General features: G+C 70.5%; 169 protein-coding genes, 5 tRNA genes, 1 pseudogene and 1 riboswitch (1 of these 176 cut by a window edge). Of the genes and pseudogenes, 86 read left to right on the top strand and 89 right to left on the bottom strand.

Going from position 1 to position 179,566, the window contains the following annotated elements; all coding sequences use genetic code 11:
- The first annotated feature begins 399 nt into the window (after positions 1-399).
- Both ACZ69Q_RS26275 and ACZ69Q_RS26270 read left to right on the top strand, forming a co-directional pair.
- Positions 400-1,926: an RDD family protein gene (locus ACZ69Q_RS26275; protein ID WP_471046181.1), complete on the top strand. Its 1,527-nt coding sequence runs from the start codon at positions 400-402 to the stop codon at positions 1,924-1,926.
- 90 nt (positions 1,927-2,016) lie between these two features.
- The gene (locus ACZ69Q_RS26270) at positions 2,017-2,676 is read left to right on the top strand and encodes an RDD family protein (RefSeq protein ID WP_471046180.1); all 660 of its coding nucleotides are present in this window, start codon (positions 2,017-2,019) and stop codon (positions 2,674-2,676) included.
- 6 nt (positions 2,677-2,682) lie between these two features.
- Here the strand turns inward: ACZ69Q_RS26270 and ACZ69Q_RS26265 are convergent, their stop codons facing one another.
- Complete coding sequence (locus tag ACZ69Q_RS26265; RefSeq protein ID WP_471046178.1) at positions 2,683-2,934, bottom strand: hypothetical protein; 252 nt, start codon at positions 2,932-2,934, stop codon at positions 2,683-2,685.
- 394 nt (positions 2,935-3,328) lie between these two features.
- On the opposite strand from ACZ69Q_RS26265, the gene ACZ69Q_RS26260 reads away from it, so the two are divergent.
- Together ACZ69Q_RS26260 and ACZ69Q_RS26255 are read left to right on the top strand one after the other, a co-directional pair.
- Positions 3,329-5,677: an immune inhibitor A domain-containing protein gene (locus ACZ69Q_RS26260; protein ID WP_471046176.1), complete on the top strand. Its 2,349-nt coding sequence runs from the start codon at positions 3,329-3,331 to the stop codon at positions 5,675-5,677.
- Between the two features lie 121 nt (positions 5,678-5,798).
- On the top strand, positions 5,799-6,143 hold the full coding sequence (locus tag ACZ69Q_RS26255; RefSeq protein ID WP_030945905.1) for a hypothetical protein: 345 nt from the start codon (positions 5,799-5,801) through the stop codon (positions 6,141-6,143).
- Positions 6,144-6,269: 126 nt separating this feature from the next.
- Here ACZ69Q_RS26255 and ACZ69Q_RS26250 read toward each other — a convergent pair whose 3' ends face one another.
- Both ACZ69Q_RS26250 and ACZ69Q_RS26245 read right to left on the bottom strand, forming a co-directional pair.
- Entirely contained in the window at positions 6,270-6,860 is a 591-nt protein-coding gene (locus tag ACZ69Q_RS26250; protein WP_471046174.1) for an isochorismatase family protein, read from the bottom strand.
- Between the two features lie 138 nt (positions 6,861-6,998).
- Complete coding sequence (locus ACZ69Q_RS26245) at positions 6,999-8,357, bottom strand: nicotinate phosphoribosyltransferase (RefSeq protein WP_471046173.1); 1,359 nt, start codon at positions 8,355-8,357, stop codon at positions 6,999-7,001.
- A 93-nt stretch (positions 8,358-8,450) separates the two neighbouring features.
- Between ACZ69Q_RS26245 and clpS the strand changes: the two genes are divergently transcribed.
- The 7 genes from clpS to ACZ69Q_RS26210 all read left to right on the top strand — a co-directional run bounded on the left by clpS (position 8,451) and on the right by ACZ69Q_RS26210 (position 13,328).
- Positions 8,451-8,768 (top strand): ATP-dependent Clp protease adapter ClpS, encoded by a 318-nt coding sequence (gene clpS, locus ACZ69Q_RS26240; protein WP_030945914.1) that lies wholly within the window; start codon positions 8,451-8,453, stop codon positions 8,766-8,768.
- A gap of 49 nt (positions 8,769-8,817) precedes the next feature.
- Positions 8,818-9,426 (top strand): DUF2017 domain-containing protein, encoded by a 609-nt coding sequence (locus ACZ69Q_RS26235; protein WP_471046171.1) that lies wholly within the window; start codon positions 8,818-8,820, stop codon positions 9,424-9,426.
- A gap of 340 nt (positions 9,427-9,766) precedes the next feature.
- Complete coding sequence (locus tag ACZ69Q_RS26230) at positions 9,767-11,203, top strand: amino acid permease (RefSeq protein ID WP_471046169.1); 1,437 nt, start codon at positions 9,767-9,769, stop codon at positions 11,201-11,203.
- Positions 11,204-11,409: 206 nt separating this feature from the next.
- Entirely contained in the window at positions 11,410-11,832 is a 423-nt protein-coding gene (locus ACZ69Q_RS26225) for a M67 family metallopeptidase (RefSeq protein WP_471046167.1), read from the top strand.
- An 80-nt stretch (positions 11,833-11,912) separates the two neighbouring features.
- The gene (locus ACZ69Q_RS26220) at positions 11,913-12,008 is read left to right on the top strand and encodes a putative leader peptide (RefSeq protein WP_311737150.1); all 96 of its coding nucleotides are present in this window, start codon (positions 11,913-11,915) and stop codon (positions 12,006-12,008) included.
- A gap of 85 nt (positions 12,009-12,093) precedes the next feature.
- A complete protein-coding gene (locus ACZ69Q_RS26215; RefSeq protein ID WP_471046165.1) occupies positions 12,094-12,372 on the top strand; it encodes a MoaD/ThiS family protein in 279 nt (92 codons plus the stop codon).
- Positions 12,373-12,377: 5 nt separating this feature from the next.
- Positions 12,378-13,328 (top strand): PLP-dependent cysteine synthase family protein, encoded by a 951-nt coding sequence (locus tag ACZ69Q_RS26210; protein ID WP_471046164.1) that lies wholly within the window; start codon positions 12,378-12,380, stop codon positions 13,326-13,328.
- A 44-nt stretch (positions 13,329-13,372) separates the two neighbouring features.
- On the opposite strand, the gene ACZ69Q_RS26205 is transcribed toward ACZ69Q_RS26210, so the two are convergent.
- On the bottom strand, positions 13,373-13,909 hold the full coding sequence (locus ACZ69Q_RS26205) for a type II toxin-antitoxin system PemK/MazF family toxin (RefSeq protein WP_471046162.1): 537 nt from the start codon (positions 13,907-13,909) through the stop codon (positions 13,373-13,375).
- Between the two features lie 275 nt (positions 13,910-14,184).
- On the opposite strand from ACZ69Q_RS26205, the gene ACZ69Q_RS26200 reads away from it, so the two are divergent.
- Positions 14,185-14,937: an MBL fold metallo-hydrolase gene (locus tag ACZ69Q_RS26200; protein ID WP_471046160.1), complete on the top strand. Its 753-nt coding sequence runs from the start codon at positions 14,185-14,187 to the stop codon at positions 14,935-14,937.
- Positions 14,938-15,053: 116 nt separating this feature from the next.
- Here the strand turns inward: ACZ69Q_RS26200 and ACZ69Q_RS26195 are convergent, their stop codons facing one another.
- Complete coding sequence (locus ACZ69Q_RS26195; protein WP_359442906.1) at positions 15,054-16,307, bottom strand: PTS transporter subunit EIIC; 1,254 nt, start codon at positions 16,305-16,307, stop codon at positions 15,054-15,056.
- A 123-nt stretch (positions 16,308-16,430) separates the two neighbouring features.
- Complete coding sequence (locus ACZ69Q_RS26190; RefSeq protein WP_471046158.1) at positions 16,431-17,723, bottom strand: PTS transporter subunit EIIC; 1,293 nt, start codon at positions 17,721-17,723, stop codon at positions 16,431-16,433.
- Positions 17,724-17,873: 150 nt separating this feature from the next.
- On the opposite strand from ACZ69Q_RS26190, the gene ACZ69Q_RS26185 reads away from it, so the two are divergent.
- From ACZ69Q_RS26185 to rdgB, 4 genes are all read left to right on the top strand, one after another.
- Positions 17,874-18,107 (top strand): PTS sugar transporter subunit IIB, encoded by a 234-nt coding sequence (locus ACZ69Q_RS26185; RefSeq protein WP_030610403.1) that lies wholly within the window; start codon positions 17,874-17,876, stop codon positions 18,105-18,107.
- 85 nt (positions 18,108-18,192) lie between these two features.
- Complete coding sequence (gene rph, locus ACZ69Q_RS26180; protein WP_471046156.1) at positions 18,193-18,948, top strand: ribonuclease PH; 756 nt, start codon at positions 18,193-18,195, stop codon at positions 18,946-18,948.
- 147 nt (positions 18,949-19,095) lie between these two features.
- A complete protein-coding gene (locus ACZ69Q_RS26175) occupies positions 19,096-19,500 on the top strand; it encodes a hypothetical protein (RefSeq protein WP_471046154.1) in 405 nt (134 codons plus the stop codon).
- 157 nt (positions 19,501-19,657) lie between these two features.
- On the top strand, positions 19,658-20,260 hold the full coding sequence (gene rdgB, locus ACZ69Q_RS26170) for an RdgB/HAM1 family non-canonical purine NTP pyrophosphatase (RefSeq protein ID WP_471046152.1): 603 nt from the start codon (positions 19,658-19,660) through the stop codon (positions 20,258-20,260).
- A 51-nt stretch (positions 20,261-20,311) separates the two neighbouring features.
- On the opposite strand, the gene ACZ69Q_RS26165 is transcribed toward rdgB, so the two are convergent.
- From ACZ69Q_RS26165 to ACZ69Q_RS26155, 3 genes are all read right to left on the bottom strand, one after another.
- A tRNA-Leu gene (locus ACZ69Q_RS26165) sits at positions 20,312-20,386 on the bottom strand.
- A 15-nt stretch (positions 20,387-20,401) separates the two neighbouring features.
- Positions 20,402-21,073, bottom strand: coding sequence for an HNH endonuclease signature motif containing protein (locus ACZ69Q_RS26160; RefSeq protein ID WP_471046150.1), 672 nt, complete (start codon positions 21,071-21,073; stop codon positions 20,402-20,404).
- Entirely contained in the window at positions 21,070-21,732 is a 663-nt protein-coding gene (locus ACZ69Q_RS26155; protein ID WP_471046353.1) for an HNH endonuclease signature motif containing protein, read from the bottom strand. Before ACZ69Q_RS26155 ends, ACZ69Q_RS26160 begins: the two co-directional genes overlap by 4 nt.
- Positions 21,733-21,880: 148 nt before the next feature.
- Between ACZ69Q_RS26155 and ACZ69Q_RS26150 the strand changes: the two genes are divergently transcribed.
- Positions 21,881-22,393, top strand: coding sequence for a GNAT family N-acetyltransferase (locus ACZ69Q_RS26150; RefSeq protein WP_471046148.1), 513 nt, complete (start codon positions 21,881-21,883; stop codon positions 22,391-22,393).
- Here ACZ69Q_RS26150 and bcp read toward each other — a convergent pair.
- Complete coding sequence (gene bcp, locus ACZ69Q_RS26145; RefSeq protein ID WP_471046146.1) at positions 22,374-22,841, bottom strand: thioredoxin-dependent thiol peroxidase; 468 nt, start codon at positions 22,839-22,841, stop codon at positions 22,374-22,376. The two genes, ACZ69Q_RS26150 and bcp, sit on opposite strands and share 20 nt — an antisense overlap.
- 95 nt (positions 22,842-22,936) lie before the next feature.
- On the opposite strand from bcp, the gene ACZ69Q_RS26140 reads away from it, so the two are divergent.
- From ACZ69Q_RS26140 to ACZ69Q_RS26130, 3 genes are all read left to right on the top strand, one after another.
- Positions 22,937-23,266, top strand: a complete 330-nt coding sequence (locus ACZ69Q_RS26140) for a DUF3618 domain-containing protein (protein WP_471046144.1) — start codon at positions 22,937-22,939, stop codon at positions 23,264-23,266.
- A gap of 55 nt (positions 23,267-23,321) precedes the next feature.
- Positions 23,322-23,678, top strand: coding sequence for a GroES family chaperonin (locus tag ACZ69Q_RS26135; RefSeq protein WP_471046142.1), 357 nt, complete (start codon positions 23,322-23,324; stop codon positions 23,676-23,678).
- Between the two features lie 64 nt (positions 23,679-23,742).
- A riboswitch (guanidine-III (ykkC-III) riboswitch) is annotated at positions 23,743-23,813 on the top strand.
- A 35-nt stretch (positions 23,814-23,848) separates the two neighbouring features.
- Positions 23,849-24,169, top strand: a complete 321-nt coding sequence (locus ACZ69Q_RS26130) for a DMT family transporter (RefSeq protein WP_471046140.1) — start codon at positions 23,849-23,851, stop codon at positions 24,167-24,169.
- Between the two features lie 10 nt (positions 24,170-24,179).
- On the opposite strand, the gene ACZ69Q_RS26125 is transcribed toward ACZ69Q_RS26130, so the two are convergent.
- The gene (locus ACZ69Q_RS26125) at positions 24,180-26,594 is read right to left on the bottom strand and encodes a transglycosylase domain-containing protein (RefSeq protein ID WP_471046138.1); all 2,415 of its coding nucleotides are present in this window, start codon (positions 26,592-26,594) and stop codon (positions 24,180-24,182) included.
- A 234-nt stretch (positions 26,595-26,828) separates the two neighbouring features.
- On the opposite strand from ACZ69Q_RS26125, the gene ACZ69Q_RS26120 reads away from it, so the two are divergent.
- From ACZ69Q_RS26120 to ACZ69Q_RS26105, 4 genes are read left to right on the top strand one after another with little or no spacing between them, the layout of a single operon-like run.
- On the top strand, positions 26,829-27,629 hold the full coding sequence (locus ACZ69Q_RS26120; RefSeq protein WP_471046351.1) for an ABC transporter permease: 801 nt from the start codon (positions 26,829-26,831) through the stop codon (positions 27,627-27,629).
- On the top strand, positions 27,622-28,443 hold the full coding sequence (locus ACZ69Q_RS26115) for an ABC transporter permease (RefSeq protein ID WP_471046136.1): 822 nt from the start codon (positions 27,622-27,624) through the stop codon (positions 28,441-28,443). The genes ACZ69Q_RS26120 and ACZ69Q_RS26115 overlap by 8 nt, the downstream gene beginning before the upstream one ends.
- Before the next feature lie 9 nt (positions 28,444-28,452).
- Positions 28,453-29,445 (top strand): ABC transporter ATP-binding protein, encoded by a 993-nt coding sequence (locus ACZ69Q_RS26110; RefSeq protein ID WP_471046134.1) that lies wholly within the window; start codon positions 28,453-28,455, stop codon positions 29,443-29,445.
- Between the two features lie 33 nt (positions 29,446-29,478).
- Positions 29,479-30,330 carry a DUF1707 SHOCT-like domain-containing protein gene (locus tag ACZ69Q_RS26105; protein ID WP_471046132.1) on the top strand — a complete coding sequence of 284 codons (852 nt, stop codon included), beginning with the start codon at positions 29,479-29,481 and terminating at the stop codon, positions 30,328-30,330.
- 36 nt (positions 30,331-30,366) lie between these two features.
- Here the strand turns inward: ACZ69Q_RS26105 and ACZ69Q_RS26100 are convergent, their stop codons facing one another.
- Positions 30,367-31,704 carry an SGNH/GDSL hydrolase family protein gene (locus tag ACZ69Q_RS26100; RefSeq protein WP_471046130.1) on the bottom strand — a complete coding sequence of 446 codons (1,338 nt, stop codon included), beginning with the start codon at positions 31,702-31,704 and terminating at the stop codon, positions 30,367-30,369.
- A gap of 231 nt (positions 31,705-31,935) precedes the next feature.
- Here ACZ69Q_RS26100 and ACZ69Q_RS26095 point away from each other — a divergent pair, with 231 nt between their 5' ends.
- Entirely contained in the window at positions 31,936-33,303 is a 1,368-nt protein-coding gene (locus ACZ69Q_RS26095) for a DUF445 domain-containing protein (RefSeq protein WP_471046128.1), read from the top strand.
- A gap of 99 nt (positions 33,304-33,402) precedes the next feature.
- Here ACZ69Q_RS26095 and ACZ69Q_RS26090 read toward each other — a convergent pair whose 3' ends face one another.
- On the bottom strand, positions 33,403-34,866 hold the full coding sequence (locus tag ACZ69Q_RS26090) for an alginate lyase family protein (RefSeq protein WP_471046349.1): 1,464 nt from the start codon (positions 34,864-34,866) through the stop codon (positions 33,403-33,405).
- 130 nt (positions 34,867-34,996) lie between these two features.
- Between ACZ69Q_RS26090 and ACZ69Q_RS26085 the strand changes: the two genes are divergently transcribed.
- Positions 34,997-35,356, top strand: coding sequence for a VOC family protein (locus ACZ69Q_RS26085; protein ID WP_471046126.1), 360 nt, complete (start codon positions 34,997-34,999; stop codon positions 35,354-35,356).
- Between the two features lie 57 nt (positions 35,357-35,413).
- On the opposite strand, the pseudogene ACZ69Q_RS26080 reads toward ACZ69Q_RS26085, so the two are convergent.
- From ACZ69Q_RS26080 to ACZ69Q_RS26050, 7 genes and pseudogenes are all read right to left on the bottom strand, one after another.
- Positions 35,414-35,751 (bottom strand): annotated as a pseudogene (locus ACZ69Q_RS26080) (hypothetical protein).
- Positions 35,752-35,813: 62 nt separating this feature from the next.
- Positions 35,814-36,311, bottom strand: a complete 498-nt coding sequence (locus ACZ69Q_RS26075) for a hypothetical protein (RefSeq protein ID WP_471046124.1) — start codon at positions 36,309-36,311, stop codon at positions 35,814-35,816.
- Between the two features lie 134 nt (positions 36,312-36,445).
- Positions 36,446-37,291 (bottom strand): LLM class flavin-dependent oxidoreductase, encoded by an 846-nt coding sequence (locus ACZ69Q_RS26070; protein WP_471046122.1) that lies wholly within the window; start codon positions 37,289-37,291, stop codon positions 36,446-36,448.
- Positions 37,292-37,517: 226 nt separating this feature from the next.
- The gene (locus tag ACZ69Q_RS26065) at positions 37,518-38,036 is read right to left on the bottom strand and encodes a hypothetical protein (RefSeq protein WP_471046120.1); all 519 of its coding nucleotides are present in this window, start codon (positions 38,034-38,036) and stop codon (positions 37,518-37,520) included.
- Positions 38,037-38,128: 92 nt separating this feature from the next.
- A complete protein-coding gene (locus ACZ69Q_RS26060) occupies positions 38,129-38,356 on the bottom strand; it encodes a hypothetical protein (protein WP_471046118.1) in 228 nt (75 codons plus the stop codon).
- A 53-nt stretch (positions 38,357-38,409) separates the two neighbouring features.
- Positions 38,410-39,255 (bottom strand): DUF6585 family protein, encoded by an 846-nt coding sequence (locus ACZ69Q_RS26055; RefSeq protein WP_471046116.1) that lies wholly within the window; start codon positions 39,253-39,255, stop codon positions 38,410-38,412.
- A complete protein-coding gene (locus tag ACZ69Q_RS26050) occupies positions 39,252-40,409 on the bottom strand; it encodes an AfsR/SARP family transcriptional regulator (protein ID WP_471046114.1) in 1,158 nt (385 codons plus the stop codon). Before ACZ69Q_RS26050 ends, ACZ69Q_RS26055 begins: the two co-directional genes overlap by 4 nt.
- Positions 40,410-40,593: 184 nt before the next feature.
- On the opposite strand from ACZ69Q_RS26050, the gene ACZ69Q_RS26045 reads away from it, so the two are divergent.
- Together ACZ69Q_RS26045 and ACZ69Q_RS26040 are read left to right on the top strand one after the other, a co-directional pair.
- On the top strand, positions 40,594-43,176 hold the full coding sequence (locus tag ACZ69Q_RS26045) for a helix-turn-helix domain-containing protein (protein ID WP_471046112.1): 2,583 nt from the start codon (positions 40,594-40,596) through the stop codon (positions 43,174-43,176).
- 53 nt (positions 43,177-43,229) lie between these two features.
- Positions 43,230-43,997 (top strand): cutinase family protein, encoded by a 768-nt coding sequence (locus ACZ69Q_RS26040; RefSeq protein ID WP_471046110.1) that lies wholly within the window; start codon positions 43,230-43,232, stop codon positions 43,995-43,997.
- 56 nt (positions 43,998-44,053) lie between these two features.
- On the opposite strand, the gene ACZ69Q_RS26035 is transcribed toward ACZ69Q_RS26040, so the two are convergent.
- Positions 44,054-44,878, bottom strand: a complete 825-nt coding sequence (locus ACZ69Q_RS26035; RefSeq protein ID WP_471046109.1) for a class I SAM-dependent methyltransferase — start codon at positions 44,876-44,878, stop codon at positions 44,054-44,056.
- A 109-nt stretch (positions 44,879-44,987) separates the two neighbouring features.
- On the opposite strand from ACZ69Q_RS26035, the gene ACZ69Q_RS26030 reads away from it, so the two are divergent.
- A complete protein-coding gene (locus ACZ69Q_RS26030; protein WP_471046107.1) occupies positions 44,988-45,470 on the top strand; it encodes an Lrp/AsnC family transcriptional regulator in 483 nt (160 codons plus the stop codon).
- Between the two features lie 36 nt (positions 45,471-45,506).
- On the opposite strand, the gene ACZ69Q_RS26025 is transcribed toward ACZ69Q_RS26030, so the two are convergent.
- Positions 45,507-45,920, bottom strand: coding sequence for an SsgA family sporulation/cell division regulator (locus tag ACZ69Q_RS26025; RefSeq protein WP_471046106.1), 414 nt, complete (start codon positions 45,918-45,920; stop codon positions 45,507-45,509).
- Positions 45,921-46,110: 190 nt separating this feature from the next.
- Between ACZ69Q_RS26025 and ACZ69Q_RS26020 the strand changes: the two genes are divergently transcribed.
- Together ACZ69Q_RS26020 and ACZ69Q_RS26015 are read left to right on the top strand one after the other, a co-directional pair.
- On the top strand, positions 46,111-47,868 hold the full coding sequence (locus ACZ69Q_RS26020; RefSeq protein ID WP_471046104.1) for a sigma-70 family RNA polymerase sigma factor: 1,758 nt from the start codon (positions 46,111-46,113) through the stop codon (positions 47,866-47,868).
- Positions 47,869-48,096: 228 nt separating this feature from the next.
- A complete protein-coding gene (locus ACZ69Q_RS26015) occupies positions 48,097-49,644 on the top strand; it encodes a hypothetical protein (protein WP_471046102.1) in 1,548 nt (515 codons plus the stop codon).
- Between the two features lie 417 nt (positions 49,645-50,061).
- Here ACZ69Q_RS26015 and ACZ69Q_RS26010 read toward each other — a convergent pair whose 3' ends face one another.
- Positions 50,062-50,721 (bottom strand): YqeB family protein, encoded by a 660-nt coding sequence (locus tag ACZ69Q_RS26010; RefSeq protein ID WP_471046100.1) that lies wholly within the window; start codon positions 50,719-50,721, stop codon positions 50,062-50,064.
- Between the two features lie 507 nt (positions 50,722-51,228).
- Between ACZ69Q_RS26010 and ACZ69Q_RS26005 the strand changes: the two genes are divergently transcribed.
- A complete protein-coding gene (locus ACZ69Q_RS26005) occupies positions 51,229-52,200 on the top strand; it encodes an ankyrin repeat domain-containing protein (protein WP_471046098.1) in 972 nt (323 codons plus the stop codon).
- A gap of 98 nt (positions 52,201-52,298) precedes the next feature.
- Here the strand turns inward: ACZ69Q_RS26005 and ACZ69Q_RS26000 are convergent, their stop codons facing one another.
- Entirely contained in the window at positions 52,299-52,547 is a 249-nt protein-coding gene (locus tag ACZ69Q_RS26000; RefSeq protein ID WP_471046096.1) for a hypothetical protein, read from the bottom strand.
- A 306-nt stretch (positions 52,548-52,853) separates the two neighbouring features.
- Entirely contained in the window at positions 52,854-53,888 is a 1,035-nt protein-coding gene (locus ACZ69Q_RS25995) for an SRA domain-containing endonuclease (RefSeq protein WP_471046094.1), read from the bottom strand.
- Positions 53,889-53,990: 102 nt separating this feature from the next.
- On the opposite strand from ACZ69Q_RS25995, the gene ACZ69Q_RS25990 reads away from it, so the two are divergent.
- Complete coding sequence (locus ACZ69Q_RS25990) at positions 53,991-54,566, top strand: hypothetical protein (protein ID WP_471046092.1); 576 nt, start codon at positions 53,991-53,993, stop codon at positions 54,564-54,566.
- Here ACZ69Q_RS25990 and ACZ69Q_RS25985 read toward each other — a convergent pair.
- Both ACZ69Q_RS25985 and ACZ69Q_RS25980 read right to left on the bottom strand, forming a co-directional pair.
- Positions 54,547-54,759 (bottom strand): DUF397 domain-containing protein, encoded by a 213-nt coding sequence (locus ACZ69Q_RS25985; protein WP_471046347.1) that lies wholly within the window; start codon positions 54,757-54,759, stop codon positions 54,547-54,549. The genes ACZ69Q_RS25990 and ACZ69Q_RS25985 overlap by 20 nt on opposite strands.
- The gene (locus ACZ69Q_RS25980) at positions 54,759-55,604 is read right to left on the bottom strand and encodes a helix-turn-helix domain-containing protein (protein WP_471046090.1); all 846 of its coding nucleotides are present in this window, start codon (positions 55,602-55,604) and stop codon (positions 54,759-54,761) included. Before ACZ69Q_RS25980 ends, ACZ69Q_RS25985 begins: the two co-directional genes overlap by 1 nt.
- A gap of 180 nt (positions 55,605-55,784) precedes the next feature.
- Here ACZ69Q_RS25980 and ACZ69Q_RS25975 point away from each other — a divergent pair, with 180 nt between their 5' ends.
- A complete protein-coding gene (locus ACZ69Q_RS25975) occupies positions 55,785-56,456 on the top strand; it encodes an ATP-binding protein (RefSeq protein ID WP_471046088.1) in 672 nt (223 codons plus the stop codon).
- 12 nt (positions 56,457-56,468) lie between these two features.
- On the opposite strand, the gene ACZ69Q_RS25970 is transcribed toward ACZ69Q_RS25975, so the two are convergent.
- The 3 genes from ACZ69Q_RS25970 to ACZ69Q_RS25960 all read right to left on the bottom strand — a co-directional run bounded on the left by ACZ69Q_RS25970 (position 56,469) and on the right by ACZ69Q_RS25960 (position 63,000).
- Positions 56,469-59,552, bottom strand: a complete 3,084-nt coding sequence (locus ACZ69Q_RS25970; protein WP_471046345.1) for a DEAD/DEAH box helicase — start codon at positions 59,550-59,552, stop codon at positions 56,469-56,471.
- 569 nt (positions 59,553-60,121) lie between these two features.
- Positions 60,122-61,144, bottom strand: coding sequence for an SEC-C domain-containing protein (locus ACZ69Q_RS25965; RefSeq protein ID WP_471046086.1), 1,023 nt, complete (start codon positions 61,142-61,144; stop codon positions 60,122-60,124).
- 383 nt (positions 61,145-61,527) lie between these two features.
- Positions 61,528-63,000: a glycoside hydrolase gene (locus tag ACZ69Q_RS25960; protein WP_471046084.1), complete on the bottom strand. Its 1,473-nt coding sequence runs from the start codon at positions 62,998-63,000 to the stop codon at positions 61,528-61,530.
- 305 nt (positions 63,001-63,305) lie between these two features.
- Between ACZ69Q_RS25960 and ACZ69Q_RS25955 the strand changes: the two genes are divergently transcribed.
- Positions 63,306-64,097, top strand: a complete 792-nt coding sequence (locus ACZ69Q_RS25955) for a class E sortase (protein ID WP_471046082.1) — start codon at positions 63,306-63,308, stop codon at positions 64,095-64,097.
- A 23-nt stretch (positions 64,098-64,120) separates the two neighbouring features.
- On the opposite strand, the gene ACZ69Q_RS25950 is transcribed toward ACZ69Q_RS25955, so the two are convergent.
- On the bottom strand, positions 64,121-65,578 hold the full coding sequence (locus tag ACZ69Q_RS25950; RefSeq protein ID WP_471046080.1) for an MFS transporter: 1,458 nt from the start codon (positions 65,576-65,578) through the stop codon (positions 64,121-64,123).
- A gap of 70 nt (positions 65,579-65,648) precedes the next feature.
- Here ACZ69Q_RS25950 and ACZ69Q_RS25945 point away from each other — a divergent pair, with 70 nt between their 5' ends.
- The 4 genes from ACZ69Q_RS25945 to ACZ69Q_RS25930 all read left to right on the top strand — a co-directional run bounded on the left by ACZ69Q_RS25945 (position 65,649) and on the right by ACZ69Q_RS25930 (position 68,394).
- The gene (locus tag ACZ69Q_RS25945; RefSeq protein ID WP_471046078.1) at positions 65,649-66,203 is read left to right on the top strand and encodes a winged helix-turn-helix transcriptional regulator; all 555 of its coding nucleotides are present in this window, start codon (positions 65,649-65,651) and stop codon (positions 66,201-66,203) included.
- A 54-nt stretch (positions 66,204-66,257) separates the two neighbouring features.
- Entirely contained in the window at positions 66,258-66,569 is a 312-nt protein-coding gene (locus ACZ69Q_RS25940) for a DUF6412 domain-containing protein (protein ID WP_471046076.1), read from the top strand.
- A 118-nt stretch (positions 66,570-66,687) separates the two neighbouring features.
- A complete protein-coding gene (locus ACZ69Q_RS25935) occupies positions 66,688-67,410 on the top strand; it encodes a YidC/Oxa1 family membrane protein insertase (RefSeq protein WP_471046074.1) in 723 nt (240 codons plus the stop codon).
- A 126-nt stretch (positions 67,411-67,536) separates the two neighbouring features.
- A complete protein-coding gene (locus tag ACZ69Q_RS25930) occupies positions 67,537-68,394 on the top strand; it encodes a fumarylacetoacetate hydrolase family protein (RefSeq protein WP_471046072.1) in 858 nt (285 codons plus the stop codon).
- A gap of 105 nt (positions 68,395-68,499) precedes the next feature.
- Here ACZ69Q_RS25930 and ACZ69Q_RS25925 read toward each other — a convergent pair whose 3' ends face one another.
- The 3 genes from ACZ69Q_RS25925 to ACZ69Q_RS25915 are packed head-to-tail and all read right to left on the bottom strand — an operon-like array spanning position 68,500 to position 70,465.
- Positions 68,500-69,018, bottom strand: coding sequence for a heme-degrading domain-containing protein (locus tag ACZ69Q_RS25925; RefSeq protein ID WP_471046071.1), 519 nt, complete (start codon positions 69,016-69,018; stop codon positions 68,500-68,502).
- The gene (locus ACZ69Q_RS25920) at positions 69,015-70,106 is read right to left on the bottom strand and encodes a Gfo/Idh/MocA family protein (protein WP_471046069.1); all 1,092 of its coding nucleotides are present in this window, start codon (positions 70,104-70,106) and stop codon (positions 69,015-69,017) included. The genes ACZ69Q_RS25925 and ACZ69Q_RS25920 overlap by 4 nt, the downstream gene beginning before the upstream one ends.
- Before the next feature lie 5 nt (positions 70,107-70,111).
- Positions 70,112-70,465 carry a hypothetical protein gene (locus ACZ69Q_RS25915; RefSeq protein WP_471046367.1) on the bottom strand — a complete coding sequence of 118 codons (354 nt, stop codon included), beginning with the start codon at positions 70,463-70,465 and terminating at the stop codon, positions 70,112-70,114.
- Here ACZ69Q_RS25915 and ACZ69Q_RS25910 point away from each other — a divergent pair.
- The 13 genes from ACZ69Q_RS25910 (at position 70,373) to ACZ69Q_RS25850 (ending at position 83,335) form a co-directional block, all read left to right on the top strand.
- Entirely contained in the window at positions 70,373-71,518 is a 1,146-nt protein-coding gene (locus tag ACZ69Q_RS25910) for an ROK family transcriptional regulator (RefSeq protein ID WP_471046343.1), read from the top strand. The genes ACZ69Q_RS25915 and ACZ69Q_RS25910 overlap by 93 nt on opposite strands.
- A gap of 380 nt (positions 71,519-71,898) precedes the next feature.
- Positions 71,899-72,735, top strand: coding sequence for a hypothetical protein (locus ACZ69Q_RS25905; protein ID WP_471046068.1), 837 nt, complete (start codon positions 71,899-71,901; stop codon positions 72,733-72,735).
- A 154-nt stretch (positions 72,736-72,889) separates the two neighbouring features.
- On the top strand, positions 72,890-73,645 hold the full coding sequence (locus ACZ69Q_RS25900; protein WP_471046067.1) for a GntR family transcriptional regulator: 756 nt from the start codon (positions 72,890-72,892) through the stop codon (positions 73,643-73,645).
- 141 nt (positions 73,646-73,786) lie between these two features.
- Positions 73,787-74,911, top strand: a complete 1,125-nt coding sequence (locus tag ACZ69Q_RS25895; protein WP_471046066.1) for a TIGR03364 family FAD-dependent oxidoreductase — start codon at positions 73,787-73,789, stop codon at positions 74,909-74,911.
- Positions 74,912-74,916: 5 nt separating this feature from the next.
- On the top strand, positions 74,917-75,603 hold the full coding sequence (locus ACZ69Q_RS25890) for a phosphonatase-like hydrolase (protein ID WP_471046064.1): 687 nt from the start codon (positions 74,917-74,919) through the stop codon (positions 75,601-75,603).
- Entirely contained in the window at positions 75,600-76,658 is a 1,059-nt protein-coding gene (locus ACZ69Q_RS25885; protein ID WP_471046062.1) for an ABC transporter ATP-binding protein, read from the top strand. The genes ACZ69Q_RS25890 and ACZ69Q_RS25885 overlap by 4 nt, the downstream gene beginning before the upstream one ends.
- On the top strand, positions 76,651-77,595 hold the full coding sequence (locus tag ACZ69Q_RS25880) for a 2-aminoethylphosphonate ABC transporter permease subunit (RefSeq protein WP_471046060.1): 945 nt from the start codon (positions 76,651-76,653) through the stop codon (positions 77,593-77,595). Before ACZ69Q_RS25885 ends, ACZ69Q_RS25880 begins: the two co-directional genes overlap by 8 nt.
- A complete protein-coding gene (locus ACZ69Q_RS25875; RefSeq protein ID WP_471046058.1) occupies positions 77,582-78,379 on the top strand; it encodes an ABC transporter permease in 798 nt (265 codons plus the stop codon). Before ACZ69Q_RS25880 ends, ACZ69Q_RS25875 begins: the two co-directional genes overlap by 14 nt.
- Before the next feature lie 38 nt (positions 78,380-78,417).
- Complete coding sequence (locus tag ACZ69Q_RS25870) at positions 78,418-79,473, top strand: 2-aminoethylphosphonate ABC transporter substrate-binding protein (protein WP_471046056.1); 1,056 nt, start codon at positions 78,418-78,420, stop codon at positions 79,471-79,473.
- A gap of 132 nt (positions 79,474-79,605) precedes the next feature.
- Positions 79,606-81,138 carry an alkaline phosphatase family protein gene (locus ACZ69Q_RS25865; protein ID WP_471046054.1) on the top strand — a complete coding sequence of 511 codons (1,533 nt, stop codon included), beginning with the start codon at positions 79,606-79,608 and terminating at the stop codon, positions 81,136-81,138.
- A gap of 76 nt (positions 81,139-81,214) precedes the next feature.
- Positions 81,215-81,994 (top strand): HAD-IIA family hydrolase, encoded by a 780-nt coding sequence (locus ACZ69Q_RS25860; protein ID WP_405583187.1) that lies wholly within the window; start codon positions 81,215-81,217, stop codon positions 81,992-81,994.
- A gap of 118 nt (positions 81,995-82,112) precedes the next feature.
- The gene (locus tag ACZ69Q_RS25855) at positions 82,113-82,667 is read left to right on the top strand and encodes a hypothetical protein (protein WP_471046052.1); all 555 of its coding nucleotides are present in this window, start codon (positions 82,113-82,115) and stop codon (positions 82,665-82,667) included.
- Positions 82,668-82,669: 2 nt separating this feature from the next.
- A complete protein-coding gene (locus tag ACZ69Q_RS25850) occupies positions 82,670-83,335 on the top strand; it encodes a class F sortase (protein WP_471046050.1) in 666 nt (221 codons plus the stop codon).
- 261 nt (positions 83,336-83,596) lie between these two features.
- Here ACZ69Q_RS25850 and ACZ69Q_RS25845 read toward each other — a convergent pair whose 3' ends face one another.
- Complete coding sequence (locus tag ACZ69Q_RS25845; RefSeq protein ID WP_471046049.1) at positions 83,597-84,376, bottom strand: GAF and ANTAR domain-containing protein; 780 nt, start codon at positions 84,374-84,376, stop codon at positions 83,597-83,599.
- Positions 84,377-84,569: 193 nt separating this feature from the next.
- On the opposite strand from ACZ69Q_RS25845, the gene ACZ69Q_RS25840 reads away from it, so the two are divergent.
- On the top strand, positions 84,570-85,598 hold the full coding sequence (locus tag ACZ69Q_RS25840; RefSeq protein WP_471046047.1) for a glycoside hydrolase family 6 protein: 1,029 nt from the start codon (positions 84,570-84,572) through the stop codon (positions 85,596-85,598).
- 106 nt (positions 85,599-85,704) lie between these two features.
- Here ACZ69Q_RS25840 and glxA read toward each other — a convergent pair whose 3' ends face one another.
- The 4 genes from glxA to ACZ69Q_RS25820 form a co-directional block, all read right to left on the bottom strand.
- Positions 85,705-87,642 carry a radical copper oxidase GlxA gene (gene glxA / locus ACZ69Q_RS25835; protein WP_471046045.1) on the bottom strand — a complete coding sequence of 646 codons (1,938 nt, stop codon included), beginning with the start codon at positions 87,640-87,642 and terminating at the stop codon, positions 85,705-85,707.
- Complete coding sequence (locus tag ACZ69Q_RS25830) at positions 87,639-89,645, bottom strand: glycosyltransferase family 2 protein (protein ID WP_471046043.1); 2,007 nt, start codon at positions 89,643-89,645, stop codon at positions 87,639-87,641. The genes glxA and ACZ69Q_RS25830 overlap by 4 nt, the downstream gene beginning before the upstream one ends.
- Before the next feature lie 323 nt (positions 89,646-89,968).
- Positions 89,969-90,685: a FadR/GntR family transcriptional regulator gene (locus tag ACZ69Q_RS25825; RefSeq protein WP_471046040.1), complete on the bottom strand. Its 717-nt coding sequence runs from the start codon at positions 90,683-90,685 to the stop codon at positions 89,969-89,971.
- 206 nt (positions 90,686-90,891) lie between these two features.
- Positions 90,892-90,965 (bottom strand) — tRNA-Lys (locus ACZ69Q_RS25820).
- Positions 90,966-91,149: 184 nt separating this feature from the next.
- On the opposite strand from ACZ69Q_RS25820, the gene ACZ69Q_RS25815 reads away from it, so the two are divergent.
- The 5 genes from ACZ69Q_RS25815 to ACZ69Q_RS25795 all read left to right on the top strand — a co-directional run bounded on the left by ACZ69Q_RS25815 (position 91,150) and on the right by ACZ69Q_RS25795 (position 96,756).
- The gene (locus ACZ69Q_RS25815) at positions 91,150-92,538 is read left to right on the top strand and encodes a peptidoglycan-binding protein (RefSeq protein WP_471046038.1); all 1,389 of its coding nucleotides are present in this window, start codon (positions 91,150-91,152) and stop codon (positions 92,536-92,538) included.
- A 73-nt stretch (positions 92,539-92,611) separates the two neighbouring features.
- Complete coding sequence (locus ACZ69Q_RS25810; RefSeq protein WP_471046035.1) at positions 92,612-93,742, top strand: SPFH domain-containing protein; 1,131 nt, start codon at positions 92,612-92,614, stop codon at positions 93,740-93,742.
- Positions 93,743-93,862: 120 nt separating this feature from the next.
- Positions 93,863-94,468 carry a lytic polysaccharide monooxygenase auxiliary activity family 9 protein gene (locus ACZ69Q_RS25805; RefSeq protein WP_471046032.1) on the top strand — a complete coding sequence of 202 codons (606 nt, stop codon included), beginning with the start codon at positions 93,863-93,865 and terminating at the stop codon, positions 94,466-94,468.
- Positions 94,469-94,559: 91 nt separating this feature from the next.
- Positions 94,560-95,027 carry a DUF3592 domain-containing protein gene (locus ACZ69Q_RS25800; protein WP_471046030.1) on the top strand — a complete coding sequence of 156 codons (468 nt, stop codon included), beginning with the start codon at positions 94,560-94,562 and terminating at the stop codon, positions 95,025-95,027.
- Between the two features lie 58 nt (positions 95,028-95,085).
- The gene (locus ACZ69Q_RS25795; protein WP_471046027.1) at positions 95,086-96,756 is read left to right on the top strand and encodes an AMP-binding protein; all 1,671 of its coding nucleotides are present in this window, start codon (positions 95,086-95,088) and stop codon (positions 96,754-96,756) included.
- On the opposite strand, the gene ACZ69Q_RS25790 is transcribed toward ACZ69Q_RS25795, so the two are convergent.
- From ACZ69Q_RS25790 to ehuB, 6 genes are all read right to left on the bottom strand, one after another.
- Positions 96,722-96,795 (bottom strand) — tRNA-Lys (locus ACZ69Q_RS25790). The two genes, ACZ69Q_RS25795 and ACZ69Q_RS25790, sit on opposite strands and share 35 nt — an antisense overlap.
- Positions 96,796-96,895: 100 nt before the next feature.
- Positions 96,896-97,660: an IclR family transcriptional regulator gene (locus ACZ69Q_RS25785; RefSeq protein ID WP_471046024.1), complete on the bottom strand. Its 765-nt coding sequence runs from the start codon at positions 97,658-97,660 to the stop codon at positions 96,896-96,898.
- Positions 97,661-97,844: 184 nt separating this feature from the next.
- Positions 97,845-98,621 (bottom strand): ectoine/hydroxyectoine ABC transporter ATP-binding protein EhuA, encoded by a 777-nt coding sequence (ehuA, locus tag ACZ69Q_RS25780; RefSeq protein WP_471046021.1) that lies wholly within the window; start codon positions 98,619-98,621, stop codon positions 97,845-97,847.
- Positions 98,622-98,631: 10 nt separating this feature from the next.
- Positions 98,632-99,282, bottom strand: a complete 651-nt coding sequence (gene ehuD, locus ACZ69Q_RS25775) for an ectoine/hydroxyectoine ABC transporter permease subunit EhuD (protein ID WP_383419929.1) — start codon at positions 99,280-99,282, stop codon at positions 98,632-98,634.
- Positions 99,279-100,001 carry an ectoine/hydroxyectoine ABC transporter permease subunit EhuC gene (gene ehuC, locus ACZ69Q_RS25770; protein WP_471046018.1) on the bottom strand — a complete coding sequence of 241 codons (723 nt, stop codon included), beginning with the start codon at positions 99,999-100,001 and terminating at the stop codon, positions 99,279-99,281. Before ehuC ends, ehuD begins: the two co-directional genes overlap by 4 nt.
- A complete protein-coding gene (ehuB, locus tag ACZ69Q_RS25765; RefSeq protein WP_471046015.1) occupies positions 99,998-100,903 on the bottom strand; it encodes an ectoine/hydroxyectoine ABC transporter substrate-binding protein EhuB in 906 nt (301 codons plus the stop codon). Before ehuB ends, ehuC begins: the two co-directional genes overlap by 4 nt.
- 47 nt (positions 100,904-100,950) lie before the next feature.
- Between ehuB and ACZ69Q_RS25760 the strand changes: the two genes are divergently transcribed.
- Both ACZ69Q_RS25760 and ACZ69Q_RS25755 read left to right on the top strand, forming a co-directional pair.
- Positions 100,951-101,448 carry a DUF3830 family protein gene (locus ACZ69Q_RS25760; RefSeq protein WP_471046012.1) on the top strand — a complete coding sequence of 166 codons (498 nt, stop codon included), beginning with the start codon at positions 100,951-100,953 and terminating at the stop codon, positions 101,446-101,448.
- A gap of 34 nt (positions 101,449-101,482) precedes the next feature.
- Positions 101,483-102,067 carry a hypothetical protein gene (locus ACZ69Q_RS25755; RefSeq protein WP_471046009.1) on the top strand — a complete coding sequence of 195 codons (585 nt, stop codon included), beginning with the start codon at positions 101,483-101,485 and terminating at the stop codon, positions 102,065-102,067.
- On the opposite strand, the gene ACZ69Q_RS25750 is transcribed toward ACZ69Q_RS25755, so the two are convergent.
- The gene (locus ACZ69Q_RS25750; protein ID WP_471046006.1) at positions 102,048-103,439 is read right to left on the bottom strand and encodes an amidase; all 1,392 of its coding nucleotides are present in this window, start codon (positions 103,437-103,439) and stop codon (positions 102,048-102,050) included. The genes ACZ69Q_RS25755 and ACZ69Q_RS25750 overlap by 20 nt on opposite strands.
- A gap of 29 nt (positions 103,440-103,468) precedes the next feature.
- Positions 103,469-104,452 (bottom strand): D-2-hydroxyacid dehydrogenase, encoded by a 984-nt coding sequence (locus tag ACZ69Q_RS25745; RefSeq protein WP_471046003.1) that lies wholly within the window; start codon positions 104,450-104,452, stop codon positions 103,469-103,471.
- 207 nt (positions 104,453-104,659) lie between these two features.
- Between ACZ69Q_RS25745 and ACZ69Q_RS25740 the strand changes: the two genes are divergently transcribed.
- The 3 genes from ACZ69Q_RS25740 to ACZ69Q_RS25730 all read left to right on the top strand — a co-directional run bounded on the left by ACZ69Q_RS25740 (position 104,660) and on the right by ACZ69Q_RS25730 (position 107,547).
- A complete protein-coding gene (locus ACZ69Q_RS25740; protein ID WP_471046342.1) occupies positions 104,660-105,472 on the top strand; it encodes a maleate cis-trans isomerase family protein in 813 nt (270 codons plus the stop codon).
- 10 nt (positions 105,473-105,482) lie between these two features.
- Entirely contained in the window at positions 105,483-106,214 is a 732-nt protein-coding gene (locus tag ACZ69Q_RS25735) for a maleate cis-trans isomerase family protein (protein ID WP_471046001.1), read from the top strand.
- A gap of 244 nt (positions 106,215-106,458) precedes the next feature.
- On the top strand, positions 106,459-107,547 hold the full coding sequence (locus ACZ69Q_RS25730; RefSeq protein ID WP_471045998.1) for an LLM class flavin-dependent oxidoreductase: 1,089 nt from the start codon (positions 106,459-106,461) through the stop codon (positions 107,545-107,547).
- A 30-nt stretch (positions 107,548-107,577) separates the two neighbouring features.
- Here ACZ69Q_RS25730 and ACZ69Q_RS25725 read toward each other — a convergent pair whose 3' ends face one another.
- Positions 107,578-109,398: a putative bifunctional diguanylate cyclase/phosphodiesterase gene (locus tag ACZ69Q_RS25725; RefSeq protein WP_471045995.1), complete on the bottom strand. Its 1,821-nt coding sequence runs from the start codon at positions 109,396-109,398 to the stop codon at positions 107,578-107,580.
- 350 nt (positions 109,399-109,748) lie between these two features.
- Here ACZ69Q_RS25725 and ACZ69Q_RS25720 point away from each other — a divergent pair, with 350 nt between their 5' ends.
- The gene (locus ACZ69Q_RS25720; RefSeq protein WP_471045993.1) at positions 109,749-111,176 is read left to right on the top strand and encodes a M6 family metalloprotease domain-containing protein; all 1,428 of its coding nucleotides are present in this window, start codon (positions 109,749-109,751) and stop codon (positions 111,174-111,176) included.
- A gap of 278 nt (positions 111,177-111,454) precedes the next feature.
- Here the strand turns inward: ACZ69Q_RS25720 and ACZ69Q_RS25715 are convergent.
- The 7 genes from ACZ69Q_RS25715 to ACZ69Q_RS25685 all read right to left on the bottom strand — a co-directional run bounded on the left by ACZ69Q_RS25715 (position 111,455) and on the right by ACZ69Q_RS25685 (position 117,938).
- Positions 111,455-111,528 (bottom strand) — tRNA-Lys (locus tag ACZ69Q_RS25715).
- Positions 111,519-112,184, bottom strand: a complete 666-nt coding sequence (locus tag ACZ69Q_RS25710) for a bifunctional DNA primase/polymerase (RefSeq protein ID WP_471045991.1) — start codon at positions 112,182-112,184, stop codon at positions 111,519-111,521. The genes ACZ69Q_RS25715 and ACZ69Q_RS25710 overlap by 10 nt, the downstream gene beginning before the upstream one ends.
- Positions 112,185-112,323: 139 nt before the next feature.
- Positions 112,324-112,689, bottom strand: coding sequence for a hypothetical protein (locus ACZ69Q_RS25705; protein WP_471045988.1), 366 nt, complete (start codon positions 112,687-112,689; stop codon positions 112,324-112,326).
- Positions 112,690-112,827: 138 nt separating this feature from the next.
- Positions 112,828-114,162, bottom strand: a complete 1,335-nt coding sequence (locus tag ACZ69Q_RS25700) for an AAA domain-containing protein (RefSeq protein WP_471045985.1) — start codon at positions 114,160-114,162, stop codon at positions 112,828-112,830.
- On the bottom strand, positions 114,159-115,766 hold the full coding sequence (locus ACZ69Q_RS25695) for a hypothetical protein (protein ID WP_471045982.1): 1,608 nt from the start codon (positions 115,764-115,766) through the stop codon (positions 114,159-114,161). Before ACZ69Q_RS25695 ends, ACZ69Q_RS25700 begins: the two co-directional genes overlap by 4 nt.
- Complete coding sequence (locus ACZ69Q_RS25690) at positions 115,757-116,989, bottom strand: hypothetical protein (RefSeq protein ID WP_471045979.1); 1,233 nt, start codon at positions 116,987-116,989, stop codon at positions 115,757-115,759. The genes ACZ69Q_RS25695 and ACZ69Q_RS25690 overlap by 10 nt, the downstream gene beginning before the upstream one ends.
- The gene (locus ACZ69Q_RS25685) at positions 116,940-117,938 is read right to left on the bottom strand and encodes a phosphatase PAP2 family protein (protein ID WP_471045977.1); all 999 of its coding nucleotides are present in this window, start codon (positions 117,936-117,938) and stop codon (positions 116,940-116,942) included. Before ACZ69Q_RS25685 ends, ACZ69Q_RS25690 begins: the two co-directional genes overlap by 50 nt.
- Before the next feature lie 187 nt (positions 117,939-118,125).
- On the opposite strand from ACZ69Q_RS25685, the gene ACZ69Q_RS25680 reads away from it, so the two are divergent.
- On the top strand, positions 118,126-118,722 hold the full coding sequence (locus ACZ69Q_RS25680; RefSeq protein ID WP_471045974.1) for a histidine phosphatase family protein: 597 nt from the start codon (positions 118,126-118,128) through the stop codon (positions 118,720-118,722).
- Positions 118,723-118,747: 25 nt separating this feature from the next.
- Here the strand turns inward: ACZ69Q_RS25680 and ACZ69Q_RS25675 are convergent, their stop codons facing one another.
- The gene (locus ACZ69Q_RS25675) at positions 118,748-120,229 is read right to left on the bottom strand and encodes a hypothetical protein (RefSeq protein ID WP_471045971.1); all 1,482 of its coding nucleotides are present in this window, start codon (positions 120,227-120,229) and stop codon (positions 118,748-118,750) included.
- Positions 120,230-120,495: 266 nt separating this feature from the next.
- Between ACZ69Q_RS25675 and ACZ69Q_RS25670 the strand changes: the two genes are divergently transcribed.
- Entirely contained in the window at positions 120,496-120,951 is a 456-nt protein-coding gene (locus ACZ69Q_RS25670; protein ID WP_471045968.1) for a hypothetical protein, read from the top strand.
- Between the two features lie 105 nt (positions 120,952-121,056).
- Entirely contained in the window at positions 121,057-121,926 is an 870-nt protein-coding gene (locus tag ACZ69Q_RS25665; RefSeq protein ID WP_471045965.1) for a spermidine synthase, read from the top strand.
- An 18-nt stretch (positions 121,927-121,944) separates the two neighbouring features.
- On the opposite strand, the gene ACZ69Q_RS25660 is transcribed toward ACZ69Q_RS25665, so the two are convergent.
- Entirely contained in the window at positions 121,945-122,466 is a 522-nt protein-coding gene (locus ACZ69Q_RS25660) for a hypothetical protein (protein ID WP_471045963.1), read from the bottom strand.
- A 110-nt stretch (positions 122,467-122,576) separates the two neighbouring features.
- On the opposite strand from ACZ69Q_RS25660, the gene ACZ69Q_RS25655 reads away from it, so the two are divergent.
- The 3 genes from ACZ69Q_RS25655 to ACZ69Q_RS25645 all read left to right on the top strand — a co-directional run bounded on the left by ACZ69Q_RS25655 (position 122,577) and on the right by ACZ69Q_RS25645 (position 126,272).
- Positions 122,577-123,281 carry a response regulator transcription factor gene (locus tag ACZ69Q_RS25655; RefSeq protein WP_471045960.1) on the top strand — a complete coding sequence of 235 codons (705 nt, stop codon included), beginning with the start codon at positions 122,577-122,579 and terminating at the stop codon, positions 123,279-123,281.
- Positions 123,278-124,696 (top strand): sensor histidine kinase, encoded by a 1,419-nt coding sequence (locus ACZ69Q_RS25650; RefSeq protein ID WP_471045957.1) that lies wholly within the window; start codon positions 123,278-123,280, stop codon positions 124,694-124,696. Before ACZ69Q_RS25655 ends, ACZ69Q_RS25650 begins: the two co-directional genes overlap by 4 nt.
- A gap of 109 nt (positions 124,697-124,805) precedes the next feature.
- Positions 124,806-126,272, top strand: a complete 1,467-nt coding sequence (locus ACZ69Q_RS25645; protein ID WP_471045953.1) for a glycoside hydrolase family 18 protein — start codon at positions 124,806-124,808, stop codon at positions 126,270-126,272.
- 120 nt (positions 126,273-126,392) lie between these two features.
- Here the strand turns inward: ACZ69Q_RS25645 and ACZ69Q_RS25640 are convergent, their stop codons facing one another.
- From ACZ69Q_RS25640 to ACZ69Q_RS25625, 4 genes are all read right to left on the bottom strand, one after another.
- Entirely contained in the window at positions 126,393-127,811 is a 1,419-nt protein-coding gene (locus ACZ69Q_RS25640) for a GH1 family beta-glucosidase (protein WP_471046340.1), read from the bottom strand.
- 153 nt (positions 127,812-127,964) lie between these two features.
- Positions 127,965-128,870: a carbohydrate ABC transporter permease gene (locus tag ACZ69Q_RS25635; protein ID WP_471045950.1), complete on the bottom strand. Its 906-nt coding sequence runs from the start codon at positions 128,868-128,870 to the stop codon at positions 127,965-127,967.
- Complete coding sequence (locus ACZ69Q_RS25630) at positions 128,867-129,895, bottom strand: carbohydrate ABC transporter permease (RefSeq protein ID WP_471045947.1); 1,029 nt, start codon at positions 129,893-129,895, stop codon at positions 128,867-128,869. Before ACZ69Q_RS25630 ends, ACZ69Q_RS25635 begins: the two co-directional genes overlap by 4 nt.
- A complete protein-coding gene (locus ACZ69Q_RS25625) occupies positions 129,892-131,217 on the bottom strand; it encodes an ABC transporter substrate-binding protein (RefSeq protein WP_471045944.1) in 1,326 nt (441 codons plus the stop codon). Before ACZ69Q_RS25625 ends, ACZ69Q_RS25630 begins: the two co-directional genes overlap by 4 nt.
- 377 nt (positions 131,218-131,594) lie before the next feature.
- On the opposite strand from ACZ69Q_RS25625, the gene ACZ69Q_RS25620 reads away from it, so the two are divergent.
- The gene (locus ACZ69Q_RS25620; RefSeq protein ID WP_471045942.1) at positions 131,595-132,650 is read left to right on the top strand and encodes a LacI family DNA-binding transcriptional regulator; all 1,056 of its coding nucleotides are present in this window, start codon (positions 131,595-131,597) and stop codon (positions 132,648-132,650) included.
- Between the two features lie 208 nt (positions 132,651-132,858).
- Here ACZ69Q_RS25620 and ACZ69Q_RS25615 read toward each other — a convergent pair whose 3' ends face one another.
- From ACZ69Q_RS25615 to ACZ69Q_RS25595, 5 genes are all read right to left on the bottom strand, one after another.
- The gene (locus ACZ69Q_RS25615) at positions 132,859-133,377 is read right to left on the bottom strand and encodes a GNAT family N-acetyltransferase (RefSeq protein WP_471045940.1); all 519 of its coding nucleotides are present in this window, start codon (positions 133,375-133,377) and stop codon (positions 132,859-132,861) included.
- Between the two features lie 126 nt (positions 133,378-133,503).
- Positions 133,504-133,576, bottom strand: a tRNA-His gene (locus ACZ69Q_RS25610).
- 117 nt (positions 133,577-133,693) lie between these two features.
- Positions 133,694-134,296, bottom strand: coding sequence for an oligoribonuclease (gene orn / locus ACZ69Q_RS25605; RefSeq protein WP_471045937.1), 603 nt, complete (start codon positions 134,294-134,296; stop codon positions 133,694-133,696).
- A gap of 163 nt (positions 134,297-134,459) precedes the next feature.
- Complete coding sequence (locus tag ACZ69Q_RS25600; RefSeq protein ID WP_471045934.1) at positions 134,460-135,698, bottom strand: GlxA family transcriptional regulator; 1,239 nt, start codon at positions 135,696-135,698, stop codon at positions 134,460-134,462.
- A gap of 377 nt (positions 135,699-136,075) precedes the next feature.
- Positions 136,076-136,393 (bottom strand): hypothetical protein, encoded by a 318-nt coding sequence (locus ACZ69Q_RS25595; RefSeq protein ID WP_471045931.1) that lies wholly within the window; start codon positions 136,391-136,393, stop codon positions 136,076-136,078.
- A gap of 345 nt (positions 136,394-136,738) precedes the next feature.
- Between ACZ69Q_RS25595 and ACZ69Q_RS25590 the strand changes: the two genes are divergently transcribed.
- Both ACZ69Q_RS25590 and ACZ69Q_RS25585 read left to right on the top strand, forming a co-directional pair.
- A complete protein-coding gene (locus tag ACZ69Q_RS25590; protein ID WP_030944387.1) occupies positions 136,739-137,266 on the top strand; it encodes a universal stress protein in 528 nt (175 codons plus the stop codon).
- A 150-nt stretch (positions 137,267-137,416) separates the two neighbouring features.
- A complete protein-coding gene (locus tag ACZ69Q_RS25585) occupies positions 137,417-137,983 on the top strand; it encodes a GPR1/FUN34/YaaH family transporter (RefSeq protein WP_471045927.1) in 567 nt (188 codons plus the stop codon).
- Between the two features lie 237 nt (positions 137,984-138,220).
- On the opposite strand, the gene glmS is transcribed toward ACZ69Q_RS25585, so the two are convergent.
- Positions 138,221-140,038, bottom strand: a complete 1,818-nt coding sequence (gene glmS, locus ACZ69Q_RS25580; RefSeq protein WP_471045924.1) for a glutamine--fructose-6-phosphate transaminase (isomerizing) — start codon at positions 140,036-140,038, stop codon at positions 138,221-138,223.
- 14 nt (positions 140,039-140,052) lie between these two features.
- Complete coding sequence (locus ACZ69Q_RS25575) at positions 140,053-140,310, bottom strand: hypothetical protein (protein ID WP_126900017.1); 258 nt, start codon at positions 140,308-140,310, stop codon at positions 140,053-140,055.
- Positions 140,311-140,485: 175 nt separating this feature from the next.
- On the opposite strand from ACZ69Q_RS25575, the gene ACZ69Q_RS25570 reads away from it, so the two are divergent.
- Positions 140,486-142,048 (top strand): purple acid phosphatase family protein, encoded by a 1,563-nt coding sequence (locus ACZ69Q_RS25570; protein WP_471045920.1) that lies wholly within the window; start codon positions 140,486-140,488, stop codon positions 142,046-142,048.
- Between the two features lie 23 nt (positions 142,049-142,071).
- Here the strand turns inward: ACZ69Q_RS25570 and ACZ69Q_RS25565 are convergent, their stop codons facing one another.
- Positions 142,072-142,956 (bottom strand): DUF4429 domain-containing protein, encoded by an 885-nt coding sequence (locus ACZ69Q_RS25565; RefSeq protein WP_471045918.1) that lies wholly within the window; start codon positions 142,954-142,956, stop codon positions 142,072-142,074.
- Between the two features lie 95 nt (positions 142,957-143,051).
- Between ACZ69Q_RS25565 and ACZ69Q_RS25560 the strand changes: the two genes are divergently transcribed.
- On the top strand, positions 143,052-144,644 hold the full coding sequence (locus tag ACZ69Q_RS25560; protein WP_471045916.1) for a beta-N-acetylhexosaminidase: 1,593 nt from the start codon (positions 143,052-143,054) through the stop codon (positions 144,642-144,644).
- 151 nt (positions 144,645-144,795) lie between these two features.
- Here the strand turns inward: ACZ69Q_RS25560 and ACZ69Q_RS25555 are convergent, their stop codons facing one another.
- The 12 genes from ACZ69Q_RS25555 to ACZ69Q_RS25500 form a co-directional block, all read right to left on the bottom strand.
- Entirely contained in the window at positions 144,796-146,568 is a 1,773-nt protein-coding gene (locus ACZ69Q_RS25555; protein WP_471045913.1) for an IucA/IucC family protein, read from the bottom strand.
- A complete protein-coding gene (locus ACZ69Q_RS25550; protein ID WP_471045910.1) occupies positions 146,565-147,104 on the bottom strand; it encodes a GNAT family N-acetyltransferase in 540 nt (179 codons plus the stop codon). The genes ACZ69Q_RS25555 and ACZ69Q_RS25550 overlap by 4 nt, the downstream gene beginning before the upstream one ends.
- The gene (locus ACZ69Q_RS25545; RefSeq protein WP_471045907.1) at positions 147,101-148,378 is read right to left on the bottom strand and encodes a lysine N(6)-hydroxylase/L-ornithine N(5)-oxygenase family protein; all 1,278 of its coding nucleotides are present in this window, start codon (positions 148,376-148,378) and stop codon (positions 147,101-147,103) included. The genes ACZ69Q_RS25550 and ACZ69Q_RS25545 overlap by 4 nt, the downstream gene beginning before the upstream one ends.
- On the bottom strand, positions 148,362-149,804 hold the full coding sequence (gene desA, locus ACZ69Q_RS25540; protein WP_471045904.1) for a lysine decarboxylase DesA: 1,443 nt from the start codon (positions 149,802-149,804) through the stop codon (positions 148,362-148,364). The genes ACZ69Q_RS25545 and desA overlap by 17 nt, the downstream gene beginning before the upstream one ends.
- Before the next feature lie 133 nt (positions 149,805-149,937).
- Positions 149,938-150,744 (bottom strand): siderophore-interacting protein, encoded by an 807-nt coding sequence (locus ACZ69Q_RS25535; protein WP_471045901.1) that lies wholly within the window; start codon positions 150,742-150,744, stop codon positions 149,938-149,940.
- A gap of 113 nt (positions 150,745-150,857) precedes the next feature.
- A complete protein-coding gene (locus ACZ69Q_RS25530; RefSeq protein ID WP_471045898.1) occupies positions 150,858-151,904 on the bottom strand; it encodes an ABC transporter substrate-binding protein in 1,047 nt (348 codons plus the stop codon).
- Positions 151,905-152,051: 147 nt separating this feature from the next.
- A complete protein-coding gene (locus ACZ69Q_RS25525; RefSeq protein ID WP_471045895.1) occupies positions 152,052-152,963 on the bottom strand; it encodes a hypothetical protein in 912 nt (303 codons plus the stop codon).
- 5 nt (positions 152,964-152,968) lie between these two features.
- The gene (locus tag ACZ69Q_RS25520; protein ID WP_471045892.1) at positions 152,969-153,403 is read right to left on the bottom strand and encodes a peptidase inhibitor family I36 protein; all 435 of its coding nucleotides are present in this window, start codon (positions 153,401-153,403) and stop codon (positions 152,969-152,971) included.
- A 182-nt stretch (positions 153,404-153,585) separates the two neighbouring features.
- Entirely contained in the window at positions 153,586-154,746 is a 1,161-nt protein-coding gene (locus ACZ69Q_RS25515) for an acyl-CoA dehydrogenase family protein (RefSeq protein ID WP_471045889.1), read from the bottom strand.
- 6 nt (positions 154,747-154,752) lie between these two features.
- Positions 154,753-155,688: a hydroxymethylglutaryl-CoA lyase gene (locus ACZ69Q_RS25510; protein WP_471045886.1), complete on the bottom strand. Its 936-nt coding sequence runs from the start codon at positions 155,686-155,688 to the stop codon at positions 154,753-154,755.
- A complete protein-coding gene (locus tag ACZ69Q_RS25505) occupies positions 155,688-157,613 on the bottom strand; it encodes an acetyl/propionyl/methylcrotonyl-CoA carboxylase subunit alpha (protein ID WP_471046339.1) in 1,926 nt (641 codons plus the stop codon). The genes ACZ69Q_RS25510 and ACZ69Q_RS25505 overlap by 1 nt, the downstream gene beginning before the upstream one ends.
- A gap of 26 nt (positions 157,614-157,639) precedes the next feature.
- Entirely contained in the window at positions 157,640-159,256 is a 1,617-nt protein-coding gene (locus tag ACZ69Q_RS25500) for a carboxyl transferase domain-containing protein (RefSeq protein ID WP_471045883.1), read from the bottom strand.
- A gap of 109 nt (positions 159,257-159,365) precedes the next feature.
- Between ACZ69Q_RS25500 and ACZ69Q_RS25495 the strand changes: the two genes are divergently transcribed.
- Positions 159,366-159,962 carry an SACE_7040 family transcriptional regulator gene (locus tag ACZ69Q_RS25495; protein WP_471045880.1) on the top strand — a complete coding sequence of 199 codons (597 nt, stop codon included), beginning with the start codon at positions 159,366-159,368 and terminating at the stop codon, positions 159,960-159,962.
- Between the two features lie 16 nt (positions 159,963-159,978).
- Here ACZ69Q_RS25495 and ACZ69Q_RS25490 read toward each other — a convergent pair whose 3' ends face one another.
- The gene (locus ACZ69Q_RS25490) at positions 159,979-160,626 is read right to left on the bottom strand and encodes a response regulator (protein ID WP_471046337.1); all 648 of its coding nucleotides are present in this window, start codon (positions 160,624-160,626) and stop codon (positions 159,979-159,981) included.
- The gene (locus ACZ69Q_RS25485) at positions 160,626-161,750 is read right to left on the bottom strand and encodes a sensor histidine kinase (protein WP_471045877.1); all 1,125 of its coding nucleotides are present in this window, start codon (positions 161,748-161,750) and stop codon (positions 160,626-160,628) included. Before ACZ69Q_RS25485 ends, ACZ69Q_RS25490 begins: the two co-directional genes overlap by 1 nt.
- Positions 161,751-161,884: 134 nt before the next feature.
- On the opposite strand from ACZ69Q_RS25485, the gene ACZ69Q_RS25480 reads away from it, so the two are divergent.
- The 4 genes from ACZ69Q_RS25480 to ACZ69Q_RS25465 all read left to right on the top strand — a co-directional run bounded on the left by ACZ69Q_RS25480 (position 161,885) and on the right by ACZ69Q_RS25465 (position 165,303).
- Positions 161,885-162,565 carry a DedA family protein gene (locus tag ACZ69Q_RS25480; RefSeq protein WP_471045874.1) on the top strand — a complete coding sequence of 227 codons (681 nt, stop codon included), beginning with the start codon at positions 161,885-161,887 and terminating at the stop codon, positions 162,563-162,565.
- Between the two features lie 44 nt (positions 162,566-162,609).
- A complete protein-coding gene (locus ACZ69Q_RS25475; protein WP_471045872.1) occupies positions 162,610-163,119 on the top strand; it encodes a pyridoxamine 5'-phosphate oxidase family protein in 510 nt (169 codons plus the stop codon).
- Positions 163,120-163,243: 124 nt separating this feature from the next.
- A complete protein-coding gene (locus ACZ69Q_RS25470; protein ID WP_471045869.1) occupies positions 163,244-164,401 on the top strand; it encodes an acyl-CoA dehydrogenase family protein in 1,158 nt (385 codons plus the stop codon).
- Between the two features lie 35 nt (positions 164,402-164,436).
- Positions 164,437-165,303 carry an acyl-CoA thioesterase gene (locus tag ACZ69Q_RS25465; protein ID WP_471045866.1) on the top strand — a complete coding sequence of 289 codons (867 nt, stop codon included), beginning with the start codon at positions 164,437-164,439 and terminating at the stop codon, positions 165,301-165,303.
- A gap of 57 nt (positions 165,304-165,360) precedes the next feature.
- Here the strand turns inward: ACZ69Q_RS25465 and ACZ69Q_RS25460 are convergent, their stop codons facing one another.
- The 3 genes from ACZ69Q_RS25460 to ACZ69Q_RS25450 all read right to left on the bottom strand — a co-directional run bounded on the left by ACZ69Q_RS25460 (position 165,361) and on the right by ACZ69Q_RS25450 (position 169,145).
- Positions 165,361-166,482 carry an acyltransferase family protein gene (locus tag ACZ69Q_RS25460; protein ID WP_471046335.1) on the bottom strand — a complete coding sequence of 374 codons (1,122 nt, stop codon included), beginning with the start codon at positions 166,480-166,482 and terminating at the stop codon, positions 165,361-165,363.
- A 202-nt stretch (positions 166,483-166,684) separates the two neighbouring features.
- A complete protein-coding gene (locus tag ACZ69Q_RS25455; RefSeq protein WP_471045863.1) occupies positions 166,685-167,476 on the bottom strand; it encodes a phosphatase in 792 nt (263 codons plus the stop codon).
- 73 nt (positions 167,477-167,549) lie between these two features.
- Positions 167,550-169,145, bottom strand: coding sequence for a helix-turn-helix domain-containing protein (locus ACZ69Q_RS25450; protein WP_471045860.1), 1,596 nt, complete (start codon positions 169,143-169,145; stop codon positions 167,550-167,552).
- A gap of 191 nt (positions 169,146-169,336) precedes the next feature.
- Here ACZ69Q_RS25450 and ACZ69Q_RS25445 point away from each other — a divergent pair, with 191 nt between their 5' ends.
- The 3 genes from ACZ69Q_RS25445 to ACZ69Q_RS25435 are packed head-to-tail and all read left to right on the top strand — an operon-like array spanning position 169,337 to position 173,514.
- Positions 169,337-170,791, top strand: coding sequence for a sodium:solute symporter family protein (locus tag ACZ69Q_RS25445; RefSeq protein WP_471045857.1), 1,455 nt, complete (start codon positions 169,337-169,339; stop codon positions 170,789-170,791).
- A gap of 57 nt (positions 170,792-170,848) precedes the next feature.
- Positions 170,849-171,829: an agmatinase gene (speB, locus tag ACZ69Q_RS25440; RefSeq protein WP_345018877.1), complete on the top strand. Its 981-nt coding sequence runs from the start codon at positions 170,849-170,851 to the stop codon at positions 171,827-171,829.
- Positions 171,826-173,514, top strand: coding sequence for a thiamine pyrophosphate-binding protein (locus tag ACZ69Q_RS25435; RefSeq protein WP_471045854.1), 1,689 nt, complete (start codon positions 171,826-171,828; stop codon positions 173,512-173,514). Before speB ends, ACZ69Q_RS25435 begins: the two co-directional genes overlap by 4 nt.
- A 16-nt stretch (positions 173,515-173,530) precedes the next feature.
- Here ACZ69Q_RS25435 and ACZ69Q_RS25430 read toward each other — a convergent pair whose 3' ends face one another.
- From ACZ69Q_RS25430 to ACZ69Q_RS25420, 3 genes are all read right to left on the bottom strand, one after another.
- A complete protein-coding gene (locus ACZ69Q_RS25430; RefSeq protein ID WP_471045851.1) occupies positions 173,531-173,758 on the bottom strand; it encodes a hypothetical protein in 228 nt (75 codons plus the stop codon).
- Between the two features lie 120 nt (positions 173,759-173,878).
- Entirely contained in the window at positions 173,879-174,688 is an 810-nt protein-coding gene (locus ACZ69Q_RS25425; protein WP_471045848.1) for an endonuclease I family protein, read from the bottom strand.
- Positions 174,689-174,897: 209 nt separating this feature from the next.
- Complete coding sequence (locus tag ACZ69Q_RS25420) at positions 174,898-177,150, bottom strand: ArnT family glycosyltransferase (RefSeq protein ID WP_471045845.1); 2,253 nt, start codon at positions 177,148-177,150, stop codon at positions 174,898-174,900.
- A gap of 261 nt (positions 177,151-177,411) precedes the next feature.
- Here ACZ69Q_RS25420 and ACZ69Q_RS25415 point away from each other — a divergent pair, with 261 nt between their 5' ends.
- The 3 genes from ACZ69Q_RS25415 to ACZ69Q_RS25405 all read left to right on the top strand — a co-directional run.
- Positions 177,412-178,281 (top strand): serine hydrolase, encoded by an 870-nt coding sequence (locus ACZ69Q_RS25415; RefSeq protein ID WP_471045842.1) that lies wholly within the window; start codon positions 177,412-177,414, stop codon positions 178,279-178,281.
- 76 nt (positions 178,282-178,357) lie between these two features.
- Positions 178,358-179,389, top strand: a complete 1,032-nt coding sequence (locus ACZ69Q_RS25410) for an esterase-like activity of phytase family protein (RefSeq protein ID WP_471045839.1) — start codon at positions 178,358-178,360, stop codon at positions 179,387-179,389.
- A 94-nt stretch (positions 179,390-179,483) separates the two neighbouring features.
- Positions 179,484-179,566, top strand: partial view of an ABC transporter ATP-binding protein gene (locus ACZ69Q_RS25405; RefSeq protein WP_471045836.1) — the beginning only. 3,637 nt of this gene lie beyond the right edge of the window; only the first 83 of its 3,720 coding nucleotides appear in the window; its start codon is at positions 179,484-179,486; the stop codon falls past the right edge of the window.

Here is a 179,566-nt window from a genome sequence, read left to right as displayed (position 1 = left end):
CCTGAACAGCCGCCGTCGGTCGGAGTTCCGGGGGTGTGCCGGCGGCGTGTCGTGCCGGGGTTCCGGTCGTGTGAAGTACGTGTACGAGGTTGCCCGGAAAGGGGTGGGTCCGGCGGGACCGGCGGTGGTTGTTGCGTCGGTCTGGCTGTGCTTTCCCGGGGGATAACCCCCGGACCCCCAGCCGACAGAGCGAGGTCGCCGTTGCCTGAACAGCCGCCGTCGGTCGGAGTTCCGGGGGTGTGCCGGCGGCGTGTCGTGCCGGGGTTCCGGTCGTGTGAAGTACGTGTACGAGGTTGCCCGGAAAGGGGTGGGTCCGGCGGGACCGGCGGTGGTTGTTGCGTCGGTCTGATAGATGTGGAGGCCCTCATTTGACCCACGAGCAGATACCGGACGACGGACATGAGCGCCCCAACCCCGGCCCCCGGTGACGACCGGCCCCGCGAAGGGTATTACCCGGACCCGTCCATTCCTGGATATGTCCGGTACTGGAACGGTGCCTCCTGGGTGCCGGGCACCAGCCGTCCGGCGCCCACGGACGGCGAGACGCTCGCCCCGCCGCCGGGTGCGCAGCCGGCCCAGGCCCCCTCGGTGGAGGAGACCGGCCCGCACTTCTTCGACGAGGAGCCCGCGCCGGGCGGTGTCCAGCACGGCAGCCGTCCCGAGCCGGCGTCCGCCTGGGGTGCCGACTCCGCCCACCAGGCCGGCTTCGGCGGTGACCAGGACCGCCGTGTCTCCTGGGGGCAGCCCGAGCCCGATCCGCGGGACCCGCGGGCGGTGGCCCACCCCGACGGGCACGCCGCGCGCACCGACGGCACGGCCGCGATCCCGCCCGCCGAGCCGGACGCGGACTCCGGCGGTGTCGCCTCCGGCGACACGTTCATGATCCGCAGGCCCGTCGCCGGGGCCGGCGCAGCACGGTCCACCGGCGCCTCGGGGCAGCCCACTCCCGGCATCCCGAGCCCCGCCCCCGCCGACGGCACCATGGCCATCCGCGCCGTGTCCCCGCGCACGGGGCAGCAGGGCGGGGCGGCCGGGGCGCAGGCCGGAGGCACGGGCGCGTCCGCCGTCCCGGGCGCCGCACATGCGGACGCAGAGCGCCCCGGCGCGGCCGGCGCCCCCCAGGGCCCCGGCTTCGGCGCCGGAAAGGCCGCCGCGGAGCGCGCCGCGGGGGCCCAGTCACAGGCCCAGGCGGCCGCTGGAGCCGGGAGTGCCGCCCAGGCGTCCGCCGGTGCCCCCGAGGGTCTTCCCGGCCCGCAGCAGGCCGCTCCGAGCGTCCCCCGCCAGTCCGCCGGCCCGCCCATGACGTCGGGCGCCGGCGGCGGACAGTCCTCCTGGGCACAGCAGGTCCACCGGCTCGCGGGCCCCACCGACGAGGACCAGCCCGTCGCCCCCTGGAAGCCTCCGGTCCTGGACCCCTTCCAGGCCGCCGCCCTGCGCCAGTCCGCCGCCCGCCCAGCGAACCTCGCCAAGCGGCTGGCCGCCCGGCTGCTGGACACCGTCGTGCTGGCCGCCGTCACCGCGGTGGCCGCCGTACCGCTCGGCACCAAGGCCATGGACCACGTCGACGACAAGATCGACGCCGCCAAGCTCTCCGGCGAGACGGTCACCGTATGGCTGCTGGACGGCACGACGTCCGTGTATCTCGGCGTCATCCTGGCCGTGCTGCTCCTGTTCGGCGTGGTCTACGAGGCGCTGCCCACCGCCAAGTGGGGCCGCACGCTGGGCAAGAAGCTGCTCGGCCTTGAGGTGCGGGACATCGAGGGGCACGAGCCCCCGCAGTTCGGCATGGCCCTGCGCCGCTGGCTCGTCTACAGCGTCCCCGGCCTGCTCGTCGTCGGCGTCGTCGGCGTGCTGTGGTGCGTGTTCGACCGGCCGTGGCACCAGTGCTGGCACGACAAGGCGGCGCATACGTTCGTCGCGGGCTGACCCGTACGGCGCACGTCCCAGACGATTTACGTACTCCGGACGGCCCCGCGCCGGATGCGGAACCGCGGGGTTCGCGGTCGACTCGGGGCCATGAGCAGCGAACCGCCTCCCGGTTCCGGGCAGCAGCCCCCGGAAGACGACAGGTTCAGGAAGCAGCCCCCGCCGCCCGGGGGCTCGGGTTCGCCGTACGGTGATCAGCCTCCGTACGGCGGCCAGCCCCCGCCTCCGCACGGCGGCGGCGGTCCCTACGGCGGTGATCCGTACGGTGGCGGCGGTTATCCCGCCGACCCCCTCGCCGGGATGCCGCCGCTGGCCGACAGCGGCAAACGCACGGTGGCCCGCATCCTCGACATGATCCTGGTGGGCGTCGTCGTCTGGCTGCTCACCTGGGGATTCGGCGTCACCGAACTCGACGTGGACACCGACAAGGTGGAGTACGGCAAGTCCCTCGGGCAGTCGGCGATCGCCGCCGTGCTCTACATCGCCTACGACACCGTCATGACCGTCAGGGACGGGCAGACCCTCGGCAAGAGGCTGTTCAAGCTGCGGGTCGCCAACCTCGACAACGGCGCCACGCCGTCCGTGCAGACTTCACTGATCCGCGCGGCGGTCCTGTGGATCCCGTTCGCGTTCTGCTGTGCCTGCATCTGGACGGCGATCTGCGGCGGCTGGAGTTACTTCGACCGGCCCTACAAACAGGGTCTGCACGACAAGGCGGCGAAGACGGTGGTGGTCAGCACCGGCAGTTGACGAAGGTCAGGACTGCGAGAGCGCGGGCTCCTCCGCCTTCTGCTGTTCCGCGCCGGCGGGCTTGCGCACCGCCACCACGCGGGTCTTCTTCGGGATGGGTACCGTCATGGCGACCAGGAGGCCGAGCATGAGCGCCGCTACGGCGATGACCGCGATCCCCACACCCGAACTGGTCTGTGACAGCAGCAGCATGGCGAGCGTAGAGAAGATCACGGTGCACGAGCCGTAGGAGAGCTGTGCGGCAGTCGGACGAGGCATGATCATCGTGTCCTCGGAATCAGGGGTGCACGGGGGTCTCGGCCTGGCTTTCCGCCGACGTCCGGGCGTTCCGCCATCCGACTCTAACCGCGTGCATGCCCGAGAGGAACAAACCGTAAGCGTGACCTAACCAACAGTGCCGGTGCACAGGGGGCGCACGGAGTCATGGCGTCCAGCAAGTGGACAGCGCCGCGCGCCTGTTCGGAAAAGATCGTTGTTCGCTAAACGAACATCAACTCCGCATAATGCAATTGACCTGTTCAAGTCAAGGTCTGTTTTTTCTGCTTAACCTCTAGTCAAATGTCGTCACTTGACTACACGCGTTGATCACGCGCGCGGATCCTCCATGACCAGGACCCTCCTTCCGCGCGCCCGGCGCGGGGGAGGATCTCAAGTGACCAGTAGACCCTGGACGTTCAGAGCGGCGGCAACCGCCGTCGCGCTCGCCACGGCGGCGGCAACCTTCTCGACCTTCGCGGTGGCTCAGGCCGACGAAGGCGCACCCGCCTCCGTGGAGCGGCACGACCCGGCGGACAACACCCACGCCGAGCACAACCTCGACGGCCCGATGAGCAAGACTCAGGAGGCCCAGCGCGAGGAAGCCCTGAACCAGGTCATATCCGGCGATGCCAAGGTGACCAAGCGCGATGGCTCGCAGGTCGTCCAGCTCAAGAGCAAGAAGGGCGACAGCAAGTACGTCGAGCTCGGCCGCGAGAAGACCGACAAGATCTTCACGATCCTGGTGGAGTTCGGCGACAAGGCCAGCGAGTTCGGCGGCACGCCCGGCCCGCTGCACAACCAGATAGCCGAGCCCGACCGGGCCAAGGACAACTCGACCGCCTGGCAGGCGGACTACAACCAGAAGCACTTCCAGGACCTGTACTTCGGTTCCGGCAAGAAGACCGAGTCGGTCAAGAAGTACTACGAGAAGCAGTCCTCCGGCCGCTACTCGGTCGAGGGCGAGGTCTCCGACTGGGTCAAGGTCCCCTACAACGAGGCCCGCTACGGCAACAACGCCTGCGGCCAGACCAACTGCTCCAGCGTCTGGAACGTCGTCAGCGACGGCCTGAGCGCGTGGGTCGCCCAGCAGAAGGCGGCTGGGAAGACCGACGCCGAGATCAAGGCGGACGTCAAGCAGTTCGACCAGTGGGACCGCTACGACTTCGACGGCGACGGCGACTTCAACGAGTCCGACGGCTACATCGACCACTTCCAGGTCGTGCACGCCGGTGAGGACGAGTCCGCGGGCGGCGGCGCCCAGGGCACCGACGCGATCTGGGCCCACCGCTGGTACGCGTTCGGCACCGACGCGGGTGCCACCGGCCCCGAGGGCAACAAGCTGGGCGGCGCGAAGATCGGCGACACCGGCATCTGGGTCGGCGACTACACGGTCCAGCCGGAGAACGGCGGCCTGGGTGTCTACGCCCACGAGTACGGCCACGACCTCGGTCTGCCGGACCACTACGACACCACCGGCAACGGCGACAACTCCACCGGCTTCTGGACCCTGATGTCCTCCGGTTCCTGGCTCGGGACCGGCAAGAGCGAGATCGGTGACCTGCCCGGCGACATGACCGCCTGGGACAAGCTCCAGCTCGGCTGGCTCAAGTACGACACCGCCAAGGCCGCCACGAGCTCGTGGCACAAGCTGGGTGTCGCCGAGTACAACACCAAGCACAAGCAGGGTCTCGTGGTCGAGCTGCCCAAGAAGCGGGTCACCACCCAGATCGTGCAGCCGGCGCAGGGTGCGAACCAGTGGTGGAGCGGCAGCGGCGACAACCTCGCCAACACGCTGACCCGTTCCGTGGACCTCACGGGCAAGTCCGCCGCCTCGCTGACGCTGGACGGCTGGTACGACATCGAGGCCGAGTTCGACTACCTCTACACCGAGGTCTCGACCGACGGCGGCGCCAACTGGACCGCGGTCGACGGCACCGTCGACGGCGCGGCCATCCCGAAGGACGCCAGCGGCAAGCCCGCGCTGACCGGCTCGGTGGACGCGTACAAGAAGCTGGTCTTCCCGCTCGACGCCTACGCGGGCAAGAAGATCGACCTGCGCTTCCGCTACCAGACGGACGGCGGCGTGGCCCAGAAGGGCTTCGCGGCCGACCAGATCACCGTGACCGCCGACGGCACGGCCGTGTTCTCCGACAACGCCGAGAGCGCTGACGCCGCTTGGAAGACCAAGGGCTTCTCCCGCATCGGCGCGTCCATCACGGACGACTACGCGCAGTACTACATCGCCGAGAACCGTCAGTACGTGTCGTACGACAAGACCCTGAAGACCGGCCCGTACAACTTCGGCTTCGCCGGGGTCCGTCCGGACTGGGTGGAGCACTACGCGTACCAGAACGGCCTGTTGATCTGGAAGTGGGACACCTCCCAGGCGGACAACAACACCAGCGTGCACCCCGGTGTCGGCCTGGTCCTGCCGATCGACTCGCACCCGGCGGCGCTGAAGTGGGCCGACGGCACGGTGATGCGCAACCGCATCCAGTCCTACGACTCGCCCTTCAGCAAGTTCCGCACGGACGGCATCAACCTGCACAACGCCGACGTGCTGACCAAGATCCCGTCGAGTGCGGGGGTGTCGGTCTTCAACGACCGCACCAACACGTACTACGACGCGCTGACCCCGACCGCGGGCGTCAAGATCACTGACACCAACACCAAGATCAAGATCGTCAAGGAGGCCAAGAACGGCTCGACGATCGAGCTCGAGGTCGGTCCTGCGGTGAAGTAATCACCATCTTCGCAGGTCAGAGCATGATCGGCGGCAACCCCTTGGCGGGTTGCCGCCGGTCGTGTTTAGGTGCACCCTGTGCTTGCCTTATTGACACCGACTCGCACGGGGGTGTGACCGCATGGCCGCAGGAGGTTTCTGCAAGCTGCCGACCGGCAGCGTGGTGGTGGCTCTGAATCTGCCCAGACCCACCGCCGACGGCACGGGCTGCGTCCGTGTCCTCGTCCACGCCCAGAACCGCGCCCGAGCCCTGACCAGGCTCCGCAACCTGGGCATGCGCGCCGTCTACCTGCGCGGCAACGCCGCCCCACCGACCCCGGACGAGATCACGGCGGTCCTCCACCACCCCGACGGCCTCATATGGCGAACGGCCCCCGACAACGGTGTCGCAACGGCCCCGGACCTGATGCAGGAACTGTGGCACCCGATCCGCGCACTGCTAAGACGCCCCGCTGCAACGCCTTAAGGGGCGCGGGGAACTGCGCGACAAGCCACGATGGCAGCAGCCGGCGGACACACGCCCTGCAGAATCATCGCGAGTCGCTCGAGGCCCAGGCCCGTGTCGACCGATCGCGGCACTACCTGCGAAGCACTACGCCACGACCGGCTTCCCGGACAGCTCCACGCCCGCTTCCCGCATCTCCTCCAGCGCCCGCTCAGTGGTCTCCGTGGCCACCCCCGCGGTCAGGTCCAGCAACACCTGCGTACGGAACCCCTCCCGCGCGCCGTCCAGCGCGGTGGCGCGAACGCAGTGATCCGTCGCGATCCCCACCACGTCCACCTCCGAGACCTCCCGGGCCCGCAGCCAGTCCGCCAGCTTCACGCCGTTCTCGTCGGCCCCCTCGAACCCGCTGTAGGCCGCCGCGTACGCCCCCTTGTCGAAGACGGCGTCGATCGCACCCGAGGCCACCGCCGGGGCGAAGTTCGGGTGGAACCCGACCCCCTCCGTGCCCGCGACGCAGTGCGCCGGCCAGGAGTGCCGGAAGTCGGGGTGGGCGGAGAAGTGGCCGCCGGGCGCGATGTGGTGGTCGCGGGTGGCCACGACGTGCTGGTAGCCCGACCCGGCCGCCTGCCCGATCAGCTCGGTGACGGCGGCGGCCACGTCGGCACCGCCGGCCACGGCGAGGCTGCCCCCCTCGCAGAAGTCGTTCTGCACGTCTACGACGATCAAGGCGCGGCGCATGGTCGGTGTCCTTCGGTTATGGACGCTGGGGTCGGGACGCTGAAAACGGTGCCGGCCCGGCCGGTGAACTTCCGAGCCTAGAGACTTCGGGTGCGGTGCGGGAGGGGGCATGGGGTGAGCACGCCGGGCGCGCTCGCTTCACGCCCCCGCGGGGCTCCCCGAGCGCCCGTTGACATACTCGGTCGGAATGACAGGTTCCCCGCGCGAGAGCTGCGTGGCGGACAGCGGCAGGTTGGCCCGCGCGGCCGCATGCCGGTCCCGTACGGCGTCCAGCGGCTCCCGCGCCACCACGGCCCCGCCCTTGACCAGCTCGACCAGCAACTGCCGGTCGGCCAGCTCGGCCGGCACCGCTTCCGTGCCGATGACCTCGGCCTCCGCGACGCCGTACTCGTCCAGGCGCCGCGCGGCCCACTTGCGGCCGCCGATGGAGGTCTTGCCGCCGGTCGACTTCTTCGCGACCGGCACCAGCGGCGCGCCGGCCCCGGCGGACTCGGCGCGGGCGACCAGCTTGTAGACCATCGAGCAGGTCGGATGCCCGGAGCCGGTGACGAGCTGGGTGCCGACGCCGTACGCGTCCACGGGCGCCGCGGCCAGCGAGGCGATGGCGTACTCGTCCAGGTCCGAGGTCACGATGATCCGGGTGCCGGTCGCGCCCAGCTCGTCCAACTGCTGGCGGACCCGGTGCGCGACCAGCAGCAGGTCGCCCGAGTCGATGCGGACGGCGCCCAGCTCGGGCCCGGCGACCTCCACGGCCGTACGGACCGCCTCGGCGACGTCGTAGGTGTCCACGAGCAGCGTGGTGCCGCGGCCCATGGAGTCCACCTGCGCCTGGAAGGCGTCCCGCTCGCGGTCGTGCAGCAGGGTGAAGGCGTGCGCGCTGGTACCGACCGTGGGGATGCCGTAGCGGAAGCCGGCGGCCAGGTCGGAGGTGGAGGCGAAGCCGCCGACGTACGCGGCCCGGGAGGCGGCCACGGCGGCCAGCTCGTGGGTGCGCCGGGCGCCCATCTCGATGAGCGGGCGCGCCCCGGCCGCCGAGGACATGCGGGAGGCCGCCGCGGCGATCGCGGAGTCGTGGTTGAGGATGGAGAGGATCACCGTCTCCAGCAGCACGCACTCGGCGAAGGTGCCCTCCACCCGCATGATCGGCGAACCGGGGAAGTACACCTCGCCCTCGGGGTAGCCCCAGACGTCACCGGAGAACCGGTACCGCGCGAGCCAGGCGAGGGTCTGCTCGTCGACTATCTTCCGTTCGCGCAGGAAGCCGAGCACGTCCGCGTCGAAGCGGAAGTTCTCGACGGCGTCCAGGACCCGGCCGGTGCCGGCCACGACGCCGTAGCGCCGCCCGTTGGGCAGCCGCCGGGTGAAGACCTCGAACACGCTCCGCCGCTCGGCGGTGCCCGCCTTCAGCGCTGCCTGAAGCATCGTGAGCTCGTACTGGTCCGTGAAGAGCGCCGTCGAGGGAACGTCCACCGGCAGCCCAAGGTCCGCTGTGTTCATGACTGAGGATCGTACCCCCATCTCGTCAGTCTGACGATTTGGTCTCCCCGGGTTCGCCGAGGATTTGTGCGACCACCCCCCTCCGGTGGCAGCATGGGCACTGTGACGTCACCCGCTCCCGTAGAGATCGAACGCACCGAAGCGGCGGAGGAGACCTTCGCCGTCCCCGAGCCGGACGTCCCCTGGGTCACGATCGTGCACAACGACCCGGTCAACCTCATGAGCTACGTGACCTACGTCTTCCAGTCGTACTTCGGCTATCCCAAGGACAAGGCCACCAAGCTCATGCTCGACGTCCACCACAAGGGCCGGGCGGTCGTCTCCAGCGGTACCCGCGAGGAGATGGAACGCGACGTGCAGGCCATGCACGGCTACGGCCTGTGGGCCACCCTTCAGCACGACCGCAAGTGACCGCCCCATGACCGCTCGCCCGCAGGACCGGAAGTAGCGAATCGCCTCCATGCCAGGAACCTTCGAACCGCTCCCCGGCGGCGGCGCGGCCGTCGCCCTCGACGACGTCGAGATCTCCATCATCCGGTCGCTGGCCGTGCAGCTCCTGGAGCTCATCGGTCCCGGCCCCGCCGAGGACGCCCCCGACGACCCGCTCGCCGAGCTGTTCGCCGAGGGCCCGAGCGAACCGCCGGCCGACCCGGTTCTCAAGCGCCTGTTCCCGGACGCCTACAGCGACCCCGAGGGCACCTCGCAGGCCAAGGAGGCCGAGGAGCAGCGGGCGTACTCCGCGGAGTTCCGCCGCTACACCGAGAACGACCTGCGGTCCGGCAAGCGGGACAACGCGCTGGCGGTGGTCCGGTCCCTGGACGCGCTCAGCACCGACTCCGCCGGTGAGGGCGGCGCGGTGCTCAAGCTCTCCGTGGAGGAGTCCCAGCAGTGGCTCGGCGCGCTGAACGACCTGCGCCTTGCCATCGGTTCCCGGCTGGAGATCACCGACGAGGACGACACCGACCTGCTCTACCGGCTCCCGGACGAGGATTCGCGCAAGCCGATGGTGATGGCGTACCTGTGGCTCGGAGGGCTCCAGGAGACGCTGGTCGCCACGCTCATGCCGTAGTTTGCGACCTTCTTGTGCCGAAGTGTGACGAATTTGTGTTCGCTCAGCGGACGCTCAAATCCGGATAACGATCGCATCACTGCCGCCACCCGCTATGGGAGACGGCAGTGTCTTTTGTCCGGTTCTTCCTGTGGGATGCGCCACATGAGCAGCCCCCGATCACTGTTGCGGCCGTGATAAATCTTCACGACGCCCGGCGAACACCACCCGAATGTTCGGCCGGGTGCGCCATGCGGCCGGCGGATCGTCGGCCAGGCACAGCTCCAGAAGTCCGGGGGGATCGAAACCCGATCCGGGGCCGACGTGGGTCCGGGTCGGCATGGAGAAAGGCGCACTACACATGACCTCTGCGAAGGTCACCGACGACCAGGCCACGGGTGCCCCGGAAGAGGGGTACGAGCGAGGTCTCGGCAGCCGTCAGGTCCAGATGATCGCGATCGGCGGTGCCATCGGCGTCGGCCTCTTCCTGGGCGCCGGTGCGAACATCGCCAAGGCCGGCCCCAGTCTCATCCTGATGTACGCCCTCGCCGGCATCATCATCTTCTTCATCATGCGGGCACTCGGTGAGCTTCTGCTCTACCGCCCGGTCTCGGGTTCCTTCGCGGAGTACTCCCGGGAGTTCCTCGGCCCGTTCTTCGGCTATTTCACCGGCTGGACGTACTGGCTGATGTGGGTGGTCACCGGCATGGCCGAGCTCACGGCCGCCGCGATCTACGTCAACTACTGGTTCCCGGACGTCCCGCAGTGGGTCACCGCCCTGGTCTTCCTGGTGATCCTGTTCGCCGTCAACCTGATCTCCGTGAAGCTCTTCGGTGAGCTGGAGTTCTGGTTCTCGATGGTCAAGGTCACCGCCCTCATCGGCATGATCGTCATCGGTCTCGGCGTGCTCACCTTCGGCTTCAGCTCCGCCGGCGACACCGCCGCGGTCTCCAACCTGTGGGCCTTCGACGGCTTCTTCCCCAAGGGCATCGGCTCGTCCCTGATGACCCTCCAGGGCGTCATGTTCGCCTACCTCGCGGTCGAGCTGGTCGGCGTCACGGCCGGTGAGTCGGAGGACCCGGAGAAGACCCTCCCCAAGGCGATCAACACGCTGCCGTGGCGTATCGCGCTGTTCTACGTCGGCGCCCTCACCGTCATCCTGTGCGTGGTGAAGTGGACCGAGTTCGCGGAGGGCGTCAGCCCCTTCGTGAAGGCGTTCGCGATGATCGGCATCCCGGCCGCCGCCGGCATCGTCAACTTCGTCGTGCTGACGGCCGCCCTGTCGTCCTGCAACTCCGGCATGTACTCCACCGGCCGCATGCTGCGCAACCTCGCCGACAGCGGTGAGGCCCCCCGGGTCTTCTCGAAGCTGTCCTCCACCAAGACCCCGGCCCTCGGCATCTTCGTCTCGGTGCTGTTCATGGGCATCGGCGTGGTCCTGAACTACGTCGTCCCGGAGAAGGCGTTCGGCTACGTCACCTCCATCGCCACCGCGGCCGGCATCTGGACCTGGCTGATGATCCTGATCAGCCACGTCCTCTACCGCCGCCAGGTCGTCGCGGGCCGGCTGCCCGCCTCGTCCTTCCCGGCGCCGGGCGGTTCGGTGTGCAGTTGGATCGCCATCGCGTTCCTGCTCTTCGTCACCGGCCTGATCGCGTACGACGCCGACGCCCGCGTCTGCCTGTACGTGATGGCCGGCTGGGCCGCCGCCCTGGGCATCGGCTGGGTGGTCCTCAAGAGCCGCAACCCGCAGATCACCGCCCGCGGCGACGAGCCGGAGCTCGAAAAGGTCGGCTGACACAGGACCGTGGACGTCCCGTCGCAGGGGGCACTCGTGGCGCCCCCGCGACCGCCGCTCAGGCGTCCACACCCCAGGACGTCCCCACGTCCGGCATTTGGGCCGCTCCGTACCACCCTTCGGTACGGAGCGGCCCTTCTGCTTACCCGCCCGTCTCCCGCCACCACCCCGAACGAGCGCTTCGGGCGCCTGCATACTCTTGGAACATGCTGACCATCACGCAGGCCCTCGTCGACCAGATCGTCGCCCACGCCCGCAAGGACCACCCCGACGAGGCGTGCGGCGTCGTCGCGGGCCCGGCCGGCTCGGACCGCCCCGAGCGCTTCATCCCGATGCTGAACGCGGCCATGTCGCCCACGTTCTACGAGTTCGACTCGGGCGACCTGCTCAAGCTCTACCGCGAGATGGACGACCGCGACGAGGGGCCGGTGGTCATCTACCACTCCCACACGGCGACGGAGGCCTACCCGTCCCGTACCGACATCTCCTACGCCAACGAGCCGGACGCACACTACGTCCTGGTCTCCACCGCGGACACCGACGGCCTCGGCGACTTCCAGTTCCGCTCCTTCCGGATCGTGGAGGGCGAGGTGACGGAGGAGGAGGTCACGGTGGTGGAGTCGTACTGAATCCCACCATGCGGTCAGAATCCATCCAGCATGCGAGATCACACTCCAGGGCCGCGACAGGGAATCGATACGATGACCCCATGGTTCTGAACGACGTGAGCGACAAGGCGCCGAGCGTGCTGCTCGTGGCGCGGCTGCACGTCGACCTGTGCAGGCTGAACAGCGCCATCTGTTGATGTTTCCTGCCGCCGTACGGCCGTGAGCCGCGGCGTGCCGTCGTGCGCCCATCGACCCCTTAACTCCCGACAGGAGCCCGCAACCATGGCCATCGAGGTCCGCATCCCCACCATCCTCCGCACCTACACCGACGGTCAGAAGGCGGTGGAGGGCAACGGGGACACCCTCGCCGCGCTGTTCACCGACCTCGAGACCCGGCATGCGGGCATCCAGGCCCGCATCGTGGACGCCGGCGAGCTGCGCCGCTTCGTCAACGTCTACCTGAACGACGAGGACGTCCGCTTCCTCGACGGCATCAACACCAAGCTCGCCGACGGCGACAACGTCACGATCCTGCCGGCCGTGGCCGGCGGCATGGCCTGATCCACATGCGCTACGACTCCCCGCTCGCCGCGGTGGGCAACACCCCTCTGGTGCGCCTGCCGCGGTTGTCGCCGTCCGAGGACGTCCGCATCTGGGCCAAGCTGGAGGACCGCAACCCCACCGGCTCGGTCAAGGACCGTCCCGCCCTGCACATGATCGAGCAGGCGGAGAAGGACGGCCGCCTCACCCCGGGCTGCACGATCCTGGAGCCGACCAGCGGCAACACCGGCATCTCGCTGGCGATGGCCGCGAAGCTCAAGGGCTACCGCATGGTGTGCGTGATGCCCGAGAACACCTCGCAGGAGCGCCGGGACCTGCTCGGCATGTGGGGCGCGGAGATCATCTCGTCCCCGGCGGCCGGCGGCTCCAACACCGCCGTACGGGTCGCCAAGGAACTCTCGGCCGAGCACCCCGACTGGGTGATGCTGTACCAGTACGGCAACCCCGACAACGCGGGCGCCCACTACGCCACGACCGGCCCGGAGATCCTCGCCGACCTCCCCTCCGTCACCCATTTCGTCGCCGGCCTCGGCACCACCGGCACGCTGATGGGCGTCGGCCGCTACCTGCGCGAGCAGAAGCCCGACGTGAAGATCGTCGCCGCCGAACCGCGCTACGACGACCTGGTCTACGGCCTGCGCAACCTCGACGAGGGCTTCGTCCCCGAGCTGTACGACGCCTCCGTCCTGACCACCCGCTTCTCGGTCGGCTCGGCCGACGCGGTCACCCGCACCCGTGAACTCCTCCAGCAGGAGGGCATCTTCGCGGGCGTCTCCACCGGTGCCGCCCTGCACGCGGCGATCGGTGTCGGCAACAAGGCGCTGAAAGCGGGGGAGAGCGCGGACATCGTGTTCGTCGTCGCCGACGGCGGCTGGAAGTACCTCTCGACGGGCGTCTACACGGCGGCCACGACCGAGGAAGCGATCGAGACCCTCCAGGGTCAGCTCTGGGCATGAGCGGCGCCCCGTGAGGGGCCGGCCCCGACCGCTTCGCGGAGCGCCTATGTGGCGAGGTGACGGACCTGGTCCCACACGACCGGGTCCATCACTCCCACCCGCCGCCGGAAGTCCCACACCGGTACCTGCCGCAGCTCGCCCGTCTCCAGGAAGCTCGCCCGCCCGCGGGCGTCGCCGACCGCGCCAGGCGGCAGCGGGATCACTCCGTACCGTTCGTCCCGGTACTTGCTGGTGATCTTCGCGACGGTGACCTGGTGCCCGCGCACCGCCAGCACCAGACACGGCCGGTCCTTCGCCCGCCCGTCTCCCACCGCCGCCGTGCCCGGGGCTCCTCCAGTGCCCGATGCCCGGGGCGACCCCCGTCGTGCCGCACCTTCAGACTCCGGCCCGTCTTCGTAGGGCACCCGCGCCCACCAGATCTCGGCGGGCTCCGGACGCGCCGACCCCCGCCCGACGGGCCGCCCGGGCGGCCGGGTCCTGCTGCCCCTGGGCCGCGTGCCGCGCCCCCACCCGTCCACGAGCGTGGCGATCACAGCGAGCAGTACCACCGCCACGAGCGCCGGCCACCAGGACGTGTCCATGAGGAGAAGGTACCGGCGCGCACCCACCCGCGCGCGCCTTCTTCCCCGCCTTCTTTGCCCTTCGCCACGACCGTGTGCGAGTGCTTCGCACGCACCTGCCGTTACTCGCGTCCCATATCCAGCCGAACGCGTGACACCACAGGTGAGTTCGCCCACAACAGACCTTTGCGGAGGAGCGACCGGAGGTTTTGCGCCTTACGCTCGACAAACCGCACGACCCCCGACGCCCCAATTCCCGATCTTCTGGATTTCCCGCCAGCGGAGGTTTCTGTTTCATGAAGCTCACCGTCGTCGGCTGCTCGGGGTCGTTCCCGTCCGCGGAATCGGCCTGCTCGAGCTACCTCGTCGAGGCCGACGGCTTCCGGTTGCTTCTCGACATGGGCAACGGTGCCCTTGGCGAGCTGCAGCGCCACTGCGGTCTCTACGACCTCGACGCGATCTTCCTCAGTCATCTGCACGCCGACCACTGCATCGACATGTGCGCGTACTTCGTCGCGCGCTACTACCGGCACGACGGCGGCCGCTGCGACCCGATCCCGGTCTACGGCCCCGAGGGCACCGAGCAGCGCCTGACCACCGCCTACGCCGACACCCCCACCGCCTCGTCCATGAGCGAGGTCTTCGACTTCCACACGGTCAAGCCGTCCACCTTCGAGATCGGCCCCTTCACGGTGCACACCGAACGCGTGGCCCACCCGGTGGAGGCGTACGGCATCCGCATCGAGCACGGTGGAAGGACGCTGACCTACTCGGGCGACACGGGCATCAGCACCGCCCTGGACGAACTCGCCCTCGACGCGGATCTGTTCCTGTGCGAGGCGGCTTTCACGCACGGCAAGGAGAACATCCCCGACCTGCACCTCAACGGCCGTGAGGCAGGTCAGTCGGCGGCCCGCGCGGGCGCCCGCCGGCTGGTCCTCACCCACATCCCGCCGTGGACCGACCCCCAGGTCAACCTCGCCGACGCGCGCGAGGTCTACGACGGTCCGGTGGAGCTCGCGGCGCCGAGGCAGACGTACGAGATCTAGTCTTTCGAGCACAGCCCGTACGGGGTTCAGGCCCGTATGCGCGAGAAAGGCCCCGGAACCTTTTCGGTTCCGGGGCCTTCGTCATGCCGTACGGCTCAGTGCCCTATGGCTGTGGCTCACGCCTTGGTGAGGTCCTCGAGCTCCTCCTCGGGCTCGCGGCCCGGGGTGGGCAGGTTCCACTTCGTGATGGCGAAGCGGAAGACGGAGTAGTAGATCGCGGCGAAGACGAGGCCGATCGGGATGATCAGCCATGGCTTGGTCGCCAGGTTCCAGTTGAGCGCGTAGTCGATGAAGCCCGCGGAGAAGGTGAAGCCCGCGTGGACGCCGAGCGCCCAGGTGATCGCCATCGACAGGGCGGTGAGCACCGCGTGGATCACGTACAGCACCGGGGCGATGAACATGAACGCGAACTCGATGGGCTCGGTGACGCCGGTGACGAAGGAGGTCAGGGCGAGCGAGATCATCATGCCCATCACGGCCTTGCGGCGCTCGGGGCGGGCGCAGTGGGCGATGGCGATGGCGGCGGCCGGCAGGCCGAACATCATGATCGGGAAGAAGCCCGACATGAACTGACCGGCGGTCGGGTCACCCGCGAAGAAGCGGTTCAGGTCGCCGTGCACGATCTCACCGGCGGCGTCCTTGAAGTCACCGAGCTGGAACCAGGAAACGGTGTTCACGAACTGGTGCATGCCGACCGGGATCAGCGCGCGGTTGATCAGGCCGAACAGACCCGCGCCGACGGCGCCGAGACCGGTCATCCACTCGCCGAAGTCGGAGATGACCTCACCGATCGGCTCCCAGACCAGGCCGAAGAAGACACCCATGACGGTGCCGACGAAGGCCATGATGATCGGGACGAGACGGCGGCCGTTGAAGAAGCCGAGCCAGTCGACCAGCTTGGTGCGGTGGTAGCGCTGCCACAGCACGGCGGCCAGCAGACCCATGATGATGCCGCCGAGGACACCGGGGTTGTTGTAGGTCGCGGCTATGTCCGCGCCGGCCTGGACCTTCGCCTCGGTGACCGGGAACGCCTTCAGCACGTTGCTGTAGACCAGGAAGCCGACGAGCGCGGCGAGGGCGGTCGAGCCGTCCGACTTCTTGGCGAAGCCGATCGCGACACCGATACAGAACAGCATCGGCAGGTTGTCGAAGATCGCGCCACCGGCGGTGGCGAACACGGCGGCGACCTTGTCCCAGCCGAGCCCGTCCTTGCCGAACACGTCGGCCTGGCCGAAGCGGAGCAGGAGACCCGCGGCCGGGAGCACGGCGATCGGGAGCTGAAGGCTGCGGCCGACCTTCTGAAGGCCCTGGAACAGGCCGGATCCCCACTTCTTTGTGGGGGCCGCCGTTGGCGAGGTGGCGGTGCTCATAGACTTCCTCCATCGGGTGGTGGTCTACACCACTCAGTGGTGTAGACCTGTTGTAGCACGATGAAGGTGAGATAAGGAACCCGCGATTCCCAAGGGTTTTCTGGACCGTTATCAAGCCCTATTTCAGACCTTTGTCACGTCCTCGACCTGGTCCTCGGGTTCTCGGCCCGGCGCCTTGAGATCGAACTTCGTGATCGCGAAGCGGAAGATCACGTAATAGACGACGGCGAAGCACAGGCCGATCGGAATCATCGCCCAAGGTCTCGTCGCCAGGTTCCAGTTGATGATGTAGTCGATCAGACCGGCCGAGAAGCTGAAGCCGTCGTGGACGCCCAGGCCCCAGGTGACCGCCATCGACACGCCCGTCAGCAGCGCGTGCATCGCGTACAGCAGCGGGGCGACGAACAGGAACGAGTACTCGATCGGTTCCGTGATGCCGGTGACGAAGGACGTCAGGGCCACCGAGAGCATGAGGCCGCCGACCTCCTTGCGGCGGCTCGGCCTGGCGCAGTGGGTCATGGCGAGGGCCGCCGCCGGCAGCGCGAACATCATGATCGGGAAGAAGCCCGAGGTGAACTGGCCGGCGTCCGGATCGCCCGCGAGGAACATGTTGATGTCGCCGTGCACCACCGTGCCGTCCGGCTTGGTGAAGGTGCCGAACTGGAACCAGATGGGCACGTTGAGGAACTGGTGCAGTCCCACGACCAGCAGCGCCCGGTTGGCGATGCCGAACACGCCCGCGCCCCAGGAGCCCAGGTCGCTCATCCAGTCGCTGAAGCTCTCCAGCGCGTCACCGATCGGCGGCCACACCCACAGGCACAGCGCCGCGAACGCGATCGCCACGAACGCCATGATGATGGGGACGAGCCGCCGGCCGTTGAAGAAGCCGAGCCAGTCCACCAGCTTCGTACGGTGGAAACGGGCCCAGAAGAAGGCGGCCAGCAGGCCGATCACGATGCCGCCGAACACGCCCGGGTTCTGGTACTCGAAGACCGTCACCGTGCCGTCCTGCACCTGGCAGCCGACGTTCGGGACCGCCTTCGAGCCCTCGGGGCAGTCCTCCGGGAACTGGCGCAGCACGTTGTAGTAGACGAGGAACCCCGCGACCGCCGCCAGCGCCGTCGAGCCGTCGGACTTCCTCGCCATGCCGATGGCCACACCCACGCAGAACAGCAGCGGCAGCCCGAGCGAACCGTCCAGCAGCGCGCCGCCCGCACCCACCATCACCTTGGAGACATCGGTCCAGCCGAGGCCGTCGTCGCCGAACACGTCCGGCTGGCCGAGGCGGTTGAGGATGCCGGCGGCGGGCAGGACGGCGATCGGGAGCTGGAGGCTGCGCCCCATCTTCTGCAGCCCCTGGAACGCGGTGTTCCAACGGGCGCGCGCAGGGCTGATGGCGGAGCTGTCGGCACTCATGGACGCCCCTCGGTAAGGTGGTGTAGACCAGTTGACGGACGGTTCCGCTGTCGTGAACGCCATCCTTCGGCACGGCCGAGGGGACCGCTCGCGAAGATGGGCCAACTGTGGGTTACTGCGACAAAGCGGTTCGGATCAGGGAGAAGGAACATGGCCAGCAAGGCTGAGAAGATCGTCGCCGGGCTCGGTGGCATCGACAACATCGAGGAGATCGAGGGCTGCATCACCCGGCTGCGCACCGAGGTCAGCGACGCCTCGCTGGTCGACGAGGCCGCCCTGAAGGCCGCAGGCGCCCACGGCGTCGTGAAGATGGGCACCGCCATCCAGGTCGTCATCGGCACCGACGCCGACCCGATCGCGGCGGAGATCGAAGACATGATGTGAGCGCGTGAGCTCACCGAAGGGGCCGCCCCCAGGCGAACGAAGCCGCGGGAGCGGCCCCTTCCCCGTGTACGGCTAGGCTCACGCCATGGCAGCTACCCCCTCAAATCCCCGAATCGACGGCCGCACCCCCGAGCAGCTCCGCCCGGTCACCATCGAACGCGCCTGGAGCAAGCACGCAGAGGGCTCCGTCCTCGTCTCCTTCGGCGACACCAAGGTCCTGTGCACCGCCTCCTTCACCGAAGGCGTCCCGCGCTGGCGCAAGGGCAGCGGCGAGGGCTGGGTCACCGCGGAGTACGCCATGCTGCCCCGCGCCACCAACACCCGCGGCGACCGCGAGTCCGTCCGGGGCAAGATCGGCGGCCGTACGCACGAGATCAGCCGCCTCATCGGCCGCTCCCTGCGCGCGGTCATCGACTACAAGGCGCTCGGCGAGAACATGATCGTCCTCGACTGCGACGTCCTCCAGGCCGACGGCGGCACCCGCACCGCGGCCATCACCGGCGCCTACGTCGCCCTCGCCGACGCCATCGCCTGGGCCCAGGGCAAGAAGCTGATCAAGCCCGGCCGCAAGCCGCTCACCGGCACCGTCAGCGCCGTCTCGGTCGGCATCGTCGGCGGCGTCCCGCTCCTCGACCTCTGCTACGAGGAGGACGTCAAGGCCGACACCGACATGAACGTCGTCTGCACCGGCGACGGCCGCTTCGTCGAGGTCCAGGGCACCGCCGAGGCCGAGCCCTTCGCCCGCGAGGAGCTCAACGCCCTTCTGGACCTTGCCGTTTCCGGCTGCGGGGAGCTGGCGGAACTCCAGCGCAAGGCGCTTGATACCGTCCTCGAAAAGTAAAGGGCACGCCAAGAGCCGTCGAGGCCGCGGGCAACCGCGCCGCCCTCTCCGGCGTCATTGGGGGTACGGGCGTACGGCACACCGCTGTGCGCCCGGCCAGTGCACAACGGGGGCCTGCGAGGCCTGAGCAGGGAGGGGACGTCAAGCATGGCCACGAGCCGACGACGCCGGAGCCGTATCGCCATAGCCGCCGCAGCCATCGCGGCAGTCGGGCTGACGGCCGGGCTGACCACCGGCTGCGACGCCGTCAACAAGGCGCTGGACTGCGTCCAGACCGCCGACGCCATCGCCGACAGCGTCACGGAACTCCAGCAGGCCGTGGAGAGCGCCGCGAACGACCCGACGCAGCTCGAGGAGTCGCTGACCTCCATCGACAAGAACCTCGACAAGATCGGCGACAAGACCGACAACACCGACGTCAACAAGGCGGTGGACGACCTCCAGAAGGCCGTCACCAACGTCCGTGACGCGGTCAAGAACGGCGACGAGACCCCCGACATCAGCCCGGTCACGGAAGCGGCCGGCGAGCTGACGAAGGTCTGCACGCCGTAACGCTGCGCTGGCTGGACCGAGAGCGTCTGCATGGTTGCGGCGCCCGGTCCGGCGCGGGTGCGTCATGGCCGGTCGCGCCCACGCGGCGGAGCCGCTCATGTCACAGCCCCGCGCCCCTGTCGGGGCGCGGCCCGGCGCCGCTCACTACTGTGTGGCCATGACCCGCCTCATCCTCGCCACCCGTAACGCCGGGAAGATCACCGAGCTCCGGGCGATCCTCGCCGACGCAGGTCTCGATCACGACCTCGTCGGCGCGGACGCCTACCCGGAGATCCCCGACGTCAAGGAAACCGGCGTCACCTTCGCCGAGAACGCGCTGTTGAAGGCCCACGCCCTGGCCCAGGCGACCGGACTGCCCGCCGTCGCCGACGACTCCGGCCTGTGCGTCGACGTCCTCAACGGCGCCCCCGGCATCTTCTCGGCCCGCTGGTCCGGCCGGCACGGCGACGACAAGGCCAACCTGGACCTGCTGCTGGCCCAGCTCTCCGACATCGACGACATCCACCGCGGCGCCCACTTCGCCTGCGCCGCCGCACTCGCCCTGCCGGACGGCACGGAGCGGGTCGTCGAGGGACAGCTCAGGGGCGTCCTGCGGCATGTCCCCGCCGGCACCAACGGCTTCGGATATGACCCCGTCCTCCAGCCGGAGGGAGAGAGCAGGACCTGCGCCGAGCTGAGCCCCGATGAGAAGAACGCCATCAGCCACCGGGGCAAGGCGTTCCGGGCGCTGGTGCCGGTGGTGCGGGAGCTGTTGGCTTGAGCATGTACGCCGAAGGGCGCCTCTCCCGTTGGATTGGCGCCCGTCGTATCGTGGGCCCGGTGGGACTCGAACCCACGACACACCGGACCTAAACCGGCGCCCTCTAGCCTGCTGGGGTACGGGCCCGCAGCGGTGCCTACTCTACTGGGCGCTACGGACAGCTCGCTGGCCACCTCGGCACCAGGTGCTGGTGATGGCGTGGCAGTTGGGGCAGAGCAACCGCAGGTTCTCCTGCCGGTCGTCGCTCCAGTCCCCGTTGATGTGATCGACCTCCAGGGTCATGGGTTTGCCAAGCCACTCTGGGCCGACTCCGCACCGGGCGCACCTTTCGGGTACGCCGACTTCGCGGAGCGCGCGACGTAGGAGCGAGGTCTTCGTCCGGAACTTGGCGTCGTGCTTCACCAGCACGTCCTCCGGGCGTTTGGCGGTCGCGCTCGGTTTGCCCCGTTGGTGGGCTTGCCCCAGAAAGTGCGAGGTGTCGAGGCCGTCCTCGGTCACCCACTGGTGGAACAGCGTGCGGGACTGGCCGGTGCGAGGTCGTCCCAGGGCACGGAGCGCACCTGCGATGGATGTCGCCTCGCGGACAGCACGCCGCAGCTCTTCCGGGGCTGGTTTCGGGTGCGGCTCCCCGGCCCGCCTCCGGCGGGGGAAGTGTGAGATGTCGATGCCGAAGTGCTCGAAGCGCTCATACAGGTGCCGACGAAGACTGCGGTACGGCCTGGTGCCCATGAAGGCGATGACCTCGTCGATGTCGGAACACTGCGCGGCGGCTTCAGCCAGTCGCTCGTGGGTGTACTCCATGCCGGTGGTCATGCGGTGCGGCTCCCGGCACGTCCCTTGCTCCGCCCCCGGTAACTGTCCGTCGTCGAGTGGCAGTTGGGGCAGAGCAGCCGCAGGTTCTCGATTCGGTTGTTCCGCCAGTTGCCGTCGATGTGGTCGACTTCAAGAGGAAGCCGTTCGCCGAGCCACACCGGTTCGATCCCGCACAATGCGCAGTTCTCCGCTACGCCCAGCTCTCGCATCGCCCGCCTGAGCCGACTGCCCGGGATACGCCTGGCTCCGGCCGGGGTGTCCTCGATGAGGATCTCTTCGGCCGTGCGGCGGCGCTGATTGTTCCGCTGCCGCTCAGTGCGGACCACCGGCTTGAAGTGCGAGGTATCGAGGCCGTAGGCCTTGATGCGTCGGGAGATGTTCGTATGGTGGCCCCCGACCACTTCGAGCCCGAGCCCCCGCAGAACCTCGTTGACACTCGTCGACACCGCGACCACCGGCTCCAGGACCTGTCTCGTCCACTTGGCCCCCTCCCGCTCGAAGTGCGAGACGTCCACCCCGAGTTGCTTCATCCGCTCGTGGATGTACCGCCGTCTCCAGCTCTTCGGATCCACCGCCAGCCGCTCGAGCGCCTCCGACAACGTCCGCGCCCCCCGAGCCGCCTCCTCCAGTTGCTCCCTGGTGTACGTGCCGGCGCCCATCGCACCCCTCCGCTCTCGGTCACCTGTTCTTGGCCCGTACGGAGCAACGAACCGGTTGTCGGGTGGTGACGGCGGGGTTGGTATGGTGTGGATCACCACGTGAGCCTTCCGGGCTCGGGCGACCGAGCTGTCCCGGGAGGCTTTTTTCATGACCATTCACAGTCCGGTGCATGTACGCCCGGCCACCCCCGGCGACCGTCCCACCTTCGAACGTCTCTGGCTGCTGTTCCGGCACGACATGTCAGAGTTCGGCGGGCAACTGCCCAACCCGGACGGGACGTTTCGCAGGGAGCGGCTGGAGGCGGCTTTCGCCGACGGCGTCGACTGGGCGCCGTATCTCATCAGCAGGGGCGAGCATCCCGTCGGGTTCGCCTTCGTGCGGGCGATCGGCGGCCCCGTCCGTGTGCTCAACAGCTTCTTCGTCGTGCGGGGAGCGCGACGGGCCGGAGTCGGGTCGTGGGCCGTGCGGGAGGTGGTGCGGCGGTATCCCGGGGACTGGGCGGTCGCCTTTCAGGACGACAACCCCGCGGCCGTACGGTTCTGGCGGCGGGTCGCCGAGGAGCTTGCCCCGGGGGTGTGGAGCGAGGAGCGCAGGCCGGTGCAGGGGCGGCCCGGCCTGGCTCCTGATGTGTGGATCTCGTTCAGATGCCCAGGTCCTTGATGATCTTGGCCACGTGGCCGGTCGCCCGGACGTTGTACAGCGCTCGCTCGACCTTGCCCTCCTCGTCCACGATCACCGTGGACCGGATGACGCCCATGTACGTCTTGCCGTAGTTCTTCTTCTCGCCGTAGGCCCCGTACGCCTCGGTGACGGACTTTTCCGGGTCGGCCACCAGCGTGACCTTCAGGGACTCCTGCTCGCGGAACTTGGCGAGCTTCTCCGGCTTGTCGGGGGAGACGCCGATGACGTCGTAGCCGGCGCCGGCCAGGAGCTCCAGGTTGTCCGTGAAGTCGCAGGCCTGCTTGGTGCAGCCGGGCGTCAGGGCGGCCGGGTAGAAGTAGACGATGACCTTGCGGCCCTTGTGGTCCGACAGGGACACGTCGTTGCCGTCGGCATCGGGCAGGGTGAAGGCGGGGGCCACGTCCCCCGGCTGGAGTCGCTCGCTCATCGAACCAGCGTAACCGGGGAGCCTGACGGTGCGGTCCGGCGAAGAGCTGACAGACTGTCCGCAAACAGCATCAGCTTCACTTCGGAGGCCGTACGGTGGCGGACACGTCGGACACCAGAACACCGGCGCAGATCGAGGCGGACATCAAGGCCCGCCGCGCAGCGCTGGCCGAGACACTCGACGAGATCGGGGTGCGTGTGCACCCGAAGACGATCGTCGGTGACGCGAAGGCCAAGGTGGTCTCCAACATCGACCACACCCTCGGACGGGCCTATGTCGAGGTCAACCGGGTCGTGAGCGATGTGAAGGCCAAGTTCACGGACGAGGAGGGCGCGCCCCGTCTGGAGCGCATCGTGCCCGTCGCGCTCGTCGCCGTCGGCCTCGTGGGGCTGCTGGCGCTGGGGACTCGGCGCCGCAGGGGCTGAGCGGCACTGGACCCGCAGGCGTACGCGGGCGGGAAAGGCAGGTAGGTTCAAAGGCGTGAGCGCCAACAGAAACGAGCACAGCACCCACCACGACAAGCTGCCCATCCGGATGCTGCACGACCGTGTACTCGTGCGGCAGGACACCGGCGAGGGCGAGCGGCGTTCCGGTGGCGGCATCCTCATCCCCGCCACCGCGGCCGTCGGCCGCCGGCTGGCCTGGGCCGAGGTCGTCGCCGTGGGGCAGAACGTACGCACCGTGGAGACCGGCGACCGGGTCCTGTACGACCCGGAGGACCGCGCCGAGGTCGAGGTGCGCGGGGTCGCCTACGTGCTCATGCGTGAGCGTGATCTGCACGCCGTGGCCGCCGACCGGTTCGAGGGGTCGGAGGACTCCACGGGGCTCTACCTGTAGTCCGTTCCGCCTCGGGATCGACGGTTAGAGGGGCCGGTGACCATCGTCACCGGCCCCTTTCGCCGTTTCCTTTGCTAGCTTTGAAGGAACCCGACGAGACGCGCCGTACCGGGAAGTACGCAAAGACGACGCACCGCCGTTCCACGTCGTACGTCTCGGAGGTGCCTGTCATGGCCTGGGTTCTGCTCGTCGTCGCCGGTCTGCTGGAGGTCGGCTGGTCGATCGGCATGAAGTACACCGACGGATTCACCCGGCTCGTCCCCAGCCTGTTCATCGGCGCCGGCATCGTCGCCAGCATGCTGCTGCTGTCGTACGCCGCGAGGTCCCTGCCCATCGGCACCGCCTACGGCGTGTGGGTGGGCATCGGTGCCGCCGGGGCCGCGGTGGTCGGCATGGTCGTGCTGGGGGAGCCGGCCACCGCCGCGCGGATCTTCTTCGTCTGCCTGCTGCTGGTCGCCGTGGTGGGGCTCAAGGCGACCAGCGGTCACTGAGCCCCGGCGCTCACGGCCGGCGGGTGGTGCTCAACGTCCCGGCCGTGTTCCCGGCCGTCCCCCCGCCACCGGTGTCGTTCCCGCCGGTCGAGCTGTCCCCGCCGGTCGTGCCGCCGGTGTCCGTGCCGCCCGAGTCCGTGCCGCCGTCGGTGGTGCCGCCGTCCGTGGTGCCCCCGTCGGCGGTGCCGCCCGAGTCCGTGCCGCCGTCGGTCGCGCCGCCGTCCGTCGTGCCTCCGTCGGTGGTGCCGCCGGTCGTCGTGTCGCCGGTGGTGCCGCCGTCCGTGTCGCCCGGGGTCTCGCCTCCGGTCTGGCCCTCGGTGTCCTGGCCGCCGGTCGCGGTCTCCCCGGTGGTGCCGTTCTCGTCCTGGTCGCCGGAGTCCTCGTCGCCCTGGGTGGGGTCGGTCGTCGGGTACTGGGGCTCGTCGGCGCCCTCCTGGAGCTGGAGGTCGAACTCGCCGACCGGCTTGCCCTTCAGGGCCTCCTTGGTGAACTGGGCCCAGATGTCGGTGGGCGCCCCGCCGCCGTTGATGCGGTTCAGGCCCATCACGCCGTACAGCGACTTGTGCTTGGCCGTGACCGGGTCCTGGCCCATGACGGCGACGACGGTGGCCAGTTCGGGCGTGTACCCGGCGAACCAGGCGGCGGTGTCCTCCTCCGCCGTACCGGTCTTGCCCGCCGCGGGCCGGCCGGCGGCCAGGGCCGCGGTGGCGGTGCCGTTGTCGACGACGCTCTGCAGGACGGAGGTCGTGGTGTCGGCGGCCTCGCGGCTGATGACCTGGGAGGTCTTGCGCTGCGGCAGCTCGATGACGTCGGCGCCGTCCTTGGTGATCTTGTCGACCATCGTGTACGTGCCGTGCTTGCCGTGGTTGGCGAGCGTCGCGTAGGCCTCCGCCATGTCGAGGACGCTGGCGGTGGCGGTGCCGAGGGCGATCGACGGGTACGGCTGGAGGTCGGGGGTGTTGGTCGGCAGGCCCAGCTCGACCGCGGTGTCCTTCACCTTCTCGGGTCCGACGTCCACGGCCATCTGCGCGTACACCGAGTTGACGGAGCTGTCGGTGGCCGTGCGGACGGTGATGTCGCCGTAGGAGTGCTGGTCCTCGTTCTCGGGGGCGTAGGTGCCGGTCCAGCCCTGGACCGGGCGTTCGTTGGTGCCGTCGTAGATCGTGTTCGGGGTGATCTGGCGGCCGTCCTGGGTGGTGGAGCCGTTCTCCACGGCCGAGGTGAACACGAACGGCTTGAAGGTGGAGCCGACCTGGAAGTCCCTGCGGGTGGCGTTCGGGGTGTACTGCTTGACGTAGTCGATGCCGTTGTACATCGCGACGACCTTGCCGGTCTTCGGGTCGACGGAGGCGCCACCCGCGCGGACGTACTTGTCGACCTTGTTGTTCTTCTTGTCCAACTTGGACATGAGCTGGTCGTTGACGGCGTCGACGAAGGCGTTCTGCTTGTCCTTCTGGAGGGTGGTGGTGATGCGGTAGCCGCCGAGCTCCAGCTCCTCCGCGCTGACGATCTTGTTCTGCGTCAGGTAGTCCTTCACGATCTGCACGATGTAGCCGCGCTGACCGGAGAGGTTGGTGGAGGTCGAGGCCTCCTTCGGCGCCGGGAACTTCATGCCGGCCCGCTTCGACTCACTGAGCCAGCCCTTGGTGACCATGCCGTCCAGGACGTAGTTCCAGCGGGCCACGGCCGCGGACTTGTTCTCCGGGTGGGCGACGACGTCGTACTCGCTGGGGGCGTTGACCAGCGCCGCCAGATACGCGGCGCGGGCCGGGTCGAGGTCCTTGGCGTCCATGCCGTAGTAGGCCTGGGCGGCGGCCTGGATGCCGTACGCGTTGCGGCCGAAGAAGCTGGTGTTGAGGTAGCCCTCGAGGATCTCGTCCTTGGTCTTCTCGCGATCGAGCTTGATCGCGATGATGAACTCCTTGGCCTTGCGGGTGACCGTCTGGTCCTGGCGCAGGTAGTAGTTCTTCACGTACTGCTGGGTGATCGTGGAGCCGGACTGCTTGCCCTTGCCGGTGGCCGTGTTCCAGGCGGCCCGCAGCATCGCCTTGGGGTCGACGGCCGACTCGGAGTAGAAGTCGCGGTCCTCGGCGGCCAGGATCGCGTGCTGGGCGGCCTTGGACATCTGTGCGAGGGTGACGTTCTCCCGGTTGACCTCGCCGTCGCGGGCGATCACCGAGCCGTCCGCGTACATGTAGACGTTGGCCTGCTTGGTCGCGAGCGCGTTGGCGGGCGGGATCTTGACCAGGGAGTAGGCCAGGAAGAACAGGCCGACGACCAGCAGTGTGCCGACGACGAAGGTGCCCAGCACCATGCGCCAGGTCGGGATGATCCGCCGCCAGCCCGTCCTCTTGGGCCGCTTGGCCTTCCCGTTCGGCTGCTGTTGCTGGGCCTGCGGCTCTTGCGGCTGCGGCTCGTCGCTCATCTCGTGCTCGGACTCCTGTTTCGCGTCGTACGTTCCCGTACGCCCTCGTACGCCTACTGCGCCCCCATTGAAGACTCTCGCACCGGGCGTTCCGTTCCCGGAAACCGGCGCGTGTCCTGGAAAGTGAGCAGACTCTCGGGCCGGGGGCGCTCGGAAAATGGCTGGCAGCCCCGGATCCGCGCGCACTAGGCTCCTGCGCTTCGGTGTCGGGCGCGGGCGAGGAGGGCTGTGGATGTGGGCTCCGGGCGGTTGTATCTGGCCGTCGCGGTAGGCGGCTTCAGAAGGTACGCGACCTATCGGGTGGCCACCGCGGCCGGGGTGTTCACCAACACCGTCTTCGGCGTGATCCTCGTCTACACCTATCTGGCGCTGTGGGATCAGAAGCCCCACCTCGGCGGATACGACCAGGCGCAGGCCGTCACCTATGTGTGGCTGGGCCAGTGCCTGTACGCGACGCTCGCCATCCAGGGCGGCGGCGCCGAGAAGGACCTCATGGACCGGATCCGCACCGGTGAGATCGCCGTCGACCTGTACCGGCCCGCCGACCTCCAACTGTGGTGGCTGGCCGGGGACATGGGGCGGGCGCTGTTCCAGATGGTCGGGCGGGGCGTGATCCCGTTCCTGTTCGGCGCGGTGTTCTTCCCGATGGCGCTGCCGACGGACGTCACCCCGTGGGCGGCCTTCGTCGTCACGCTGCTGCTGGCGGCGGTCGTCAGCTTCGCGATCCGCTATCTGGCGGCCCTGAGCGTGTTCTGGCTCATGGACGGCATGGGCGTCAACCAGGCCCTGATGATCACCGGGATCTTCTTCTCGGGCATGGTGCTGCCGCTGAACGCCTTCCCGGGCGTGTTCGGCGAGGTCGTGCGGGCGCTGCCCTGGGCGGCGCAGATCCAGATGCCGGCGGACGTGCTGATGGGGGAGACCGCGCCGCTCGGGGCGTTCGCCTTCCAGGCGGTGTGGGCGGTGGTGCTGCTGGCCGCGGGGCGGATCGTGCAGTCGGCGGCGACGCGTCGGGTGGTGGTGCAGGGTGGGTGAGCGCGGTGCCCTGTTCGAAGGGCTGCGGGCGTACCGGCTGATCGCCGCCATGTGGGTGCGCTCCAGCATGACCTACCGCACCTCCTTCGCCGTCACGGTGCTCGGCAACCTGATGGTGACCGGCCTGGACTTCGTGGCGATCCTGCTGATGTTCTCGCAGGTGGACACCCTGGGCGGCTGGTCGCTGCCGGAGATCGCCCTGCTGTACGGCCTGTCGGCGACCGCGTTCGGGATCGCCGACCTGGTGCTGGGCTCGATGGACGTCCTGGGCGGCCGGATCCGCGACGGCTCCTTCGACACGCTGCTGGTGCGGCCCGCTCCGGTGCTCGCGCAGGTCGGCGCCGACCACTTCGCGCTGCGCCGCCTCGGTCGGATCACGCAGGGCGCGCTGGTCCTGGGCTGGGCGCTGGTGTCGGCCGGCATCGACTGGACGCCCGCGAAGGTGCTGCTGGTGCCGGTGATGCTGATCAGCGGGGCGGCGATCTTCTCGGCGCTGTTCGTGGCGGGCGCGGCCTTCCAGATACTCGCGCAGGACGCCGCCGAGGTGCAGAACGCGTTCACCTACGGCGGGACCACGCTGCTGCAGTACCCGCCCACCGTGTTCGGCAAGGACCTGGTGCGCGGCGTGACCTTCATGCTGCCCCTCGCCTTCGTCAACTGGGTACCCGCCGCCTACGTGTTGGGGCGGCCGTACCCCATCGACCTGCCCGGGTGGACGGCCTTCGCCTCGCCCCTGGTGGCGGTGGTGTGCTGCGCCCTGGCGGGTCTGGCGTGGCGGGCCGGGCTGCGGTCGTATCGGAGTACGGGGAGTTAGGGGCGGTTGATGGCGGACATGGGCGAGGCGTTCATCGAACTCGACGGTGTCGAGAAGGTCTTCGACGTGCGCAAGAAGACCGGTTTCCTCAAGCGGGAGCGGCGGCAGGTGCGGGCCGTCGACTCGATCTCCTTCCGTGTGGCGCGCGGGGAGATGGTGGGCTACATCGGGCCGAACGGCGCCGGCAAGTCGACGACGATCAAGATGCTGACGGGGATCCTCACCCCCAGCGGCGGCCGGTTGCGGGTGGCCGGCATCGACCCCTCCCGCGAACGCACCAGGCTCGCCCACCGCATCGGGGTGGTGTTCGGGCAGCGCACCACGCTGTGGTGGGACCTGCCGCTGATCGACTCGTACAAGCTGATGCACCGCATGTACCGCATCCCCGACGTCCGCTACCGCGAGAACCTCGACCGGCTCGTGGAACTCCTCGACCTGGGCGCCCTGTTGGACGTCCCCGTACGGCAGCTCTCACTCGGCCAGCGGATGCGCGGGGACATCGCGGCGGCGCTGCTGCACGATCCCGAGGTGCTGTACCTGGACGAGCCGACTATCGGGCTCGACGTCATCTCCAAGGCCAGGGTCCGGGAGTTCCTGCGGGAGTTGAACACCGAGCGCGGCACGACGGTGCTGCTGACCACCCACGACCTCCAGGACATCGAGCAGTTGTGCTCTCGGGTGATGGTCATCGACCACGGGCGGCTGATGTACGACGGTCCGCTCGCCGGGCTGCACGAGGTGGGGGAGAGCGAGCGGATCCTGGTGGTCGACCTGGAGCGCGAGCTGCCGCCGATCGAGGCGCCGCCCGCGCGCGTGGTGAAGGTGGAGGGGCCGCGGCAGTGGCTGGCGTTTCCGGCGGCCGAGTCGGCGGCGGTGCTGGTGGCGCGGGTCGCGGCGGAGTATCCGCTGGTGGATCTGTCCGTGCGGGAGCCCGACATCGAGGCCGTGATCGCGAAGATGTACGCCGAGGAGGCGGGACGGGCCGAGCGGGCGATCTCGTAGCCCCGGGGCGGGGTTGCTCGTAGGCTGCTGTACATGAGCGACGCTGTGCCTTCTGAGGGGACACCCTCCAGGCCCCCCGGACCGGAGCTGCGTGCCTCCGACGCAGATCGTGAGCGAGTCGCCGAGGTCCTGCGGGACGCCGTCGCGGAGGGGCGTCTCGACATGGAGGAGTTCGAGGAACGCCTCGACGCGACGTACAAGGCGCGCACATACGGGGATCTGGCCCCGATCACCCGGGATCTGCCCGTGGGCGCGGTGGCCGTGCCGAAGGTCGACATGGTCAAGAAGCCCGGGGTCGAGGCCGGGAGTTGGGGCGAGCGGATCGTCGGCGGCGAGGGGTCGTCGACGTGGGGTGTCGCCGTGATGTCGGGGTTCCAGCGCAAGGGGCGGTGGACCGTGCCGAGGCGGTTCAACTGCTTTGCCTTCTGGGGCGGCGGGGAGATCGATCTGCGCGAGGCGAACTTCGCGGACCGGGTGGTCGAGATCAACTGCGTCGCGATCATGGGCGGCGTGGAGATCGCCGTGCCGCCCGGGGTCGAGGTCGAGGTGCGCGGGATCGGGATCATGGGCGGTTTCGACCACCGCGAGGACGGGGCGCCCGGGGATCCCGGGGCACCCCGGGTGATCGTGACCGGGTTCGCCTTCTGGGGCGGCGTCGGGGTCGAACGCAAGCTGACTCGGACGCAGAAGCAGGAGCTCCGGGAGGAGCGGCGCCGGGAGCGGCTGGAGCGGCGCGAGCAGCGGCGGGAGCTGCGGGGCTCGGCGCGCGACGAGCGGTACGAGGCCCACCGCGGGATGCTCGAAGAGCATCGGGACATGTGGCGCCACGGGCACGATGAGCGCGGCGACCGGCGGGAGAAGGCCCGGGAGCGGGACGAGGACTGAGCGCGCCGACGCTCCGGCTCGCCGCGTAGGTCGCCTCTACAGCTCCGCCGGAGCGGCGCCCTTCAGGTCCTGGAGGTCGAAGGATTCCGCCATGCGCTCGTAGCCCTTGTCGCTGGGGTGGAGGTGGTCCCCCGAGTCGTAGTCGGGGCGGAACTTGCGCGGGTTGTACGGGTCCCGGACGGCCTCGTCGAAGTCGGCGACCGCGTCGAAGACCTTGCCGGCGCGGATCTCGGCGTTGATCTGCTGACGTACGTTCTCGCGGGCGTCCGTGTAGCCCCGGTGGCCCTGGAAGGGCATCAGGGTGGCGCCGACGACCTTGATGCCGCGGGCGTGGGCCTGGCGGACCAGGGCGCGCAGGCCGTCGAGGATGCGGTCGGGATCGGCGAGGTTCGGGTTGCGCAGGATGTCGTTGACGCCGAGGTCGATGACGACGACCTTGACGCTCGTGCGGGACAGCGCGTCGCGGTGGAAGCGGCCGACGCCCGCCTGGTTGTCCGCGGGGCGTCCGGAGCCGCTGGCGAGGATCTGGTTGCCGCTGATGCCCTGGTTCACGACGCTGTAGCGCGGCACGTCCTCGCCGGCCGCGACCGCCGCCCGCAGCCGGCGCGACAGGACGTCCGTCCAGCGGCGGTTGGTGTTCTGGGTGGACGTGATGCCGTCGGTGAGCGAGTCCCCGAAGACCACGACGGTGCCCTGGGAGTCGTGGCTGAGTACGTCCAGTGCGGTCAGGTACCGCCAGGCGTCGACCTGACCGGTGTAGGCGGTGCCGGTCACGTCCTCGGCGAGGTCGCCCTCGGCGACGTAGCTGGTCTGGCGTGCGTGCGGGTGGTAGGTCACGGGGCCGGACGGGGTGGGGGAGTAGGTGGTCACCAGGACGTCGGTGTCCGCCGGGACGGTGAGGCGCACCGCGTCGCTGAGCACCTGCTGGCCCGGCGGGATGACGACCGTGGGGTTCCCGCCGAAGGTCAGCCGGCGCATGGTGTCCGCGAGCGCGGCCGCCGTCGAGGAGCGGGCGGAGAGGGCGATCGACGCGTGCGTGATCGTCAGCCGGGACTGGCCGTAGAGATTGGACAGCGTGATCCGGGCACTCGTACCGCCGACGCTGGTGTGCACGACGTTGCGCACCGAGTCGCCCGCGAGGCCCTCCAGCTCGGTGCCGGGCTCGGCGCCGACCGGGGAGGCGGACCAGGCACCCACCCAGACGCCGGTGGAGGCGGGAGCGACGGGGCCCCGCCCGGAGCCGGTCTTGGTGGGGGCGCTCTTGCCGGTCGCGCTGCCGTCGTCGGAGGAGACTCCGATGTATATCGCGGCGGAAAGCGTGACGATCAGGGCGATGATCGCGCTGAGCAAGGCATAACCGTTTCGCCTGGTCATGCGGTGCGTGTCTCCTCGGGCGGATGGGAGCCCGAGGCTCCGATGTGATCACCTCATGATGCGTCATGAGGCAGAGGGGAGTTGCACGGACCCCCCATTGGGCCGCCGGAGTTCATCCGGACTTCGCCATCGACCTCCCCCCACGGGACAGACGCCGGGAACTCTTGATTCGTTCCAGGAGTCGGTCAGGAAGGGACAATGTGTGCGGGGATCCTGGACGGGTGGAGTGGAATGGAACGTACGAATCCGGATGAAACGGGAACACGTGGCGTAGAGCAGCATGCCCGGCAGGGCCTCGCCGATAACCGGCGCGTCCCCGCATCGGCCGTACGTGCGATGACGACGTTCACGGCAGCCGACCAGGAGAAGCAGCGCGGCGTACGGCGGATGAAACTCACCGCGACCGGGCTGCTGCTCTTCGTCGCGCTGGTGTACGTCCTCGCCAAGGTGGCCGCGAACCAGGGCGCCGGCGCCTGGGCAGGCTATGTCGCCGCGGCGGCCGAGGCCGGCATGGTCGGCGCGCTCGCCGACTGGTTCGCCGTCACGGCCCTGTTCCGCCACCCACTCGGCCTGCCCATCCCGCACACCGCGATCATCCCGACCAAGAAGGACCAGCTAGGCGTCTCGCTGGGGGAGTTCGTCGGCGAGAACTTCCTCTCGCGGGACGTCGTACGGCAGCGTCTGCGGGCCGTCGGCATCGGCAGCCGGCTCGGCGCCTGGCTGGCCGAGCCCGAGCACGCTGACCGGGTGACGGCGGAGCTGTCGGCGGCACTCAGAGGCGCCCTGACGGTCATGCGCGACTCCGACGTCCAGGCGGTCGTGGGCGAGGCGATCACCCGGCGTGCCGACGCCCAGGAGGTCGCGCCCGGCATAGGGAAGATGCTGGAGAAGATCGTCGCGGACGGCGGCCACAAACGGGCCGTCGACCTGGTCGTCGCCCGGGCGCAGAACTGGCTGATCCTGCACGACGACGAGATCATGGACGCCGTCCAGGGCGGTGCTCCCGGCTGGACGCCGAGATTCGTCGACCGGCGGGTCGGCGAGCGCGTCTACAAGGAGCTGCTGCGCTTCGTCACCGAGATGCGCGACATGCCCACCCACCCGGCCCGTGCCGCCCTCGACCGCTTCCTCACCGACTTCGCCTCCGACCTCCAGTCCGACACGGATACCCGCGCGCGGGTCGAGCGGCTCAAGGGCGAGGTGCTGGGCCGCGGCGAGGTGCAGGACCTGATCGCCTCCGCCTGGACCGCCGTACGCCGGATGATCGTCTCGGCGGCCGAGGACGAGCGCAGCGAGCTGCGCCTGCGGGTGCGCGCCTCGCTGCTGTCGCTGGGCGCGCGCATGGCGGTCGAGCCACGGCTGCAGGCCAAGGTCGACGGCTGGGTGGAGGGCGCGGCGGTGTACGTCGTCTCCACCTACCGCAAGGAGATCACCTCCCTGATCACGGACACCGTGGCGAGCTGGGACGCCGAGCACACGACCAGGAAGATCGAGGCGCACATCGGACGCGACCTCCAGTTCATCCGGATCAACGGCACGGTGGTGGGCTCCCTCGCCGGCCTGGTGATCTACACCGTGTCGCGGGCGCTCGGGGCGTAGCGGCGGGGCTTCAGGGCGCGCGGCGAGGGTTCCGCTCCACGCCCACGGCGGCTTCTGGCCGGCGAAGGCCTCGGGGACGCAGGGACGCAGGGGTGCGGCCTACTGCGACTCGCGCCGGGCCCGGTCGCGGCGGCGCAGCAGGAGGAGGCCGCCGGCGAGCGCCGTGACGCCCGTGGCGGCGGTCCAGCCGAGGAGGTCGTTCGAGCCGGTGGCGGCGAGGTCGCCACCCGAGGCGGCGGAGGCCGACGGCGATGCGGTCCCGGTCTGCGGCCGGGGATCCGCCCCCGTGCCGGCCGCCGCAGAGGCAGCGGCAGACGGACTCGGTGCGCCGCTGGTACCCGCACCCGCGCCCGACACCCTGTCCCGCGTGAACGCCAGCGTCCCGAAGCCCAGTTGGTCGTAACCGCCGCTGTCGGGGCCGTAGTTCCAGCCGCCGCCCTCGGGAGCCGACCTCGCGGCGATCCGGGTCAGGTACGACGCCGGCAGGTCCCGGCGCTTGGTGTAGTGGTTGGCGATCATCGCCCAGATCGGGCGGGTCATCTCCGGGTTCACGGGCGCCGCCTCGGTCACGGTCTCCGATCCCGACCAGCCGTTGATCGCGCCCTTCCTGCGGGTGTTCGCGGTGAACGCGACGTCCCCGCCCAAGGCCCACTTGGCCACGTACTGGGCGCCCTTGAGGAAGCGGCTGTCGTCGTAGCCGTACAGGTCGATGCCCTGGTTCCAGGCCATCTCGCAGATGGTGCCCATCAGGCCGACGCCGAGCAGCGCGTGCCCCTGGTCGCGGCCGGCCTCCAGCCACTCGCCCAGTCCGTCGTCGTATACGACGGGGATGGCGTTCCTGATCGAGCCGAGACCCTCGCCGTGCTTGAAGTACTCCACCGCGCGGTCGACCTTCGCCCGGTCGTCGCAGTGGATGCCGATGGCCAGGACGCAGGCCATGTTGCACAGGTCCCAGTTGGTCCAGTAGTTGCTGACGACCGCGCCGTTGTGCTGGTCGAGGAAGCTCTCGCTCAGCGGGTGGAAGACGTCGAGGAGCATCTTGCGGAACCGCTCGGCCTCGAAGTCGTCGTGGTCGCGGACGAGTTCGGCGGCGTTGGCGAACTGGTAGCCGTACAGCCCGGCCGCGAGGAACCGGTCGGCGCTGCCCGCGATCTGGGTCAGCGTCCCCGACCAGGCGTTGAGGATGGCGACGGCCGTGTCGGCGTGCGCGCTCTCACCGGTGACGTGCCAGCGCAGGGCGTTCTGGTAGGCGGCGTGGATGTCCTTGTAGAGCGCCGCGTAGTTCTGGGGGGAGCCCGCACCTCGGTAGACGACGGCGCTGGGGCGGGGCCGCCAGTCGCTCTGGGCGTGCGGGTTGGCGGCCAGCTTGGCGAAACCGGCCGTGTAGGGCTGAGCGCCCGCCTTCACCTTGGCGGCCATGCGGTCCAGGTCGGCGCGGGTGTGCAGCAGGCCGGGATGCGCGAAGGAGGCGCCGGCCGCAGATGCCGGGGCGGCGAGAGCGGTCGTACCGATTCCGATTCCGGCTCCGACGGCTCCGGCGGTCGCACCCGCGGCCCTGAGCATGCTCCGGCGGTTGATCTGTCGTGTCACGTGGCTCATTCCTCGCGTGCCTGTGGTGGGGGACGGTGAGGAGACGGGGCGAGACTGCGGGGGATAACAGAAACCTCCGGACCACGATCAGGGAGCCGCAGCGATGACCATCCGCAGGATCGTCCCCAACGTTCATGCCGGGTCCGAGGAAGCGATCACGACGAGCCGGGACTTCTACGGCCTGCTCGGCTTCGAGGAGGTGATGGACATGGGCTGGATGATGACCATGGCGTCCCCCGCCAACCCCACCGCCCAGATCAGCTTCTTCATCGAGGAGCGCACCGGCCCGGTCGTCCCCGACCTGAGCGTGGAGGTCGAGGACGTCGACGCCGTGTACGCCGAGGTCACCGCGTCGGGCGCGGAGATCGTACGGGAGCTCAGGGACGAGGAGTGGGGCGTGCGGCGGTTCTTCGTACGGGATCCGGGCGGGCGCGTGGTGAATGTGCTGAGCCACGGGGCCTAGCCGCGCCGGGGGCCGTGGGGCGGGCGCCCGGCGGTGGCCCGGGCGCGCTCCCTCACGTCAGCTCCGCCCGTCCGCGACCGCCCAGGACGCCAGGGCCACCGCTCCCGCCACACCGAGGACGGCGGGCCAGGCGCCCACCTTCTTGGCCAGCGGGTGCGAACCGGCGAAGGCGGCGACGTACGCGGTGGTCAGCGCCCCCGCGGCCCTGCCGCCCGCCCTCCCCCACTCTCGGCTTCGCTCGAGCGGGGGGACCCCCCTCGCCACTGCTGTGCGGCGGCGGCTCCCGCGACGGCCAGCACGGCACCGCCGAGCTGCCGGTTCCCGGTCCAGCGGGCCACGCCGTACCCGCCGACGAGCCCGCCCGCCGCGACCACCGCGCTGGGCACCTTCGCCATGTTGCCTCCAACCACTGCCACCGGGCGGGCGACCACTTCGGCAGGTCCCTGGAGAACCGAGGCTAACCGGCTCCGCCCTCGCGCAACTCGGCCCGGGCCCGCAGCTCGGTCGCGTACCCCGCGCCGATGGCGCACCCGGCGGCGGTGAGGGCGAGCGCCAGCACGGCCGGATTGACATACCCGGGCACGTCGCCGGTGTCGTAACTCCCGCCGTCGCTCGTCTCGCAGACGAACCCGAGCGGGATGTACGTGACCGTGTGGTCGGTGATCTCGATGCCCCGCTCGTGCCGCTCCCACCAGCCCGGCGTACGGCAGGACTGGGGTGGTGCCGAGTCGGTGCCGCCGTCCTCCGCCGTCATGACCGCGCCGCACACCGCAAGGAGTCCCCAGGCGTACAGGGCGCACGCCGCGGCGCCGGCGAGGGCCGCGATGCCGCGCAGCGTGCCGGGGGTGCCGGTGCGCCGGACGCGTCGGTCGGCCAGGGTGCGGCTGCCGTATCCGGCCAGGCCGACCGCGGTGACCACCGCGACCAGGACGAACAGCAGGACCAGCAGGAACATCTGACCTCCAGGCCGTAGCGACGACGGACGACGACGGGTGCGCCGAGTCCAACAGGGCCCGGCGCACCCGGCTGTGGCGGAGCCCACAGTTCCGGCAACAGGAGCGCTACAGGATCGGCGTCACCGGAAGGGCGTCACAGCACATCGGCCAGGCGGTCCACCTGGTCCGGGTCGAGGCCGTAGCAGTAGAGCATCACCTCGTCGGCGCCCAGATCGGCGAAGGCGGTGAGCGCGGATCGGATCTCGGCGGGCGTGGTGAGCAGACCGGCGGTCATACGGTCGGGTGTGCCGGTGAAGGCGTAGTACGCGTGCATACGGGCGCGGGCGTCGTCGACAACGTCCTGCGGGCCGAGCGCGACGTTCACCTGGGCCACCAGGCGGGGCTCGCCGTCGCGGCCGTGCTCCTTCCAGAAGCCGCGCACGGTGTCGAACAGGCCGCCCGCCCATGAGGGTGCCGCGGCTGCGAGGAAGCCGTCGCCCCAGCGGGCGGCGCGTTCGAGGGCGGCCGGCTTGAAGCCGCCGAAGAGCAGCTCCGGGCCGCCGAGGCGGGCGGGTACGGGGCCGATCGGGCCGACGCCGTCGCCGTAGGGCTCGCCGTGCCACAGGCGGCACATCGTCGCCATCTGCTGGTCCAGGCGCCGGCCCCGGGTGCGCAGGTCGGTGCCGGTGGCGCGGTGGTCGTCCTCCCGGCCGCCGATGCCCAGGCCGAGGACGAGCCGCCCGCCGGTCATCCGGTCCAAGGTGGCGGCCTGCTTGGCCAGCAGGGCGGTGTCGCGCAGCGGGGCGAGCAGCACCTCGGTCTGCACGCGGACGCGCGTGGTGGCGCCGGCGAGGACGGCCAGCGCGACCAGCGGCTCGGGGTTGTCGTAGACGAGACGGTCGAGCAGACCGAGCGTGCTGAAGGGGCCGGCGTCTGCGCGCCGGGCCCAGGTGAGCAGGGCGGCCGGGTCGCCGATGGGCAGGCCGATACCGACGTTCATGAAAGGGCCTCCGAAATGAGGGGTCGACAAAGTCAGTTGCCGCCCCCTCCGGCACCTCAGCGAGGTGGGACGCTCCCGCTCTGCGGCGTGTTTCCGGGGAACGTCTCGTCGAAGTCGGCTCACTGTAGAGCGGGCCGACTCCACGCGACAAACCATTTTTGGTGGACCGTGGCAGGGTCGCGTTCGGGCTGTGTTCGGGTCGCGTCCGGGCCTCGTCCAGGTCGTGTCAGGGCCGCCGTCGGACGTCGCTGTAGCCGCAGGTGCACAGGGTGACGATGCCCGTGTAGTACGAGGTCGTCCGGCCCTGGGTGACGCTGTGCGTGGTCTTCCGCTCCCGTCGGTTCGGCTTGCCGCAGCGCGGGCAGGGCCCGGTGACCGGGTCGCCCCAGGGCGAGGCCGGGTCGAGCCGGGCCGCGACCGGGATCATCAGCACCGCGCAGAGCCCGGCGAGTCCGAAGCCGATCCCGCGCAGCACCGAGTCGCTCGACTCGCGGCGGTCGAGCATCTCGTCGTACGAGAAGGAGCCACCGCCGCCTCCGCTGGAGTAGATCATGCATACGTCGCCGCGCGTCATGGTCTTGTCGTCGCAGGTCGGCGGCTCGTTCGGGTCTCCGCCGACGGTGAGGGCCAGCAGCAGGCCGATCCCGCCCAGCAGCGCAAGCACGGTCAGCGCGGTGGTCCGGCTGCGTCCGCTGCGGCGCCGTTCGCGCTCGGCCCTGGCCCTGTCGATCAGTGCGTTCGTCATGTTCGCGCCCGCCCCGTTCACATGGTCCTCCGTGTCTTGTGTCTTGTGTCTTGTGTGTTGTGTCTTGTGTGGCTGTGCGTTGGGCCTGGTGGTCAGTGGCGAGAGGCGATGATCAGGAGCAGGACCACGATCCCCAGGGCGATCAGGCAGCCCGTGCCGCCGCCGGAGGAGCCCTTGCGGAACTCGACCATTCCGCCGGGGGCGAGGTGCGGATGGCGGTGTGCGTAATGGGTCTCGATCGCCTGCTCGCCCTGGGACTCGCTCCCCCAGGCGGTGCGGTGCCCGCACTCGCCGCATCGGTATCGGTAGCTGTCGGCCATGCCGGAATCTCCTTCTGTGCAGGGTGGGTTGGGTGGAGCAGGGGAGGGCGTAGTCAGTCGTCGTCGCGTTCGGCGGCGGTGAGGTGCTCGCTGAGGGCGCGCAGGACGCAGAGGTTCGGGATCCCGGACGTGACGGATCCCCACACCTGCCACCGTCCTGCGGTGCGTACGGCGACGGAGCCCTTGAGGATCTCGATCCGCTGGACCTGCGCCCAGCGCAACGTCGTCCCGCGGGAGCCGAGTTCGGCCCTGGTGATCCACACCGGGCCGAAGACGAGCCGCTCGCCCCGGGTCAGCGCGGCGAGACCCCGCGGTACCTGGGCGTCGGTGACGGAGCGGTGGATCTGCGGCCCCCACACGTCCGGTTCGGCGAAGTCGCCGCAGCGCAGCACGATCCGCTCACCGTCGATGTCGACGAGGACGTGGGCGCGGGTGAGGCCCTGCGGGGACAGGGCCCGGCGCCGGCGCACGACCGTGGTGTCGTACCGGACGACAAGGATCCGTCCGTCGACGGCGACCGTCAGGCCGTGTTCGTAGAGGTCGAGGCGGGCGGTCGTTCGGCTTGCGGCGTTCACGCCGTCGCCCCGCAGCAGGCGACGCGCGCTCGCGAAGACGCCCCGTCGGCGGCCCGGTTCGGCGAGCGGCGGCCGATGGGTGGCCCGCCGCCGCCCGAGACGCGCCCGTCCCGCGGCCTCGGAGACGCGCGCCAGGAGCAGGGCGTCGGTGCGGTTGTGGGCGCGGCCCCAGTGGGGTGGGTCGTGCCGGGGGTCGTGTTCCTGGTCCCGGTCCTGCTCTTGTGCCGGGTCCCGCTCCTGGCCCCGCTCCCGTCCCCGCTCCCGTCCCCGCTCCCGGCCCCGCTCCCGCTCCCGTCCCCGCTCCCTGTCCCTCCCCTCGCTCACGCCGCACCCGCCCGGCCGTGTCCCGCCTCGTCCCCGCGCAGGATCGACCACCGTGCCCGGCGCAGTGGCTCGCCCGGTGCCACGCCCAGTTCGTCGGCGAGCCGGTGCCCCGTGCGCTCGAACACGGCCAGCGCCTCGGCCCGGCGCCCGGCACGGTGCAGTGCACGCATCAGCAGTGCGGCGACCGGTTCGTTCAGCGGCTGTTCCAGGGCCAGCGCCGACAAGCCGGCGATCGAGTCGGCGACCCGGCCCAGCCGCAACTGCCAGTGCGCCTTCCGATACGCGAGGGCGACCCTGCGTTCGACGAGCCGCAGCCGCTCCAACTCGGCCAACGGCCCCGGCAGTCCGGCCAGCGGCTCACCGCGGAACAGCTCCAGAGCCCGGCCGTACAGCCGTACCGCCTCGGCCCCGTCACCGGCCCGCTCGGCGGCCTCGGCCGCGCTGACGAGGTCCTCCATGCACGTCACGTCCACCTCGACCGCGTCCCGCACCAGCCGATAGCCGTACCGGTCGCGCCCGATCACCGAGTCGGGGCACTCCCCGAGCCGCAGACCCTTGCGCAGCCGGTACACATAGACCGGTACGACGTTCGCGCCGGGCGACTCCATCCCCCATACGCCGTCCAGCAGTGCCTGCCGGCTGACCGAGCGGCCGGGGCTCAGCGCCAGCGCCGCCAGCACGGCCTGTTGCCTGACCGGGCCGACGTCCACGGGCCGCCCGCCGAGCCGGGCCCGCAACGGGCCGAGCACACAGACCCGCAGCCGCGCGTCGCCCCCGGGGCCGGTCCCTCCGTAGCCGGTGAACGCCGGCTCCGCCCGCCTGCGCGGCCCCTGACCCGGTACGACCAGACCGCAGTCGAAGGCGTGCACGACGGCCGCGGTCCGGTCGCGCAGGCCCAACTTCCCCAGGACGCGCCTCAGTTGCCCGGCCACCACATGCTCCGGCAGCGAGAGCGCGTCCGCGATCTCGGCGTCGGCGAGCCCGCAGCCGAGGGCGTAGAGCACCTCGCGTTCCTGAGGGGTGAGACCGGCGAGGCCCGGGCCCGGATGGGGCTCGCGTGCCGGCTGGTGGGCACCAGGGCGTGCCGGGGACGCGGCGCCCGGGCATCCCTGGCGTGCGCTCGGGTGTACCTGGCGTGCGGTCGTCGTAGGCATGGCGGCTCCCCGTTCTCCGGACCGGGCGATCCACTCGGCCCGGTCGATCCCGTCGATGCCATCGAAGGTGGCCCTGGTGTAGGAAACGTGGACAGGCCATTGAGGAGGTCATATGTGGCCGGTGGCCGCGCTAGAGTCCCTCACCTGCGAAAAGGCGACATCTCAGGGGGAAGGGCCGTGACTTGTGGCCGGTGAGTTCGGCGAGGTGCTGCGACGGCTGCGGACGGGGGCGGGGCTGACCCAGGAGGAACTCGCGGAGCGTTCCGGGGTCAGTGTGCGCACGATCCGGGGCCTGGAAACCGGCAAGCGCACCAACCCGCGCATGACGACGGTGCAGGAGCTGGCCAAGGCGCTTTCGCTACGGCCCCGGGAGCGCGAGGAGTTACTCGGCGCCGCCGTCCCCCGGACCCTGGACGGCGAGCAACCGGCCGAACCCGACGCGGAGCCCGGCGGCGACCCGAGAGACAGCCAGGCCGACGCCTGGACGGACAGTCAGGCCGACGCCCTGGCGGACAGCCGGGCCGACGACCCGACGGGCAGACCCGCCGGCGACCCGACGGAGGACCGCAGCGGTGAGCCGACTGACGACCCGACAGACGACGGGACCGGCGATCCCTCCGACGCCCCAACCACTCCCCGCCCCGGCGATCAGGCCGACGCCCCAACCATTCCCCGCCCCGGCGATCCCTCCGACACCACCCCCGACACCCGGCGCCACCCCCCGACCGACCCCCACCCCCCGACCGACCCCGCCGAGCAGCTCGCCGCTCTCGTCACCGCCCGCTGGCAGCGCGAAGAGGAACAACGTCAGGTCCAGGACCCGTTCCCCCTCCCCGTCCGCTGGGAGACGGCCCCCGAGACGCTGACCGACCACTGGGCCAACATCCTCCGGCTCCCCGCGCAGGCCACGGCCGAGCCCCTCGATCTGGACGGCGAACTCGGTGCGATCGCCGACACCTACCGGCGTATCCCGTCCCGGCGGCTCGTCGTCCTCGGCCGGTCGGGCTCGGGCAAGACGATCCTGGCCCTGCGCTTCGTCCTCGATCACCTCAGGTCGCGCAGTACCTCCGAACCCGTCCCGGTGATCTTCAGCATCGGCGCCTGGAACCCCACCACCATCACCCTGCGCGACTGGCTGGCCGCACGGCTGACGCGGGATCACCCCGGCTACGCCGCCCGCGGCCGGGGCGGGGAGAGCCTGGCCGCGGAGCTGGTCGAGTCCGGCCGCATCCTCCCCGTACTGGACGGCTTCGACGAGATCGCCGACGGCCTGCGCCGCCCCGCGCTGGAAGCGCTCAACGCCACCACCCTCCCCCTCGTCCTCACCAGCCGCCCCGACGAGTACGCCGCCGCGGTCGCCGAGACCGACGTACTGACCGCGGCCGCCGCGATCCGGCTCACCGACCTCACCCTCGACGACCTCGCCGCCTATCTGCCCCGCACCACCCGCAAACCCGGCCGCGCGGACCCCGACGCGAACGCCTGGGACCCGGTGCTGACCGCCCTGCGCGAGCAGCTTGGCGACCGGCCGTCCTCACCTCTGGCCACGGTCCTCAAGACGCCGCTGATGGTCGCGCTCGCCCGCACCATCTACAGCGACACCCCCGACCACGACCCGGCCTCGCTCCTCGACACCGAGCGGTTCGGCAGCCCGGAGAAGCTGGAGGACCACCTGCTCGACAACTTCCTCCCCACCGTCTACCGCCACCGGCTGCACGGCAGTTCGTCCGGCGGAACGCACCAGGGTTTCGACGCCGACCACGCCCGGCACTGGCTCGGCTACCTCGCCCACCATCTGACCCGGCTCAAGACGCCCGACCTCGCCTGGTGGCGGCTCGGCAACGGACTGCACCGCTACACCCGCACCCTCGTCACCGCCGTCGTGCTCGCCCTGACCATCGGCCTCGTCGACGGAGCCATCGGCCTCGCCGTACACGGCATCCTCATCGGCGCCCTCCTGGACGCGTCGGCCGTCGGGCTCCTCGCCGGCCTGATGTTCGGGTTCGTGCACTGGCTGACGTACACGGCCAAGGGCAAGCAGGTCACACCGTCCGCCGTACGCCTGCAGATCCGCCGCCGGCCCGAGGCCACCGTGTGGACGACCGGCCCCCGACTGGTGATCGGCACGCTCGGCGGGGCCGTCTTCGGCTTCGGCTACGGATTCGTGATCGGCATGGTGAGGTCGTACGTCCTGGCGCCCGACCTCTCGGCCATGGTGCATGTCGGGCTGGTCGACGGCCTTGTCTACGGCTCGGTCTTCGGCGCCGCCACCGGGCTGACCTTCTGTCTCCTCGGGCTCCTCGAAACCCCCCTCGACATCGACTCCGCCGTCAACCCGCGCAGCCTCCTGACCACCAACCGCGGCACCGTGACCACCCAACTGCTGGTCTGGGCACCCACCTTCGGAGCGGTGGTCGGATTCGGCAGCGGCGCGGTCGTCGACCTCCTCCAGGGACCGGTGGGCCCCCTCGTCTGGACCTCCGAAGCCTCCCTCCTGCTCGGCGGCATCAGCGGCCTCGGCGGTGCCATCGGCTACGCCCTCACCCTGACCGCCTGGGGCCAGTGGCTCGTCCTCACCCGGATATGGCTGCCGCTGACCGGGCGCCTGCCCTGGGCCGTGCTCACGTTCCTGGAGGACGCCTACCAGCGCGGGGTTCTGCGCCAGGCCGGCGCGGTCTACCAGTTCCGCCACGCACGGCTGCAGGAGCACCTGGCCCGGCACCATCACCGCGCCACCCTTCACGACGATTTCATCGCTCCTCTTTAGCGTCTGGCGCCACAGCACAGGCGAGATCCACCACCAGGACCATGGGGGACACCATGCCGAGCACCAACCGACTCACGCGCCGCGCCAAAACCGTCGCCGTCACGGCGGCGATGACGGCCGCCGCCGCGCTCACACCCGCCGTCGCGCAGGCCGAGGAGGCTCCCGGCCACTACTACATCCAGCTCGGCGGCACCGGCACCGCGCAGCCCGCGCCCCAGTGCACCGGGACGTTCTACTACGCCAACCAGCACCTGGAGGAAGGCGCGAAGGTCGTCCCCGTCTGCTACCCGGCCAGCGCCGGCCCCTGGCTCAACGGGCGGAACAGCCCCGACCTCACCGCGCCGAGCTACGACAGCAGCGTGGCCCAGGGCTACGACAACCTCCTGGCCGCCGTCGAGAAGACCCACCGCGAGGACCCGACCGCACGACTGACCATCGTCGGCTACTCCCAGGGCGCCCAGGCCGCCGACGCGGTCCTGGAGGCCATCGCCGACGGCGGCACCGGCATCCCGCGCGAGCTGGTCGACGGCAAGCTGTACGCCGACCCGAAGCAGCCCGACACCGGCATGTGGTCCAAGGTCCCCAAGGGCCTGGGCGCCTTCGGCTTCACCTCCGCCGGCCCCGGCCCCCGGGAGTTCCCGGGCGTCCCGGTCGCCCGCTTCTGCATCCGCGGCGACCTGGCCTGCGACGCGACGACGCCGGTCAACGCGCTCGACTTCTTCCTCACCGACAAGCACGCGCGCTATGTGCTGGACGGCAACGTCATGTCCAGGACCATCGCCCAGGAGGGCCTGAACGGGGTCTTCTGGTCCGACAACTGACCACCGGGCACAGCCGCAGGGCCGCCGCGGGAGGACGGCCCTTGTGGCCGCCGCTGTCAGTACGGCCGTGAGCGGGCGGCGCGTTCCAGGACGACCGTCCGCATGCCGCCCGTCCCGCTCTCCTCGTGCCGCACCCGCAGCCCGGCCGTGCGGAGCTGCTCCAGCACCCAGGCGTGGGAGAGCCGCAGTTTGCGGTAACTGCGGGCGGTGAGCGTCCAGTCTGCGTCGGGGGCGTCCCGCTCGTGGACCAGGTCGTGCACGACGACCGTGTAGTCGTCGTAGTCGTCCGGGTACTCCAGGAAGCACGTCATGATCCGGTCCTCGGTGGCCCGCACCGGAAGGAATCGGTCGGTGCCGGTGAGCGGGACCGTCAGGTCGCGGTAGGAGAACACGGCCGTCCCCTCGGGCGCGAGGGCCGCGGCGACGTCGGCGAACAGGGCGGCCACGTCCCCGCGGGTCGGCAGATGCGTCAGCGTGTCGCCCAGACAGACGACGGCCCCGGCCGACCCCGGCCGCACCAGCTCCCGCAGCGCGGTCCGCACATCCGCCCGCACAGCCCGCACGCAAGGCAATCGGGCGGCGTGCGCGGCGAGTTCGTCCAGCAGCGGCCGGCTCAGATCGACCGCGAGGACGGAGTCGAAGCCCAGAGCTGCCAGCGCGAGACTGGCGTGTCCAGGACCGCACCCCAGGTCCACGGCCAGCGACCCGGCGGCCGTACCGATCGCCGACCCGGGTGTCACCCCCCATTCGGCGAGAGCGGCACGCTGCCCCGCCGCGAGGGCGTCGAGATCACCGCCGAGCATCCAGGTGTAGTGCTCGGCGAGGAAGCGGTCGTAGTGGTCGACGGCCTGGTCGGCCAGGCGGTTGGCGGCGGTCGTCATGGACGAGGGCTCCCTTCGGTCCGACGGCGGCGAGGGAAATGTAGGGCGGGAAACGGGAGTTGGGCGGCTCGGCCGAACCAAATTCGGTGGCGCGGGAAGAATCACGGCCATGGACGACACTGATTCGGCGATCCTCACCCATCTCCAGCGCGATGCACGGCTCACCAACCGCGAACTCGCCCGCCGGGTGGGCATCGCACCCTCGACCTGCCTGGAACGGGTCCGTGCCCTGCGCGCCCGCGGGGTGATCACCGGCTACCACGCGGCCGTACAGCCCCGCCTGCTGGGCCGCTCGCTCCAGGCCCTGGTCTTCGCGAAACTGCGCCCGCTGAGCCGGGAGGTGATCCACGACTTCGAGGGCTATCTGACCCAGCTCCCCGAGGTCGTCTCGGTGTTCGTGGTCTCGGGCGACGACGACTTCCTCGTCCATGTGGCCGTCCCGGACATCGAGCACCTGCACGCCTTCCTCATGGACCGCTTCAGCGCCCGGCGCGAGGTGGTGACGTTCCGCAGCTCGGTGATCTACCGGCAGACGGGCACCCGCGTCCTGACACCGATGAACGGCGCAGGGCAGGAGGGGGAGCCGCGCTGAACGGGGCCCGACGGGGTCCGGGACCCCCGCCGAGCCTCAGACCCCGTCGAGCAGCGCCATCAGGCCGTCCTCGAGAGCGGGCCCGAGATCCTCGCCGCCCGGTTCGACGACGGCGTACGTACGCGCGAGAAACCGCCGCACGGAGGCCGTACCGAACCGGACCACGGCCGTGCCGTGCGGCGCGCGGAACTCGAAGACGGTGCGGGAGCGCCCGGACGGCCGGATACGGACGTCCCCGATCCCGGCGGCCGCCGCCAGCCCCTCCGCGAGCAGTGACCGGGCGAACGTCCAGGTGACCCCGTCCTCGTCCGCCGAGACGTCCGCCGGGAAGTCCACGTGCACTGCGAGCGGGTCGGCGGCGGCATAGCGCAGGGTGGGGCGGATCGTCAGATCGGGGTGGTCGGGGCTGACGAGGCGGGCACGGACGGACTGTTCCAGGGCGAGACGCATGGTCGGACTTCTCCGGTCCTCGGGGACTGTGCGTCGTCTCGACCGGCCCGGGGGCTTGTTGATTACGCCGAACCGGAACCCCACCCCTGTGATCTACCTCACGCGAACCATTTGCTTGAGATTTTAGTCATCTACGCTGACAAACCCCGTCCGCGCCATCAGCCCAGCAGGCAACCGGAGCGTTCCCGCCATGCCCGACGGTTCCCCCAAGGTGCCCGCCCAGGCGTCACCTCCCGCGTCCGCCACCGCCTCGTACGCCCGTATCTACGAGGAGCAGCAGCCCCGCCTGGTCGCGTTCGCACGCTCGCTCACCCGCAACAACTCCTGGGCGGCCGAGGACCTGGTGGCCGAGGCGCACTTCCGCGTCTGGCGCCGGCTGTCGGAGGGCCACGAGATCGAGAACGTACCGGCGTACCTGATGACGACGGTGCGGCACCTGGCGGCGACCGCCGTCGTCGGCGAGGCGCGCGAAACCCCGCACGACCCGCACAGCGCCGAGCGCACCGAGGTCTCCGTGCACGTGGAGGACGCGGCGGACCCGGCCGAACAGGTCTCGTCCGTCGACCTGTTGGTGCGGGTGCTGGGCCAGCTCCCCGAACGCTGGGTGCAGGCCCTGTGGCTGGCCGAGGCGGAGGGCCAGCCGCTGGAGGCGGTCGGGCAGCGCATCGGCGCCAAGCAGGGCGCGACGGCCGTACTGCTGCACCGCGCCCGCGAGGGCATGCGCCAGGCGTTCCTGCGCTCCCAGACCGGCGCCCCCGACGACCCCGCGTGCGAGGTCCACTGGGTGCGCATGCCGGCGTACGTCCGCGGCAACGCGACGCCCCGCCAGTCGGAACGCCTGCTCGCCCACGTCGACGCCTGCGACGACTGCCGCGGCCGGCTCGCGGTGCTCATGCGCGCCAACGACCGGCTGCCCGCAGTCGTCGGCCCGGCCCTGCTGGTCTTCGCCGTGGGCGGCGCGGGCAAGTTCCTGCTGCCGCTGGCGGCGGGGTCCGCGGGTGCGGCGGGTGCGGCAGGCGCGTTGAGCGGCCAGATCGGCGGCGCGCTGCACGCGGTCCGGCAGGCGGTGAGCGGCGGCGCCGGTACGAAGGCGCCGGCGGCCGTCGCGGCCGGGGCGACCGTGGCGGGCGCGGCCCTCGCGATGATGCTCGCGCTCGGCACGGGCGGACCTGCTTCGACGCCGCCTTCACCGAGGGCGCCGTTGGCGGACGCGCCGGTGGGGGCACGGCCGTCGCAGGCGCCGACGGCTCCGGAGGACGGGGGTCCTGCCGGATCGACGGGGGCGCCTGAGTCGAAGCGGGGTGAGCGGGGGCCGGGGGCTGTTGATGTCGTCGGTGCGGTGGGAGTGGGAGCGGGAGCGGGGGTGGGGACGGGTACGGGTACGGGGGCTGCGGCCGGGTCGGTGACCGTGGGGGAGCCGGTGGCGGTGGAGGACCCCGTGGTGGTGGAGGAGCCGGGCGTCGATGCGCCTGCGCCTCCGGCGCCGGTCGCGCCCGTACCGCCGCCTTTGCCGCCGGCTCCCGCCGAGCCCGAGCCGCCTGTGCCGGCGGATCCTGCGCCTCCGGCGCCGGTCGATCCCGCGCCGGTCGATCCCGCGCCGGTCGAGCCCGCACCGGTCGAGCCCGCACCGGTCGAGCCCGCACCGGTCGATCCCGCGCCGGTCGATCCCGCGCCGGTCGATCCCGCGCCGGTCGATCCCGCGCCGGTCGATCCCGCGCCGGTCGAGCCCGCACCGGTCGAGCCCGCACCGGCCGATCCGGTGTCGGAGACGCCGGAGCAGCCGGAGGAGCCGGAGGCGCCGAGCACCCCTGAGTACCCGGAGACTCCGAGCACTCCCGAGAGCCCGGAGAGTCCGGAGCCCCCGAACGCCCCCGAGAACCCGCAGAGTCCGGGAAACCCGGAGACCCCGGAGAACCCCACGAGCCCCGGAAGCGGGTGCGGGAACTGACCTCCGGTCAGGTGTGACTCACGTCACCGCCCTCCCGTCAAATAGAAAGCGGATGCCACCCCTGTCGTACTGGCATGCTCATGCATGACTACTGGGGGGTAACCACACCACGTCCGCGCCCCGCGCCGGACCGGTCATACCGGCATGCCTACCTCGACGGCCGGCGTGCCCACCCCCATGCGTCACCTCCTGCAGCGCACCCCCATACACCGCTCCCGAGGAACACGCGTGCACAGACCCAAGTTCAAGAGCCACGCCTTACTGTCGGCGATCGCTCTCGCGGCCGTACTGACCACCGGCTGCTCCACCAACTCCCCGACCACCACGGACGCGGCGGCCTCCACGGCTTCGAAGAGCCCTGAGTCCGCCGCCGTCCAGGAACAACTCGCCGTCGTATCGGCCCCGTCCGGCGCGGCCACGCCGTCCGCCGTGGCCGACGGCGACGGGGGAGGCAGGGCGAGGAAGTCCTCCCTCAAGGTCGCCTCGTACGACCGGAAGACCGGCCGGGCCGTCATCACGTCGCCGACGGTCACGAAGCCGACGGCCACCCCGTCGACCGGTTCCCCGGCCGACCCGTCGACCGGTACCCCCGCCGATCCGTCGACCGATACCCCGGCCGACCCCTCCTCCAGCCCTTCGGCCCAACCCCCGGTGGCCGTCGGCGACATCATCGCCAGCGCTCCCGCCCCCGGCGCCCCAGACGGCGTACTGGCCGAGGTCACTGACGTCGTGGGCACCGCGGAGAACGGCGGTACGGCCGTCGAGACGGAACCGGCGAAGCTCAACTCCGTGCTGGGCGCGAGCAAGGCCCAGGGCGAGGTCCCGGTCGACCCGTCGTCCGTCGACGTCAAGCCGCTCATGAACGGCGTGAAGGTCTCCTGGGCGAAGACCGGCGACCTCCACTTCGGCCCCGAGGGCGCGAAACTCCCGCTGGGCAGCCTGCGGATCGACGTCGGCGCGGCGGTCGCGACGGCCGAGGGTGCCCCGGCGTCGGCGGCCGCGTCCGTGGAGGGCTTCGTGCAGCTCGCTCCCGAGGTCGCGTTCTCGTACGACGGCTCCGAGGGCTCCGGCGACTCCAAGGGTTCGAACAGCTCCGGCGTCACGGGCACGTCACCCGGCGCCGCCTTCCTGGGCCTGTCGGGCGACTGGGCCTCCAAGTGGTCCCTGAAGGGCCGCGCGGCCGGCTCGACCGACGGACAGCCGATCCGCATCCCCTTCGCCGAGCTCCACTCCGATCCGGTGATCCAGGTCGGCCCGATCCCCGTCGTCGTCAACCTCGACCTGACCTGCTACATCCAGGTGAACGCGGACGGCAGGGTCACCGTCGACGTCGAGCAGGACCTCAAGGGCGACTTCCGCGTCGGCGGCAGCTTCTCCTGGGCCAAGGGCTGGACCCCGGTCAGCGAGTCCGACATGACGGGCGAGCCCCTGAAGGCCAGGGTCACGGCAGCGGGCGACGTCAAGGCGGCCCTCGGCGCCGAGGCCACGGTCGGTCTCTACGGCACGGTGGGCGTCACCGCCGACCTCGCCCCGTACGTCCGCGCGCACGCCGACGCGTCGGCCGAGGGCTCCGCCGACGGCACGGGCTCGGCAACCGGCGCCTATGCCGTCTACGGCGGTGTGGACCTGACGGGCACGCTCAATTTCCAACTGACCATTTTCGGCACCCCCGTCTTCCAGAAGAGGATCCCGCTGGGCGCCCTCCACCACGAGTGGCTCCTGACGGAGGGCAGGGCAACGGCGACGGCGAGCCCACCGCCGACGAAGTCCGGCTGACCGACTCACCCACTCCGACGAGGTCCGGCTGACCGACTCACCCACTCCGACGACGCGGGCCGCACCGCTCAACACAGTCCGGCGCGGCCCGCGTTGGCGTTCCCGCTCCCGTCCCCGTTCGGCCTCAGTGGGTCAGTCGTCCGAGCTTGAATTCGAGTTCGACCTCGATTTCCCGCTGCTACGGGCCAGCGTCCCCACCACCTCGGCCAGCCCCAGGGTCACGCTGGACACCACGCGCACCCAACGCGGGCCGCCCCGCGACGCCCACACGACACAGACACATCCCCCGACGACGAGCAGCAGAACGCCGACCAAGACGAGCACGATCACGCCCATCCCCCTTCTTCCAGTACGGTCGCCGCCATCCTCTCAGTCGATACGACTGTCGTACCGGAACCCGGCCCCCGGAAGTCGAACTCAGATCCGCACGGGGCTCCGCCAGTACTGCCGCTTCTTCTCATCCCGTACGACGACGCCGAGCCGCAGCAGTTCCGCGCGCAGTTCCCGGGCGTCGTCGGCGCCCTCGTCCTTCTCCCGGGCCATCGCACGAGCCCTCAGCAACGCGTCCGCCCCCTCGGGCAGTCCGGGCATCCCGGGCACCCAGCGCCGGAACTCCTGGCGGTGCGGATCCTCGTCCGCCCACCGGAACCCGTGTGCGGCGCACGCCTCGGCCAGTCGTGTCCAGGCCAGATGGCAGTCCTCCCGGGCGATCTCCATGCCGTCCGGCCCGAGCAGCACGAGCTGCTTGCCGTCCCGCACCACCAGGGCGATCTCGTCGCGCCCGAACTCCAGCGACGAGTCCCTGATGCCGAGCACCACACCCTCGCGGGACACGCGCACCGACAGCGACTCGTGTACCGCGACGAACCCGACCACCAGCCCCAGCACCGCCCCCACCCCGACGGACCCGATGCTCTGCCAAGGCTCCGGCACGGACGCCAGCAGCTCGGCCGGCCCCTGCAAGGGAGCCCACGACAACCTCACGAGCCACTCGGCAAGAAGGGTGACCAGCCCGCCGACACCGGCGCCGCACACCACCCAAAACAGCGTCAGAACCCAGGCCGACTCCTTGAACACGGTGACCCCACCGGCCCCCGGGCCCTCCTTCCTCGGGCTCCCCTTCCTCGGGCTCCCCTTCCTCGGGCTCCCCTTCCTCGGGCTCCCCTTCCTCGGGCTCCCCTTCCCCAGGTCTCCCTTCCTCAGGTCCGCCGGACGCCTGTCCGCACTCCCGATACGCCCCGTCTCCGCCATGTCCCCGTCCGTCCTCATGCCGCGTCAGTTCGAGCGCTCCCGGCCGTACTCGCCGACGCACCGACGTTCTCCCGTGCCGTCGGTTGTCGGTTGCCGGTCGTCGCCGAAATGGCGCAGAGCCGAGTCTGACGAGGGCCCGTGGGCCGTGGGATCGGCCGATGGTCTACGCCGTTGCGACTTTGGTCGCCGAGGCGGCTGCCGCGACTGCGGCGACTGCCGGGCCGCGTGGATTGTCAGTGCCGCCTGCGATGGTGTGAGTGAAAGGGTCGGCCGTCCGTGACAGTGGCAGGCAGCGGATGGGCCGATCGGCCCCGTATCGCGCCTGGAGGAGGCATGGTGACGGCTCGTGAGGACGGCTGGGCAGGCATGGACTGGCGGGGTTGGCAGGACTACGCCGACGTCAAACGCCGTCTGGACGAGGGTGCCGACCCCGAGCGATGGGGCCGCGGAGGGAGCCGCGCACTGCACCGGGCGACCGTCTTCGGCTCACCGGAGGTCGTGGCGGAACTGGCGGGCCGGGTGGCGGATGTGGACGCTCTCGAATACGGCGCCACGGCACTGTGGGAGGCGGTCATGTCCGACCGCCCGGAGAACGCCCGAGCCCTCGTCGCCGCGGGAGCCGACCCCTGGCGCCCCCTGATGGGCGGCTGGTCACCCGGCCGCCTGAGCCTGGCCGGCCCCACCCCAGACCTCTTCCCCCTGCCGCCCGGCGAGGCCGGCCTCACCGACCGCGAGCACGCGGCGGCCCAGGAGGGCAAACGCCTGACCGAGGCCCTGACCGGCATCGACGACGACGGCTTCGGCCTGGCCTGCGTGGCCGGCATCGACGCGGAGGAGGCGGTGAGCCGCCTGGAGGCGACACCGGCGGACGAGGCGGAGGTGGCCGGCATCCTGGACGACCCCTTCGCCGACGACCTGGACGAAACCCTGCACATCGTCGGCGTGACGACGGTCCCCGGCGGCTGCGTGGTGTCCCAGCCCTGGGGCTACGCACCGTCCATGCCCGGCATACACACCCGCCTGTCCCGAGGAACCATCAGCTACGGCCTCTACGCCAACCCCAAGAGCGGCAACCAGGGCAGCATGACGCGAGACGGCGTCATAGAGGGCTGGGACCTGCACCCGGGAGGCGCCCCCGACCCGGACTCCACCCCCGAGGAGGTCCTGTCGGCCTACCTCTTCCGCCACGACGCGGTGGCATACGCATGCGCCTGGACGGGCCTGCGCCCGACGGACGCGCGGGCCATAGTGGGCACGCCGGACAGGTGGGTGGAGCTGCCGAAGCGGGACTACTGGACTCCCTGACCGGCACCGCCCCACCCAAAGCAAGGCCCGGCGCCCGGGCTCGTCGCCCAGGGCACCGGGGCCCATTTCGGTGAACTACCTCACGAAATCGCTCTCGCTCAGTGGTGGCAGTCGGACCCGACGTCGTTGTACATGGCGCCAGGGTTGCCTTCACCGTTGAGCAAGTTCCCTGCAAGACCGGGCAGCACCCCGACCTGGCCGAGAATGTCGATGTTCATGTCGTGAGACTTGCAACCCCCGTGGCCATGGCCGTCGTACGAGGGCTGCGCGGAGGCGGTGCCGGTGGCTATGAGGCTCAGGGACCCGACCATCGCGGCCGCAAGAGCGGCCTTCTGAAGCTTGCGCATGTCTCCTCCTTGGTTCGCGTAGAGCGCGCCATTAAAGATCTACTTAGCGCTCATTTCGGAGGCTAATCCGATATGTCCGCCGGCGCTCATCGAAGCTGCCATACGGACCACGCCCATGAGGGGCAATCAGCTCCGCGCAGCCATGAGGTGGCATCAGCTACGAAGCTCCAGCACCGAAGTCGGCCAGTGGTCGGTCGGGGTCAGCGCACGCACGTTGTCGCCGGTTCACCGGAATGCCCGAAGGGGCGCAGCTCGGCCATGGGATCGGGCTCGTGTCGGCAATATGTCCCAGGAGCTAGCGACGAGCTAGGCGGGCACAGGGCAGTCCAAGCAGCGGAAGGCGCGAGGGGTAATGCCTGAGGGGGTGGTGTTTGCCTCGAACTCAGAGAAGTCGCCGCTGGCGGTGCGATACACCAGGCCAATCCCATGTTCGGCGAGCAAGTTACGGAGATCCTCGCGTGGCAGCTCGGGGGTTAGGACCATCAGATGGAGCGGCTGACTGTGGGCGATGCTTCGCAAGTGGTGCCGTGCTAGCAGGAGTTGAGTCATCGCTTCCGTGACCGACTCGCTGGCCGCACTCCCTGTCGGCTCGTAGACCGTGTTACTCGTTGGGTTATATAGCTCGACCATGAGTTGGGCCGTCGCGTCACGCATTGACACTTCAAGCTGGCCGATCGTTGCTCCGGCAGCGAGTGATCTCTCTTCGAAGATGTCTGCCAAGTCATCGCGAGCGGACGCGACTCGGCCGGCGTCGGTTGGTTGGAGCAGTTGGCGTCGCTGACGTCGAATCGCGCGGGTGGCCCTGCCCGCGCTGCGATTGAATCGGGAGCGAGTGCGGGTGGCGCGCGGGAGGGTGTCCTCTTCCCGCCGAACGGTCAGGCCGGTGGGGCGTAAGCGAAAGACGATTACGTTGCGGTTTGCTCCTACTTCGTCCCTGGCTTCCCTTATTTCGAACGGCTTGCGCACGTCGATCTTGAATTCCCCTACGTAGAGATGTGTCCGAGTGCCGCTACCGGGAACCTTGCCCACGGCGACGAACAGGTGCAGGGTGCGGCCCTTGTCGACGTGTTCCAGGATGGCCTTGTTGCCACCTTCCATGGCTTGATCGCCGCGCTTCCCAGCGCCGGTATAGGTGAACACGGGGCCGATGTCGTCGTCCTCAGCGAGCCACCCGTCGCGGTACCCAAAACGCTCGCCGACCTTGTGGTCGGAGAAGATGAGGACATTCTTCTCCTCGACTGCTGGGCAGATTCCTGCGTAGCTGGCACCGCCAAGTACGGGATGTATTTCTGCGCGCGTGAGGATCTGGCCGGGGCGAGGCCCGGACGTGTGGGTCGTCATGATCCGAGGCTAATGGTCTCGATGGGCACAGAGCGGCAGATCTGATGCAGGTGGCGAGTGAACGACATTGTGACGCTGCACTGATCAGGTGAGGATGGTGCCATGGGTGACGCGACGGCAACAGTCGTAGCAGGTGGCATCGGTCTTATAGCGGCGGTTATCGGAGCTGTGATTGCGGGGAGGTACGCCGAGCGCGGCGCAAAGACAGGCGGACGCAAGGCGGTTGAGGCCGCGCTCGCACAGGTTCAAGGGCAGGCGGCAGCGGAGCACTGGCAATGGGTACGGAGCCAGCGCTACCAGTCCTTTGCCTCTCTCCTTGCGGCCTACACGGCTCTTGACGAGGTGCTCGCACGCATCACGCCGGAGGTTAGAGGTGGAGTTCCACTTGATGTAGCAACTAGGGATGAGCTGCGGCGCGCCATGCTGGAACTGCAAGACAAGACCAGCCTGTTGGCGCTGTGGGGGCCTGATGAAGCGAGGACGCTGGCATACGCCTTGACGCAGAGAGCAGTTGTGGCAGTCAGCTCCATGCTTCAAGCAGAGCGAGTGTCTTCCACGGCTCCGAGCTCAGAGTGGTCAAACTATGAACAGGCGAGGAGTGGCATGACCGAGGGTTATGCCACGTTCCTTCAGAGGGCGGGAGAGATAGTCCGCGATCCTATGCAGGCCGTCGGTTAACGTGCTCGCTTGTCTGGGAAAGAGTGTCTATGAAGCTCTTCCACGTGGCCGAGCTGAGTATGAGCTGCTGCCCTGAGGGGATCTTCGAGTCGCGCACTGCGACAGCCCCCGCGGCCGTGGCCATCTCCAAGCACTCGCCTCCCATGCCGTTGCTGTAGCTGCTCCTCCGCCACGGGGTGCTCGCCGGCGGCATCATCGAGAGTCCTCCAAGAGTCTTGTGATCAGCAAGGTTGACCGGTGAGGGCTCAGTGCCATGGCCCTGAGGTGGTCGAATGCTTTCGTGTAGAGGGCGATGTGCTTGGGCTCTTCGAGGTAGACCGAATCAGTAAGCCCCTCTCGGTAGACCACATCAGGGTCCTCCTGCTCTGGGAAGCCGAGGATCGTGAACGACCCGGTAGTGGGATACGCGCCTGCGTTGAACGGCAGGACCTGGACGGTCACGTTCTTCAGCTTCTGGATTTCCAGCATACGTTCGAGTTGACGGGTCATGACCTGATGGCTGCCGATTGTGTGCAGCAGCGCGCTCTCATGGACGACTGCCCACAGGTCCGGTGCACTCGCGCTGGTCAGGAGTTCTTGGCGACGCATCCGCACGTCGACCATGCGCTGAATGTCCTCGGGGGTGTGGTCGACCCATGCACGACTCAACTCGGTGGCGTACTCCTCCGTTTGTAGCAGGCCGGGGATGAACTCGGCTTGATATGAACGCAGGTCGGAAACTGCCTGCTCAAGGCCAACGTAGACGGAGAACCATGTAGGGATCGCATCGCCGTGTGCGTGCCACCACCCTTTTGTCTTGGACTCCTTGGCTAGCGACTTCAAGAGATCGCGCAGGTCGCCCGGGGCTGCGTAGAGACGACAAAGGGCGTCGACGTCTGAGGGTTGGACGCGCCCCTGCCCTGTCTCCATGCGACTGACCTTGGAGCTGCTCCAGTCCAGTTCCTTACCGACTTGGCTACACGTCAGGCTGCTGTCTTCGCGCAGCCGCTTCAGCTCGATCGCAAGACGACGGCGGCGAGCTGTGGGGGATCCGGCCATGTCAACTCCTCATGGACTAGCGGATGTTCCATCCCAGCGGAAGCGGGTCGAAAGTCCAATCACCCTAAGGGAGGAATCCCGCTGTGCATGTTGCACGGCGGGACATGCACTGCAACTCTCTCACTGAGAGTCACATCAGGTAGCACAATGCGCGACGAAGCGCGTGAGAGGTGGTCCGGGATGATCTACGCCAGTGATTGCGTCGGACGGGAGCCCTGGGTGCATCGGTTCCTTGCTGAGGCGAGTGCACTCTGTGAGATGCGGCGGATGTTGAAGCTCAGACTCATCCTTTGGGGCCTGCACGATCACGCTGACGCAGCGCAGATCTGCCTCTCAGAGCTGGCAACAAACGTCATCCAACACGCCGGTCAGGGAACCCCCGCTACGTTGCGTGTGGCGCTCAACGGGCGGTTTCTGCGGCTGGAAATTGAGGACCCTGAGGCGCGGACATTGCCCATCATGCGTACTGCCGTCGGTGAGTTGGAGTCGGGTCGAGGAATGGCGCTCGTCGATGCCCTCGCGGATCACCGGTGGGGCGTGATCCTTCGAGGAGACTCCAAGGTGGTTTGGTGTGAGCTTTCCACTGAGGATTCCGCTACCTGCGGTCAGGCGAACAGCTCCCACGTCACGCGGGCCGAGGCCATCCTCGGCTTGTACGGATCGTGGAGCCTGCTGCCCAGTGCAGGTATGTCCAGCGATGGCAAGGTGCTGAGTATGGCGGTGGCCGAAGAGGCTGCCATTGGGGTCATGGCCGACTTGCTGCATTGGCTGTGTGCGCATGGCTACGACCCCGATGACGTGCTTGACCGAGCTCAATGTCACTTTGAAGCCGAGATCGGCGAGGCTGTCTGAGGGATGAGTGGGCTAGCCGGCAGCGATGGCCGAGTAGGACCACACATCCGCAGGCAGCTCATAGTGCAGTTGCCAGGTGATGGCCATGGGTTTGCTGCCCTCGTGCCGAACATAGGTAGCGGGCCCGAGCAGCATCCAAGGCTGGGCCTTGCCGATGTCGGTGTCTTTGTAGCGGCGCATGAACAGCAGGACGTGACTTCCGCGTTGAGCGTGTGCCTGGTAGCGCAGGCCGGTGGGCGAGGTGTCTGCGGTTGTGCTCTGTGACTCCCAGTGGAACAGGGAAGGGGCCAACGCGTAGTCCTTGTAGCGGACGGTGGGGGAGAAGTCCTTCTCGTTCTTCTCCAGGGTGATCAGCAGAGCGTCCGTCTGATTCGACTCGTCCCACAGGACACCCTGTGCGAAGGATCCGGGCATCTGACCACCGAGGCGAGCGACGCCGAGTGCGGCCAAGATCTCCGAGCGGTTGTACGCGCTGTGGATCTTCAAAGGGATATGCGCATGCGGGCCCCCCAGAGGAATGGGGAAGTGGTCTGCTTGCCCCATCACATGGTTGAGAACCTGCCGCACTTCGCTACGGAGGGCTCGCTGCTCACGGAGCGAGTCCAACCCTTCTGCATAGGAGCTGAACCCACCAGCCTTGTCCCAAAGATTGAAGAAGAGCATGCGTGCGTACGTTTGGTCTGTCGGACTCAGCGACTCGTACTGCGGGGCGTCATCGCTCAACAAGCGGGCGTAAGCATCGGCTCGTTCGCGGTCGTCGACGTGCAAGAACGCGTGCACGCGCTTCAGCAGGTCTTCCTCGCCTGGCTGTTCCGCTAGGTCGGCTAGGCCGGCTCGGCGTAGGACTGACGTCCACGAGTTGCTCGACTTGTACAGTTCCCGGATTTCGCGACGGCTCTCCCTGAGGTAGTCCGCGAGAAGCGGGGTATCGAAGACCCTCACTTCCTTGGCGAGGGTCTGCACAGTCGCCTTGATCTGGGTGCGGATATTGTCCAGCACCAGATCCTTGGACTTGCCCTCTAGGATGATCTGGCAGCCGGACGGCAGCATGGGGAAGTCATGCTCAACGTGCTCAAGAAGCCGGGTGCGCGACAGGTTGGTCATCGCCCGGAACTGCTCCTCGAAGCGGAACTCGGCGCGGTGCTGACCGATGAAGTCGAGCACGGTGAGCACGGGCTTGTCAGGCGTGCGACGCAAGCCTCGACCGAGCTGCTGTAGGAAGACGGTGGCGCTGCTCGTCGGGCGCAGAAGAAGCAGCGTGTCGACGTCGGGGATGTCCAAGCCCTCGTTGAAGAGGTCCACGGAGAAGATGACTTGGATCTCACCGGCCTTGAGCTGAGACAGCACATGGTCACGGACTTCTGGCCGCGACGCGCTGTCCAGGGCCTCTGCCTTGAAGCCTGCTTCTTGGAAGCACTTCGCCATGAAGTGAGCGTGCTTCCTGCTGACGCAGAAGCCGAGGGCCCGCATGCTCATGGGGTCGGACACTTTGTCCCGTACCTGCTTGATGACGATGCGAGCGCGGGCGTGGTCGGCGGAGAACAAGTCGCCGAGTTGACTCTGGTCGTAGGTCCCAGAACGCCAGTTGAGTCGGGAGAGGTCGGTTCCGTCGGGCACACCGAAGTAGTGGAACGGGCACAGGAGGTCGTTGTCGAGGGCCTCCCATAGCCGCATTTCAGCGGCTATCCGCCCGTCAAAGAAGGCATCCTGAACGTTGAGGCCGTCAGCTCGCTCGGGAGTGGCTGTCAGGCCGAGCAACTGCTTCGGCTTGAAGTGGTTGAGAACGCGGCGATACGTCGTAGCTGTCGCGTGGTGGAACTCGTCGATGACGATGATGTCGAAGTGTTCCGCGCCGAACTGGTCGAGGCGCTGGTCGGTGAGTGACTGGACACTGGCGAAGACGTGCTTCCAGTCACGCGGCAGCTCGCCGGAGAAGAGCGCTTCGCCGAACGAAGCGTCATCGAGCACTTCGCGGTACTTGCGCAGCGACTGCCTAAGGATCTCTTTGCGGTGCGCGACGAAGAGAAGCCGCGGGTACTGCTTGCCGCCCCACTCCTTGTGCAGATTGCGGTAGTCAAGCGCGGCCATGACTGTCTTGCCCGTACCGGTTGCCGCAACAAGCAGGTTGTGTCGGTGGCCGTGAACCTCCCGCGCGACACGTAGCCGTTCCAGCATGTCGGCCTGGTGCGGGTAAGGCCGCACTTCCAGACCGGAGAGGCTGATCTTGGCATCTTGGCTCGACGTCGATCCGCCCGCTGCACGCAGAGCTTCGTCCAATTTATGGGCGTCGCGGTCCGGGTCGTACGACTCAAAAGCGATGTCGTTCCAGTACGCGTCGAAGGTGGCCTCGAACTTGTTCAGTACTGCCGGAGTGGCAACTGACGAAAGGCGCACGTTCCACTCCAGGCCGTCGAGCAGTGCGGCCTTCGAGAGATTGGAGCTGCCGACGTATGCCGTGTCGAAGCCGCTCTGGCGACGGAACAGCCAAGCTTTTGCATGGAGGCGCGTCGAGCGGATCTCGTAGTTGACCTTCACCTCAGCGCCGAAGTCGCGGACGAGTCGGTCGAGTGCATGGCGGTCGGTGGCGCCGATGTACGTGGTGGTGATGACTCGGATGGGGACGCCACGTTCCGCCGCGGCACGGAGGGAGTCTTCGAGTATGCGCAGGCCGTACCACTTCACAAAGGCGCAGAGCAGATCAATGCGGTCAGCCGTAGCTAGTTCGGCACGCAACTCGCTGCCGAGGCTTGGATCGTCGGGGGAGTTGGTGATGAGTGCAGTCTCCGACAGTGGCGTGAGTGGGCGTACCGCGTAGACGCCAGGGGCTTCTTTCTCGGCCAGGGCGAGGAGCTGGCGGGGGCCATCGGCAATGACGTCAACAGCATCGTTGCCGCCGAGGTCGGCCGGGTCAGATGCGAGTGCCTGGATGATCTGATTCGCTACAGCGACGCGCTTGTCATGCGGCAGCTCACTGAGTCGCCGGCTTACTGCTCGGCTGATGTGTCGGGCGAGTACATGGGGTGACGATTCTTCGCTTACCTCGTCATCGATGGCTTTCCATCCTGCCCCGCTCAATTGCTCCATCTGCGCTTGCATGCGCTCGGTGACGAGTTCCTCGTAAACACCCGCGACAGGCTGCGACAGATCCCTCGGCTGAGCCACGCTGATTTCCCCAATCCCCACACAGCAAGGACTCTGTTGTAGCAGGCGGCGCTGACAGCCCCACGGACGACGTGCGTTTCTTCGCAGGCACCGTTGGACCGCCCGCTTCTTGGTCAGTGTCGTGCTTCCGCGAGCCGCCTCAAGGGCGCTTCACTCCGCTGCGCTGCGTTCCGCGTCGGCTGCGCCGATGGCCCTGCGGGCCACCCTTGACCCGGCCCGCTCCAGCACGGGGAAGAAGCGAGCGGGCGGCCCGGAAGGGTGGGTGGCCCAGGTGAGGTGAGGTGCGGTCGGCCGGCTGGTTGGACGTGGTTGGGCGCGCGCTCGCGGTTCGGGGGCACGCCGGGTGGGCTTAGCGGCCGGACTCCGGTGGGTGGCGCGCCGCGGACGTAAGGCCGGTGGGTGGTGCGCCGCGGGTGCGGGGCCGGTGGGTGGTGCGCCGCGGGTGCAGGGCCGCTAGGTGGCGCGCCGCGGGTGCGGGGCAGGTGGGTAGGGAGCTGTGGGTGTTAGGCCGGTGTTTGTACCCCGTGGCACTCCCCGTAGGCCTGGCCCGAACCGCACCAGCATCCCGCCCCCCGCTGCGGCGGCCAAGCCACCGCTCGGCCCCGGGCCGCCAGCGTCGTCGCGTACTGCGGGAGCAAGGTCGCGTCCTCCGGGGAGGAGAGTTCCGAGGCGGCGAAGGCCTCGTAGGAGGGGACCGTGCCCGTGACGATGCCCAGGTTCGGGGTGCCGGAGGCCGACAACTCCCTGAGTGAGCCCTCTATCGTCGTCAGGTGATCCTCGTGGGAGGGGTACTCCGTCGCCAGCGACGGATACGCGGCCAACAGCTCCGTCAGTTCCCCCGTCGGCCAGTGCAGGACCGCCACCGGGAACGGACGGGACAGGGCCTCCCGGTACGCGCCCAGCTCTGCCCGCAGGCGCGAGATCTCCGCCTCCAGTTCGGCCGGGTTGTCCGAGCCCAGGGACCACACGCGCTTGGGGTCGTGCAGTTCGTCCAGGGAGACCGGCATCGAGTGGAGGGTGTCCGCGAAGGTGTCCCACTCGTCGTGGGGGGCGCCCAGCATGCGGCGGACCCGGTGGCGGCCGAAGAGGAGGGTGTGGGTGGCGTACGGGGGCTCCGGGACGTCTGTGAGGAGTAGGCGTACTCCCTCGGTGAACGTCTCCTGCGCCTGCTCCAGCTCGTCGTGGGACTCCAGTGCCTCCGCCACGATCACCCAGGGGGCCGGGTCGCGCGGGGACGCCGCCCGGACGCCGTCGATGATCGCGCGGGCCTCTGCCTCGTGGCCGTACTCCCACAGGTTCGAGGCCTTCAGGGCCCGTACCAGGTGGGGGTGGTCCAGGGGCGTCGACGACGACAGCAGGCGGTCGTAGAGCGCGGTCGCGGCGGGGCGGTCGCCGGACAGTTCCAGGTGGGCCGCGGCCCGCAGCAGCAGGGCCTCGGCGTCCTCCGGATAGAGGCCGGCGGTTCGCTCCAGGCGTGCCGCTTCGGCGGTGTGGTCGACGTTTTCGGCAGGCGTGTCGGGGCGCATGGGGGACACCGTACTGCCCATGGCTGACGGAGGAGAGAACAGAGGGGGGAAGAGGGTGCAGATATTGCCTGGTCGAGGCGTCGCCGCCGGAGAGGGTCGGAGGCCTTCAGCTCGTCGGCTCTACGCCGGGCACAGCAGCGCCAGGCTCGTCGGCTCTACGCCGGGCACAGCAGCGCCAGGCTCGTCGGCTCTACGCCGGGCACAGCAGCGCCCGGGCTTTCAGCGGATGGCTCGGTCAACCGGTCCGGCGCCGGGAGGGCTCGGCCGCGGCCGGTCGGCGCCCCCGCGCGCCGGTCCGGTGCCCGCGTTCATCCGTGTCCCTTCCGTGGCCGTCACCTTGCACACGACGTACCGCGAGCGCCGGCGGCGTCACACCCCCCGCGTCAGATCACCACCCCGTCGATCTGCAACGTCTGCACCGACTGCGCCGCGAACGGCACCGCCACCGACTTTCCGCTCAGGCGCGTGTTCGAGTACGACCGGTATTGGTCGCCGCCCGTCGTCACCGTGTTCCAGCGCGGGACCAGGCCGTCTGTGCCGCCGGAGACCGTGGTGAAGCGGGAGAGGTCGAAGGTGAGGGTCTGGGCCGAGGTCGATGTGTTCACCGCGACTATCACCAGGCGGCGGGCGGAGGCGTCGTAGGCCGCCGCCGCGTAGCTCACTCCCGTGTCCAGGATCCGCATGCCGGGGCGGATATGGCGGCTGAACTGTGCCATTACGTAGTACTTGGTCTGGATTGTCGTCGGCTGGAGCGTGTTCGCGTCGTACGCGATCAGTGCCCAGCCCGTCGTCGGGTCCATGACCTGCCAGTAGCACCAGGCCGTCGGGTGCAGCCAGCGGAAGTCGTAGCAGAGGTTGGAGGCGAGGGTGAGGCCGGTGCCGTCGCCGTCGCCCGTCTCCGAGTTCCACAGCTTCTTGCCGGATGTGGTGACCACGTCCGTGTAGAGGAGGTCGCGGCGGCCGCCCGAGCCCTGATAGCCGTGCACGTTGACCTGGCTGACCAGGGCCTTGGTGGCGGAGTTGTACGACGACCACGTCGAGCGGGCCGTGTCGTAGTTCGTCTCGTCCGAGGCCGAGATACGGATGCCCGACAGGCCGCGCTTGTCCAACTCGCTGCGCATATACGGGAGTACGGCCGCCTGGACCGCCGGGTCCATGTGGCAGCCCTCCTGGGTGCCGGTGGCGGTCCACCAGTTCGACGCCGGCTCGTTGAAGGGGTCGACCGTCGCGAAGTTCACGCCCCAGTTGTTCTTCGCGTACAGGGCCGTCGCCGCCAGGTGCGAGGCGTGCTGGCGGTAGTTCCAGGTCTGGAGGTTGTTGCCGCCGTTCGCCGCGCCGGAGGGGTTGTGGTTGGAACACATCCACCACATGGGGGAGTTGGCGAAGAGCTCCGTGGTCGCGCCGCGTGCCGTCGCCTTCTGCAGCATCGCCCGCTGGGTCGCGTCCGCGCTCCAGTTCCAGGCCGAGGAGGTGGGGTCCTCGTTGTTCCAGTCCTGCCAGAAGCCCTCGATCTGCTTGAAGCCGGGGATGTTCGGCGACTCGGCCATCGTCTCGCCGTTCACGCTGTTCCAACTGCACGCGCCGAGGTTGTAGCGGGCGATGTTGAGGCCGAGGCCGGGCAGGGTGGTGCCGTTGTAGGTCACCGACTTGGTGGTGAAGAAGAGGTCGGCGAAGTCGTCCCGGGCGCCGAAGACGTTGGCCCACCAGGCCAGCGAGGTGCCCCAGCCCTCCCAGGTGCCGTACGACGTGCCGGGGTTGACGGCGATGGTCGCGTCCGCGTGTGCGGTGCCCGTGGCCAGGGCGCTGCCGAGGAATGCGCCGCCTGTCGCCGCCAGCAGAGTTCTGCGTCGGATCATGACTTCTCCGCTTCGCTCAACGGCCGGTCGTCGTCGAACCGGCGTCGTGGCCTGTCCCGTTCATGCCGACACGAAGCATCGGGTGTGACGCGTGGGGTTGTCGAGGGTTCCGACAGCCCTTTCTCAAACCTGTGGAGGAAGTGTTCGGGGGGTCGGACGTCCGCGGGGCGTCCGCCCGACTCCACGGGACCGCATGCCGGGCGCCCGCCCGGCGCCCACCGGACCGCACGCCGGGTGCGCACGGGTCTGGAGACCTCGCGCCGCGGCCCTTATCGTGCGGGCGGCTCCGGTGAAGGAGGCGCGTGATGGGGCGGGTTCGCGTCGTGCGGCACAGCGGGCTGCGGAGGCGTGCCGCCCGGCGGCGGGTGCTGTGGGGCGGCGGGGAGGCGCTCGTCACCGTGGGCGTCGTGCTTCTGCTGCTGATCGTCCACCAGATGTGGTGGACCAACCGGGAGGCCAAGGCGGGGGCCGGGCGGGAGGTCCGGGCGCTGGAGCGGTCCTGGGACGGCGGGGGAGGCGGCGGAGGCGGGGAGTCCGATACGGCCGTCCCGGCGGCGTCGGACACGCCCGCGCCCGCGTCCGACGGCTCGTCCGGGCGGTCCGGCGGCGGGGCACGGCGGCCGGCCGCCGAGCCCGCGCCCGACTGGTCCAGGGCGTACGCCATCCTCACCATCCCGCGCCTGAACCTCCGCGTCCCCGTCGCCGAGGGCATCAGCAGGAGCGGCGTCCTCAACAAGGGCTACGTCGGCCACTACCCCGGCACCCAACAGCCGGGCCAGGCGGGCAACTTCGCGCTCGCCGGGCACCGCAACACCCACGGCGAGCCCTTCCGATACATCAACCGACTGGAGCCGAAGGACACGGTCCGGGTCGAGACGCGGAGCGCGACGTACACGTACGCCGTCGACCGGACCCTGCGGCAGACGGCCGCCCACGACGGCGGCGTGATCCGGCCGGTCCCGCGCTCCACGGTCATGCCGGGCCACGGATACGAGGAGCCCGGCTACTACCTCACCCTCACCACCTGTACGCCCGAGTACACGTCGAAATACCGGCTGGTGGTGTGGGGCAAGCTGGTCTCGATGCGGCCGCGTTGAGCCGGTGGGCACGAGGGTGCCCGTCAGGCCGCCCGCTCGCGCAGGGCCACCACGCCCACGGCCGCCAGCAGTGCCAGTCCGGCCGAGACCAGCATCGCGACGTCCGCGCCCCGCGCCAGTCCGCCCGAGGAGGACGTGGCGAGGGCGATGGTCAGGGCCACGCCGGCGCAGGAGCCGATGTAGCGGAAGGTCTGCTGGGCGCCCGAACCCATCGCGGCGCGCTGCGCCGGCACGGACTCCACCGAGAGCAGGGGCAGCGCGGCGTTGAGCAGGCCGCTGCCCACGCCCGCGATCAGCAGACCGGGCAGCAGCCGGGGCCAGGAGCCCGCGTCGATCGCGCCCAGCATCGCCAGGGCGCCGCCCGCGTGGAGGACGAAACCGATGGCGAGCTGGATGCGGGGCGACACCCGGCCGCTCAGCCGGCGGGCCTGGAGCGCCACCGCGAAGGAGAGGCCGGACCACAGCAGGAACAGCCATGCCGTCTCCATCGCGGACAGGCCGAGCGTCTGCTGGAGCAGGGCCGGCAGGAAACTGAACAGGCCGATCACCGCGAGCCCGGTGAACAGGCCGCCGGTGGAGGACGCGAGGAAGCGGGGGCGGCGCAGCAGGGACAGGTCGATCATCGGTGTCGCCGTACGGCGCTCCACCGCGGCGAAGAGGCCCAGCAGGGCCACGGCCGCCAGGAGCAGCAGGCCCACGGGTGCCCGCAGCCAGCCGTCGCGGCCCAGGGTCAGCGCCGCGACCAGGGAGACCAGGGCGAGCCCGAAGGTCACCGCGCCGGCCAGGTCGGGGCGGCCGCCGCGTGGGGCCCGCGACTCCGACAGCGCGCGCGTGGACAGGGCCGCCACGATCAGCGCGGCGGCGGCCAGGACGCCGTACGACAGGCGCCAGTTCGGTATCGCGCCGGTGACGACCGGGCCCAGTGCGATGCCGCCGCTGACGAAGGCGCCCCATACGCCGGTCGCGTGCAGCCGGCCGCGCGGGTCGGGGAAGGCGTGGACGATCAGGCCGAGACTGCTGGCGAGGAGGGCCGCGCTCGCCGCGCCCTGGGTGATCCGGGCCAGCGTGAAGAGCAAGGTGTTGCTCGTGAGCGCGCCCAGTGCGGTGGTGATGCCGAGGGCGAAGGTGCCGGCGACGAAGATCCGGCGGCGGCCGTAGTCGTCGGCGAGGCTGCCGGCCACCAGGAGGAGGGCGGCGAGGCCGAGCGGGGTGCCGTTGAGGAGCCAGGCCTGGGCGGAGAGCGGGGTGTGCAGGGCGGCGGCGGTCTGCGGGAGCGTGACCATCGGCGCCGTGTAGGTCATCAGGGCGACGACCGTGGCGGCGCTGGTCAGGGCGAGGGTGGCGCGCCGGTTGGGGGCCGGCTCGGCGGCGGGCGCGGGCGTGGGCGCGGGTGCGGGCGCAGGTGAGGGTGCGGGCGCGAGCTGGGATGCGGCCGGTGCGGTGGTGGCCTCGGGGAGAGTTCGTTCATTGAACCTTGGCATGTGGACCACCGTAACATTCCTGAGTTCGTTCATTGAACCAAGAAGGTGAAAAGGGTTTACAGTGGACGGCATGGCATTGGGCAAGGACTACGCGACACAGCAGTGCTCGATCGCCCGGGCGCTGGAGATCGTCGGCGAGCGCTGGACGCTGCTCGTCATCCGGGACGCCCTGTACGGCGTGCGCCGCTACAACGACTTCCTTCTCCACCTCGGCATCCCGCGCGCCGTCCTGGCCGCCCGCCTCCAGACGCTCACCGCCGAAGGGATCCTCGAAAAGCGCCGGTACCAGCAGTCGCCGCCGCGCGACGAGTACGTCATCACCGAGCGCGGCATCGCCCTGTGGCCCACCCTGCGCTCGCTCGGCCTGTGGGGGCGCGAGCACTTCGGCGAGGCCCGGCTGCGCTATTTCCTGCACGCCCAGTGCGGTACGGAACTCGGGCCGTACGGCGAGTGCCCCGCGTGCGCGATCGTCGTACCGGTCGAGGACGTTCTCATGACGCCGGGGCCCGGACTCGATCCCGACCCGGCTGATCCGGTCGGCCGGGCGCTGCTGAAGCCCAAGCGGCTGCTGCTGCCCATCGAGACCGAGCCGGGAGACCGATCCGGCGCGCCGGATCCTGTATAACGAACGTCAGGACGAGCAGCGTCGCGACAAGGCGTACGAGGGGAGGGGCCGCCGATGATCCGCAGTCTGGCCAATCTGCGCCCCGCCGCCGTGCTCGTGCTGCTCTTCCTGGAGATCGCGCTGCTCGACACCGGCAGCCTCTCCGCGACCGTCGCGCTCGCCGCGACCGCGGCCGCCGGTTCCGCGTTCGCCGTCTGCTCCCTGCTCGCCTCGCGTGCCGCGCCCGCCGTGGCGCCGACGCGGGTGCGTACGGCCATCCGCGACCGTGCCCGCCGCACCGCCTTCCTCCCGCAGCGCGACCCCGACGCCTCGGGCCGGCCACGGCCCAGGGCACCCGGGCAGGCCCTCCCGGCGACCGTCGCGTAGGGCACGCACTTCGGAACAGCTCACCCCTGCCGTGTGACCCCGCGCGGGTCGTCATGCCGCCATGCCGTTTCCCGGCATCTCTCCATCCGGCACGACGAGACCCCCGGAGGGCTCACCCATGTCTGTTTTCGCCGACCTTGTGCAGCGGCTCGCCGATCTGCTCGACCCGCTGTTCGGCGCCGGAGCGGCCGCCGCCGCGATCATCCTGTTCACCGCCCTCGTCCGGCTGCTCGTGCATCCGCTGTCCCGGGCCGCCGCGCGCGGGCAGAAGGCGCGGGCCGGGTTGCAGCCGAAGATCGCAGAGCTGCGCAAGAAGCACGCCAAGAGCCCCGAGCGGCTCCAGCAGGCCGTCATGGAGCTGCACGCCGAGGAAAAGGTCTCGCCGCTGGCGGGATGCCTGCCCGGCCTGTTCCAGCTCCCCGCCTTCTTCGTCCTCTACCACCTGTTCTCGAACACCACGATCGGCGGCCGGGCGAACGAACTGCTCTCGCACCGACTGTTCGCAGCGCCCCTGGGGGACCGATGGGCCGACGCCCTCGGCGACGGCGGGGTGTTCGGGGGCGCGGGGCTGGTCTACGCCGGGCTGTTCGTGCTCGTCGCGTGCGTCGCCGCGTTCAACTATCGCCGTACGAAGCGGATGATGGCCGCGAATCCGGCGGTGCCGGTGGCCGACGGGGCCGCGATGCCGGGGATGGGGGCCGTAGGGGCCATGACCAAGGTCATGCCGTTCATGTCCTTCTTCACCCTGGTCACCGTGGCGGTCGTCCCGCTGGCCGCCGCCCTGTACGTGGTGACCAGCACGACGTGGAGCGCGGTGGAGCGGGCCGCGCTCTACCGGTAGCCCCAGGGGCTACGGTCCAGTACGTGAACCGGGTATTGCGGACTGGCCGTGGACCTTGGAGGATCGACCAGTCCTCCGATGGCTGCACCCATCGGCGGGCGCCCGCGATCGAGGGAGATTGTGATCATGAAGCTGCTGCGAGTCGGTACGGCGGGAGCGGAGCGGCCCGCGCTGCTCGACGCCGAGGGGACCCTGCGGGACCTGTCGGGCGTCGTGCCGGACATCGACGGGCCGCTGCTCGCCGACGACGCCGCGCTCGGCCGGATCCGGGCGGCCGCGGACGCCGGTGAGCTGCCCGCGCTGGACGCGACCGGTCTGCGCGTCGGGCCGCCGCTCGCCCGCATCGGCAAGGTCGTGTGCATCGGGCTGAACTACCACGACCACGCCCGTGAGACCGGCGCCGAGCCGCCCGCCGAGCCGGTCGTCTTCTTCAAGGCCGCGGACACGGTCGTGGGCCCGTACGACACCGTGCTGGTGCCCCGCCGGTCGGAGAAGACCGACTGGGAGGTCGAGCTCGCGGTCGTCATCGGACGTACGGCCCGCTATCTGGATTCTGCCGAGGAGGCGCTCGCGCATGTCGCCGGGTACGCGGTGGCGCACGACGTGTCCGAGCGGGAGTTCCAGATCGAGCGGGGCGGGACCTGGGACAAGGGCAAGAACTGCGAGACGTTCAACCCGCTGGGCCCCTGGCTGGTGACGGCGGACGAGGTGCCGGACCCGCAGAACCTCTCGCTGAAGCTGTGGGTCAACGGCGAGCTGAAGCAGGACGGGACCACGGCCGAGCAGATCTTCCCGGTCGCCGAGGTCGTCCGGTACGTCAGCCAGTTCATGACCCTGTACCCCGGGGACGTCATCAACACGGGGACGCCGGCGGGGGTTGCGCTGGGGCAGCCTGAGCCGAAGCCGTTCCTGCGGGGCGGGGATGTTGTCGAGCTGGAGATCGAGGGGCTCGGTCGGCAGCGGCAGGAATTCAAGGACGCGTAGGCGCTCCGCCGGGAGAGCCGGGGAACTGCGGGTCGTCGGTCGGCCGCGGGCCGTCCGTGGTCGATCGCGCAGTTCCCCGCGCCCCTGAAAGGCAGGGCGTTGCCCTTACTGCTCGGCCAGGAAGTGTTCCAGGGCCTCCACCACCATCCGGTGGTCCTCCAGTTGGGGCAGCCCGCTCACCGTCACGGAGCCGATCACGCCGACGCCCTCCACGTTGATCGGGAACGAGCCGCCGTGAGCCGCGTAGGTGTCGGGGTCCAGGCGGGAGGAGTCCTCGAACGTCGTGCCCTTGGCGCGGAAGCGGGCGCCGACCACGTAGGAGGAGGCGCCGTAGCGCTCCACCACGCGGCGCTTGCGGGCGATCCAGGCGTCGTTGTCCGGGGTGGAGCCGGGCAGGGCCGCGTGGAAGAGCTGCTGGCCGGCTCTGTGGATGTCGATCGCGACCGGGGCCTGGCGTTCGCGGGCCATCTCGACCAGCAGGGAACCCAGGGCCCAGGCGTCGTCATGGGTGAACCGGCGGAAGACCAGGTGCCGTTCCTGCGCCTCCAGCTCCGCCAGCGGCGGGGTGAGTTCCGGTTGGAACTTCGGGGTGATTTCCGAGCTGTGTGCCTTGCCGGGTGTCACAGCGTCACCGCCACTCCGTCGAGCGCCGAACGGCGCGCAGCCTCCAGTACGTCCAGGGTGGCGGCCGCCTCCAGGGCGGTCACCGGGTTGGGAGCGCCGTCCAGCAGGGCCTTCGCCACGGCCGCATAGTAGGCGGGGTAGTCGCCCGGCAGGGTGGGTTCGACGCGGCCGCCGCCCGTCACGGGGGACTCTCCGGCCCCCATCCGGCCCCACATCGCCTCGGGCTCCACGCCCCAGTCCGCGCCGGCGCCGGGCCGCAGCCCGTCGCGCAGCGCCGCCTCCTGCGGGTCGAGGCCGTACTTGACGTAGCCCGCCTTGGAACCCAGCACCCGGAAACGCGGGCCGAGTTGGGCGGTCGTCGCGGAGACGTACAGGTGGGATCGGACGCCGTTCGCGTGCGTGAGCGCGAGGAACGTGTCGTCGTCGGTCTCCGCGCCGGCCCTGCGGACCACCGCCTCGGCGTACACCTGCGTGACGGGGCCGAACAGCACCAGCGCCTGGTCGACGACATGGCTGCCGAGGTCGTACAGCAGACCTCCGATCTCTGCCGGGTCGCCGGACTCCCGCCAGCCGCCCTTGAGCTGCGGACGCCAGCGCTCGAAGCGGGACTCGAAGCGCCATACGTCGCCCAGCTCGCCCTCGGCCAGGAGGTGGCGCAGCGTCAGGAAGTCGTTGTCCCAGCGGCGGTTCTGGAAGACGGAGAGCAGCAGACCGCGCTCCTCGGCCAGCGCCGCCAGCTCGCGCGCCTCTGCCGCGGTGCCGGCGACCGGCTTGTCGACGACGACCGGGAGGCCCGCCTTGAGGGCGGCCGTCGCGAGCGGGACGTGCGTCTTGTTGGGAGACGCGATGACGAGCAGGTCGAGGTCGCCGGCGCGGGCCAGCAGCTCATCGGGCGTGGCGGCGACGCGTACGTCCGGGTGCTCGGTGCGGGCCTGCTTCTGCCGCTCGGGGTTCGAGGTGACCACCGTGTCCAGGGCGAGGCCCTCGGTGGCGGCGATCAGCGGGGCGTGGAAGACGGAGCCTGCCAGGCCGTAGCCGATGAGGCCCACGCGCAGGGGAGGAGCGGTCGTGCCGGGAGTGCCAGTCATGCCGACTACTTTCGCAACGCTGTTGCCAAAGTGCAAGCGCGGGGGAGAATGGGCGGGTGATGGGTGGCGTGAGCAGGGCGAACGGCGGAGTCGACGGTGTCGGCGGAGCCGGTGGTGGTGTCGGCGGTGCCGGTGTCGGGACGGCTGGTGTCGGGACCGGTGGTGGCGTCGGGTCGGCGGGTGCCGGGACCGGTCGTGGCGCCGGGGCGGCTGGTGCTGGGGTCGGTGGTGGCACCGGGGCGGCCGGTGTCGGGTCCGGCGGTGGCGTGGCCGGTGGTGGTGTCGGTGGGCCGGGGAGCGGTGTTGTCGTGGGCGGCGGGTCGGTCGGGGGCGTGAATCTGGGCGCCCTGCGCAGCCACAACGCCGCGCTCGTGCTCGATCTGCTGCGCACGGCCGGTCCCGAGGGGATCAGCCGGCTCGAACTCGCCGAGCGCACCGGGCTCACCCCTCAGGCGGTCAGCAAGATCACCGCCCGGCTGCGGGAGGACGGGCTCGCGGCGGAAGCGGGGCGCCGGGCGTCGACCGGGGGAAAGCCGCGCACCGTGCTGCGGCTGGTGCCGGAGGCCGGGCACGCGGTGGGGGTGCATCTGGACCGGGACGAGCTGACGGCCGTGCTCTGCGATCTGACCGGTGCCGTGGTGGCCCGGCGCAGCGCCCCGCTGGATCTGGGGGCCGGCGCCGAGACGGTCGTCGAGCGGGCGGTGCGCGAGGTGGGGGAGCTGGCGGGCGAGGCCGGCCGGCCGGGTGCCGTGCTCGGGGTCGGCGTGGCGCTGCCCGGGCCGCTGGACCATCGGCGCGGGGTGCTGCACCGCGTCACCGGGTTCCCGGAGTGGAACGGCTTCCCCCTGCGGGACGTGCTCGCGCGGCGGCTCTCGCTGCCGGTCGTCGTGGACAAGGACACCAACGCCGCCGCGCTCGGGCTCGCGGTCGGGGGCGAGGCCGGCGCCTTCGCGTCCTTCGCGTATCTGCACTTCGGGGCCGGGCTGGGCGGCGGGCTCGTGATCGGGGGAGCGGTGCACCGGGGCGCCCGTACGGGGGCCGGGGAGTTCGGGCACCAGGTGGTGAAGCTGGACGGCCCGCCCTGCGGGTGCGGCAACCGCGGCTGCGTGGAGGCGCTGTGCCTGGCCGCCGTGGCGCGGGGCGACATGGCGGAGGCGGCACGCGTGCTCGGCACGGCGGCCGGGAACCTGGTCGCCCTGCTCGACGTCGACCTCGTCCTGCTGGGCGGCCGCACGGTCGCCGCCGCGCCGGAGACCTTCGTACGGGGAGTCGCAGCCGTTCTCGACGAACGCGCCGGGCGAGCGGGCGGGGACGCGGTAGCGGTCCGGGACGCCTCCGGCGGGGGGCGGGGGGTGGCCGAGGGGGCTGCACAGCTACTGCTGGCGCCGCTGTTCGGGCGGGGGGAAGGGTGAGAGCGGGGGTGCGGGTTGATCGGGGCGCGGGTTGATCGGGGCGCGCTGACCGAGGCGCGGGTTGATCGGGGCGGGCTGACCGAGGCGCGTTGATCGGGGTGCGCTGACCGAGGCGCGCTGATGGGGGTGCGCTGTTCGGGGTGCGCTGATGGGGGTGCGCTGTTCGGGGTGCGCTGATGGGGGTGAGCTGTTCGGGGTGCGCTGATGGGGGTGAGCTGATGGAGGCGCGCTGTTCGGGGTGCGCTGATGGGTGAGCTGATCGAGGCGGGCTGATCGAGGCGCGCTGATGGGTTGCGCTGACCGGGGTGCGCTGATCGAGGGGACTTGCGGCGCCGTACGGAATGGCTCCACCCGTACCCGATTCCGTCCGGCATGCTCATGTGATCATGCGACTGCACACACCCGTTTCCCTCTGCCTCGCAGCAGCCGCCCTTCTGGCCGCGGCGCCCCCGGTGTCCGCCGAGCCGCCCGACGCGCTTCCCAGATGTGCCACCGGCCACGGGGACTTCCCCCTCACCACCCGCCTCCGCGGCGGCCCCGCCTCCTACGCGGCCGGCGGCGGATTCGGCACCTGGTATCTGGACCTCACCAACACCACCGGCCGGACCTGCACCGGCATCCATCCCGTCGTCGTCCTGGTCGACGGCAAGCGCGCCCTCAAGCCGTCCCAGCCCCGCCTGGAGTTCTACAGATCTGCCGACGGCTCCCCGGACGCCGCCCGCCCGCACGCCGTCCGCTTCGAGACCACCGACCAGGACGAACTCGTCGGCGCCTTCGACGGCTTCGACGGCTTCACCGTCGGCCCCCGCAGGACCGTCACCGTGAAGGTCCGCCTCGCCGTCACCTCGGACGCGGTACCGAACCAGGTCACCGCCAACGCGGCCGTCGTGCAGCGCCATGAGGGCGACGGCGACTGGGTCGGCCAGTCCAACGACTACCGCTTCAAGATCGAGGCCGACGCCACGGCCGCCCCCGACGTGCACGAGCGGCCCGACCCCGCCGACCGGGACCGCCCCACCGAACCGGCCCACCAGGCCGCCTCCGCCGGCCCGGACACCTCGGCCCCGCCCGGCACCGACGCGGCCCGCAACCGGCTCACCCTCGCCGACGAACTCGCCGGTACCGGCCTCACCTCGACCCCCGGCGTCGCCCTCGCCGCCACCCTGGCGCTCCTGCTGACCGGCGCCGGCCTCCTGGTCGTACGCAGACGCCGCTGAGGCCACCCGACGCCCCAGGCCCTCAAGTCCCCGGGCGCCGGGAGACGGCTGAAGAACCCCCGGGCGGGCGAGTTCGCATTCAGAAGCACGCCGCCGACGCCCCGTGAGCTGAGGCGGCGACCCGGCGGCCCGCCCCGTCTGCGACGATCCCTGCGTGGACTACCCGAACGACCAGGCCCCCGGCGCCCCCGTGCGCCAGGGCATCCCGGAGCACGGCCGCATCCCGAAGTACTACGCGGTCAAGGCCCGGCTCGATCACCTCATCGCCGGACTCGGCGAGGGCGACCCGCTGCCCACCGAGCGCGACCTGTCCGAGGAGTACGAGGTCGCCCGCGAGACCGTCCGGCAGGCGATCCGCGAACTCGTACTGGAGGGGAAGCTGCGGCGGCAGGGGCGGGGCACGGTCGTGGCCGGGCCCAAGCTCGAACAGCCCCTCTCCCTCGCCAGCTACACCGAGGGCGTCCGCCGACAGGGCCGCACCCCCGGCCGTACCCTCGTCACCCTCGACCGCTTCCCCTGCCCCGCCGCCCTCGCCGCCGAGGCCGGCCTCGAACGCGGCGAACCCGTCTGGCACCTGGAGCGCGTCCTGCTCGCCGACGAGGAGCGGGTCGGCCTGGAGAGCACGTACGTCGCCGTCGCCCGAGTGCCGCGCCTGGACGTCGACTTCGACCCCGACTCCTCCTTCTACGCCTTCCTCCACCGCCAGGGCATCGGGTTCGGCGACGCCGACGAGCGCATCGAGACCGTCCTGGCCACCCCGCGCGAGGCGCTGCTCATCGGCACTCCGCCCGCCCTGCCGATGCTGCTGATCCACCGGGTCTCACGGGACACCGAGGGCCGGCCACTGGAGCGGGTGCGGACGTTGTACCGGGGCGACCGGTTCTCGTTCAGCGCGCATCTTCGAGGCTGAAAAGTTCAGAAATCGACACTTTCGACCCTCGGCTGAATATCACGAACAGATAACGGGTCTAGCCCAAACGTGATAGCCAGTTCACGCTCTCGTTGTCAGCCGGACCATTCCGGTTCCCCGATCCCGAGGAGCGTTGCCGTCGTGAGAGTGATAGTCGTCGGAGCCGGTGTGGTGGGCACCATGCACGCCTGGCAAGCAGTGGAACGCGGCCATGAGGTCGTACAGATCGAGCGCGAGGCGGAGGCTCGCGGCGCGTCGTTGCGCAACTTCGGGCAGATCTGGGTGAGCGGACGGGCGGGCGGCGAGGAACTGGCCACCGCGCTGCGGGCCCGGGAGCTGTGGGAAGGGATCGGGGCCCGTGTGCCGGGCCTCGGCTTCCGGCCGAACGGCTCCCTGACGCCCCTGCGCGGCGACCTCGAACTCGCCGTCGCCGAGGCCGCCGTGGCCCGCGAGGACGCAGCCGCCCGCGGCCACAAGCTGCTGACCTCCGACGAGGCCCGGGCCCTGAACCCCGCCCTGCGCGGCGAGTTCACCGCCGCCCTGTACTGCGAGCGCGACGCCGCCGTCGAGCCGCGCACCGCGCAGCTCGCCCTGCGCGAGGAGCTGCTGAAGTCCCCGAACTACACCTTCAAGCCGGGCCGGGAGGTCCGCGAGGTCATCGGCCACGGCGCCGTCCGTGACGACCACGGCGACGTGCACAGCGGCGACGTCGTCGTCCTGTGCACCGGCGCCTGGCTCGGCGGCCTCGTCCGCGAACTGGCCGGCCCCGACCTGCCGGTGCGCCGCGTCCGCCTCCAGATGATGCAGACCGACCCGCTCGGCGAGCCGCTGACCACCTCGGTCGCCGACGCGGACAGCTTCCGCTACTACCCGGCCTACGCCTCCGCCGAGCTCGACGCCCTCAACGCCGGCCAGGCGCAGACGCAGACCGCCGCGGCCCACCGGATGCAGCTCCTGATGGTGCAGCGCGCCGACGGCGGGCTGACCATCGGCGACACCCACGAGTACGAGCACCCCTTCGCCTTCGACACCGTCGAGGACCCCTACGACCACCTCACCGAGGTCGTCGAGTCCCTCCTCGGCCGCCCGCTGCCGAAGATCCGGCGCCGCTGGGCCGGCGTGTACGCGCAGTGCACCGACACGACGCGGGTGGTGCACCGGCAGCAGGTGCGCGACGGGGTGTGGCTGGTCACCGGGCCCGGTGGGCGCGGCATGACCTGCTCGCCCGCGATAGCCGAGACGACCGCGAACGAACTGGGCTGGTGACAGATATGACACCCCATCAGGACATCCGACTGGTAGTCCTCGACATGGCCGGCACGACCGTCGCCGACGGCGGTCTCGTCGAGCGGGCCTTCGCGGCCGCCGCCGCGGAACTGGGCGTCCAGCCCGGCTCCCCGGACCACGCCGACAAGCTGGCCTACGTCCGCGCGACCATGGGCGAGTCCAAGATCTCCGTCTTCCGGCATCTGTTCGGCGAGGAGGAGAAGGCCCAGCGCGCCAACGCCGCCTTCGAGAAGGCGTACGGCGAACTCGTCGACGGCGGGCTCGTCGCACCGGTCCCCGGCGCCCGCGAGGCCATCGAGGAGCTCCAGGCCGGCGGCCGCACCGTTGTCCTGAGCACCGGCTTCGCCCGGGTCACCCAGGACGCCATCCTCGGCGCGCTCGGCTGGCGGGACCTGGTGCCCCTCACCCTGTGCCCCGCGGATGCCGGGGGCCGGGGACGGCCGTACCCGGACATGGTCCTCACCGCCCTGCTGCGGACGGCGGCCGCCGACGACGTACGCCAGATCGCCGTCGCCGGCGACACCTCGTACGACATGCTCAGCGGGGTCCGCGCGGGCGCGGGCATCGTCGCCGGCGTCCTGACCGGCGCGCACGACGCGGACGCGCTGCGGGCGGCCGGGGCGAGCCATGTGCTGGACAGCGTGGCGCAGTTGCCGGGTGTACTCACATGACCGGCATCCGCTTCGACTCGGTGTCGGTCGCATACGACGGCAACGTCGTCCTCGACTCGCTCGACCTCACCGTCGAGCCCGGCGAGGTCATGGCGCTGCTCGGGCCGTCCGGATCCGGCAAGACCACCGCGCTGCGGGCGGTCGCCGGGTTCGTACGGCCCGCCTCCGGGCGGGTGTTCCTCGGCGGGCGGGACGTCACGGACCTGCCGCCGTACCGGCGCGGCATCGGGATGGTCGTCCAGCAGTACGCCCTGTTCCCGCACATGCGGGTCGAGGAGAACGTCGCCTTCGGGCTGAAGGCGCAGAAGACCCCCAAGGTGCCCAAGGCCGAGATCCGCAGCCGGGTCGCCGAGGCCCTGGAGATGACCGGCATGGCCGGCTACGCCCGCCGCTACCCGCGCGAGCTGTCCGGTGGCCAGCAGCAGCGCGTCGCCATCGCCCGCGCGCTCGCCATCCGCCCCGGCGTCCTCCTCCTCGACGAACCGCTGTCCGCCCTGGACGCCCGCCTGCGCTCCGGCATGCTCGCCGAACTGGCCCGCCTGCACCGCGAGTTGCCCGCCGTGACGATCCTCTACGTCACCCACGACCAGGTCGAGGCGCTCACCCTCGCCGACCGGATAGCGGTGATGGACAGCGCCCGGCTCCAGGCCTGCGGCACCCCGCGCGAGCTGTACCGCGCCCCGGCCAACGAGTTCACGGCTTCCTTCGTCGGCAACGCCAACCTGCTGCCGGTGACGGTCGGTTCGGGCGGCGTGGCCTTCGCGGGCGGCGAGCTGAAGGTGGACACGGAGGGCGCGGCACGAGGCGCACAGGCGACGCTGTGCGTACGGCCCCACCTCGTCGGCCTCGGCGACGGACCCAACCGGCTCGCCGGGACCGTGACGGAGATCCAGTGGCGCGGGTCCACGCACCGGCTGTACGTCGAGGTCGACGGCCACCGGGTCATCGCCGACCTGCGGGAACTGAAGGACCCGCCCGCCCACGGCGACGAGGTGACGCTGCACTTCTCCCCGGACGACGCGGTACTCCTGACCGCCGGAGTCACCCATGACTGAGCGCTCCGCGGGAAGTGCCGCGATCGGCCGTCGAGTGTCCGCGGGCCGGTCGTGGCTGGTCGCGCAGTTCCCCGCGCCCCTCAGGGGCGCTGCCGGACCGCGGCCGACATCGCCACGGTCGTCCAGAGCGCTGCTGTGGGCCGCCCCACCCGTCGCTCTCCTCGCCCTCGTCTTCCTCTACCCGCTCGCCCTCGTCGTCCAGCAGTCCCTCCAGCCGGACACCGGTGGCACCTCGCTGGAGCCGTACGCCGACGTCTTCGCCTCCGACGCCTTCCGTGAGGCGCTGTGGACCACCGTGTGGCTCGCGGCCGGCTCGACCGCCGGATGCCTGGTCCTCGGGTTTGTGATCGCCCTCGTCATCGCCTTCGTGCCCTTCCCCGGGGCACGGGCGGTGGCCAGGTTCATCGACGTCTTCCTGTCCTTCCCGTCCTTCCTGATCACGCTGGCCCTGCTGTTCATCTACGGCACGGTCGGCATGGCCAACGGCCTGTGGACCGACGTCACCGGCGCCCAGGACGGGCCCTTCCAGTTCCTCACCACCCCCTGGGGCGTGCTCCTGGCCGAGATCACCTACTTCACGCCCTTCGTCGTACGACCGCTGCTCGCTGCCTTCTCCCAGCTCGACACCGCCCAGTTGGAGGCGGCCGGTTCGCTCGGCGCCCGCCCCTTGCGCATCGTGCGCCGGGTGATCCTGCCCGAGGCCCTGCCCGCCCTCGCAGCGGGCGGCAGCCTCGTGCTGGTCCTGTGCCTCAACGAGTTCGGGATCGTCCTGTTCACCGGCGCGAAAGGCGTCACGACCCTGCCGATGCTCGTCTACAGCAAGGCGATCCTGGAGTCCGACTACCCGGGCGCCTGCGTGGTCGCCGTCGTCAACGTCCTGATCTCCGTGGGCCTGTACGGCCTCTACCGGGTGGTGAGCCGCCGTGCTCGTGCATAGCCGCGGGGCCAGGTGGGCCGTATGGGCCCTGTTCCTCGTCCTCTTCCTGCCCCTGTTCGCCCTGCCGCTGCTCGTCGTCCTCGGCGCCTCCTTCGCCACCAACTGGTCGAGCGTGCTGCCCTCCGGATTCACCACCGGGCACTACGCGACCGCCACCCGCGGCGAGGCCCTCCAGGCCCTCACCACCAGCCTGGCCACCGCCGCCGCCGCGAGCCTGCTCGCCCTGGTCGCCGGCACCTGGGCGGCCCTCGCCGCGGCGGCGCTGAAGAAGCGTCACCGCCGGGTCATGGACGCGCTCTTCGTGCTCCCGGTCGCCGTGCCCTCGGTCGTCGTCGGCCTCGCGATCCTGGTCGCCTTCTCCGAGCCGCCGTTCCTGCTCAACGGCACCCGCTGGATCGTGATCCTCGCCCACACCGTCCTGGTCACCGCCTTCGCGTACCAGTCCGTGTCCGCCGCCCTCGCCCGCCTCGACCCGGCCTACGAGCAGGCCGCCGCCTCCCTCGGCGCCCGGCCCGCGTACGTCCTGTGGCGGGTCAGGCTGCCCCTTCTGCTGCCGTCGCTCACCGCCGCCGCCGGCCTCTGCCTCGCCCTGTCCATGGGCGAGTTGAGCGCCACGATGATGCTCTACCCGCCCGACTGGACCCCGCTGCCCGTCCTGATCTACGCGGCCACCGACCGCGGCGCCCTCTTCGCCGGCTCCGCCCTCGCGGTGGTCCTGATGGCGGCGACGCTGCTCGCCCTGTTCGCCGTCTCCCGCCTGCGCACCAAAGCCTCCTACCGCTGACCCCGACGCCCCTCCCCGTGCAAGGAGTTCACCCCGTCATGCCCAGAAACACCCTGAAGCTCGCCATCGCCCTCTCCCTCCTCACCACCCCACTGCTGTCCGCCTGCGGCACCGGCTCCGCCGCCTCCGACGAGAAGGTCGTCACCGTCTACAGCGCCGACGGCCTCAAGGGCGAGAACGGCGACGGCTGGTACGACCGGGTCTTCAAGGACTTCGAGAAGCAGACCGGCATCAAGGTCGAGTACGTCGAGGGCGGCTCCGGCGAGATGGTGCAGCGCGCCGCCCGCGAGAAGCGCAACCCGCAGGCCGACGTGCTCGTCACGCTGCCGCCGTTCATCCAGCAGGCCGACGGCAAGGGCCTGCTCCAGAAGTACGCCCCCAAGGGCTCCGACCAGGTCAGCGGTGCCGACAAGGGAGCCGACGCGACCTGGACCTCCGTCGTCAACAACTACTTCGGGTTCATCTACAACAAGAAGGAGCTGAAGCAGGCGCCCACGACGTGGGACGAGCTGCTCGACGGCACGTACAAGAACAAGCTCCAGTACTCCACCCCGGGCGTCGCCGGCGACGGCACCGCCGTCCTCATCAAGGCCATGCACGACTTCGGCGGCCAGCAGCCCGCACTGGACTACCTCGGCAGGCTCCAGTCCAACAACGTCGGCCCGTCCGCCTCCACCGGCAAGCTCGCCCCCAAGGTCGACAAGGGCGAACTCCTCGTCGCCAACGGTGACGTGCAGATGAACTTCGCCCAGTCCAAGACCATGCCGAACCTCGGCATCTGGTTCCCCGCGAAGGACGGCGGCAAGCCCACCACCTTCGCCCTGCCGTACGCCGCCGGCCTCGTCACCGACGCCCCGCACACCGAGAACGGCAAGCAGCTCCTCGACTTCATGCTGAGCCAGGGCGCCCAGCGGCAGGTCAGCGAGATCGGCGGCGGCTTCAGCTCCCGGGGGGACGTCAAGGCCACCGACGCCAACGCCATCGCGCTCGCGGGGCTCATGGACGGCGTCGAGGTCTTCGAGCCCGACTGGGACGACATCGACAAGAACCTCACTACGTATGTCGACGCCTGGAAGTCGGCCACCGGAAGCTGATCCGCCCCCTCAAGGCCACACACGAGGGCCATATCACCAACGTCACACCCGAAAAGCCGCACCACCGCAACGCCCCTGGCACCACCACCGGGGGCGTTGCCATGCCCGCACCCCCGTCCCCAGGAGGATCACGTGACGTCACACCTGTCCCGCCGCACCGTCCTCACCACCACCGCGGCGGCCGCCACCACCGTCGCACTGGGCACCGCCGCCGCCTCGCAGGCCCACGCCGTCCCCACGCTCCCGAACGGCACCAGCAACGACAAGGTGCTCGTCATCGGCATGGACGGCCTGCGCCACGACCGCATCGACGCGGCGAACGCCCCGCACCTGAAGGCCATGATGAGCGAGGGCACGTACGGCACCTCGCTGCTGTACGCGAGCCCGATGGCCGCCACGTCCTCGGGCCCCGGCTGGTCCACCATCTCCACCGGCGTGTGGCCCGACAAGCACGGCGTGAAGGACAACACCTTCGCCGGCAAGAAGTACGGCCAGTACCCCGGATTCCTCGCCCGCCTCGCCCAGGTGCGGCCCGCGCTGTCCACCTACGCGGCCGTCGACTGGAAGCCCCTGGACGCGCAGGGCACCGTCACCCCCGGCGCCGACGCGAAGCTGGTCCTCGACGGCGACCGCGACGGCTACACCGGGCACGACGCCACCATCGCCGCCGAGACCGAGGCGATCATCCGCGACCAGAACCCCGACGTGCTGTTCGTCTACTTCGGCCAGTCCGACATCGTCGGCCACAACCAGGGCGCGGGCAGCCAGGCCTACCTCGACCAGATCGCCGTGCAGGACGCCTACGTCGGCCGGCTGCGCGCCGCGATCAAGGCCCGGCCGGCCTACGCCTCCGAGCGCTGGACGGTCATCGTCGCCACCGACCACGGCCACCTCGACGCCGGCGGCCACGGCGGCTCCTCGATCGAGGAGCGGCGCACCTTCGTCCTGGCCACCGGGCCCGGCATCGCTGCGGGCGCCCGCCCGATCGACACCCGGCTCGTCGACGTCGTACCCACCGTCCTGAAGCAGCTCGGCATCGCCGCCGACCCCGCCTGGGGCCTGGACGGCAAGCCGGTCCAGGAGCGCTCCACCGACCCCTTCGACGCGCTCACCCTGTCCACCCGCACGGACGAGACGGGCATCCCGTCGACCGTCCGCGGCTACACGCACACCCCGCCCAGCGGCTGGTCCGTCATCAACAACGCGATGGGCACCGGCGGGATGGCCGAGTGGCGCGGCTGGTCCTTCGCCACCGACGAGTTCTGGTCCCGCACCCAGCGCGACCAGTGGCGCGAGCTCAACGTCCGCGCCCGCGGCGTGTTCGCGGTCGCCGACTCCGACGAGTGGTCGGACAAGTCCTTCTCCGGCCCCTACGACTCGACCCTGGTCACACCGGCCCACGACGTCACCGGGAAGACCAAGGTCCGGCTGGACTTCACCACCCTCTACCGGCAGGAGGGCGCCCAGACGGCCCAGATCCTCGCCTCCTTCAACGGCGGCACCCCCACCGTCGTCAAGAGCTACGCCTCCGACGTCGTCTCCCAGCCGCAGTCGCTGACCGTCGACGTCCCCGCCGGGGCCTCCAGCGTGAGCTTCCGGTTCCGCTACACCGGGTCCAACAACTGGTACTGGGTGATCGACGGGGTCAGGATCAGCCAGTCCTGACTACTCTGGGGGCGTCGGTACGGCGTGGTTCCGGCGCCCCCAGCTCGTCCCGTACGCAGGCCAGGAGCACAGCAACATGGCAGACCGCAAGCCCATCGAGTCATGGCTCACCGACATGGACGGTGTGCTCATCCACGAGGGCGTACCGATCCCCGGCGCCGACGCCTTCATCAAGAGGCTGCGCGAGTCCGGCAAGCCCTTCCTCGTCCTCACCAACAACTCGATGTACACCCCGCGCGACCTGCACGCCCGGCTGAACCGCATGGGCCTGGAAGTGCCGATCGAGAACATCTGGACCTCGGCGCTGGCCACCGCCAAGTTCCTCGACGACCAGCGCCCCGGCGGCTCGGCGTACGTCATCGGCGAGGCGGGCCTGACCACCGCGCTGCACGACATCGGCTACATCCTCACCGACCACGACCCGGACTACGTCGTCCTCGGCGAGACCCGCACCTACTCCTTCGAAGCCATGACCAAGGCAGTCCGGCTCATCAACGCCGGCGCCCGCTTCATCTGCACCAACCCCGACGAGACCGGCCCGTCGACCGAGGGCCCGCTGCCCGCGACCGGCGCCGTCGCCGCGCTGATCACCAAGGCCACCGGCAAGCAGCCGTACTTCGCCGGCAAGCCCAACCCGCTGATGATGCGGACCGGCCTGAACGCGATCGGCGCCCACTCCGAGACCAGCGCCATGATCGGCGACCGCATGGACACCGACGTGCTGGCCGGCATCGAGGCCGGCATGCAGACGTACCTGGTGCTCACCGGCCTGACCCGCCCCGAGCAGGTGGAGAACTTCCCCTACCGGCCCTCCAAGATCGTCGACTCCATCGCGGACCTCGTCGACCGGATCTAGGCGGCACCCGACTCAACCCCTCCCACCCGCGACACGACCCGTACGGAGCAACGCGGGCCCCGCTGAGGATGCGGGGCCCGTCCCGCGGGGGGAGCCTCCAGGTATCTGGAGGTTCACGATGGGATCACTGCGGGTCACTCTCTGTACGATCGCCGCCCTCGGGGCGGTCGCCGTCTCTCCGGCGGCACACGCGACGGACGGAGGCGTCTCGCTGAGTCCGTCGTCCCCGCATCCCGGCGGCGACGTCACCCTGCGGGTGAGCGGATGCCCGCAGCGGACCGCCACGGCCGTCTCCAAGGCGTTCGTCGCCGACGCCCGCCTCACCGTCGCCGGCGACGGCACCCTCGTCGGCGAGAGCCGCGTCCGCTCCACCGCCAAGGCGGGCAGCTACGACGTCCAGGTCGCCTGCGGAGACGCGTCCCGCAAGGGCGCCGTCACCGTCGCCGCCAAGGCCGCCGGGGACTCCGTACGGCACGGGCCGCAGCCTGCGGCCTCCGCCTCTCCCACGGCCCCCGTCCGGGCCGGCGGCGGTGGCACGTCCAGGCTCGCCATGGTGGACGCCCGCGAGGAAGGCCCCGGCACGGCCCACACCGTGACCGGGCTGATCCTGGCGGGCGTCGCCGCCACGGCCGTGGCGCTGCGCAGCGCCCGCCGCGGCAGACGGCCACGCTGACCATGGCCGAGCAGGAACGCTCCGGCTACCGCGGCCGGCTCCTCATGGGCGTCGCCTGGACCGCGCTGCTGCTCGGGCTGTGGCTGTGGGGCAGGGAGGTCACCGACGTCCGGCAGGGCGTGGCCGCCCCGGTGTCCGGCGACGTCGCCGCCGTCGGCCGCCCGGCCTCCGCCCAACTGCCGCCCGCCGCACGTCCGTTGGGCGACGCACTGCCGCAGCGCATCGACATCCCCGGGCTCGACCTGCGCGCACCGGTCGTCGCCCGCGGGCTCGACGCGCACGCCGCGATCGATCCGCCGCCCTACGCGCAGGCCGGCGCCGTCGGCTGGTACGCGGCCGGGGCGAAACCGGGAGCGGTCGGCGCGGCGCTGATGGTGGGGCACGTCGACACCGAGACCGCGCCCGCCGTCTTCCACCGCCTCGGCGTGCTGCGCCCCGGCGCGACGGTACGGGTGCTGCGCGACGACGGCAGGGTCGCCGAGTTCACCGTGGACGACGTCCGCGTCGTCTCCCGCGAGCGCTTCGACGCCCACCAGGTCTACGGCGCCCACCGGCCCGGCCGCGCCGAACTGCGCCTGATCACCTGCGCCGGCACCTTCGACCGGGCGAGCAACGCCTATACGGCGAACGTCGTCGTCTCGGCGTACCTGACGGGTACGGGGCTGTGACGGGTACGGGGCTGTGACGGGGCCCGGGCGCACCCGACCCGGTCGGCGACCCGCTCCCCCCGAAGCCGCCGACCGGACCGGTCCTCGACCGCGGGCGCACGGGTTGCGGGAGTAACCCGGCGTTCGGCGCGGGAGGCCTTGTGTGACCGGTGGAGATGGTTCGACCGGGGGCTGGGGTCGTCCGCGGGACGACTCTAGAACGGAACGACGCCCGCGGCCTAGGGGAAGGCGCCAGGGGCCTGGGCGAAGGCACGAGAGCCCCTACCCGCGTCCCTCGTCGTCCGTCCGCTCCGCCTCCCGGCGCAGCGCCGCGTCGTCCGCCACGCGGTCGATGACCGTCCGCGCCACCCGGTCCAGCGGTAGCTGATGCCGGCGCGCGTACTGCCGCAGCGCCACGAAGGCATCGTCGGGGGCAGTGTTCCAGCGCTCGGCGAGCATGCCCTTGGCCTGCTCGACGCGCACCCTGCTGGACAGGGCCTGCTGCAACTGACCGGCGAGGGTGCGGCACTGGGCGTACGTGCTGTTGTTCTCCAACCCCAGGGCGGCGCAGTCGGCGACGAGCTGGGCCAGCCGCAGCGTCGTGCCGTCCTCGGACGGGGAGCCGCCGTGACGGGCCGCGCCGAAGACGTTGAGCGCGCCGAGTACCCGGTCCTGGCGGCGCAGCGGGACCGCGTAGGTGGTGGCGATGTCGTGGGCGAGGGCGCGCTCGGTGAACTCGGGCCAGCGGGCGGCGGTCCGGGCCGCCCTGATGGACACCGCAGGCACCGGCCGGCCGGAGCTGTAGCAGTCCAGACAGGGCCCGCCGGCGTGCTGGACCCCGAGCAGTTCCAGCACGATCTCCCGGTCCGTGCCGCCCGCCGCCAGCGACACCGCCCGGCCGTCGTCGATCAGCATGATTCCGGCCGCCCGCGCGGGCAGCAGTCGCACACAGTGGTCGGCGACCCGCGATAAGTGGTGCGCGGCCTCGAACCCCTCGACGAGGGTGTCCGCCGACTCCACCAGCGCTTCCGCAAGCCGGATCTCCCGAGTGGACTGGTGCATGACCGCACACTCCCCTTCCCCTGTTCCCCTGTTTCCCCTCTGGCGGACGCCCCCGCCGGCCCGCCCGCGCTCCGCCCCTGGGAGCCGTCATAGTGGCTGTAACAGCTCCCCGACAAGGCTCGGCGACCTCGTTCGCCCCACGACACGTATGTCAGGATTGAGCCTTGGAACAAAGCACCCGAGGGGGAGCTGGATGCACCTGAAGAGGGGGGCCTGGAGGGGCGCTCGCGCGCGGACGTCCGCGATGCTGCTGGGGGCGGCACTGCTGATCGCGGGCTGTTCCTCCGGGGACGGAGACCAGCCGGACGACAACTCCGGCGCCGGGATCAGCCAACAGCCCAAGGACACCGACCCGTTCTGGGTGAACCCGGACGGGAACGCGGCCCAGCAGGTGGCCGACTACGAGAAGGGCGACAAGAAGGAGGACGCCGAGCAGATCCGGAAGATAGCGCAGCAGCCGACCGGCGAGTGGATCGGCCCGGAGAACCCGCAGGACGAGGCGCGCGGCTACACGGAGGCCGCCGACAAGGCGGGCCGTACGGCCCTGCTGGTCCTCTACAACATCCCGCACCGCGACTGCGGCCAGTACTCCCAGGGCGGCGCCGCCGACGGCAACGCCTACCGGGACTGGATCGACGGTGTGGCCAAGGGCATCGAGGACCGCTCCGCGACGGTGATCCTGGAGCCGGACGCGCTGCTGCACCTGGTGGACGGCTGCACCCCGGACGAGTTCCACGAGGAGCGCTACGACCTCCTCAAGGGCGCCATCACCAAGCTGAAGTCGCTGAAGAACACCAAGGTCTACGTGGACGCGGGCAACGCCGGCTGGGGCCATCCCGACCAGATCTTCGAGCCCCTGAAGTGGGCGGGCATCGACCAGGCCGACGGCTTCTCGGTCAACGTCTCCAACTTCTACACGACCAAGGACTCGATCGCGTACGGCAAGCAGCTCTCCGGCAAGGTGGGCAACAAGCCGTTCGTCATCGACACCAGCCGCAACGGCAACGGCCCCTACACCCAGGGCGACCCGAACGAACGCTGGTGCAACCCGCCCGGCCGGGCGCTGGGGGAGACCCCGACGACCAAGACGGCGGACCCGCTCGTCGACGCCTACGTGTGGGTCAAGCGCCCCGGCGAGTCGGACGGCGAATGCAAGGGCGGCCCGAAGGCGGGCGAGTGGTGGGCGGAGTACGCCTTGAAGTTGGCGAAGGCCAGTAAGTAACGCCGGGGCTCATGTGGCTGGCGGCGCCCCCACGCCCTAAGGGGCGCGGGGAACTGCGCGACCAGCCACATGGAACCCGCGGCCGAGGACGAAACCCGCGGCAGCGCTACGGCACTCTCACCCACTGCGCCTTCGACGGCGTCCCTTGATCGTCCGTGACGAACAGCATGTACCACCCCGACGGAACCAGATTCCGGTTCGTCGGCACATCCACCGTGATCTTGTCACCGGACTTCTTGAAGTCCAGCTTCACCGACCGCTGGTCCACGTCCGTGACATGCGTGGACGCGCTCGGCCGGATCAGCCGCACGTTCTCGATGGACGAGGCGTGCTGCGAGGTGAACGTGCCCGTCCCGCCCCGCTTGATGGTCTGCGGCCCGCCCGACAGTGACGGCTGCGCGTCCCGGTAGAGATACGGCGGCGTGTAGATCTCGATCCGCTGCTCGAACTTGCCCGGCTTGGTGTTGGCCTGGTCGGCGTACAGCGAGTCGGAGCCGAAGAACATCACCCGCCCGTCGGGCAGCAGGATCGACCCCGAGTGGTAGTTGCGCCCCACCAGCGGGTCGGCGACCCGGTCGAGCTCGTTCGCGCCCGGCCGGTAGAGATGAGCCTGGAGGATGTTGGAGTCTCCACGCCCCCGGTAGTCCTCGGAACCGCCCGACACCAGCAGCGAGTCGTCCGGTAGCACCGATGCCTGCGGATACCGCGTGCCCTTCTCCAGCGACGGCCCGTCCACGAACTTCGGGTCGTCGTCCTTGAGATCGATGATCCGCGTCTTCTCGCTGGACTCCTTGGACTCGCCGACGCCACCGCCGCCGATCACCATGTACTTCTCGTCCTGCGCCGGCGGCAGCAGCACCGTGCCCGAGGTCTCCATCAGCTTGGAGTCGCTCAGACCGGGCAGCTTGCTGAACTTGTTGGTGTCCACGTCCCAGATGCCCGGTTCGCGGCCCACGTTGTCAGGGCCGTAGCCCGCGTTCGAACCCGAGTAGAAGATCTTGCCGTTCTCCAGCGGGAACAGCGCCGGGTACGTCGGGAACTGCCGCAGCTTGGACAGGTACGTCCACTTCTTGGTCTTCGGGTCGTACACCTCGTTCTTGCCCGGCACCAACTGGCCGATGTCGTCGAGACCGGAGACGCTGAGGATCTTGCCGTTGCCGAGCGTGGTGAGCGTCGGGTACCAGCGGGCCTCGTGCATCGGGTCGACCTTGATGTACTTCTCGGCGACCGGGTCGAACTCGTAGGCGTCCCGGATCCCCTGGAAGTCCTTCTTGTCGAGGGCGAGCTTCTGCGCGATGCCGTACGTGTTGCGCGCGTCGGCGCCCGACAGACCCTGGATGCGGTAGTTGTCCTGGGTTCCGGTCTCGTACCTGGCGCCCTTCTTCTGCGCCTCGACGTAGATCCGGCCCAGGCCGGGGTCGTTGCGCAGGAACTCGCCGGTCGCCTTGTCGAAGACCTTCTTCGCGCGCGGCACCAGCACCGGGTCCTTGGAGACGAACGTCTTGCCGTTCTCCTTGCCGGTGAACTTGGTGCCCGCGGGCAGCGTGATCGGCTCGTCCGGGTTCTCGTTGTGGACGATCATCAGGCCGCCGGCCTTGGTGACGTCACCCTTGAGCTTCTCGTACCGCTTCGTACCGCCCGCGATCAGCAGGTTGCCGTTGGAGAGCTGGGTGTGGCCGGTGCAGAACAGGTCGTTCGGCGTCGGCACCTTCTTGATCGTGCCCTTGACCGGGTCCCAGATCCGGGTGTCGTACTTCTTCGCGTCGAAGTTGTCCTGGTTGTTGCCCGAACCTGCGATCAACAGCACCTTGCCGGTGTGCAGGAGCGCCGCGTGGATGGTGTTCTGGCGGTACTCCTCGGGGAAGTCGACGATCTCCCACTTGCCGTTCTCGGCTTTGTACTCGGGCTTGTTGATTTGGTACTGGTGGTATTTCTCGGTGCCGACGCGATAGAGCCACGGCCCGTTCATTCCGGCCAGCGCGATGACCACCGCCGTGCCTATCGCGAGTCGACGGGCGCGGCGGCGGCCTGCACGGTCGTTCATTCCTTACGTCCCCCAAGTCCACCAAGAGCGATCTGCATCGTCTGGTCATTGCCGCCGTTGCCCGACGCGGCCCAGCTCGGCTTGTGCTGGCCGTGGGGCGTGTGCGGCGGCGTGGCGTGCCCGGGCAGCGGCTGCGGCTGGTACGCAGCCGCGGTCGCGCCCGTCGCCACCGCGTCCTGCGGTCCGGTCTGGGCCGGCACGGCCGCGGCGGGCTTCTTCCTCTCCTGCCGCAGCATGTAGCGCCAGGCGAAGATCGGCGTCGCCGTGATCAGCATGGCAAAGGTCGCCCAGACGATCATCGCGGGGTGCGAGTGGCCGTACACGAAACCGGCGGTGATCGACGCCCCGAAGATCGCGATGAAGTACCAGTGGTAGCGGAAGGTTCCGAACCACCGGTCGGGGCTCGCGGAATCGCCCTTGGGAGTGACGACGAACTTGCTCTTCTTGCGCAGCACCGAGTCGACCAGCGCCTTCGCGTACAGCGGCGCCGACAGCGCGGACATCACCATGCCGGCCACACCGCCGGAGCCCTCGGGCTCGTGCGGCGAGACGTTGTGGCGGCGGTTCCAGACGTACAGGCCGATCTGGAGCGCGGAGGCGTTGCCGTAGAGCATCAGCCAGATCGTGGGGTCGATGTTGACACCCGAGGCGCCCAGGCCCAGGAACAGCGCACAGCTCAGCGCCGCCAGGATCCAGTTGAGGGCCGACATCGGGTAGAAGATGATCATCATCGTGTAGTTGAAGAGCTTGCTCGGCGGCAGCGAGTACCAGCCCTTCCAGTACTGCTTGAGGATCGTCTCGTACGTCCCTCGCGACCAGCGCATCTGCTGGGTGAAGAAGTCCGTCCAGGCGCTCGGGCCCTCACCGACGGCGAGCACGTCCGGCGTGTACACGGACCGCCACTTCTTGCCCGTCGCCGGGTTCTTGTGGCGGTGGATCTCGAAGCCGGTCGCCATGTCCTCGGTGATCGAGTCGTACAGGCCGCCGATCTGCTTGAGCGCCTTGATGCGTACGGCGTTCGACGTACCCACGAACATCGGGGAGCCGTACTTGTTGCCCGCCCGCTGGATGAGGGCGTGGAAGAGGAACTGCTGGGACTCGGCGGCCTTGGTGACGAAGTTGTCGTAGTTGCCGTAGACCTGCGGGCCGATGACGAAGCCGATGTTCGGGTCGCGGAAGAAGCCGAGCATCCGCTCCAGGTAGTTCGGCAGCGGCACGTGGTCGGTGTCGACCGAGGCGAAGAAGTCGTAGTCGTCGCCGTGCGCGTCCAGCCAGGCGTTGTAGTTGCCGTGCTTGGTCTTGGCGCGGTGCGGGCCCTTGGCCTGGTTCCACTTCGCGACGCCCTTGCGGGAGAAGTGGTGCACGCCGAGCCGGGCGCAGACCTCCTTGACCTCCGCGTCGTCGCCCTCGTCGAGCAGCCAGACGTGCAGCAGACCCCGGTGGCGCAGCTTGACGGCCGCCTCCAGGGTCTTCGTCACCATCTCCAGCGGCTCCTTGCCGGGCACGAAGGAGGTGAGGAAGGCCACTCTCGTGCCGGTCTCCGGCACCACCGGGATCGGGTCGCGGGCGACCAGCGTGGCGTGCGCGTTGGACAGCACGTTCATGCAGCGGAAGAACTCGATCAGGCCGATCGAGACCAGCATGACTATGTCGAGGGCCGGCAGGAAGTCGAAGGCGGGGTAGTCCCGTTCGGTCCAGTGCTCGGGCTGGAGCAGCCAGAACAGCAGCACCAGCGAGAGCACCGGGGCCGCGGCCAGCATCAGGGCGACCCTGATCCGGTGCGGCTCCTGCGAGATCAGCGAGCGGTACTGGACCCGGTACGGCTTGTTCGGGTCGGGCTGGGTGAGGGGACCGGCCAGCCTGCTGTAGTGCTCGTAGTCATACTTCGGCAGCGTCTTCTTGATCCGGCGGAATGTGCCGGTCCGAGTTTGCGAAGGCACCCGTAGCTGGGTGGTCTGAGACGGGTCGAAGTTCTGCCGGGCGCCCGTCGGCGTCGACGTCATGAGTCATCCCCCCACACGCGGGTCACCACGTGTCTGTCGGTTCCTTGACGACTGTGTCGATCCCCCTCGACCTTCACAGGCGTATCAGTGGTGGGCCGCAGTCACCACATCTTCCACACCTTAGACATGGAAACGCGACCTTCCGGTTGCATCATGCCCCCCTCGGCATGCGGTCATGAACGGGGCCCCCTACTCCCCGCAAAAACCGGCAACCGGCTCCTTGCCCCCCAACTGCCGCGTATCCGCAGCATCTTGGTAAACCCATCCCCAGGGTTCTACGCCGTTCCGCATGATCGCAAGATGCGAAACGAGGTGTTTACCGGTCATACGCGCTCATTGTGGCACCTGTGGGGGTGTTGTGTATCCGTTGTGGACACGCGGGCGCGGATGTTGCCGAAGTGCTCCCGTATCGCCCCTTCCGCCCGTATCGCGTCGCCCGACCGCACCGCGTCCACGATCTCCCGGTGCTGCCGGCAGGTGACCAGGGGATCCTGCGGAGCACCCCCGAGGTCGGTGTGGACCCGGTGGAAGGTGTCCCAGAACGCCTCCATGACCTCGCCCAGCAGCGCGTTGTCCAGCCCTCGGTAGAGGGTGGCGTGAAACGCCCGGTCGGTCTCGGCGATGCCGTCGCCGCCCAGTGCTGCCTGCTCTTCCATACGGTCGACGAGCGCGTCCAGTTCAACGAGGTCGGCGTCCGGCAGCCGCCCCGCGAGCCGCGCGACCAGTCCCGTCTCCACGGCCTCCCGCAGTTGCACGAGCTGGAGCAGGGTGTCCTCGCCGCGGTGGTGCCCGGCGACCGTGCGGAAGGCGAGGCCCTCGACCATGGGGGCGAGGGACATCGCGCCGACGTAGGTGCCGAAGCCGTGCCGGATCTCCACGATGCCCATCGCCTGCAAACCCTTGAGCGCCTCGCGCACGGAGTTGCGACTGGCACCGAGGTGAGCCATCAGCTCGGGCTCGGTCGGCAGCGGGGCCCCGGAGGCCAGCCGACGGTCGATGATGAGCTTCTTGATCCGCTCTTGCAGGTCACGAGCTGCCATGGCCAGAGGGTATCCGGCCAAACACACCGGAAGCCCCTCGCTTGCACGAGGGGCTTCCCGGACAGTCTGTGCGCCGCCAGGGACTCGAACCCCGGACCCGCTGATGCTGCATTCCCCGGGGGGTGACCCCCGGACCCCCAGCCGCCTCTGCAGGGCCCGGCGCATATGCGAAGACCCCCCGCAGTTGCGAGGGGTCTCACTGTCTGTGCGCCGCCAGGGACTCGAACCCCGGACCCGCTGATTAAGAGTCAGCTGCTCTAACCAACTGAGCTAGCGGCGCCTGCTGACGTCGATAACTCTACATGACCTGCGGGTGTGCTCCCGACCGCGTGGCCGGGCGGGGCGGGGGCTCCTGGGGGCCTGTAAACCATTCGGACCGTCAACATGCGAGTGCGGAAGACAGTTGAGAAACTGACGGGGTGTACAGCCGCGGGCATTTCCGACTGGAGTGTGAGGGGAATCGTATGGAGGCTCGGACTCCGGTATTCGAGGAAATCGATCCGGGGAGTGACTGCGACTGCCCCGGATGCGTTCACTGGAGACGCGTCCTGCCGCATTCCGCGACCGGCCGGCATCCGGCTGCCCACCGGGCGCTGATTCTCGCCGCGGCCGCCTCCACCACCCTCGTCGTCGGCCACACGACCCCCGCCCTCGCCGCCCCCCACACCTTCGACCGACCGGCCGTTCCCGCAGGTGACGAGCCCAACACACCCCAGGGCGGCAAGGCCCCGCTGCACGGTCCCGGGGGGAAGCCGGCCCAGCCCGCCGGCCCGGTCAAGACGCCCGCGACCACCCGCGCGGAGATCATCAAACGGGCCAAGAAATGGGTCGCGGCGAAGGTGCCGTACAGCATGTCCAGGTACTGGTCGGACGGATACCGACAGGACTGCTCGGGGTTCGTCTCGATGGCCTGGAGCCTGACCGGAAACGAATGGACCGGGAGCCTCGGGCAGTACGGAGTCCGCATCTCCAGGGAGGAACTCCAGCCCGGTGACATTCTGCTGTTCCATAATCCCGCGAACCCCCAGAAAGGCTCGCACGTAGTCATTTTCGGCGGCTGGACGGACTACACGCGCACCTACTACACCGCTTACGAGTCGGCTCCCCCGCACGCCCGGCGGCTGGCCACCCCGTACGCCTACTGGAACCACTCCGCCCGCTATGTCGCCTACCGCTACAAGGGCCTCACGAGCGGCGGCTCGACTGGTGCGAAACCGGAAACCGGGCAGCAGGGCGGCACGGAAACGGAGACCGGGCAGCAGGACGCCGGGCAGCCGGACACCGCCAAGCCGGCGAGTCCGAAGAGCCCGGCGCCGTACCCGGGGCGGGCGCACTTCGGTCCCGGTGCCAACAACAAGCACGTCACCGAGCTGGGCCGGATGCTCGTCGAGCGCGGCGCCGCCCGTTACTACGCGAGCGGCCCCGGCCCGCGCTGGTCGGACACGGACCGCAGGGCCACGCAGGCGTTCCAGTCGGCGCAGGGCTGGCGGGGCCAGGACGCGGACGGCCTGCCGGGGCCGCGGACGTGGGCGCTGCTGGCGGCGGGCAAGGGCAAGGACATTCCCGCCGAGGCCACCGCAGCCCCGCCGCCCGAGCCGCCGTCCTCGCACGGGGTGCCCGGCTATCCGGGGCGGGCGCTGTTCCGGCCGGGCGCCGACAACCAGTACGTGACGCAGCTCGGCAAACGCCTGGTGGAGAAGGGGTTCGGCAAGCACTACAAGAACGGGCCGGGCCCGCGCTGGGGCGAGGCGGACCGGCGTGCCGTCGAGGACTTCCAGCGCGCCCAGGGCTGGCGGGGCGGCGCGGCGGACGGCTATCCGGGGCCGGAGACCTGGCGGCGGCTCTTCGCGTGACCAGGCAACCCGGCAACCCGACATCCCGGCAACCACTGTTGTGACGCATCTGGCGCGGAGGCTGGAGGCACCCATGACCACGACCACTTCTCACACGCCCGAACCCGACGGGCTCGCCGGGCCGGCCGAGGTGCCGGCCCGGCCCGCGCGGCTGATCCAGAACGAGGCGACCACCGAGATCCCCGTCCATCTGCTGTTCCGGGACGAGGCGGGCCCGGTGTCCGTGCCGCTCCGGCCGACGGTCGTGGCACGCCGCCAGGGCACGGGGGAGCAGCCGCGCCTGCGCCGCCCGGTCCAGCCGGAGCCGCGTCCCGAACCGCAGGTCGACCCCGACCTGGTGGAGCGGCCCGCGCGGGTGCTGCCCGGGGCGGCGGGGGTGCTCGCCGGGGCCTGCGGGGCGGCCGGGTGCCTGGCCGCCTCGTGGTGGGCCGGGGTGCTGCCGCCACCGGCGGTGCAGGCGCTGGGGTTGCCGGCGTCGGCGGGCGCGGAGCTGGGGCCGGCGCAGTGGGCGGCGTACGCGGGGGCCGGGGCGCTGGGGCTGCTCGGCTTCGGCGGGCTGGCGCGCGGGCGGACCGGGCGGGCCTGGGTGCTCGGGCTGTTCGGACGCTACCGGGGCACGGTCCGGCGCACCGGCCTGATGTGGGTCAACCCGCTGCTGCTGCGCCGCCGGGTCGACGTACGGCTGCGGCACTGGCGCAGTGAGCCGATGCCGGCGGCCGACGGCAACGGGGTCGCGCTGCGGGTGGTCGTCCAGGTGGTGTGGCGGGTGAAGGACACCGCGCGGGCGCTGCTCGGGGTGGAGGACCACGAGTCGTATCTGCGCGAGTGCGTCGAGGCGGCGCTGGCCCGGGTGGCGGTGGAGATGCCGGGCGGTCCGCGCGGCTGCGTCGAGGCGACCGGTGAGTCACTGACCCGGCTGGTGGCGCGGGACGGGGGCGCGGTCGGGCTGGACGTGTTCTCGGTGCGGCCGGTGCGGGTGGAGTACGCGCCCGAGGTCGCCGCCGCCATGCACCGTCGCCGTATCGCCGCGCTGGACGCACGCGACCGGGCCACGATGGTCACCTCGGTCGTCGACTCGGTGGAGGACACGGTGACGCGGCTGACGATGCGGGGTCTGGTCGAGCTGGACGACTACGAACGCAAGGCGCTGGTCAAGGACTTGACGGTGGCGTTCTGCGCGGGGCGGGGTGAGACGGCGATCTGACGGGCCCCTCGAACATGTCCCTCGATTGGTATGGACATGTTCAACAGTCAGCAATAATCTGAGACTTGGTCTAGACCTGCAAGCTCGCCGAACTTCCCCCACGTTCCCAGGAGCAGCAGCATGCGCAGAAAGGCCAAGTTGTACGCAGCCGCACTCGGGCTCAGCACGGCAGGGGCCCTCGTGCTCTCCACCGGTGGCGCCAGCAGTCACGGCTACACCGACCTCCCCATCAGCCGGCAGAAGCTCTGCCAGAACGGCACCGTGACGAACTGCGGCTCCATCCAGTGGGAGCCGCAGAGCGTCGAGGGGCCGAAGGGCTTCCCGGGCTCCGGCCCGGCCGACGGCCAGCTCTGCAACGCCGGGCTGGGCCAGTTCTCCCAGCTCAGCGCGCCCAAGACACCGTCCGGCGGTGCGTGGCCCACCATCAAGGTGAACGGCGGTCAGAGCTACACCTTCCGCTGGCAGTTCACCGCGATGCACGCCACGACCGACTTCAAGTACTACGTCACCAAGCCGGGCTGGAACCAGAACCACAACCTGTCCCGCTCGGACCTCAACCTCACGCCGTTCTTCACGGTCCCGTACAACGGGCAGCGGCCGCCGTCCACGCTCTCCCACAGCGGCACCCTGCCGTCCGGGCTGAGCGGACACCACGTGATCCTCGCGGTGTGGACGATCGCCGACACGAGCAACGCGTTCTACGCGTGCTCGGACGTGACGTTCTGAGGTTCTCTTGAGTCAGCACCCAGGCCGGCGTGGGTAGGTTCCTCCCACGCCGGCCCATCGGGGTCGGCGTACAGACCTCGGGGGATGTGCGATGGACGTGATCTTCTATGTGGTGCCCGGCCTGATCATGGCCATGGCCCTGTTCACGGCGTACCGGGTGGTGTACCGCTCGTCCCAGGTGCGCGGTGCCTGGAACAGCGGGCTGACCGCCCAGGGGCGCTGCCTGCGGATGTACACCACGAACCACGGCGGCAGCCGGGACACACGGGTGTACAGCACGCTGCACCACGTGTACGAGTTCGTCACCCATGACGGCCGGCTCATCCGGTTCGAGGAGGAGGACGGCCCCGGAACGACGGTCGAGGGCGACCTGGTGACCGTGTACTACACCGACGGCCCGCAGGTGGTGGCCACGGCCCATCGCCCGAGCCCCGGCAGGCAGGCGGCGGCCACCGTCGGCATCCTCACGTTCCTCGGGGTGGTCGTGCTGTTCTGCATCGGTTTCATGGCCACCTACTCGCAGATGTCCTCGGGCATGGACGCGATGGGCGGCTTCTGAACCCTCGTACCCTCATGACCCTCCACAACTGACGGTACGTCAGTTACCGTGCGCGCCCATGGAGTCCACTACGGCACGCACGGTCGCGGAGCTCGTGGCGGCACGGTGGGGTGACCACCGGCCGGGGCTGTGGTTCGAGGAGCGGACACTCACCCGGCACGAGGTGACCGCCGGTGCCGCCGCCCGTGCGGCACTGCTGGCCGACCTGCTGCCGCCCGGCGCCGAGCCGCACATCGGGGTGCTCCTCGACAACACCCCGGAGTACCCGATGTGGCTGGGCGCGGCGGCCCTCGCCGGAGCCGCCGTCGCCGGGATCAACCCCACCCGCCGGGGCCCCGAACTCGCCCGCGACATCCGGCACACCGAGTGCCGGATCCTGGTCACCGAGCGGGCCCATCTGCCCCTGCTGGAGGGCCTCGAACTGCCCGGCGTGCGTGTGCTGCTGACCGGGACGCCGGAGTACGAGGCCCTGCTCGCCCCGTACGCCGGCGCCCGGCCCGACCCCGGTCGTGCCGCCCCGCACGACCGGCTCCTGCTGTACTTCACCTCCGGCTCGACCGGCGCGCCGAAGGCCGCGATCTGCACGCAGGGGCGGCTGGCCGCCGCCGGCTACGCCCTTGCGGACCAGTTCCGGGTGCGGCCCGACGACGTGCACTACATCTGCATGCCGATGTTCCACGGCAACGCGGTCATCGCCGACTGGGCGCCCGCCCTCGCGGCCGGCGCGGGTGTCGCGCTGCGCCGTCGGTTCTCGGCGTCGAACTTCCTCGCGGACGTCCGGCGCTACGGGGCGACGTACTTCACCTATGTGGGCCGAGCGATCCAGTACGTCCTGGCCACCGAGCCGCGCCCGGACGACCGGGACAATCCGCTGCGGCTCGGCTTCGGCACGGAGGCGGGCGCCGTGGACGCCGCCGCCTTCGAGCGCCGGTTCGGGGTGCGGCTGGTGGAGGGGTACGGCTCCTCCGAGGGCGGGGCCGCCGTGCAGTGGTCGCCGGGGACTCCGCCGGGGGCCGTGGGGCGGGCGGCGCCGGGTCTTGTCGTACTCGATCCGGACACCCGTGAGGAGTGTCCGCCGGCGATCTTCGACGCGGGCGGGCGGCTGGTCAACGGGGACGCGGCGATAGGTGAGCTGGTCAACCGGGGGCCGAACCCCTTCGAGGGGTACTGGCGCAATCCCGAGGCGGAGGCGGAGCGGCGGCGCGGGGGCTGGTACTGGACCGGGGACCTGTTCTGCCGGGACACCGACGGCTATCTGTACTTCGCGGGGCGCGGCGACGACCGGCTGCGGGTCGACGGGGAGAACCTGTCCGCCGCGATGATCGAGAACATCCTCGCGCGCTACGAGGGCGCGGCCGCCGTCGCCGTGTACGCGGTGCCGGATCCGGTGACCGGGGACCAGGTCATGGCGACGGTCGCGGGGGAGTTCGACCCGGTCGCCTTCGCGGCGTTCCTGCTGGCCCAACCGGACCTGGGGACGAAGATGGCGCCCCGGTTCGTGCGGGTGGTGGAGCGGATGCCGGTGACCGCCACGAACAAGATCCATCGGGCGGGGCTGAGGCGGGAAGGGGTGCGGTGCGCCGATCCGGTGTGGTGGCGGCCGCCGGGGGAGCGGGCCTACCGGAGGCTGACCGAGGCGGACGTCCTGACATACGTCGAAGGGCCTCCCGCTCCCACGAGAGGCCCTTCTCAGGTGCGCCGCCAGGGACTCGAACCCCGGACCCGCTGATTAAGAGTCAGCTGCTCTAACCAACTGAGCTAGCGGCGCATGACTCGCGCCGACCGCGATTTGTGGCTTTCGCGGCGGCGACGAAGAAAATACTACCTGGTCCGCGGGGGTGCTTCAGACCACCGCGGAGCGGGCCGGGTCAGGACTGGATCGCCAGCGACAGCAGCACCGGCGCCGCGCTGCGGTTCAGGCTGTCCGCCGCCTGGCGCAGCCGGTGCGCGTGCTCCAGCGGGAGCGACAGGGCCAGGCAGCCCACCGAGGAGCCGGCCGTGATCGGGACGGCCGCGCACACCGTGCCCACCGCGTACTCCTGGAGGTCGAGGTGGGGGACCGTCGGCGGCTGGGACTCCAGGCGGGAGAGCAGCACCTTGTCGCTGGTGATCGTGCGCGAGGTGAGGCGGGCCATCTTGTGCCGCGAGAGATGGTCACGCCGGCCGTTGTGGTCGAGCTGGCCCAGCAGGCTCTTGCCGATCGCGGTGGCGTGGGCGGAGAAGCGGAAGTCGACCCACTCGTTGACCACCGGGGTGGCCGGACCGGCCGCGAACTGGTCGATCCTGACCTCTCCGTCGATGTACCGGCTGATGTAGACGGCGGCACCGACCGAGTCCCGCAGCCGGTCCAGGGTGTGCTGGAGGTTGTCCCGCAGCGCCTGCTCACGGCCCTGGGCGGAACCGAGGCGGGCCAGGGCGTCGCCCGTGGCGTACGCCCCGTCGGCGATCTGCTCGACATAGCCCTCGCGGCGCAGCAACCGCAGGAGGCCGGTCAGGCGCCCCGGGCCGATGCCCGTGTGCCGGGCGAGCTCGGTGTCGGTGACTCCGGAGCTGTGCCGTGCCACGGTCTCCAGGACGCGCAGGGCGTCCTGGATCGAGTGGTACGGCGTCGTCGACTCGTGCTGGAGCGCCACGGTTCCCCCTGCGGTCGCACGTCGCTTCTCGCGTTTTGTTGACTGGGCCGGGTTCGAGTGAGTCAGTCTCCTTCACGATAACGGGCAAGAGGCTTGTAGTGAGCGCTTGTTGACGAGATTGCGACGCCCTCAACTGCGGTGGTAGCACTCTGGCATATGCCTGAGTCATGGGCCCCGCGAAGAGTCACAGCACAGCGCTGAGGAACTCCCGTGTGCGGTCGTTCTCGGGGTCGTTGAAGATCTTCTCCGGGGAGCCCGACTCGATGACCCGGCCGGAGTCGAACATCAGGACCTGGTCCGAGATGTCCCGGGCGAAATTCATCTCGTGGGTCACACAGAGCATGGTGATGTCGGTGGTGCGGGCGATGTCCCGCAGCAGGTCCAGGACGCCCGCGACCAGCTCCGGGTCCAGCGCCGAGGTCACCTCGTCGAGCAGCAGCACCTGCGGGCGCATGGCCAGCGCCCGCGCGATGGCCACCCGCTGCTGCTGGCCGCCGGAGAGCTGGGTCGGGCGGGCGTCGCACTTGTCGGCGAGGCCCACCATCTCCAGCAGCTCACGGGCGCGCGCCTCGGCCTCGTCCCTGGACATGCCGAGGACGGTGACCGGGGCCTCGGTGATGTTGCGCAGCACGGTCATGTTCGGGAACAGGTTGAACTGCTGGAACACCATCCCGATCTTCTTGCGGACCTCGCGGATCTGCTTCTCGGGGGCCGGGTGGAGCTGCTCCCCGGCGACCGTGATCGTGCCCTCGTCGGGCTTGGCCAGGGTCATCAGCAGCCGCAGGATCGTCGTCTTGCCGGAGCCGGACGGGCCGATCAGGGTGACGTGCTTGCCGGACGCGACGGAGAAGTCGAGCCCGTCAAGGACCGTGTTCGAGCCGAAGCGCTTGGTGACGTGGTCGAAGCGGATCAGCTCGCCGCCGTCCACCGGCGGGTTGGCGCTCGCGTCGGGATCTTTCATCAGAGGGGTGTCAGCGGACAAGGCGTCGCTCCAGGGCTCGTACGAGAAGGGAGGCCGGGTAGGCGATGAAGATGAAGGCCACACCGATGACCGTCAGGGGCTCGGTGAACTGGAAGTTCTCCTGTGCGAACAGCCGCGCCTCGCCGAGCATCTCCATGACCGTGATCGTCATCAGGATCGGGGTGTCCTTGAGCATCGCGATGACGTAGTTGCCGAGGGCGGGGACCACCCGGCGGATCGCCTGCGGCAGGATCACCACCCGCCACGTCCGGGTCACCGGCAGATTCAGCGCCGTCGCGGCCTCCCACTGGCCGACGGGCACCGCCTCGATGCCGGCCCGGTAGACCTGCATCGTGTACGTCGAGTAGTGCAGCCCGATCGCGAAGACGCCGGTGGTGAGCGCCGATGCGGTGATGCCCCACTCGGGCAGCACGTAGAACAGGAAGAACAACTGCACCAGCAGCGGGGTGTTGCGGATGAACTCCGTGACCGCCCCCACCGGCCAGCGCACAAAGCGGCTCGGGGTGCGCATCAGCAGCGCCCACACCAGGCCCAGCGCGAACGAGATCAGCGAGCCGAGGGCCAGGATCTGCAGCGTGAGCAGCAGCCCGTCCCAGAATCGCGGCATGAAGTCGGCGACAGCGCCCCAGTCCCAGGTCATCCGAGAGCACCTCCCGCGCCCACACCGGTCGTCTCGGGTCGGTGCAGTTCCTGCTCGGGCGTGCGCCCGACCGACTTGCCGACACCGGCCTTGAGTTTGCGTTCCAGTCCGCGCATGCCCCGCGTGAGCAGGAAGGCGATGACGAAGTAGATGAGCAGGACGTAGGTGTAGATCTCCGCGCTCTCCTGGAGCGCCAGGCGCACCAGGTTGGCGCTGAAGGCCAGGTCGCCCATGCCCATCACGGACACCAGCGCGGTGCCCTTGAGCAGTTCCACCAGCAGGTTGGTGAAGGAGGGGATCATCTCCGGCACCGCCTGCGGCAGCAGGACCAGCCGCATCCGCTGCCACGGCGTGAAGCTGAGCGCGATACCGCCCTCACGCTGTGCCGGGTCCACGGAGTTCAGGGCGCCGCGCACGATCTCGGCGCCGTACGCGCCGTAGGTCAGTCCGAGTGCGAGGGTGCCGGCCCACAGCGGGACCAACTGCCAGCCGAACGCGACCGGCAGCACGAAGAACACCCAGAAGATCATGATCAGGGCGGAGGTCCCGCGGAACACCTCGGTGTAGACGCCCGCGAGGAAGCGGACGATCCACAGCCGGTGGGTGCGGGCCATGCCGACCCCGAAGGCGACCGCCGTCGCCACCAGTCCGCTCAGGACCAGCAACTGGACGGTGATCCATATCCCTTTGAGTACGAGTTCCCAGAGTCCCGAGGTCATCCGCCGCACAGCTCCTTCGCGGTGAGGTCGGTCATCTCCGCCTCCGTGAAGCCGAAGGGCTTGAGGATGCGGAACAGCTCCCCGCTCTTCTTCAGCTTCTGCAGCTCCACGTTGAAGGCGTCCCGCAGCTTCGTCTCGGTCGGCCGGAACGCGAACGCGCCGCCGTCGACGTGCGGTTTGCCCTCGACGAGGGGCGCGAAGGCCTTGGTGGACTCCGCCTTCGCCGACTTCTTGACGACCTCACGGGTGGTCAGCGCCGTACCGGCGAAGGCGTCCACGCGCCCCGCCTCGACCGCGTTCAGCCCCGCGACCTGGTCCGGCACGATGAGGATGTCGCTCTCCTTGTACCCCGCCTCGACGGCGTACTGGATCTCGGCATAGCCGGTTCCGGTGGCGAACTTGGCCTTCTTCTCGACGACGTCCTTGTAGTCGTGCAGCCCCTTGGGGTTCCCCTTGCGCACGATGAAGGAGTCGAGCATCTGGTAGTCGGGGTCGGAGAAGATGACCTGCTCGCAGCGCTCGGGGTTGACGTACATGCCCGCGGCGACGACGTCGAACTGCTGCGAGTTCAGACCCGGGATCAGCGACCCGAACTCGGTCGGCACGGGTTGCACCTTGTCGATGCCCAGCCGTTTGAAGATGACCTTGGCCAGTTCCGGCGCCTCGCCGGTCAGGTCTCCGTTCCTGTCGATGTAGCCGAAGGGGATCTCCCCCGCGATACCGAGGCGTACGACGCCCGCCGCCTTGAGCCGGTCGAGCAGGTCACCTCCGTCCTCGGTCGATGCCGTGGCCACCCGCGAGCAGCCGGCGGCCCCCAGCGCACCGAGCGCCGCCACCCCCGCGAGCAGCGACCGGCGCGTGGTCCCAGGTGTGTCTCTGTCGTTCCCATTAGGTGGAGCCATGGCGGCGCGGCTACCCGAGACGATGCGATGTATGCACCCTGGAATGCATGACTGATCGGTTCATCGAGGTGTCACTGGTCAAGCGCGAAATCCACTGCACGGCCAAGCTCCTGGACGACCGCGCCCCGCTGACCTGCGCGGCCGTCTGGGACGCCCTGCCCCTGACCGGCGACGTCTATCACGCCAAATACGCCCGCAACGAGATCTACGCCCTCTTCCCGCCCTTCGCGGAAACGGAGCCGCCGCTGGAGAACCCGACGGTCACCCCCATTCCGGGCGATCTGTGCTATTTCGCCTTCGCCGGAACGGAACTCGGCACCAAGTCCTACGGCTACGACCGCGAGGTCCGGCCCGGCACGACGGTGGTCGACCTGGCCCTGTTCTACGAGCGCAACAACCTGCTGCTGAACGCGGACGTGGGCTGGGTGCCCGGAATCGTCTGGGGCCAGATCGTGGAAGGGCTCGAAGAGATGGCCGAGGGCTGCAACGACCTGTGGCGCTCGGGAGCCCTGGGGGAGTCGCTGAGATTCCGGCGCATCGAGTGACGGAACTCAGCTCTCCTCGGCCAGACTTGAGGCCATGTCGAACACGATCGCCGGGCTGCTCGGTGGTGTCATCGGGGCGCTGATCTCGGCCCTCGCCATGTTCCTCGGGCCGCTGGCACATCAGCGGCAGATCGCACGGCAGGAGAGGGCGCGGGCCGACCGTGAGGCGACCCGGATCCAGTTGCAGCGGGTGGCCCGGGCCCGTACGGCGGTGAGGGCGTGGCACGAGTTCCTGCGCCGTGCCCTCACCGACCTGGAAGCCGGCCTCGCCCTGGACGCGGAGCGGTTCCTTGCGCAGTCCGACGCCATGCGGGACGAGGCGAGGGCGGCCTCCGACGAGCTTCTGGGCGGTGGACTGTGGATGGGATCGAACCAGTTCGGCGCCTTCGAGACGGTGACGGAGGTGCTGCGTGCCCACGCCGGGCACGCCGGCGCCGACGGCCGGACCTCGCTCGTCGCGGACGACCTGGGCGGTCGTGGTGCGCTGAGCTGGAAGGAGGAGCTCTACCACTCCAGAGCGAGCCTGAACGAGGATCTCCTGGCCCACGTCGAACGGCTGCGGGACACACCCGTCGAGGTGATCGGCACCGGTACGGCCGTCAGGCCCCGCCGGCCGTGACCCCGGCCTCGTACAGGGCGTGCGCCGCCCGCAGCACCAGATCGTCCCGATGCCGGGCGGCCACGATCTGCAGACCGACCGGCAGGCCGTCCCCGTCCGTGCCGACGGGGACGGTGGCCGCCGGCTGCTGGGTCAGGTTGAAGGGGTAGGTGAACGGTGTCCAGCCGGTCCACCGGCGATGCCCCGAGCCCTTCGGGACCTCGGCGCCCGCCTCGAAGGCCGTGATCGGGAGGGTCGGGGTGAGAAGGAGGTCGTAGACGTCGTGGAAGCGGCCCATCCGGCGGCCCAGTGCCATGCGGACGTCCACCGCGGCCAGGTAGTCCAGCGCCGACAGTCGGGCGCCGGCGGCGCAGATCTCCCTCAGGCCCGGGTCGAGCAACTCCCGCTGGTGCGGCCCAAGATGCTGGGTCACCCGGGCCGCCCCGGTGAACCACAGGGTGTGGAAGGCGTCCACCGGATCCGTGAAGTCCGGGTCGGCCTCCTCGACGTACGCCCCGAGGCCCGCCAGATGCTCCACCGCCCGCCGCACGGCCGAGGCGACCGCCGGGCGCACCGCCACCTGGCCGCCGAGGGACGGGGAGTAGGCGACGCGCAGCCCGCGCACCCCGCCGGACAGGGCCGCGGTGAAGGAGCCCGGGGCCGGCGGGAGCGCCGACCAGTCGCGGGAGTCGGGCGCGCCGATGACGTCCAGGAGCAGGGCCGCGTCGGCCGCGTCACGGGTCATCGGGCCGACGTGCGCGAGCGTGCCGAAGGCGCTCGCGGGGTACAGCGGGACCCTGCCGTACGTCGGTTTCAGGGCGAAGATGCCGCAGAACGCCGCCGGGATCCGGACGCTGCCGCCGCCGTCCGTGCCGAGCGCCAGCGGTCCCGCGCCGAGTGCCACGGCCGCCGCCGCGCCGCCGCTGGAGCCGCCCGCGGTGCGGGTCGGGTCCAGGGGGTTGCGGGTGACGCCGGACAGCGGTGAGTCGGTGACGCCCTTCCAGCCGAACTCGGGGGTGGTCGTCTTGCCGAGGAAGACGGCGCCGTGCGCGCGCAACCGGGCCACCGAGGGGGCGTCCTCGTCCCACCTCCCCCGCTCGGCGACGGTCTTCGAGCCCCGCAGGGTCGGCGCCCCGCGCAGCAGCAGGATGTCCTTCACGGTGACCGGGACACCGTCGAGCAGGCCGGCCGGCTCGCCGCGCCGCCAGCGCTCGGCCGACTCACCGGCCCGCGCGAGGGCCTCGTCGGCGGTGAGCCGTACGAAGGCGTTGACCTCCGGCTGGATCCGCTCGGCCCGCTCCAGCGTCGCGCGGGTGGCGTCGAGGGGGCTGAAGTCTCCCTTGCGGTAGCCGTCGAGGAGTTGTACGGCGGTCAGTTCGGTGAGGTCCGTCATGCGCCCTCCAGGCTCGATCCGTGCGGAGTTCAGCGTCCCGGTACGTACCCGCGCTGCTTGTCCACGACGTTCAGCAGCGGTCTGCCCGCCTCCCACCTCTCGTACAACTCCACGAACTGACGCCCGAGTTCATCCCGCCACCCGATGGTGTCCCCGCTCATGTGCGGGGAGACGATCAGGCCCGGCAGCTCCCACAACGGGCTGTCCGGGGTGAGCGGTTCGTGCTCGAACACATCGAGCGCGGCCCCCGCGATCCAGCGCTTGGTGAGCGCCTGAGCCAGCGCCTCCTCCACCACGAGCTGCCCGCGCCCGACGTTGATGAACCGCGCCGAGGGCTGCATGACGCCGAACCGGCGCAGGTCGAACATGCCGTGCGTCTGCTCGGTGAGCGGCGCGGCCGAGATCACCCAGTCGGCGCGGGACATCAGCCGGTCGAGATCGTCGGGGCCGTGGATGCCGGTGCGCGGCACCCGGCCGACCAGCGCGGTGGTGACGTCGAGGGCCTTCAGCGTGCGGACGATCGTCCGGCCGATGGGACCGGAACCGACCACGCACGCGCGCGTGCCCGCCACGCGCTGCCCCTCGCGGTGCCGCCACTCCCGCGCGCGCTGGAAGTCCAGGGTCCGCGGCAGGTCCTTCGCCATCGCCAGCACCAGCGCGGCGACGTACTCGGCGATCGGCTGGTCGAAGATCCCGCGCGCGTTGGTGACGACCGTGTCGGATTCGGTCAGCTCCCGGCACATCAGGTGGTCCACGCCCGCGCTCGCCGTGTGCACCCAGCGCGGCCTCGGACCCTCGCCGGGCCAGGCGTGGCGCACGGCGTGCGAGGTGAAGTCCCAGACCAGCAGGACGTCGGCGTGCGGCAGCCGCTGCGCGAGGGTCGACTCGTCCGCGTGCTCGACACGGGCGCGACCGGTGAGCCGGCCGAGGCGGGGCAGGGGCTCGGCGTCGAGGACCAGGAGCGTGGGCGGCGGGCCGGAGACGGGGGAGGGACCGGGGGCGGGGGAGGTCATTCGGGGTCGCTTCTCCAGGGGTGTGCGAGGGCTGTGCCCCGGGGGTGTGCGGGGGCCGTTTCTCGGAGTTCTACTGGAAGGGATAGCCGTCTGACATGCGAGGTTTGACCACGCTCGCACCCGAACCTACCTTCGTCAACACGGGCGTACATACGGTCCGTTGCTCACCTGTTTCTCGTAGTGAGGGCGGTGCGTGCCATGGACGCCATGGACATCTCCTTCCTGGGCGGTCCTCGGCCCCAGCGTGGTGTCGGAGTCATCGCCCCGTTCGACTTCGCGCTGGACCGCGAGCTGTGGCGCTGGGTCCCGGACGAGGTCTCGCTGCACCTGACCCGGACGCCGTACGTCCCGGTCGAGGTCAGCCTGCATCTGGCCCGGCTGGTCAGTGAGCACGAGACGCTCGACGACGGCGTCCAAACCCTGACCGCGATCGCGCCCGAGGTGGTCGCCTACGCCTGTACGTCCGGCAGTTTCGTCGGCGGCATCGCCGGCGAGCGGGCGATGTGCGAGGCGATGACCCGGGCGGGCGCGGTGCCGTCGGTCACCACGTCCGGGGCGCTGCTGGAGGCGCTGACCGAGCTGGGGGCGCGGCGGGTGGCGCTGGTCACGCCGTACACGGTGTCGGTGACCCGTGCGCTTGAGGAGTACGTGGCCGAGGCGGGCGTCGCGGTCACCGGATGCGCGTTCATGGGGCTGACGCGGCACATCTGGAAGGTGCCCTACCGCGATGTGGCCGACATGGCGCGCAGGGCCGTCGGCCGCCGCCGGGTCGACGCGCTGTTCATAAGCTGCACCAACCTGCCGACCTATGACGTGATCCCCCAACTGGAGGCGGAGCTGCGCATCCCGGTTCTCTCGGCCAACCAGGTGACGATGTGGGCTGCGCTGCGCAGGCTGGGTACCCGCGCGGTGGGGCCTTATCAGGCGCTGATCGACCCGGCCGCTCGGATCGACCCGGCGACACCGAGCGGGCCCGTGCTCCCGGACGTGCCGGATGTTCCAGAGCAGGAACAGCAGTAGAAAGGCTGACATGACCGCACTCGGATTTCTCTACCCGGGCCACTCTGCCGAGGACGACTATCCGCGCATCGAGCAGTTGCTCGCCAGCGACATCCGGATCGACCTGGTGCACACCGACATCGGCGAGGACGCGCACCGGGTGGACGCCCTGCTGCGGATGGGCTCCGCCGAGCGCCTCGCGGCGGGCGTGGAGGCACTGCGGCTGACGGGCGCCGAGGCGGTCGTGTGGGCGTGCACGAGCGGCAGCTTCGTCTACGGCTGGGAGGGCGCCCACGACCAGGTGCGCACCCTCGCCGTCGCGGCGGGCATGCCGGCCTCCTCGACGTCCTTCGCCTTCGTGCACGCGGTCCGGGAGCTCGGCGTGCGGCGGCTGGCGATCGGGGCGACGTACCCGGACGACGTGGCCGAGCTCTTCGCCCGCTTCCTGACGGACGCGGGCGCGGAGGTCACGACGCTGCGCGGCTCCGGGATCATCACCGCGGCGGAGGTCGGCACCTGGGGCGAGGCCGAGGTGTTCGCGCTGGCCAAGGAGGCGGACTCGCCGGACGCCGAGGCGGTCCTGCTGCCGGACACCGCCCTGCACACGGCCGCCCACATCCCGGCCCTGGAGAGCGAACTCGGCAAGCCGGTCCTCACCGCCAACCAGGTCACAGTCTGGGAGGCCCTACGCCTGGCAGACCGCCGCGTGAACGCCCCGACCCTGGGCGCACTGTTCAGCCGCGAGCCGATCGTGCAGGTGTAGCGGGCCACCTCCTTCGGCCCGTCCGGTGTGCGGTTCTTTTCAGCCCGTCCGGCGTTTGAGGACGAGGCCCGTTCAGGGCCGATGCGGGGGTCCGGGGGCGGCAGCCCCCGGGGACGATGAGGCCCCCGCTCGAGCGAAGCCGAGAGTGGGGGAGGGTAGGGCGGCGGGGGCGAGGGAATAAACCGGAGACGGCCTCCTGTTAACTGCTGACGCACACCGCACAGCGAAACGGCAGGAGGAACCGGTGACGGCAGACGAGATCCGAGGCGAGGTACAGGGCACCGCACCCGTCCCCCTCTCCGTACTCGACCTGGTCACGGTCAGCGCCGGCCGCACCGCCACGGACGCCCTGCGCACCGGCGTCGAGCTGGCCCGCCTCACGGAGTCCCGAGGCTTTCACCGCTTCTGGGTCGCCGAGCACCACTCCATGCCCGGCGTCGCATCCTCCTCGCCCGCGGTGATCCTCGCCCACCTGGCCGCCCACACGAACCGCATCCGCCTCGGCTCCGGCGGCGTGATGCTCCCGAACCACGCCCCGCTGGTCATCGCGGAGCAGTTCGGCACCCTGGAGGCCATGGCCCCCGGCCGGATCGACCTGGGCCTGGGCCGTGCCCCCGGCACGGACGGCGCCACCGCCGCCGCCCTGCGCCGCACCGACCACCTGAACGAGGGCGCCGACGACTTCCCCGAGCAGCTCGCCGAGCTCACGCGCTTCCTCGACGACGACTTCCCCGACGGCCACCCCTACCGCCGTATCCACGCCGTCCCCGGCCCGGTCCAGGCGACCTCGCCCGGCGGAGTCCAGTCCCCGCACCGCCCGCCGATCTGGCTGCTGGGCTCCTCCGGCTTCAGCGCCCGCCTGGCAGCCGTCCTCGGCCTGCCGTTCGCCTTCGCGCACCACTTCTCGGCACGCAACACCGTCCCGGCTCTGGAGCTGTACCGGGAGTCCTTCCAGCCGTCCGCGGTCCTCGACCGGCCCTACGCCCTCATCGGCGTCTCCGCCCTCGCCACCGACGAGGAGAAGGAGGCCCGCCGTCAGGTGCAGGCCGCCGCCCTCGGCATGGTCCGCCTGCGCACCGGACGCCCCGGCCTCATCCCCACCCCCGAGGAGGCCGAGGCCTACGAGTTCAGCCCGATGGAGCGCGAGTTCGCCGAGTCCTGGAACGCCAACGTCATCCACGGCACCTCCGACGAGGTCCGCGCCGGCCTCGACGACCTCCAGAAGCGCACCGGCGCCGACGAGTTGATGATCACCAGCAACGCACCCGGCATGGACATACGTCTGCGCTCGTACGAACTCATCGCGGACGCCTACGGATTGCCGACCGCCTGACCGGAAACCGCCCGCCTCACCCGGCGCACGTCAGACGCGTGCGCCCATCAGCTCGGAGATACGATCCGGCGACACCGGCCGCGAGTACAGCCACCCCTGGCCGGTGTCGCAGCCGATCCGGCGCAGCCGTGAAGCCTGCGCCAGCGTCTCCACGCACTCCGCGGTGACCGTCAGCCCCAGCCGGTGGGCGAGCTGGATCATCGCCTCGACCACGACCTCGTCGGCCGGGTTCGGCGGGACGGCGGTGCTGTTGTCGCTCTCGTACTGGAAGCCCCGTACGAAGGAGCCGTCCAGCTTCAGCACCGAGACCGGCAGCCGGCTCAGATACGCCAGATTCGAGTAGCCGGTGCCGAAGTCGTCGATGGCGATGCGCACACCCATGTCGCTGAGCGCCTGGAGGTCCTGGAGGGGCCGGCCCGACGAACCCATCACCGCCGACTCGGTCAGCTCCAACTGGAGCAGATGCGGGGCGAGTTCGGTCTCGTCGAGGATCCGCGCCACGTCCGCCACCAGGTCGGAGTCCCACACCTGGCGCACGGCGACGTTCACGCTGACGAAGATCGGCGGCTCGTCGGGGTGCGCCACCTGCCAGGCGCGCGCCTGCCGGCAGGCGGTCGCCAGCACCCAACGGCCCAGCGGCACGATCGAGCCGTCCTCCTCGGCCAGTCCGATGAACCGATTCGGCGCCAGTACGCCGAACTGAGGATGATTCCAGCGGACAAGCGCCTCGACACCGCGCAGCCGGCCGTCCTCCATCCCCACCAACGGCTGGTACTCCAGGGCGAACTCACCGCGCTCGATGGCCGCGCGGAGGGTGGCGGCCAGTGCCTGACGGGTCATGAGGTGGGCGTTGCGCTCGGGGTCGAACAGCGTCCAGCGGTCCTTGCCGTCGGCCTTCGCCCAGTACAGCGTCGTGTCGGCGGCCTGCATCAGGGCGGTCGGGGTGGTGCCGGCCGCAATGCGCTCCACGACTCCGATCGACGCCGACACCGACAGGCGCCGGCCGGACAGGTCGAAGGGCTCCCGCAGTGCCGCCAGCAACGACTCGGCCAGGTCGGCCAGTTGCTCGGTACCTGTCGAGTCCTCGACGAGCAGGGCGAACTCGTCACCGCCGAGCCGGGCCACCAGCGGCGGGCTGGAGCGGGCGTACCCGGCCTGCTCCGCGCAGCGCGTGAGCCGCTCGGCCGCGGAGGCCAGCAGCTTGTCGCCGACGCGGTTGCCGAGGGTGTCGTTGATCGCCTTGAAACCGTCAAGGTCCAGATAGCACAGGCCGATTCGGCCCGTGGTGCCGCTCTCGTCGTACGACTCCACCTCCAGTGCCGCTGTCAGCCGCTCGAAGAACAGCGTGCGGTTGGGCAGCCGGGTCACCGGGTCGTGCATCTGCAAGTGGCGCAGCCGTGCCTGGAGTTCGCGGTGGGCGCTGATGTCGGCGACGGAGAGCAGCACGCCGCCGGACTCGTCGCCGGGCAGCGGCGCGACCGTGACCCGGACCCACATGGAGTGGCCCTCCGGGTGTTTGAGGCGGCGCGTGCACCGCAGTTCGGCCTGGCGGCCGCGCAGCACCTCGCGGTACGTCTGCCAGGTGCGCGCGTCGGAGGCGAGGTCGACCAGGTCGGCGGCCGCGGTCCCGGTCAACTCCTCGGCGGGTGTGCCGAGCAGGGCGGCGAGCGTGGAGTTGGCGCCTGCCACCAGGCCGTCTCGGTCGACCACGGCCATCGCCAGGGGCGCGGCGGAGAAGGCGGACGAGTAGGGCGGCGCCCCGGTACCGGGCGATGGCTGGGCATTACTCTCTGTGACGGCCGGCCCGATGAGGTCTGCCGCGGGCGTCGGCCCTTCGGACGTTCCGCTCACCGCTCGCTCCCGCAGTGCACTCGATCTTCGGATGGGTCTCATCGGAATGGTCGGCCGGGTGGATGCCGGGCGGCTGCCGGGCCGTGTCCGTGCAGGAAAAGTGTCAGGAAAGTGTGCCGATCATAGAGGCTGGTCTCCGGCCCTTCCACCTACTGTCCAGTGTTCCCGCGCAACGCGCGCATCCGACAGATCGTTTCTGCTCGCACCTGGACAGCTTCTTCGGGCCCCCGACCACTTGTGACGTTCCGTGAGCGATTCGGGGTGTCGATGCCGCGGAGCCCGTGGCCCGCTCACCCGTCCGGTGCAGCAGAACAGGACGTAGTACGACAATCTGACACAGGCTGGGTGCGGTGTCCCGCGAACCGCTTCCGGAGGTCCACGTGCCGCGTCAGCTCCCCCTGCTCCGTGGGATGGGTCTGCTGCGGGACAGGCACCGACTGCGCAGTGTCGCCGCGGTGTTCACCACGATGTCGGCGCTCGCCGCGACCTCCCTGGTCGTCGGTCCGTCGGTCGCGGAACCGTTCGACGCGGCACCCTGTGCCCTGGAGCGCACCGACGCCCACCACTCCGAGGGCCTGGACACCTGGAACGCCACCTATCCGCGTCCCGCCCGGGGGCTCGACGCGGTCATGGTGTTCCTGTCCTTCCCGGACGCGGCACCCCTGACGACACCCGCCGAACTGACGGCCGACCACTTCCCGGCCACCACCCGCTTCTTCGAACGTGCCTCCTACGGCAGATTCACCCTGCGCCCGCATCCGCTGCGGCACTGGCTGCGCATGCCGCGCCCGTCGACGGCGTACGCCATACAGCGTGACTGGCGTGTCGCCGACCGGGCCGCCTATCTGCGGGACGCCCTCGCGGTGGCGGACCGGGAGGTGGACTTCTCCCGCTACGACGTCGTCTACTTCGTCGCCGACCCGGACGCGCCCGGCGTCGACTCGGACGCCACCAAGGTCGTCAACCTGGAGACGCCGCTGCGGGCCGACGGCACCGACATCCGGCGTGTCGTCACCGTGTTCGAGAACCACCCGCCGGACCGGCTGGTCCTCGCGCACGAGACCGGCCATGTCTTCGACCTGCCGGACCTGTACCACCGTCCGGTGGACGGCAAGGGCGACTGGGACACCTATGTCGGCGACTGGGACCTGATGGGCAGCCAGTTCGGCATGGCTCCGGACCTGTTCGGCTGGCACAAGTGGAAGCTCGGCTGGCTGGATCCACGGCAGGTGGTGTGCGTGCAGGGCAGCGGAGCCGGGACCGCCCGGCTGACGCTGGAGCCGCTGTCGGCGGGCCCGGGGCTGCCGCCGCGGACGGGCGCGGCCGGGGCGGACGGCGACTTCGGCGGACCTGCCCTCGGCCCGAACGGCTCCTCCGAACCGACCGGCTCCGCCCACGGCACCGTGCCGGGGTTCGGGCTGGGCAACGGCATCAAACTCGCCGTCGTGCGCACCGGCGCCGAGAGCGCCCTCGCCTTCGAGGTGCGCGGTCCGGTGGGCAACGACGTGGAGACCTGCCGGCAGGGGGTGCTGGTGTACCGGGTGCGCAGCCGGACCGAGTCCGGCGGCGGGCCGGTCGAGGTGATCGACGCCCATCCACGCAGCGAGGCCTGCTGGGAGGAGTCCGTGTACCCACCACTCGCGGACGCACCGGTCGGCCTCGGCGAGACCTTCACGGTGCCGGGGGAGGGCGTCCGGGTGGAGGCGGAGGGCAGGACGGCTTCGGGCGCATGGACGGTGAAGATCACGACGACGGACAGCGCGCACGTGTCGGGGTAGCGCCCATGCCGGAGCGGCCGGAGCGGCCGGAGCGGCCGGAGCGGCCGGAGCGGCCGGAGCGGCCGGGGGTGGAGTGGTGGCCGGGCGTTCGCGGCGCATGCGAAAAGCCCCTCGTTCTCACGAGGGGCTTTCACTGTCTGTGCGCCGCCAGGGACTCGAACCCCGGACCCGCTGATGCTGCATTCTCCGGGGGATAACCCCCGGACCCCCAGCCGCCCCTGCAGAGCCCGCCTCAAAAGCAAAAGCCCCCCGCAGTTGCGAGAGGCCTTTACCGTCTGTGCGCCGCCAGGGACTCGAACCCCGGACCCGCTGATTAAGAGTCAGCTGCTCTAACCAACTGAGCTAGCGGCGCCTGCTGACGTCGTAGACCTTAGCACCCTGATCGGCGTGGGGAAAAATCGATATCCGAACGGCAGCGCGGGCGGCCCGTACGGCCGCCCAGAGCAGCACCTCGGGGCCCGGTAACCAGGGATTACGGGTGTCGGGGGCGACCAGCCAGCGGGAGCCGGAGGGGGTCGTCGGCGGCAGGTCCGCGTCCGGTAGATCCAGGTCCGGCAAGCCCGCGTCCGGCCCGTCCGGGTCCGCCGGCGCCGGGACGGTGACCGCGTCGCCGGTGCCGTGGCAGAGGAGCGGCGGCATGCCGTCCGTGCGGCCGAACTCCTCCCACCGCAGCAGTGACGGCAGCCGCTGGGCGGTGCCCGGCGCGGCGAACATCAGGATCCGCCCGCGATAGACGGCCACGGGTCCCGAACCCGGCCCCCCGTCCCACAGCCGGTCCAGCATCCGGCGCCCGAAGAGCGCGGGGGCGCTGACGACGTCGAAGACGGAACCGCAGGGCAGGACCACCGGGGCCGCCGGGCGCTCCTCCCAGAGGGCGAGCGTGCTGCGCGGATACGTTCCTGCCGAGGCGAGCCAGGCGACGCCGTCAGGGGTGATCCGTGCGGCGGTGTCGACACCGGTGGCGTGGAAGCCGGCGTCCGAGAAGATGTCGTCCCGTGTGCTGCTCATGACGCATAGATCTACCTGGCGTGAGCACGCGGTCTCTCAGGGTTGCCGAAACGCCGTACAGGAGAGGGTGGGAGCGGGTATCTTGCCCGCCTGGCATATGCCAAGAGGTGGCGGTGGGTGAGCTGCCCGGTCGGGTCGGTCACACCGGGTCGACGTGTCCCGCCCCTTCGACGCCACGCATCAGATCCCTGCCGAACTCCACCATCTTCTTGGCGTAGTCCTCGGTCCACTCGGCCTGCTCGGCGATGTCGGCGGCCGTCAGCCGGTCGAACCGCCGCGGGTCGGCGAGCTGCGCCGCCGCGATGGCCTGGAACTCCACCGCGCGGTCCGCGGCCGCCCGGAACGCCTGCGTCAGCTCGGTCGCCCGCGCGAGCAGCGCCCGGGGGTCGTCGATCGACTCCAGGTCGAAGAAGTGCTCCGGGTCGTCGGCCGCCTGCGCGGGCTCGAAGAGCAGGGGCGCGGGGCGTAGCCGCGGTTCGTTCCGACGCGGCGTGGGCTCCGCCATGTCTTTGTCCTCCTCGTACGTCACCGGTCTCGTCGGTCACCGGCGACCCTGCGGTGAACCGGTCCACCGTCCATTGTCCCGCGCCCGCGCAAGTGGGCGTCGGGACAGGTCAAACGGGGTGCCGTCCTTCCAGGGCCTTCAAGGCCGCCAGAGCACCCGATGTTCCGAGAGCCTGGCCAACACCGCGTGATTCGCCTCCCAACCGTCCGGAAACTTCACCACCGTCCCCAACTGCACCGGCTCCGTCGACGGGTAGTCGTCCAGGAGGTCGCTCACCCCCGCGCGGCACACCACGATGCACGCGTGCCGATGGCGGGAGGCCAGCACGCACAGGCGGCCCGTCTCCAGGTGGAAGGCGGTGGCGTCGGGGCGGCCGGAGAGCGGGTGCAGGACCACGGTCACGTCGTACTCGCGGCCCTGGAGGCGATTGGCGGTGTCGACGGTGACGTCTGTCACCCCCAGCTCGGCCAGCGCCGCCCGGATCCCGGCGGCCTGGTCCCGGTGGGCCGTGCCGACCGCGATCCGGTCGGCGGTGAGCGGCGCCGGATCCGGCGAGCGCTCCGACGTCGCCACGCCGCCCCGGTCCAGCAGACGCCGTACGACCGCCGCCACCGCCCGCACCGCCTCGGGATCCGTGCGCGGGGTGTGCCGCGCCGGCAGTTCCAGCAGCCCCCAGCCCGACTCCGCCGCCTCGTCGATCACCCGGTCGGGGCCCGAGCCGTCCGACGGGACCGCGAAGGTGAGCCGGCGGTCGTCGTGACCGGTGCCGCTGCGGAAGGGGGTGAAGGGGTAGAACGCGTCGGAGACCAGGGGGGCGGCGGAGGCCGGGAGGCGCCAGGAGACCGGCAGGCGGTGCTGGGGCAGGTCGGGGTTGTGTGCGAGGAGGGTCGTCACGGCAGAGCCCGAGGGGTCGTACGACAGGCCCGCCCACTGCTCGCTGCCCACGATCGCGAACGGGTCGAGCTGACCCGGGTCGCCCACGAACAGCGCCCGCTCGAACAGCCCGGCCACGGCGAGCAGCGAGTCCGAACGCATCTGGTACGCCTCGTCGACGATGGCGTGCCGCCAGGGCTCGTCGACCTTGACGTGCGCCCACTTGGCCGCCGTGGACAGGACGACGGCCTGACCCGCGAGATCGGCCGCCTTCGCCGACTTGCGTACGTTCGGCAGGTCGTCCAGCGCCTTGTCGTACGGGTCGGAGTCGCTGCTGTGCAGCCGGCCCACCGGCAGCTCGGGGTTCTTCTCGGCGAGCCTGAGCACCAGGTCGTCGACCTGCGCGTTGGTCTGCGCGACGATCATCAACGGGCGCCCGGCGTCCGCGAGTTCCAGGGCCGCGCGGACCACGAGCGTGGACTTGCCGGCGCCGGGCGGGGAGTCCACGACGACGCCGCGCGCCTCGCTGTGCAGGGTGTTGTGCAGGATCGCGTCGGTGGCCTCGGCCGCGGCGGCACCGGGGTCGAACACGGCGGTCACAGCACGTCCTCCTGGGTGAGCGGATCGGCGGCCTCGGACACCTGTTCCCCTGGCGGCCCGCCGTGCGTCCACGGTGTCTGCTCCGGTTCGGGCAGCTTCGCGCCGCCCCGTTGCTCGTGCTCGAAGAGCGTGAAGCAGACCAGGTCGCCCTTCTGCGGCACCGACCCCTCCTCGGGCTCCTTGCCACGGCCCATCTTGTCCAGGACGCGCAGCACGATCAGTGCGCCGCCGTCCTCGTCGAGAGCCTCCTCGTGGCCGACGAACTCCGCCGACTGGGGTTTTTGGCCCAGCGACCGGAACACCTTGGCCCGCTCGCCGAGGTGCGGCCGGTCGTCCGTGCGGACGGTGACCAGGGGCCGCGGGCTCGGCCGCTTGCCCTCGCTGTACGCCATCACCACATCGGTGACCTCGCCCGCGAACGCCTCTCCCACCAGTCGCCGCCCCGCCATCACCAGCGGATCGTCGAGCGCCTCCTGGGCCTCCAGACGGGCCTGTTCCCGCTCACGCGCGGCGAGCTTGTTCGCGGCGGTGACCGCGTCGTCGCGGCGGGGCTGCGGGGGCTCACCGGCGAGGACGCGGTCCCGGTGGCCGGTGAACGACCAGCGGTCGCGGGTCCACCGCTCCTCCACCCGCCCGGCCACGGGCAGCTCCCGCAGCAGGTCCAGGCCCCGCCACACCGCGTCCCAGGTGGGCCGGGTCCGGCTCGCCACCAGGGCGCGGATCTCCCGCTCGGCCGCGGTGAGGTCCCCCAGCCGGTCATCGGCCTCCAGCCCGTCCGCGGAGGCGGCGAGGGCGGTGCGGGCGCGGTCGTAGCGCTCGATCGCGGGGGCGAGCAGTTTGTTGTCGAACGCCGGGTCGGTGGCGGGGCCGGCCGGCGGGCACAGGAGCTGGCCGTCCCGGTCCCGCGCGAGCTCCGCCCGCAGTGCCGCCTCGGCCCCGCTCTCGCCCGGCGGGGGGTCGATCCAGGCGAGCAGCGCGCCCAGGTGCTGGTCCTCCAGGGTGGACTGGCCGGTCGCCCAGTGCCGGGACAGCAGGTCCGTCATGGCCGGCAGCAGCGAGGAGCCGGGCACGCGGGCCCGCTCGCCGAAGTGGGTGAGCCAGCGGCCGAGCAGCGGCACGCGCGGGGGCGCCGGATAAGGGGCCTCCGGGTCCTGCTCCGCCGTACGCCGAAAGCGCATCGAACGGCCCAGGAGCCGTACGAACTCGATGCCCGCGCGGCTCGGCATGATCAACTGCGGGGCGTCCGCGCACAGCTCGACCTCGACCTTGACCCGCTTGCCGGTCTCCGGGTCGGTCTCGTTGCGCTCGGCCGCCTCCACGTCCTCGGCGTAGGCGTCGATGTACGGCAGGACGACGTCCGCCAGCTCGGACAGGAACGCGAACCTGAGGTCCCGGTCGCGCGGCTGCGGTACGACCAGCAGGTGCGGGGCGTCCCGGTCCGTGCCGACCAGCGCGCCGAGCGGGGCACCGGCCTCGCCGGCGGTGGTGAGCGGCACGAACACGAGCGGGCGCTGCGACAGATGCCGGTGACGGACGGTCGCGGCGGGCTGGGCGCGACCGGTGCTTACGGCTTCCAGTCGGGCGAGGGTGGAGATCAGCGACACGCGGCCACCGCCCGGTCACCGAGGGCCTGCGCGCGCAACCGGGCCGCCCGGCGCAGTGCCGCCACCGCCGGGTCGTCCGGGTCGCCCGACTCGCCGCGCGCCGCCGACAGGACGTCCCCGACCGTGGTCAGACCGCCCAGCTCGGCCCGTACCGAGCGACCCAGTGAGGTCACCGCACCGGACTCGAGGGAGCGGGCGCGGCAGTGGAAGGCCAGCTCGCAGGCGGACAGGCACTCGGGCGCGTACGTCGCCGGAACCGACTCGACGGCGGCCGTCAGATCGGCCGCGGGCAGTTCGGGGGAGAAGCAGGTGCCGGCGGGGAGCGCGTCGGCGATGTCCTCGATACGGGTGAGCCGGTCGAGCTGGCGGGCGGTCACCGCGCGCTGTTTGCGGACGTCGACGGCCGAGGCGGTGGGGAGGTTGGAGAAATCCTTGGGGCAGACCAGCAGGACGCGGTCGCGCACGCGCGGGACAGGGGCGCTGTCCGAGGCTGTCCGCTTCTGGGGCGCCTTGGCCGGTGTCGAGGCGGCGACCGTCCTCGGCTCTTCGACACCGGCACGCCCCTCCGGCTCCGCGCCGAGCCGGGCGGCGACCTCCTCCAGCGCCAACACGTACACCGCCGCCTGCCGCGCGGCCGCACCCACCTTCGCCGGGTCCGCCGAACCGTCCAGCATCGGGAAGGACTTGATCTCCACGACCGTCCAGGTCCCGTCCGGGTGCACGACGACCGCGTCCGGCTCCAGGAAGGCGGGCGAGCCGGCGACGTCCAGAGCGAGCATGGGGTGGTCGAGCAGGGTCCACTCGCCGTGCGCCTCGGTGGCCTCGCGCAGCGCCAGTGCCGTACGGGCCGTGCGGCCCTCGGGGCCGGTCGCGGTCAGCTCGGGCACGCGCGCGTGGGTGGGCGGTTCGGCGCCGCGGTCCAGCTTCTCGCGCACCAGGCGCAGCAGCTCCGCGCCGCCGTCCGCCTTGACCTTGGCCTCGAAGGCGTTGCCGCGCGTGAGGGCGAACTGCGACTGCCCGAAGGCCGACGGCGAACCCAACGCGCTCGCCAGCACCGCCTTGTTCACCCCGGCGCCGTCCAGGATCGCGCGCCGCTTGCAGCCGGGGTTGGCGGCGAGGGCGGCCAGGGCGCGCGCGTCCAGCGCCTTGGCCGGTACGTCGGGACCGCGCAGCTCAGCGAGCCGGTGCCGGAGCGCCGTCCCCCGCGTCCTGGGGAGAGGCACTCGGCTCGGCTCCGGCTCCGAACCGGGACTCGCGCTGCCGTGGAATTCGCTCACCCGCGGAAGTCTGGCATCCGCCACTGACAATCGAGGAGGAAGTGGCACCCGAGCCCACCGTGACGGTGGCGCCCGCGGCGCTCGGGACCGAGCCGGCGGCGGCCGAGACGGGCGTGAGCGCAGGCCCGAACCGCGTCCGCGCCCGGTCCATGATCCGCATCACAACGGGCGCCAGCAGCAGGCCGACGCCCATCACGGCGGCGCCCGCGACCGCGTCGAGGAAGTAGTGGTTGGCGGTGCCCATCACCACGATCGTCGTGATCAGCGGGTAGGCGACCGCGGCGATCTTCGTCAGGCGCGTCCCGCCGAACCGCCACAGCATGACCCCGCACCACAGCGCCCAGCCGACGTGCAGGCTCGGCATCGCCGCGTACTGGTTCGTCATGCCGCCGAGGCCCTTCGGCGCGCTGGCCTCGCCGCCCCACCAGCCGTAGGAGCTGTACTGGGCCATCGTGTCGACGAAGCCGTGGCCGCCGGCGAGCAGCCGGGGCGGGCAGGTCGGCAGCAGGGTGAAGCCGATCAGACCGATGAAGGTCGACGTCATCAGCCAGGTGCGGGCCGCGCGGTAGTGCACGGTGCGGGACCTGAAGAGCCACACCAGGAGCACCGGCGTGACCAGGTAGTGCAGCGAGGCGTACCAGAAGTCGGCCGGGACGCCGATCCAGGCCTCGCGGGTGAACAGGCGGTTGAGGGGGTGCTCCGCGTTGAGGTACAGAGCCTTCTCGATGTCCAGGATCCCCAGGCCGTGGTCGACGGCGGTGGAGACATCCCCCCGGGCGAGCAGGCGGCCCGCCGAGTAGCAGGCGTAGACCAGCAATATCAGCGGCAGCTCGGTCCACCAGCGCAGGCGGGTCCGCGGCGTCGCCTCCACGCCAGCTATGTCGGCGTGCGGCATCCGATCGCCTCCCCCTTCTTCTTTCACGGCGCCCGGTGGACCGGTCGAACCACTTTACGGTGTACGCGCGCGCCCCTTTCGGGCGCCCTGGCCCTCTAGACGCAGAGATCGCCCGGCGGGTTGCCCGCGCACAGCGTGCGCGATGATGTATGCGTTCCGCCTCTCATTTCTCCCGGAAGGCCCCGCAATGGCACCGCGCATCCTGCTGGCCCGGCACGGACAGACGGCGTGGTCGCTGTCCGGCAAGCACACCGGCAGGACCGACGTGCCCCTCCTGGAGGAGGGCCGCAGGGGCGCGAAGCTGCTGGGTGAGCGCCTGCACCGGCCGCCGTACGACGGACTGGACGGGGTCGAGGTCCGCACGAGCCCCCTCGCACGCGCGCGTGAGACGTGCGAACTCGCCGGATTCGGCGACCGCGCGCGTACCTGGGACACGCTCATGGAGTGGGACTACGGCGCCTACGAGGGCATGACCCCGGCGGACATCCAGGCGATCCGCCCGGGCTGGCTCATCTGGCGCGACGGTGTGCCCGAGGGGGAGACCCTGCCCGAGATGACGGCCCGCGCCGACGAGGTCGTGGCATGGGCCCGCGAGGCGGACCGGGATGTGCTGGTGTTCGCGCACGGGCACATCCTGCGGTCCATCGGCGCGCGCTGGCTGGGGCTGCCGCTCGACTTCGCGGCGCGGATCCGGCTGAACCCGACCTCACTGTCGGTGCTGGGGTGGGCCTACGGCGAGCCGGCGATCGAGAGCTGGAACGACTCGGGGCACCTGGCCGGCTAGCCCACCCGCGAGCCCGCCGAGCAGGTCACGCCGGGCGGGGCGCCGACGCGTGCCGCTCCAGGAACGCCGACACCCCGCTCGCCCGCCGGTGCGGCAGCAGCACCCGGGCCGTGCCCGCCAGCATCGTCTGGACCCGCGAAGACTGCACCAGGTCCAGCAGGTCCAGCACCCGCATCCCGGCGGCGGCGGCCTCGTCCGGGCGTCCGCCCCGCGCCAGGTCGTCCGCGAGCTGCGCGGTGTACAGGGCGATGTTGCGGGTGAAGTGCGGATCCTGGAGCTGGGCCGCCCGCCCCGCGTGCCGCGCCGCGCGCTGCCAGTTGCCCAGCGTCGACCAGCACTGCGCCTCCAGGACCTCCAGCTCGGCCTCTCCGTAGAAGCTCATCCACTCGGGGTCGGCCTCCGAGTGGCCCCGCTGGAAGAGGGCCTGCGCACGGGCGAGGGCCTGCTCGCAGCCGGTGCGGTCGGCGAGCCCCGCCCAGCCGCCGGCCTCGCGCAGCGCGAGCAGCGACATCAGCCGGGACGAGCCGAGCGCGCGCCCGACGCGTTGCGCGGCCTGCGCCGCCCGCACCGCCTCGCGGGGCCGGCCCGCGTCCCGCGCGAGGAAGGACGTATTGCAGAAGGCGTGGGCCTCCAGCCCCGGGTCGCCCGCCATCCGGGCCGTCGCGAGCGCCTCCGCGTAGTGCGAGCGGGCGTCGTCGAAGCGGCCCGAGTCGTGGGCCAGCCACCCCACCGAGATGGCCAGTTCACCCGCGCCCGCGTGGAGCCGGTCGCCGGTCGCCTGCCGGGTCGTACCGGCGTCGAGCAGTGCGTAGGCGGCCCGCAGCGGGGCGGCGGCGCGCCGGTAGAGGCCGTCGGCGCCGTGCCGGTCGTCGAGCAGCCGGATGCGGCGCACCGCTTCCTCCAGCGCGTCCGCCTCCCGCCCCCCGACACGTCTGAGGGGACGCTCCGCGGCAGCGGCGTCATAGGCGAGCCCCAGGGGGCTGCTCAGTGAGGCGGCGGCCACTGTGGCGCCTCCGCCGGTCATGAATGCGCGACGTAGCACGTCGCTCTCCTCGCGGTTCTCGTCGTTCTGCGCTGTGCCGTACGCGTCACACGGGTCGTACGTTCTTTGCGGGTTCAGTGGGTCATACGGTTCGTGGGCCCCTGGCGTCTCACTCGTGGCGCACGCCGGGCTCGTGGTGTGTGCCGGGGGTGCGTCCTCCTCGGCGCGCGCCTGGCGTCCGCGTACGGACGAGCGGGGCGCGAAGCCCAGGTCGGTGAGGGTGCGGCCGGGGAACATGTGCAGGAACACCCGTTCGTACGCGTAGTTGGGGCAGCGGATCTCGCCGGCCTCGACCCTGCCGATGTAACGCGCGTCACAGCTCACCCGCTCACCGATCTCGTGAGCGGCCCGTCGCACCACCGCGGCGAACTCGGCCGGCGAGCGCTGTCCGCGCAACCGCCGGAACGCGAGATTCGGCCGCGTTGGCCTGGAGGGCTGGGACGAGGTCAGCTCTGACGACGCCATGGCCGGGTCCTCTCGTGCGAACCGTCGAACCATGCCGGGACGAGGACGAGTTGAAGCGAAAATCCGTGTGATGCCCTTGTGTCCGGCGGGCAAGAACGTACCTGCTGTAGCGGAGCCACCACGCAGGGTTTGGCTACAAACCGGATATCTCATACGTGATCTGCCATGAACTGCCATCCTTTGCGGCTGACTTCCGCCGTAGCCGTTGACGCCGTGACGCGTTGAACTCTTCGGACTGCAAAAGGGGTTCCGTGGTGGAGGTCGGGATGGAGACCAGCCAGAGCGTCGTTCCTCGTACGCCGTCGACAACGGCGGGGCACGCGCCGACCGCAGAGTGCGGCGCGCCGCCGGGCGCGGCGTGCGACCCGGAGTCGGGGTGCGACGTGGTCACCGTCCCCGCGCGACAGGGCCTGGAGGCGGTCGACATCCTGCGGCGGGGCGCCTGCGATGCGGTGGGGCCCGTCCTGCACGACGACGGTGGCGACACCCTCGGCTTCGTGGTCCCCTCGGGCACGGCCGCCGCCTGGGACGTGCCGGGCAGCACCTGCACGGAGACCGACGGGCGGGGCCTGCGCCTCGACCTGAACCCCGAGCCACCGGTCGAGGGCTCGGACTGGCTCCTGCCGCCCGGGGAGGCGGACCTGGCGACCGATCCCGCGGTGCTGCGTGCGGCGCTGGGCGAGGCGGCTCGGCTGATCGAGGCGGCCGACAACTGTCGGTGACCGGCGCAGGCGCGGTGCCGCCGTCCGTCCGCCCCCGCGGCAGGCCGGTGACCAGGCACGTCCCGGCGGCAGGTGGGACCGCCGGTACCCCCTGATAATGGCCGAGTGGGAAAGTCCAGAAAACCCCGGCGCTCAGCCGCGGACCTCGCCTCCGTCGTCGAGAGCGTCGACGGCGGGCTCGCCCAGCTCATACCCGACCGGGACCGCGCGCGGGCCTGGACGCTGCTGATCGACGGGGCGCCGCAGTCCCACGTCGACCTGGACGACCCCGCCCACCTCTCCTTCGAGTACCAGCGCCGCCTCGGGCACGCCATCGACCTCGTCGCGCCGCCCGGCAAACCCGTACAGGCCGTGCACCTCGGCGGTGGGGCCCTGACCCTCGCCCGCTACGTCGCCGCCACCCGCCCCCGCTCCACCCAGCAGGTCGTCGAGCGCGACGCCGCCCTCGTCCAACTGGTCCGCCGCGAACTTCCCCTGGACCGCGCCGCCCGCGTCCGGGTGCGCTCCACCGACGCCCGCGAAGGGCTCGCCAAGGTGCCCGACGGCTGGGCCGACCTCGTCATCGCCGACGTCTTCAGCGGCGCCCGCACCCCGGCCCACCTCACCTCCACGGAGTTCCTCGACGAGGTCCGCCGCGCGCTGCGGCCCGGTGGCTGGTACGCCGCCAACCTCGCCGACGGTCCGCCGCTCGCGCATCTGCGGGGCCAGATCGCCACCGCCGCCGCCCGGTTCGCCGAGCTGGCGCTGGTGGCCGACCCGACGGTGCTGCGCGGCAAGCGGTTCGGCAACGCGGTCCTGCTCGCCGCCGACGTCCCGCTGCCGGTCGCCGAGCTGACCCGGCGCGCCGCCTCCGACCCGCACCCGGGCCGGGTCGAACACGGCCGGTCCCTCGCGGACTTCACCGGGGGCGCCGTACCGGTCACGGACGCGGCGGCGGTGGCCTCGCCGGCGCCACCGGCGTCCGTCTTCAGATGAACCCGTCCCCGCGGTGAGTCAGTAGTTCCCGATCTCCACCCGCGGCGGCCCGTCGTGCCACGTGCAGAACACCGACACCCGGTCCGCGCCCGCGCCGAACTCCACCCGGATCCACGTCTCCGTCTTCCACACCTGCATCGACCAGCCCGAGCCCGGGGTGGCGGAGACGAGGGTCGCGGAGGCGTCGCCGATGTCGAAGACCACCCGGCCGCCGTCGGTGTCGTAGCTCTTGACCTGGCCGGACGTGGTGGGGGAGGGATCCGGGGTGCCGGCCGCGGGCTTCGAGGGGGTCGGCGTGCGGGGCTTCCCGGTCGGCTTCGGGGAAGGGCTCTTCGAAGGGGCGGGCGGCTTCGGGGAGTTCGTCGAGGACGCCAGCGGCTTCGACCCTTGCGTCGTCGCGTCGGCCGCGGTGATGGGCAGGGCGCGCGGGCGGTCGTAGACCGTGCCCGCCATCACCGTGTGGACACCCCACCACGACAGCGTGACCGCCGCGCCAGTGGCGAGCGACCAAGCCAGTACGTGTACGAGTCCTCTGCGCATCGCGGGCCATACTGCCTCACGCGTCCCAGAAGTGTCGCCCGGTTGTCCACAGGGAGCGAGTTGTCCACAGGCCCGGACCCGGCTCGATGGCATGGCGTACGGTGCGGCGCATGGCAAGTGTGCTCGTGGTCGAGGACGACCCGTTCGTTCGTTCGGCGCTCATCCGGCACCTGACCGACGCGGCGCACACCGTTCGCAGCGTCGGGACGGCGCTGGAGGCGCTGCGCGAGGTCGCCCATCTCCGTTTCGACGTGGTCATCCTGGACCTCGGTCTGCCCGATCTGGACGGCTCCGAGGCGCTGAAGATGCTGCGCGGAATCACCGACGTCCCTGTGATCATCGCCACCGCACGGGACGACGAGACGGAGATCGTCCGGCTGCTGAACGCAGGGGCGGACGACTACCTCACCAAGCCCTTCTCGGTCGAGCACCTCTCGGCCCGCATGGCGGCCGTCCTGCGGCGTTCCCGTGCCGCGGCCGGTGACCTGCCGCCGGAGACCGTGCTGCGCGTCGGCGGCCTCACCGTCGACCCGCTGCGCCGCCAGGCCGACCTGGACGGCGTCCGACTCGACCTCACCCGGCGCGAGTTCGACCTGCTCACCTTCCTGGCCACCCGGCCCGGAGTGGTCGTACCCCGCAAGGAACTGCTCGCCGAGGTGTGGCAGCAGTCCTACGGCGACGACCAGACGATCGACGTCCATCTGTCCTGGCTCAGGCGCAAGCTCGGGGAGACCGCGGCGCGACCGCGCTATCTGCACACCCTGCGCGGCGTGGGAGTGAAGCTGGAACCGCCCGGTGGGGAGCTGCCGCGATGAGATGGGCCCTGGTCAAGGTCTGCCTGGCGGTCACCACCATGGTCGTGGTCGCCTTCGCCGTCCCGCTCGGACTCGTCATCCGGGAGATGGCCCGCGACCGTGCCTTCTCCAACGCCGAGCGGGAGGCCGCAGCCGTCGCCCCGGCACTGTCCATCACCACCGACCGGGACCAGTTGGAGCGGGTCGTCGCCTCGGCCGGTTCGGACGCGGGCATGGCCGTGCACATTCCGCCGTCCGCCGACAAGGCGTCCGGCAGCACGGCCGCAGTCGACCTCGGCCGGCAGCGCGCCGCCGACGGCGACATCGCGACCGTACGGCGACTGGGCCGTGCCTCGACCTCCGAGGTCCCCGGCGGGTCCACGCTGCTCCAGCCGGTCGCGCTGAGCTCCGGGGAGATAGCCGTCGTCGAGGTGTTCGTCCCCGACGCGGAGGTCACCAACGGGCTCACCACGGCCTGGACGGTGCTCGCCGGGGTCGGCCTCGCGCTGATCGTCGGGTCGGTCGCCGTCGCCGACCGGCTGGGTGTGCGGATGGTGCGGCCGGCGCAGCGCCTGGTCGAGGGCGCGCACGAACTGGGGGAGGGCAAGCTGGGCGCCCGGGTGCCCGAGGAGGGGCCGACCGAACTGCGGCTGGCGGCGGTGGCGTTCAACTCCATGGCCGACCAGGTCGTCCAACTCCTCGCGAACGAGCGTGAGCTGGCGGCCGACCTGTCCCACCGGCTGCGCACCCCGCTGACCGTGCTGCGGCTGAACGCGGCCTCGCTCGGGGACGGTCCGGCCGCCGAGCAGACCCGCACGGCCGTCGCCCAGTTGGAGCGCGAGGTCGACACCATCATCCGTACCGCCCGGGAGGCCAAGCCGCAGACGGTGGCCGCCGGTCCGGGCGCCGGGTGCGACGCGGCCGAAGTGGTGCGCGAGCGCATGGCGTTCTGGTCGGCGCTGGCGGAGGACGAGGGCCGCAAGGTGCGGGTGGCCGGCGTGGACCGGCCGGTGCGGATACCGGTGGCCCGGGCGGATCTGGCGGCCGCGCTGGACGCCCTGCTCGGCAATGTCTTCCGGCACACCGCCGAGGGCACGGCGTTCGCGGTCGACGTGCACAACGGCGAGGACGCGGTGATCGTGCTCGTCTCGGACGCGGGGCCCGGCATATCCGACCCCGAGGCGGCGATGGCGCGCGGGCGGGGCTCGGGCAGCGCCGGGTCGACGGGGCTGGGCCTCGACATCGTGCGCCGGCTCGCGGAGTCGACCGGCGGGGACGTACGGATCGGGTCGTCGGTGCTCGGCGGGACCGAGGTGCGGATCTGGATCCAGCTCGACGGCAGGGAGCCGGTGCGGCGGGGACATCGCGGTTCCGTCCGGCGGCGCCGGCCCGGCAGATTGGTCTCTACCTTTAACCGTCCCCGATCCCTTCCTTAAGGGCGCCATAAGCTCCTCAACCCCCGTCCGGATCAGGCACTTTGCCCGATTCGTGATCGCTAGCGTGCTGCCGCACCCCCCACCCCCGAACAGCAAAGGCAGACACGCGATGAGCACCCACCGACGCAGGTTCAGCGGCAGGAGCAAGGCGATCGGCGGTCTGGTCGCGGCGGCCGCGGTCGGCGGTGGAGCGATCGTCTTCACCGGCACCGCCCAGGCGGCCGGCATCGGAGCGGCGTACACGAAGACCAGCGACTGGTCGACGGGTTACACCGCGCAGTACGTCGTCACGAACAACAGCGGTCAGGTGAAGAAGGACTGGACGCTGGAGTTCGACCTGCCGTCGGGCTCGAAGCTGAGCTCGCTGTGGAACGCCGAGTCGAGCGTGAGCGGCCGGCACGTCACCGTGACGCCGCCGAAGTGGGACACGGACGGCCTGGCCACCGGCGAGTCGGTGACGGTCGGCTTCGTGGTCAACGGCACGGCCGCCCCGACGGGCTGTCTGATCGACGACGCCAAGTGCTCCGCGGACGACACCGCCACCCCCGAGCCGAGCGGCCGCCCGACGCAGACGCAGTCGCCCGCACCGACACCGACCGCGACGGCGAAGCCCACCGCGACCGCCACCCCCACGGCCACCCCCACCGCCAAGCCGTCCCAGAGCACCGGCACCGGCACGAAGGCCGACGCCGGCTTCGCCCCCTACATCGACACCTCCCTCTACCCGGCCTTCGACATGGCGGCGAGCGCCGAGGCGACCGGCGTGAAGAACTACAACCTCGCCTTCATCACCGACGGCGGCGGCTGCACCCCGAAGTGGGGCGGCGTCACGGACCTCGGCAGCGACGCGGTGGCCGCGCAGATCGGTGACCTGCGCGCCAAGGGCGGCGACGTCCGGGTCTCCTTCGGTGGCGCGGCCGGCAGCGAGCTGGCCACGACCTGCTCCTCGGCGGACGCGCTGGCGGCGGCGTACGGCAAGGCCGTGGACGCGTACAAGCTGACCAAGGTCGACTTCGACGTCGAGGGCGGCGCGCTGCCGGACGCGGCGGCCAACACACGCCGCGCCCAGGCGATAGCCAAGCTCCAGCAGCAGCACCCGGACCTGGACGTCTCCTACACCCTCCCCGTGATGCCGGAGGGCCTCACCCAGCCGGGCGTGGACCTGCTGGCCAACGCCAAGCAGAACGGCGTGAAGATCAACACCGTCAACATCATGGCGATGGACTACGGCCCCGCCTACAGCGGCGACATGGGCACCTACGCCGAACAGGCCGCCACCGCCACCCAGGCCCAGGTCAAAAGCGTCCTCGGCCTCTCCGACGGCGCCGCCTGGAAGACGGTCGCCGTCACCCCGATGATCGGCGTCAACGACGTCACCACCGAGATCTTCAAGGTCGACGACGCCACCCAGCTCGTGAACTTCGCCAAGTCCAAGGGCCTGGGCTGGCTGTCGATGTGGTCGGCCACCCGCGACAAGCAGTGCGCGGGCGGCGAGAAGCCGGCGGCCGACGCGACATGCAGCTCGATCCTCCAGGACAAGTTCGCCTTCTCGAAGGCGTTCGCGGCCTACAACTGACCGGACGGCCTCGCGAACCACGGGGGGCGCGCCCCGGCCGGTCTTCCCCCCATCCGGCCGGGGCGCGGCACGTCCCCTCGGCGCGCCGCGCCCCGTCCCCCGGCCCGGTTCCCCCGGCCCTCAGAACACCTCGTCGACCGCCGGCAGCGCCCCGGCCCGAGCCGCCTTGCCGTACCAGAGCGCGCTCGACTTCGGGGTCCTCGCGAGCGTCGAGTAGTCGACGTACACCGCGCCGAACCGCTTCTCGTAGCCGTACGCCCACTCGAAGTTGTCCAGCAGGGACCACAGGTAGTAGCCGCGGACGTCCGCGCCGTCGGAGATCGCGCGGCGGACCTCGGAAAGGTGGCCGTGCAGGTAGGCGACGCGCTCCGGGTCGTGGACGCGGCCCTCGGAGTCGGGCTTGTCGTCGTAGGCCGCGCCGTTCTCGGTGACGTACAGCGGCAGGCCCGGGGCCTCCCGGCTGTAGCGCATGATCAGCTCGTGCAGGCCGGTCGGGTCGATGGACCAGCCCATCTCCGTGCGCTCGCCCGGCGCCTGGTGGAACAGCACGTCGTCCGCGCCGGGCCACGGCGAGTGGTCGCTCGCCCCGTGGCCGTCGGCACGCGGACCGGTCAGCTCGGACTCGGCCGCGGAGACCAGCGTGGGGGTGTAGTAGTTCAGACCCAGGGCGTCCAGCGGCTGGTTGATCGCCGTCAGGTCGCCGTCCTGGACGAACGACCAGTCCGTCACCAGCTCCGTCGCCGTGTACAGCGTCTCGGGGTAGACGCCGTGCAGGATCGGGCCGTGGAAGATCCCGTTGGCCAGGTCGTCGATCTTGCGGGCCGCCGCCAGATCCGCCGCGTCCTGCGAAACCGGCCGCACCACCGAGGAGTTGAGGCTGAGCGCCACCGAGTTGCGGGCCGGCATCACCGAGCGCAGGGCCTGTGCGCCAAGCCCGTGGGCCAGGTTCAGATGGTGGGCCGCCTTCAGCGTGGCCGCCGGTTCGGTCCGGCCCGGCGCGTGCACACCCGAGCCGTAGCCGAGGAACGCGCTGCACCACGGCTCGTTCAACGTGATCCACTGCTCGACGCGGTCGCCGAGCGCCTCGCCGACGATCTGCGCGTACTCGGCGAACCGGTACGCGGTGTCCCGCTCCGGCCAGCCGCCCGCGTCCTCCAGCTCCTGGGGAAGGTCCCAGTGGTAGAGGGTGACGGCGGGCTTGATGCCCTTCGCCAGCAGCTCGTCCACCAGCCGGCGGTAGAAGTCCAGGCCCACCTGCACCGCCGGGCCCCGGCCCGTCGGCTGCACACGCGGCCAGGAGATGGAGAAGCGGTACGCGGTCAGGCCGAGGTCGGCCATCAGCGCGACGTCCTCGCGGTAGCGGTGGTAGTGGTCGACAGCGATGTCACCGTGCTCGCCGCCGGCCGTCCGGCCCGGCGTATGGCTGAAGGTGTCCCAGATGGAGGGGGTGCGGCCGCCCTCCCGCACCGCCCCTTCGATCTGGTACGCGGAGGTCGCGGCGCCCCAGAGGAAGGCGGGGGGAAAGGACACGGAGGACATGGGCTCTGGCATGGAAGCGCTCCCATTGGAGGTCGTGGAGACCGACGGGTACGGGTAGGAGGGGAGAAGGGGGAAGGGGATTGAGGCCGGGGGCCGGGGCGGCGGTGACGCGGCCCCCGGGACGTCGTACGGCGGACCTGGGCGAAGCAGGCGTCAGCCCTTGATCGCGCCCTGCATGATGCCGCCCACGATCTGCTTGCCGAACAGCAGGAAGGCGATCAGCAGCGGCAGGGTGCCGAGCAGGGCGCCGGCCATGATCACGGCCTGGTCGGGAACATAGCCGGTGCCCAGTGAGTTGAGGGCCACCTGCACGGTCGGGTTCTGCTGGTTCAGGGCGATGATCGGCCACAGGAAGTCGTTCCAGGCGAACACGAAGGTCAGCAGGCCGAGCACGGCCATCGCGGGCCGGGCCGCCGGGAACACCACGTGCCACACCACCCGCAGACTGCTCGCGCCGTCCACCCGCGCCGCCTCGATCAGTTCCGTGGGCAGCGCCTGCAGCAGGTACTGCCGCATGAAGAACGTACCGAAGGCCGTGCACAGCGTCGGCAGGATGACCGTCTGGAGCTGGTTTGACCAGCCGAGGTCCGACATCCACAGATACAGCGGTACGACGGCCAGTTGCGGCGGGATCATCATGGTGCCGATCGTCAGCATCAGCAGCACCCCGGAGAACCGGAACCGCAGCTTGGCGAAGGCGAAGCCGGCGAGCGTGGCGAACAGCACCGTGCTGATGGTGATCGTTCCCGCGACGAACGTGGTGTTGAACATCGCGGTACCGAGCCCGGCCTCGTCCCAGGCCCGCCCCATGTTCTTGAACAGGTTCCCGCCGAACCACAGCGGCGGCGGGGTCTCCGCGAGCCGCCGGTCGGTGCGCGAGGCCGCGATCGCCGTCCACACCAGCGGAGCCAGCGAGACAAGCGCGAAGACGGCCAGCACCACGTAGGTGAGCGGGCCGGCGTGGAGCTGCTTGCCCGCGCCCATCACCCGCGGCCGCTCGCGCCTGGGCCGCCCGGCCTCCTTCTCGGCCCGGGGCAGGGTCAGTTCACTTGCGGTCATTGGGACTTCCTCAGCCGTCGGGAGATCAGCAGTTGGATCACGGCGACGATCAGCAGGATCAGGAACATCGACCAGGCGATCGCGGACGCCTTGCCGAGGTTGCCGATGATCCAGCCCTGGTCGTACATGTACAGACCGAGCGTCTGGTACTGGTGCTCGGAACCGCCCTTCGAACCGCTCACCCCGCCGAACAGCAGGGGCTCACCGAAGAGCTGGGTCGCGCCGATCGTGGAGACGACCACTGTGAACAGGATCGTCGGGCGCAACTGCGGGATCGTCACATGGATGAACTGCTGCCAGCGGTTGGCGCCGTCGATCGAGGCGGACTCGTACAGGTCCGTCGGGATCGCCTGCATCGCCGCCAGGTAGATCAGCGCGTTGTAGCCCGTCCACCGCCAGATCACGATCGACGACACCGCGAACTGCGAACCCCAGTCGGACTCACGCCAGTTGACCGGGTCGATGCCGACGAAGTCCAGCAGCCAGTTGATCATGCCGCCGTCCCAGGAGTACAGCAGCACGAACACCAGGGTCGCCGCCGCGACCGAGGTGGCGTACGGGGTGAGCATCACGACCCGCCACACGGTCGAGCCGCGCAGCTTGTAGTTGAGCAGATGCGCCAGCCCGATCGCCATCAGAAGCTGCGGCACCGTGGAGATCACACCGATGGTGAGGGTGTTCCACAACGCGTTCCAGAAGAAGTCCGAGGACAGCAGGTTCTGGTAGTTGTCCAGGCCGGTCCAGGTCTGGCCGTCCAGGTCGGCCAACTGCACGTTGTGCAGCGAGTACCACGCCGTGTACAGCAGCGGGATGAGCGAGAACGCCCCGAAGACGATGAAGAAGGGGGCGACGAACGCGTACGGCGACGCCTTCATGTCCCAGCGGTACAGCCGGCTCCGCCAGGAACTGCTCCCCGGCGGCGGGGTACCGCGACCGTGCGCGCGGCCGGCCGCGCCCGGCTGGTCACCGGGCGCGGCTTCGGCGCTCGACGCGGGATGCGCGAGGGCCTGCTTGGAACTGCTCACTGGCCGAGCACGTCCTTGATCTCCGCGGTGGCGGCGTCCCAGCCCTCGTCGGGGGACTTGCCCTTCTGCTCGACCTGGAGGATGCCGATGTCGGTCAGCGCGGTGTTGATCGGCTGGTCCTTGACTCCGAAGTACTGGACCGGGATGGTCTTCGCCGAGGCGGCGAAGATCTCCGTGATCGGCGCGTTCGAGAAGTACGCCGTGGTGTCGGCCGCCGGCTTCAGGGTCGAGTACGCCGACGGGGCCGACGGGAAGCTCGCCTGCTTGGCGAAGACCTTCGCCTGCTGCTCGGGCGCGGTCAGCCACTTCGCCAGCGCGATGGCCTCCTTCTGGTGCTTGCTCGCCGTCGGCACACCGATGAACGAACCGCCCCAGTTGGCCGCGGTCGGCGCCGCCGCCACGTCCCACTTGCCCTTGCCGGCCTCACCCGACTTCTCCTGGATGTAGCCGATCATCCAGGCCGGGCAGGCCACGGTGGCGAAGGTGCCGTTGGCGTAGCCCTGGTCCCACGGCTTGTCGAACTGCTTCAGCTTCGCCGACATGTCGCTGGTGGCCACCTCCATGGCGGCGTCCCAGGAGTCCTTCACGCCCTGCGACTTGTCCCAGACGACGTTGCCGTCCTTGTCGTAGTAGCGCTCGGTCGCGCCGCCGAGGGCCGCGTTGTAGACGGAGGAGGCCGAGTCCACGAACTTGGTGCCGCTCGGCGCCTTCTTCATGTACTCCTTGCCGACGTCGACGTACTTGCTCCAGTCGCCCTTCCACTGCTCGGCGAGCTTGGTGCGGTCGGTCTCCAGCCCCGCCTTCTGGAACAGGTCCTTGCGGTAGCAGATCGCCATCGGGCCGACGTCGGTGCCGAGCCCGATCAGCTTGCCGTCCTTCGTGGTGGCCTGGGAGTTCTTCCAGTCCAGCCACTGGGACTTGTCGACCTCCTTGCCGAGGTCCACGAACTTGTCGGCCTGCGTCTGCACGGCCTCGGTGATGTTGCCGACCTCGATCGCCTGGATGTCGTCGGTGCCGGAACCGGCCTGGAGGCGCGTCAGGGTCTTGGGCCAGTAGACGTCGGTGCGGGTGGTGACGTTCTCCTTGATGGTGATGTCGGGGTGGAGCTTGGTGTACTCGTCGTAGAGGCCGGCCTGCTTGTAGCCGAAGACACCGAAGGTGCCGATGGTGAGCGTGGTCTTGCCTCCGCCGCCGTTGCCACCGCCCTCGTTCGAAGAGCCGTCGTCCGAGTCCTCGGCGCAGCCGGCGAGCAGCCCTGTCGTCAGCGCGGCCGCGGCCGCGAGGGCCATCAGCCGGCGGGACCCGCGGGTACTCGTGCGCATTGCGTCCTCCTGTTGCCTGACGTGCCGACCCCCCGGCCAACTGCATGGTTGGGCCCGTTCATTGTTCTCGCTGCGGCTCGGGCGGGGAACGTGCGGGATGTGTATGTGTCAGGTACTGTGGGAGCGCTCCCACAAGTGATGTGTTGAAGGTTCGTCGGTCCGGGCGGGGGTGTCAAGACAGCGGACGCGGACTTATGTGTTCAGTTATCGGCCCGTTAACTAACGCGGCAGAGCCGGCGGTGCGGGTACGAACTCGGCCAAGATCGGGAGTATTTGGCCGGAGCAGGGTCTTGATCCACGGTCTCCGCGGACGGTCACGGCACCGGCGGGACTGTTAAATTCCAGGCCAACGGAATGGTCAACGGGAGGCGGAGCCCATGGCAACCCACGGAGCGCGGGGCCGGAGCGGCGGCCGGCCCACCCTCGAAGAGGTGGCGGCCCGCGCGGGCGTCGGCCGCGGCACCGTCTCCCGGGTGATCAACGGCTCGCCGCGGGTCAGCGACGCGACCCGTGCGGCGGTCGAGGCGGCGGTCGCCGAGCTCGGCTACGTCCCCAACACCGCGGCCCGCGCCCTCGCGGCGAACCGCACGGACGCCATCGCGCTGGTCGTGCCCGAGCCGGAGACACGGTTCTTCGCGGAGCCGTACTTCTCGGACATGCTCAGGGGCGTGGGCGCCGAACTCTCGGACACCGAGATGCAACTCCTGCTGATCTTCGCGGGCAGCGACAAGGAACGGCGCCGCCTGGCCCAGTACCTGGCCGCCCACCGCGTGGACGGTGTCCTGCTGGTCTCGGTGCACGCGGACGACCCGCTGCCCGACCTGCTGGCCCAGCTCGAGATCCCCGCGGTGATCAGCGGCCCGAGATCGGCCGCGGAGACGCTGACCTCGGTGGACTCGGACAACTACGGCGGCGCCCGCTCGGCCGTCGAGCACCTGCTGGACGGGGGCCGCACCCGCATCGCACACATCACCGGCCGCCTCGACGTCTACGGTGCGCAGCGCCGCGTCGACGGCTACCGCGACGCCCTGCGTGACGCGGGCCGCCCGGCGGACGAGCGGCTCATCGAGCCCGGCGACTTCACGGAGGAGGGCGGCGCCAGCGCGATGCGGGCCCTGCTGGAGCGCTGCCCCGACCTCGACGCGGTCTTCGCCGGATCCGACGTCACGGCGGCCGGCGCCCGCCAGGCCCTGCGCGAGGCGGGCCGCCGCATCCCCGACGACGTCGCCCTCGTGGGCTACGACGACTCCGCCATCGCCCGCCACATGGACCCGCCCCTCACCAGCGTGCGCCAGCCCATCGAGGAGATGGGCCGCCGCATGATCGACCTCCTCCTGGCCGAGATCGCGGACCGCCGCCCGGCGGCGTCGAGGGGACTGGAGCGGACCCAGGCGGTACTGGCCACGGAGTTGGTGACCCGGGCGTCGTCCTGAGCGGGCGTGCGCTGCCGCCGGGCCCGGCGAGGGGCGGTGCGGCGCGCGTTGTTCGCCGGCAGCGACTGGCGTGCCGCGCGGACGGGGCGGTGGCCATGGGGCGTGAAGTGCGTGCATGCCGAGGCGCTCGGGCCGGCCTGCCCGGACGGGGTGTCGTAACGGTCCCCGTACGGGATTTGGCGCCGGGCCCGTCACACGCGACGCGACGTCATCGCCGGGGCAGCCGGCGGCGCCATCGGATCTCCCCGTCCTGGCGCTCCTCGGTCGGGGTCAGGCCGGTCGCCGCGGCGACCGTCGCCGAGGCGTGGTGGGCGGGGTGGACATGGGCGACGACCGTGTGGACGGGGCCCTTCGCCAGCCATGCGACGAGGGCGCGGCCCGCTTCGGAGGCTAGGCCGCGCCGCTGCCACGGTGTGCCGATCACCCAGGCGATCTCGGCGGTGCCGTCCGCGGTGATCGTCGCCTGGACCGTGCCCACGAGGCAGGACTCGGCGCGCAGCCGCAGCACCCAGTTGCACCAGGAGGCGGCCGGGTCGGGGGAGCCGGCGACGAGGCGTTCGTAGCGGGCGCGCAGGGCGTCGGGGGAGAGCGGGGCGCCGCCGATGAAGCGGTGCAGCGCCGGGTCCGACAGGGCGGCGGCCATCTCCTCGGCGTGCTCGACGCGCAGCGGGAGCAGGTCGAGCCGGTCGGTGCGGACGGGCTCGGCGGGTATGCGGGGCTCGGACACCGTCGGCAGCCTAGGGCCAGGCGTCGCGGGGCGGAGGGGGTTTCGGCGACAGCCGTCAGCGGTTGGAACCGCCGGTAAACAGATCAGCCGGTGACTTCATGAACGAAGTCACCGGCTGACCATCAGGGTGAGTGACGGGACTCGAACCCGCGGCATCCTGGACCACAACCAGGTGCTCTACCAGCTGAGCTACACCCACCATGACCGGTTGTTGACTTCCGTGGAGTCCCCGACCGGCCGAGAAAAAGTGTACAGGGTCCGAAGGGGTGCTCGCGCACGCCTTTTACGGCGCCCCTGCGCGACCCCCCTCGTACACCTACTGAGCAGGCAGAACGTGCTTCGCGGCGATCGACTTCGCGGTGTCGGAGTCGGGGCCGGGCTGGGGCACGAAGACGGCCTCGCGGTAGTAGCGCAGTTCGGCGATGGACTCGCGGATGTCGGCGAGGGCGCGGTGGTTGCCGTTCTTCTCCGGGCTGTTGAAGTAGGCGCGCGGGTACCAGCGCCGGGCGAGCTCCTTGATGGAACTGACGTCCACGATCCGGTAGTGGAGGTAGTCCTCCAGGGTCGGCATGTCGCGCAGCAGGAAGCCGCGGTCGGTGCCGACGGAGTTCCCGCACAGCGGCGCCTTGCCGGGTTCCTTGACGTGCTCGCGGACATAGGCGAGGACCTGGTCCTCGGCGTCCTTGAGGGTCGTGCCGCCGGCGAGTTCGGCGAGCAGCCCGGACGAGGTGTGCATCTGACGCACCACCTCCGGCATCGTCTCCAGCGCCGCGTCCGGCGGGCGGACGACGATGTCCACACCCTCGCCGAGGATGTTCAGCTCGGAGTCGGTGACGAGGGCGGCAACCTCGATGAGCGCGTCGTCGGACAGCGAGAGGCCGGTCATCTCGCAGTCGATCCACACCATGCGATCGTTCATGCGACCACCCTACGGCCGGCGTCCGTTCTTGGGTGCCCCGCGTCGGTGCTGACGTCACCGGGGGCTGCCGCCCCCGGACCCCCGCTTCGGCCCTGAAGGGCCTTGTCCTCAAACGCCGGACGGGCTGAAACTTCAGCCCGTCCGGCATCACAAGGTCACGAGGTCACGATCCGCTGCGCTGCCCCGGAAGGCTCGCCCGGCTCGCCGCGTAGGCCTCGCGGCCGTTGTCCGACGCCACCGACAGGGGCGCGGACGTACCCAGCGGCGCCGGTGTTCGGCGGGCCTGGAGCGGGACCGGACCGGCGTCCGGGTATGCGGAGGGCGGCGGGCCCTGCGGCATGCTCGGGCCGACCGCCGGCTCCGGCTCCGTCGGCTTGTCACTCTGCGGACGCCGGGCACGGTACGCCGCCCGGTACGCGGCCGGCGACGAACCGAGCTGGCGGCGGAAGTGGCCGCGCAGCGCCACCGGCGAGCGGAAGCCGCAGCGGCCCGCGACCTCGTCCACCGAGTAGTCGGACGTCTCCAGCAGGCGCTGCGCCTGAAGGACCCGCTGGGTGATCAGCCACTGGAGCGGAGCGCTTCCCGTCAGCGAGCGGAACCGGCGGTCGAAGGTCCGGCGGCTCATGTACGCGCGTGCCGCCAGCGTCTCCACGTCGAACTGCTCGTGCAGGTGCTCCAGCGCCCAGGCGACGACCTCCGCGAGCGGGTCCGCGCCGATTTCCTCTGGTAAAGATCGATCGAGGTAGCGCTCCTGACCGCCGGATCGGCGCGGCGGGACCACCAGGCGGCGGGCGAGCGCTCCGGCCGCCTCGTTGCCGTGGTCCGTCCGCACGATGTGGAGACAGAGATCGATTCCGGCCGCGGTGCCGGCCGACGTCAGCACGTCGCCGTCGTCGACGAACAGTTCGCGTGGATCCACGTGCACCGACGGATAGCGCTTGGCCAGCGTCGGTGCGTACATCCAGTGTGTCGTCGCGGGGCGGCCGTCCAGCAGGCCCGCCGCCGCGAGGACGAAGGCGCCGGTGCACAGCCCGACGATGCGGGCGCCTTCCTCGTGCGCCCGGCGCAGAGCGTCGAGCGCGTCCTCCGGTGGCGGTGAGGTGATCGAACGCCAGGCCGGCACGACGACCGTGCCCGCCCGCGAGATCGCCTCCAGGCCATGTGGCGCGGTGAGTTCCAGGCCCCCTGTGGTCCGCAGTGGGCCTTCCTCGCCGCCGCACACCAGAAGTCGGTAGCGCGGCACGCCGGCGTCCTGGCGGTCTATACCGAACACCGACAGCGGTATGGAACTCTCGAAGATGGGGCCGCCGCTGAACAGCAGCACCGCGACGATCTCCTTGCGGCGTCGCCCGGAAAGCTTCCGGGCCGCGGCTTCCGGCGCGGCAGTGGAGTCGTGGCTCATACTGCTAAGCCCCCCTCGGTGGTCGCGGCTCCTCGGTTGTGTCGCTCCTGCACGTTTCCCCTCGGTCCTGCACGAGTCCCCCGCCGTAGACAGTCAAGATCGAATCTACTGTGTCGCATCGCGCCGCAGTGGCCGGTTCGGCACTCGGCACATTGTCGACTTGGCAACTTGGCGTGAAGCATTCGATCACGAAGCGTTGCACTCGCGGGCCGTGCAGGGAAGTGCGCCTTGTCGCAGTGGCCAATCCACGTAGGGTGCGCAGGGCCCCTGAGGCCCTTTCCGTGCAGGTGGAACGGGGGTTGGGGGGTGTTCTGGGCCGGGGATGCATGCTCGCCAGAAGTTGGCTGAAAAGTGGCGTGCCCGTGCGTGAAAACCGGTCAGCCGACCGGTGTACTTCCCCCAGTGTGACGTCCGCCTCTATGGGCCCCGGTCCCCGTGCGGTGATGACGTCCGCGACGCCGGGGGGACGGGCCGTGGAGTTCCTCCTGCCGCAGCCGCGTCGCGCCGCGCTCCGACTGGCGCAGCAGCAGGCGGCACACGGCCGTCACGGCCCCGAGGCCGAGGGCCGTGCCGGCGGCGCCGGCGAGCGAGCTGCCGTACCAGAGCAGGACCACGGGGACCAGGACGCAACTGAAGGCCGCCCAGCGGACCACGTCGGTGGTGCTGTCCTCGGCGGGGGTGCGAGGTCCGGACATGGATATGTGCTCCTGTGCTGCCTGGGCGGTGCTCGTGGTGATCAACGCGGGGCGGGGCAGTCGGTCACTGGTGGCGGGCCGTCGGTCCGGCGCGCGCAAGTGAATCCTGTGCAAACCGCCTGTACACCGCAGCAAGCATTGCGTTACGGGCGTCCCCTCGTGCATGCTCCCTGGAACCCGCACCGACCGTGAGCGGGTATCTGGGTTAAGGAGGCGTGCCGCCGTACCCTTGGGGTATGGGGTTGGGAAGACCATTCCCGGACACAGCTCCGCCGCACACTGCCGCATCCATCAACGAGCTCCGCTCGCGGGCCCCCATATAAGGATCAATACGCCGAGACAGCCATGGCCGGTCACGAATTCTTCGAACCAGCGGACCGCAAGCGGCCCGTCGCCGACCCTACGGCGGCCGAGCCCCTGGCGGCGGAAGAGCCACGCCACTCCTGCGATCCAGCCTTCAAGCACGGCGTCGTCGTCGGCTTCGACGGCTCCACCTCCAGTGAGCGCGCCCTCGCGTACGCCATCGGCATGGCTCATCGCTCCGGGTCGGGCCTGATCATCGTCCATGTCGCCAACCGCCTGCCCACCACGGTGTGGGCGGGCTGCGAGCCGCCGGTCTTCGTCGACGTACCGGACCACCGCACCGAGGTGCTCGGCCTCGAACTCGCGTGCGCGGACTACCTCGCCGAGGTGCCGTGGATCCTGGTCGAGCGCGGCGGTGACATCTGCCACGAGCTCGAAGAGGTCGGGCGGGAGTACGAAGCGGACGCGATCGTCGTCGGCTCCACACAGGGCATCGTCGGACGGATCTTCGGGTCCGTCGCGGGGCGGCTCGCCAAGCGGGCCAAGCGCCCTGTCGTTGTCATTCCGTAACTCGCCGTTGTCCCAGGTGAGATGAGCCCGTTCGGGACGTCGACTCCTTTCTGCGCAGCGTGAACTTACTCACGCGTAGAGGTGTTTGTGCCCTTGTGAAGGGCATATATCGCACACCGCACAACTGCACATGCATGAAGGGAGCCCGCCGTGGACAACGACGTCTCCGCGGGAAGCGGAATCACCAGCGTGGTCGGCCGACTCGCCCTCGGAATCACCCTGTTGGCCTTCGGCCTCGGGTACGCCGATGTGATCGACGGCGTGTCGGCCGCTGACGCCGTATCAATCGCCCAGTACGTGGGCGGCATTGCCCTCTTCGTCGCCGGGCTCATGGCCCTACGGGATCGTGACGCCGCGAACGGCACCGCGTTCGTGGCCCTCGGCGCGCTCTGGTTCACCTGGGCCGTCGCCGCCGACAATCAGGTGTCCGCCAATGCCGCGGGGCTCTTCCTGCTGCTCTTCGCCCTTGTGGCGCTGTCCCTCACACTCGCCGGTGGCGACCAGCTCGGTCAGGGCACGTACGGGCTGTTCTTCGTCGGCCTGCTCCTCATGGCCATCGCGAGCTTCGCGGACAACGACGGGCTCACCAAGGTGGGTGGCTGGTTCGCCGTCGCCGCGGGGGCGGTGGCTTGGTATGCGGCGACTGCGGCGCTGGCCCACTGGCCGACCGCACTTCCTCGACGCGCTGCGGGCCGGGGGGTGACGGCCGCCGGTTAGCTGCGCAGGCTGGGGGTTGGGCGGCCCCCGGCGTTGAAAACGGACCCCCCGTGAATGGTGGCATCACGTGGGGGTCCGTCTTGTGCGTCGGCCGGCGCGGGTGTGTGGGGGGTTGCTCGCGCCCACGCGGCGGAGCCGCAAATCGATACAGCCCCGCGCCCCTAAGGACAGGGGCTGCGCCCCTGAAGGCAGGGGCTGGGCCCCTTATCAGGGGCCCAGCCCCTGATAAGGGGTCGGCTACTCCACCGTTACCGACTTGGCCAGGTTCCTCGGCTTGTCGATGTCTCGGCCGAGGGCCAGGGCCGTGTGGTAGGCGAGGAGTTGGAGGGGGATGCCCATCAGGATCGGGTCGAGTTCGTCCTCGTTCTTCGGGACGACGATCGTCTGGTCCGCCTTCTCCTGGTGCTGGTGGGCCACCGCGAGGATCTTGCCGCTGCGGGCCTTGATCTCCTCCATGGCGGCGCGGTTCTTCTCCAGCAGGTCGTCGTCGGGGACGATCGCGACCGTGGGCAGGGCCGGCTCGATCAGGGCCAGCGGGCCGTGCTTGAGCTCGGAGGCGGGGTAGGCCTCGGCGTGGATGTAGGAGACCTCCTTGAGCTTCAGGGAGGCCTCACGGGCGACCGGGTAGCCACGGACGCGGCCGATGAAGAGCATCGAGCGGGCCTCGGCGTACTCCTGGGCCAGCTTCTTGACCTCCTCCTCCTGCTCCAGCATCTCGGCGATCTGGGCGGGCAGCTTGCGCAGGCCCTCGATGATCCGCTTGCCGTCGCGGACCGAGAGGTCGCGGGTGCGGCCCAGGTGGAGGGCCAGGAGCGCGAAGGCCACTGTCGTGTTCGTGAAGCACTTCGTCGAGACCACGCAGACCTCCGGGCCCGCGTGGACGTAGATGCCGCCGTCGGCCTCGCGGGCGATGGCGGAACCGACCACGTTGACCACGCCCAGGACCCGCGCGCCCTTGCGCTTCAGCTCCTGCACGGCCGCCAGGACGTCGTACGTCTCACCGGACTGGGAGACGGCGATGTAGAGCGTGTCGGGGTCCACGACCGCGTTGCGGTAGCGGAACTCGGAGGCCGGCTCGGCGTCCGCGGGGATGCGGGCCAGCTCCTCGATCATCTGGGCGCCGATCATGCCCGCGTGGTACGAGGTGCCGCAGCCGAGGATCTTCACGCGGCGGATCTGGCGGGCCTCGCGGGCGTCCAGGTTGAGGCCGCCGAGGTGCACGGTGGAGAAGCGGTCGTCGATGCGGCCGCGCAGCACGCGGTCCACGGCGTCGGCCTGCTCGTGGATCTCCTTGTGCATGTAGGTGTCGTGGCCGCCCATGTCGTAGGACGCCGCTTCCCACTCGACCGTGGTGGGCTCCGCCGTCGTGCGGGTGCCCTCCGTCGTGTACGTGCGGAAGTCGTCGGCCTTCAGCGTGGCCATCTCGCCGTCGTCCAGCGTCACTATCTGGCGCGTGTGGGCGACCAGCGCGGCGATGTCCGAGGCGACGAACATCTCCTTCTCGCCGATGCCGAGGACGACCGGGGAGCCGTTGCGGGCGACGACGATGCGGTCCGGGTAGTCGGCGTGCAGCACCGCGATGCCGTACGTGCCCTCGATCAGGCGCAGCGTCTCGCGGACCTTGTCCTCCAGCTTCTCCGCCTGCGAGCGGGAGATGAGGTGGACGAGGACCTCGGTGTCGGTCTCGGAGAGGAACTCGACGCCGTCGGCCTCCAGCTTGCGGCGCAGGTCGGAGGCGTTGTCGATGATGCCGTTGTGGACGACGGCGACCTTGCCCTCGGCGTCCAGGTGCGGGTGGGCGTTCACGTCGGAGGGGGCGCCGTGGGTGGCCCAGCGGGTGTGGGCGATGCCGGTGGTGCCCTTGAAGCGCGCCGGGACCTTGGCCTCCAGGTCGCGGACCCGGCCCTTGGCCTTGACCATCTTCAGGGCGGGCGCCTTCGGGGAGGAGACGACCACGCCGGCCGAGTCGTAGCCGCGGTACTCCAGGCGCTGCAGGCCCTCCAGCAGGAGGGGCGCCACGTCACGCTTCCCGATGTATCCGACGATTCCGCACATATATATAGGTATCCCTAGCCGTAGACGATCCGGCGCAACTGGCGGAGCGTGAGCTCCGGCGGTGCCACCGTCCGGTATTTCAGGTCCGCCTCGATCTGTTCGAAGATCGTCGCGTTCACCAGGCCCTGGGCCTGGAGCTCGCGGTGGCGGCGACGGACGAACTCCTCGGTCGTCTCGTCGAAGTAGGCGAGCACGTCCTGGATCACCCGCGATGCCTCGCCCCGGCTGAGGGGCGTGCTGCGGGTCAGGTGATCAACAAGGTCGTCGTGCACTCGGTAGATCCTGGGGTATCGGGGACCGCTTCGCAAGAATCCTGCCCGATTTCGGGCAAGAGGGTGTCCGGGGCCTTTGGGAGAGTTATGGAACGCCCATGGGTGTCCGTTGGGCGGTTGTTCCGCGGGGGGATGTGTGCACCGACCAGCTTGTGGCGCCATGGACATTCCTCGCATGGGTGTACCCCAGCAACTCGCCGAGCGCATGAGCATGGCCGAACAGCACGAGTACCTGCGCGCCAAGTTCTCCCGGCGCACGATGATCAGAGGCGGCGCCGTCACCCTCGGCGCCGTCGCGGGCGGCACCTTCGTCCCCGGTGTCACCGCCCAGGCGGCCACCAGGACCCAGCCCCTCACGCAGACCGAGACCGTCGACGGCGCGGTCGTCGCCCCCTTCGGCCGCCACCTCGCCTACGGCAACGACGCACGCACCGAGATGACCGTCTCGTGGCAGGTGCCGGCCGCCGTGAAGAAGCCGTTCATCCGGATCGGCGCCCACCCCTGGGACCTCTCCCGCAAGATCGAGGCTGAGGTCCGCAGCCTCTACACCCCGGCCGGCGTCGGTGCCAGCGCCGATCACACGCAGTACTACCTCCACGCCAAGCTGACCCACCTCAAGCCGGGCCGGACGTACTACTACGGCGTCGGCCACCAGGGCTTCGACCCCGCCGAGGCGCACCTGCTCGGCACCCTCGGCACCTTCACCACCGCGCCCGCCCACAAGGAGCCGTTCACCTTCACGGCCTTCGGTGACCAGGGCGTCAGCTACCACGGCCTCGCCAACGACAGCCTGCTCCTGGGCCAGAACCCGGCCTTCCACCTGCACGCCGGTGACATCGCCTACGCCGACCCGTCCGGCGCCGGCAAGACCGCCGACACCGGCTTCGACTCGCGCGTGTGGGACCAGTTCCTGTACCAGACCGAGTCGGTCGCCAAGTCCGTGCCGTGGATGGTGAGTTACGGCAACCACGACATGGAGGCCTGGTACTCGCCCAACGGCTACGGCGGCGAGGAGGCCCGCTTCACGCTCCCCGACAACGGGCCCGACAAGAAGAACCTGCCGGGCGTGTACTCCTTCGTCCACGGCAACACCGCGATCATCTCGCTCGACCCCAACGACGTGTCGTACGAGATCCCCGCCAACCTCGGCATCTCCGGCGGCACCCAGACCAAGTGGTTCGAGGCGCAGCTCAAGAAGTTCCGGGCCGCCCACGACATCGACTTCGTCATCGTGTTCTTCCACCACTGCGCGTACTGCACCTCCACCGCGCACGCCTCGGAGGGGGGCGTGCGCCAGGAGTGGGTGCCGCTGTTCGAGAAGTACCAGGTGGACCTCGTCATCAACGGCCACAACCACCAGTACGAGCGAACGGATGTGATCAAGGGCGACAAGGTCGCGAAGAAGCTGCCGATCGGCGGCACGGCCTACCCCGAGACCGAGGGCGTGGTCTATGTCACGGCGGGCGCGGCCGGCCGGAGCCTGTACGCGTTCACCGCGCCGGACTCCTACGAGGGACACGAGAACGAGGTCGACTCCGTGGCCTCCTTCGTCAACCTCAAGGACGGCAAGAAGAACGAGACGGTCGCCTGGTCGCGCGTGCGCTACCTGAACTACTCGTTCCTGCGCGTGGACGTGAAGCCCGCGCCGCGCGGCCGCTACGCCACCCTGAAGGTGCAGGGCATCGCCGAGACCGGCGAGCGCATCGACCACTTCACGGTGGCCCGCAAGGCCAAGTAGGCCCGCCGCGTCCGCCCCGCCCGCTACATCCGCTTCAGCACCGCCTGCTTGGCCATCGTGAACTCCTCGTCCGTCAGTACGCCGGTGCGACGGAGCTCGCCGAGTTCGCGCAGGCGGCGCAGGAGCGCGTCGTGGTCGTCCTCGGCGGACGCGACCGGGGGAGCGGGCAGTTCCGCTCGCGCTTGCGGTACGTCGGCGGCGGTGGCCCTGGCCGGATGCGGCAGGCGGACCTGGACCGCCGCCGCGATCAGGGCCATCAGCGGGTCCTTCTTGAAGCCCCACAGCTCCACGGCGTTCGGGTCGTACTTGGGCGGGGCCTTGGTGGACGCGTTCCTGACGGTGAAGCGGAGGTGGCCGTTCTCCAGGCCCGCCGCCGGATGCCATTCCACGGCCGTGATGTCGGCCAGCGTGAGGGAGCGGGCGCCGGCGGCGGCCTTGGCGTCCTCGGTCTTCCAGTTCCACTCCAGCCGGACCCGCTCGCCGTCGAAGCTGGCGGTGGCGTCCCCGGCGGAGACGGACAGCGGGAGCGAGGGGCCCGGCACCAGATACGCGTCGACCGGGTCGGCGGGGACCTCGTCCAGCAGCAGGGCGTTGCGGACCTCGTCCACGAAGTACTCCGCGACGCCGTAGCGGTCGGACTCCACGATCAGTTGGTACGGGTCGTTGGGTTCGGTCAGCCGGCCGCCGGTGGCGTGCAGCAGCGGGTCGGCGCCGTCGCGCAGGCGCAGCCGGAGCCGTCCGGCCTTCTTGCCCTGCTCGAAGGAGACCCCCGCCAACGCCCCCAGCGGGAGCACCAGTTCACCCAGCGTCTTGCGGAACAGGCTGACGTTCTTGTCCCGTCCGGGAGTCAGCCGCAGTGCGTCGCCGTCGAAGACCCACGTGCCGTCCTTCTGGATGATTTCCGCCATGGGGTGGATTGTTCCACCAGTCTCACGAGAGAGTGGTCCAGACCTCTTGGAGCGCAATGGCTCATGGAAGGGACACGTCTGTGAGAGATCGCCGCGTGAGACAGCACCACAGAACGCTCCGCCTTCTCGGTTCCCTGCTGCTGGTCGCGATGGGCGCCTCGGTGACAGGAGCCGCTCCCGCCCAGGCGGCGCCGCCCACCCCGCTCGACCGCGTGGTCCCCGCGCCCGTGTCGGCCACCCCGGGCGGGACTCCCTACCGGATCACCAGCGGCACCCGGATCCGCGTCGACGACTCCCGCGAGAGCCGTCGCGTCGGCGAGTACCTCGCGGGCATCCTCCGCCCGTCCACCGGCTACCGCCTCCCGGTCACCGACAGCGGCGCAGGGGGCATCAGACTCCGGCTGTCCAAGGGCCCCTTCGGGTCCGAGGGCTATCGGCTCGACAGCGGCCGCAAGGGCGTCACCATCACCGCAGCCGGCCCCGCCGGGCTCTTCCACGGCGTCCAGACCCTGCGCCAGTTGCTCCCGGCGGCCGTCGAGAAGGACTCCGTCCAGTCCGGCCCCTGGCTGGTCGCGGGCGGCACCATCACCGACACCCCGCGCTACGGCTGGCGCGGCGCGATGCTGGACGTCTCCCGGCACTTCTTCAGCGTCGACCAGGTCAAGCGCTACATCGACCAGCTCGCCCTCTACAAGATCAACAAGCTGCATCTGCACCTCAGCGACGACCAGGGCTGGCGCATCGCCATCGACTCCTGGCCGCGCTTGGCGGCTCACGGCGGCTCGACCCAGGTCGGCGGCGGCCCCGGCGGGTACTACACCAAGTCCGACTACAGGGAGATCGTCCGCTACGCCTCCTCCCGCTATCTGGAGGTCGTCCCGGAGATCGACATGCCGGGTCACACCAACGCGGCCCTCGCCTCGTACGCCGAGCTCAACTGCGACGGCGTCGCGCCCCCGCTCTACACCGGCACCGAGGTCGGCTTCAGCTCGCTGTGCGTCAACAAGGAGATCACGTACGACTTCGTGGACGACGTGATCCGGGAGCTGGCCGCGCTCACGCCGGGCAAATACCTGCACATCGGCGGCGACGAGGCGCACTCCACCAGCCACGAGGACTATGTGAGGTTCATGGACCGCGTGCAGCCCATCGTCGCCGAGTACGGCAAGAAGGTCGTCGGCTGGCACCAGCTCACCGGGGCGACTCCGGCGGCGGGTGCGCTCGCGCAGTACTGGGGGCTGGACGACACGAGTGCCGAGGAGAAGGCGCAGGTCGCCAAGGCCGCGCAGAACGGCACCGGGATCATTCTGTCGCCGGCCGACCGGATCTACCTCGACATGAAGTACACGGCCGACACTCCGCTGGGGCTGGACTGGGCCGGGCTGGTCGAGGTGAAGCGGTCGTACGACTGGGATCCGGGCAACTATCTGCCGGGGGCGCCGGCTTCGGCGATCCGGGGTGTGGAGGCGCCGATGTGGACGGAGACGCTCACCAAGTCGGACGACATCGAGTACATGGCGTTTCCGAGGCTGGCGGGGGTGGCCGAGTTGGGGTGGTCGCCGGCTGCCACGCATGACTGGGATGCCTACAAGGTGCGGCTGGCTTCGCAGGGGCCGCGGTGGGAGGCGCTCGGGATCGACTTCTATCGGTCGCCGCAGGTTCCTTGGGCTACGGCGTCGGCGCAGTGACCCGGCTGCGGGCCGGTGGGGGCTGGTCGCGCCCCGCGGTGGAGCCGCAAATCGACACAGCCCCGCGCCCCTAAAGGCCAAAGCCTCAAAGCCGACGGGCACCCCGGGGGACCGTACCCCGGGGTGCCCGCCTGTCCGTGTGGGGCCGTGGCTACAGGCCCGCTATCGGGTTCTTCAGGTTGCCGACGAGCTGGAGGGCGCCGGCCGGGTCCGCCAGGTCGACCATCTGCTTGTTGTTGCGCAGTTGGAGGCGGTTGAGGCAGGACAGCGCGAACTCGGGCGCGAACATGTCGTACTGCTTGAACTTGTCGGCGAGTTCGGGCACCGAGTGCTGGTAGTCCCGGGTGACCTCGGCGACCGTGCGCCAGAAGTCGTCCTCCTCCAGGATCCCCTCGGTCGCGAGGTTCGCGGCGAGGAAGCGGAAGAAGCAGTCGAAGACGTCCGTGAAGATCGACAGGAGCTTCTTGTCCTCCGGGACCTCCACGCGCAGCCGCTCCACCGTCGGCGGCAGCACCGCGTCCGGGTCCATGACGGCGATCTCCTCGGCGATGTCCTTGTAGATCGCCCGCTCCACGACGCCGTCCTTCAGGACGAGGATGACGTTCTCGCCGTGCGGCATGTACACCAGGTCGTAGGCGTAGAAGCTGTGCAGCAGCGGGGTGAAGTACGCCTTCAGGTAGCGGCGCAGCCACTCCGCCGGCGTCAGACCCGACTGCTCGATCAGCGCGCCGGCGAAGGAGGCGCCCTCGTGGTCGACGTGGACGAGGGAGGCCATGGTCGCCAGCGACTCGCCGTCGCGCAGGGACGACACCGGGCTCTCGCGCCACAGCGCCGCCAGCATCTTGCGGTACGGCGAGTAGCGGTCCGTCGCGGCCTCGTACTCCAGGTGCCGGTAGCCGACGGCGGCGCGCTCGCGGATGATCGACAGGCCGGTCTCGCGCAGCACCGGGTCGTTCTCGATGAGCTGGGCCAGCCAGTCGTTGATCGCGGGCGTGGCCTCCATGTAGGCGGCCGAAAGACCGCGCATGAAGCCCATGTTGATGACGGACAGGGCCGTCTTCACATAGTGCTTCTCGGGGCTGGAGCTGTTGAAGAAGGTCCGGATGGACTGCTGGGCCAGGTACTCGTCGTCGCCCTCGCCCAGGCAGACCAGGTGCCGGCGGGCGACCTCGGCGGCGAAGGTGACGGCGAGCTTGTTCCACCACTGCCAGGGGTGGACGGGGATGAGGAGGTAGTCGGCCGGATCGAGGTCCTGATCGCGCAGGACGCCGTTGAAGCGCTCGACGGTCTCCGCGCCCAGCTCGTCGCGTACGAAGGTCTCGTACTCGATGCCGACGCCGGCCGTGAACGCGGCGCGCGAGCGGTGGGCCGCGAGCCACACCAGCCGGACCGGGCTCGCGGTCTCGGGGGCGTACGACAGGTACTCGTGTATGCCGAAGCCGAGCCGTCCGTTGTTGGCCACGAAGCAGGGGTGGCCCTCGGTCATGCCGGTCTCGATGGCCTGGAAGCCGGACCCGGCCAGGTCGGCGACCGGGACCTGCGGCTTGGTGAGCTTGTAGCAGGTGCCGGAGAGGGTGGAGGAGATCTCCTCCAGGTAGACCGGCAGGACCTCGTCGCTCAGGCCCAGGGACTTCTGCAGCTCGATGAAGAAGTCCAGGGCGGCGAGCGGGAGTTCGGCGCCGTCCCGGTGCCGGGTGATCGAGTCGGCGTCGACCTGCCAGTGGTCGAGGGCCCGGATCACCGCCTTGAAGGTGTACCGCGTCAGACCGTCGTCGCTGCGCACGACGTACTCGCCGGCACCGGTGGACTCCGGCGTGATGAGCCGCTCGTGCGCGAACTCGGCGAGGGCCTTGCGGATCAGGAGGCGGTTGGCCCGCGCCCAGCGGTGGGGGGACAGATGCGCTACGGCGTCGGACAGGGTCATACAGCTACTCCTCGGGCGGACAAGAACTGATCGCGCGTGCAGAAGCTCAGCAGCGCGCGCTTCTCCGGCTTGTCGATCTCACGGACGGGCACAAAGCCGACGGCCTCGTTCAGCGCGTGTACGGCCTTGTTGCCGACGTCGGGCTCCACCACGACCCGGCGGGTGCGCGGGTCGGCGAACAGCTCGTCCATCACGGCGGTGATGACGGCCCTGGTGAAGCCGCTGATCGGGCGGTCGGTGGGGGCGACCAGGAAGTGCATGCCGACGTCGCCGGGCTCGGGCTCGTACAGGCCGACCAGCTCCACGTAGCGGGGGTCGTAGCTCTCCATCAGGAAGGCCGGTTCGCCGTCGTGCAGGCCCAGGTAGGCGTGGTGGTGCTCATGGGCCGCGATGCGCATGTACTCGCGCTCGACGTCCTGGAGTTTGGCGTCCTGCATCATCCAGAACGCCGCCTTGGGGTCGGTGACCCAGCGGTGCAGCAGCTCGGCGTCCTTGAGCGGGTCGAGCGCGCGGATGGTGAACGTGCCGATGCTCATACGGAGAACTCCTGGAACGCGATCGTCTTCTCGACCGGGTAGTACTCGGTGCCGAGCAGCTCGCGGATGATGTACGCGTTCCGGTACGGGCCCATACCGAGGTCCGGGCTGGTGATGCTGTGCGTGTGGACGCCGGCGTTCTGGAGGAACACGCCGCGGCCGGTGACGTCGACGGCGTAGTTGCGGGCGACGTCGAAGTTGCCGTGTGAGTCGTAGACCAGGCGGTCGCGCACGGGCTTGAGGAACTCCGGCTCGGCGTACTTGTAGCCGGTGGCCAGGACCAGGCCCTGCGAGTCGAGCTCGAAGTCCTTGCCCTGCTCCTCCTGGCGGAAGGACAGGGTGTACGTGCCGTTCTCGTACCGCGCGCCGTTCAGCGAGGAGTTGGTGAGCAGCCGGGTCGGGACCGGGCCGCCGAGGTTCTTCTGGTAGAGCAGGTCGAAGATCTCGTTGATCAGGTCGCCGTCGATGCCCTTGAACAGGCCCTTCTGCTCGGCGGTGAGCCGGTAGCGGGTCGCCTCCGGCAGCTCGCGGAAGTAGTCGACGTACTCCGGCGACGTCATCTCCAGCGTGAGCTTGGTGTACTCCAGCGGGAAGAAGCGCGGCGAGCGGGTGACCCAGTTCAGCCGGTAGCCGTGGACGTCGATCTCGCTGAGCAGGTCGTAGTAGATCTCGGCCGCGGACTGCCCGGAGCCGACCAGCGTGATCGACTCCTTCTTCTGCAGCTCCGCCTTGTGCTGGAGATAGCGGGAGTTGTGCAGGAAGTCGCCGCCGAGCTCCCGGCAGGCCTCGGGTATGTAGGGCGGGGTGCCCGTGCCGAGGACGAGATGACGGGCGCGGAACTCGTCACCGTCGGCGCTCTTCACGACGTAGACGCCGTCCTCGTACGTCACCTCCGTCACCGTCGTGCCGAAGCGGATGCAGCTCAGCTTGTTCGCGGCCCAGCGGCAGTAGTCGTCGTACTCGACCCGCAGCGGGTAGAAGTTCTCGCGGATGTAGAACGAGTACAGCCGGCCCTTCTCCTTCAGGTAGTTCAGGAAGGAGTACGGCGACGTCGGGTCGGCCAGGGTGACCAGGTCCGACATGAACGGGGTCTGGAGGTGGGCGCCGTCCAGGAACATGCCCGCGTGCCACTCGAAGTCGGGCTTCGACTCCAGGAAGACGCCGTCGAGCTCGTCGATCGGCTCGGTCAGGCAGGCGAGACCGAGGTTGAACGGGCCGAGCCCGATCCCCACGAAGTCATGGGTTCTGGTCGGGTTTTCAGGACGCGCGGTCAAGGGACTCTCCCAGGTACTGCTCGGCGTGGCCGGCGATCAGGTCGAGGACGGCGGCGATGTCTTCGGTCGTCGTCTCGGGGTTGAGCAGGGTGAACTTCAGGTAGTGGCGGCCTTGGACCTTCGTGCCCGCGACGACCGCGTCACCGGAGGCGAACAGCGCCTTGCGGGCGTACAGGTTGGCGCGGTCGATCTCGGCCGGGTCCTTGACGGCGGCCGGGATGTAGCGGAAGACGAGGGTGGAGAGCGTGGGCTCGACGACCACGTCGAAGCGCGGGTCGGCGGCCAGCAGCTTCCAGCCCTCGACGGCCAGGTCGCAGACCTCGTCGAAGAGCTGCCCGATGCCGTCGGCGCCCATCGTGCGCAGGGTCATCCACAGCTTGAGGGCGTCGAAGCGGCGGGTGGTCTGCAGGGACTTGTCCACCTGGTTGGGGATGCGCTCCTGCACCATGCGGCGCGGGTTGAGGTACTCCGCGTGGTAGGTGGCGTGGCGCAGGGTCGAGGCGTCGCGGACCAGTACGGCGGAGGAACTCACCGGCTGGAAGAAGGACTTGTGGTAGTCGACCGTGACCGAGTCGGCGCGCTCGATGCCGTCGATGCGGCCGCGGTACTTCAGCGAGGCGAGCAGGCCGCAGCCGTAGGCGGCGTCGACGTGCATCCAGGTGCCGAACTGCTCGCACAGCTCGGCGATCTCGGGCAGCGGGTCGATGGAGCCGAAGTCGGTGGTGCCGCCGGTGGCGACGACGGCCATGGGCACCAGACCGTCCTTCCTGCAGCGCTCCAGCTCGTGGGCGAGCGCGACGGTCTGCATGCGCTTGTCGTGGTCGACGGGTATGGACACGACGGCGTCCTGTCCCAGACCGAGCAGTTTCGCCGACTTCTTCACGCTGAAGTGGCTGACCTCGGAGGCGAAGATGCGCAGTTTGGCCAGGCTGTCGCTCTTGGCCTCCTCACGGGCGAGCAGGAGCGCCTGGAGGTTGGACTGCGTGCCGCCCGAGGTGAAGACGCCGTCGGCGTTCTCGCCGAGACCTATGCGGGCCGTCGTCCAGTCGATGAGCTTGCGCTCGATGAGGGTGCCGCCGGCCGACTGGTCCCAGGTGTCCAGGGAGGAGTTGACGGCGGAGAGGATCGCCTCACCGAGCACCGCCGGGATGACGACGGGGCAGTTGAGGTGGGCGAGGTAGCGGGGGTGGTGGAAGTAGATCGCGTCCCGGAGGTAGACGTCCTCCAACTCGTCGAGCACCGCGGCGGTGTCGTGCAGCGGCTTGTCGAGGTCGATCGCGTCGATGGCCGGGGCGAGGGCGTCGACGGTGACACCGGTGAACGGACTGTCGGTGGCGGCGAGTTTGGCTGCCACCCGCTCTATACCTTCGGTCACGGAGCTGCGGTACCGCTCCGCGGTCGTGTCATTGAGCAGGTGCGAGCGCATGGGGAGGTCCTCCGGTGGGGACGGGCCGTGTGGTGCGGGGGATGCGTGCGTGAACTTAGGTTAGCCTAACCTAAGTAACACGGAATCAGGGCAGCCTCGACCGTGACTGTGATCACGTGGCTCCCGGTCGTAACTACTCGGCGGCGCGGAGCTGTTCCTCGGTCATCCCCTGGCGCCAGTAACCGACGAACGTCACCCGGCGCCGGTCGATCCCGCGCTCACCGACGAAGTGCCGGCGCATCGCCTTCACGCGGCCGGACTCACCGGCCATCCAGACGTACGGACGCTCGGCGGGCGGGAGTTCGGCGGCGCGGACGGCGTCGAGGCCGTCCTCGACCAGCCAGGTGATCCCGGCGTCGGCCACCGTCACCAGGTCCTGGATGTCCCCGGCGTCGTGCACCTCCAGCCACACCTGCGCCCGAGTGCCGGCCGGCAGGGTTTCGAGGATGGCGGAGACGGCGGGTACGGCGGTGTCGTCGCCCCAGATGACCACCAGATCGGTGTCCTGCGGCGGCCGGAACCGGATGGCGCGGTTGTCGGCGACGGCGGGACCGAGCAGCAGCACCCGGTCACCGGCGGCGGCACGGGAGGCCCAGTGCGAGGCGGGGCCGGCCGGGGTGTGCAGGACGAAGTCGATGTCGATCTCGTCGGGATCCCGGCGCAGCGCCCGCAGGGTGTACGACCGCATCACGGCCCGCACGTCGTCCGGCAGTTCACGCCACCCCTGCCACCAGCCGTCACCGAGCTCAAGGGGAACCTGCGGCTCGCTCTGCCCCGGATGCGGCAGGAAGAGCGACAGGGACTGGTCGCATCCGTCGGAGAAGAAGTGCCTCAGGTCCTCCCCGGCGAAGGAGACCCGTACCAGAGACGGACCGAGCCGCCTCGTCCGTACGACCTGGAGGGAGAAGAAACGGAACGGAGCGGCTACGGCGGTGGTCATGGGGTAACTCCTGAATCGACGTCAGGGAAGCCGGCCTGTCTTGGGGGCGCGGGGAACCGCGCGACCGGCCACAACCGGCCCGCAGTCGCCCCACGACCTCAAGCGGCTCTCTCTCAGGCGACCTTCTTGGCCTTCTCGATGGCCTCGGCCAGGCTGGTCAGCAGCGGCGTGCACTTGGCGTACGACAGAATCGGCTCGGGCGAACGGGCGATGACCTGACCGGCCTTGACCGCCGGCAGCTTCTTCCAGGTCGCCTCGGTGATGTCCTTCGGCTGAATCGTCGAGGTGCGGTCGTCCATCATGATGATGTCGGCCGGGTACTTGTCGACGTTCTCCCAGCTCAGGCTCTCGAACCAGCCGCCGCCCTCCTTCTTGGCGCTCTCCGGCGGCTCGACGAAGTTCACGCCGAGGGCCTTGAAGTACTCAAGGTCGATGGAGAGGTTGGTGCCGGAGACGTAGAAGATGTCCTGGCTGGCGGAACCGGCCATCACCTTGATCTCGGGGCGCGACTTGGCGGCCTTGCGCAGGCGCTCGGCCGCGGCCTCGAAGTCCTTCTTGGACTGGGCGACCTTGTCGGCCTTCAGGTCGGCGCCGAGGGACTCGGCCAGCTCCCACATCTTCTGCAGCGGCTGGGTGATCTGACGGTCGTAGACGGAGATGGCCGCGCTCGGGGCGAGCTTGGCGATCTTGTCCTTGGACGCCTCGGGGACGTACCAGAGGGTGCCGGCGCTGTCGAAGGTCGTGGAGATGAGGACCTCGGGGGCGAACGCCGCGTACTGCTCGACGTTGAACTGGTCCCAGACGTTGCCGAAGACCGTCAGCTTGCTGACGTCCATGTCGCCGGCCTGGACGTCGGCCTTGCCGTCCTGCGTCTTGGTCGGGCCGAAGACGCCCTTGACCTCGATGCCGTAGTCGTACAGGGCGGCCGCGACGCCGACGAAGGCGACGATCTTCGTCGGGACCTTGTCGAGCTTCACCGTGGTGCCGCGGTCGTCCTTGAACGTCCAGGGGCCGGACTTGGCAGCGGTCGTGGCCTCACCGGAACCACCGCTTTTGCCGTCGTCGTCCCCGCACGCTGCCAGCACGGCCCCGAGGCCGAGGGCGCCGCCCGCGGCGAGGATGCCGCGGCGGGTGAGGTGGGTGGCTCTGGCGTTGGGCATGGATACGCTGCTTTCGAACAGGGCGGATCACCCGCCGGACAATTCGAAGGTAGGTTAGCCTAACCTCAGCACTTGTCCAGAGGCGGGGCCGGTGTGGCAGGTGTCACCGGTGCCCAGGGGTCTCCTGCAGCGGGACCTGGGTTTGCCCTAGCCCTTCGCGACGATGCGCCGTGCCGCCTCCACCTTCTCGCGGTGGGCCGTGCGGAGTTTCTTCAAGGCCGCGCCGTCCTTGTCGATGTCCGCCTGCTGGATGCCGGATTCGACCTTCAACCAGATATCGAGCAGCCCGGTCTCTTCCTTGCAGCGCACATCCGCGACCGCGGTCTCCTTCTCCTTCGCGGAAATCTCCTCCCCCTGGAATGCCTTGTTGTTGAAGGGGTCAAGCGGAGACGAGTATCGGAATCCAGAACTCCGCATGCAGGCGGACCATTTCCGGAATCCCTCATTCACCGACGGGTCGGCGAGGGAATCCTCGTAGCTCTGCGTGGAGATACGGCGTGCGATCTTCGCCCCTGCCGGATCGTCATACTCCTTCGAGAGCTGTGCGACCGACTGGCCGAAGCAGCCGTTCGAGGGCACCTCTTTCCCCTTGTACGTGATTCTTTCGCTACTGCCCTGCGCCGCGCCCCGGTTTCCGTAGAACACCTGGAGGGCGTCCTTCGGGAGGTCGGGTCCGGGCGGCAGGGGGCCGAGGTCGGCGTGGTACCCGAGGCGGGCCGCCTCGCTCGCGCTGGCCAGCCCGTAGCGGCGGTCGGCGGGCGGTGAGTTTTCGGTGTCCGGCTTCGACGGTTCGTAGGAGATACCGAACGTGCGCAGACAGCGCTGCGTCAGAACCTGTTGCGCGGACTCGATCGCGGCTGTCTCGGTATCGGTGTAGCTGTAGCGGGCGATGGGCAGCCGGTCGACATAGTTGACCTGCGGCTCTGCCGCGGTGCCGCTCGATGCGGCGGGATTCTTGGCGGCCCCGGCCGGGCCGCCGCCCTCGCTCGGACCGCTCCCGGAGGAGCAGCCGAGCAGGGCGGCGGCCAGGGCCAGGCACGCGGGTGCCAGGCGTCGCACGCGGATCAGAACTTGTAGCAGTTGCCGTCGTAACGGCCGTACCCGAAGGAGGCGTTGTTGTTGTACGTGTTCTTGAGCTGGTGCGCGGACCCGAACTCATCCAGGGCGTCGCAGGCGCCCGCGAGGTTGCTGTTGTAGTAGATCACCAGGTTGTAGGGAGCCAGGTTGAGCGCGGAGGCGGCGTTGTTCTTGACGGCCTGGCCCTTTCCGGCGCCGGCGCCCAGGAACGTGTAGCCGTTAAGGCTGTAGTGGTCGAACCCGCGGAACACGGTGCGGGAACCGGCCTGACCTGTGTTGTAGTAGAACACCATGCAGTACGTCTGGGAGTCGGGGCAGGTAAGCGCCGCGTCGGCATTCGACTGCGGGGCCACCCCGATTACCAGACCCGCCGTGGCGGCGGCGGTCACGCCAAGGGAAGCGAGCTTTCGGCTCAAGCGCATGACAGATCCCCAATGTTGGTCAAACACGGATGAAGCGGCGCCCCGGAACTTCTCGCCGCGTGAGCCGAGTGATCGTAACAACCCTTGATTTATTGGGGAATTGATATTGCTGCTGTGTCACATGCTGGCGGAGGGACATCGGGCACTTTGTCGTCAGATGTCCCCGGCACATGTCGGGTGCTCTAGCCCACCAGCCCCAGTTCCCGGGCGATCAGCATCCGCTGCACCTCGCTCGTGCCCTCGCCGATCTCCAGGATCTTGGAGTCGCGCCACATGCGGGCGACCGGGTACTCGTTCATGAAGCCGTAGCCGCCGTGGATCTGGGTGGCGTCCCGGGCGTTGTCCACGGCGACCGTCGACGAGTAGAGCTTCGCCAGGGCCGCCTCCTTCTTGAAGGGTTCGCCGGAGACGAGGCGCGAGGCCGCGTCGCGCCAGGCGAGGCGGGCCGTGTGGGCCTTCATCTCCATGTCGGCGATCTTGAACTGGATGGCCTGGTTGGCGCCGATGGGGCGGCCGAAGGCATGGCGTTCCTTGGCGTACTTCACCGACTCGTCCACACAGCCCTGCGCCAGGCCCGTGCCGAGCGCCGCGATGGCGATCCGGCCCTCGTCCAGGATGCGCAGGAACTGGGCGTACCCGCGGCCCTGTTCGCCCAGCAGGTTGGCCGCCGGGACGCGGACGTCCTGGAACGACAGCTCACGGGTGTCCGAGGCGTTCCAGCCGACCTTGGAGTAGGGGGCGGCGACCGTGAAGCCCGGCGTGCCGGACGGGACGATGATCGACGAGATCAGCGGCTTGCCGTCGGGCTTGCGGCCGGTCACCGCGGTCACCGTGACCAGGCCCGTGATGTCCGTACCGGAGTTGGTGATGAAGCACTTGGTGCCGTTGATCACCCATTCGTCCGTCGACTCGTCGAGGCGGGCCGTGGTGCGTGTCGCACCCGCGTCGGAGCCGCCGTCGGGCTCGGTGAGGCCGAAGGCGCCGAGGATCTCGCCGGCGCACAGGCGCGGCAGCCACTCGCGCTTCTGCTCCTGTGTGCCGAACAGGTGGATCGGCATGGCGCCGAGCGAGACGCCCGCCTCCAGCGTGATGGCGACCGAGGAGTCCACCCGGGCCAGTTCCTCCAGCGCGATGCCCAGCGCCAGATAGTCGCCGCCCATGCCGCCGTACTCCTCGGGGAACGGCAGCCCGAACAGGCCCATGCGGCCCATCTCCCGGACGATCTCGTACGGGAACTCATGACGCTCGTAGAAGTCGCCGATCTTCGGCGCAACGACGTCGTGGGCGAACGCCTCCACCGTGCGGCGGAGTTCCTCCAGTTCGGGGGAGAGACGATGGTTCATGGCTGTTCACTGCTCCTTGTGGGAGAGGGCTCGTACGGTGCGGGACGGGCTGGGTCGGCCCAGTTGTTCGGCCATCCACGCGCTGGTGGCGACGAGACGGTCGAGGTCGACTCCGGTGTCGATGCCGAGGCCCCGCAGCATCCACACGAGGTCTTCCGTGGCGAGGTTTCCGGTGGCGGACCTGGCGTACGGGCAGCCGCCCAGGCCGCCGGCGGAGGCGTCGATCGTGGTGACGCCGTGTTCCAGGGCGGCATAGGTGTTGGCGAGCGCCTGGCCGTAGGTGTCGTGGAAGTGCACGCCGATGACGTTCGTCGGCACGCCCTCCTCGTTCAGGAGGGAGAGGAGTTCGAGTACATGGCCCGGCGTCGCGACGCCGATGGTGTCGCCGAGGCTCAGTTCGTCGCAGCCCATCGCGACGAGCGCCTTGCAGACCCGGACGACCTGGTGGAGCGGGACCGCGCCCTCCCAGGGGTCCCCGAAGCACATGGAGACGTAGCCGCGCACGTGCAGCCCCTCGTCCTTGGCGCGGCGCACGACCGGGTCGAAGACGCCCAGCGACTCGTCCAGCGTCCGGTTGAGGTTGGCCTTGGCGAAGGACTCCGTGGCGCTCGCGAAGACGGCGATACGCCGGGCGCCCAGGCTCAGGGCGCGGTCCAGCCCGCGGGCGTTGGGGACCAGGACGGGCAACTGCACGCCCTCCAGGCCCGAGACGAGCGGGAACAGCTCCTCGGCGTCCGCGAGTTGGGGCACCCACTTCGGGTGCACGAAGCTCGTCGCCTCGATCGTCGTCAGTCCCGCGTCGGCGAGCCGGCGGACGAACTCCGCCTTGACCTCGGTCGGTACGGTCGACTTCTCGTTCTGCAGGCCGTCGCGCGCGCCGACCTCGTGGATGCGGACACGGGCGGGCAGGTCCGTGGCCGGCACCGTCATGGGCAGCGTCATCAGTCCTCCTCCGCCGGGGTGATGACCGCCAGGACCTGGTCCATGGCGACCGTCGTACCGGGTGTGACGTCCAGTTCGGCGACCGTGCCGGCGTGCGGGGCGGAGATGACGTGCTCCATCTTCATCGCCTCCACCACCAGCAGACTCTGTCCGGCGGCCACTTCGTCCCCCACGGCGACCTTCACCACCGTCACCGTCCCCGGCATGGGCGCGGTGAGCGAGTCGGCGCCCGCGTGGGCGGCTCCGGTGAGCGAGGCGGCCACCGGGTCGTGGTCCCGCACGTGCCAGGCGTCGCCGTCGCGGCCCAGCCAGTCGGCGGCGCGGTGGAAGGTGTGCCGTACGCCGTCGAGGGTCACGGACACGCCGTCGTCCGTGACGGTCGCGGAGCCGCGCGGCGCGCACTCCACCGGGTCCTGCACGCGCACGTGGAAGCTCACCGGCCGCGCGGTGCCGCCGAGCCGCCAGCCGCTCGGCACCGAGAACGGGTCCGTCCAGCCCTCGCCCGCCGGTCGCAGCGCCTGAAGCCGTACGGCCGCCGCCGCCTCGTACACCTCCTCCGGTACGTCCGTGCTGACCAGGTCGTCCACCACGCGCTCGACCAGCCCCGTGTCCAACTCGCCCGCGACGACCGCCGGATGGGCGAGCAGTCGCCGCAGGAACCCGGCGTTGGTCTGCACGCCCAGCGTGACCGTCTCCGCGAGGGCGGCCCGGAGCTTCCTGAGCGCCGTCGCGCGGTCGGGACCGTACGCGATCACCTTGGACAGCATCGGGTCGTACAGGCTGCCGACCTCCGTGCCCTCGCTGAGCCCGGAGTCGGTGCGCACGCCGTCGCCCTGGGGCTCGCGCAGCCTGAGGACCGTGCCGCCGGAGGGCAGGAACCCGCGCGCGGGGTCCTCGGCGCAGATACGGGCCTCGATCGCGTGGCCGGTGAGCCGTACGTCGTCCTGCGTGAACGGCAGCGGCTCACCCGCCGCCACCCGCAGTTGCCACTCCACCAGATCGAGGCCGGTGATGAGTTCGGTGACGGGGTGTTCCACCTGGAGGCGGGTGTTCATCTCCATGAAGTAGTACGAGGACGGGTCGCCGCCCGGCACGATGAACTCGACCGTGCCCGCGCCCCGGTAGCCGCACGAGCGTGCCGCCTGCACGGCCGCCTCGCCCATCGCCGCGCGCGTGGCCTCGTCGAGGAGCACACTGGGCGCCTCCTCGATGATCTTCTGGTGCCTGCGCTGCAGGGAGCACTCGCGCTCGCCGAGGTGGACGACGTTGCCGTGGCCGTCGGCCAGGACCTGGATCTCGATGTGCCGGGGCCGGTCGATCCACCGCTCGACGAGGAGCGTGTCGTCGCCGAAGGACGCGCGGGCCTCGCGGCGGGCGGCGGCGATCTCGTCGCCCAGCACGGCCGCGTCCCGCACCAGCCGCATGCCCTTGCCGCCACCGCCGGCCGACGGCTTGAGCAGCACCGGCATGCCGATCTCGCGGGCGGCGTCGGCGAGTTGGGCGTCCGTGAGCCCGCTGCCGCTGGAGCCCGGGACGACCGGGACGCCGGCCGCCTTCACCGTCTCCTTGGCGCGGATCTTGTCGCCCATCAGCGAGATGGCGTCGGCGGGCGGTCCGATGAAGACCAGCCCGGCGTCGGCGCAGGCGCGCGCGAAGCCCGCGTTCTCCGCGAGGAAGCCGTAGCCGGGGTGGACGGCCTGGGCGCCGGTGCGGGCCGCCGCCTCCAGCAGTCGCTCCACCGACAGATAGCTCTCGGCCGCCGGCGCCGGACCGATGCGTACCGCCGTGTCGGCCTCCCGGACGTGCCGGGCGTCGGCGTCCGCGTCGGAGTGGACGGCCACCGAGCGCACGCCCATCGAGCGCAGCGTGCGGATCACGCGGACGGCGATCTCGCCCCGGTTGGCCACGAGGACCGTGTCGAACATGGTCTGCGTCATCTGCACAGTCCCCCTCACATCCGGAAGACGCCGAACTGGGGGTCACCCAGGGGCGCGTTGCCACAGGCGGTCAGTGCCAGGCCCAGCACCTGCCGGGTCTCCAGCGGGTCGATGACGCCGTCGTCCCAGAGGCGGGCGGTGGCGTAGTAGGCGTTGCCCTGGCGTTCGTACTGCTCCCGCACGGGCGCCTTGAAGGACTCCTCGGCCTGAGCGGGCCAGTCCTCGCCGCGCGCCTCCAACTGGTCGCGCTTGACGGTCGCGAGGACCGAGGCGGCCTGTTCGCCGCCCATGACGGAGATCTTGGCGTTGGGCCACATCCACAGGAAGCGGGGCGAGTAGGCCCGTCCGCACATCGAGTAGTTGCCCGCTCCGTACGACCCGCCGACCACCACCGTCAGCTTCGGCACGCGCGTGCAGGCCACCGCGGTCACCATCTTGGCGCCGTGCTTGGCGATGCCGCCGGCCTCGTAGTCCTTGCCGACCATGAACCCGGAGATGTTCTGCAGGAACACCAGCGGGATGCCGCGCTGGTCGCACAGCTCGATGAAGTGGGCGCCCTTCTGGGCGGACTCGGAGAACAGGATGCCGTTGTTGGCGACGATGCCGACCGGGTGGCCGTGGATCCGGGCGAAGCCGGTGACCAGGGTCTGCCCGAACTCGGACTTGAACTCCGAGAAGCGGGAGCCGTCGACCACGCGCGCGATGATCTCGCGTACGTCGTAGGGGGTGCGGGAGTCGACGGGGACGGCGCCGTAGAGGCCGTAGGGGTCGACCTTGGGCTCCGCGGCGGGCACGACCTCCCAGGGCAGGGTCCGGCGCGCGGGGAGGGTGGCGACGATGTTGCGCACGATGCGCAGCGCGTGCGCGTCGTCCTCCGCGAGGTGGTCGGTCACGCCGGACACCCGCGAGTGGACCTCGCCGCCGCCGAGCTCCTCGGCGGTGACGACCTCACCGGTGGCGGCCTTCACCAGCGGGGGACCGCCGAGGAAGATCGTGCCCTGGCCCCGGACGATGACGGCCTCGTCGCTCATGGCGGGGACGTAGGCGCCGCCCGCGGTGCACGAGCCGAGCACGGCCGCGATCTGCGGGATGCCCGCGCCCGACATGCGGGCCTGGTTGTAGAAGATCCGCCCGAAGTGCTCCCGGTCGGGGAAGACCTCGTCCTGCATCGGCAGGAAGGCGCCGCCCGAGTCGACCAGATACAGACACGGCAGCCGGTTCTCCAGGGCCACCTCCTGCGCGCGCAGGTGCTTCTTCACGGTCATCGGGTAGTACGTGCCGCCCTTGACCGTGGCGTCGTTGGCGACGATCACGCACTCGCGCCCGCTGACCCGGCCGATCCCGGCGATGACACCGGCGGCCGGGGCCTGTCCGTCGTACATCCCGTCGGCGGCGAGGGGAGCGAGCTCCAGGAAGGGCGATCCGGGGTCGAGGAGGGTGTCCACCCGGTCGCGGGGCAGCAGCTTGCCGCGCGCGGTGTGCCGGGCGCGTGCCTTCTCGCCGCCGCCGAGCCGGGCCGCGGCGAGCTTGCCGCGCAGCTCCTCGCCGAGCGCCCGGTGGGCCTCCTCGTTGGACCGAAAGGACTCCGACGCGGGATCTGCCGCGCTGTGGAGCTCCGGTGCCTCATGCATCCTGCGGTCCCCTCACCCAGTGATCGACTGTTCATGAGCGACTGTTAATGAGCGTTAACCATTTCGTCCAGGTTAACGACCGCTAACCTCCCTGTCTAGAATTGCTCGCATGGCCACCAGAACCGACGCCCCCACCCGCCGCGAACAGATCCTCAAGGAGGCCGCGCGGCTCTTCGCCGAGCGCGGCTTCCACGGCGTCGGTGTCGACGAGATAGGCGCCGCCGTGGGCATCAGCGGCCCCGGTCTCTACCGGCACTTCGCCGGCAAGGACGCGATGCTCGCCGAGCTGCTGGTCGGCATCAGCGGTCAGTTGCTGACGGGCGCGAAGCGGCGCCTCGCGGAGGCCGACGGAGTGCCGGCCGAGGCGGTCCTCGACTCCCTCATCGAGGGCCACATCGACTTCGCCCTCGACGACCGCCCCCTCATCACCCTGCACGACCGCGAGCTGGACCGCCTGCGCGACAGCGACCGCAAGCTCGTGCGCCAGCTCCAGCGGCAGTACGTCGAGCTGTGGGTGGAGGTGGTCCGCGGGGTCTACCCGGGCCTGACCGAGCCGACGGCCCGCTCGGCGGTGCACTCGGTCTTCGGCCTGCTGAACTCGACGCCGCACCTGGGCCGGCCGGGGTCGCTGCCGGGGCGCGGCGTGACGGCGGTGCTGCTGCACCGGATGGCGCGGGGGGCGTTCGCGGCGGCCGGGGTGGAGTGAGCCGTACGGACGGCCGCTAGCCCTCGGTGGGGGCGCTCAGGTGCCGCAGCACGGCGAGGACGCGGCGGCTGTAGCCGGTCGTGCCCGTCAGGCCGAGTTTGTCGAAGATCGCGTTGGTGTGCTTCTCCACCGCGCTCTGGGAGACGTAGAGCTGCTGCGCGATGGCCGCGTTGGTGTAGCCCTGGGCCATCAGCCCCAGGACGTCCCGCTCCCGGGGGGTGAGCCGGTGCAGCGGCTCGGTGCGGGCGCCGCGGGTCAGGAGCCGGCGGACCACCTCGGGGTCGAAGGCGGTGCCGCCCGCGCCCACCCGCTCCAGGGCGGCGAGGAACTCCTCCACCTGCATGACCCGGTCCTTCAGGAGGTATCCGACGCCCTCGCTGCTGCCGCTGAGCAGCTCGGTGGCGTAGCGGCCCTCGACGTACTGGGAGAGGACCAGGACGGCCGTGCCGGGATGCCGCTCGCGGACCTGGAGCGCGGCCCGCAGCCCCTCGTCGGTGTGCGTGGGCGGCATGCGTACGTCCACGACCACGATGTCGGGCGGGTCGGCCGCGACCGCCGCCAGCAGCGCGTCCGCGTCGCCCACCGCGGCCGTCACGGCATGGCCCTCGTCGGCCAGCAGCCGGACGAGGCCCTCGCGCAGCAGTGCCGAGTCCTCGGCGATCATCACGCGCACGGCAGCTCCGCGGTGATCACGGTCGGGCCGCCGGGCGGGCTGTCCACGTCGAGCCGGCCGTCGAGCGCGGCGACCCGCCGGGACAGACCGAGCAGCCCGCCGGCCGTGGGCCGGCGCGGGGCACCGCCGCCGCCGTCGTCCTCGATGCGCACCACGACGCCCGCGCCCCGCCGCGCCACGCGGATCCCGGCGCGCGTGGCGCCCGAGTGCTTCAGCGCGTTGGTCACGGCCTCGGCGGCGACGAAGTACGCCACCGTCTGCACGGGGACCGGGGGCGGGGCGCCGTCCAGTTCGTACGACACCTCCACCGGCACCACCGACCGCTCCGCCAGCCCCTCCAGCGCGGCGGCAAGCCCGCGCTCGTCCAGGGCGGCGGGGTAGATCCGCCACGCCGTCTCGCGCAGCTCGGTCAGCGCGTGCGCGGACTCCTCGTGCGCCTGGCGCAGCAGGGCGTCCGCCTTGGCCGGGTCGGTGGCCCGGCGCGCCCGGCCCAGGAGCATGCCGAGCGCGACCAGGCGCTGCTGCACCCCGTCGTGCAGGTCGCGCTCGATGCGCCGCCGCTCGTCGTGCACGGCCTGCACCACCCCGGCTCGGGTCGCGGCCAGCTCGCCCACCCGGCGGCGCAGCAGCTCCGTCTCGCTGGGGCCCAGATGGCGCCGGGCGAGCTGCTCGTCGAGCTGCGCCAGACCCCGGCCGCCCTGCGCGCACAGGAACAGCAGGAACAGCCCGCCCAGCCCGGAGAACACGATGTCGCCGGGGTCGCCCGGGTCCAGCACGAACCATGCCCACAGCAGCACCGAGGCGTAGCCGAGGGCGATCAGCGAGGTCAGCAGCACCAGCAGCCCGAACAGGCCGAGCGGCCAGCGTGCGGCCAGATACCCGAAGGCGGCCGGTCCGCCGCGTGGCGCGTCCACCTCGACGGCGTGGAAGAGGGCGAGGCGGCGGCGCTCCAGCCCGGCGAGCCGCAGCGCGCTCGCGGGGACGGCGGACGGGCGCCGGGTCGTCAGCCTGCGCGCCCAGCCGCCGACGACACAGACGAGCCCGGCCAGTGCCGTCAGTCCGCCCAGCAGCAGCCCGGCGGCGAGGCGCAGCCAGCGCTCGGTGAATGCGATCACGACGGGTCAGGCTAGCCAAGGGCCTGCGGGCGGCACCCTGCGGAAAACCGCACTGATGACGTGCGGATCGCCACAGCCGGTTGTGCGGCCTTCCTCATACCGCCCTTAGGTCAAGACTTCGTAAAGTGGTCTGCATGATCATTGCTGCTGCGTCCGAGGCGCCGGTCGGTGGAGTCGCCGGCTGGGCCGCCGACCTCATGGAGAAGCTGGGCGGCCCCGGCGCCGGCCTCGCCATCGCCCTGGAGAACCTCTTCCCGCCACTGCCGAGCGAGGTGATCCTGCCGCTGGCGGGGTTCACCGCGAGCCAGGGCCGGATGGACGTGTTCGCCGCGATCGCCTGGACGACCGCGGGTTCGGTGGTCGGCGCGCTGGCGCTGTACCTGCTCGGCGCGCTCTTCGGCCGCGACCGGGTGATCGCGGCGGCGGCCCGGCTGCCGCTGGTGAAGATCGCGGACGTGGAGCGGACCGAGGCGTGGTTCGTCCGGCACGGCACCAAGGCCGTGTTCTTCGGCCGCTTCGTGCCCATCTTCCGCAGCCTGATCTCGATACCGGCCGGCGTCGAACGCATGCGGCTGCCGGTGTTCCTCGCCCTCACCGCGGCGGGCAGCCTCATCTGGAACACCGCCTTCATCGCGGGCGGCTACGCCCTCGGCGCCCGCTGGCACGAGGTCACCGACGTAGTCGGCCTCTACTCCAAGGTGATCCTGGCGGCCGTGGCCGTGGCGGCCCTCGCCTTCGTGGCCGTACGGCTGCTCCGGTCGGGGCGCGGGAGGCGGCGGAGCCCGGCGGGGTCGGGTTCCACCCGGCGCCCCTAGAGTGGTCCCCTCTCCGGCGGCACGCCTGCGGAACGAGGGGACGCATGACCGAGCAGACGGACGGAACCGGCACCGGCAGCGCGGCGCGGGCGATCATCGACGGCAACATGTACATGGTGCTGGCCACCGTGGGCCCCGACGGCGCCCCCTGGGCCACGCCGGTCTTCTACTCCACCGAGGACGGGCGCGACTTCTACTGGGTCTCGTCCCCCGAGGTCACGCACTCCCGCAACCTCGCCCATGAGCCCCGGGTCGGCATCGTCATCCACGACTCCCGCGCACCGGTCGGCACTGCCGCCCCGCGTGCGCTGTATCTGACCGCCACCGCCATGGAACTGGACGGGACGCAGGCGCTGGAGGGGCTGCGGGTCATCCCGGGCCCCGCCGGCCGGGGCGGACGGGCGATCACGCCGGACGAGGTGCGAGCGCCGGCGCCCTGGCGGGTCTACCGGGCCCGGGTGAGCGGGTACTCGATGATCTGCCCGCGCGAGGCGGGCCGGCCGTGCGCCGAGCACGGACTGGACTACGAGCACCGGGGGGACGTACGGCTCTGAGGGGGGTCCCGCGAGTGGGGAGCGTGACGAGCGTTACGGGGCGGACCCCCTGGACGGTTCTTCGTACTCGCCGGTACGGTTGAGTGAGCAAGCGCTTAGACATGTACCGGTGGAGGTGGACGGCGTGCGCCGTACGGTGTTCAACGAGGATCACGAGGCGTTCCGGGAGACAATCCGCGCCTTCATCGAGGCCGAGGTCGTGCCGGTCTACGACGAGTGGTTCGCGGCGGGCCAGGCGCCCCGCGACTTCTACTACAAGCTCGCCGAGCTCGGCGTCTTCGGCATCCGCGTCGACGAGGAGTACGGCGGCGCCGGCATCGACTCGTACAAGTTCGAGGCCGTGATGTACGAGGAGACGTCCCGCGCGGGCGTCCAGTTCGGCGGCTCCGGCGTGCACGTCCTGCTCGGCCTGCCGTACATCAAGATGCTCGCCAGCGACGAGCAGAAGAAGCGGTTCCTGCCCAAGTTCGTCTCCGGTGAGGAGATGTGGGCGCTGGCGATGACCGAGCCCGGCACCGGCTCCGACCTCGCGGGCATGAAGACCACCGCCAAGCTCTCCGAGGACGGCACGCACTACGTCCTCAACGGCGCCAAGACCTTCATCACCGGTGGCGTGCACGCCGACCGTGTGATCGTCTGCGCCCGCACCGACGCGCCCAGCGCCGAGGACCGCCGCCACGGCATCTCCCTGTTCGCCGTGGACACCAAGTCCGAGGGCTACTCCGTCGGCCGCAAGCTCGACAAGCTGGGCCTGCGCACCTCCGACACCGCCGAGCTGGCCTTCGTCGACGTGAAGGTCCCGGTCGAGGACCTTCTCGGCGAGGAGAACAAGGGCTTCTACTACCTCGGCCACAACCTGGCCTCCGAGCGCTGGGGCATCGCGTTCGGCGCCTACGCCCAGGCCAAGGCCGCCGTGCGGTTCGCCAAGCAGTACGTCCAGGAGCGCACCGTCTTCGGCAAGCCCGTCGCCTCCTTCCAGAACACCAAGTTCGAGCTGGCCGCCTGCCAGGCCGAGGTCGACGCCGCCGAGGCCGTCGCCGACCGCACGCTGGAGGCCCTGGACGCCGGTGAGCTGACCCCCGCCGAGGCCGCCTCCGCGAAGCTCTTCTGCACCGAGGTCGCCCACCGGGTGATCGACCGCTGCCTCCAGTTGCACGGCGGCTACGGCTTCATGAACGAGTACCCGATCGCTCGCCTGTACGCGGACAACCGCGTCAACCGCATCTACGGCGGCACCAGCGAGATCATGAAGTCGATCATCGCGAAGGACATGGGCCTGTAAGGCTCCTGACATCCCCTGCCAGTAGAAAAGGTGCCATGAACGAGGCACTTCAGGGTCTCCTCGATCTGCTCGACCTGGAGCAGATCGAGGAGAACATCTTCCGCGGCCAGTCCCGCTCCGCCGTCGTCCCGCGCGTCTTCGGCGGTCAGGTCGCGGCCCAGGCGCTCGTCGCCGCCGGCCGCACGGTGCCCGCGGACCGGCCCGCCCACTCCCTGCACGCGTACTTCCTGCGCATGGGGGACCCGGGCGCGCCCATCGTCTACAACGTCGACCGGATGCGCGACGGCCGCTCCTTCACCACCCGCCGGGTGGTCGCCGTCCAGCACGGCAAGCCGATCTTCGCGCTGTCGGCGTCCTTCCAGACGTACGAAGAGGGCCTGGACCACCAGATCCCGATGCCGGCCGCGCCCGACCCGGTGTCGCTGCCCACCTCCGAGGAGCGCCTGCGCGGCTACGACCACCTCGATAGGGCCGTCGTCGAGCGGTTCCTGGAAGCACGCCAGGCGGTCGACCTGCGCTACGTCGACGAGCCGCCGTACGGAAAGTTCGGCGAGCCGCGTGAACCGCGCTCCCAGGTCTGGTTCCGCACCAACGGCAAGCTCGCGGACGACCCGCTCCTGCACGTCGTCCTCGCCACGTACGTCTCCGACATGACCCTCCTCGACTCCGTCCTGCTCGCGCACGGCCGGGGCGGCTGGGCGGTCGGGGACGTGGTCGGCGCCTCGCTGGACCACGCGATGTGGTTCCACCGGCCCTTCCGGGCCGACGAGTGGCTGCTGTACGACCAGGAGTCGCCGTCGGCGTTCGGCGGGCGAGGGCTCGGACAGGCGCGGATCTACACGCAGGACGGCCGGCTCGCGGTGTCCGTGATCCAGGAGGGCGTGGTCCGCGTTCCCCGGTGAACGCCGAAGAACGCCGGTGGACACCGCTGAGCGCCGGGGCCGCCGAGCCCCGGCGCCTCACACCCGGGTCGCGTTGCGCAGCCGGGCGAAGGACGTGTCCAGGCCCCGCTTCATCAGCCGCGCCGCCGGACGCTCCACGCACCGGTGGATCAGCCCGCTGAGCACCAGGAACACGGCGATCACCACGGCGACCAGCAGCCGCGGATCCATGGTGTCGCGCAGCCGGCTGATCAGCACCGTGCCGGCGAGGTAGTGCGTCAGATACAGCGGATAGGTCAGCGCTCCGGCGGTGACCAGCCACTTCCAGCGGATCCGGTCCGTGTGGCCCAGCGCGACGGCGACCATGAACAGCAGGAACGCCGTGTAGATCAGCGCGCTGCCGCGCCAACCGGAGACGTGCTCGACCGATTCGATCCGGCGCCCGAGCTCCACCTGCGCCATCAGCCACGACATGGTCAGCATGCCCCACAGCAGCAGGTCCTGACCGAACCGGTACATCAGGTAGAGCACGAGCCCGGCGATGAAGAACCAGGCCGCGACCGGGTTGACGATCAGGATCATCAGGCGCAGCTCGGAGATCGGCGCAAGCATCGCGGCGGTGCCCCACACGCAGCAGAACACCACGACCCTGCGGTAGGTGAGCCCCATGGCGACGACCACCAGGAAGAGGAGGTAGAACCGCAGCTCCGTCCACAGGGTCCAGTAGACGCCGTCGACGTGCGGCGAGGCCGAACCGGACTGCAGCATCGTGAGGTTGAGCAGGATGTCCCGCATCCGCAGGCGCTCCCACACCCCCGGCAGGGCCACGACGACGGCCGTGGTGAAGGCGATGGCGAACCAGTACGCCGGATAGAGCCGGATGACCCGTGAGACGAAGAACTGCCGTGGTGTACGGCCCCAGCAGGACATGCAGATCACGAAGCCGCTGATGACGAAGAAGACCTCGACGCCGATCCAGCCGTAGGCGGAGACGTGGAACACCGTGGGCATGATCTCGGACACCGGACGGTCCCAGACCGGGTTGCCGGGCCGGTCGAGCCGGTCGGTGCCCGCGAAGTGGTGCACGGCCACCACCAGCGCGGCGAGCAGCCGGATGCCGTCGATGACGTACAGCCGGCGCCCCTCCCGTGTGGGTACCGCCTCCGCGGACGGGGGAAGCGGCTGCGAGGGCACGCGCATCACGCCCGACGCCCGCAGCAGGGCTGTTTGTCCGATATCAAGTCCGCGCATCAGCAACATCCGTTCCCCTGAGGAACTCCGTCACTTCTGTTTCCGGTTGAACAGACAGGGACATGTCTCAGGGGGATGTGTGCAGAGACGCGACCTCCACGAAGAAATCCCGCGGCGTTCGCCGAGACTTCAACGCGGTCGAGTACGCCCCCTACTCGACCAGGCCCGCTTCACGCAGCAGATACGCCGTCATCGGGTCGTAGTGGCGCGGGCTGATCACATGGTCGTCCAGCGGGACCACCACCTGCACCGTCCCCTCCGCCTCCGCGAGGAACAGCGCCGGGTCGTTGCAGTCGGCGTACCCGACGGAGTCGACGCCGTGCTGCCCGGCGTATCCCGCCCAGCCGTGGTCGGCCACGACGAGGTCCGGCAGCGGGCGGCCTTCACGCTCCAGTCCGGTGAGGATGGCCCTCATCGGCGCCCCGGAGTGGGTGTGCCAGAGGGTGGCGCCGTGTTCGAGGACCGCGACGTCCGCGAACTGCATGACGTAACCCTCGTCGGTCTGGAGCCCTTCCGGGATCACGACGATCTCGCAGCCCGCCGTGCGCAGCGCGTCGGCCGTCGCGCGGTGGACGTCCAGCAGACCGCCCGGGTGACCGGTCGCGAACAGGACGCGCTGGCCGCCGTCCGCCGCCTTGCGCAGCCGGGCCGCCATGCGCTCCAGCGCGGCCACCGTCAGCTCGGGGTCGATGGTGTCCTGGCCGTGCCGGTGTTCGGCGTCGTCGCTCACGCCCACGCGCTCCGCCATCACCGCGAGCACGTCCTGCTCGTCACTCCAGCGGTCACCGAGCTCCAGGCCGAGCCAGTAGTGGCGGTCGCCGTTCGCCAGCTTGCGGTAGTGGGAGAGGTTGTTCTCGCGGGGGGTGGCGACGTCGCCCGCGATACGGGTTCTGACGAGGTGGTCGACGAGCTCGGCGCGGCTGGGTGTCCCGGGTATCGGCATGGTTCCCATTGTGAGGCAGACGACTACGGGAACGGCTTCGTCCGGGGTGCGTGCGACGCGGGTCACTGTGTGATCACCGCTCGCCGTGCCGCAGGGCGAACCACAGCTCCATGCGTACGTCCGGGTCGTCCAGGTCCGTGCCGAGCAGTGTCGCGCAGCGGGCGATGCGCTGGCGGACGGTGTTGCGGTGCACGGCGAGTGCCACGGCCGTGCGGTCCCAACTGCCGTGCAGGGAGAGCCAGGTGCGCAGCGTCTCGGTGAGGGGCGGGGTGAGGGGCGCGAGGAGCGCACGGGCGTGGGCCCCGGCCTCGTCGGGGGAGAGCAGGTCGGTGAGGGCGGCGCGGTGCGTGCCGTGCCGGTGCAGGGGCGTGCGGGTGGCGCGTGCGCGGGACAGGGCCCGGGCCGCCTGGGTGTCGGCCGCCGGCCAGTCCCGCGCGGTCGCGGGGGCGCTGACGCCCAGGGTCCAGCCCGGCTGCGGGGCCGGTTCGCGGTCCGCGGGGACGAGGACGCGTACGACGTCCCGCGCCAGGTCGACCAGCGGGGAGCCGAGGGCGGCGCCCAGCGCGGAGGCCGCCACGGGGTCGCAGGGCTGTGCGTCGGGGCTGCCGTGCACCACGAGCCAGCTCCCGCCGCCCAGCAGCGGGGCCACCGTTTCCGGCTCGGCGCCCAGCAGCAGCCGTACGAGCGCCGAGGAGCGGGCCGCGCCCGAGCCGCTCTGGTGCTCGCCGGTGAGGAGGGATAGCAGTACGGCCGCCACGGAGGCGATGGTGTGGTCGCCGGTGTCCCGATGGGGGGCGGCCACCCCGAGGACGAAGCCCTGACCGGTGCCGAGGGCGTAGGCGGCGAGATGGGTGCCGGCCGCGGTGTCGGTCGCGGAGGTGGGGGTCCCGGGACCCGAGGGCCGCACGACCGCAGCGAGCCCGGCCAGCGCCCCACGCACCACGTCCCCCGGCTCCCGCCCGGCAGCCGCAAGCTCCACCGCCCGCCCGACACCAGCAGCTTCCGCACTCCGGTCGGTGGGTTTCGGGCCCTTCCCGGCGCCAGCGGCTTCCGCACTCCGGTCGGTGGACGCGGCTTCCGTACCCTGCCCGGCCGGCGTGCTCTCCGTACCCTCCGGCCCGTACAGCACAGCCCACCCCGTCACCCGCTGGGCGAGCTGTCGCAGTACCGCCCGTACCGGGTCCGGGCGGGAGGCGGCCGCTGCCAGGCTCTGCTGGGCCTCCGTCACGCGGCGCAGTTCGGCGTGGCGGGCCTGGGCCATGAGCTGCCAGACCGCGCGGGCCACGCCGGAGAAGGTGGTCTGCGGCGGGACCTCCAGCAACGGCAGTTCATAGGTGTCGCAGGCCTCCACCAGGGCGCGCGGCACCGTGTCGTGCACGGGGGCGAGGCCGAAGCCGAGGGCGGCGCCGCCCGCCGCGACGATCCGCGACACGTAGTCGGTGAAGTAGGTTCCCGACCCCGCGGCCTCCGGAATGTGCACCCCGGCCGACAGCAGCAGCTCGCCGCCCAGCAGATACGGGTACGGATCGGCCATCTCCGAGGTGTGCGCCCAGTGGATCACCGTGCCCGCGTCCGCGGGCCCCGCGATCTGGCGCAGGCCCAGGTCCTCACGGGCCAGGAGCGCCGACAGCGGTACCGGTGGGGTGGGCGGAACGGCGGGATCCGGCATGGGATGTTTCCTACACTCGCGCGGTCTCAGATGGATGAAACGTACACTTCGCAGTCACTTTCCGGCCACCTACTGTCGTTCCAGACCGGCAGCCGCGGGTACGGGCGGATGTCCCCGCGAGCCGCTGCCGACCGTCCCCACCCCCCATTTGCACGACACGCCACCGGAAGTTGCGCGAAGGAGGCCCCACCATGGCCGTCGATTACACCGTCATCGTCGTCTATCTGGCCGGCATGCTGGCCATGGGCTGGTGGGGCATGCGCCGCGCCAAGTCCAAGAGCGAGTTCCTGGTCGCCGGCCGCCGGCTCGGCCCGACGATGTACTCCGGCACCATGGCGGCGATCGTCCTCGGCGGCGCGTCCACCATCGGCGGCGTGGGCCTCGGCTACCAGTACGGGCTCTCCGGCGCCTGGATGGTGTTCACCATCGGCCTCGGCCTGCTCGCGCTGAGCGTCTTCTTCTCCGCCCGCATAGCCCGGCTCAAGGTCTACACCGTCTCCGAGATGCTCGACCTGCGCTACGGCGGCCGGGCCGGCGTCATCTCCGGCCTCGTCATGTGGGCGTACACCCTCATGCTCGCCGTCACGTCGACCATCGCGTACGCCACGATCTTCGACGTCCTCTTCGACATGAACCGCACCGTCGCGATCATCCTCGGCGGCTCGATCGTCGTCGCCTACTCGACGCTCGGCGGCATGTGGTCGATCACCCTCACCGACATGGTGCAGTTCGTCGTCAAGACCATCGGTGTGCTCCTGCTGCTCCTGCCCATCGCGGTCGTCAAGGCCGGCGGGTTCAGTGAGATGAAGGCGAAGCTGCCGACCGAGTACTTCGACCCGCTGGGCATCGGCGGCGAGACGATCTTCACCTACGTCCTGATCTACACCTTCGGCATGCTGATCGGGCAGGACATCTGGCAGCGCGTGTTCACCGCGCGCAGCGACAAGACCGCCAAGTGGGGCGGCACCGTCGCCGGCACCTACTGCCTGGTCTACGCCCTCGCCGGCGCCGTCATCGGCACCGCGGCCAAGGTGCTCTACCCCAAGCTCGGCAGCCCGGACGACGCCTTCGCGACCATCGTCAAGGACGAACTCCCCGTCGGTGTCAGAGGGCTGGTGCTGGCCGCCGCGCTCGCCGCCGTGATGTCCACCTCCTCCGGCGCGCTCATCGCCTGCGCGACCGTCGCCAACAACGACATCTGGTCGCGGCTGCGAGGGCGGGTCACCACCGGTGAGCGTGACGAGGTGCAGGGCAACCGCGCCTTCATCCTCATCATGGGCCTCGCCGTGATCGCTACGGCCATCGCGCTCAACAACGTCGTCGAGGCGCTGACGGTCGCGTACAACCTCCTCGTCGGCGGACTCCTCGTCCCGATCCTCGGCGGGCTGCTGTGGAAGCGGGGCACCGCCCAGGGCGCGCTCGCCTCCGTCGCGGTCGGCGGCCTCGCCGTCATCGGCCTGATGGCGACGTACGGCATCCTCGCCAACGAGCCCGTCTACTACGGCCTGCTGTCCTCCCTGGCCGCGTACATCGCCGTCTCCCTGGCGACGAAGCCGACCGACGCGGCCGTACTCGCCGCCTGGCGTGAGCGCCTGGCCGGGCGGGATCCCGAACTCGTGTCCGAACCGGTGCCGGCTCACCAGTAGAGTCGTAGGCAGATATCCCGCATACGCGATGAAGCGTAGGAAAGAAGGCATTTCCTCATGAGCAGCAACGAGACGCCCCGCGGCCCCGTCGACTCCTCCCGCATCCCGCGGTACGCGGGCCCCGCGACCTTCGCCCGGCTCCCGCGCCTCGACGAGGTCGGCCGCGCCGACGTCGCCGTGGTCGGCGTGCCGTTCGACTCGGGCGTCTCGTACCGGCCGGGCGCCCGCTTCGGCGGCAACGCCATCCGCGAGGCGTCCCGGCTGCTGCGCCCGTACAACCCGGCGCAGGACGCGTCGCCGTTCGCGCTGGCCCAGGTGGCGGACGGCGGCGACATCGCCGTGAACCCCTTCAACATCAACGAGGCCGTCGAGACCGTCGAGGCCGCCGCCGACGAGCTGCTCGGCACCGGCGCCCGCCTGATGACCCTGGGCGGCGACCACACCATCGCGCTGCCCCTGCTGCGCTCGGTCGCCAAGAAGCACGGCCCGGTCGCGCTGCTCCACTTCGACGCCCACCTCGACACCTGGGACACCTACTTCGGCGCCGAGTACACCCACGGCACGCCCTTCCGGCGCGCGGTGGAGGAGGGCATCCTCGACACCGAGGCGCTCTCCCACGTCGGCATCCGCGGCCCGCTGTACGGCAAGCAGGACCTGACCGACGACGAGAAGATGGGCTTCGGCATCGTCACGTCCTCGGACGTCTACCGGCGCGGCGCCGACGAGGTGGCCGACCAACTGCGCCAGCGCATCGGCGACCGCCCGCTGTACATCTCCATCGACATCGACTGCCTCGACCCGGCCCACGCGCCCGGCACCGGCACCCCCGAGGCCGGCGGCATGACCTCGCGCGAGCTGCTGGAGATCCTGCGCGGCCTCGCGTCCTGCAACCTGGTCTCGGCCGACGTCGTCGAGGTGGCGCCCGCGTACGATCACGCCGAGATCACGTCGGTGGCCGCGTCCCACACGGCGTACGAACTGACCACGATCATGTCCCGCCAGATCGCGGCGGCCCGGAAGGACTCGGAAGCCAAGTGACTCACGACCACGACCTGGTGCTCCGCCCCACCGCCGCCCAGACGGAGGCCGCGCTGAACCCTCCACCCGGCCGCAACGGCGGGGACCTGGTCGTGGAGACGCTGGCGGCGCTCGGCACGACGACGGTCTTCGGCCTCCCCGGCCAGCACGCCCTCGGCATGTTCGACGCCCTGCGCCGCAGCGACCTGCGCTACATCGGCCTGCGCGTGGAGAACAACGCCGGGTTCGCGGCGGACGCGTACGGCCGGATGACCGGCGAGGCGGCCCCGCTGCTGCTGTCGACCGGACCGGGCGCGCTCACCTCGCTGGCCGCGCTCCAGGAGGCGGCCGCGGCCTCCGCCCCCGTGCTGGCGATCAGCAGCCAGATCCCGACGGCCGGCCTGGGCGGCGGCCGGCACGGCTATCTGCACGAACTCCCCGACCAGTCGGCCTCGTTCCGGGGCGTGGTGAAGTCGGTCCACACCGTCCGCACCCAGTCCCAGATCCCGTCCGCGATCGAGGCGGCCTGGAAGTCGGCGCTGACGGCCCCGCACGGCCCGGTGTGGGTGGAGATCCCGCAGGACGTGCTGCTGGCCGAGACCTCGATCCCGGTGGTGACGGGCGGCGACGCGTTCCCCGAGGAACTGCCCCCGCGCCCCGAACTGACGGCCGTCGCCGCCGACCTGCTGTCCAAGGCCGCCCGTCCGGCGATCATCGCGGGCGGGGGAGTGGTACGGGCGGACGCCAGCGGCAAGCTGCGGCAGCTCGCGGAGCTGATCCAGGCCCCGGTCGTCACGACCCCCGGCGGCAAGGGGGCGTTCCCCTGGAACCACCCGCTGTCGCTCCAGTCGTGGATCGAGGACCGGTACACGACGGACTTCCTGGAGGACGCGGACGTACTCCTGGTGGTCGGCTCGGGTCTCGGTGAACTCTCCTCGAACTACCACACGTTCAAGCCGCGCGGCCGGGTCGTCCAGATCGAGGCCGACCTCGGCAAACTGGAGTCCAACCACCCGGCCCTCGGCATCCACGCCGACGCGCGGCTCGCCCTCCAGGCCCTGCTGGAGACGGTGTCCGAGCGCACGGATCCCACCGCGCCCGAGCGGGTGGCGACCGTCCTCACGAAGGTCGCCGAACGCATCGCCGCCCAGGAACTCACCCTGGAACAGCAGGTGCTGGCGTCCGTACGCCGCGCCCTGCCCGCCGACTCCCCGTCCTTCTGGGACATGACGATCCTGGCCTATTGGGCCTGGTCGGCCTTCGACGCCAAGGGCCCCAACCACCTGCACTCCGCCCAGGGCGCGGGCGGCCTCGGCTACGGCTTCCCGGCGGCGCTCGGCGGAGCGGTGGCGGAGCCGACCCGCCCGGTCCTCGCGGTGTCCGGAGACGGAGGCGCCCTGTACTCGATCGCCGAGCTCGCCACGGCCCGCCAGTACGACCTGAACGTCACCTGGCTCATCGTCGACGACGGCGGCTACGGCATCCTGCGCGAGTACATGACCGACGCCTTCGGCGAGGCGACGGCCACCGAACTGACCCGGCCGGACTATGTGGCCCTGGCCGAGTCCTTCGGCGTCCCCGGGGTCCGTACGACCCCGGAGACACTGGAGGCCGACCTGACGAAGGCCCTGTCCGAGCCCGGCCCTTCGGTGGTCGTACTCCCGGCGGTACTGCGGATGTTCGAGCCGACGCACCTCACGACGTGATGGCCGGCCCGCCGGCCTAACCGCGCGTGTCGTCGACGTGGTCGCGGTTGTGGCAGGCGTCGTCCACCGCGGGGCCGGTCAACGGCAGGGCCCATGGGACGAGCGCGAGTGCCTCCTTGCAGAGGCCGGCGCTGGAGTAGCCGGCGATGTTGATACGGCCCCGGTCGCCGTCGTCGGCGTGGGCCGGGGCGGCGAGTACGAGGGCTGCCATGGTGAGCGCGGCGAGCGCGCTGATCTTCTTCATGGTCGAGTCAACGGCATCAGATCGGCGCAGGTCATTCCGCTGTACAGGTGGTGACCGAGCGCGCCAGGGGCCGGCGAGGCCCTTGGCGCGTCCACGGCTGCCGGAACAGGGCCCGGTCGCCTACCAGATCGCCTCGACCCACTCCGGGTGGTCGATGAACGGGTTGCGGTTGTGCTGGTAGGTGTCGTAGATGGCCTGGTTGCGCTTCTCCTCGAAGGCGCTCGGCGGGTCCTGCTCGTTCCACGCCTTGAGGACGGACAGCTTGCCCATGTACGGGTTGCTGCCGTTGCCCACCTTCTCGTTGGGCTCCAGGTCGGCGAAGCCGTCGCCGCCGTCGTAGCGCACGGCCATGTAGAGGATCATGCGGGCCACGTCGCCCTTGTCGGCGGCGCGCGGCTCGAAGGAGTCGGAGTCGACCTTGCTGCCGCCGCCGTTGGTGACGGTGCTGCCGCCGTTGTCGAAGTCCAGGTTGCCGCGGATGCTGTTGACCTGGACATCGGCCGGGCGCAGGTGGTGCAGGTCGGTGCCGGGGCCGGTCACCTCGCCGAAGTCGCCGTGTGACTTGGCCCAGGTGTGCTCGCGGTTCCAGTCGCCGACGTCACCGCCGTTGAGGGATTTGCTGCGGGAGACACCGCTGTACAGCAGGATCACGTTGTTGCTGTTGTTCGGGTCCTGGTCGGTGACCTTCAGCGCGTTCCAGACCGCGGAGTACGAGATCTTGGTCTGGCTGCTGATGATCGTGTGCAGGGACGACTTCAGGCTCGCGCCGGTCTTGCCGATCGCGTTCTTGTAGTACGTCGAGTCGTAGTCGGTCGTCGTGGCCGCGGCCGACGTCGCCGTCAGGGTGGGGGTGGTGAGGCCGACCAGGACGGCGGCCGTCGTCAGCGCCACTGACTTCCAGCGGCGGTGGCGTATGTGTGTCGCCGGCATGTGGGGTTCCCATCTACGCAGGGATCTACGCGGGTTGAACGAAGGCGGCAAACGGGAGAGTGGCATGAACATGCAGTGCTGTCGAGAGCTTGCACGTGTCCATTGGGTTGCGGGGAACGGCAAATCGGGGCAGCGCTACGCGAGTTGACACGCCGAAAAGCGGCCCCCGGCGATGAGCCGGGGGCCGTCGGGTGCGGTGCCGGGTGTCGCTAGGCGACGTCCGACGGGTCGAGGCGGTAGACGGTGGACTGGTTGCTCTGGGAGGAGTCCGCGGCCGAGTCGGTGCCGGTGTCCGAGCCGGACGTGCCCCTGTACTCGCTCTCCTTCACCGCCGTCCCGTTCTTCTGCACCCATTCCGTCACCTCGGTGCTGACGTCGCCGCCGCCGCCGGGGCCCCCTCCCATGCCGCCGCCACCGATCTGGATGTAGTGCAGCTCGCCCTTCTTCACCAGCTCCTTGAGCCTGGCGACGGTCATGGCCTTGTCGCTGCCCGACCAGCCCCACATGGAGATCACGGGCTCGCCGCTGCTCAGGATCAACTGTGCCGCGCTCTGCGAACTCGACACCGCGAGTAGCCACTTGGCGCCGTCCTGGTGCTTCTTGAGGTAGGCGATCAGCTCACTGCTCGCGTCGCCCATGCCCATGCCGCCGCCGAAGCCTCCGCCGCCCGTGCCGCCGGGCCGGGTGCCGGCGCCGGTGTCGGTTCCGCCCGGGGCGGTACCGCCGTTCGGCGGGGTGCCTCCCATCTGACCGGCGCCGGGAGCCTCACCGTTCCCGCCGTCCGGCATCGCCTGGCCGCCCTGCTGACCACCGGGGAAGCCGCCGCCCTGCCCGTCGGCCTGCCCGTTCTGACCGCCCTGCTGTGTGCCGCCCGGCATCTGGCCGCCGCCGAAGTCACCCCGGCCGCCGCCCCCACCCGGACCGCCGCCCCCACCGGGGCCACCGCCGAAGCCGCTCCCCGTCGACGGCCCGGCCGTCGGGTTCGTGCCGCCCATGCCGCCGCCCGAACCGGACGGCACCGACCAGGCGTACGCCGCCGGACCCGCCACCGCAGCGACGACCGCCGCCGTCACGGATGCCGCGAGCAGCCGTACCCGTATCCCCGTCGCGGACCGGAAGACGAGCAGACCCACGATCGCCAGCGCCATGACGACTGCGACGGCAGGCCACAGCCAGGTGTTCCAGCCGGAGGCCCGGCGCAGGAGTACGACCGCCCATACGGCCGTGACCGCCAGTCCCGCCGGCAGCACCCACGCCCACCGCCTGTCGGCGCGGAACGCGCGCAGCAGCATCACGCCGCCGCCACCGCACAGGGCCGCGATGCCCGGGGCGAGCGCGGTCGTGTAGTAGGGGTGCATCGTGCCCTCGGCCATGGCGAAGGTCAGGTAGTGCAGGGCCGTCCACCCGCCCCACAGCAGCAGCGCGGCGCGGGTGAGGTCGGTGCGCGGGGCGCGGCCGCGGAGTACCAGGCCGCCGACGCACGCGATGGCCGCGAAGGGGATCAGCCAGGAGATCTGGCCGCCGAGGATGTCGTTGAACAGGCGGCCGAGACCGGCGGTTCCCGAGAAGCCTCCGCCACCGCCGCCTCCGCCGTTGCCCTCGCCGCCGAGGATCCGGCCGAGGCCGTTGTAGCCCATGATCAGGTCCCAGGCCGTGCCGTCCGTCGAACCGCCGATGTACGGGCGGTCGTCGGCGGGCACGAGGGACACCGCCGCCGCCCACCAGAAGCTGGAGACGCCCAGGGCGACGCCCGCGATCAGCAGGTTGACGATCCGCTTCACCAGCTTCGGCTTCGCCGCGTACAGGTAGACCGCGAAGACGGCGGGCAGCGCGATGTAGCCCTGGAGCATCTTCGTGTTGAAGGCGAGGCCGAAGCAGACCGCCGAGCCGACCAGCGGCAGCAGCCTGCCGTTGTGGACGGCGCGCAGGGTGAGCGCCGCGCCGCCGGCCATCAGGAAGACCAGCAGGGTGTCGGGGTTGTTGTCGCGGTTGATCGCGACCGTGATCGGGGTCAGGGCCAGGACCAGCGCGGCCACCGTCGCCGCGCCGTGGCCCCACACCCGCTTCACCGAGGCGTGCACGATCCAGATCGTCGCCAGCGCGACAAGGACCATCGGCAGCATCATCTGCCAGGTGCCGTAGCCGAACACACGGCACGACAGGCCCATCACCATCAGGGCGAACGGCGGCTTGTCGACGGTGAGGAAGTTGCCCGCGTCCAGCGAGCCGAAGAACCACGCCTTCCAGCTCTGCGTGCCGCTCAGCACGGCCGCGCTGTAGAAGCTGTTGAGGCCGGAGCCCGAGAGGTTCCAGGAGTACAGCACCGCCGCCAGGAGCAGGATCGCGATCAGCGCGGGGAGCGACCAGCGCGGTGCCCTGTCCGGGGGCGCCGGGGGCGGGGCCTGCGGGGGCACTTGGGGGGTCACGGTCGGGTGAGGGTGGGGATCGGTGGCTGATGTCACCAGCGCATCGTGTGCGGCGCGGGTGGGTGCGGGCTGTGCCGTACCTGGCGGCCGGCTGTGAAGTCTCAAAGGAGTCCGCAAAGGAGCAGCTCGGTCGCTCGAGCGGCCCGCGCTCCACGGCCCCGCGCCCACCTCGGCGGGAGCGGTGGTACGCGCCGCCGCCGATCACCGGAGCCGCACGGATCCCGTGGCAATATCCTGACGGTGTATCAGGTGCCGTTCGCGTACAACCTTTCCCCAGGGCTCACGAGTCTCCAGGGCATGACTCAAGGGAGAGAGAAGTCAAGGGGCGTTTCCAGACGTGTGAGGGCCGTCGTCGCGGCGGGTGTGGGTGCCGGCGTGTTCATACCGGTCATCGCCGCCGGCCCCGCCGCCGCTGCGGCGCCCACCGTGAGCTGTACGTCCGCGAAGGCGGGCCTCGCCGACAAGCTGAAAAGGGACATCACGGCGGCCCTCGCCAACCGCAAGGGCACGATCGCCGTCGGCCTGTACGACCGTTCGACGAACACCAACTGCAGCCTGCGGGCCTCCAGCGCCTACGACTCCGCCAGCGTCGTCAAGGTCACCGTGCTGGCCACGCTGCTGTGGGACGCGAAGAAGCACAACCGCTACCTCACCGACCGCGAGGTATCCCTCAGCAAGTCCATGATCACCAAGTCGGACAACGCGGCGACCAGCACGCTCTGGAAGCAGCTCGGTCTGACGAAGGTCAAGGGCTTCCTGGCGGCGGCCGGCATGACCCAGACCAAGCCCGGCGCGAACGGCTACTGGGGTCTGACGCAGATCACCGTCACGGACGAGCAGAAGCTGCTGAAGCTCATCACCGCCAAGAACACGGTGCTCAGCGACAACGCCCGCGCCTACATCCTGAAGCTGATGGGCCAGGTCGTCTCCTCACAGCGCTGGGGCACCCCGTACGGCGCGCCGTCCGGGGTCTCCGTGGCCGTGAAGAACGGCTGGCTGTCCCGTTCCACCCATGGCTGGCGGGTGCACAGCGTCGGCGCGTTCAAGGGCGGCGGCCACGACTACGTGATCACGGTGCTGACCCACGACAACAGCACCATGAACTACGGCATCACGACGATCCAGGGCGTGGCCAAGGCCATCCACAAGGATCTCGCCGCGAGCTGACGACGCGGGGGAGAAGAGGACGGCGCTTCATGAGCCGGTCTCCCCTGCGTCACCGACCCGCCCTACGGTGACCTCCATGCGCCTGAGAACCGTACTCGCGACCGCCACAGCGGGCCTGGCGGCGGCCACCTGTCTGACCGCCGCCGGCCCGGCGAACGCCCACCCCGCCTCGCCGGCCGGCCACGCCTGTTCGCCCACCGTCTCCATCGACCGCTTCTCCGACGCGCTCGACAAGACGACCTACGAGGGCACCTTCGTCGGCAACTTCTCCGCGCTCGCCGTGGACCGGGACGGCTCGCTCGCCGCCGTCTCCGACCGCTCCGCCCTCTTCGGCCTCGACGGCAGGACCCTCGCGCCGAAGGGCGTCGTCCCGCTCGCCGACGAGAGCGGTGCCGCCCTCGACTCCGAGGGCCTCGTCATCGACCGGGACGGCACCCGGCTGATCTCCAGCGAGACCGAGCCGTCCATCCGCCGCTACTCCCGAGACGGCGGGATCCTCGACCGCCTCCCGGTCCCGGACGCGCTGCGGGTCGCCCCGGCCGGCCGCGCCGTGTCCAACGGCACCTTCGAGGGCCTGACCCTGCTCCCGGGCGGCCGTACCCTGCTCGCCTCGATGGAGTACGCGCTCTCCGGCGACAGCGCGGGCATCGTCCGCTTCCAGACCTGGAACCGGACCGGGCACGGCCGCTTCGAGCTCGGCCGCCAGTACGCCTACCGCGCCGACACCGGACTCGGCGTCCCCGAGGTCCAGGCCACCCCCGACGGCCGCCTCCTCGTCCTGGAGCGCGGCTTCACCCCCGGCGTCGGCAACACGGTCCGCCTCTACCTGGCCGACCCGCGGCGCGCGACGGACACGAGCGGTGTCGAGAACCTCACCGGTCAGGACGGCGTACGTCTGATCAGGAAGACCCTCCTCGCGGACATCGTGAACTGCCCGTCACTGGGAGCGACCGCCAAGCAGCCCCAGCCGAACCCGCTCCTCGACAACATCGAGGGCATGGCGATCACGGCCCGTACGGGCGATCGCCTGAGGGTGCTGCTGGTCAGCGACGACAATCAGAACGCCGCCCAGACGACGCGGTTCTACAGTCTGCGCGTACGGATCTGAGCGCGGCACCCGCCGCGTTTGTTGCGGCGGGATGAAATCGGGGCTCGTCGGCGTTGGTGCCTTCCGGCAGATCAGGACGGACGGAGGGCACCGCGTGGCAGCGCAACGGGGATGGGCACGACGGCTTTGGGGCTACGCCTGGCGCTACCCCAAGGACGTGGTCCTCGCGCTCGGCTC

This window comes from Streptomyces sp. NPDC036764, from assembly GCF_055609385.1.
The sequence above is the reverse complement of the archived record's forward strand: the minus strand, read 5'-3'. Positions and strand labels throughout refer to the sequence as shown.

Coding starts and splice junctions, on each gene's coding strand:
- ACZ69Q_RS26275 (WP_471046181.1), top strand. CDS start 400: ATGAGCGCCCCAACCCCGGCCCCCGGTGACGACCGGCCCCGCGAAGGG.
- ACZ69Q_RS26270 (WP_471046180.1), top strand. CDS start 2,017: ATGAGCAGCGAACCGCCTCCCGGTTCCGGGCAGCAGCCCCCGGAAGAC.
- ACZ69Q_RS26265 (WP_471046178.1), bottom strand. CDS start 2,934: ATGCCTCGTCCGACTGCCGCACAGCTCTCCTACGGCTCGTGCACCGTG.
- ACZ69Q_RS26255 (WP_030945905.1), top strand. CDS start 5,799: ATGGCCGCAGGAGGTTTCTGCAAGCTGCCGACCGGCAGCGTGGTGGTG.
- ACZ69Q_RS26250 (WP_471046174.1), bottom strand. CDS start 6,860: ATGCGCCGCGCCTTGATCGTCGTAGACGTGCAGAACGACTTCTGCGAG.
- ACZ69Q_RS26245 (WP_471046173.1), bottom strand. CDS start 8,357: ATGAACACAGCGGACCTTGGGCTGCCGGTGGACGTTCCCTCGACGGCG.
- clpS (WP_030945914.1), top strand. CDS start 8,451: ATGGGCACTGTGACGTCACCCGCTCCCGTAGAGATCGAACGCACCGAA.
- ACZ69Q_RS26235 (WP_471046171.1), top strand. CDS start 8,818: ATGCCAGGAACCTTCGAACCGCTCCCCGGCGGCGGCGCGGCCGTCGCC.
- ACZ69Q_RS26230 (WP_471046169.1), top strand. CDS start 9,767: ATGACCTCTGCGAAGGTCACCGACGACCAGGCCACGGGTGCCCCGGAA.
- ACZ69Q_RS26225 (WP_471046167.1), top strand. CDS start 11,410: ATGCTGACCATCACGCAGGCCCTCGTCGACCAGATCGTCGCCCACGCC.
- ACZ69Q_RS26220 (WP_311737150.1), top strand. CDS start 11,913: ATGGTTCTGAACGACGTGAGCGACAAGGCGCCGAGCGTGCTGCTCGTG.
- ACZ69Q_RS26215 (WP_471046165.1), top strand. CDS start 12,094: ATGGCCATCGAGGTCCGCATCCCCACCATCCTCCGCACCTACACCGAC.
- ACZ69Q_RS26210 (WP_471046164.1), top strand. CDS start 12,378: ATGCGCTACGACTCCCCGCTCGCCGCGGTGGGCAACACCCCTCTGGTG.
- ACZ69Q_RS26205 (WP_471046162.1), bottom strand. CDS start 13,909: ATGGACACGTCCTGGTGGCCGGCGCTCGTGGCGGTGGTACTGCTCGCT.
- ACZ69Q_RS26200 (WP_471046160.1), top strand. CDS start 14,185: ATGAAGCTCACCGTCGTCGGCTGCTCGGGGTCGTTCCCGTCCGCGGAA.
- ACZ69Q_RS26195 (WP_359442906.1), bottom strand. CDS start 16,307: ATGAGCACCGCCACCTCGCCAACGGCGGCCCCCACAAAGAAGTGGGGA.
- ACZ69Q_RS26190 (WP_471046158.1), bottom strand. CDS start 17,723: ATGAGTGCCGACAGCTCCGCCATCAGCCCTGCGCGCGCCCGTTGGAAC.
- ACZ69Q_RS26185 (WP_030610403.1), top strand. CDS start 17,874: ATGGCCAGCAAGGCTGAGAAGATCGTCGCCGGGCTCGGTGGCATCGAC.
- rph (WP_471046156.1), top strand. CDS start 18,193: ATGGCAGCTACCCCCTCAAATCCCCGAATCGACGGCCGCACCCCCGAG.
- ACZ69Q_RS26175 (WP_471046154.1), top strand. CDS start 19,096: ATGGCCACGAGCCGACGACGCCGGAGCCGTATCGCCATAGCCGCCGCA.
- rdgB (WP_471046152.1), top strand. CDS start 19,658: ATGACCCGCCTCATCCTCGCCACCCGTAACGCCGGGAAGATCACCGAG.
- ACZ69Q_RS26160 (WP_471046150.1), bottom strand. CDS start 21,073: ATGACCACCGGCATGGAGTACACCCACGAGCGACTGGCTGAAGCCGCC.
- ACZ69Q_RS26155 (WP_471046353.1), bottom strand. CDS start 21,732: ATGGGCGCCGGCACGTACACCAGGGAGCAACTGGAGGAGGCGGCTCGG.
- ACZ69Q_RS26150 (WP_471046148.1), top strand. CDS start 21,881: ATGACCATTCACAGTCCGGTGCATGTACGCCCGGCCACCCCCGGCGAC.
- bcp (WP_471046146.1), bottom strand. CDS start 22,841: ATGAGCGAGCGACTCCAGCCGGGGGACGTGGCCCCCGCCTTCACCCTG.
- ACZ69Q_RS26130 (WP_471046140.1), top strand. CDS start 23,849: ATGGCCTGGGTTCTGCTCGTCGTCGCCGGTCTGCTGGAGGTCGGCTGG.
- ACZ69Q_RS26125 (WP_471046138.1), bottom strand. CDS start 26,594: ATGAGCGACGAGCCGCAGCCGCAAGAGCCGCAGGCCCAGCAACAGCAG.
- ACZ69Q_RS26110 (WP_471046134.1), top strand. CDS start 28,453: ATGGCGGACATGGGCGAGGCGTTCATCGAACTCGACGGTGTCGAGAAG.
- ACZ69Q_RS26105 (WP_471046132.1), top strand. CDS start 29,479: ATGAGCGACGCTGTGCCTTCTGAGGGGACACCCTCCAGGCCCCCCGGA.
- ACZ69Q_RS26100 (WP_471046130.1), bottom strand. CDS start 31,704: ATGACCAGGCGAAACGGTTATGCCTTGCTCAGCGCGATCATCGCCCTG.
- ACZ69Q_RS26095 (WP_471046128.1), top strand. CDS start 31,936: ATGGAACGTACGAATCCGGATGAAACGGGAACACGTGGCGTAGAGCAG.
- ACZ69Q_RS26090 (WP_471046349.1), bottom strand. CDS start 34,866: ATGCTCAGGGCCGCGGGTGCGACCGCCGGAGCCGTCGGAGCCGGAATC.
- ACZ69Q_RS26085 (WP_471046126.1), top strand. CDS start 34,997: ATGACCATCCGCAGGATCGTCCCCAACGTTCATGCCGGGTCCGAGGAA.
- ACZ69Q_RS26075 (WP_471046124.1), bottom strand. CDS start 36,311: ATGTTCCTGCTGGTCCTGCTGTTCGTCCTGGTCGCGGTGGTCACCGCG.
- ACZ69Q_RS26070 (WP_471046122.1), bottom strand. CDS start 37,291: ATGAACGTCGGTATCGGCCTGCCCATCGGCGACCCGGCCGCCCTGCTC.
- ACZ69Q_RS26065 (WP_471046120.1), bottom strand. CDS start 38,036: ATGACGAACGCACTGATCGACAGGGCCAGGGCCGAGCGCGAACGGCGC.
- ACZ69Q_RS26060 (WP_471046118.1), bottom strand. CDS start 38,356: ATGGCCGACAGCTACCGATACCGATGCGGCGAGTGCGGGCACCGCACC.
- ACZ69Q_RS26050 (WP_471046114.1), bottom strand. CDS start 40,409: ATGCCTACGACGACCGCACGCCAGGTACACCCGAGCGCACGCCAGGGA.
- ACZ69Q_RS26040 (WP_471046110.1), top strand. CDS start 43,230: ATGCCGAGCACCAACCGACTCACGCGCCGCGCCAAAACCGTCGCCGTC.
- ACZ69Q_RS26035 (WP_471046109.1), bottom strand. CDS start 44,878: ATGACGACCGCCGCCAACCGCCTGGCCGACCAGGCCGTCGACCACTAC.
- ACZ69Q_RS26030 (WP_471046107.1), top strand. CDS start 44,988: ATGGACGACACTGATTCGGCGATCCTCACCCATCTCCAGCGCGATGCA.
- ACZ69Q_RS26025 (WP_471046106.1), bottom strand. CDS start 45,920: ATGCGTCTCGCCCTGGAACAGTCCGTCCGTGCCCGCCTCGTCAGCCCC.
- ACZ69Q_RS26020 (WP_471046104.1), top strand. CDS start 46,111: ATGCCCGACGGTTCCCCCAAGGTGCCCGCCCAGGCGTCACCTCCCGCG.
- ACZ69Q_RS26005 (WP_471046098.1), top strand. CDS start 51,229: ATGGTGACGGCTCGTGAGGACGGCTGGGCAGGCATGGACTGGCGGGGT.
- ACZ69Q_RS26000 (WP_471046096.1), bottom strand. CDS start 52,547: ATGCGCAAGCTTCAGAAGGCCGCTCTTGCGGCCGCGATGGTCGGGTCC.
- ACZ69Q_RS25995 (WP_471046094.1), bottom strand. CDS start 53,888: ATGACGACCCACACGTCCGGGCCTCGCCCCGGCCAGATCCTCACGCGC.
- ACZ69Q_RS25990 (WP_471046092.1), top strand. CDS start 53,991: ATGGGTGACGCGACGGCAACAGTCGTAGCAGGTGGCATCGGTCTTATA.
- ACZ69Q_RS25985 (WP_471046347.1), bottom strand. CDS start 54,759: ATGCCGCCGGCGAGCACCCCGTGGCGGAGGAGCAGCTACAGCAACGGC.
- ACZ69Q_RS25980 (WP_471046090.1), bottom strand. CDS start 55,604: ATGGCCGGATCCCCCACAGCTCGCCGCCGTCGTCTTGCGATCGAGCTG.
- ACZ69Q_RS25975 (WP_471046088.1), top strand. CDS start 55,785: ATGATCTACGCCAGTGATTGCGTCGGACGGGAGCCCTGGGTGCATCGG.
- ACZ69Q_RS25970 (WP_471046345.1), bottom strand. CDS start 59,552: ATGCAAGCGCAGATGGAGCAATTGAGCGGGGCAGGATGGAAAGCCATC.
- ACZ69Q_RS25965 (WP_471046086.1), bottom strand. CDS start 61,144: ATGCGCCCCGACACGCCTGCCGAAAACGTCGACCACACCGCCGAAGCG.
- ACZ69Q_RS25960 (WP_471046084.1), bottom strand. CDS start 63,000: ATGATCCGACGCAGAACTCTGCTGGCGGCGACAGGCGGCGCATTCCTC.
- ACZ69Q_RS25955 (WP_471046082.1), top strand. CDS start 63,306: ATGGGGCGGGTTCGCGTCGTGCGGCACAGCGGGCTGCGGAGGCGTGCC.
- ACZ69Q_RS25950 (WP_471046080.1), bottom strand. CDS start 65,578: ATGCCAAGGTTCAATGAACGAACTCTCCCCGAGGCCACCACCGCACCG.
- ACZ69Q_RS25945 (WP_471046078.1), top strand. CDS start 65,649: ATGGCATTGGGCAAGGACTACGCGACACAGCAGTGCTCGATCGCCCGG.
- ACZ69Q_RS25940 (WP_471046076.1), top strand. CDS start 66,258: ATGATCCGCAGTCTGGCCAATCTGCGCCCCGCCGCCGTGCTCGTGCTG.
- ACZ69Q_RS25935 (WP_471046074.1), top strand. CDS start 66,688: ATGTCTGTTTTCGCCGACCTTGTGCAGCGGCTCGCCGATCTGCTCGAC.
- ACZ69Q_RS25930 (WP_471046072.1), top strand. CDS start 67,537: ATGAAGCTGCTGCGAGTCGGTACGGCGGGAGCGGAGCGGCCCGCGCTG.
- ACZ69Q_RS25920 (WP_471046069.1), bottom strand. CDS start 70,106: ATGACTGGCACTCCCGGCACGACCGCTCCTCCCCTGCGCGTGGGCCTC.
- ACZ69Q_RS25890 (WP_471046064.1), top strand. CDS start 74,917: ATGACACCCCATCAGGACATCCGACTGGTAGTCCTCGACATGGCCGGC.
- ACZ69Q_RS25885 (WP_471046062.1), top strand. CDS start 75,600: ATGACCGGCATCCGCTTCGACTCGGTGTCGGTCGCATACGACGGCAAC.
- ACZ69Q_RS25880 (WP_471046060.1), top strand. CDS start 76,651: ATGACTGAGCGCTCCGCGGGAAGTGCCGCGATCGGCCGTCGAGTGTCC.
- ACZ69Q_RS25870 (WP_471046056.1), top strand. CDS start 78,418: ATGCCCAGAAACACCCTGAAGCTCGCCATCGCCCTCTCCCTCCTCACC.
- ACZ69Q_RS25860 (WP_405583187.1), top strand. CDS start 81,215: ATGGCAGACCGCAAGCCCATCGAGTCATGGCTCACCGACATGGACGGT.
- ACZ69Q_RS25855 (WP_471046052.1), top strand. CDS start 82,113: ATGGGATCACTGCGGGTCACTCTCTGTACGATCGCCGCCCTCGGGGCG.
- ACZ69Q_RS25850 (WP_471046050.1), top strand. CDS start 82,670: ATGGCCGAGCAGGAACGCTCCGGCTACCGCGGCCGGCTCCTCATGGGC.
- ACZ69Q_RS25845 (WP_471046049.1), bottom strand. CDS start 84,376: ATGCACCAGTCCACTCGGGAGATCCGGCTTGCGGAAGCGCTGGTGGAG.
- ACZ69Q_RS25840 (WP_471046047.1), top strand. CDS start 84,570: ATGCACCTGAAGAGGGGGGCCTGGAGGGGCGCTCGCGCGCGGACGTCC.
- glxA (WP_471046045.1), bottom strand. CDS start 87,642: ATGAACGACCGTGCAGGCCGCCGCCGCGCCCGTCGACTCGCGATAGGC.
- ACZ69Q_RS25830 (WP_471046043.1), bottom strand. CDS start 89,645: ATGACGTCGACGCCGACGGGCGCCCGGCAGAACTTCGACCCGTCTCAG.
- ACZ69Q_RS25825 (WP_471046040.1), bottom strand. CDS start 90,685: ATGGCAGCTCGTGACCTGCAAGAGCGGATCAAGAAGCTCATCATCGAC.
- ACZ69Q_RS25815 (WP_471046038.1), top strand. CDS start 91,150: ATGGAGGCTCGGACTCCGGTATTCGAGGAAATCGATCCGGGGAGTGAC.
- ACZ69Q_RS25810 (WP_471046035.1), top strand. CDS start 92,612: ATGACCACGACCACTTCTCACACGCCCGAACCCGACGGGCTCGCCGGG.
- ACZ69Q_RS25805 (WP_471046032.1), top strand. CDS start 93,863: ATGCGCAGAAAGGCCAAGTTGTACGCAGCCGCACTCGGGCTCAGCACG.
- ACZ69Q_RS25800 (WP_471046030.1), top strand. CDS start 94,560: ATGGACGTGATCTTCTATGTGGTGCCCGGCCTGATCATGGCCATGGCC.
- ACZ69Q_RS25795 (WP_471046027.1), top strand. CDS start 95,086: ATGGAGTCCACTACGGCACGCACGGTCGCGGAGCTCGTGGCGGCACGG.
- ehuA (WP_471046021.1), bottom strand. CDS start 98,621: ATGAAAGATCCCGACGCGAGCGCCAACCCGCCGGTGGACGGCGGCGAG.
- ehuD (WP_383419929.1), bottom strand. CDS start 99,282: ATGACCTGGGACTGGGGCGCTGTCGCCGACTTCATGCCGCGATTCTGG.
- ehuC (WP_471046018.1), bottom strand. CDS start 100,001: ATGACCTCGGGACTCTGGGAACTCGTACTCAAAGGGATATGGATCACC.
- ehuB (WP_471046015.1), bottom strand. CDS start 100,903: ATGGCTCCACCTAATGGGAACGACAGAGACACACCTGGGACCACGCGC.
- ACZ69Q_RS25760 (WP_471046012.1), top strand. CDS start 100,951: ATGACTGATCGGTTCATCGAGGTGTCACTGGTCAAGCGCGAAATCCAC.
- ACZ69Q_RS25755 (WP_471046009.1), top strand. CDS start 101,483: ATGTCGAACACGATCGCCGGGCTGCTCGGTGGTGTCATCGGGGCGCTG.
- ACZ69Q_RS25750 (WP_471046006.1), bottom strand. CDS start 103,439: ATGACGGACCTCACCGAACTGACCGCCGTACAACTCCTCGACGGCTAC.
- ACZ69Q_RS25745 (WP_471046003.1), bottom strand. CDS start 104,452: ATGACCTCCCCCGCCCCCGGTCCCTCCCCCGTCTCCGGCCCGCCGCCC.
- ACZ69Q_RS25740 (WP_471046342.1), top strand. CDS start 104,660: ATGGACATCTCCTTCCTGGGCGGTCCTCGGCCCCAGCGTGGTGTCGGA.
- ACZ69Q_RS25735 (WP_471046001.1), top strand. CDS start 105,483: ATGACCGCACTCGGATTTCTCTACCCGGGCCACTCTGCCGAGGACGAC.
- ACZ69Q_RS25710 (WP_471045991.1), bottom strand. CDS start 112,184: ATGAGCAGCACACGGGACGACATCTTCTCGGACGCCGGCTTCCACGCC.
- ACZ69Q_RS25705 (WP_471045988.1), bottom strand. CDS start 112,689: ATGGCGGAGCCCACGCCGCGTCGGAACGAACCGCGGCTACGCCCCGCG.
- ACZ69Q_RS25685 (WP_471045977.1), bottom strand. CDS start 117,938: ATGCCGCACGCCGACATAGCTGGCGTGGAGGCGACGCCGCGGACCCGC.
- ACZ69Q_RS25680 (WP_471045974.1), top strand. CDS start 118,126: ATGGCACCGCGCATCCTGCTGGCCCGGCACGGACAGACGGCGTGGTCG.
- ACZ69Q_RS25675 (WP_471045971.1), bottom strand. CDS start 120,229: ATGGCGTCGTCAGAGCTGACCTCGTCCCAGCCCTCCAGGCCAACGCGG.
- ACZ69Q_RS25670 (WP_471045968.1), top strand. CDS start 120,496: ATGGAGACCAGCCAGAGCGTCGTTCCTCGTACGCCGTCGACAACGGCG.
- ACZ69Q_RS25660 (WP_471045963.1), bottom strand. CDS start 122,466: ATGCGCAGAGGACTCGTACACGTACTGGCTTGGTCGCTCGCCACTGGC.
- ACZ69Q_RS25655 (WP_471045960.1), top strand. CDS start 122,577: ATGGCAAGTGTGCTCGTGGTCGAGGACGACCCGTTCGTTCGTTCGGCG.
- ACZ69Q_RS25650 (WP_471045957.1), top strand. CDS start 123,278: ATGAGATGGGCCCTGGTCAAGGTCTGCCTGGCGGTCACCACCATGGTC.
- ACZ69Q_RS25645 (WP_471045953.1), top strand. CDS start 124,806: ATGAGCACCCACCGACGCAGGTTCAGCGGCAGGAGCAAGGCGATCGGC.
- ACZ69Q_RS25640 (WP_471046340.1), bottom strand. CDS start 127,811: ATGTCCTCCGTGTCCTTTCCCCCCGCCTTCCTCTGGGGCGCCGCGACC.
- ACZ69Q_RS25635 (WP_471045950.1), bottom strand. CDS start 128,870: ATGACCGCAAGTGAACTGACCCTGCCCCGGGCCGAGAAGGAGGCCGGG.
- ACZ69Q_RS25625 (WP_471045944.1), bottom strand. CDS start 131,217: ATGCGCACGAGTACCCGCGGGTCCCGCCGGCTGATGGCCCTCGCGGCC.
- ACZ69Q_RS25620 (WP_471045942.1), top strand. CDS start 131,595: ATGGCAACCCACGGAGCGCGGGGCCGGAGCGGCGGCCGGCCCACCCTC.
- orn (WP_471045937.1), bottom strand. CDS start 134,296: ATGAACGATCGCATGGTGTGGATCGACTGCGAGATGACCGGCCTCTCG.
- ACZ69Q_RS25600 (WP_471045934.1), bottom strand. CDS start 135,698: ATGAGCCACGACTCCACTGCCGCGCCGGAAGCCGCGGCCCGGAAGCTT.
- ACZ69Q_RS25595 (WP_471045931.1), bottom strand. CDS start 136,393: ATGTCCGGACCTCGCACCCCCGCCGAGGACAGCACCACCGACGTGGTC.
- ACZ69Q_RS25590 (WP_030944387.1), top strand. CDS start 136,739: ATGGCCGGTCACGAATTCTTCGAACCAGCGGACCGCAAGCGGCCCGTC.
- glmS (WP_471045924.1), bottom strand. CDS start 140,038: ATGTGCGGAATCGTCGGATACATCGGGAAGCGTGACGTGGCGCCCCTC.
- ACZ69Q_RS25570 (WP_471045920.1), top strand. CDS start 140,486: ATGGGTGTACCCCAGCAACTCGCCGAGCGCATGAGCATGGCCGAACAG.
- ACZ69Q_RS25565 (WP_471045918.1), bottom strand. CDS start 142,956: ATGGCGGAAATCATCCAGAAGGACGGCACGTGGGTCTTCGACGGCGAC.
- ACZ69Q_RS25555 (WP_471045913.1), bottom strand. CDS start 146,568: ATGACCCTGTCCGACGCCGTAGCGCATCTGTCCCCCCACCGCTGGGCG.
- ACZ69Q_RS25550 (WP_471045910.1), bottom strand. CDS start 147,104: ATGAGCATCGGCACGTTCACCATCCGCGCGCTCGACCCGCTCAAGGAC.
- desA (WP_471045904.1), bottom strand. CDS start 149,804: ATGCGCTCGCACCTGCTCAATGACACGACCGCGGAGCGGTACCGCAGC.
- ACZ69Q_RS25535 (WP_471045901.1), bottom strand. CDS start 150,744: ATGACCACCGCCGTAGCCGCTCCGTTCCGTTTCTTCTCCCTCCAGGTC.
- ACZ69Q_RS25530 (WP_471045898.1), bottom strand. CDS start 151,904: ATGCCCAACGCCAGAGCCACCCACCTCACCCGCCGCGGCATCCTCGCC.
- ACZ69Q_RS25520 (WP_471045892.1), bottom strand. CDS start 153,403: ATGCGCTTGAGCCGAAAGCTCGCTTCCCTTGGCGTGACCGCCGCCGCC.
- ACZ69Q_RS25515 (WP_471045889.1), bottom strand. CDS start 154,746: ATGAACCATCGTCTCTCCCCCGAACTGGAGGAACTCCGCCGCACGGTG.
- ACZ69Q_RS25510 (WP_471045886.1), bottom strand. CDS start 155,688: ATGACGCTGCCCATGACGGTGCCGGCCACGGACCTGCCCGCCCGTGTC.
- ACZ69Q_RS25505 (WP_471046339.1), bottom strand. CDS start 157,613: ATGTTCGACACGGTCCTCGTGGCCAACCGGGGCGAGATCGCCGTCCGC.
- ACZ69Q_RS25500 (WP_471045883.1), bottom strand. CDS start 159,256: ATGCATGAGGCACCGGAGCTCCACAGCGCGGCAGATCCCGCGTCGGAG.
- ACZ69Q_RS25495 (WP_471045880.1), top strand. CDS start 159,366: ATGGCCACCAGAACCGACGCCCCCACCCGCCGCGAACAGATCCTCAAG.
- ACZ69Q_RS25490 (WP_471046337.1), bottom strand. CDS start 160,626: ATGATCGCCGAGGACTCGGCACTGCTGCGCGAGGGCCTCGTCCGGCTG.
- ACZ69Q_RS25480 (WP_471045874.1), top strand. CDS start 161,885: ATGATCATTGCTGCTGCGTCCGAGGCGCCGGTCGGTGGAGTCGCCGGC.
- ACZ69Q_RS25475 (WP_471045872.1), top strand. CDS start 162,610: ATGACCGAGCAGACGGACGGAACCGGCACCGGCAGCGCGGCGCGGGCG.
- ACZ69Q_RS25465 (WP_471045866.1), top strand. CDS start 164,437: ATGAACGAGGCACTTCAGGGTCTCCTCGATCTGCTCGACCTGGAGCAG.
- ACZ69Q_RS25460 (WP_471046335.1), bottom strand. CDS start 166,482: ATGCGCGTGCCCTCGCAGCCGCTTCCCCCGTCCGCGGAGGCGGTACCC.
- ACZ69Q_RS25455 (WP_471045863.1), bottom strand. CDS start 167,476: ATGCCGATACCCGGGACACCCAGCCGCGCCGAGCTCGTCGACCACCTC.
- ACZ69Q_RS25450 (WP_471045860.1), bottom strand. CDS start 169,145: ATGCCGGATCCCGCCGTTCCGCCCACCCCACCGGTACCGCTGTCGGCG.
- ACZ69Q_RS25445 (WP_471045857.1), top strand. CDS start 169,337: ATGGCCGTCGATTACACCGTCATCGTCGTCTATCTGGCCGGCATGCTG.
- speB (WP_345018877.1), top strand. CDS start 170,849: ATGAGCAGCAACGAGACGCCCCGCGGCCCCGTCGACTCCTCCCGCATC.
- ACZ69Q_RS25430 (WP_471045851.1), bottom strand. CDS start 173,758: ATGAAGAAGATCAGCGCGCTCGCCGCGCTCACCATGGCAGCCCTCGTA.
- ACZ69Q_RS25425 (WP_471045848.1), bottom strand. CDS start 174,688: ATGCCGGCGACACACATACGCCACCGCCGCTGGAAGTCAGTGGCGCTG.
- ACZ69Q_RS25415 (WP_471045842.1), top strand. CDS start 177,412: ATGACTCAAGGGAGAGAGAAGTCAAGGGGCGTTTCCAGACGTGTGAGG.
- ACZ69Q_RS25410 (WP_471045839.1), top strand. CDS start 178,358: ATGCGCCTGAGAACCGTACTCGCGACCGCCACAGCGGGCCTGGCGGCG.